General features: G+C 33.7%; 138 protein-coding genes and 2 pseudogenes (1 of these 140 cut by a window edge). 57 read left to right on the forward strand and 83 right to left on the reverse strand.

From position 1 onward, the window contains the following. Positions 1-65, forward strand: the 3' end of a protein-coding gene (locus tag FNW52_RS21100) for a hypothetical protein (protein ID WP_255515552.1). 67 nt of this gene lie to the left of the window's left edge; only the last 65 of its 132 coding nucleotides appear in the window; its start codon lies off the left edge, out of view; its stop codon occupies positions 63-65. Between the two features lie 35 nt (positions 66-100). Here FNW52_RS21100 and FNW52_RS09670 read toward each other — a convergent pair whose 3' ends face one another. The 11 genes from FNW52_RS09670 to FNW52_RS09720 all read right to left on the reverse strand — a co-directional run bounded on the left by FNW52_RS09670 (position 101) and on the right by FNW52_RS09720 (position 11,141). Then, the gene (locus FNW52_RS09670; RefSeq protein ID WP_143377263.1) at positions 101-1,756 is read right to left on the reverse strand and encodes a M1 family metallopeptidase; all 1,656 of its coding nucleotides are present in this window, start codon (positions 1,754-1,756) and stop codon (positions 101-103) included. 284 nt (positions 1,757-2,040) lie between these two features. Then, the gene (hisIE, locus tag FNW52_RS09675) at positions 2,041-2,646 is read right to left on the reverse strand and encodes a bifunctional phosphoribosyl-AMP cyclohydrolase/phosphoribosyl-ATP diphosphatase HisIE (protein WP_255515562.1); all 606 of its coding nucleotides are present in this window, start codon (positions 2,644-2,646) and stop codon (positions 2,041-2,043) included. A gap of 129 nt (positions 2,647-2,775) precedes the next feature. Then, on the reverse strand, positions 2,776-3,531 hold the full coding sequence (hisF, locus tag FNW52_RS09680; protein WP_143377265.1) for an imidazole glycerol phosphate synthase subunit HisF: 756 nt from the start codon (positions 3,529-3,531) through the stop codon (positions 2,776-2,778). 23 nt (positions 3,532-3,554) lie between these two features. After that, positions 3,555-3,860: an NIPSNAP family protein gene (locus FNW52_RS09685; protein ID WP_143377266.1), complete on the reverse strand. Its 306-nt coding sequence runs from the start codon at positions 3,858-3,860 to the stop codon at positions 3,555-3,557. A 20-nt stretch (positions 3,861-3,880) separates the two neighbouring features. Further along, the gene (gene hisA, locus FNW52_RS09690) at positions 3,881-4,627 is read right to left on the reverse strand and encodes a 1-(5-phosphoribosyl)-5-[(5-phosphoribosylamino)methylideneamino]imidazole-4-carboxamide isomerase (RefSeq protein ID WP_143377267.1); all 747 of its coding nucleotides are present in this window, start codon (positions 4,625-4,627) and stop codon (positions 3,881-3,883) included. Positions 4,628-4,760: 133 nt separating this feature from the next. Next, complete coding sequence (hisH, locus tag FNW52_RS09695) at positions 4,761-5,390, reverse strand: imidazole glycerol phosphate synthase subunit HisH (protein ID WP_143377268.1); 630 nt, start codon at positions 5,388-5,390, stop codon at positions 4,761-4,763. A gap of 77 nt (positions 5,391-5,467) precedes the next feature. After that, entirely contained in the window at positions 5,468-6,604 is a 1,137-nt protein-coding gene (gene hisB, locus FNW52_RS09700) for a bifunctional histidinol-phosphatase/imidazoleglycerol-phosphate dehydratase HisB (RefSeq protein WP_143377269.1), read from the reverse strand. A gap of 56 nt (positions 6,605-6,660) precedes the next feature. Beyond that, positions 6,661-7,707, reverse strand: coding sequence for a histidinol-phosphate transaminase (gene hisC, locus FNW52_RS09705; protein ID WP_185965948.1), 1,047 nt, complete (start codon positions 7,705-7,707; stop codon positions 6,661-6,663). Positions 7,708-7,851: 144 nt separating this feature from the next. Next, positions 7,852-9,150, reverse strand: coding sequence for a histidinol dehydrogenase (gene hisD / locus FNW52_RS09710; RefSeq protein ID WP_143377270.1), 1,299 nt, complete (start codon positions 9,148-9,150; stop codon positions 7,852-7,854). A gap of 81 nt (positions 9,151-9,231) precedes the next feature. Beyond that, positions 9,232-10,089 carry an ATP phosphoribosyltransferase gene (hisG, locus tag FNW52_RS09715; RefSeq protein ID WP_143377271.1) on the reverse strand — a complete coding sequence of 286 codons (858 nt, stop codon included), beginning with the start codon at positions 10,087-10,089 and terminating at the stop codon, positions 9,232-9,234. Positions 10,090-10,409: 320 nt separating this feature from the next. Further along, positions 10,410-11,141, reverse strand: coding sequence for an SDR family oxidoreductase (locus FNW52_RS09720; protein WP_143377272.1), 732 nt, complete (start codon positions 11,139-11,141; stop codon positions 10,410-10,412). 99 nt (positions 11,142-11,240) lie between these two features. Between FNW52_RS09720 and FNW52_RS09725 the strand changes: the two genes are divergently transcribed. Then, positions 11,241-12,068, forward strand: a complete 828-nt coding sequence (locus FNW52_RS09725) for a LysR family transcriptional regulator (protein WP_143377273.1) — start codon at positions 11,241-11,243, stop codon at positions 12,066-12,068. Positions 12,069-12,318: 250 nt separating this feature from the next. On the opposite strand, the gene FNW52_RS09730 is transcribed toward FNW52_RS09725, so the two are convergent. Then, positions 12,319-14,295 (reverse strand): thiamine pyrophosphate-dependent enzyme, encoded by a 1,977-nt coding sequence (locus tag FNW52_RS09730; protein ID WP_143377274.1) that lies wholly within the window; start codon positions 14,293-14,295, stop codon positions 12,319-12,321. A gap of 292 nt (positions 14,296-14,587) precedes the next feature. Here FNW52_RS09730 and FNW52_RS09735 point away from each other — a divergent pair, with 292 nt between their 5' ends. From FNW52_RS09735 to FNW52_RS09770, 8 genes are all read left to right on the forward strand, one after another. Continuing rightward, complete coding sequence (locus tag FNW52_RS09735) at positions 14,588-15,538, forward strand: isopenicillin N synthase family oxygenase (protein WP_143377275.1); 951 nt, start codon at positions 14,588-14,590, stop codon at positions 15,536-15,538. A 141-nt stretch (positions 15,539-15,679) separates the two neighbouring features. After that, positions 15,680-16,009 carry a translation initiation factor gene (locus tag FNW52_RS09740; RefSeq protein ID WP_143377276.1) on the forward strand — a complete coding sequence of 110 codons (330 nt, stop codon included), beginning with the start codon at positions 15,680-15,682 and terminating at the stop codon, positions 16,007-16,009. Between the two features lie 134 nt (positions 16,010-16,143). Continuing rightward, positions 16,144-17,019: a nucleoside phosphorylase gene (locus FNW52_RS09745; protein WP_143377277.1), complete on the forward strand. Its 876-nt coding sequence runs from the start codon at positions 16,144-16,146 to the stop codon at positions 17,017-17,019. Next, complete coding sequence (locus tag FNW52_RS09750; RefSeq protein ID WP_143377278.1) at positions 17,020-17,460, forward strand: DinB family protein; 441 nt, start codon at positions 17,020-17,022, stop codon at positions 17,458-17,460. Positions 17,461-17,562: 102 nt separating this feature from the next. After that, positions 17,563-18,084, forward strand: a complete 522-nt coding sequence (locus tag FNW52_RS09755; RefSeq protein ID WP_143377279.1) for a GNAT family N-acetyltransferase — start codon at positions 17,563-17,565, stop codon at positions 18,082-18,084. A 3-nt stretch (positions 18,085-18,087) separates the two neighbouring features. Further along, positions 18,088-18,642, forward strand: coding sequence for a hypothetical protein (locus FNW52_RS09760; RefSeq protein ID WP_255515553.1), 555 nt, complete (start codon positions 18,088-18,090; stop codon positions 18,640-18,642). Positions 18,643-19,126: 484 nt separating this feature from the next. Continuing rightward, the gene (locus tag FNW52_RS09765) at positions 19,127-20,251 is read left to right on the forward strand and encodes an SDR family oxidoreductase (RefSeq protein WP_143377280.1); all 1,125 of its coding nucleotides are present in this window, start codon (positions 19,127-19,129) and stop codon (positions 20,249-20,251) included. Between the two features lie 183 nt (positions 20,252-20,434). Beyond that, entirely contained in the window at positions 20,435-21,367 is a 933-nt protein-coding gene (locus FNW52_RS09770; RefSeq protein ID WP_143377281.1) for a transglutaminase, read from the forward strand. A 535-nt stretch (positions 21,368-21,902) separates the two neighbouring features. Here FNW52_RS09770 and ung read toward each other — a convergent pair. Genes ung through FNW52_RS09785 form a run of 3 tightly spaced genes read right to left on the reverse strand, consistent with a single transcriptional unit; the run spans position 21,903 to position 23,225 of the window. Next, complete coding sequence (gene ung / locus FNW52_RS09775; protein ID WP_143377282.1) at positions 21,903-22,574, reverse strand: uracil-DNA glycosylase; 672 nt, start codon at positions 22,572-22,574, stop codon at positions 21,903-21,905. 2 nt (positions 22,575-22,576) lie between these two features. Continuing rightward, on the reverse strand, positions 22,577-22,942 hold the full coding sequence (locus FNW52_RS09780; protein WP_143377283.1) for a DUF86 domain-containing protein: 366 nt from the start codon (positions 22,940-22,942) through the stop codon (positions 22,577-22,579). Next, a complete protein-coding gene (locus tag FNW52_RS09785; protein WP_143377284.1) occupies positions 22,935-23,225 on the reverse strand; it encodes a nucleotidyltransferase family protein in 291 nt (96 codons plus the stop codon). Before FNW52_RS09785 ends, FNW52_RS09780 begins: the two co-directional genes overlap by 8 nt. A 171-nt stretch (positions 23,226-23,396) precedes the next feature. Between FNW52_RS09785 and FNW52_RS09790 the strand changes: the two genes are divergently transcribed. From FNW52_RS09790 to FNW52_RS09800, 3 genes and pseudogenes are all read left to right on the forward strand, one after another. Then, on the forward strand, positions 23,397-25,565 hold the full coding sequence (locus FNW52_RS09790; protein WP_143377285.1) for a DNA mismatch repair protein MutS: 2,169 nt from the start codon (positions 23,397-23,399) through the stop codon (positions 25,563-25,565). 169 nt (positions 25,566-25,734) lie between these two features. Next, positions 25,735-26,732 (forward strand): annotated as a pseudogene (locus tag FNW52_RS09795) (virulence RhuM family protein). Positions 26,733-26,777: 45 nt separating this feature from the next. Continuing rightward, entirely contained in the window at positions 26,778-27,191 is a 414-nt protein-coding gene (locus tag FNW52_RS09800; protein ID WP_143377286.1) for a thiol-disulfide oxidoreductase DCC family protein, read from the forward strand. Positions 27,192-27,292: 101 nt separating this feature from the next. On the opposite strand, the gene ettA is transcribed toward FNW52_RS09800, so the two are convergent. The 3 genes from ettA to holA form a co-directional block, all read right to left on the reverse strand. Then, positions 27,293-28,987, reverse strand: coding sequence for an energy-dependent translational throttle protein EttA (ettA, locus tag FNW52_RS09805; protein WP_143377287.1), 1,695 nt, complete (start codon positions 28,985-28,987; stop codon positions 27,293-27,295). A gap of 64 nt (positions 28,988-29,051) precedes the next feature. Beyond that, positions 29,052-29,234 (reverse strand): CAL67264 family membrane protein, encoded by a 183-nt coding sequence (locus FNW52_RS09810; protein WP_143377288.1) that lies wholly within the window; start codon positions 29,232-29,234, stop codon positions 29,052-29,054. A 212-nt stretch (positions 29,235-29,446) separates the two neighbouring features. Next, positions 29,447-30,451, reverse strand: coding sequence for a DNA polymerase III subunit delta (gene holA, locus FNW52_RS09815; RefSeq protein ID WP_143377289.1), 1,005 nt, complete (start codon positions 30,449-30,451; stop codon positions 29,447-29,449). Positions 30,452-30,618: 167 nt separating this feature from the next. On the opposite strand from holA, the gene FNW52_RS09820 reads away from it, so the two are divergent. The 3 genes from FNW52_RS09820 to FNW52_RS09830 all read left to right on the forward strand — a co-directional run bounded on the left by FNW52_RS09820 (position 30,619) and on the right by FNW52_RS09830 (position 33,045). Next, positions 30,619-31,074: a type I restriction enzyme HsdR N-terminal domain-containing protein gene (locus FNW52_RS09820; RefSeq protein WP_143377290.1), complete on the forward strand. Its 456-nt coding sequence runs from the start codon at positions 30,619-30,621 to the stop codon at positions 31,072-31,074. A gap of 46 nt (positions 31,075-31,120) precedes the next feature. Further along, entirely contained in the window at positions 31,121-32,113 is a 993-nt protein-coding gene (locus tag FNW52_RS09825; RefSeq protein ID WP_143377291.1) for a glycosyltransferase family 2 protein, read from the forward strand. 74 nt (positions 32,114-32,187) lie between these two features. Further along, on the forward strand, positions 32,188-33,045 hold the full coding sequence (locus FNW52_RS09830) for an OmpA family protein (protein ID WP_143377292.1): 858 nt from the start codon (positions 32,188-32,190) through the stop codon (positions 33,043-33,045). 186 nt (positions 33,046-33,231) lie between these two features. Here the strand turns inward: FNW52_RS09830 and FNW52_RS09835 are convergent, their stop codons facing one another. The 5 genes from FNW52_RS09835 to FNW52_RS09855 all read right to left on the reverse strand — a co-directional run bounded on the left by FNW52_RS09835 (position 33,232) and on the right by FNW52_RS09855 (position 38,780). After that, a complete protein-coding gene (locus tag FNW52_RS09835; protein WP_143377293.1) occupies positions 33,232-33,852 on the reverse strand; it encodes an L-threonylcarbamoyladenylate synthase in 621 nt (206 codons plus the stop codon). A 67-nt stretch (positions 33,853-33,919) separates the two neighbouring features. Continuing rightward, entirely contained in the window at positions 33,920-34,267 is a 348-nt protein-coding gene (locus FNW52_RS09840; RefSeq protein WP_143377294.1) for a TfoX/Sxy family protein, read from the reverse strand. 150 nt (positions 34,268-34,417) lie between these two features. Beyond that, positions 34,418-36,763 carry an ATP-dependent helicase gene (locus FNW52_RS09845; RefSeq protein WP_143377295.1) on the reverse strand — a complete coding sequence of 782 codons (2,346 nt, stop codon included), beginning with the start codon at positions 36,761-36,763 and terminating at the stop codon, positions 34,418-34,420. A gap of 176 nt (positions 36,764-36,939) precedes the next feature. Beyond that, positions 36,940-37,833: an alpha/beta hydrolase gene (locus FNW52_RS09850; RefSeq protein ID WP_143377296.1), complete on the reverse strand. Its 894-nt coding sequence runs from the start codon at positions 37,831-37,833 to the stop codon at positions 36,940-36,942. A 527-nt stretch (positions 37,834-38,360) separates the two neighbouring features. Next, positions 38,361-38,780 carry a DUF1801 domain-containing protein gene (locus tag FNW52_RS09855; protein WP_143377297.1) on the reverse strand — a complete coding sequence of 140 codons (420 nt, stop codon included), beginning with the start codon at positions 38,778-38,780 and terminating at the stop codon, positions 38,361-38,363. Positions 38,781-39,037: 257 nt separating this feature from the next. Between FNW52_RS09855 and FNW52_RS09860 the strand changes: the two genes are divergently transcribed. Next, positions 39,038-39,520 (forward strand): hypothetical protein, encoded by a 483-nt coding sequence (locus FNW52_RS09860; RefSeq protein WP_143377298.1) that lies wholly within the window; start codon positions 39,038-39,040, stop codon positions 39,518-39,520. Positions 39,521-39,785: 265 nt separating this feature from the next. On the opposite strand, the gene FNW52_RS09865 is transcribed toward FNW52_RS09860, so the two are convergent. Continuing rightward, on the reverse strand, positions 39,786-40,553 hold the full coding sequence (locus tag FNW52_RS09865; protein WP_143377299.1) for a TSUP family transporter: 768 nt from the start codon (positions 40,551-40,553) through the stop codon (positions 39,786-39,788). 236 nt (positions 40,554-40,789) lie between these two features. Between FNW52_RS09865 and FNW52_RS09870 the strand changes: the two genes are divergently transcribed. Continuing rightward, entirely contained in the window at positions 40,790-41,311 is a 522-nt protein-coding gene (locus tag FNW52_RS09870; protein ID WP_143377300.1) for a hypothetical protein, read from the forward strand. 176 nt (positions 41,312-41,487) lie between these two features. Here FNW52_RS09870 and FNW52_RS09875 read toward each other — a convergent pair whose 3' ends face one another. Together FNW52_RS09875 and FNW52_RS09880 are read right to left on the reverse strand one after the other, a co-directional pair. Then, entirely contained in the window at positions 41,488-42,387 is a 900-nt protein-coding gene (locus FNW52_RS09875) for a patatin family protein (protein WP_143377301.1), read from the reverse strand. 97 nt (positions 42,388-42,484) lie between these two features. Then, on the reverse strand, positions 42,485-44,548 hold the full coding sequence (locus tag FNW52_RS09880) for a M1 family metallopeptidase (protein ID WP_143377302.1): 2,064 nt from the start codon (positions 44,546-44,548) through the stop codon (positions 42,485-42,487). Positions 44,549-44,712: 164 nt separating this feature from the next. On the opposite strand from FNW52_RS09880, the gene FNW52_RS09885 reads away from it, so the two are divergent. Next, the gene (locus FNW52_RS09885; protein WP_143377303.1) at positions 44,713-45,222 is read left to right on the forward strand and encodes a hypothetical protein; all 510 of its coding nucleotides are present in this window, start codon (positions 44,713-44,715) and stop codon (positions 45,220-45,222) included. Positions 45,223-45,249: 27 nt separating this feature from the next. Here FNW52_RS09885 and FNW52_RS09890 read toward each other — a convergent pair whose 3' ends face one another. Next, positions 45,250-45,798: a DUF1697 domain-containing protein gene (locus FNW52_RS09890; RefSeq protein WP_143377304.1), complete on the reverse strand. Its 549-nt coding sequence runs from the start codon at positions 45,796-45,798 to the stop codon at positions 45,250-45,252. Positions 45,799-45,857: 59 nt separating this feature from the next. Then, entirely contained in the window at positions 45,858-46,304 is a 447-nt protein-coding gene (locus FNW52_RS09895; RefSeq protein ID WP_143377305.1) for a YhcH/YjgK/YiaL family protein, read from the reverse strand. Positions 46,305-46,496: 192 nt separating this feature from the next. On the opposite strand from FNW52_RS09895, the gene recG reads away from it, so the two are divergent. The 6 genes from recG to pheT all read left to right on the forward strand — a co-directional run bounded on the left by recG (position 46,497) and on the right by pheT (position 58,473). Continuing rightward, a complete protein-coding gene (gene recG / locus FNW52_RS09900) occupies positions 46,497-48,602 on the forward strand; it encodes an ATP-dependent DNA helicase RecG (protein ID WP_143377306.1) in 2,106 nt (701 codons plus the stop codon). Positions 48,603-49,125: 523 nt separating this feature from the next. Then, positions 49,126-50,184 carry an efflux RND transporter periplasmic adaptor subunit gene (locus FNW52_RS09905; protein ID WP_143377307.1) on the forward strand — a complete coding sequence of 353 codons (1,059 nt, stop codon included), beginning with the start codon at positions 49,126-49,128 and terminating at the stop codon, positions 50,182-50,184. A gap of 265 nt (positions 50,185-50,449) precedes the next feature. Next, the gene (locus tag FNW52_RS09910) at positions 50,450-53,548 is read left to right on the forward strand and encodes an efflux RND transporter permease subunit (RefSeq protein ID WP_143377308.1); all 3,099 of its coding nucleotides are present in this window, start codon (positions 50,450-50,452) and stop codon (positions 53,546-53,548) included. Between the two features lie 198 nt (positions 53,549-53,746). Next, on the forward strand, positions 53,747-55,057 hold the full coding sequence (locus FNW52_RS09915) for a TolC family protein (protein WP_143377397.1): 1,311 nt from the start codon (positions 53,747-53,749) through the stop codon (positions 55,055-55,057). 26 nt (positions 55,058-55,083) lie between these two features. Next, positions 55,084-55,947 (forward strand): bestrophin family protein, encoded by an 864-nt coding sequence (locus FNW52_RS09920; protein WP_143377309.1) that lies wholly within the window; start codon positions 55,084-55,086, stop codon positions 55,945-55,947. A gap of 105 nt (positions 55,948-56,052) precedes the next feature. After that, a complete protein-coding gene (pheT, locus tag FNW52_RS09925) occupies positions 56,053-58,473 on the forward strand; it encodes a phenylalanine--tRNA ligase subunit beta (protein ID WP_143377310.1) in 2,421 nt (806 codons plus the stop codon). A gap of 406 nt (positions 58,474-58,879) precedes the next feature. Here the strand turns inward: pheT and FNW52_RS09930 are convergent, their stop codons facing one another. Genes FNW52_RS09930 through FNW52_RS09940 form a run of 3 tightly spaced genes read right to left on the reverse strand, consistent with a single transcriptional unit; the run spans position 58,880 to position 65,534 of the window. Further along, positions 58,880-61,144, reverse strand: a complete 2,265-nt coding sequence (locus FNW52_RS09930; RefSeq protein ID WP_143377311.1) for an OmpA family protein — start codon at positions 61,142-61,144, stop codon at positions 58,880-58,882. Positions 61,145-61,154: 10 nt separating this feature from the next. Beyond that, positions 61,155-62,090 (reverse strand): type IX secretion system membrane protein PorP/SprF, encoded by a 936-nt coding sequence (locus FNW52_RS09935; RefSeq protein ID WP_143377312.1) that lies wholly within the window; start codon positions 62,088-62,090, stop codon positions 61,155-61,157. Positions 62,091-62,120: 30 nt separating this feature from the next. Then, positions 62,121-65,534 (reverse strand): gliding motility-associated C-terminal domain-containing protein, encoded by a 3,414-nt coding sequence (locus tag FNW52_RS09940; RefSeq protein WP_185965949.1) that lies wholly within the window; start codon positions 65,532-65,534, stop codon positions 62,121-62,123. A 483-nt stretch (positions 65,535-66,017) separates the two neighbouring features. Here FNW52_RS09940 and FNW52_RS09945 point away from each other — a divergent pair, with 483 nt between their 5' ends. Further along, positions 66,018-66,560: a biopolymer transporter ExbD gene (locus FNW52_RS09945; RefSeq protein WP_143377314.1), complete on the forward strand. Its 543-nt coding sequence runs from the start codon at positions 66,018-66,020 to the stop codon at positions 66,558-66,560. Between the two features lie 138 nt (positions 66,561-66,698). Here the strand turns inward: FNW52_RS09945 and FNW52_RS21105 are convergent, their stop codons facing one another. The 7 genes from FNW52_RS21105 to FNW52_RS09975 form a co-directional block, all read right to left on the reverse strand. Beyond that, the gene (locus tag FNW52_RS21105) at positions 66,699-66,833 is read right to left on the reverse strand and encodes a hypothetical protein (protein ID WP_255515554.1); all 135 of its coding nucleotides are present in this window, start codon (positions 66,831-66,833) and stop codon (positions 66,699-66,701) included. Positions 66,834-67,030: 197 nt separating this feature from the next. Next, positions 67,031-68,809: a 30S ribosomal protein S1 gene (rpsA, locus tag FNW52_RS09950; RefSeq protein WP_143377315.1), complete on the reverse strand. Its 1,779-nt coding sequence runs from the start codon at positions 68,807-68,809 to the stop codon at positions 67,031-67,033. A gap of 597 nt (positions 68,810-69,406) precedes the next feature. Beyond that, positions 69,407-70,783 (reverse strand): nucleoside permease, encoded by a 1,377-nt coding sequence (locus tag FNW52_RS09955; protein ID WP_143377316.1) that lies wholly within the window; start codon positions 70,781-70,783, stop codon positions 69,407-69,409. Positions 70,784-70,849: 66 nt separating this feature from the next. Beyond that, positions 70,850-71,542: a (d)CMP kinase gene (gene cmk / locus FNW52_RS09960; RefSeq protein ID WP_143377317.1), complete on the reverse strand. Its 693-nt coding sequence runs from the start codon at positions 71,540-71,542 to the stop codon at positions 70,850-70,852. Positions 71,543-71,662: 120 nt separating this feature from the next. Next, positions 71,663-72,685 carry a type IX secretion system protein PorQ gene (gene porQ, locus FNW52_RS09965; protein WP_143377318.1) on the reverse strand — a complete coding sequence of 341 codons (1,023 nt, stop codon included), beginning with the start codon at positions 72,683-72,685 and terminating at the stop codon, positions 71,663-71,665. Positions 72,686-72,862: 177 nt separating this feature from the next. After that, entirely contained in the window at positions 72,863-75,316 is a 2,454-nt protein-coding gene (lon, locus tag FNW52_RS09970; RefSeq protein ID WP_143377319.1) for an endopeptidase La, read from the reverse strand. A 267-nt stretch (positions 75,317-75,583) separates the two neighbouring features. Then, positions 75,584-76,276, reverse strand: coding sequence for a hypothetical protein (locus tag FNW52_RS09975; RefSeq protein WP_143377320.1), 693 nt, complete (start codon positions 76,274-76,276; stop codon positions 75,584-75,586). Positions 76,277-76,456: 180 nt separating this feature from the next. Between FNW52_RS09975 and FNW52_RS09980 the strand changes: the two genes are divergently transcribed. The 4 genes from FNW52_RS09980 (at position 76,457) to FNW52_RS09995 (ending at position 79,548) form a co-directional block, all read left to right on the forward strand. Beyond that, positions 76,457-77,044 (forward strand): RNA polymerase sigma factor, encoded by a 588-nt coding sequence (locus FNW52_RS09980; RefSeq protein ID WP_143377321.1) that lies wholly within the window; start codon positions 76,457-76,459, stop codon positions 77,042-77,044. Between the two features lie 21 nt (positions 77,045-77,065). After that, positions 77,066-77,677, forward strand: coding sequence for an anti-sigma factor (locus FNW52_RS09985; RefSeq protein WP_255515555.1), 612 nt, complete (start codon positions 77,066-77,068; stop codon positions 77,675-77,677). Beyond that, on the forward strand, positions 77,661-78,722 hold the full coding sequence (locus FNW52_RS09990; RefSeq protein ID WP_143377322.1) for a DUF4097 domain-containing protein: 1,062 nt from the start codon (positions 77,661-77,663) through the stop codon (positions 78,720-78,722). Before FNW52_RS09985 ends, FNW52_RS09990 begins: the two co-directional genes overlap by 17 nt. 100 nt (positions 78,723-78,822) lie before the next feature. Continuing rightward, the gene (locus FNW52_RS09995; protein WP_143377323.1) at positions 78,823-79,548 is read left to right on the forward strand and encodes a head GIN domain-containing protein; all 726 of its coding nucleotides are present in this window, start codon (positions 78,823-78,825) and stop codon (positions 79,546-79,548) included. Between the two features lie 34 nt (positions 79,549-79,582). On the opposite strand, the gene FNW52_RS10000 is transcribed toward FNW52_RS09995, so the two are convergent. The 5 genes from FNW52_RS10000 to FNW52_RS10020 all read right to left on the reverse strand — a co-directional run bounded on the left by FNW52_RS10000 (position 79,583) and on the right by FNW52_RS10020 (position 88,118). Next, positions 79,583-80,908, reverse strand: a complete 1,326-nt coding sequence (locus FNW52_RS10000; protein WP_143377324.1) for an MFS transporter — start codon at positions 80,906-80,908, stop codon at positions 79,583-79,585. Between the two features lie 158 nt (positions 80,909-81,066). Continuing rightward, positions 81,067-82,974 (reverse strand): 1,4-alpha-glucan branching protein GlgB, encoded by a 1,908-nt coding sequence (gene glgB, locus FNW52_RS10005; RefSeq protein WP_143377325.1) that lies wholly within the window; start codon positions 82,972-82,974, stop codon positions 81,067-81,069. A 218-nt stretch (positions 82,975-83,192) separates the two neighbouring features. Further along, on the reverse strand, positions 83,193-85,127 hold the full coding sequence (locus tag FNW52_RS10010) for an alpha-1,4-glucan--maltose-1-phosphate maltosyltransferase (RefSeq protein ID WP_143377326.1): 1,935 nt from the start codon (positions 85,125-85,127) through the stop codon (positions 83,193-83,195). 290 nt (positions 85,128-85,417) lie between these two features. After that, positions 85,418-86,698: a glucose-1-phosphate adenylyltransferase gene (locus tag FNW52_RS10015; RefSeq protein WP_143377327.1), complete on the reverse strand. Its 1,281-nt coding sequence runs from the start codon at positions 86,696-86,698 to the stop codon at positions 85,418-85,420. Beyond that, the gene (locus FNW52_RS10020) at positions 86,688-88,118 is read right to left on the reverse strand and encodes a glycogen synthase (RefSeq protein WP_143377328.1); all 1,431 of its coding nucleotides are present in this window, start codon (positions 88,116-88,118) and stop codon (positions 86,688-86,690) included. The genes FNW52_RS10015 and FNW52_RS10020 overlap by 11 nt, the downstream gene beginning before the upstream one ends. A 177-nt stretch (positions 88,119-88,295) precedes the next feature. On the opposite strand from FNW52_RS10020, the gene FNW52_RS10025 reads away from it, so the two are divergent. Together FNW52_RS10025 and msrB are read left to right on the forward strand one after the other, a co-directional pair. Next, positions 88,296-89,159, forward strand: coding sequence for an alpha/beta hydrolase (locus tag FNW52_RS10025; RefSeq protein ID WP_143377329.1), 864 nt, complete (start codon positions 88,296-88,298; stop codon positions 89,157-89,159). 209 nt (positions 89,160-89,368) lie between these two features. Further along, positions 89,369-89,761 (forward strand): peptide-methionine (R)-S-oxide reductase MsrB, encoded by a 393-nt coding sequence (gene msrB, locus FNW52_RS10030; protein WP_143377330.1) that lies wholly within the window; start codon positions 89,369-89,371, stop codon positions 89,759-89,761. Between the two features lie 70 nt (positions 89,762-89,831). On the opposite strand, the gene FNW52_RS10035 is transcribed toward msrB, so the two are convergent. The 10 genes from FNW52_RS10035 to FNW52_RS10080 all read right to left on the reverse strand — a co-directional run bounded on the left by FNW52_RS10035 (position 89,832) and on the right by FNW52_RS10080 (position 98,381). Continuing rightward, positions 89,832-90,074 carry a hypothetical protein gene (locus FNW52_RS10035; protein ID WP_143377331.1) on the reverse strand — a complete coding sequence of 81 codons (243 nt, stop codon included), beginning with the start codon at positions 90,072-90,074 and terminating at the stop codon, positions 89,832-89,834. Positions 90,075-90,143: 69 nt separating this feature from the next. Continuing rightward, on the reverse strand, positions 90,144-90,572 hold the full coding sequence (locus tag FNW52_RS10040; protein WP_143377332.1) for a hypothetical protein: 429 nt from the start codon (positions 90,570-90,572) through the stop codon (positions 90,144-90,146). Between the two features lie 72 nt (positions 90,573-90,644). Beyond that, entirely contained in the window at positions 90,645-91,517 is an 873-nt protein-coding gene (gene sucD, locus FNW52_RS10045) for a succinate--CoA ligase subunit alpha (RefSeq protein WP_143377333.1), read from the reverse strand. A gap of 84 nt (positions 91,518-91,601) precedes the next feature. Continuing rightward, positions 91,602-91,964 (reverse strand): nuclear transport factor 2 family protein, encoded by a 363-nt coding sequence (locus FNW52_RS10050; RefSeq protein WP_143377334.1) that lies wholly within the window; start codon positions 91,962-91,964, stop codon positions 91,602-91,604. A 1-nt stretch (position 91,965) separates the two neighbouring features. Next, positions 91,966-92,895 carry a UDP-3-O-(3-hydroxymyristoyl)glucosamine N-acyltransferase gene (locus FNW52_RS10055; RefSeq protein ID WP_143377335.1) on the reverse strand — a complete coding sequence of 310 codons (930 nt, stop codon included), beginning with the start codon at positions 92,893-92,895 and terminating at the stop codon, positions 91,966-91,968. Between the two features lie 102 nt (positions 92,896-92,997). Beyond that, entirely contained in the window at positions 92,998-93,564 is a 567-nt protein-coding gene (gene efp / locus FNW52_RS10060) for an elongation factor P (RefSeq protein ID WP_143377336.1), read from the reverse strand. A gap of 175 nt (positions 93,565-93,739) precedes the next feature. Beyond that, positions 93,740-94,525, reverse strand: a complete 786-nt coding sequence (lpxA, locus tag FNW52_RS10065; protein WP_143377337.1) for an acyl-ACP--UDP-N-acetylglucosamine O-acyltransferase — start codon at positions 94,523-94,525, stop codon at positions 93,740-93,742. 72 nt (positions 94,526-94,597) lie between these two features. Further along, entirely contained in the window at positions 94,598-95,986 is a 1,389-nt protein-coding gene (locus FNW52_RS10070) for a bifunctional UDP-3-O-[3-hydroxymyristoyl] N-acetylglucosamine deacetylase/3-hydroxyacyl-ACP dehydratase (protein WP_143377338.1), read from the reverse strand. Then, positions 95,979-97,022: a UDP-3-O-(3-hydroxymyristoyl)glucosamine N-acyltransferase gene (gene lpxD, locus FNW52_RS10075; RefSeq protein WP_143377339.1), complete on the reverse strand. Its 1,044-nt coding sequence runs from the start codon at positions 97,020-97,022 to the stop codon at positions 95,979-95,981. Before lpxD ends, FNW52_RS10070 begins: the two co-directional genes overlap by 8 nt. Positions 97,023-97,151: 129 nt before the next feature. Next, positions 97,152-98,381 carry an HD domain-containing protein gene (locus tag FNW52_RS10080; RefSeq protein ID WP_143377340.1) on the reverse strand — a complete coding sequence of 410 codons (1,230 nt, stop codon included), beginning with the start codon at positions 98,379-98,381 and terminating at the stop codon, positions 97,152-97,154. 465 nt (positions 98,382-98,846) lie between these two features. Here FNW52_RS10080 and FNW52_RS10085 point away from each other — a divergent pair, with 465 nt between their 5' ends. From FNW52_RS10085 to FNW52_RS10140, 12 genes are all read left to right on the forward strand, one after another. Beyond that, entirely contained in the window at positions 98,847-100,400 is a 1,554-nt protein-coding gene (locus FNW52_RS10085) for a bifunctional response regulator/alkaline phosphatase family protein (RefSeq protein WP_143377341.1), read from the forward strand. A 177-nt stretch (positions 100,401-100,577) separates the two neighbouring features. Further along, positions 100,578-100,985: a tRNA (adenosine(37)-N6)-threonylcarbamoyltransferase complex ATPase subunit type 1 TsaE gene (tsaE, locus tag FNW52_RS10090; protein WP_143377342.1), complete on the forward strand. Its 408-nt coding sequence runs from the start codon at positions 100,578-100,580 to the stop codon at positions 100,983-100,985. 11 nt (positions 100,986-100,996) lie between these two features. After that, on the forward strand, positions 100,997-101,473 hold the full coding sequence (locus FNW52_RS10095) for a GNAT family N-acetyltransferase (RefSeq protein ID WP_143377343.1): 477 nt from the start codon (positions 100,997-100,999) through the stop codon (positions 101,471-101,473). Positions 101,474-102,059: 586 nt separating this feature from the next. Then, on the forward strand, positions 102,060-103,253 hold the full coding sequence (locus tag FNW52_RS10100) for an alanine dehydrogenase (protein ID WP_143377344.1): 1,194 nt from the start codon (positions 102,060-102,062) through the stop codon (positions 103,251-103,253). A 36-nt stretch (positions 103,254-103,289) separates the two neighbouring features. After that, on the forward strand, positions 103,290-103,664 hold the full coding sequence (locus FNW52_RS10105; RefSeq protein WP_143377345.1) for a DUF4258 domain-containing protein: 375 nt from the start codon (positions 103,290-103,292) through the stop codon (positions 103,662-103,664). Positions 103,665-104,107: 443 nt separating this feature from the next. After that, on the forward strand, positions 104,108-106,615 hold the full coding sequence (nirB, locus tag FNW52_RS10110; RefSeq protein ID WP_143377346.1) for a nitrite reductase large subunit NirB: 2,508 nt from the start codon (positions 104,108-104,110) through the stop codon (positions 106,613-106,615). A 377-nt stretch (positions 106,616-106,992) separates the two neighbouring features. Continuing rightward, the gene (gene nirD, locus FNW52_RS10115; protein ID WP_143377347.1) at positions 106,993-107,370 is read left to right on the forward strand and encodes a nitrite reductase small subunit NirD; all 378 of its coding nucleotides are present in this window, start codon (positions 106,993-106,995) and stop codon (positions 107,368-107,370) included. Positions 107,371-107,383: 13 nt separating this feature from the next. After that, positions 107,384-109,192 (forward strand): ATP-binding protein, encoded by a 1,809-nt coding sequence (locus FNW52_RS10120; RefSeq protein WP_143377348.1) that lies wholly within the window; start codon positions 107,384-107,386, stop codon positions 109,190-109,192. Positions 109,193-109,663: 471 nt separating this feature from the next. Continuing rightward, positions 109,664-110,323 (forward strand): response regulator transcription factor, encoded by a 660-nt coding sequence (locus tag FNW52_RS10125; RefSeq protein ID WP_143377349.1) that lies wholly within the window; start codon positions 109,664-109,666, stop codon positions 110,321-110,323. 627 nt (positions 110,324-110,950) lie between these two features. Next, positions 110,951-112,432, forward strand: coding sequence for a nitrate/nitrite transporter (locus FNW52_RS10130; protein ID WP_143377350.1), 1,482 nt, complete (start codon positions 110,951-110,953; stop codon positions 112,430-112,432). A gap of 394 nt (positions 112,433-112,826) precedes the next feature. Then, a complete protein-coding gene (locus FNW52_RS10135) occupies positions 112,827-113,411 on the forward strand; it encodes a DUF4386 domain-containing protein (RefSeq protein WP_143377351.1) in 585 nt (194 codons plus the stop codon). A gap of 186 nt (positions 113,412-113,597) precedes the next feature. Then, complete coding sequence (locus FNW52_RS10140) at positions 113,598-114,140, forward strand: cysteine hydrolase family protein (protein WP_143377352.1); 543 nt, start codon at positions 113,598-113,600, stop codon at positions 114,138-114,140. Positions 114,141-114,386: 246 nt separating this feature from the next. Here the strand turns inward: FNW52_RS10140 and FNW52_RS10145 are convergent, their stop codons facing one another. The 5 genes from FNW52_RS10145 to FNW52_RS10165 form a co-directional block, all read right to left on the reverse strand. Then, on the reverse strand, positions 114,387-115,193 hold the full coding sequence (locus FNW52_RS10145) for an ABC transporter ATP-binding protein (protein WP_116764707.1): 807 nt from the start codon (positions 115,191-115,193) through the stop codon (positions 114,387-114,389). 20 nt (positions 115,194-115,213) lie between these two features. Next, on the reverse strand, positions 115,214-116,101 hold the full coding sequence (gene ntrB, locus FNW52_RS10150) for a nitrate ABC transporter permease (RefSeq protein ID WP_143377353.1): 888 nt from the start codon (positions 116,099-116,101) through the stop codon (positions 115,214-115,216). An 85-nt stretch (positions 116,102-116,186) separates the two neighbouring features. After that, positions 116,187-117,416: a CmpA/NrtA family ABC transporter substrate-binding protein gene (locus FNW52_RS10155; protein WP_143377354.1), complete on the reverse strand. Its 1,230-nt coding sequence runs from the start codon at positions 117,414-117,416 to the stop codon at positions 116,187-116,189. A 28-nt stretch (positions 117,417-117,444) separates the two neighbouring features. Continuing rightward, positions 117,445-118,896: an alginate export family protein gene (locus tag FNW52_RS10160; protein ID WP_143377355.1), complete on the reverse strand. Its 1,452-nt coding sequence runs from the start codon at positions 118,894-118,896 to the stop codon at positions 117,445-117,447. Positions 118,897-119,487: 591 nt separating this feature from the next. Further along, positions 119,488-120,186: a Crp/Fnr family transcriptional regulator gene (locus tag FNW52_RS10165; protein WP_143377356.1), complete on the reverse strand. Its 699-nt coding sequence runs from the start codon at positions 120,184-120,186 to the stop codon at positions 119,488-119,490. Positions 120,187-120,610: 424 nt separating this feature from the next. Here FNW52_RS10165 and FNW52_RS10170 point away from each other — a divergent pair, with 424 nt between their 5' ends. The 4 genes from FNW52_RS10170 to FNW52_RS10185 all read left to right on the forward strand — a co-directional run bounded on the left by FNW52_RS10170 (position 120,611) and on the right by FNW52_RS10185 (position 128,526). Further along, a complete protein-coding gene (locus FNW52_RS10170) occupies positions 120,611-124,123 on the forward strand; it encodes a nitrate reductase (protein ID WP_143377357.1) in 3,513 nt (1,170 codons plus the stop codon). Positions 124,124-124,396: 273 nt separating this feature from the next. Continuing rightward, positions 124,397-125,836 carry a rubredoxin gene (locus FNW52_RS10175; RefSeq protein WP_143377358.1) on the forward strand — a complete coding sequence of 480 codons (1,440 nt, stop codon included), beginning with the start codon at positions 124,397-124,399 and terminating at the stop codon, positions 125,834-125,836. 365 nt (positions 125,837-126,201) lie between these two features. Further along, positions 126,202-127,818: an alpha-amylase family glycosyl hydrolase gene (locus tag FNW52_RS10180; RefSeq protein ID WP_143377359.1), complete on the forward strand. Its 1,617-nt coding sequence runs from the start codon at positions 126,202-126,204 to the stop codon at positions 127,816-127,818. Positions 127,819-127,977: 159 nt separating this feature from the next. Next, positions 127,978-128,526, forward strand: a complete 549-nt coding sequence (locus tag FNW52_RS10185) for an acyl-CoA thioesterase (protein ID WP_143377360.1) — start codon at positions 127,978-127,980, stop codon at positions 128,524-128,526. A gap of 149 nt (positions 128,527-128,675) precedes the next feature. Here the strand turns inward: FNW52_RS10185 and FNW52_RS10190 are convergent, their stop codons facing one another. The 6 genes and pseudogenes from FNW52_RS10190 to cobA all read right to left on the reverse strand — a co-directional run bounded on the left by FNW52_RS10190 (position 128,676) and on the right by cobA (position 135,040). Further along, entirely contained in the window at positions 128,676-128,987 is a 312-nt protein-coding gene (locus tag FNW52_RS10190; protein ID WP_143377361.1) for a helix-turn-helix domain-containing protein, read from the reverse strand. A 4-nt stretch (positions 128,988-128,991) separates the two neighbouring features. Then, on the reverse strand, positions 128,992-129,282 hold the full coding sequence (locus FNW52_RS10195) for a type II toxin-antitoxin system RelE/ParE family toxin (protein ID WP_255515557.1): 291 nt from the start codon (positions 129,280-129,282) through the stop codon (positions 128,992-128,994). A 399-nt stretch (positions 129,283-129,681) separates the two neighbouring features. Further along, positions 129,682-130,329: a hypothetical protein gene (locus tag FNW52_RS10200; RefSeq protein ID WP_143377363.1), complete on the reverse strand. Its 648-nt coding sequence runs from the start codon at positions 130,327-130,329 to the stop codon at positions 129,682-129,684. Positions 130,330-130,334: 5 nt separating this feature from the next. After that, positions 130,335-133,829 carry an SMEK domain-containing protein gene (locus FNW52_RS10205; protein WP_143377364.1) on the reverse strand — a complete coding sequence of 1,165 codons (3,495 nt, stop codon included), beginning with the start codon at positions 133,827-133,829 and terminating at the stop codon, positions 130,335-130,337. A gap of 185 nt (positions 133,830-134,014) precedes the next feature. Next, positions 134,015-134,244, reverse strand: a pseudogene (locus tag FNW52_RS10210) (cyclic pyranopterin phosphate synthase MoaA); the annotation flags it as partial. Further along, positions 134,243-135,040, reverse strand: a complete 798-nt coding sequence (gene cobA, locus FNW52_RS10215) for a uroporphyrinogen-III C-methyltransferase (RefSeq protein ID WP_143377365.1) — start codon at positions 135,038-135,040, stop codon at positions 134,243-134,245. The pseudogene FNW52_RS10210 and the gene cobA, both read right to left, overlap by 2 nt. 587 nt (positions 135,041-135,627) lie before the next feature. Here cobA and FNW52_RS10220 point away from each other — a divergent pair. From FNW52_RS10220 to FNW52_RS10255, 8 genes are all read left to right on the forward strand, one after another. Further along, a complete protein-coding gene (locus FNW52_RS10220; protein WP_143377366.1) occupies positions 135,628-137,085 on the forward strand; it encodes an NAD(P)/FAD-dependent oxidoreductase in 1,458 nt (485 codons plus the stop codon). 674 nt (positions 137,086-137,759) lie between these two features. Further along, positions 137,760-138,449 (forward strand): class I SAM-dependent methyltransferase, encoded by a 690-nt coding sequence (locus FNW52_RS10225; protein WP_185965951.1) that lies wholly within the window; start codon positions 137,760-137,762, stop codon positions 138,447-138,449. 162 nt (positions 138,450-138,611) lie between these two features. Next, positions 138,612-139,604 (forward strand): aminoacyltransferase, encoded by a 993-nt coding sequence (locus FNW52_RS10230; RefSeq protein ID WP_143377368.1) that lies wholly within the window; start codon positions 138,612-138,614, stop codon positions 139,602-139,604. 586 nt (positions 139,605-140,190) lie between these two features. Beyond that, positions 140,191-141,402 carry an ABC-three component system protein gene (locus FNW52_RS10235; RefSeq protein WP_143377369.1) on the forward strand — a complete coding sequence of 404 codons (1,212 nt, stop codon included), beginning with the start codon at positions 140,191-140,193 and terminating at the stop codon, positions 141,400-141,402. Beyond that, positions 141,380-141,865, forward strand: a complete 486-nt coding sequence (locus FNW52_RS10240; protein ID WP_143377370.1) for a three component ABC system middle component — start codon at positions 141,380-141,382, stop codon at positions 141,863-141,865. Before FNW52_RS10235 ends, FNW52_RS10240 begins: the two co-directional genes overlap by 23 nt. Further along, entirely contained in the window at positions 141,862-143,736 is a 1,875-nt protein-coding gene (locus FNW52_RS10245) for a DUF3732 domain-containing protein (protein ID WP_143377371.1), read from the forward strand. Before FNW52_RS10240 ends, FNW52_RS10245 begins: the two co-directional genes overlap by 4 nt. A 43-nt stretch (positions 143,737-143,779) precedes the next feature. Then, on the forward strand, positions 143,780-144,688 hold the full coding sequence (locus FNW52_RS10250) for a hypothetical protein (protein ID WP_255515558.1): 909 nt from the start codon (positions 143,780-143,782) through the stop codon (positions 144,686-144,688). A gap of 113 nt (positions 144,689-144,801) precedes the next feature. After that, positions 144,802-145,575, forward strand: a complete 774-nt coding sequence (locus FNW52_RS10255) for a hypothetical protein (RefSeq protein ID WP_143377372.1) — start codon at positions 144,802-144,804, stop codon at positions 145,573-145,575. An 88-nt stretch (positions 145,576-145,663) separates the two neighbouring features. On the opposite strand, the gene FNW52_RS10260 is transcribed toward FNW52_RS10255, so the two are convergent. The 19 genes from FNW52_RS10260 to FNW52_RS10350 form a co-directional block, all read right to left on the reverse strand. Then, positions 145,664-146,998, reverse strand: a complete 1,335-nt coding sequence (locus tag FNW52_RS10260) for a relaxase/mobilization nuclease domain-containing protein (protein WP_143377373.1) — start codon at positions 146,996-146,998, stop codon at positions 145,664-145,666. After that, complete coding sequence (locus FNW52_RS10265; RefSeq protein WP_143377374.1) at positions 146,983-147,378, reverse strand: plasmid mobilization relaxosome protein MobC; 396 nt, start codon at positions 147,376-147,378, stop codon at positions 146,983-146,985. Before FNW52_RS10265 ends, FNW52_RS10260 begins: the two co-directional genes overlap by 16 nt. Before the next feature lie 226 nt (positions 147,379-147,604). Then, entirely contained in the window at positions 147,605-148,504 is a 900-nt protein-coding gene (locus FNW52_RS10270; RefSeq protein ID WP_143377375.1) for a toprim domain-containing protein, read from the reverse strand. A gap of 712 nt (positions 148,505-149,216) precedes the next feature. After that, on the reverse strand, positions 149,217-149,777 hold the full coding sequence (locus FNW52_RS10275) for an AhpC/TSA family protein (RefSeq protein ID WP_143377376.1): 561 nt from the start codon (positions 149,775-149,777) through the stop codon (positions 149,217-149,219). A gap of 171 nt (positions 149,778-149,948) precedes the next feature. Next, positions 149,949-150,728 (reverse strand): hypothetical protein, encoded by a 780-nt coding sequence (locus FNW52_RS10280; RefSeq protein ID WP_143377377.1) that lies wholly within the window; start codon positions 150,726-150,728, stop codon positions 149,949-149,951. Between the two features lie 41 nt (positions 150,729-150,769). Continuing rightward, entirely contained in the window at positions 150,770-151,666 is an 897-nt protein-coding gene (locus tag FNW52_RS10285; RefSeq protein ID WP_143377378.1) for a hypothetical protein, read from the reverse strand. 31 nt (positions 151,667-151,697) lie between these two features. Continuing rightward, complete coding sequence (locus FNW52_RS10290; protein WP_143377379.1) at positions 151,698-152,372, reverse strand: hypothetical protein; 675 nt, start codon at positions 152,370-152,372, stop codon at positions 151,698-151,700. Positions 152,373-152,379: 7 nt separating this feature from the next. Further along, positions 152,380-153,069: a hypothetical protein gene (locus FNW52_RS10295; RefSeq protein WP_143377380.1), complete on the reverse strand. Its 690-nt coding sequence runs from the start codon at positions 153,067-153,069 to the stop codon at positions 152,380-152,382. Between the two features lie 17 nt (positions 153,070-153,086). Next, positions 153,087-153,746: a hypothetical protein gene (locus FNW52_RS10300; protein ID WP_143377381.1), complete on the reverse strand. Its 660-nt coding sequence runs from the start codon at positions 153,744-153,746 to the stop codon at positions 153,087-153,089. 7 nt (positions 153,747-153,753) lie between these two features. Continuing rightward, positions 153,754-154,437 carry a hypothetical protein gene (locus FNW52_RS10305; protein WP_143377382.1) on the reverse strand — a complete coding sequence of 228 codons (684 nt, stop codon included), beginning with the start codon at positions 154,435-154,437 and terminating at the stop codon, positions 153,754-153,756. Between the two features lie 13 nt (positions 154,438-154,450). Next, positions 154,451-157,225 (reverse strand): OmpA family protein, encoded by a 2,775-nt coding sequence (locus FNW52_RS10310; protein ID WP_143377383.1) that lies wholly within the window; start codon positions 157,223-157,225, stop codon positions 154,451-154,453. A gap of 136 nt (positions 157,226-157,361) precedes the next feature. Next, positions 157,362-158,102, reverse strand: a complete 741-nt coding sequence (locus FNW52_RS10315) for a hypothetical protein (RefSeq protein ID WP_143377384.1) — start codon at positions 158,100-158,102, stop codon at positions 157,362-157,364. Positions 158,103-158,135: 33 nt separating this feature from the next. After that, positions 158,136-158,636 carry a hypothetical protein gene (locus FNW52_RS10320; protein WP_143377385.1) on the reverse strand — a complete coding sequence of 167 codons (501 nt, stop codon included), beginning with the start codon at positions 158,634-158,636 and terminating at the stop codon, positions 158,136-158,138. 184 nt (positions 158,637-158,820) lie between these two features. After that, positions 158,821-159,267 carry a hypothetical protein gene (locus FNW52_RS10325; protein WP_143377386.1) on the reverse strand — a complete coding sequence of 149 codons (447 nt, stop codon included), beginning with the start codon at positions 159,265-159,267 and terminating at the stop codon, positions 158,821-158,823. Then, positions 159,227-160,411: a DUF4280 domain-containing protein gene (locus FNW52_RS21290; RefSeq protein ID WP_143377387.1), complete on the reverse strand. Its 1,185-nt coding sequence runs from the start codon at positions 160,409-160,411 to the stop codon at positions 159,227-159,229. The genes FNW52_RS10325 and FNW52_RS21290 overlap by 41 nt, the downstream gene beginning before the upstream one ends. A 12-nt stretch (positions 160,412-160,423) precedes the next feature. Beyond that, complete coding sequence (locus tag FNW52_RS10335; RefSeq protein WP_143377388.1) at positions 160,424-161,626, reverse strand: hypothetical protein; 1,203 nt, start codon at positions 161,624-161,626, stop codon at positions 160,424-160,426. A 124-nt stretch (positions 161,627-161,750) separates the two neighbouring features. Continuing rightward, positions 161,751-162,557, reverse strand: coding sequence for a hypothetical protein (locus FNW52_RS10340; protein WP_143377389.1), 807 nt, complete (start codon positions 162,555-162,557; stop codon positions 161,751-161,753). A gap of 790 nt (positions 162,558-163,347) precedes the next feature. Further along, positions 163,348-163,950, reverse strand: coding sequence for a hypothetical protein (locus FNW52_RS10345; protein WP_143377390.1), 603 nt, complete (start codon positions 163,948-163,950; stop codon positions 163,348-163,350). Positions 163,951-164,002: 52 nt separating this feature from the next. Continuing rightward, on the reverse strand, positions 164,003-164,281 hold the full coding sequence (locus FNW52_RS10350; RefSeq protein WP_143377391.1) for a helix-turn-helix domain-containing protein: 279 nt from the start codon (positions 164,279-164,281) through the stop codon (positions 164,003-164,005). Between the two features lie 711 nt (positions 164,282-164,992). Between FNW52_RS10350 and FNW52_RS10355 the strand changes: the two genes are divergently transcribed. After that, a partial coding sequence (locus FNW52_RS10355) for a SusC/RagA family TonB-linked outer membrane protein (protein WP_143377392.1) occupies positions 164,993-167,220 on the forward strand: 2,228 nt, incomplete at its 3' end.

Raw genomic sequence — 167,220 nt, forward strand, 5'->3', positions numbered from 1 at the left:
ATATCATCACTCTAGCTAAAGCTAGAGGCAATTCAAAACTTTGGATAAAAGTAACAACTGAATAATTAGATTTTTCTAAACTAAATTTTTTGTTCAATTTTTATTTAGCAACATTTTTACTTAAAACATAAAAATCCTTATTCACTTCTACTTTTTCAATTTTAAAAGGACAGGTAAATTCATTCCATTCTGATTTTGGGTTCAAAGTAACTTCTGTTCCGTTCAGTGATACTTTTACAGGCATATCAAAACCAGCAACACTATTTTTCCAACGGTATTTCACTGCATTTTCTTGAAAAGTATATTCTAATGTTGGAATTCTAATGTCTCTCAAATATTGATTAAAGAATGGGTTCAAATCCATACCGACTTGTTGACTTAAGTAGTCCTCAATTTGTTTGGTCGTTACCGTTTGATGGTAAAAAGTACTATTCAAACCTCTCAAGATAGTTCTCCATTTTTCATCATCATTTACAATTTGACGCAATGTGTTCAGCATATTGGCACCTTTGTAGTACATATCGCCTGAACCTTCATTGTTTACATCATAATGCCCAATGATGGGTTTGTCGTTTTGAATATTTTTTCGAATACCACGCACATATTCTGTACCAGCATCTTTTCCATAGTAATATTCCACGAAAAGACTTTCAGAATAACAAGTAAAGCTCTCGTGAATCCACATGTCGGCAATATCTTTGTAGGTAATGTTATTGGCGAACCACTCGTGTCCTGATTCATGAATGATGATAAAATCGAATTTCAATCCCCAACCCGTTCCGCTTAAATCGCGTCCCAAATAGCCGTTTTGAAAACCATTCCCATAAGTCACACAACTTTGGTGTTCCATGCCTAAATACGGAGCTTCTACCAGTTTGTAACTATCTTCATAGAAAGGATAAGGCCCAAACCAATGTTCAAAAGCTTTTAGCATTCTCGGCACCTCTTTGAATTGTTCTTTGGCTTTTTCTAAATTATCTTTCAAAACATAGTATTGGCAATCTAAATCGCCCTTTTCTCCTTTGTATTTCTCTGAAAAAGACACATAATCTCCAATATTGATATTTACGCCATAATTATTGATTGGATTTTTGACCACCCAAGTATAGGTTTTGGTACCGTCCTTTAGCGTTTTTACATTTTGCAAACGACCATTGGAAACATCCATTAATTTTCCAGGTATATTCACGCTAATTTTCATCCCTTCCACTTCATCGTACATGTGGTCTTTGTTCGGCCACCAAATACTGGCACCCAATCCTTGACAGGAAGAAGCAATAAAATCGTTCCCGTTTTGGTCTTTTTTCCAAGTAATTCCGCCATCCCATGGTGGTCTAACAGCTACTTTTGGCCTGCCTTGATAAAATACTTTTACTTCTTTTGTGGCTCCTGTCTTTTGTTTTGAAGCCAATGTTATGAAAAAGGCATTCCCTTCTCTTTTGTATTTTAAGGCTACACCATCCTGAGTTACTTCCGTAATTTCCATCGGATTTTGCAAATCAATTTGCATCACATCATAAGATTGTAACACTTTATATTGTATAGTGTTAGCCCCTGTAATTGTGCTGTCTAAAGGATTTACTTTTACCTCTAAGTTGTAGTGTTTTACATCCCACCAAACTCTTTCCTTAGTGACGCTTCCTCTTAAAGAATCTTGTCTGGTAAAAATAACATCCGATTTGGCAAGCAACCCTTGCGCTTGAATTCCATTAGAGATTAAAAATGCAATCAATAATAGGCTTAGATACTTTTTCATGTGTTGATGATTTTTCCTCCAAAACTACATACTTTTTTTGATTTTTATTATCAAAAAGAAGTCTATTTCAGTTTTTAGTCACAGTTTTCAGTCACAGTTTTCAGTTTCAGTCTATCCGTTTCGGCTGCGACCGAAAACGGAAAACTAAAAACTTTTTTCACCATCAGATCTCAGCACGTCCGTTGCGACTGAAAACTGAGACTGAGAACTGAAAACTTTTTTCACTATCAGATCTCAGTACATCCCTTACGACTGAAAACTGAGACTGTGACTGAAAACTTTTTTCACTTCTTACGGCTTTTCAATACATCAACCACATCATTCAATTGAAAACCTTTGGCTTGCAGTAAAATCAAATAATGAAAAAGCAAATCGGCACTTTCGCTCAAAAACAAATCATCGTTATCATCTTTGGCTTCAATGACCACTTCTATCGCTTCCTCTCCTACTTTTTGAGCAATTTTGTTGATTCCCAATTTAAATAAGGATGCCACATAACTCTTTTCAGAATCGGCATTTTCTCTGCGGGTTTTGATGGTGTTTTCCAGATTGGAAATAAAACCATATTCTTGCTTGTTTTCGGTTGCCCAACAAGTATCGGTTCCTTTGTGGCACGTTGGTCCAACTGGTTGCACTTGAATTAAAAGCGTATCGTTATCACAGTCGTTTTTAATATCAACCAAATTTAAAAAGTTACCGCTTTCTTCGCCTTTTGTCCAAAGTCTTTGTTTGGTTCTGCTATAAAAAGTAACTTTCTGAGTGTCAACTGTTTTTTGATAAGCCTCGGCATTCATATAACCCAACATCAAAACGTTTTTGGTTTCACTATCTTGAATAATAGCAGGAATTAATCCATCTGTATTTTTTGAAAAATCTATTTCCATTTTTATAATTTTGTGATTACTTCGTCCGTTCGCCTTTCTGGCTCGGGTGAAAAATAAAAGATTGAAAGAGTATCAAATCTGATTTTCTTTTCTCTTTTTTCTATATTCTATGCTCTATATTCTATTTTCTACGTTCTAAATCCTAACCTCAATATTATTGTTTTTTAACTCCTTTTTCAATGCTTTAATTTCGATTTCTTTAAAGTGGAATACGCTTGCCGCCAATGCTGCGTCTGCTTTTCCTTCAATAAAGGCATCTACAAAATGCTGTATAGTTCCTGCGCCACCAGAAGCAATTATGGGGATATTAACCAATTGAGACAACTTAGCCAAAGCTTCATTGGCAAATCCGTTTTTGGTTCCGTCGTTATCCATCGAGGTAAAAAGAATTTCTCCTGCTCCTCTTTCTTCTACTTCTTTTGCCCAATCAAATAAATTCAATTCGGTTGGCACTTTTCCTCCTACCAAATGCACAATCCATTGACCATCAAATTGTTTGGCATCTATAGCGACCACCACGCACTGGCTTCCGAATTTTTGTGCCAATTCATTAATCAACTGCGGATTTTTTACCGCCGATGAATTAATTGAAACCTTATCCGCACCATTTTGTAATAAAACTTCCACATCTTCTACAGTCGAGATTCCACCACCCACAGTAAATGGAATATTGATAGTCGCAGCCACTTTTCGAACTAAATCCACCAAGGTTTTTCTACGTTCTTCGGTTGCAGAAATATCCAGAAAAACCAATTCATCCGCTCCTTCATCCGAATAGATCTTAGCCAATTCAACAGGATCTCCTGCGTCACGCAAATCTACGAAATTAACGCCTTTTACGGTTCTTCCGTTTTTAATATCGAGACAGGGTATTATTCTTTTTGTTAACATTTTTATTATTGTTAATGGTCATTTTATTCGAATACTGGACGTAAAAATGTTCTTTCGTAACTCAATATACATCTTGTATCTTCTGCAATTTTAAAAGCCTCGAGACATTCTGGATCTTCCAAAATTAGTTTTCTGTAATTTTCATATTTAGTTAAACTGGGAAATGAAAACATTGCAAATGCTATGTTATTTGCTCCTTCAGAAGGCAAAAAATAACCATGATGTTGCCCTCCAAAACGGTTAACCAATTTTATCCATCTTTTGCCATAATCTTCAAAAACATCTAATTGAAAAGGGTCTATTGTGTATTTCAAATAACAAGTTATCATATTTTATATTTTGAGTTTTATTATTTGCAAATTATATAATTTTCCAATTGTTTCAACGAAATTCTACCTTCGTAAATGGCTTTCCCGATAATGGTTCCTTCACAGCCCATTTCGGCCAATTTCGGTAATTCATCGAATGTTGAAATTCCACCAGAGGCAATTAATTTTATTCCGCCTCTCGACTTCGCTCGAGGTGAAGCTTCCGTCAAAATTTTAGCATACAAATCAAAACTCGGTCCTTCTAGCATTCCATCTTTGGCAATATCAGTACAAATCACATACTGAATTCCTTTGTTTTGATAGTCTTGAATAAATGGAATCAAATCTTCATTAGAGTCTTCTAACCAACCCGAAACAGCTACTTTTTCATTATTGGCATCGGCTCCCAAAATGATTTTATCCGAACCGTATTCAGCTATCCATTTTTCGAAAACAGCTCTATTTTTTACGGCAATACTTCCACCTGTGATTTGGTTAGCGCCACTTTCGAAAGCAATTTTCAAATCGGCATCCGATTTCAATCCACCACCGAAATCAATTTTCAGTTTGGTTTGAGTGGCTATTTGTTCCAATATTTTATAATTGACAATTTTGCTCGATTTGGCACCGTCCAAATCCACCAAATGTAAATATTCGATTCCGTGGGCTTCGAATGATTTGGCTACTTCAAGCGGATTTTCATTGTATATAATTTTAGTGTTGTAATCGCCTTTGGACAAGCGAACACATTTTCCTTCTATAATATCTATTGCAGGGATTATTCTCATATTCTATTTTAGATTGCAGATTTTAGATTTTAGATTTTTCATTGCGAAGAATGAGGCAATCTTACATCACATTATCATTAAATTTGATTTTTAATTTCTCATTGCTATTGAAATTGCCATTGAAATTGCTATTTTATAATTTCAAAAAGTTACCAAGTATTTGCTCCCCAACATCACCACTTTTTTCGGGATGAAATTGTGTTCCGTAGAAGTTTTTATTTTCTAAAGCCGAAGAATACGCCACTTCATAATCAGTAGTTGCAATGGTTTCTTCGCAAATAGGTGCATAAAAACTATGAACCAAATACATGTATTCATTCTCGGCAATTCCTTTGAATAAATCTGACTTTAGGTTATAAATAGTGTTCCACCCCATTTGTGGGACTTTTACTTTTGGAGAAAATTTGATGACATCCACATCAAAAATGCCCAATCCTACCGTATCACCTTCCTCCGATTTGTTGCACATCAATTGCATACCCAAACATATTCCGAAAACGGGTTGTTTAAGCGTTGGAATTAGAGTGTCCAAACCGCTTTGTTTTAGCATTTTCATCGCGTAACTCGCCTCGCCTACGCCAGGGAAAATTACTTTATCGGCTGCTTTTATCTCCTCGGGATTATTACTCAAAACCGCCTTGAATCCCAATCTTTCGATGGCAAACATGATGCTTTGAATGTTTCCTGCTCCGTAATTTATGATTACGAGCCCCCCACCCCCCGAAGGGGGAGCTGATGTAGAGGGCGTTCTATTTTTATCCATAATTTATATGTGTTATTTTATTAAGATAGATTACAATTCCCATGTAGCTCCCCCCCCTTCGGGGGTTGGGGGGGCTTTTACAGCATTCCCTTCGTACTTGGTAAAATCATTTTCTCTGTATCGCGTTTTACGGCTACTTTTATCGCTTTCGCAAAAGCTTTAAAGATAGCTTCAATTTTATGATGTTCGTTGGTTCCTTCCGCTTTGATGTTAATATTTGCTTTGGCTCCATCTGAGAATGATTTGAAGAAATGATAAAACATTTCTGTTGGCATTTTACCAACCATTTCACGTTTGAATTCGGTTTCCCAAACCAACCAGTTTCTGCCTCCAAAATCAATGGCTACTTGAGATAAGCAGTCGTCCATTGGTAAACAAAAACCATAACGTTCAATGCCTAATTTATTACCTAATGCTTTGGCAAAAACTTCTCCAAGAGCAATGGCAGTATCTTCGATAGTATGGTGTTCATCGACTTCAAGATCGCCTTTTACCAAAATCTCCAAGTCCATTTGTCCGTGACGTGCAATTTGATCCAGCATGTGGTCAAAAAAGGCAATACCGGTTTCAATTTTACTTTTTCCTGTTCCGTCCAAGTTCAAGTTGATGTAGATATCGGTTTCATTGGTTTTTCTCGAAATAGTTGCGGAACGCGCTTCGAGTTTCAAAAACTCATAAATCACTTTCCAATCCGTAGATTGCAAGATAATCACTTCGTCTAATTCTTCTCTTTTTGCAGCAATTTCAGTGCTTCCAGCTCCTTCGCTAGTATTCATAAAAATGGCTTTGGCTCCCAGGTTTTTGGCTAATTCTACATCGGTCAAACGATCTCCTAAAACGAATGAGTTCGCTAAATCATACTCAGGATTGTCAATATACTTGGTTAGCATTCCCGTTCTTGGTTTGCGAGTGGGTGCATTGTCTTCCGGTAAAGAATGATCTATAAAAATATCGTCAAAAAGAACACCTTCGTTTTCAAAAGCTCTCAATATAAAGTTTTGCGTTGGCCAAAAGGTGTCTTCCGGAAAACTATCGGTTCCTAAACCGTCTTGATTGGTTACCATAACCAATTCATAATCCATTTCTTCGGCAATTTTAGCCAAATACTGAAACGCTTTTGGATAAAATTCTAATTTTTCTAAGCTGTCTAGTTGGTATCCTTCCGGTTCTAAAACAATCGTTCCGTCACGATCTATAAAAAGTACTTTTTTCATAGGTTATTTTTGTTCTAGACCTAACAGGTTTCAAAAACCTGTTAGGTCTTAGTTAGTTAATTTCGTAATGCTTCTATTAATTTTTTATTTTCTTCTGCTGTTCCAATAGTCAAACGCAAACAATTTTCACATAATGGTTGTGTTGTTCTATTACGGATTACGATTCCTTTAGCTATCAAATCATCGTATCTTTTATTGGCATCATCTACTTTAATTAAGATAAAGTTGGCTTCTGTTGGATAGATCCTCTCAACATACTTTACATCAAGTAAAACTTCAAGTAATGCTGACCTTTGTTCTATAATTGATTTAATTTCAGAGGCAATTGCTTTAGTATTGTCCAATCGTTCCAAAGCTCTCTTTTGTGACAACTCATTTACATTATAAGGTGGTTTTATTTTATTTAAAACCGAAATCACTGCTGCGGAAGCATAACAAATTCCCAATCTAATTCCTGCCAAACCATAGGCTTTTGAGAGTGTTTGTGTGATGATCAAATTTGGATATTGATATAGTTTTCGCAACCAACTTTCTTTTTCAGAAAAATCAATATACGCTTCATCAATAACGATTAAACCATTAAAGTGATCTAACAAAGTAGTTACACTTTCTTCTGAAAATGAATTTCCTGTTGGGTTATTCGGCGAACACAAAAAGATCATTTTTGTATTATCATCAATGGCGCCAAAGATTTTCTCAATTTGAGGTTGAAAATCAGTTGAAAGCAATACTTCTCTATTTTCTACCGCGTTGATATTAGCCAAAACCCCATACATTCCGTAGGTTGGTGGCAAAGTGATTACATTATCTTCTTTGGGTTCACAAAAGGCTCTAAACAACAAATCTAAAACTTCATCGCTACCGTTTCCTAGCAACATTTGATTGGTATTTACTTTGTGTTGTTTGGCCAGTATGCCTTTTACCGAAGCTTGTTGGGGATCAGGATAACGATTTACCCCACTGTTAAATGGATTTTCATTGGCATCCAAAAATACCATATCGGCAGTGTCAAAATCCTCAAATTCATCTCTGGCAGACGAATAGGGCTTTAAAACCTTAACATTCTCTCTAACTAAAGTATCTAAATTAAAACTATTTATCATTTTTTTAAATTTTAAAAAAGAGCTGAAAAATTAGAAAATAGAGAAAAGAATATAGAGAATAGACCTTGACGAAAGCTTTAAATTCCCAGTACTTACATTATTCTTTATTCTTTACTCTTTATTCTTTGCTCTTTTTTCTATTTTCTATACTCTATTCTCTTTTTCTATCTGATTTAATCTCAAGGTAACTGCATTTTTGTGGGCTTGCAATCCCTCGGCTTCTGCCATTATTTCAATAGCCGAACCGATATTTTGTATTCCAATTGGACTAATTTTCTGAAAAGTCATTCCTTTTGTAAAGCTATCCAAATTTACGCCGCTATAATTTTTGGCATAACCATTCGTCGGTAAGGTATGATTGGTTCCAGAAGCATAATCTCCCGCGCTTTCCGGAGTGTAATTCCCAATAAAAACGGAACCAGCATTGGCAATATTGTCTATATAAAAAGATTCGTCTTTGGTACAAATAATAAAATGCTCCGGTCCGTATTCATTGATTAATTCTAAAGCGGTGGTGTTATTTTCGACAAATATCAATTTTGAATTAGCAATGGCTTTCTCAGCAATGGCTTTTCGGGGTAAAACGGCCATTTGTGATTGAATTTCCAGTTCGACAGCATCAATTAATGCTTTTGAAGTAGAAACTAAAATCACTTGACTGTCCGTTCCGTGTTCGGCTTGTGATAATAAATCGGATGCTACGAAAGCAGGAACGGCAGTATCATCCGCAACAATCAACAATTCCGATGGACCTGCTGGCATATCGATGGCAACACCAAACTGAGTCGCCAATTGTTTGGCAACGGTTACAAACTGGTTTCCGGGGCCAAATATTTTATACACTTTTGGAATGCTAACGGTTCCAAAAGTCATTCCAGCTATGGCTTGAATGCCACCTACTTTTAATATTCTGGTTACTCCACATAAATTGGCCGCATATAAAATAGCTGGATTTATATTTCCTTGTTTATCCGGTGGTGAGCACAATACAATTTCGCTGCATCCCGCGAGATTTGCAGGTACGGCGAGCATCAATACCGTTGAAAATAAAGGTGCTGTTCCTCCCGGAATGTATAAACCAATTTTTTGGATGGGTCTTTTCTCTTGCCAGCAGTTTACTCCTTCAATAGTTTCTACTGAAACTGGATTTGTTTTTTGAGCTGCGTGGAATTTTTCGATATTCGACTTTGCCAATTGAATGGCTTGCTTCAATTCTGCTGAAATAGATGCAATAGCTGTAGTTATTTCTGCTTGTGAAACCTCCAATTGATCTACTGCAACACCATCAAATAATGAAGTGTATTTAGAAACGGCACTGTCTCCTTTTGATTGCACCTCTTTGAAAATTCCTTTTACAGTTGCTTCGATATCATCAACTGTTTGGGTAGGTCTTTCTAAAATGACAGACCAAGTTTCTGGTTTTGGGTTGTATATTTTGTTCATTTTAATTGTAGTTTAGAATGGTATGCAAATTTTTTCAATAGCTCGATTGGAATTTGGAATTTAAATGTTGGAATTTAAAATTTATAGTACCATTTTCTCAATTGGACATACTAAAATTCCTTCTGCTCCTACTTCTTTCAATTGGTCAATTACTTCCCAAAAAGTATCTTTGTCAATTACCGAGTGCACACTACTCCAGCCCTCTTGCGCCAAAGGCAATACCGTTAAACTTCTTAAAACGGGGAGAATCTTACCAACGGCTTCGATTTTATCATTGGGAATATTCATTAAAATGTATTTTGATTTCCTAGCTCTTAGTACTGATTCAATTCTGAATTTTAAGGTGTCAATTATTTTTTGAGACTCGGGGCTTACTTTTGGAGAAACTGCTAATACCGCTTCACTTTTGAAAATAACCTCAACCTCTTTTAAATTATTTTTGAACAAAGTACTTCCGCTAGATACGATATCTACAATTGCATCTGCCAATCCTATATTTGGGGCAATTTCTACAGAACCTGATATTTGGTGAATATCAACTGTTACTCCTTTAGAATTAAAAAAATTAAGTACTGTATTTGGATATGAAGTCGCAATACGCATACCGTCTAAATCTTGAACAGATTTGTAATTAAACGCTTTAGGTACTGCTACTGAAACTTTACATTTTGAAAAACCTAATTTTTGAATTACTTCAATATTTTTTCCTTTTTCAACTAATAAATTATCTCCAACAATAGCAATATCTACAACTCCATCAATTAAATATTGGGGAATATCTGAATTTCGTAAATACAAAACCTCTAAAGGGAAATTTGAAGCTTCTGCTTTTAATTGATCTATTCCGTTATCAATAGAGATTCCTGCGTCTTTTAGGATTTGGATGCTTTCTTCGTTTAAACGTCCTGATTTCTGAATTGCAATTTTTAATGTACTCATTTTTTTAGTTTTTTTGTTTAGAATAATGCTTGAGTACAAAGAATAGGTAATAAAAAACCCGTTTGATGTACTCAAACGGGTTTTAGAATATTGTGATTTACACGCATACCATTAACACATCGCTTGAGAGCAATTATGAAAATGATGATGATGTAATTGAATTGATAACATAACTTTATAAAATTTGATAATTCTTTGGTTTTTCTTTTGCAAAGATAAAGGATAAAATAATTATAAAACAATTTTTAATTTAACGTTACGTTGCTAAATTGTTAAATAAATCATCAAAGGCTTTCATTTCCTATTTGAAAGAGTAGCTTTTATTGCTGTTGTTTTGTTGCTGCCAAAACAATTTCCCTAATATTTACACCTTGTGGTTGGTTGTAAGCATACAAAATAGCACCAGCGACATCATTAGGCTCTAATACACCACCCATTTCCTCTTTCCATGCGTCATATCCTTCTTTTATTGTTTCAGAAGTAGTATGTGACAGCAATTCGGTTTCAACGGCACCTGGAGCAATGGTTACCATACGAACATTAAAGCTTGCTGCTTCTTCCCGTGCATTTTCAGTTATGGCATGCACCCCAAATTTAGTTCCACAATAGGCTGCATGATTAGCGAAGGTTTTTCTGCCGGCAATGGAACTGATATTGATAATTGTTCCGTGTTTTCTTTCCTTCATTTGAGGTAAAACAGCTTGCATTCCGTTTAGTAAGCCCAAAATATTCACGTCAAACATTTGTTTCCATTCTTTAGGATCTTGAGTCGCAATATCTCCAAGCAACATCACACCAGCATTGTTGACGATGGCATCAGCAGGTCCGTAAAGCATTTCTGCTTCGACAACGGCAGCTTTAAACGAATCGTAATCGGTAATATCAACTTTTTTGCAAAGGGTGTCAGGTAAGCCCAAAGCTTCCATTTTTTCTATTCTTCTGGCCAATAGCAACAATGGGTGTCCTTGTGATGAAAATAATTTTGCTGTTGCAGCTCCAATTCCAGAACTGGCTCCGGTAATAATAACTAAAGGGTTATGATACTTTTTCATTATGATGTATATTTGTATTTATTTATAACCTTACAAAGGTAGTAGTCTTGTGATTGGAGTCAAAATACTATTTTTTAATGCTTATCATATATTATATTTATGGATACAAGGATATTAAAATTTTTTGTTGCGGTTTACGAGCAAAAAAATCTGACCCGAGCTGCAGAACAGTGTTTTGTTTCACAGCCTAACATTTCAAGCGGAATAAAACAACTCGAGAATGAATTGGGAAAAGAACTCTTTAGTCGCCACAAAAGAGGTGTTATCCCAAAGGAATCCGCACATTATTTATATCCCATTGCCAAACGAATCTTGAGCGATTTGGCCTCATTGTCTGACTTATTTTTGCACGAAAAATTCAAACAGAAAATTTGTATTGGTGTTGCTCAAGACCTTCCTCAGGAATTCAAGAGTCATTTTTTTAAGGATGTATCCCAAAATATAGAGTTGCTGGAATGGGACATTCGCCCAATTGGAAGAGATTGTGAGATTAACTTATTAGTTCGGGAATGGAAATATGAAGAGGACTTGTTCCTGTCGCTTTGGCATGAAGACTATGTTTTGTGCGTTCCGGATAACCACCCTTTGCTGAAAAAAGAAGTTATTGAGTTGAGTGATTTGGCCGAAGAAGCCTTCATCCATTGTCCCCCTTGTGAGGCACATCAGCAATCTTTGTCTATCTTGAACAGTTCTGGAAGTAAATGGAATACTGTTGCCAATTGCGCCACTAAAACCGAAGTGTTGACGCTCTTGATGGCTGGATTGGGAATTACTTTTCTTCCGGAATCTTTCGCTAAGCCCTGGAAAGGCTTTCAAATAAAAAACTATAACGGACCTAAATACTACAGAGAAATAGGACTTTCCTATCCCAAAGAGAGTCTTAGCAATCCCGCTATTTCTCAGCTGATTGCCCTTTTTTCCAAATAGGGTTATAATTAAACAGCCTCACGAAATCGCACAATGTTATTAAGGTCAAGAGATTTTAGATTGTAGATTAACGATGTAAGATTTATGATTTGGTGTTGGTAAATATAAGATTATCATTTTTACGGAGTCTATCAGATCTGAAATCAAAAATCGTTAATCAAAAATCAGTAATCATTTTGTCAAATTTACCTTAATATTAATGACATTGCGAAATCACGAGGCTGTTTAATTCTATTAATGATTTAATAGTTTAATACTCCAAAAGTGCTTTCAACTCCTTTTCGAATCGGCCTTTCGGCAAATATTGATCTTCTAATGCTTTTGTAAACGGAATGGGAGAATCTAAACTCGCCACACGTTTTACTGGGGCATCTAGATATTGGAAACAATTTTCCATAATTAGTGCCGAAATATCGCTGGCAATACCACCAAACATAGAGTCTTCTTGATAAATGATTACTCTTCCTGTTTTTTTAACAGAAGCAAAAATAGCTTCAGTATCTAAAGGTTGTACCGTTCTTAAATCCAATACATCAGCTTTAATTTCAGGGTTTTTAGCTAAAGTATCCAAAGCCCAATGTACTGCTGCTCCAAAAGAGACAATCGTTACATCATTTCCTTCTTTTAGCAAAGCTGCTTTTCCTAATGGCAAAGTATAGTAATCAGTTGGAACCTCTTGAGACAAGCTTCGGTATAATTGTTTGTGTTCAAAGAACAATACCGGATTAGGATCATTTATAGAAGCGTTCAATAAACCTTTTGCATCGTATGGAAATGCTGGGTAAACCACCTTTAACCCAGGTGTTTTGGTAAACCAAGCCTCATTGGTTTGCGAATGGAAAGGTCCTGCTTGAGTACCACCGCCACAAGGCATACGGACTACAACATCCGCTTTTTCTAACCAACGGTAATGTGATTTGGCCAATAAGTTGACGATTGGATTAAAACCTGTCGAAACAAAATCGGCAAATTGCATCTCTACAATGGCTTTGTATCCGTTGATAGACAATCCCATACCTGCAGAAACCACAGCGCTTTCGCAAATAGGTGTATTGCGTACTCGCTCTTTTCCAAATTGCGCCACAAAACCATCCGTTATTTTAAAAGCACCACCATATTCTGCAATGTCTTGCCCCATGATAACCGAGTTTTCATGACGTTCCATCGATTGGCGTAAACTACTGGAAATGGCATCTATAAAACGAATGTTTTCAGTTCCTGCCGAAGGATGAATTGCTTCGTGTGTGTACGGTTTGTACACGTCATTTAATTCTTCTTCGTAAGTGGCTTCAATTTCGGGTTCAGCATTGGCAATAGCCAAACTATCGTCAATATCCTTTTTGATTTCCTGACGTATTTTTTCATCATAATCTGCCGTTAGAATATTATTTTGGGTCAGATAGTTTCTGTAATTGTCCACCGGATCTTTTGCAGCCCACATATCCATCAATTCCTGAGGGACATATTTGGTACCACTCGCCTCTTCATGACCACGCATTCTAAAAGTTTTAAACTCCAATAAAACAGGACGTGGATTTTCAATCATAGAAGCTTTCAATTCAGTCAATAAATTATAAACTTCTAATAGGTTGTTTCCGTCTATAATATGACTTTCAATACCATAACCCACTCCTTTATCAGCGAGGTTTTCACAACGATATTGCTCGTTTGTAGGTGTAGATAAGCCGTAACCATTATTTTCAATGATAAACATAACCGGCAATTCCCAAACCGCCGCAATATTCAAAGCTTCATGAAAATCTCCCTCACTAGTAGCTCCTTCTCCAGTAAAAACGGCTGTTACTTTTCCGTTTTTCTTCAGTTTATTGGCTAATGCTATTCCGTCTGCAACTCCCAATTGAGGACCCAGATGGGAAATCATTCCGATAATTTTATATTGCTGTGTTCCAAAATGAAAACTACGATCTCTACCTTTGGTAAAACCATTGGCTTTGCCCTGCCATTGCGAAAATAAACGGTATAACGGAATGTCTCTTCCCGTGAAAACACCTAAATTTCTATGCATTGGCAAAATGTACTCATCGGTATCTAAAACCGCTGTAACACCAACAGAAATGGCTTCTTGTCCAATTCCTGAAAACCATTTGGATACTTTTCCTTGACGAATAAGGATCAGCATTTTTTCTTCAATTAATCTTGGCTTGAGTATTCTTCTATATAAATCTAGTAATTTCTCGTCGGAAAGGTTTTTTCTGTCAAAATTCATATTTTCTTTTTTGTTGAATAGCTCAAAGATAAAAAAATATAACAGGTTTAATGTTTTTTGTTATATTTTTTTAATTTGTTCCTAATTTATAAAAATGTAACTGTTAAGTGATTAGTGATTAGCTTGAAATCGTAAATCAAAATAGTTCTAATGATAGACTCTTCTTTTTTTTGATGTATCCAAAGGCTAATCACTTTTAACTAATTACTATGGACTAATTTTTTACAAATTATTCTATATCTTTGTTCGTAAGAAGCTGTAAAGCTTCGAAAGTATTAAATATAGACATACTATGCAAAACATTCCTAGTGTTAACTTGCGTGATTTCCTTTCGGACGACCCGAAACGTAAACAAAAATTTGTAAATGAAATCGGAAGTGCATTTGAAGACATTGGCTTCGTAGCGCTCAAAGGGCATTTTTTAAACGATCAATTGGTTGAAGAATTGTATGGAGAAATTAGAAATTTCTTCGCATTACCATTAGATACCAAAAGCGGTTATGAAATTCCAGGAATTGGAGGGCAAAGAGGTTATGTTTCTTTTGGAAAAGAACATGCCAAAGGCAGAAAAGAAGGGGATTTAAAAGAGTTTTGGCATTTTGGACAGTACGTGGATCAAGATTCCAAATACGCTTCAGAATATCCTGAAAATGTCGAAGTAAAAGAATTACCACGCTTTAATGTTGTAGGTAAAGAGGCTTATCAAATGCTGGAAAAAACAGGCGTTTATGTCCTGAGAGCATTGGCTTTGCACCTTGGTTTGGATGAGTTTTATTTTGATGAATATGCCAAAGACGGTAATTCTATTTTAAGACCGATTCACTACCCACCTATTACAGCAGAACCTGCCAATGCCATTCGTGCAGCGGCACACGGAGACATCAACTTGATTACTTTGTTGATGGGAGCTCAAGGCAAAGGCTTACAAGTTCAGAATCATGATGGAGAATGGATTGATGCTGTTGCAGAACCAGATGAATTGGTAATTAATGTGGGAGATATGTTGTCTCGCCATACCAATAATAAACTGAAATCTACAATTCATCAAGTGGTCAACCCGCCTAGAGAATTATGGGGAACTTCACGTTATTCTATCCCGTTTTTTATGCATCCGGTTAGTGATATGAAATTGGATTGTTTAGCCAATTGCATTGACGCTGAAAACCCTAAAAAGTTCGAGGACATTACAGCTGGGGATTATTTATACGAACGTTTAGTAGACTTAGGTTTAATTAAAAAATAATTCTTATTTTTATAATGTAAAAAAGATGTCAAGTTCGCTTGATGTCTTTTTGCTTTTATAGAAATTAGGAACGCGGATAACGCGGATTTTAAATAAAGTTCAAATCCGCGTCATCAGCGTTCAAAAAACATACAAAAAAACATGGATTTAAAAGACCAATTAAAAAACCTTTTTCCGGATCACGAAGTAGCTCCTGAAGAAGAAATTGAAAAAGAAGCACACGAATTATACGTTCAAAAAGAACCTATGATTTGTAAATTCGAAAAAAGAAAAGGCAAAGCAACCACTATAATTGAAGGTTATGAAGGCACTGACGAGGATTTTAAAATTCTGGCCAAAGAAATTAAAACGAAATTGAGCGTTGGCGGTAGTTTTAAAGATGATTCGATTATCATTCAAGGCGATTATCGTGATAAAATCATGGTTATTTTAAAAGAAAAAGGTTTTAAGGTAAAACGAGTTGGCGGGTAAATAAAGTATTCAGTCTCAGTTTACAGTTTGCAAATGTAGTTTGCGAATTTTAGTTTAATTAAATATTCCCCTGCGAACTTTGCGTATCCCGATAGCTATCGGAATTGTGTGCTTTGCGGTTAAAAAAACATAAAATGTCTATACAACAATCTGAATTAATACTCAATCCTGACGGGAGTGTGTATCATCTTAATTTGAAACCAGAACATATTGCCTACGATATTATTTTTGTCGGGGATCAGGATCGGGTGGAGAAAATTACCAAGCATTTCGATACCATTGAGTTTTCGACCCAAAAAAGGGAATTCAAAACCCAAACGGGAACCTATAAAGGCAAACGCTTAACCGTGATGTCAACGGGTATTGGCCCAGATAATATTGATATTGTAATTAATGAACTGGACGCGCTTGTCAATATCGATTTGGAAACCAGAAAACCAAAAGAAAAACTTACCTCTCTAAATATTATCCGTATTGGAACTTCGGGTTCTTTGCATGCCGATATTCCTGTGGATAGTTTCGTACTCTCAAAATTTGGATTAGGACTCGACAATATGCTCCGCTCCTACTTGATTGATGCCGTTTCTAATATTGAAATGGAAAATGCTTTTGTAAAGCACACCGATTGGGATTTACGTAAAGGTATGCCGTACGCAATTTCGTGCTCCGAAAAATTGCAAAAAATAATAGAAAGCGACAAAATGCACAAAGGAATCACGGCAACTGCTGGAGGTTTTTACGGACCTCAAGGACGGGTTTTGCGCTTGGATATTCAAGATGTCAACTTAAATTCTAAAATGGATAATTTCCTTTTTGAAGACAATAGAATTACCAACCTTGAAATGGAAACAGCTGCTATTTATGGACTTTCGGCTCTTTTAGGACATCATGCTTTATCGTTGAATGCAATTATTGCCAATCGTGCTAGCGGAACTTTTAGTGAAGATCCGTATAAAGCGGTTGATGAATTGATTGAGTATACTTTAAATAAACTTTCAAATAGTATCTAAATGCAAAATACAATCTTTAAATTTCAGCAGTTGCTTGATGAAAATGCGACTTACTTGCCAACAATTGACAAAACGGTTTTAGAAGCAAAAAATCCTGATAAATGGTCTAAAAAAGAAATCTTAGGTCACTTGGTAGATTCGGCGGTTCATAATTTAGTTCGTTTTACAGAAATAAATTATCTAGAAAAGCCTTATCACCACAGGCCTTATAGTCAAAATGATTTGGTTAATTTGAATCAATATCAAACAATGGATATCAACGAATTAGCACAGATTTGGCTTTTATTAAACAAGCAAATTATTCGGGTTTTTAAAAATGCTGATGAAAAAGCACTCGATTATCAAATTATCATGAATGATGAATCGGTAATTGATTTGAAATTTCTAATGACCGATTATGTGGAACATTTAGAATATCACATTCTTCAAATTAAAGCTTAACCATGACTTTAGGTGTAGAATGGTTTCCGAATTGTCATTTCGCCTCTAAAGGCAAAAGCATGATAATCCAAATCCAAATCATTTAAATCAAATACTAAAACAATGAATATACTTTTAGAAACAGAACGCCTTATTTTAAGAGAAATAGTACCTACCGATGAAATGGCTTTATTTCTTTTAGACAGCAACCCAAACGTACATCAATACTTAGGAAATAATACAGTTTCTTCAATCGAGGAAAGTCGAAAATATATTGAAAACTTAAAAAACCAATATGCTCAAAACGGTATCGGGCGATTTGCCGTGGTTTTAAAAGAGACCAATGAAATGATTGGCTGGTCTGGAATAAAATTCATCACTGAACCGGAGAACAATCATGTCAATTTTTATGAAATTGGGTATAGATTCATTGAAGAGCATTGGGGTAAAGGATATGGTTATGAATCGGCCAAGGCTTGGCTTGACTACGGATTCAACCAAATGAAGATTCAAAAAATGTATGCTTCTACCAATAAAGAAAACGCTGGTTCCATAAAAATCCTTAAAAAAATCGGAATGCAACAAGTTTCAGAATTTGACTGGAACGGTATTCCTTGCTATTGGTTTGAACTCGAAAACAAATAGGTTATGACTGCTAACTTAACTTCCAAAGAGGAATTAACACAACAGCTTCTCGAATTAGGCATTTCTAATTGGAATGATGCATTGATACACGTAAAAAACATTCCCTACGGTCGAAACTCCAATCGCGAAGATTTGTCTTTGGTTTTAAAAGAAAACAAAGGCAGTTGCAGTTCTAAACATGCTTTTTTGAAAGAGATTGCCAATCAAAATAACATTCCAAACGTTCAACTGATTATCGGAATCTATAAAATGAAAGAATCCAATACTAAAATTGGAACCATTCTTTCCGACAATAACATTGATTTCATCCCAGAAGCACATTGCTATTTGAATATAAATGGCGAACGATTGGATTATACAACAGGATCCTCTAATTTCGAAAAAATAAAGAATGATTTGCTCGCAGAAATTGAGATTGAACCCTATCAAGTTGGAGAATTCAAAATCAACCACCATCAGGATTTTGTAAAAAAGTGGTTAATTGATACCAAATCCAACTTTTCGTTTTACGAAATTTGGGCTATCCGAGAAAAATGCATTACCTATTTATCGCTTTAATTGCCTGTGTATTAATACTTTTATCTAGGTATTTTTTGAAGGTATTTTTTTTTCGCCACAAATTAATCGCATTTTTTTTCTATTATAATGTGTCTTGTCCTAAAATAGGTTTATACATTTAAACGACAATTAAATGAGAACAAGTAAAGTCCCTACGGGACAACAGCATGTGCGTAAATTTATAACTACCAACATTTAATCCCTACGGGATATTGCTCCGTAGGAGATAAATGTTGGTAGAAAAACAAATTTACCGTGTCAATTGTCCCGTAGGGACTATACGAGACTAATTTACTTAGCTGTTTTTAATATGAACAACAAACTCATTAGTAACATTCTTTTAGACTAAAGCCACTATACTTAAAGAAATTCATGCAAATTCGTGCAATTCGTGGCTACCTTTTTTAACAATTTGTGGAAACCTAATAAATTAGTGGTAAAAGCAATTATAAGACTTACATTTGCATTTTAGAACAAAACGATAATGAAAATAATTCTTACGGGTGCTACAGGTGTTTTAGGGTCTCATATTATGTATGAAATTTTAGAACTTTTTATAAAAAACAACAATAATGACAAACTTTATATCATTGCCAGAAATAAAGGAAACAATACGGCTCTAGATCGTATAAACGAATTGCTGTCAAGTGCTTACACTCCAAACATACTTAAAGATAAAGGACTGAAAAAACTTCACGAATACCTTGAAATCATTGATATTGATTTGGCTTCTATAAAAGATACCTTTTCTAAAAAAATAAAAGGAGGGTATTTTATTCATTCTGCTGGGTACGTTAATCTATCTACGGATGAAGACTTAAAAGAGAAAATTTTTGATGAGAATGCCAAAATAACAAAATCGTTATTTTCTATTTTTCATCCTTTTATAAAAAAATTCATTTATATCGGTACTGCTTTTTCATCTGGAATTCGAAACGGACTAATTGACAATGATTTTCATAATTTAGATTTCACTCCAGAGCATCGCAATGCTTATGAAGATGCCAAATTTCATTCGGAAAACTTCATTGCCCAAGAATGTAAAACGCTGGGATTGCCATTTCAAATTCTGCGTCCGAGCGTGATTGGCGGGAAAATGCTTGGAAAAGAAAACAACTATTTCATTCCAAAATACATGGTTTTTTATCTTTTGGCCAAATTTTTTCACTTTACCTCACAGCGCAAAGGCGAGCAAGAAAATGTACGTTTCATCATCAACGAAGAAACAGGTCTGAACATCATACCGGTTGATTATGTGGCAAAAGTGATTGTAAATACGTTTGAAAGAGACGATATCGAGCAGCTTAATATTGTAAACGACAAAAGTTTCAATATTGTAAAAGGTTTGCAGCTGATCATGAAAGAGGTCGGTTATACCAATTTTACTTTAATACAAAACACCTTGGATTTTAAATACAAAAACACCATCGAGAAACTGTATTACGAAAGTATAGGTAAGCATCTAAAGCCTTATTTTATTACCAATGCCAACGAATATGACACCACATTGTTGAATTCAATTCTTGAAATTCCAAAATTAGACCACGAAGCGTTTACTAATATGATTCGCTATGCCATACTAAATAATTTCAAAGATATTAATGTGTAGTTATTGCGGAGTTACTAAGAATCTGAGTTTCTGAGATGCTAGGAAATTTAGATTTTTAGTAACTCAGGCGCACAGGCTCTTAAAAAATGTTAAACAATATCTTAAATCAATAATTTGCGTTAGAAAGTATAGATAAAAAAAAGTACTTTTACGAAAAGCAATAGATCCCTACTTTTGGGTATTATGATACAACTTAACAAAACTAATTTTCAAACCGTAAAAACCAAGCTTCAGTTGAAAAAACCTTGGGATAGTTTTGTTATTTTAGTTTTGAGCATTTTAATCACCATTCCACTCTTTATAATATTTCATGAAAATTTAATAAATCCAAATTGGATTTTTAGTTTGGATAGAATTATACTTTTCTTTGTTCTCTTGGCGGTTATTCATTATACCTTGTATTCCTTGCGAACCATCATTATTATTTGCATCGTTCTGTATTTCTTGGTATTGATTTACAGCAGTTTATTTGGAAATTTTAATTTCAATAGTGTTTTTGATGATTACAATTCCATGTTGTATTCCATGAACAACAACCCGTATCCACAGGATATTATTATTGCCAAATTATTACCTTTTCCCAATAAGACACAAATCACAAAAGCGATAGAATACGAAAATCCAAAGGTTCGAAACTTCGCTGTTTTTGCCACTTCAAGACATTTTAAAAACATAAGAGGCTATTCAGAATATCGAAATATAATACAATGTTTTGCTGTATTCAAAGAAATAAATAGCCGTTGGAATTATGTAAATGATCCTAAAGATGGCGATTATATAGCAACAGCCTCCGAGTCACTACTTTATTTTTCGGGAGATTGTGACGATCATTCCATATTAATGGCTGCCAGCATCAAAGCCATTGGAGGAACTCCCCGACTCATTCATACCAAAGGGCATATCTATCCCGAAATTTGGATAGGTTCTATGAAAGATCTGGAGAATGTCAATTACTTGGTAAAAAATGTTTTATTTGCACAAGAAAGCTATAAAAAACAGCTTAATTATCACATCGATGAGCGTGGTCAGGTCTGGCTAAACCTTGATTATACAGCAAAATATCCAGGAGGTCCATTTATGTCCGAAGAAATATTGGGAGCTTTAACTTTGGAATAAAAATCATTTGGGAGTGCCCCCGTTAAGAAAATGGGCTTACTTATGATACCGCTTAATCGCCCATTTTCTTAACGGGGTCGGGCTATCCGCGTTACAAGGTAACTTGCTTCTATCCCTCACTCGTGACCAAGACGTTTAGTCTAATCCAGATTGGAGAAGAAAAAAAGCATTACATCCAAATTTTGTAATAGATAACTACAACTGTATTATTCTTCAAAACCGCGAAGGGGTACAATGATTATAGCAATTTTATGATGTTGCAAATAAACCCCGAAGGGGTGCAATGATTATAGTCCTCCGCAGAATTACACATACATACATATATATATATAAATATCACCCCTACGGGGTTTTTGGACAATGGAATTAATTATTTCTAGAATCATTACACCCCTTCGGGGTTAGAGTCAATTATAATTTATCTTGGATAAGAAGTTTAATGATGAATTTGGGTTTAATCCAAAGGTTAAAGTAGCATAAAGCAGAATGTAAAATGAAATATAGATATGGTTCGATAATCCCAAATTGATTACACTTACAACCAATCAATCATTCCTAAATCATTCTTTTTTAAATACTCATTAGCTTGACTAAAATTTTTATTCCCAAACCATTTCCCTTGATTGGCACTCATAGGCGAAGGATGCCCGGATTCTAATACCAAATGCTTTTCCCGATCAATTTTAGCCCCTTTTTTTTTTGCAAAATTACCCCAAAGCATGAAAACCACATTTTCTTTCTCTTCTGAAATTTTTTGAATAACAGCATCCGTAAAAAGATTCCATTTAAGATGTTTATGACTATTCGGACTATCTTTTCTCACGGTTAGTGAAGCATTCAAAAGTAAAACCCCTTGTTTTGCCCAAGATTCTAAATTGCCGGATGTTGGCATAAAAATAGAATCTAAATCGTTGTTCATTTCCCTAAAAATATTACGCAACGATGGCGGAATTTTAACCGAATCATTTACTGAAAAGCACAAACCGTTAGCCTCTCCTTCTCCATGATAAGGATCTTGACCAATAATCACCACTTTTAAATTCTCTAAAGAGCAATTGTTAAAAGCCGAAAAAATCAACTCTTTTGGAGGGAAACAAGTAGAATTTTGATATTCTAAATCAACAGCCTGAATCAAATCCTGAAAATAAGGCTTTTTAATTTCATCAGATAATACGGTTTGCCAAGAAGGAATTAAGTTGATTTGCATTCTTATTCGAATTTAGCAAGTTCAGTTTTTATAACAAATTCTAATTTAGGCAAATAATTTTTGCCTATTTCATAAACAATTTCGTAATCTAGCATTTCATAATGGTGGGAAATAAAATCTCGAAAACGAATAATTTTGTTCCACTCCATTTCAGGATAATTACTCTGTAATAAATTATGTTTTCTGGAAGTGTTTTTTACATTTTCTCCAATAGCCTGAAGTCGAGTAACAATAGCATCTAGTAATGTTTTTCCGTATTCTGTGGAAACAAAATCGGTTGGGATATTAATTTCAGAAAATCTTTTATTGCAAATATTGACGTGTTCTAAAATAGTTTCTAGTGAATATTTATAAACATCATCATACATAAATCAAATCATTTTTAATATTGTTTAAAAAACGCTCCGATACATGTGGTCCCTTCCTAACAATTTCAATTTTAGATTTTAATTTATTTTCTAAATAAGAATACAAACCCATCAATAAGCTATAAGAAGGCTCATTAAATTCAACAAAAAAATCAATATCACTATCCGGTTTTTCTAATCCTTTAGCATAAGAGCCAAACAAACCAATCGTTACAACTCCATAATTTTCTTTTAGGAATTGTTTGTCTGTTTGCAAAGTATTGATTATTTCATCTTTTTTCATGCTAATCTACTATTTGTTTTTTATTGGAACATAGTATCGCTATTCTTTATTCCCAAGATTTAAGTTTGAATCATAGCGATTTCATCTAACAAAGATAAAAAATAATACTTTCAAATTACTTTGCCTCTCTTAAACTTTGTAACTTTGACCCTTTGCAACTTATACTAGAAAATGATCTCTATTACAGAAAAAACATTACAAGATTTACAATTCCCAACCGTTCTTGAAACCATTTCATCTATATGCAACACGGATATAGGGAAACAAAAAGCCTTAGAAATAATTCCATTTAGAGACAAAGAAACCTTGATGAGTGCTTTAATGCAAACCTCAGAGTATGTTGCCTCTTTTCAAAATAACAATGCCATTCCAAATCATGGCTTTGATGCTATAACTTACGAAATCAAATTTCTGAGTATTGAGGATAGCTTTCTTGAAGTGGGTGGTTTTAGAAAAATAGCCACCATCTCCGAAACTACGAATGTCCTTTTGGCATTTTTGAATAAATTCAATGACTATTATCCGAATCTTTCTGCAAAAAGTTCCGGAATTCAACATACCAAAGAAATAATCAGCCTTGTAGATGTAGTGGTTGATAAATATGGAGAGATCAAAGACAATGCATCTCCAGAATTATTGAACATTCGACGCAATATGAATTTGGTTCGTGGCAAAATGAATCAGAGTTTTGGAATTGCCTTGACCCAATACAATGGTTTAGGATATTTGGATGATATAAAAGAAAGTTTTGTGCAAAATCGTCGCGTTTTAGCCGTTTTGGCCATGTACCGTCGAAAAGTGAGAGGAACCATTTTAGGCAGTTCAAAAACAGGAAGCATTGCTTATATAGAACCCGAAACTACTTTGAATTACTCTAGAGAATTGAGTAATCTGGAATATGAAGAAAAAGAAGAAATCACCCGAATCCTAAAACAATTATCGAATGCCACTCGTCCTTTTTTGCCTTTGTTGATTCAATACCAAGATTTCCTGAGTGATATTGATGTGATTGCGGCCAAAGCAAAATATGCCGATAGAATCAACGGAATTTTGCCTACCATTACAGAAGAGCGTCGTCTTTATTTCAGAGATGCTTACCATCCTATTTTGTACCTGAATAACAAACAGAAACAGGAAATTACACATCCGCAAACTATAGAATTAAGCCAAGAAAACAGAATTATTGTTATTTCTGGACCCAATGCCGGTGGTAAAACCATCTCGATGAAGACCGTCGGTTTATTGCAGTTGATGTTGCAATCCGGAATGTTAATCCCTGTTCATGAACGTAGCGAAACGTTTTTATTTGATCGCATTCTTACAGATATTGGAGATAATCAATCTATTGAAAACCATTTAAGTACATACAGTTACCGATTGAAGAACATGAACTATTTTCTAAAAAAATGTAATTCAAAAACCATGTTCTTAATTGATGAATTCGGTACTGGGTCTGATCCCGAATTGGGTGGGGCTTTAGCCGAAATCTTCTTAGAAGAATTCTATCACAGAGAGGCTTTCGGATTGATTACGACCCATTATTCAAATCTAAAAATTCTTGCCAACGAACTGCCATATGCGACGAATGCCAACATGCTATTTGATGAAAAATCATTGGAACCCATGTACAAATTGGTTTTGGGGCAAGCGGGAAGTTCATTCACTTTTGAAGTGGCCTTAAAAAACGGAATTCCTTTTAGTTTAATCAACCGAGCCAAGAAAAAAATTGAAGTGGGAAAAGTCCGCTTTGATAAAACCATTGCAACCTTGCAAAAAGAGCGCTCCAAAATGGAAAAAACCTCTCAAACGCTGAAAGAAGAAGAAACCAGAGCGCGTGAGGAAGGCAAGAAAATGGAGAATATCAATGTCAAAATCAAACAAAAACTGGAAAGCTATCAGGAATTGTACGATAGCAATCAGAAGACGATTTACATTGGTCAAAAAATTGAAGATATAGCCGAGAAATATTTCAACAATAAAAACAAAAAAGACCTTATTGGCGAGTTTTTGAAAATTGTAGAAATAGAAAACTCCAAGCGCAAAAAAGCCACTCCAAAAGAGGCTAAAGCGATTATTGAAAAGAAAAAAGAAGTCATTGAAGAAATTACAGTTCACGTAGAAGAAATTCGCAAGGAAAAGAAAGAAAAGAAACTAAAACCCGTAGTTGTCAAGCCGAAAGCCATTTTAAAAGTGGGCGACCGCGTACGAATGCTAGACGGAAAATCAGTGGGAAGCATCGATAAGATTGAGAAAAACAAAGCGGTTGTGAATTACGGCATGTTTACCTCGAAAGTGAGTCTGGATGAATTGGAATTGGTAGAAGCGGTTAAGAAGAAGTAGTGGTTAGTGTTTAGTCTTAGTTTTCGGTATGGGGCAATGGTTGTTCCGTTAATTATTGGAACGGAGAAGTCACACTTCAATCGACATGCTGAATTTGTTTGCACATTTTCTTAATATCTCTCGTAAAACACAAACAATTACTTATAAAATATTGAAAAAAACTTAGCAAATGGAACAACAAAACGTAATCATTTACAACACGCAAGACGGCAAAGCTTCAGTATCTCTGTTGACCAAAGATGATAGTGTATGGATGAACCAAAACCAACTGGCGGAACTTTTTAACACCTCTAAGCAAAATATAGGTCAACACATTGCAAGTGTACTAGAAGACAATGAATTAGACTCAAAGTCAGTTGTAAAGAATTACTTTACGACTGCCCAAGATGGCAAGAATTATAATGTAACTTTCTACTCCTTAGAAATGATTTTGGCTATTGGTTTTAGAGTGCGTAGCAAAAGAGGCATTCAGTTCAGACAATGGGCAAATAGCAATCTGAAAGAGTATATGATTAAAGGTTTTTTGATGGATGATGAGCGTCTAAAAAATCCAAATGGAAGACCTGATTATTTTGATGAATTACTTGCTAGGATAAGAGACGTAAGAGCGTCTGAAAAAAGATTTTATCAAAAAGTAAGAGATTTATTTTCGTTGAGTAGCGATTATGACGCTACTGATAAAGCAACTCAAATGTTTTATGCCGAAACCCAAAACAAGATTTTGTATGCTATAACTAACAAAACTGCAGCAGAATCATTATAAGCCGTGCTGATGCTAGTATCCCAAATATGGCACTGACAAGCTGGAAAGGTTCAGTCGTGAGAAAGCAAGATATTTACATTGCAAAAAATTATTTGAACGAAGATGAAATAGATAGTTTGAACCGTTTTGTGGTAGTGTTTTTGGAAACAGCTGAACTTAGAGCCAAAAACAGACAGGATATTACTATCTCATTTTGGAGAGATAATATCGATAAGATATTACTGCTTAACGATAAAATAGTGTTAAACCACAAAGGGACTGTTAGTCATCTTGAAATGGAAAAAGAAGTAGATTCTATTTATAAAAGCATTGAAACTAATAGAAAACAAGCTGATGCGAAGCAAGCAGATGATGAAGATATGGAAGAATTGAAACGATTGGAGGATAAAATAAAAAGGAAATAATACTTTAGAACGTATCTAAAAAACCAAGTAATATTTAAACTGCCAATGCAAAACTTACCGCCTAATAAAAAAATAATCCTCTTTGATGGTGTTTGCAACCTCTGTAATTCAGCGGTGCAATTCGTCATTAAACACGACAAAGATGATGTATTTAGGTTTGTGGCTTTACAGTCGGAATTGGGGAAAGAAATCCTTGAATATATTGGGATTGATTCTAAAAATACAGACAGTATAGTTTTATATGAGCCAGGTGTGTCTTACTATTACAAATCGGACGCTGCATTGCAAATCGCAAAAAGTTTGGGCGGATTATGTTCGATGGGATTAATCTTTAAAATCATCCCAACAGGAATTAGGAATCAGCTTTACGATTACATTGCTAGAAACAGGTACAAATGGTATGGCAAAAAAGAGAGTTGCATGCTACCAACACTAGAATCAAAAGCTAAGTTTTTGTAATCGCTAAATAAAAAATCCACGAACTCAATTAAGAATTCGTGGATTTTTAGGATGAACTTATTTGCGTACAGCTTCTACTTCATAAATCTAAAATCACTTTTTTAGCTTCTAATCAATTTTCTGTATTTCAAACGTTTTGGCGTTAAATCACCACCCAAACGTTTTTTCTTGTTCTCTTCATATTCAGAGAAACCACCTTCAAAACAATATACTTCCGAATCGCCTTCAAAAGCTAGAATGTGCGTACAGATTCTGTCTAAGAACCATCTGTCGTGTGAAATCACTACGGCACAACCCGCAAAATTCTCTAAACCTTCTTCGAGGGCTCGAAGCGTATTTACGTCCAAATCATTCGTTGGCTCATCCAATAAAAGCACGTTTCCTTCTTCTTTAAGAGTCATGGCAAGGTGCAAACGGTTTCTTTCTCCACCCGAAAGCATCGATACTTTCTTGTTTTGCTCTCCACCACCAAAATTAAAACGCGACAAGTACGCTCTAGAGTTCACTTGTTTCCCTCCCATCATAATCATTTCCTGACCATCGGCAAAATTTTCCCAAATGGATTTGTTAGGGTCAATATTTGAATGCGCTTGATCTACATAGGCGATTTTTACCGTATCTCCAATTAAAAAATCTCCGCTATCCGGTGTTTCTTCACCCATAATCATTCTGAAAATAGTTGATTTACCAGCACCGTTTGGCCCAATAATACCAACAATACCAGCTTGTGGTAAAGTAAAATTCAAGTTGTCATATAATAATTTGTCCCCAAAAGCTTTGGCTACATTTTTAGCTTCGATAACATTGGTTCCCAAACGTGGACCATTTGGAATATAAATCTCTAGATTTTCGTCCAATTGTTTTTGGTCTTCATTCAAGAGCTTATCATAGTTTTGCAAACGCGCTTTTTGTTTGGTTTGACGACCTTTCGCCCCTTGACGAACCCAGTCCAACTCACGTTCTAGTGTTTTTCTGCGTTTTGAAGCTACTTTTTCTTCCAGTGCCATACGGCTTGATTTTTGGTCTAACCAAGAAGAATAGTTTCCTTTCCAAGGAATACCTTCTCCTCTATCCAATTCTAGAATCCAACCTGCAACATTATCCAAGAAATACCTATCGTGCGTTACTGCAATTACAGTTCCGGCATATTGCGCCAAATGTTGCTCTAACCAAAGAACACTTTCTGCATCCAAGTGATTCGTAGGCTCATCCAGAAGCAAAACGTCCGGTTGTTGCAATAACAAACGGCATAAAGCTACACGACGGCGTTCTCCACCGGATAAATTCTTAATTGGCGTATCGCCTTCTGGTGTGCGCAAGGCATCCATGGCTATTTCTAGTTTGGTGTCGATTTCCCAAGCACCCAAGGCATCAATTTTGTCTTGTAAAAGCGCTTGGCGATCCATTAACTTGTCCATTTTATCGGCATCTTCATAGTTTTCTGGAAGACCAAATAAATCGTTGATTTTGTTGAACTCCTCCAAAATAGCCATCGTTTCTGCAACCCCTTCTCTTACAATTTCGATAACGGTTTTACTATCATCCAACTGTGGATCTTGTTCTAAATAACCAACGGTATAACCCGGTGCAAAAACCACATCTCCTTGATAGTTTTTGTCAACTCCTGCAATAATCTTCAATAATGATGATTTCCCAGAACCGTTTAAACCCAAAATACCAATTTTAGCTCCGTAAAAGAAACTTAAATATATGTTTTTAAGTACTGGTTTATCTGCTCCTTGGTACGTCTTGCTCAATTTTGACATTGAGAATATTACTTTTTTATCGTCTGCCATTTTTTATATGTTTATTGTTTTATTTATCTTGTTTTTGTTATCAAGTTTAATGTTGAATACCAATTTAAACTCTCCCCTTCAGCGCATTGAATACCCATGCATTCGCCAAAAAACCTATTCCTACAGCTGCAAATCCCCAGCCCGCTACGTCGTCATATCTAAAAGCACCTAATAATATCAGTAATATACCCATTAGTGTCATAATTAGGGTAGCCCATCCCAAAACAGTATTTTTATTCATTGCCATAATTGTGGTATTTGTTTTTTACAATCTGCAAATATCGGCATTTTTAGTAAAGGTTTTGAAATAAAGCATGCAAAATTTGACGAAGTTATTTTGTTCTTTTTCAAGGCAAAAAAACTTTGAATAGCCCAGCTATTCAAAGTTTTTTTAACGAAGAAAAAGGGCGAAAGAACGAGAGAAATTGCAGGGTTTATTTTGAAACATTTACTTACCCTTTAATTAAAAATTTTATACAGCATTTCTCGTAATAAATCGGCTTGTGATAAGCTATTGGCACCAACTCCTTTACTCTTAACATCGGTGTCTCTTAAAGAAGCTATAATTTGACTCACTTTTTTCATGGGATAATTCTTTATAGCCACATCATAATCTTTTAGAAAAAAAGGATTCACTCCTAAAACCGAAGCTACGTTTTTTGGATTTTTGTCTTTCAATCCGTGGTATTTTAATAATTGAATGAAAAAGCCAAAAACCAAACCCGTAGTCATTACTAGTGGATTGTCTTTTGGGTTTTGGGCAAAATTATCGGCAATTTTATAGGCTTTCAGTTGGTTGCGTTCGCCAATGGCTTTTCGCAATTCGAATACATTATAATCTTTACTAAACCCTATGTTTTCCTCAATATCTTTGGCGGAAATGGTGCTTCCTGCTGGCAAAATGATTTGGAGTTTTTCAAGTTCATTATTGATTTTACTCAAATCGGTTCCTAAAAACTCGACTAACATAGCCGAAGCTTTGGGTTCTATGGCATATTTTTTACCAGCCAATACCCGTTTAATCCAATCCCCTACTTGGTTTTCATAGAGTTTTTTGCTTTCATAAACCACTCCATTTTTAGCCAAAAGCTTGGTTACTTTTTTTCTTTTGTCTAAAGTTTTGTATTTATAGCAAAAGACCAAAACCGTTGATGGCATCGGATGCTCGACATAGCTTTCGATTTTGTCAATGGTTCTCGATAAATCCTGAGCTTCTTTGACAATAACCACCTGACGCTCGGCCATCATCGGATAACGTTTGGCTGTTGAAACCACATCTTCTATAGAAACATCTCTACCGTATAAAACGGTTTGATTGAACCCTTTCTCTTCTTCCGACAAAATGTTTTTTTCTATATATTCTGATAATTTGTCAATATAATACGGTTCTTCTCCCATCAAAAAATAAATGGGTTTGATGTTTCCAGCCTTTATATCATTCACAATCTTTACAACTTCGTCCATAGAGATTTATGATTTTATATTAACGATTTTTGATTTTTGATTTCCAAAACATCTATTCTCTATTTTCTTTTTTCTGTTCTCTTTTTTCTCTTTGTCTATCATCTATCCGTCTATTATCTATATTCTATGTTCTTTTTTCTCTATTCAAAAAGTCTTACTTTTGCTTTATGCAAAAACTCAATTTTCCTTCTTATTCTTTTCGATTCAAAAATAGCGAAAATAAAGTATCTATTTTTGATGCTATCAGGAAAAAATTTATCATTCTCACGCCCGAAGAATGGGTTCGTCAGCATGTGGTTAGTTATTTAATTGAAGAAAAAAAATACCCGAAATCCTTAATTAATGTCGAAAAAGTTTTAAAAGTCAACGGTTTAAGGAAACGGTATGATATTGTGGTTTTCAATTCTGATGGGACTATTTTTATATTAATTGAATGTAAAGCACCCGAAGTTAAAATTGCCCAAGCCACATTCGATCAAATTGCCAGATATAATATGACGTTGGAAGCCGAATTTTTGATGGTAACCAATGGACTAAATCATTATTTTTGCCTAATGGATTTTGAAAATGAAAAATACACTTTCCTAGAAAACTTGCCGAATTATAATAAATTAGAGTCTTAGATTTCTCATATTGTTTGAATCTAAAATCTAAAATCTAAAATCTAAAATGAAAATAGCCGTCGTTATACTAAATTGGAATGGAGTAAAACTATTAGAACAGTTTTTGCCTTCCGTAATTCAATTTTCACCCGAAGCAACTGTATATGTTGCAGATAATGCCTCTACAGATGCATCAGTAGCATTTGTAAAAAATAATTTCCCTACAGTCAAAATTGTACAAAACAAAACCAATCAAGGTTTTGCAGGCGGCTATAATGACGCCTTGCAGCATATCGATGCCGAGATTTATGCTTTGGTAAATTCGGATATCGAAGTAACCGAAAACTGGTTGAAACCAATATTAGAAACCTTTGAAACAGAACCTAAAACAGCCATAATCCAACCTAAAATATTAGATTATAAACGAAAAGACTATTTTGAATATGCTGGTGCCGCTGGTGGATTCATTGATCAATTTGGGTATCCATTTTGTCGTGGACGTATTTTTGACACTTTAGAAAAAGATAACGGTCAATACAACGATAAAACTGAAATCTTTTGGGCTTCTGGGGCTTGCTTTTTTATTAGAAGTACCGTTTATACAGCCTTAAAAGGTTTTGATGAAGACTTTTTTGCACATCAGGAAGAAATCGATTTATGCTGGCGCGCTATGAACAAAGGGCATATTATAAAATACAATTCAGAATCAACGGTTTACCATGTGGGAGGCGCTACTTTGCAACAAGCTAATCCTCAAAAAACTTATCTCAATTTTAGAAATTCGTTGTTAATGTTAACCAAAAATTTGCCACAAGACGCTTTGCTTAAAGTGTTGTTAATTAGATTATTACTAGATGGTATTGCTGGGGTAAAATTCACCTTAGAAGGTCGATTTGTTCATTGTTGGGCTATTATTAGGGCACATTTTTCTTTTTATAGGTTGTTTTTAACAAATTATAAAAAAAGAGAAAATAATCAAGTTAAGATATACTTTAAAATGAAAAGCATCGTTTATGGTTACTATGTTAAAAACGGCACAGTTTTTGCTGACTTTATTTAACAATAATTTACATTTAAAATTAACATTTAAAAACTAACTTTGTAATTCACACGTTTAATTAAATTTTGCATTCTATGAAAAAAATAATGATTACTCTATCCGCTTTAGCACTTCTAACTTCTTGTGTATCTAAAAAGGAATACGCGGCTTTGGAAGCTAAAAATAAGGAAACACAGGATTTGTTAAATACTTGTACCGTGAAACTGAATTCTTGCTTAGAAGAAAGAGCTGGTCTTAAAGCAACTGTAGATGGTTTAAAAGAAACCAATCAACACTTGATAAGTACTTCTAAAGACATGACTGTTTTGTCGACTAAAGGAGCGGAAAACATTGAAAAAGCTCTCGAATCTATCAAAGAGAAAGATTTAAAAATTAGCAGAATGCAAGATGCCTTGACTAAAAAGGATAGTGTTACACTTGCTGTTGTTACTAGTTTAAAATCGGTTGTTGGATTGGATGATAAAGACATCGAAATCAATGTAGATAAAGGAGTTGTATTTATCTCTATCTCTGATAAAATGTTATTCAAAAGCGGTAGTTATGAAGTAAGTGACAAGGCAAAAGGAGTTTTGGCTAAAGTTGCGAAAGTAGTAAACGACAAACCGGATTTTGAATGTATGATTGAAGGTCACACTGATACTGACGTATTAAAAGGAAATGCTTGTTTAATTGATAACTGGGATTTGAGTGTAAAACGCTCTACTGCTATTATCCGCATTTTATCTAATGATTTAGGGGTAAAACCAGAGCAATTAATCGCTGCTGGTAGAAGCTCTTACGTTCCTTTGGTTCCAAATGATTCTGCTGAGAATAAATCTAAAAACAGAAGAACTCGTATCTATGTAATGCCAAAAATTGATCAGTTCTATGATATGGTTGAAAAAGAAATGAAAAAACAACCAGGCGCAACTACTGAACCGGCTGGGAAATAATATTCTTCCATTTATAATAAAGAAACGCCTCGATGAATTTCGAGGCGTTTTTTTTATATCTGCATTTTTAGAAAAAGGCTAGTTAAAATACTATCTAACAACTGAAAATAAACATCGCCAATACCTATTAAACATATTTGTACAGATGCTGTTTTATTAATTCTAATTTTGTAAAAATAGTATCCTTTACAATATATCCAAACTTCCCTTTCCTTCCCTAACGACTATAGGTTCGTCTCCAGATAAGTCAATGATAGTTGAGCCCATATTGTCTCCATAACCCCCATCAATAACCAAATCTACAAGATTCTGCCATTTCTCGAAAATCAATTCAGGATCAGTGGTGTATTCTATCACTTCATCTTCATCGTGAATAGAAGTTGAAACAATCGGATTTCCTAATTGACGCACTATCTCTAAAGCAATTGAATTATCCGGTACACGAATACCAACAGTCGTTTTCTTTTTGAACTCTTTAGGCAAATTATTATTACCCGGAAGAATGAAAGTGTAAGGGCCAGGCAACGCTCTTTTAAGTAATTTAAAGGTCGAAGTGTCTATTTGCTTCACATAATCCGATAAATTACTCAAATCATGGCAAATGAAAGAAAAATTAGCTTTCTCTAACTTTACTCCTTTTATTTTTGCGATTTTTTCAAGAGCACGAGAATTGGTAATATCACAACCCAATCCATAAACAGTGTCCGTTGGATAAATGACCAAACCGCCGTCTTTAAGCACTTTTACCACTTTTGCAATAGCGGCTTCGCTCGGTTTATCGGGATATATTTTTATTATTTGAGCCATGAGATTGATGATTTTAGATTTTAGATTAACGATTTTAGATTTTGGATTGAAATTACCATTGAATTAGCTATTTCTTTTTCTTGCTTTTTACTATTCCTTTTTCGGCAAAATCAAGTCCGAATTTTATCCAGTGCAATAATTTTTCTTCTCCCTGCAAGGCTTCTTCTTCTATAAAAAGAAACCCTTTCATTATTTTCCCCGTAAAATTCATCGGTCGTACATGGTTTTCTTCTAATAGCCATTCATACTCCTCATCTAAAACATGAAGCATCAACTCGTTCTTTACAATTCCAATGCACATTTTATCATTAATCATAAAGGCAATGCCTCCAAACATCTTCTTGGCAACAAAATTAATATTTTGTTGAAGCAGTTGTTTTTCAACTCGCAAAGATAAAATTTCATTGTAAGCCATAAGAGTAATTTTAGAGTTCAGATTTTAGATTTTAGATTTTAGATTTTAGAAATTAGATTTTTGAGTTTAGTCCAACCGTGGCTAGATATTGATCACTGAAAACTGTGACTGCAAACTGCGACTGAACACTGAAAAACTGAACACTGACCACTACCCTATAACATCCAATTTAGCAAAACGCAATAGTAATTTTTTAATACCGCCTATTTCAAATTTAATTTCCGCTTTTTTATCAGCACCAACACCTTCTAGATTAACGACTTGTCCTTTTCCAAAGCGTTCGTGCATAACCACATTTCCTGCAACTAGTTTATTGTCAAACAAATTAGCACTTCCTATTGAAGCACCACTGGAAACTGGTTTCAGTTTTCTTAAATTTATATCGGGATTCACTCCCCCTTTCTCGGAGGCAGAGCTTGTCGAAGCAGGTGGCGTCCCTCCTATTGGTTTAGCCAATCGCAATCTGGATTTATCGATATCCCCAAAAACATCTCCGTCATTCGCAGGCTTGTAACGGTAGTTACTTTCGGGCGGTGTAAGGTATTCTAGATACTGACTGTCTATTTCTTCAATAAAACGAGAAGGTTCACTGTCTGTCAATTTTCCCCAACGGTAACGCGATTGCGCATACGTCAAATACGCCTGATGCTCTGCGCGTGTTAAAGCTACGTAAAATAATCGACGTTCTTCCTCTAACTCGCTTCGGGTACTCATACTCATGGCACTTGGAAACAAATCTTCCTCCATTCCCACCACAAATACGTGCGGAAACTCAAGTCCTTTCGCCAAGTGAATCGTCATCAAAGCCACACGGTCTTCATCACTGGTATCTTTGTCCAAATCCGTAGCCAGTGCCACATCTTCCATAAATTCGGATAACGCACCGCGAGCTCCATCCACTTCTTTCTGCCCTTCGGTAAAATCCTTGATACCATTTAGTAACTCTTCTATATTCTGAATTTTAGCCATTCCCTCAGGAGTAGCATCTTTCTTTAATTCTTGAACCAAACCCGTTTTTTTGGCCACATGATCCGTTAGATAAAAAGCATCTTGATTCTCATTAATCACCTGAAAACTCTGAATCATAGTCACAAAATCAAGCAGCTTTTGCTTGGTTCCTGCATTGAGTTTCAAGTCAATTCGCTCAATGTTTTGCATAACTTCAAAAATCGAACGCTTGTAATGATTGGCCGCAATGGTTAGCTTTTCGATAGTCGTATTCCCAATTCCGCGCGCTGGGTAATTGATCACACGCACCAAAGCCTCCTCATCTTTTGGATTAATAACCAATCGCAAGTAACACAACACGTCTTTTACCTCTTTTCTTTGGTAAAAAGACAATCCACCATAAATTCGATACGGAATATCTCTTTTTCTAAGCGCATCCTCCATCGCACGGGATTGTGCATTGGTACGGTACAAAATGGCAAAAGCACCATTATGCAACTGATTCGTCATTTTTTGTTCCCAAATCGTACTGGCCACAAAACGTCCCTCTTCATTATCCGTAATGCTGCGGTGTATTTTTATTTTGGGACCAAAATCATTGGCCGTCCAAACAATCTTATCTAGTTTTACTTTGTTTTTGTCAATGATGGTATTGGCCGCTTCCACAATATTTTTGGTCGAACGGTAATTTTGTTCCAATCTAAAGGTTTTTACACCCTCATAATCTTTCTGGAAATTCAAGATATTATTGATATTAGCTCCACGAAACGCATAAATACTTTGCGCATCATCTCCAACCACACAGATATTCTGAAATTTATCAGACAAAGCCCTAACAATCAAATACTGCGAATGGTTCGTATCCTGGTACTCATCTACCAAGATGTAGCGAAAACGATTCTGGTATTTAGCCAAAACCTCTGGAAAACGGGTCAATAATTCGTTGGTTTTCAACAATAAATCGTCAAAATCCATGGCCCCAGCTTTAAAACAACGATCCACATAATGCTGGTAAATTTCGCCCATTCGAGGTTTCTTGCTCATCGCATCGGCTTCCTGCAAATCTGGATCATTAAAATACGCTTTTACGGTAATCAGACTGTTCTTAAAATTCGAAATCCTACTCAAAACCTGTTTCGGTTTGTACACATCACGATCCAATTGCAATTCCTTGATAATTCCCGAAATGGCACGCAAGGAATCCTGTGAATCATAAATCGTAAAATTTGAAGGATAGCCCAAATGTTCTGCTTCTGAACGTAAAATTCGAGCAAAAACAGAGTGAAAAGTCCCCATCCACAGATTCTTAGCTTCACTGGCGCCCACAATATCCGAAATACGATTCTTCATCTCCCGCGCCGCCTTATTGGTAAAAGTCAGCGACAAAATATTGAATGCATCAACACCTTGGTGCATCAAATAAGCAATTCTGATGGTAAGCACACGAGTCTTCCCAGATCCCGCACCCGCAATAATAATCATGGGGCCGTCTTTTTGTAGTACTGGTTCGCGTTGTGCTTCGTTAAGTTGGTCTATATATTTATGCATGGAAATATTTCTGTTTGATGCAAAAATAAGAATTTAAGAATGAATAAACGAGCCTTTTCAGAAGGCAGTTTTCAGTTAGCAGTTTTCGGTCGGGCTATCCATGCTACTTCGGTAGCTTATTTCTATCCCTCACGCAAAATCCTGCAAACCCAGACAACTAATCAATTTACACAAGATTATTCTATTTTGCACATTCGTTTAATTTTACCCGAAATTTCTTTTGAATAATAGAGTAATGCCTTTAGATGCGGTTTATCTACTTCATAAAATTCTTTTGGTTCATTTGCATTTTCATATATTTTTTTACCCATATATAGCGGAACCAATTCATCTTCTTTACTATGAATTATTAATAGAGGTTTTCCGAATTTTTTTATTTCCTTTTTTGTGCAAACACCACGCTTGACAACATTTCCAAATACCGGAACTTTATATACTGCCTCATCGGTATGAGAAGTAAACCCTGCTTCTAATATCATTCCACTAATTTTAGATTGTTGTTTAACGCCAACAATTGTTGCCAAATGAGCACCATATGATTGTCCATATAATAGTAGTATAGTATTTTTAACATCTTCCCTCGATTGTAAATAGTCAAATGATGAAAAAGCATCTTTCAGTACAGTCGTTCTTGTTGGCTTGCCTTCAGAATAACCAAAACCGCTATAATCAAAAGTAAAAATTTGAAAACCATATTTTGTAAGTGGCGATATTGCCCTATTATGGTAGAATAAATTGCCTCCACTACCGTGAAAATGCAATAAAGTTCCAATTATTTTTTGGTTTTTTGGTTTGAGCATCCAACCATTTAGTTTGTTCCCACTGGAACTTGTAAAAATGACACTTTCAATTGAATAATCTGAATCAATGGTATCCTTATTTTTTTTAAAAAAAGTGGGCTGTAGGGTTACTGGGTCAATTTTTACAAATGTGGTATCAATTCCAATAGCATAGCTTAGAATTTTTCCTTTTGATAATTTTTGCGGGCGAAAAAATGCAAAATTAAGAGCACAGGAATGCAAAAGAAATACAATTAGAAAAAGCAACACTATTTTGATTTGAATCTTCAATTTTATAGGGATTTAATATCGAAATTATATTTTTTTCAATTATTTGGAATGACACATTTGTGACATAAAGACATTAGAATAATAATAGACTACAAATAAAGTGCGATTTTGATTGTTACTGATAAATCTTCAATAGTACCCACAAAATAATCTCCTCCAAATTCAAGTAGAAACCGTGCTTTTGATTTATATAAACATTAAAATAAATGAAACTCTTTATTGTTGTTTTTGCGCCCTCAAAAACAATTGAATGCAATACATCTTGTTTGTTTTCAATTTTATTTGTTGTTTTCAGAAGGTTTAAATTGACAGTTATCAGATTCGAACTCTTCTTTTTTATGATTACAACTGATTATTATAGTTAATAAGATTAAAGATAGTAAAATAATATCTTTAATACTATTTTTTCTCTTTTTTTAGTCAGTAATTCATTCTTTCTGAGTAGATAAATTACTGACGTACAGTCTTTACTTCTTTTTCTATCACGTATTGGGATTAAAAAGTCAGCGATGCGATCTTACAAAACATTAACTAGGATAAAGTTGCTTAATCTGTTCAATAGATTTTTTTGCTAACTGACTCAATATTGCAATATCGATATCTTCCAATTTTTGAATGTATAAACAAGCTTTACTGGATCTATGCTTTCCTAATTGAGAAAGTAAAGCTTCTTTCTCCTCAAAATTTGAAGCCAGATAGATAGTAATTGCGTTTTTTCTTGATGCGATCCCCGCAAGTGGAGCATTTCCAGTATGGCCACTTTCGTATTTGTAGTTATAAATTCCAAAACCTACAATACTGCTACCCCACATTTTGGGTTCAAAACCAGACAGCCTGGTTAGTAAATCAATTATAAACGTACAGTCTTCACACCTTTTTGCATCGCTTATCGTGGCTAAAAAGGCAGCAACACTATTTTCGGTTTCTACAGTTTTATTTTTTGGCATACCGTTATTTTTACGATTCTTAGTAGAATAGTTCTTTTTTTTTGCCCTAGACATTTTAAATATAAAAAAAAGCTACGAGTTTTTATGGTTGTAGCCTTTATTTTTATTTGTTGTAGATTTTTTAATTGGTTCTTAATAAGGCTGTTTTATGTAGAAAATTGCCAACTAAATATAAATACTTAATCTATCAATAGAAGCAATTTATTTGTAAATTAGCAATGAAAATTACCGCATTTATTCACCAAATATTTACTACTATGAAAAATCTAGCCCTATTTTGTTTGCTATTGACTTGCATTGTACTCGAAAGCTGTAAAAAAAATGAAAACCCAAAAGACCCTGGAGCTATCAAATCCCAGTCTGAAGAGCCGATAAACGTATCGTGCTACAAAGCGTTGTATGAAAGTGATACTGTTGAATTAAAAATCAACGCTTTAAAAAACGGAAAAGTAACCGGGGATATGGTAATGAAAATTCTTGATATGCCGAAAAAGGTTGGAAAAATCAACGGAGAATTCCGAGGAGATACATTATTTGTGGACTACTCGTTTTATCAGGGAGCGAATGAAAAAAAAATATTCAAAAATCCAATGGCAATGCTAAAAAAGGGAGACGAACTTATTTTAGGCAGTGGAAAAATAGAAACCTACTTGGGAAGGTCTTATTTTGCTAAAGACACCCCTATAGATTTTGAAAAAGTGAAATATAAATTTACAACTGTGAATTGCGTCGATAAATGATGTACTAAAGTGATTACATTTTTTGAGTTTGCTACGTTTCTAATTATTTATCTTAACTGATAATAACGTCCGTTAAGTCTTTGCGAGGAACGAAGCAATCTCATTAGTATATCCGTTCCAATAATCAATTGGGGTTTGCTCTTGTTAGTGAGATTGCTTCGTTCCTCACAAAGACTCAGATTGTGGATTTGTATTGCGTGCTATTCTTTGCATGCACGGAATGCACACGAGCTTTAGCAAACTGACGAAGTAAATAATTCTAGTGTTACTTAAAAAACACATCATAGCCAAAACGAATCAGCGTACCGATCACGACGACTAAAAAGAAGATTCGGATGAATTTGTTTCCTCGATTGATGGCTAGTTTCGCACCAATCCACCCTCCTACTGCGTTGCTGGCGGCCATGGGTAAGGCGATTGCCCAAATGATTTTGCCTTTGAGCATAAACAAACAAATGGAACCAAAATTGGTGGCGAGATTGACCATTTTGGCATTGGCGGAGGCGTGCAAGAAGTCAAATCCCATGATGGCGATGAAGGCCACAACGAAGAAGCTTCCGGTGCCTGGACCTATGAATCCGTCGTAAAAACCCACCACAAAACTGATTCCTACGGCATTGAATATTTGGGTTTTTGGCGAAATATCTTTGACTTGGTGCTGTCCGAAATTCTTTTTGGCATAGGTGTAAATCGCTAATAATGATAGCACTACAAGTAATAAGGGTTTCATAAAATCATTGCTCACGTAGGTCAATAAAGTTGATCCCAAAAAGGCAGATGGAAAGGCCAGCAGCATCATAATACTCAAGATTTTCCAATTGATATCGACTTTTTTCATGTATTGGTAGGCTGCAAATGCGGTTCCGCTAAAGGATGGAATTTTGAGAGATCCTATCACGGTAGACACCGGTAGATTGGGTAACAGTATGAGTCCCATGGGCGTTTGTATGAGTCCTCCACCACCTACAACGGCATCTATGAATCCTGCGAAAAAGGCGGTTAAACAAAGTAATACGATGATGTAGGTTTCCATATAATTTAATTTCGATTCGGAATGTTTTTTGTCGAGTTCAGCGCAATGTCATTGAGTAGAGCTTCATTTTTCTCGCAAAGGCGCAGAGCCGCAAAGTTTAAAACTGCATTCTTCGCGTCTTAGCGCCTTTGCGAGAGATCACAAAAATACCAATCCACTTTTTATTATTGTCATAATTTAGGCATTGATTTAGATGTAAAAAAGATTATTTTTGCTTTTTTTAAATAAAAACAAAAATGGACACATCAAAAATACTGGAATTACTGAGTTATACCGTACCTGCAATCATCACTGGACTGGTTGCTTATAATTTTTTTAATATTCATACCAAAAACGAAGAAGGAAGACGCCGTTATTTACTGAGTAAAGAAGCTCAGAAAAACGCTTTCCCAATACGTTTGCAGGCTTATGAGCGTATGACTTTGTTTTTGGAACGCATGAGTCTTGCTAATTTATTGATTAGAATTCCGCCTATTTCTAACGATAAAAATGATTATTCAAATTTTGTAATTGCTCAAATCGAACAAGAATTTGAACACAATTTAGCCCAACAAATTTACATGACTGATGAGTGTTGGACTATCATTACAACTGCTAAAAATGCTACGATTCAGATGATTCGCAAAGGAGCAATCATGGATACCGTTATTAATGCCGATAGTTTAAGAGAAGCGCTTTTGAACGAATTACTTGAAAAACAAACACCAAGTAATGCCGCTTTGGGATATATCAAAAAAGAAGTAAGCCAGATGTGGTAATAGTTTTTTTTTGAAGACTCTAAGTTTTTGAGAATCTTAGCTTCTAAGTCTTTTAGGTTCTAATTTTATTTGTCATTTCGACGAAGGATAAATCATACCAAGTGAGTAGCTAATGTGACTTTTCCTCCGTCGGAAATTACAAAACATGGGTGTTTAGCATTTTTTTAGCATCTAAATCACCTAATTTGGCTCATGATTTCGCTTTTATTTTGCGCATAATCATACCCTTGTTGCCACCATTTTTTCATTTTATTTTGATTAAAAATGAGTGCGTTGTTGGTAAGTTTGGTTGGTGTGTAGTATAAATTGAGTTTTACGTTTTTATTCTTTGCGGCGAGTTTTCCGTTTAGTAAATCCAGTTTCCCTACTTGATCTAACGTAAATAAAAATAGATCAATCAGCAATGAAAAGGGGTTTTTCCCTAAGATTGTTTTGGTTATGCTGATTTCGGTTTCTAGAATAATAACGTCAATTTCGGTAGCTCCTCTGTTTATCGCCTCTGTGATAGGAATTAAACTGGAAAATCCACCATCTCCATATTCGCAGCCCTCTTTTTTGACGATACTCATAAACGGGACGTAATTACTCGAGATCCAAATCCAATCGCAAAACTCCTCATAAGTGCAGTTTTTTATTGACTTATATTCGGCTTCATTTTTAGAAATATTAGTAACGGTTACCACCACATCAGTTGACAATGATTGCAAGTATTTGAATTCAGCAACCGAAAGATTAGCTTTAATAAAATCACGCAATTTTCTGCTTTCTCCAAAAGTTCTTTTGCCCCTAAAAAATTGTCGAACTACATTGAAATGATTAATGGTTACATACTCTATTCCCTTTTTTCTTTTGATAATAAACGGATTAATATCAAATATCTGATTCATATTAACATTGGTGTAGATAGAATGGAGCTTGTCGATATTTCCTAAAGCCAAGTGTGAAATTAGTAAACTCCCTGTTGAAGTTCCAATAAACAAATCATAGGTATATCCTTTATTTTGCAATAAATATTGGGCGACACCACCTGCAAATGCACCCTTACTTCCTCCACCAGATATGACTAATGCCCGCATGATTTTTGATTTTTGATTAACGATTTTTGATTGAATTGAATTTATTTGATTTTCTGACATCTGAATTCTTAAATCGTTAATCAGAAATCTTAAATCTTCATTCCTTCAACAATCGATCCAATTGAAATTGTTCTTTTTCGTTTAAACTGGGTAATATGGTTTGGAAAGTGATTCTGATTTCAGGGTTTTTTAATAAAATACGAATATTATCCCTTCCAAATTTAGAAAATTGCCACATATGATGTGTAGTGGCATTGACTAAATTTTTTAAAATCGCCTCATTGATCACGTTGAAATTGATTAGGTATTCTAAGGCATTTTGTCGGGTTGTGGCTTCGTAATTCGGAGATGAATAGTTGATTAATTCTTGTAGGTACGTTTCTTTATTGGCGGTATATTTGGGTGTTGAAACAGCCAATGACAACCACAGAATCCGTAAATTGAAATCATTAAAACCCATCCAATCTTTTGATTTTTCTAAATAATCGACTCTTTTATTTTCAAAGTTATTCCATAAATAATAGAGTGCAGATTCTTGTGTTTGATAGGATTTGTCGTTGAGTAATGTTTCATATTCGGTTCTGAACTCTTCAGGTATTTTTTGGAGCGTGCTGGCCACCGCTTGGCGAACTTGTAGATTTTGGGTTTGCAAAGCCAATCGTAACAGCTCTTTTTTGTCTTCAAATTTCTCTTTCATGAGTTGACCTACAATAGATGATTTTGCAGTAAAGTAAACACCGGATTGTAGTGTTTTTTCGAAAAAAGGATATTTCTCGGCAAGTGGTTTGTTTCTTAGTTTTGCTACTTCCAGTTGAACCTTCATTGTATTGTTTTTGGATAATAAAGCATTGGCTATCTCACTATTAAATCCAGCTGTTTCAAGCCATACTTTGCTGAAATTTTGCAGATCATAATTGGACACTTTTTTGATTTCGTCAAAGAAATTTTGGGTAGTAACGGTTTGATAGGCGTATTTCTGGAGGTAATTTTTCACGGCTTTTTTAAAGGCTTTCTCCCCTATTCCTTCTCGTAAAACATGTAATGCCCAAGCGCCTTTTTGATAAAAGGATAAAGAACTTGCTTTGGCACTCAGCACCGGAATCGTATCGGTTTTGGCCGCTTGTTTGAGTTGCAGTGATGACTCGTATAATTTAGAATAAAAATAATCGTCGCCATAGATTTCTTTTTCGGCCAGCAAAGCATAATAAGTAGCAAAACCTTCCTGTAGCCAATGGTCTTTTCCGCTTTGGGCAGTAATTAAATCCCCAAACCATTGGTGTGCCAGTTCGTGAGCATTGACATTGGTATAACTTCGGTCTTCAAAACCAATGGTATCAACGACATAGCGGGTTGTAAATATAGTGGAGCTTGTGTTTTCCATTCCGGCATAGAGAAACTCAGAGACAGGAACTTGTCTGTAGATTTTCCAAGGGTACTTCACTCCTATTTCCTTTTCCAGATAATCAAAGATTTGTTTAGAATAGCGATAGGTTGGCTCATGTTTGGCAGTATCTTTCGGGGCGATGTACATTTGTAATGGAGTTCCTGATTTTGCTTTCAGCGTACTTTTTTCAAATTTTCCAATGGCAACCATCAGTAAATATGAACTCATTGGCTTTTTCATTTGATAAGTCCAATGTGTCATATCTTTATCTTCGATTTTGTTTTTTAAAATGCCATTGGATAACACTTGATATTTAGAATCAAAAGTAACCTCCATATTAAAAATCACTTTCTCATTGACATCATCAAAACTAGGAAACCAATGGCTAGTGTATTTTCCTTGTCCTTGTGTCCAGATCTGCAAATTATCTGTAACCTCCGAACCCACAAAGTATAGGGTTTGTTTGGGTTTGGCCTCGTATGTAAACTGTATGAAATTTTTGCCTTTTTGGAACGGATAAATTAAAAGTAATTCTTTTCCATTGGTTTTAAATGATATTTTTTTTTGATTCAGCGCCACTTCAGAAAACGTCATATTTTGTGCATCAATTTTGATGGTGTCAACGGGTTTCAGCACTTCAAAGGAATAGGTAACAACACCAGTAATGCTTTTGGTATTTGTATTAATGGTAATATGCCCTTTAACGGTTTTAAAATCAACCGATTTGGTTTGTTGCGCGAATGCAAAGGTGGAGAGAAATAGGAAAAGGTATTTCATTAAATTAAATTTGACGCTTAAGTTATCAAAGTTACAAAGGTTTGACCAACAAATCGAACTTAATTTGTAAGTTTACTTCCGAAATAAAATTACATAAAACCATTCAAAAAGAAAGCTCTATTTAATTGAATCCACTGAACTCCCGCGAAAATAAAATTTAAGTTATGGTAGCCAAAAAACACAGTACAGCATTAGAAAAAGTTTTATTTTTTTTAAACGAGATTGGGATTGATATTGTCGAAAAAGAATTAGATACAACTACTTTTTTGCCAGGCTTATGTTTGGGATCTAATTGTATTTATATTGATTTTGAGAAATTATTATATCCTGGAGATATTTTGCATGAAGTAGGACATTTAGCCGTTACCACTGCATCCGAAAGGAAATTGGTTGAAACAGCAGCCATGCCGAAAGATTGGCCTACTCAGGGAGATGAAATTGGCGCCATTTTATGGTCGTATGCCGCCATTTGTCATTTGGAATTACCTCTGGAATTTGTTTTTCATCCCAATGGATATAAAAATAACTCGGATTGGTTTATTTCTAATTTTAAAAGCGGAAACTACATCGGGTTGCCTTTTCTGGAATGGGCAGGACTTACTTTGAGTAAAAATCGAGCTGCAGTTGAAGGCAAAAAGGCATTTCCTATAATGCAAAAATGGTTGAGAGATTAAGTTATGGAAGAATTAATCTATTTTAAATTATAAACGCTCCTCATACATTTTCAACAACTGAGTCACAGTATTCCAATTTCGAATTGTTGCCGTTACATTTAGTTTTTTCTCGATGTATTTTTGGTCAAACCTTGTTTTTCCAGCTCCCACAGCGTATTTAATGTAGATTCTGCTTTCGTCAATGCTGGCTTCGTCTGGTTTGAATTGGCTAATTTTCAAATCGTTGATACTGTCGCTTCGTAGAGCCATAGAAATAAATGCTACATATAATTTTTTGGTGTCAACTTCCTTTTCTTTCAAAAAAGTATTGTTTTTTAAACAGTTTTCTAAATCCGTTTTTCCGATAACGACGATAGGTACCTCGTGCCCAAAAACCTTGAAAATTTCTTGCTTGATTTGAAATCCTACTTTTGCTGAATTTTCCTCGTCAGTATCCACAAAAACATTTCCGGATTGTATATAGGTTTGCACATTTTGAAAACCAATGGCTTCTAAAGTCGTTTTCAAAGCGTCCATTTTTATCATATTGTGACCAGAAACATTGATGCCACGAAGGAGTGCGAGATGAGTTGTCATTTTTTATTTTTTTAGTACTGCAAAAGTATTGTGTTTATTAGCAATAAATAAGGAGATTGTTAAATTTTTACCTTTACAACCACTTTTTTTACTTTCGAAATTTGATCCGCTTTTACACCAGGTCTATGAAGATCCTCCGGAAAAAACAGAGTAAACATTCCTTCTTCAACTCTAATTAATGAAGTATCTCCTTCATAGAAAGTATAATCTTTTTCTAAGTTTTCTTCAACAGCAACATGATTTGTCAATGGAGTAAATCCGATAAGTTCGACACCTTGAATAACATATTGAATATCGATATACTTATGGTGTCCTTCTAGAACACAATCTTTCTCTTCCTTAGTATCATATTCTTGAACGATTGCAAAAATATCGTTATTGTCGATTTGATATTTCCCAGGCCCTATTATGCCCAAATCTGTATTGGTAATAAATTCAAATCCTTTAGCCAATCTTTTGGTAAGTTTGCTGTATAATCTGTAATTTTCAATTTTATCAATAACCATTTTATGTTTTTTTTGATTTCAAAGGTATTCTGAATTATAAGAATTTCCTAAACAATCCCATTTCCAAATTTCCAAACAAAAAACTATCTTCGCTTTTTATAAAAGAATAAAGAAAATAGAACAAAGAGAATAGATTCTAGAAACCAACTTCTAAAAATCTAAAATCAGCAATCTAAAATCTAAAATCACTAAATGAATAACCTCCTAGAAACTCCCATAGAATACCTCAAAGGCGTTGGTCCCAATCGGGGCGCGTTGTTGCGTAAGGAATTGGGGATTTTTAAATATGGAGATTTAGTCAATTTTTTTCCGAATCGTTATATAGACCGCACTCGGTATTACAAGATTAATGAGTTGCAAAATAATGTTGCCGAAGTGCAGATTATTGGTAAAATCATCAATATAAAAACAGTTGAATTTGGACGCAACCAAAAACGATTGGTCGCTACATTTGTAGATGATACGGGACAAATGGATCTCAACTGGTTTCAAGGACATAAATGGATTAAAGAAAGTTTAAAACTCAATGAAGTCTGTGTTATTTTTGGAAAATGTACTCAATATGGCAGCCAATACAGTATGGCACATCCCGAAATCGAGTTGTTGAGCGAACATGAAAAAAGCCTACGTTCGGCGATGCAGCCGGTTTATCCTTCGACTGAAACCTTGACTAATCGCGGGATAACGAATCGGGTGGTGAACAAAATGATGCAGCAATTGTTTCTGGAAACGCAAGCTTTGTATAGTGAAACCTTGCCTGCTTATCTAACAACTGAACTCAAGCTGATTCCCAAAAATGCCGCTTTATTCAACATTCATTTTCCCAAAAATGCTGAAATTTTGGCGAAAGCCCAATTCCGACTAAAATTTGAAGAATTGTTCTTCATTCAGTTGCAATTGATCACTAAGAATTTGATTCAGAAACATAAAATAAAAGGGCACCCTTTCACGACAGTGGGAGACTTTTTCAATGATTTTTATAAAAACCACTTGCCATTTGAGTTGACGAATGCCCAAAAAAGAGTAATCAAGGAAATAAGAACCGATATGGGAAGCAACGCCCAAATGAACCGATTACTACAAGGTGATGTGGGATCCGGAAAAACCATTGTGGCTTTTATGAGTATGCTTTTGGCATTGGATAACGGTTTTCAAGCCTGTTTAATGGCGCCAACAGAGATTTTGGCCAATCAGCATTTTATTGGATTGTCTGAATTGGCAGCTTCCTTAAATATAAACATAAAAATACTCACGGGTTCGACCAAAATTGCAGCTCGAAGAATCTTACACGAAGAACTGGAAAATGGTACTTTGCAAATACTCATCGGTACTCACGCTTTATTGGAAGACAAAGTAAAATTCCAAAATTTAGGATTGGCAGTTATTGACGAGCAACACCGTTTTGGCGTAGAACAACGCTCCAAATTGTGGAAGAAAAATACAATTCCGCCTCATATTTTGGTAATGACGGCCACTCCTATTCCAAGAACTTTGGCGATGAGTTTGTATGGAGATCTGGACATTTCAGTTATTGATGAACTGCCACCGGGAAGAAAACCCATTCAGACCGTACATCGTTTTGATTCCAATCGATTGAAAGTTTGGAAATTCATTCGGGATGAAATCGCTTTGGGTCGCCAAATCTACATCGTGTATCCTTTAATTCAAGAATCGGAAAAAATGGATTTCAAGGATTTAATGGACGGTTACGAGAGTATTTCCCGTGATTTCCCGCTACCCAACTACTCCATTTCGATTCTTCACGGAAAAATGAAACCCATCGAAAAAGATGCCGAAATGAAACGTTTCTCCGAAGGAAAAACAAATATTATGGTGGCGACAACCGTTATTGAAGTTGGTGTAAACGTACCCAATGCGAGTGTGATGATTATCGAAAGTGCAGAGCGTTTTGGATTGTCACAACTGCATCAGTTGCGAGGTCGTGTGGGACGTGGTGCCGATCAAAGTTATTGCATCTTGATGACTTCCTTCAAATTATCAAGCGACAGTAAAACCCGGATGGAAACGATGGTAAGTACCAATGACGGTTTCGAAATTGCCGAAGTCGATTTGAAGCTTCGTGGTCCGGGAGATTTGATGGGAACCCAACAAAGTGGAGTCCTCAACCTTCAAATTGCCGATATTGTCCGAGACAGGGATATTTTACTTTTGGCACGAAATTATGCCATAAAAATTTTAAAAGAGGATGCGCCTTTGCAAAAACCTGAAAACGCTATCCTTAAAGCTGTTTTTATAGAATTGACCAAAAAGAAAAATATTTGGAATTATATTAGTTAGTTTTTTTTTTTTGTAGTTAGTGAATAGCTGTTAGTAATTCAATGTCGTTTCCTTAAGCAGTTAATAACAGTTTTTGAAATAGTTGAAGTCTCATAAGCAAGCGGGATTTAATCCCGAAGGGATGAAAAGATTATAGATTAATGTAAATACCAACAAAAATCCCGAAGGGATGAAATTATATTTGGCGTTTAGTATTGAAAATGTCACCCCTTTGGGGTTTTAGAGCATTTTATTTCTGCTTTTCTATAATCGTAGCATCCCTTCGGGATTAAAAAAATCTGGCAGGCTTTAATTAAACGACATTGATTAGTAATTAGTGAAAATTAATTAGTATTTCAGTTTTAAATCGGGATCTAAGCTAACGGCTAATTACTAATCACTATAATTTTTTTAGCTAAATATTAATATTTGTATGTACAAACGTTAAATAAAAATTAACAGTTCTACTTTTCACAATTCTAAAACCTAAATTTGTGTTTTCCTTATCAAAAGGATTTATCAAATTTCTTTTACACTCTTAAATATGAAAATTAAAAATATTGTTTATGCCTTATTGATAATAGGCTTTGGTGGATTTATCGCCTATAGAATTACTTCCAATAATGCCAAAAACAGTGGTTCAAAAGACAAAGAAGGAAAAGATAAACCAATGACGGTAACAGGAATTGTGGTTCATCCTAAGACTTTTGATAATACCTTATCACTTTCGGGTTCTATTGAGGCCAATGAACAAATAGAACTTCGTTCGGAAGTTTCTGGGATTGTTGAGGGGATTTATTTTCAAGAAGGAAGTAATGTAAGCAAAGGCCAACTGTTGTTTAAAGTAAATGATATTGAATTAAGAGCGCAATTGGCTCAAACCAGTACCAAAGAAGGTTTGGCTGCTGAAAACGAAAGAAGAGCTAAATTGCTGTTACAAAAAGAAGCCATTAGCCAAGAAGAATATGATATCGCAAGAGCCGATCATAAATCAGCTCAAGCACAAAGCCAATTAATCAAAGCTCAAATTGCAAAAACATCAGTCCGTGCTCCTTTTTCAGGTAAAATTGGACTGCGTTCTATTTCTCCGGGAACCTATATTACGCCAACTGTTTTGGTAGCAAAATTAGTAAACAGCAGTAAATTGAAAATCACTTTTTCGATTCCTGAGAAATACGCTTCTCAAGTAAAGACCAATACCGTTTTAAGTTTTACAGTTGAAGGTACTACCGAAAAATTTACTGCCAAAGTATATGCAATAGAGCCCGAAGTTGCCGTTACTACTCGAACACTTCAAGTGAGAGCTATTACAGAAAACAGCCAAGGAAAATTATTGCCAGGTACTTTTGCGAAAGTTACATTGCCTTTGAATATTATTAAAGATGCCATTGTAGTACCTACAGAAGCGATTATCCCGGTTCAAAACGGTAAAAAAGTGTATATTTCTAATAAAGGGATGGCCAAAGAAGTTATGGTAGAAACAGCCACCAGAACGGATGCCTCTATCTTGGTTCTTTCAGGTTTAAAAGTGGGAGATACTCTGCTGACCAGCGGTGTTATGTCCTTAAAAAACGAAGCTCCTGTTAAAGTAATCATTAAATAAAAAAAAGATTTTTGATTTCAGATTAACGATTTTTGATTTCAGATTTTAAAAAAGGAATGTAAAATAATTCGTAGTTTTAAATCTAAAATCTTCATTCCTAAGTCAAAACAAATAACATAGTCAACTGTTAAGAGACTAAAGTGTATTAAGGCATACAAAACTTAATTTACCTAATTTTAATAGTTTAAATAAAAATAGTCGTTGCTGGCAGAAACAATCAAAAATCTGCTCCCGATAATTATCGGGACTAAAATCAAAAATCTCTATGAGTTTATCCACTTTAAGCATAAAAAGGCCTGTACTGACTATCGTTATGAACTTAACGATTATTTTGTTTGGGATTATTGGTTACACGTATCTGGGAGTTAGAGAATTCCCTTCGATAGACCCTGCACAAGTTTCGATTAGAACGAATTACACAGGAGCCAATTCGGATATTATTGAGTCTCAAATTACAGAGCCGTTAGAAAAAGCAATCAACTCGATTGATGGAATTCGAAACGTAACGTCTTCAAGTGCGCAAGGGAGTAGCACCATTACGGTCGAATTTAATTTGGATAAAAATCTGGAAGAAGCGGCCAATGATGTTCGTGACAAAGTATCACAGGCGATTCGAAATTTACCACAAGATATTGATGCACCACCTGTTGTTTCTAAGGCTGACGCCAATAGTGATGCGATTATTTCTATGACCGTTCAAAGTGACACTCGTACTGCACTAGAACTGAGTGATTATGCCGAAAATGTAATTGGACAACGACTCGAAACCATACCGGGAGTTAGTGGGGTTCAAATTTGGGGACAAAAAAGATACGCTATGCGATTGTGGATTAATCCAGAAAAGTTAGCAGCTTACGGTTGTACAGTAGCCGAAGTTCGGGATGCTTTGAATAAACAAAATGTAGAATTGCCTTCTGGGAAAATTACGGGAGACAATACCGAACTGACTGTAAAAACAGTTGGAAATCTTTCTAAACCCGAAGAATTCAATAATATTATCATTCGATCCGAAGGTGAAAAAGTAGTTCGTTTTAGTGATGTTGGTTCTGCTATATTAGGTCCTGAAAATGTAGAAACCAAAATGACACAATCAGGGACTCCCCTAGTTGGTGTGGCTATTGTACCACTTCCAGGAGCCAATTATTTGGATATTGCAAGTGAATTTTACAAACAATTCGAACGTTTAAAAAAGGATTTACCCAGTGATATCAAATTAAATATAGCCATTGACAATACGGTTTTTGTAAAGAAATCGGTTATCGAAGTAGCCGAAACACTAGGAATATCAATCCTATTGGTGATTTTAATTATCTTTTTGTTTTTTAGAGATTGGGCCATTGCCTTTAGACCTTTAATCGATATTCCTGTTTCCTTGATTGCAACATTCTTTATTATGTGGCTTTTCGGATTTTCGATCAATGTACTAACACTGCTTGCGATTGTTCTTGCAACCGGATTGGTTGTAGATGATGGAATTGTGGTAACCGAGAATATTTTCAAAAAAGTAGAAGAAGGAATGTCTCCTATCGAAGCCGCAATAAAAGGGTCTAATGAGATTTTCTTCGCCGTAATTTCGATATCCATCACTTTGGCGGCGGTATTTCTACCAGTTATTTTTCTTGAAGGTTTTGTTGGACGATTGTTTCGAGAGTTTGGTGTGGTCATTGGAGCTGCGGTATTGATTTCTGCTTTTGTGTCTTTGACATTGACACCGATGTTGAATGCCTATTTGATGAAAGGTGGTGAACAGAAAAAATCTAAATTTTATATTCGAACTGAACCATTTTTTGTAAAGTTAAATAGTGGTTATGCTGATGCACTTGCTCGTTTTATGAAAAGGAAATGGTTGAGTTTCCCAATTCTTATTGTTTGTTTTGGATTGATTTACTTGTTTTTTAATCTTTTGAAAAAAGAAACAGCACCTTATGATGATAGAAGTGGTTTCGTGATGCGTATGACAACACCAGAAGGAGCTTCTTATGAGTACACGGATCGTTTCATGCAGGAAATTTCCAAATTGGTAGATGACTCTATTCCAGAAAAAAAAGTAAGTTTGGTAATTACTTCTCCAGGTTTTGGATCTTCTTCTGTTAATAGTGGTTTTATACGAGTATCATTGATACAACCCGATCAAAGAAAAATGTCCCAAAAGGAAATTGCTGATAAATTAACAAAATTGACCAGTCAGTATTCTGAGGCCAAAACATCGGTAATTGAACAGCCAACTATTGCAGTAAATAGACGTGGTGGTTTACCGGTTCAATACATTATTCAGGCTCCAAATTTTGAGAAATTAAGAGAAAAAATTCCATTGTTTATGGAAGAAGCAGCAAAAAGTGATGTTTTCTCTGTCACGGATGTGAATTTGAAATTCAATAAACCCGAAATCAACGTTTCGATTGATAGAGCGAAAGCCGAAAGTTTAGGAATTTCTGTAAAAGATGTTGCCCAAACCTTACAGCTTTCCTTGAGTGGTCAACGTTTTGGGTATTTTATAAGAAACGGAAAACAATATCAAGTAATTGGTCAATTTGAAAGAGAAGATCGTTCAAAACCTTTGGATTTAACATCGATGTATGTCAAAAACAATAAAGGGGAACTGATTCAAATGGATAATGTGGTTAAAATCGAAGAAGAAAGCAATCCTCCACAATTGTATCATAACAACCGCTACATGTCGGCAACGGTTTCTGCAGGTCTCGCTCCAGGCAAAAGTTTAAGCGAAGGAATTGATGCAATGAATGAAATAAAAGCCAAAGTACTTGATGATTCATTTACTACCGATTTGGGAGGGGAATCCAGGGATTTTGTCGAAAGTAGCTCGAATACTTCTTTCGCTTTTGGATTGGCTTTATTATTGATTTTTCTAATATTAGCTGCCCAATTTGAAAGTTTTATTGATCCTTTTATTATCATTTTGACTGTGCCAATGGCAGTTGCAGGAGCTTTATTTTCACTTTGGTTATTCAATCAAACGTGGAATATCTTTAGCCAGATCGGAACCATTATGCTAATTGGATTAGTAACCAAAAACGGAATCTTGATCGTCGAATTTGCCAATCAATTGCGGGAACAAGGCAAGCCTAAATTGGAAGCCATTTTAGAAGCTTCAGAATCAAGGTTACGTCCGATTTTGATGACCAGTTTGGCCATTTCGTTGGGAGCATTGCCCATTGCATTGTCTCTGGGTGCTGCTGCTACGAGTAGAATTGGAATGGGAGTTGTCATTGTGGGAGGAACTATTTTCTCTTTGGTGCTTACTTTATTTGTAATTCCAGCGCTGTATCTAATGTGGTCTAAAGCTCGTAAACATTATCCTGAATTTGATCATATTGATGAATATGAAAAAGAGGTTAAAAAATAGTTTGTCCGAATAAATTAAAGATTTTCCCCAGTTAGAATGGGAAATAAATTTTTAAAGAATAAAAAAATTAGCCACGAATTACACGAATTTACGCGAATTGCCTAAATTTTAAAATGAATTAATTCGTGAATAATTAGTGTCATTCGTGGCAATATAATAACAATCCACTCTATATGTGGTAAAATAATACAGATTATGATGAATACAAAACTGTTTTTTAAAAGCCTGCTGTTGTTTTTGTTTTGCTTTGCAATAGGAAATGCACAGGAAATCTTGACTCTAGAAAATGCAATTAAAATTGCATTGGACAACAATTACGAAATAAAAATTGCAGACAATAATTTAAAAATCAACCAAACCAATGTGGCAATCGGGAATGCAGGAATGCTGCCTTCTATAAATGCTGTTGCTTCAGACAATAAGAGTATTCAAAACACCTCTCAAACCAGAGCAGATGGCACTACGGTAAACTTAAAAAATGCCGAAAATAATAGTTTGAATTATGGAGTAGCTTTGGATTGGACCATTTTTGATGGTTTAAAAATGTTTGCCAAATACGATCAATTGAAGGAATTGCAAAACAGAAGCGATGCCCAATTAAAAATGACTATTATCAACAAGGTAAGTAGTGTCAATTCGGTTTATTATGATTTGATACAGGAACAACAAAAGTTATCCGATTTGGATTCGACAATTGTTATTTCCAAAAAAAGATTAGAATTTACCAAAAATAGATACACTATCGGAAAAGGATCTAAACTGGATGTGTTGAACGCTCAGGTGGATTTGAATACGGATTTGGGTAATTTATTAAAAGAAAAACAAACCTATTCTAATGCCAAAACGCTCTTGAACCAGTTATTGGCTAGAGATTTGAATACCGATTTTAAAGTCTCTCAAGGAATTAATGTAGATAGAAAACTGCAATTATCCGAATTGATGGCATTGACTGAAAAGCAAAATCCAGAATTAGTGATGCAAATTATCAATAAAAAAGTATCCGAATTAGACTTGAAACAAATCAAAGGGGAGCGTTATCCAACGGTTAAAGTAAACACAGGTTACAATTTTAATGAGTCAAAATCGAGTCTTGGGTTTAATACGCAATCGTCTGCACATGGATTAAATTATGGTTTTACGGCTTCATTAAACTTATTTGATGGCGATGCGCAAAATAGAAATGAAAAAATTGCCAAAATGCAAATAGACAATTCAAGTTTGGCTATCGAACAGCAAACCATTAGTTTGCGTTCCAATTTGACGGTTGCCTTTCAAATTTATTTGACCAATTTAGATTTGATAGATTTAGAGGAAAGTAATACGGCTATTTCAAAACAAAATCTTGAAATAACAGCCGAAAAATTCAAAATAGGAACCATCACTTCGGTCGAGTTTAGAGCGGCCCAATTAAACTATATCAATTCCAGAATTCGTTTGACGAGTGCTCAATTTCAAGCCAAATTATCCGAAATTACACTAAGAGAATTAGCGGGTACTCTTAATTTTTAACTATTTTTGACAGCAAAAAAAACAGAATGGTATCCTACAATCCTAAAATTTGGTTCGCCTATATATTTCGTATTCACAGATCTGATACTTTTAGAAAACTATTCCCCTTATTACTTTTAATTGCCCTTTATTCGGGGGTAATTGCCTATTTTGAGATTGAATATTTCAAATTGGATGAAACAAGTCACGTAAAAAACCTTTTTGTAATTCATACTACATTGGGTTTCGTTATTTCTTTATTATTGGCCTACCGAATCAATTCTGCCTATGATCGTTGGTGGGAAGGACGTAAATTATGGGGGGCTTTGGTCAACAATAGCCGAAATTTAGCCATCAAACTTTCTGTTATATTGAAGGATGAAAAAGATTTGGCTTATTTTAGAAAATTAATTCCAAGTTACGCTTCGATTTTAAACAAGCATTTGAAAGATGAAGAAACGAGCATGCAATTGTTTGAGCATGTTGATTTAGCACTAGATCATCACAAACACAGACCCAATCAAATAGCAAAAATGTTGTTTCAAAAAATTAATGATCTGTATGTTACTCATAAAATTTCGGGAGAGCAATTGATTATTTTAAACAATGAGATTCAATCTTTTACCGATATTTGCGGCGGCTGTGAGCGTATCAAAAACACACCTATCCCCTATTCTTACAGTACTTTTATCAAAAAGTTTATCTTTATTTTCGTCTTAACGCTTCCTTATGCTTATGTTTTTACTTTGGGGTATTACGTAATTCCAGTTGTGACTTTTATCTTTTATGTATTGGCAAGCATCGAATTAATTTCCGAAGAAATTGAAGAGCCTTTTGGATATGATGACAACGATTTGCCTACATCAAAAATTTCTGAAAATATTAAAAAACATATTGAAGAAATATTATAAAGACAGTATTAAAAATTTGTTCAGCTTAGTTGCAAATTTTGGGACGAACTAACTTTGAACCTCAAGAAACATTGATTATATTTGCAATCTTGAAAAAAACATAAAATGAAGATATCTTACAACTGGTTAAAACAGTTCATTAAAATAGATTGGAAATCCGAAGAAACATCGGCTTTATTAACAGATTTAGGTCTTGAAGTAGAGATAGTTGAAAAATATCAATCTGTAAAAGGAGGACTAGAAGGTATAGTTGTAGGACATGTACTTACTTGTATTCCTCATCCCGATGCTGATCGTTTAAAAATTACTACGGTTGATTTAGGTGATGGATTTCCTTTACAAATTGTTTGTGGTGCTTCTAATGTTGATGCAGGACAAAAAGTAGCTGTTGCAACAATTGGAACCGTATTATATGACAAAGACGATGTTGCTTTTACCATTAAAAAAGGAAAAATTAGAGGACAAGAAAGTCATGGAATGATTTGTGCCGAAGACGAATTGGGTCTTGGCGAAAGTCATGACGGAATTATGGTTCTTGACGAATCAATTCCAGCTGGGACTTTGGCTGCTACTGTTTTCAAAATCGAAAATGACGAAGTTTTTGAAATAGGATTAACGCCTAACCGTGCCGATGCAATGAGTCATTTGGGAACTGCAAGAGACTTAAGAGCTGGATTTTTGCAAAGAGGAATCAATGTAGAATTGATTACGCCATCTGTAAGCAATTTTAGAGTTGACAAAAGAACTTTAAAAATTGATGTTGATGTCAAAGAGATTCAACTTGCACCAAGATATTGTGGAGTTACTATTTCGGGTATAACTGTTAAAGAATCGCCTGAGTGGTTGAAAAACAGATTAAAAGCTATTGGAATCAACCCTAAAAATAATATTGTAGATGTTACCAATTATGTGTTACATGATTTAGGCCAACCGCTACATGCTTTTGATGCATCAAAAATCAACGGTAAAATTATTGTACAAACACTTCCGGGTGGAACTAAATTTACCACTTTAGATGATGTAGAAAGAACTTTACATGAAGAAGATTTGATGATTTGTGACGAAAAAGGTCCACTTTGTATTGCGGGAGTTTTTGGCGGAAAAAAATCAGGGGTTTCAGAAACCACGAATTCTATTTTCTTAGAAAGTGCTTACTTTAATCCTGTAAGCATTAGAAAATCGGCCAAAAGACATCAATTAAATACGGATTCTTCTTTTAGATTTGAAAGAGGAATTGACCCAACCATTACAGAATATGCTTTAAAAAGAGCGGCCTTATTGATTCAAGAAGTGGCTGGTGGTGAAATCACATCGGATGTGATTAATATTTACCAAAAGAAAATTGAAGATTTTGCGGTATTTTTAAACTTCAAAAATGTGGCACGAATTATTGGTCAAGAAATACCAAAAGATAACATCAAGCAAATTTTGGCTTCTTTAGAAATTAAAATAAATAGCGTTTCAGATGCTGGTTTGGGATTGGTAATTCCTGCTTATAGAGTTGATGTACAGAGAGAAATTGATGTAATTGAAGAAATTCTACGAGTATACGGTTACAACAATATTATTTTTTCTAAGAAATTAAATGCTACCGTTTGTAATTCTCCAAGAAATGAGGATTATAAAGTACAAAATAGTGTGGCTACCCAATTGAATTCTCAAGGTTTTCACGAAATGATGGCCAATTCATTGACTACAGCTTCGTATGTGCAACTTTCAGAAACCTTGAAAGAGGAATACAATGTAACGATGTTGAATCCGCTAAGTAGTGATTTAGCTACAATGCGTCAGTCGTTACTGTTTTCTGGGTTGGAAGCTATATCCTATAATATTAACCGTAAAAATTCAGAATTAAAATTATTTGAATTCGGAAAATCATACCATAGATTCCTTTCTGGTTATGAGGAAATTAAGCACTTGACGCTGTTTCAAACAGGAAATAGAAACCAAGAGAATTGGACAAATGCACAAAAACCTTCTGATTTCTTTTTGTTTAAAGGATATGTCCAAAGTGTTTTGTCTCGATTGGGTATTGCAAAAGCAAAAAGTGTAGCAGTTACTACTGATGTTTTCTCAGAAGGAATTGCTCTAGGTTTAGGAAACGACATTTTAGTTGAATTTGGAGTAGTTAAAAAATCTGTTTTAAAACACTTTGGAATCAAACAAGAAGTTTTCTATGCTGATTTTAATTGGGCTGTCGTTTTAAAATTGATGTCCAGCAAAATAAAATATACTGAAATTCCAAAATATCCTGAAGTTCGTAGAGATTTAGCTTTGTTACTCGATCAAAATGTAACGTATGACAGTATTTACACTATTGCACGACAAACAGAAAAATCATTATTGAAAGACGTAAATTTATTTGATGTCTATGAAGGACAAAATTTACCCGAAGGTAAAAAATCATACGCATTGAGTTTTACAATTCAAGATAATTCCAAAACTTTGGAAGATGCTCAAATTGATAAAATTATGAGTAAACTAATAAAGAATTTTGAAACTGAACTTGGAGCAAGTTTGAGATAGGTTTGCTTTAATTTAAAAATAAAAGAAATCCTAATTCGTAATGAGTTAGGATTTTTTTTGTTTTTCATAATTTCACAAATCACACACACTGTTTTATATTTAAAAATCTGTGCTAATCTGTGAATCCTGATAGCTATTGGGAGTGTTATACCATTTCGGCTTTAAATTTACTGTGTTAAATTAACCTAACTCTACGCGTCATTTCGAGGTGGAATTTTTATTCTAAAAAAAGCAATATGAAATGACGTATTATTCTCGTATGTTAATTTCGTTAAATCATTGTCTTTCAATTGATTAAATAAAAACGTCAATGGTAGTGTTTTATTAAAAATGCGATAGCTTTTTTTAATAAAATGTATCGAGAACCCTAGCATTGTAAGCTTCTCGATACAATTTTGAAATGCTATTATAAATTCGTAATCACAAATTCACTTCTTCTGTTTAATTCGTGTTGTTCTTCATCACAAGAATCTTCGGGAATGCATTTTATTATCGGAACTGATTCCCCATAACCTTTGGCAGAGATTCTATTTTTAGGAATTCCTTGTTCCAAAATATAAGTTCTGGTTGCATCGGCTCTTTTTTGAGATAGATCCGCGTTGAATTTGTCATTCCCACGGTTATCGGTATGTGAACCAATTTCGACAACCATTTCTGGATATTTGTTCAGCAATTCAACGATACGATTCAAGATGCGTTTAGAATCTTTTCGAATATACCACATATTATAATCAAAATAAATGGGATCGGTTTTAATAATTAAGCGCCCTTTATCTCTTACAACATCTTTCTCAGCAGCAAGAATAGCCGCCATTCTTTCTTTTTTCTTTGCTTCGGCTAATGCTTCTGTTTTTTTGTCAGCTAGTAGTTTGTCTTTTTTCAATTGCTGAATTGCGGTTAAGTCTGCTAACCTTTTTGCTTCAAGAGCTATTGCATCCTCTTTTTTCTTAAGCATCAGCGCATTGGTTTCTGCAATTTTATTTTCCCTCAACGCAATGGCAGCTGTTTTTCTTTCTTGTTCAAGAGCTACTAATTCAGCCGCTTTTAATTCTTGTGCCAAAAGCAAATCGGCGGCTTTCTTTTGTTCTAAAGCTACTTGTTCTTCCTTTTTGATAATTTCTATTGATCGAATTTCCATCGAACCATCATTGGATTTATTTCTTTCCCCCGAAATATGAAAGGTTCGTGAATTCTCTGTATAATTTTCTTTGGTAACAAAAACGGAATAGTTGGCTTCACATTCAACAGTAAAACTAAATTTTCCATCTACAGTAGTGATCGCTTTTTCAATTTCTTGATTAGCACTATTCTTCAAAATTACAATAGCATTTTCTAGTGCCAAATGAGAATCGACATCAGTAATAATTCCAGTGATGTATTGTTTGCAATCTTCAACAAGTAAATCTTTGGTTTCCGCCAATGAATAAATATCGTCTTTACCTTTGCCCCCCAATCTATCCGAAGAAAAATAACCTTCTTTGCTGTCAGAATCTATATAATAAGCAAAATCATCATAGCCAGAGTTTACAGGAAGTCCAACATTCTCCGCTTTAGAATAAGAATTATTTTGAATTTCTGAAACAAAAATATCCAATGCTCCATAACCTTCATGCCCATTGGATGAAAAATACAATTTGTTGTCTTTGGAAACAAAAGGAAATTGTTCTCTTTTGTTCGTGTTTACTTTATCTCCCAGATTAATTGGATTTCCATAAGTCGAACCGATTATTGAAACACTAAAAATATCAAAAGAACCCAATGCTCCTGGCATGTCAGATGCAAAATACAATGTCTTTTCATCTGGACTTAAAGCGGGGTGTTCTACTGAATAATCAGGGCTATTGAAAGGTAATGCCACAATATTAGTCCATTTTGTATTGACCAATTCGGCTCTAAAAATTTGAATTGCCGAAATTTTGTCTGTATTCTTTCCTCTTCTTCCATTGTTGGAATTATTTCGGGTAAAATACATGATTTTGCCATCTTTTGTAAAAACAGCATTTGATTCGTGCATAGCCGATTTTAAATCTTTTGAAAAATAAGTTATAATAGAATCCTTTGCATTGGTATTTTTTAGCGGAATACTAACTAAATTGAGATAGGTTTCATTATTCCATTTATAGGTTTTATCAAATAGATTGGGTTTCTTTTTAACGGCTGCAAAAATTAAATGATCTCCTAGAACTACTCCACCAAACTCAGAATTTGCGGTGTTCAGTGCTAAATTCCTAATGGTAAACCGTTCTCCAATGGCACTAACATTTTTTAAGTTTTTCACATTCTTATCAAATTTACCTAGAGCCTCTTTATCATTAGAAGCTACATAAAAATCGCGCATCACTTGATCGGCTTCGGTGTAATTCCCCTGGGATTTCAAAGTTTGTGCATATCGAAAGTAAGATTCTTCATTGAGTGCAACACTTTTGCTTTTGATCAAAAAAGCATATTGTTCTTGCGCTTTGTCATACTGATTGGTGTAATAATAGCAATCTCCTAAGTTTTGAATTATTGCTACAGCTTGGTTTTTGTTGCTAATTTTTTCATACAAAGGAATGGCTTCACTATAATAGGTTTTGGCAAACAAACGGTTTACTCTTTGTAAATCCTGCTGTTGGGCTTGCATGCATTGGATCGAAAATACGATTAGGAGTAAAAATATATATTTTTTCATTTTTTCTTTTTTAGAAGAATCTAGGTGATTTATCGTATCCTTTACCTAATAAATCCAAATTATACAATAGTACAATTTCGTGTGAACCCGAATTAAATTGGCTAAGATTAGAAACAGTATAATCGTATGAATAACCAATTCTCAAATTGGATGTTACATTGACATTCATCAATAAACTAACAGAATCATTAAATCGATAAGCAGCACCAAGTTCGAACTTCTCATTATACAAAACATTCGCAGTTAAATCAACAGATACAGGAGCTCCTGCCACGAATATTGCCATAAAAGCAGGTTTCAATTTAAAGGCTTCATTGATGTCAAAAACATAACCGCCAGTGAAATAAGTATGGATTTTTTGAGTGCCAAGCGAGCTTATTTCTTTTCTTTCTTTGCTGTTTTTTGTCGAAAGTAAGTTGGGTGACGAAATCCCGACATAATAATTATCGGTAAAATAATAGGCCCCTACTCCAATATTGGGTACTATTTCATTTACATTTTCGGCAAATGCTTTATCGGTAGAAACATCGCCACTATTCAATCTAAAACCATTAAAGTTGGTACTTATCGATGAGAAACCCGCTTTTACCCCAAAGGATATATTTTGTTTTTCATCTAATGGGAGTATGTAAGCAAAATCGACAGAAAAGTTAGTCTCTTTTTTGGCTCCATTACCAATATTATCAGAAATTAAAGAAATCCCAGTTTCTATTTTATTATTTATAGGAGTATGAGCAAATAATGTCAGCGTTTTTGGAGTACCTTCAATTCCTGCCCATTGATAACGATACAAGCTTCCTACATTAAGAATTGCAGGAGTAGTTGTTACATAAGCTGGATTTACCGCGCTCATATTGGTCATGTACTGAGTAAAATGAGGGGATTGTTGAGCACTTACCTTTAGCATGAAAAGGAAAAAACACACAAGAAATATTATTTTCTTCATTGGAATAAATTATAAATAAAAAATGTGGAATTATCGGTTTAAATAAAGTTGACCTTGTTTGGGTTTCAAATTGTCTTTATTGTATTGGATAACATAAAAATAAACTCCTGTAGGCGCATCGCCATTCATAAAGCCAGAATTAGAACTTTTACCATCCCAAGCTGGTTTGTTGATATCGCCTTTGAATAAAATATTCCCGTATCTATTAAAAATCTCTAAGTTATAATTTGGAAATAAAAATTCGATGTCTATAATTTGAAAGGTTTCATTAACCCCGTCCCCATTTGGTGAAAACCCATCAGGAATAAAGAAATTCTCAGGTGTTGCAGTACAATCCGTAAGCGAAACCGTTACCACCAATGGACTTGAGGTACACTTTGTATTCGAATCATAATCAAAACCGTAATAGGTAGCTCCTTCTGAAAGCAGATCCGTTTTTATAAGCAACTTCCCGTTTGTTACAGCATCATACCAAGCTAAATTTTTAGATGCAGTTGTATTATTGGATAAACTAAGAATAGTCGGTTTGTCAACACCGCAAAAATCTTGTCCACTTGGTTTTAAAACAGGAATGGTAACCGTATTGATAAGAACACTAATTGGTGTAGCATTTGATTGACAGCCCGTAGTTGGATTTCCTTCTTTTAGAAAATAATTTGCGGTTACCAAAAGTGCATTTGAAGCTAATGCCGTATTACTGCTAGCCGAAGCATACCATTTATATTGATTTCCGCCTGGTTGCAAATTCGCTACCGTTGCAAAATCTGTTTCACAAAAAGTCTGATTACCCGCAGTTGGATTATTCGGAATAGCATTTATATCAAAATTCTTAGAAACTGAGTTGATAATTGTACTACAACTGTTTCCTGCATTGGTAATATCCGTTATAACCAAGGTGTTACTGCCTATTGTTGAAAGTGCTGATCCTAAAATTGAAAAACTGGTTTTCCCTGTACTTACAACCAAAGGGATTGTTTGAGAACCTATTGTATTGGCACCAGAAACAGCATAACTCAAAGTAATGTTAGTTAAATTTACTAATCCGCTAATATCAACATTTGTATCTTGTCCTAAACATCCGTCTTTGATAGTGACAATCATAGTGCTAACATCAGGTACGGCATTTACAACAAAAACTTTAGTTAGAGTTGAAGTATTAGTACAATGAGTTAACGTATTGGTAATATTGGTAATTGCAATTGTTGTATTTCCTGCTTTTGGAATAAAGTTAGAATTTATAGAAAAGGAAGGCATTCCGTTTGTTACAGTTAAAATAGCAGAAACCGGAGTTGTAGTAGTATTACTTCCGCTTAGGTTGTAAAAAATGTTATAATTCCCATCGGTAAGATTGGTTGTGCCTGTTGCAAAGTTAATATTAGCATTAAATCCTTGGCAAATTGAAGGAATTGTTACTATTGCACTATTAATTTGAGGCGTTAAATTAATAATTACAGCAACCGTTTTTAAACTTGATTCACATCCTGTTACTACATTTACTTCCTTTACATAATAATATCCAGTAATTAAAGGTGTTGTACTAATTAAAGGAACAGTACTTGTAGCCGAATCAAACCATTTGTATTGATTTCCTTGTGGCATTAAATTGGCAACAGTTGCATTGTCAGAAGTACAAAATGGTTGTGGACTGCTTACAGCAATAATCGGAAGAGGATTTACATTAAAATTTTTAGGAATTGTAGTAGAGATCGAACATCCTGTTAAAGTATTGGTAACATTTGTAATGGTAAAAGTTGTTACTCCCACAATAGGAATATCAGTTGCTGGAATACTAAAACTCTTAATACCTCCAACGACAGTCAAGGATTTGGTTTGTGGAGGTACTATTACATTTGCTCCTGAAATAGTGTATTCTATAGAAATATCCGTCAAAGTACCTAAACCAGTCATATCAACAATTGCAGGCTGACCTTGGCAAACATCTTTTACTGTTACAATCAAATTACTTAGATCTGGTAATGGATTTACGGTAAATTCTTTATTGAGCGTTGATGTATTGCTACAACCAGTTACAGCGTTGGTAATTTTGGTAATGGTAATTTTCGTTAATCCCACATTCGGAATCAAATTTTTCGGGATATTAAAAGACCCTAAACCTTCAGTAATACTAAGGACAGCAGTTGCAGTTTTAGTATTACTACCACTTAAATTGTATGAAATATCATAATCGCCATTAGTAAGATTGGAAGTTCCTAAAAAAAATACTGTTGCATCATCATTTTTACAAACAGGAAGAATAGTAAGTGTTGCAGCGTTGATTTTTGGAATAGGATAAACATGCAAATCATCCTCTATTGTTCCTATGATATTGGTACAAACACCAGGACTATTGGCGACCTTTATATTGAGAATGCTAATGGTATAATCTTTGACAAATTTAAAGTTTGCTCTATCAATGGGAAAACTCAAAACGCCACTGACGAAATTTCGAACAATTGTCGTAGATGAAGCTGCTCCAGTAACAAAATAAGTAACTTCATAAGAACCATCAGCTATAAATTGAGTACCACGGGTTAAAACAGCATTATAAGTAGCGGTTGGAATTTCATTTTCGCAAATATCCGAGTTAACTTCAAGTTTTGCTCCTGTAAAATCAAGGAACTGCTCAATTTTGATTGTAATAGTAGTACTCGCGCTTGGCAAACAGATGGCTTCTTTTGGTGTAACGGTATACTTAAAACTATAATTCCCTGCTCCTTTAACATTATAAATATTCTGAATATTTACAATATAATCGGCTGGGAATCCAATTTCCGAAGTACCACTTAATTCAGTCCATCGACCTCCAGAGTCTTCACCTATTAACAAACTATTTAAGTCTAAATTAGTATAACTGGCTAAATTATTTGAACAAAAATCGGATTTATCAGGGTCTCCTGAGATCGGTTTTCGCTGTATTGTTAAGTGTATAGTTGAAGAGCTAGGGGGACATGTAGCTATAGCAGGCACTGTATACTTATAGGAATAAGTACCCGGAATCGGTTGAGGAACAGATGCATTTAGAGTAAAACCAGATAATCCTCCCTTGTTATCAACATCTTCCCATATTCCATTGGTTTGAGGACTTAGCAAAGTACCATTAAAAACATGAAATAAATTATAACTTGTTTCGCTACTACAAATAAGGTTAAAAGCACCAGCTACTCCTGCATAGCCACCAATGGTAATGGTTACTACTGCACTACCTGTGCATCCATTTACATTATTTAAAGAATAGGTATAATGAAAAACACCACTTTCTTTAATATCTTGGACGTTTAAGGTACCGTTTACAACATTTAAACCTCCAGAAAAATCATCATCATTCCATGTACCTCCGGCAGTGTGAATTCCTAATAAAGCGTTCAAATCAACAGGTGGGTTTAAAGGGTTTGCGATGTCACAAACGGTAAGCGAACCATTATTTCCTGCACATTGTGCACTCATATTAACGGAACCTAGAAAAAGTAAAAAAAAACTTAGATAAATATATAAAGTAGATTGACTAGAAAAAGATAATTTAGAAATCATAAAAAATAATTGATTTTTTTGTTCAAATATAGATTATTTAAGATAAATTAACACTAATTTATCCTCTTTATGATAAAAAAAAACACTAAAAAGAGGCTTTTCTCCTGTTTTTATGTAATGTTTTTAAAAATCAGAAATTAGTTTTTATTAGTTTTAGCTATTTTGGCTTTGAGATACCTAGGATGAATAATACCATTACTATTTTATAAATTTAATGTTTGAATTTATGTTTGCACTAGGCCTTAAAAACTAAGAATGTTTGTTCTTGTTTAAATGTTAATTTATTTTAAATGTAAAAAAAACAGTAGTAATGTTATTCGTATTCTGATTTTATGTATATTGATTTGTGTAAATACTAAATCAACTAATCGTATCAATATTTTTTAGAAGTTAAAAGCTATGAGTGAATTTAGAAATGAATTTGGTAGAAAAACAGGGAAAATTAGAAGTAAGAAATTAAATTCTAGCGTAGATCTGACTGCTATGATTAGCGTGTCATTCCTTTTAATTATTTTTTTTATGCTAAATAACGAGCTAGCAAGACCACAAACGATGTCTCTTACTATGCCAGAGGATAATAGTTGTGGTAGATGGGGTGGTTGTTATGGGGAGGATAGATCTTTAACACTATTGCTTGGCGATAATGATAAAGTAGTTTTGTACAAAGGTGTTTTAATGTACCCTATAATAAAGCCTAAAGTGGTACGCTACGGAAAACATGGTATCCGCAAAGAATTATTAGAAATAAACAAATTGACTCTTGAATATTCAGCCGCAATAGGCAGACCAAATAGCGGTCTTATTGTGATTATAAAACCAAGCAAGAATTCAAATTTTCGTAATTTGGTCGATATACTAGACGAGATGTCTATTGTAGGCGTAAATACCTACGCGATTGTTAATGCATTTACACCAGAGGAAGTAAAGTTAATAGCTAAGTAAATAGAATTTTAAAAAGAAATCCCCATCTTGTTTTTTACAACGAGATGGGGATTTTTATATTCAATTATAGTTCGATTTACGTTTGCTATTTCGATAATTACTTGGATAATTTTTGATTTAATTAAAAGGTATTTCTCATTACAAAGAATCTAATTTCTTCATAAAATGGTCATTCAAAATTGCGATTTCTGGATTCTGTAAATATTCGTTGTAACGACGCTCTGATTCGATTTGTTGCCATTGAGGAATATCATTTTCTGAATTACAAGGCAAAATAATAACTTCTACTCTTTTTGCAGTAAAATCTTTTGGATGTACAACGTTGAAAGTATGGTCTTTGACTTCAATAATTTATTTTATAGCTTGCATATCTCTGATTTTAAACAAATTCACAAAAAATAATAATTAAAATGACGCACAAAAAAAGCCCCGCAAATTGCGGGGCTTCCTATATTCAAAAAATCAAGAAATTATTTTTTCTCTGATTTTTCCATTTTAGCTTTCAATGCAGCTAATACATCATTGTTATCTCCTAAAGTTGCAGCTGGTGCATTTGTAGATGATGCAGATGAAGTATTTTCAGTTACAGTTTTCACGTTTTTCTCTTCTTCTTCACGGAAGATAGCAGTGTGAGATGCAACTACTCTTTTGAATTCTTTGTTGAATTCAATTACTTTGAAATCAGCAGAATCTCCTTTTTTCAATTTCTTACCGTCTTCTTTTTCAAGGTGACGAGTAGGAATGAAAGCAACGATATCCTCTCCAAATTCTACAGTAGCTCCTTTGTCAACAATTTCAGAAATTTCACCGTTGTGGATAGTTCCTACAGCGAATGAATCTTCATACTGATCCCAAGGATTAGCAGTAGTTTGTTTGTGACCTAAAGATAATTTACGTCCATCAACATCTAATTCTAATACTACTACATCAAGTTTTTCACCAACATTTACAAATTCAGATGGGTGTTTGATTTTCTTAGTCCAAGATAAGTCAGAGATGTAAATTAATCCATCAATTCCTTCTTCCAATTCTACGAAAATTCCAAAGTTTGTAAAGTTTCTAACGATACCTGTATGTTTAGAACCTACTGGGTATTTAGAAGTAATGTCAGTCCAAGGATCTTGAGTCAATTGTTTGATACCTAATGACATTTTACGGTCATCTCTATCTAAAGTTAAGATAACAGCTTCAACAACATCTCCTACTTTTACGAAATCTTGAGCAGAACGTAAATGAGTAGACCATGACATTTCAGAAACGTGGATTAAACCTTCAACACCTTCAGCAACTTCGATGAAAGCACCGTAATCAGCGATTACAACTACTTTACCTTTTACTTTGTCTCCAATTGCCAATTTAGCATCAAGAGCATCCCAAGGGTGAGCGTTTAATTGTTTCAATCCTAATTGAATTCTTGTTTTCTCATCATCGAAATCAAGGATTACAACGTTTAATTTTTGGTCTAATTCAAGAACTTCACTTGGGTGGTTAATACGACTCCAAGAAAGGTCAGTAATGTGAATTAATCCATCAACACCACCTAAGTCAATAAACACACCATAAGAAGTAATGTTTTTAACAACACCTTCTAATACTTGTCCTTTTTGTAATTGACCGATGATTTCTTTTTTCTGTACTTCAATATCCGCTTCAATAAGCGCTTTATGAGAAACAACAACATTTTTGAATTCGTGGTTAATTTTTACCACTTTGAATTCCATCATTTTGTTTACATATACATCGTAGTCTCTAATTGGTTTAACATCAATTTGAGATCCTGGTAAGAAAGCTTCAATTCCGAAAACGTCAACGATCATACCACCTTTAGTTCTGCATTTTACAAAACCATTAACGATTTCTCCTGTTTCGTTAGCCGAAATAACTCTATCCCATGATTTGATAGTACGTGCTTTTCTGTGAGATAATACCAATTGACCTGTCTTGTCCTCACGGATGTCAATTAATACTTCTACAGTATCACCTACTTTTAATGCTGGGTTGTAACGGAATTCGTTTAATGAAATAACACCTTCCGATTTTGCGTTGATATCAACGATAACGTCTCTATCTGTAATTCTAACAACTACTCCATCTACTACTTCTTCTTGATCTGTAGCAATAAATGTTTTTGAAACTAGTTCTTCGAATTCTAATAAGTTTTTCTCATCTACTGCATCGATACCTTCTTCGAAGTTATGCCAGTTAAAATTTGCTAAAAACTCTTCTTGTGATTTTAATTGTTCAGACATGCTGATTGAAAATTTGTATTCTGTGTTCTCTCGAGTTTCTTAAAGCGATAGAAAATACAGAAGTTGTTTGTATAATTAGTTGATACCTAAAGGAAACTCTTACTCACCAAAAGGTGTGCAAAAGTAATTCATTTATTTAATATGACAAAATATTTACAGCTAGATATTTATGAGTACTATAAAAAGAAGTAAAAAAGGGATTAGGAGCGAATTATTAGGCATTCTTAGAGGTATAGTTCCCGCTGTCATTCCTATCTTTTTATCCCGATGAAAAATCGGGATAAAGAAGGATATTCCCTTCCATCGGGGCTAGTTAGGTTATATTGTGATTTATCGGTAATAACAAACGACTTAATTTTTAATCACTAAAGCTTACTAAGCGTTTCAACCATAGCCCGCGGTTTTAACCGTGGGTAACGTATTATAAATCATCTTTTTGAAACATTAAATTTCTCTAATATTATCTCCAACGGTTGAAACCGTTGGCTATGACAAAATCAAAACAAAGGACTAATTAGGTTTTATTCTGATTTACCAGTAATAATAAACCCGACAGGTTTTAAAAAACTGTCGGGTTTATTAAAAAATCAATGTGACTTAATGATTCAAATTCTCAACTTCCTTCGGATTATGCTCGTGTTTGAACAAAATCGCAAAAGCAATGGCAATAATCAAGGAATAACCAGCAAAAGCCAGCCAAATCATATGCCAATCTTTCATCATAATTACTTTATCAAACAAACCATCGGTAGTAATAGAATTTCCTTGACTTTTTACAAATTCCAACATTTTTGGATTTGTAGTATCCGTTTGTAAAAACGAAGCCAACTCTGTCGTAGTGCTAAAAGACTTTGTAAAGAAACGATCAATCGCCCAACCCGAAGTAAAACTTCCTAGTATTGCTCCTACTCCATTGGTCATCATCATAAACAACCCTTGAGCCGAAGAACGGTTTTTGGGATCTGTATGCGTTTCAACAAACAACGACCCTGAAATATTAAAGAAATCAAAAGCCATTCCGTACACGATACAAGACAAAATAATCATCCATAATCCTTGAACAGGATCTCCAAATGCAAAAAGTCCAAAACGCAATACCCAAGCCAGCATACTGATTAGCATGACTTGCTTGATACCAAAACGCTTCAAGAAAAACGGAATAGCCAGTATAAATAAAGTCTCCGAAATTTGAGAAATCGACATAATAATAGTCGAATATTTTACCACAAATGAATCTGCATATTTAGGAAAATGTTTGAATTCATCCAGAAAAACATCCCCATACGCATTAGTAAGCTGTAACGCTCCACCCAAAAACATAGAAAATATAAAGAAAAGTGCCATTTTATAATTGGCAAATAACCTAAAAGACTCTAATCCTAGAGTTTCCATCAAGGAAGCATTCTCTTTGATTAATCTTTGCGGCTTGCATGCTGGCAAAGTAAAAGAATAAAAACCTAATACAATTGCTGCAATTCCAGCAATATAGAATTGATAATCGGTAGCCTTGTTTCCCGATAAGTTGGTCATCCACATGGCAACAATAAAACCGATGGTTCCAAAAACTCGAATGGGCGGAAAACTTTTAACTACATCCAGTCCATTTGTTTTTAAGGCATTGTAAGAAATTGAATTACTCAATGCAATTGTTGGCATATAAAAACACATGGCCAAAAGCATGGTGTAAATAAAAGTAGTTGGTGTAGTAACCTCAGGCAAATAAAACAATACAGCACCATACAATATATGAAGAACTCCGTATAGTTTTTCGGCATTGATCCATCGGTCTGCAATGATACCTGTAAGAGTAGGCATAAAAAGGGAGGCGACTCCCATTGTGCTAAAGACTAAACCAAATTGTGTTCCTTCCCAAGCCTTGGTTCCAAACCAATAATTTGCAATTGTAATCAGCCAAGCTCCCCAAACAAAAAATTGCAGAAAGCTCATTAGTGTCAACCTATTTTTAATCCCCATGAATTGTGTTTTTATAAAAAAGTATCAGCTTGTAAAACTACTATTTAAATTGAAATTAGCAACTATTTATTCCGCTTCTATAACATCATTTATTAACTCTAAAACAACATCAAATTGTTCCTTACGATTCAGGTATGAATTATCAATTTCAATTGCATCTTCTGCCATTACCAAAGGCGAATCTTCTCTATGGGTATCTACATAATCACGGTCTACTACATTTTTAAGAACTTCTTCATACGTAACAGCATCTCCTTTTGCTTGCAATTCATCAAAACGTCTTTGCGCACGGGTATCTGCTCCAGCAGTCATGAATATTTTGAGTTCGGCTTTAGGAAACACAACGGTTCCTATATCTCGACCGTCCATGATAATTCCTTTTTCTTTACCCATTTCCTGTTGCTGTTCGACCAATTTGGCACGCACTTCCGAAATTTCGGCTACTTTACTCACATAATTAGAAACTTCCAAGGTTCTAATTTCGGTTTCCACATTTACATCATTCAAATACATTTCGGCAAAACCCAATTCAGGATTGAATTTAAAATTCAATTTAATAAAAGGTAAGCTATCAACTAGTTTTCCTTTATCCAAAAAATCAACTCCAATGCAATTGTTTTGCATCGCAAACAGAGCCACGGCACGATACATAGCACCAGTATCTACATATACATATCCCAACTGTTTGGCGAGTTGTTTGGCCAAAGTGCTTTTTCCTGTGGATGAAAATCCGTCTATTGCTACGATTATTTTTTTCATGTTTTACTATTTTGATTAAAAAAAAGTTTAGACTCTATATTCTTTGATCTATTATCTCTTCTTTATATTCTATTATCTATATTCTTTACTCTATTTTCTTTTCTCCTCTTCTAAAAAAAATCATTCTCCCAAATTAATAGTCAATCCAAACAAACTCGTATTTCCCGCCAAAGTATATTTAGAATAGGAATAATTGAATTTCAGTTTGTTTAGCTTGAGACCAAACCCCAATGAAAGTCCCGAAAAATTACGCTGATCTTGAATTTGCAATTCAGCACCTCTTCTGAAATTATAGCCCAACCTAAGATTAAATGCTTTTTTAGGAAAAAGTTCGATACCAAAAATCATATGTCGCATCGCATTGTTAAACACCGAAATCTTTTCTTCTGTCACACTGCCATCTAGTGAAGTTTGTGAGCGAACAGGATTTGAGAAAGCCAAATTCCATTGCTGCAAATTCTCTAGTGTAAAGTGCCAACGGATAGGTACATTTTGCAATTCTTGGGATACTCCTGCAATTATTTCAAAAGGTAGTTTTTCTTTGTTGCCGTCGTAAGAAGTAAACTGTGTTCCTATATTCATTACGGTTAATGCCCAATTTATATCATTTTTCTCATCGATATATATCATTCCTAAATCTACAGCAGCTCCAAAGGAATTGTAACTCTCTAAAGTAGATTCGATAAATTTGGCATTGGCTCCTAAATGTATATCGGTATAAGGAATATTATAGGCATAACCAACGGAAAGGGCAATTTCGCTACCTGTAAATGAACTGGTAGGTAAACCATTCTCATCATATCCATCAAATTTTCCGTAATTGATATAATTTATCCCTGCTTGAAATGTCTGTAAATGTTGATCGTACGTATAGGCGTAGGAAGCCGTTCCGTAAGTAACTTCTTTATAGTAATTCCCGTAATTTAATGCCAAATGATTATTCATTTCTTCATTTATTGTGGCAGGATTGAATAGAGCTTCATTGACATCATCGTCATAAATAGTAATTACTTTTCCTCCTAGGGCGGCTTGTCTGGGTGAAGTGACCAAATTTAAAAACTCATAGGTATGCTTCCCTCCTATTTGACCGTATGATACAGTGCAAATAGAGAACAAATAAAATAACAAAAGTTTTTGGGACATGCTTAAACGCTATTTTTGACAACTAAAACGCAGTTGCGAAGATAAAATTATAAAACTATAAAACAACCTAATTAAATTTCAAAAAACAAATTCCAAATTCCAATTGCATTAATTGGAATTTGGAATTTTATAAATCATCCAAAATAATCCGTTTCGGGATTTGAGTTCTGATTATTTTTATTTCAGTTCTTTAGCGTTTTTAACCTTCTCTTTGGTTATGGCCAGCTCCAAAACTTCGCTCATTTCTTTTACATAATGAAACGTAAGCCCCTCTAAATATTCGGGTTTGATCTCATCAATATCACTTTTGTTTTCATGACACAAGATGATTTCTTTGATATTGGCTCTTTTGGCAGCCAATATTTTTTCTTTTATCCCTCCTACTGGCAATACTTTTCCACGCAAAGTAATTTCTCCTGTCATTGCCAAGTTTTTCTTTACTCGTTTTTGAGTAAATAAAGAAACTAAGGAAGTCAACATCGCGATTCCTGCACTAGGTCCATCTTTAGGAGTGGCTCCTTCGGGAACGTGTAGATGAATGTTGTATTTAGTAAGTATTTCTGGGTTTAATCCCATTAATTCGGCATTCGCTTTGATGTACTCTAAAGCAATAGTTGCCGACTCTTTCATTACAGTTCCTAAATTCCCTGTAATAGTCATCATTCCTTTACCCGGAGAAATCAATGATTCTATAAAAAGAATATCTCCTCCTACGCTTGTCCAAGCCAATCCTGTAACGACACCAGCCACATCATTGTTTTCGTATTTATCTCTCTCTAATCGAGGTACACCAAGTACTTTTATAATATCTTCGTCAGTTACTTTTTTATTGTACTCCTCTTCCATGGCAACCGATTTTGCTGCATTTCGAATGATTTGTGCAATCTTGTTTTCTAAACCACGAACCCCTGATTCACGGGTATAGCCTTCCACAATTTTTTCCAATTGTTTTTTGCCAATACTCAAATCTTTGGGTTTCAAACCGTGAGCTTCAAGTTGTTTAGCAAATAAATGTTTACGGGCAATTTCTACTTTTTCTTCAATAGTATAGCCCGACATTTTTATAACTTCCATACGATCTATTAATGCGGGCTGAATAGCAGCCATATTATTAGACGTGGCGATAAACATCACTTTAGATAAATCATACCCCATTTCGAGGAAATTATCATAAAAAGAATTGTTTTGCTCTGGATCTAAAACTTCCAATAATGCCGAAGAAGGGTCGCCGCTATGGCTAGAAGATAATTTATCGATTTCGTCTAAAACAAATACAGGATTTGATGTTCCCGCTTTCTTTAAACTTTGAATAATTCTACCAGGCATGGCACCGATATAGGTTTTTCTATGACCACGAATCTCCGCTTCATCACGCAATCCGCCCAATGAAATGCGAACATATTCTCTACCCAACGCTTTTGCAACCGACTTACCAATTGAAGTTTTACCAACTCCAGGAGGTCCTGTCAAACAAATAATTGGAGACTTCATGTCATTTCTAAGTTTAAGGACAGCAAGATGTTCTATCATTCTCTTTTTGACATCTTCTAATCCGAAATGATCTTTATCCAATATTTTTTGAGCATTTTTTAAATCGAAATTATCTTTAGAATATTCGCTCCACGGCAACTCTAAAAACAATTCTAAATAATTTCTTTGAATACCAAAATCTGGTGCTTGTGGATTCATGCGACGCATTTTGGACAATTCCTTTTCAAAATGTTTTTTGGTCGTTTCGTCCCACTTTTTGGTTTTGGCTTTCTGGCTCATTTCGTCCATTTCTTCCTCCTGCGAAACGCCTCCCAATTCTTCCTGAATGGTTTTCATTTGCTGGTGCAAGAAATATTCTCTTTGTTGCTGATCTAAGTCAAAACGAACTTTAGATTGAATATCATTTTTCAATTCGAGTTTTTGCAACTCTATATTCATAAATCGCAGCGCTTCTAAAGCACGCTCTTTCAAACCATTAATCGATAATAAATCTTGTTTCTCTTTAACCGATAAATTCATGTTAGAAGAAACAAAACTGATTAAAAACGAAGGGCTTTCAATGTTTTTTATTGCAAATGTAGCCTCCGATGGAATATTAGGGCTTTCATTTATAATCTGAATGGCCAATTCTTTGATCGAATCAAGTATAGCATTAAATTCAGAATCTTTTTTTGCGGGTCTTTTTTCGGGAACGTCTTTAATATTAGCCGTTAGATAGGGCTCTTCCGAAACAACTTCAGTTATTTCAAAACGTTTTTTTCCTTGTAGGATTACTGTAACATTCCCGTCAGGCATTTTTAAAACCCTAAGAATTCGGGCTACAGTTCCTATTTTATGAATATCGTCTTTTGTAGGATCTTCATCTTCTTCATTGATTTGAGAAACTACTCCAATTACTTTTCCAGCAGCATTGGCATCATTAATCAGTTTTATCGATTTATCTCTCCCTGCCGAAATAGGAATAACCACACCAGGGAACAAAACAGTATTTCGTAAAGGTAAAATAGGCAAAGAATCCGGTAATTCTTCATTATTCATTTCCTCCTCATCTTCTGGAGTTAATAGTGGAATTAATTCGGCTTCAGAATCAAATTCTTGAAGTGACAGATTGTCAATAGTAAGGATTTTATGATTTGACATAGTATAATTTAAGTCTTTTTGTCATTAATTTTTTAATTCGGAACGCAAATATAAGGCATCACAACAATATTTTAAGATAATATTGGTGTTTAAATACAGTATTATATTTAAGACTAAAATAAGGCAATCATTGTGCCAAAAAGTATTAATCGATAAGCAAGATTTTAATAATTCTGTTAATTATAAAAAATAAAAGAAATGACTATAATTTAAAAGCATAAAAAAACCCAAAAATAATTTTGGGTTTTCAATTTAAATTTTAAAATGTTATTTTATTAGATATGATTTAAGTTCACTGACAGATCCATTAGTTTCCATCTTTATTACACCTACATTTTTAGCAATCCAATAATTTGTTATAGTTTCAGAATTAGCCTGTCCGCTAATAGAAGCGCTTTGTGTAAAACTAAATTTAATCACATCTTTAAAAGTCGTACCTTTTATTGCTAAAGCAGATCCTTTTTCTAAAATTTTTCCTGTATAAGTTACAGTTGTGACAACAGTTGGGAAATCGGGAACATTATAACTTGTCGTATGAGTGTATTTGCCACTCCAGGTTTGATTGACCTCCAAATAATCTTTTAAGATAATAAATTCATATCCTGTGATCTTACCCGTAAAACTTCCAAAATCAATATTAATCTCTCCCATTTTAATAAAATAATCACCTTTATTTTTCTTAATCCAAACGGATGTTTGTGCATCAAGTGAAGTTGTAGCCCCAGCCATTTGATTAAATTTATAATACTTAGCTCCATCCATTTCATCAATACCTATTATTTTCATAGTGGTTTCTTCCCCATCTTGAGTAAAAATCCAATTATTATCTACTGTTGTTGGCCAATAATCACCAGTCGAATTTTGGGCAGCCGATTCCTCATTAGAAGAATCACTACTGCATGCAGTAAAAGAGAACGCTATTAAAAGCGGTAATAAAAACGAAGTTGTAAAATTTTTCATAAATTATTTTATATTTTTATAGGTCAAAAATAACATTATTTTTATTACTAAAAAATAACATTATAATTAAGGTTTTTAAAATATAAACAATACATGTTTTTTTATTATCGTTAAAAAAAAATAACAAACTGTAACAAACCAAAAACTTTCATGTCTTTACTACAAATCATTACTATTTAATTGAATCTGATCCATCAAAATATCGAAGAATTAATTTCGCTTTGCAAAGAGAATAATCAGAAAGCACAATTTGAGATTTATAATCGCTATTGCAAGGCGATGTATAATGTGGCCTATCGAATTGTGAAAGACGAGCATTTTGCCGAAGACGTGATGCAAGAAGGCTTTTTGAAAGCATTTACCAAAATAAATGACTTCAAGCAAGAAGTTGCCTTTGGTGCTTGGTTGAAAAGGATTATCGTGAATTACAGCATTGATTTTTATAAAAAAAACAATCAATTTCAACAGGAGGATTTCGAAAAAAGCCTTTATAAAATAGAAGGAGACGAAAGTGATTCGACAGAAAACTTTGATTTTAACGATTTAAAAGTCAAGCAAGTTTTGGAAACCATTCAGTCCTTAAAATACAATTATTCGATGGTTTTGACCTTATTTTATATTGAAGGTTACGATCAGGAAGAAATAAGCGAAATTCTTAAAATTAGTTATGCCAATTGTAGAACAACTTTGAGCAGAGCTAAAGAAAGTCTAAGAAAAAAATTAAATACGAACGAAATGACATGCTTAAAAATTGATAACAATCAATGATGAAATGTGAAACGAAGTTCGATGATACTTATAAAATTAGAATTAATCATCTATTTGATAGGATCGATTAAAAACAGTAAATACCACAATATGAAAATGAAAAATGAAAATGAAAAATTAGATCAATTATTTGAGCATTTAGAAAACCAATGGGATGTTCAAGAAATTAACAGCCATCATCTAGAACGATTTTCGGAAAAATTAGCTCTAAAAAAACAAAAAAAGAATTTCGGTTTTATTTACGCCATAGCGGCATCAATAGTGGTTATGTTAGGGATTTCATTATTTTACACCAACAATGAAAAACCACAGGATCTCAAATTTGCTTCTAAAGAAACCAAGCAAACCGATTCGATTTTTACCGTTTTGATTGAACATCAGTTAGACCAAATTAAAGCTAAAGAATCACCAGAAAATAAAAAAATCATTAGCGATGCCCTCAAACAAATGAAAGCATTGGATAGTGATTATGAAAAAATTAAACATGAATTAGAAATCAATGGAGAAAGCAAACAAATTATTTACGCCATGATTAGTAATCTTCAAACCCGAATTTCTTTTCTTCAAAATGTTTTGCAACACCTTGAAGATTCCGAAAAACTAAAAAAATTAGACGATGAAAAAACAATATAGATTACTCCTGCTCCTAGTTTTAATTCCCTTTTTAGGGTTTTCTAATGATGATTTTACCTATTCAAAACAACGAAACATCAAGAAAGCCTATATTGTAAATAGTGATGCCGGCATCAACATAGACAATTCTTATGGAACTATTTTTGTTACCACTTGGGACGAAGATAAAATAGAAATTGATGTTCTTATTAAGGTTAGTGGTGATAGCGAAAAATGGGTCAATCAAAAATTAGCTGGAATCGATGTTGATTTTATTGCTTTAAAAAGTATGGTTACAGCAAAAACCGTTTTTGTAAACACCAATACCAAAGGTAATGGAAGAAATAACAACTTTGAAATCAATTACACCATTAAAATCCCTAGAAACGGAACCGTAAAACTAAACAACAAATACGGGAATATCAGTACTTCCGATCTCTTTTCTACGACTGATATTAACTGTAAATATGGGGCAATTAATTTAGGGAAGTTAAACGGGAGCAGCAATACAATTCAGATTGGGTATTGCTCTAATTCAACTATTGAATACTTAAAAAATGCAGGGGTAACCTCTAAATATTCGGAATTAAAAATCGATGCAGTATCCAAACTCGACTTGCTTTCGGATTATTCTGAAATTGAGATTATTGAAGGTAATGATGTGAAGTATAATAGCAAATATGGAAGCGTAAAAATTCAAAAAGTAAATTCATTAGACGCAAATGGAAATTATTTGTCTATTGATATTGGCTCTCTATCAAATCAATTAAAATTATACACCAAATACAGCAACGTTTCTATTGAGGCTATTCAGGCCAAAGCCAATAATGTTACCATCGTGGCGGGATATACTGGTGTTGATATAGGCTTTCAACCCAATTATGTTTTCGATTTCGATGTATCTGTAAAGTATGCCGACTTTAAATATGGCAACGAATTGGATGTAAGTTCAAAAGAAGAAACTAATTACACTAAAAAAGTGAGCGGTTTTTACAAGAAAAAAGGAGTAAACAAGATTACAATCATTTCCGATTATGGTAATGTAAAATTGTTCAAAAATCCATAATCAATGGGTAATTCAATGGCAATTTCAATGGCAATGACAAATTTAATAATAAGTTCAAATACAGTTTCAATTATCAATCTTAATTTTTAAACAATCAAAAATGAAAAAACCAATTCAATTAGTCGTTTTAAGTGCTATGTTTTTTACAACAATCGCCAATGCACAATGGTCAAATAAAAGAGTAAAAGGAAACGGAAAAACAATTACCGAGAAGCGGACTACTGCAGGGTATGACGAAATAAATGTATCTGGTTTTTTCGATGTAGTTTTAGTTTCAGGAAAAGAAGGTGCAATAACCATTCAAGGGGAAGAAAATTTACTGCCTTATGTTAAAGTGGAAGTGGAAGGAAATGTATTGAAAATTCACACTGAGAAAAATATAAGTATCAGCACCAACAAAGGAATCGTTCTGACAGTACCATTCGAACAAATTAGTTTTGTTTCTCTTTCGGGCTCAGGAGATCTTAAGTCAAAAAGTACTATTGTTGGTTCAAGTTTTAAAGCAAAATTATCAGGTTCTGGTGATTTAACTTTAGATGTTAAAACTACTACTTTTGAAACTAATCTAAGTGGTTCCGGAGATGTTGTTTTAACTGGAAATTCGGATAGTTTTACTTCTAAAATATCGGGCTCAGGTGATGTTGATGCGGTAAATCTAGTAACTAAAAATTCAAATTTAACAGTTTCTGGTTCGGGAGGTATGAAAGTAAATTGTAGCGAAAGTTTATATGCCAGAGTTTCTGGATCTGGAGATATTGCTTATAAAGGCAATCCTAAAACGAAAGACACCAAAGTCAATGGCTCTGGTGAAATTTCAAAAATATAATCAGAAATTAAATTTTATAGACTATTGAGAGGCTTTATTTTAAAGCCTCTTTTTTTGGCACTCTTTTCAACAAAACAATACCAATAATAAAAAAGACTCCCAAAAATACAGTTGCAAATCTTGGACTTCCTGTAATTTGGTCTATAATTCCGTAGACGCACATCCCAATAACAATACCCACTTTTTCGGCAACATCATAAAAACTGAAAAATGAAGCGGTGTCTTCGGTTTCCGGCAATAATTTAGAATAAGTAGAACGAGACAACGCCTGAATTCCTCCCATTACTAGTCCCGCAAAGCCCGCCATAATATAAAACTGTATAGGCAAAACAATAAAATAAGCTGCAATACATAAAATAACCCAAAAACAATTAATTACTATTAGCGTAGGGATATTTCCAAATTTATCGGAAGCTTTGGAGGTTAGAACAGCACCAAGAATTGCTACCAACTGGATTAACAATATGCAAATGATCAGCCCCATTGTACTTTGGCTTTTAGATTCCCAAGCAATTTCTTGCGTTCCAAAATAGGTGGCAACAAGCATTACCGTTTGTACAGCCATACTGTAAACAAAAAAACTAAGCAGGTATTTCTTCAAGATAATATTCTCTCCAAGCAAACCCCATACTTTTTTTAATTCTCTAAAACCATTAAAAATAACGTGGTGTGTCACTTTTTGGTCTGCATTTTTATTCCCTTTCGGTAAAAAATAATAAGTGTATTGACTGAAAACAATCCACCAAATTCCAACCATAACGAAAGAATAGCGCATTGCTTTCATGGCGGCTTCTCCTTTGGTTCCTGATATCCCAAAAAGGTCTGGCATCATTACCATAGCCAGATTAATAATCAATAAAATAACACTTCCTGCATAACCAAAAGAATATCCTTTGGCACTTACATCGTCTTGTTGTTCCGCAAAAGCAATATCTGGTAAATAGGAATTATAAAACACCAAACTTGCCCAAAAACCGATTAAACCTAAAAAATAAAAGAGCAATCCGATGTAAATATTTTCTAAACTAAACCAATATAACCCTACACATGATAAAGCTCCTAAATAACAAAAAAACTTCATGAATGATTTTTTATTACCCACATAATCGGCAATACCAGATAAGAATGGCGAAATCACTGCTACTACTAAAAATGCCGCTGCAGTAACAAAACTAATTAATGCCGAGTTTTTAAAGCTTATACCAAAAACAGAAATATAATGGTCTCTGTCAGAAAATAAAGCTTCGTAAAAAATTGGAAATATAGCCGAAGAAATAACTAATGGATAAACTGAATTTGCCCAATCATAAAAAGCCCAAGCATTCAATAATTTTTTACTCCCTTTTTGTAATTGCTCCATGCTTTTGTTTTTTTTGATGCGAATATATCCATTTTAAAAATATGTTTTATCCGATTGACATTAATTTTGCAACTATTACAGAAGTTTTCAGTCTCAGTCTCAGTTTTCAGTCTTAGTCTCGTGAGAACTACGACTGAACACTGTGGCTGAATACAATATCACGAAATCTTAAATACCCTTACGCTAAGTGGCGGAATTAGTAAGGATGTTGAATATTCTTTCCCGTCATAAGGAGAAGTTTCTATTAAAAGTTTATTGGTGTTTTGAACCCCACTTCCTCCAAACTCAAGGGCATCGCTATTAAACACTTCTGTAAGTTTTCCTTTCTTGGGCACACCAATTCGGTAATTTTCTCGGACAACTTGGGTAAAATTAAGCACCACTATTAAATCATCCTTGGGATCATTTCCTTTTCGGATAAAAGACATAACGGCATTCTCATGATCTGAATAATTAATCCATTCAAAACCTTCTGGACTGAATTGTTTTTCATGCAAAGCAGGCTGTGTTTTGTATAATTCATTCAATTTAGTAATCAATAATTTGACACCATTATGAAAAGGATATTGTAATAAATGCCAATCCAAACTGCTCTCAAAATTCCATTCGCTGCTTTGTCCAAATTCAGATCCCATAAACAATAATTTGGTTCCAGGATGCGTAAACATATAGCCATAGAGCAACCTTAAATTGGCAAATTTTTGCCATTCGTCTCCGGGCATTCTTCCGGCTATGGATTTTTTTCCGTACACCACTTCGTCATGTGAAAGCGGTAACATAAAATTTTCGGTATAGGTATAGGTCATAGAAAAAGTCAAATCATTTTGATGGTATTTTCTATAAACCGTTTCTTTTTGGAAATATTCTAAGGTATCATGCATCCAGCCCATCATCCATTTCATTCCAAACCCCAATCCACCATTAAATGTTGGTCTGGAAACCATAGGAAAAGAGGTGCTTTCTTCGGCAATGGTCTGTACACCTTCATAATTCGAGTAAACGGCTTCATTAAAATCTTTTAAAAAACTTATGGTATCTAGGTTTTCTCTACCTCCGTAAATATTAGGTTCCCACTCCCCTTCTTCTCGGGAATAATCTAAATACAACATAGAGGCAACTGCGTCTACCCTAAGTCCGTCTACATGATAGTGTTGCAGCCAAAACAGTGCGTTACTGATTAAAAACGAACGTACTTCATTTCGTCCATAATTAAAGACTAAACTTTTCCAATCGGGGTGATATCCTTTTCTACGATCCGGATGTTCGAATAGATTAGAACCGTCAAAAAATCCTAAACCATGTGCGTCGTCTGGAAAATGGGATGGTACCCAATCTAGAATAACGCCAATACCCGCTTGGTGTAATTTATCTACAAGAACCATAAAATCCTGTGGTTCCCCAAAACGGGAAGTTGGCGCAAAGTATCCAATTAATTGATAACCCCATGATGGATCATACGGATATTCCATAACTGGCATGAACTCTACGTGGGTAAATCCAGTTTCTTTTACGTATTTTACAAGATCCTCGGCAAATTCTAAATAGGTCAAAAACCGATTTTCTTCTCCGTGTCGTTTCCATGAACCCAAATGTACTTCATAAACCGAATAGGGTTTATCTAAGTCATTATGCTCTTTGCGGGTTTTCATCCAGTTGGTATCTTTCCACTTATAATCAAGATCCCAAATTACGGAGGCTGTGTGTGGCGGTTGCTCACAATAAAAAGCAAAGGGATCTGCTTTTTCAGTAATTAAATCTCCATTATTGGATTGTATTCTATATTTATAGATAGATCCTTTCTCTATTCCGGGAATAAAACCTTCCCAAATACCGGATGAATCCCAGCGTACTTGCAAGTCGTCTTCTCCTTGTGTCCAGTAATTAAAGTCGCCAATTACAGAAACCGTTTTTGCAGATGGCGCCCAAACAGCAAAATAAACTCCTTTTACTCCATCGACATCAATTATATGAGCACCTAATTTTTCGTAAAGTCTAAAATGTTTCCCTGCTTTGAATAAATCAATATCAAAATCTGTAAAAAGCGAATAGGTTTGTACTTTGTTCATTTTTTTGTTTTATTTTTTCTTGTGGAATAGTAGGGCAAACGGATAAAAAAAAGTTAACACGAATTAGCACTAATTTTATCTACCCTTGGCAGATTCGTGACCCGAGCGAAGCGAACAGACGAAGTAAATAATATAGCATCCAAATTCGTACTAATTCGTGTTAAAAAAATTAATGCATTTGCTCTGCTAAAAAAGTATTTAATTTGTTTTATCCGCCATTATTTCTGTATTTTAAATAAATGAAAAGGCAATTCAGGAGAAAGTTCTACATAATTCCACTCTTTATCCCATAAATAAGTGTTTCCGGTAATCAAATCAGCAACATGAATGGCTTGACTTCCTATTTCTTTTACAGGCAGTTTTACCATGGCTTTAGCGGTATGAAAAGCATCTAAGCTTACTACCATCAAGATTTCGTTTTGTTTGTCGTCATCAAATTTGTAGTAAGCGATCACTTGGTCATTATTTGTCTCACAAAAAACAATATTATTAGTTTGTTGTAAAGACGCCTCCTCTTTTCTAATCGCATTGACACGACTTATTATGGAGGTAAGTTTGTTTTGTTTATCCCAATCCCATTTGTAATACTGGTATTTTTCAGAATCTAAGTATTCTTCTTTTCCATGTGACATTGGGATGCAAACCATATATTCGAAAACAGGGCCATAAATTCCAACACTCGAACTTAATGTTGCAGCAAGGAAATATTTATGCAAATGCACCGATTCATTGCCACTTTGCAATGCATAAGGGTTGATGTCTGGGGTGTTGGGCCAAAAATTAGGTCTGTAAAATTCTTTTTGTTCCGTTTGGGTTAACTCCTCAACGTATTCGGTTAATTCTTTTTTAGAATTTCTCCATGTAAAATAGGTGTACGATTGGCTAAAACCTTGCTTCGCCAATTCGTTCATAATTTTAGGGCGTGTGAAAGCTTCTGCCAAAAACAAAACGTCAGGATGTTTTTTCTTGATTTCAGCAATCAACCAACCCCAAAAATAAAAGGGTTTAGTGTGTGGGTTGTCAACTCTGTAGATTTTTATATTACACTCTTCAATCCAAAATAAAGCGACATCCAATAATTCTTTCCAAAGATTTTTCCAGTCGGTACTTTCAAAATAAATAGGTTGAATATCTTGGTATTTTTTAGGGGGATTTTCGGCGTATTGCACCGTTCCGTCTGGTCTCCATTTAAACCATTGCGGAAAATCTTTCACATAGGGATGATCAGGAGCCGCTTGAAGCGCATAATCCATAGCAACTTCAATACCTAAATCTTGAGCTTTTTGCACTAATTGTTTAAAATCGGCTATCGAACCTAATTCGGGATGAGTCGATTTGTGTCCACCATGATGAGAGCCAATTCCCCAAGGCGAACCCACATCTCCAGATACCGCATGGGTAGCATTGTTTTTTCCTTTTCTGTTTACTTCCCCAATTGGATGAATTGGCGGAAAATATAAAGTGTCAAATCCCATTGCGGCAACACGTGGCAATAGTCTTTCACAATCTTTAAAAGTTCCATGTTTACCTTCTTCAGCCGACGCAGAACGTGGAAAAAACTCATACCAAGTGCTGAATAAAGCTTTTTTTCGATCTACATAAACTTTCAGTTCATTTGATTTGTTTTCTAATAATCGAACGGGATATTTTTTGAATATTCGGATTAATTCATGAGACTTAGTTTCTCGTATCGCATTTTCATATTCGGATTCTGTTGTAAAATAATGGTTTAATCGATTCAGGTATTCGTTTTCGGAAGCATCGACAACATCTAGAATAGCACGAACATACTCGACACCTTCTAACAGCTCAGACTTGACATGCTGATTATCATTAATTTTTCGTTCGGTACCATGCTGCCAGTTTAATGCATAATCTACCCAACCTTCAATGCAATAGGTATAGAATCCTTGTTTTTCAACTTTGAATTCAGCTATCCATTCGTCATTATGAGTGGGAGTCATTCGAACTTCTTGCCATTTATCTTCGGCTTCATGTTTGAATTTAACACAACATTCTAAAACATCATGTCCATCTGAAAATACGGCAGCACTAACCACTACTTTCTGTCCAACAATTCTTTTTATGGCAAAACTACCACAATCTAATTGTGGCGAAACATTTTCTATTATTATACGGGTTTGATTCTGCATTTTATACTTTTTGGTTCTATAAACATTTAAATCCTCTGGATTTCTCTTATTTTAATGACATTGAAAAAACTCAAGAAAACAAGATTATTTGTAACTATTCATCCTGCATTAAATTAACATTGAATTTAAAGAAAAACAGACACAAATTACACAAATTTACACAAATTGTATTGTGTGTTTTTCGTGAAATTAGGATCGATTTTAATCCACAATTCGTGTTAATTCGTGAATCCCGATAACCATCGGGACGTGTCCCTTTTTTGTTAGGTTGAATAGTTGCCATTAATTTATTATTTAATGACAAAACCATCAGGAATAATGGCTCCTTTTCGAATAACTATAATCCCTTCCTTGATGCAATACAATTCATTCGTAGTATCGGCCAAATGCTTACCGCCTTTGATATAAACATCATTTCCAATCCTGCAATCTTTATCTACAATCGCATTATGAATAAAGCATCTTTTACCTATACCAATCAATGGGATATTGTTTTTTATATCTTCATTCATATCATCAATATGTTGGTATAAATCATTACCCATAACATAGGAATGCTGAATAACGGTGTCCTCGCCTATTCGGGTTCTGTTGCCAATAACCGATTTAGTGATTTCTTTAGAATGAATAATGCAACCTTCAGAAATCAATGATCGTTCTACCATTATTTTATGAAACTTGGATGGCGATAATAAACGGGGTCTTGTGTAGATTTTATTATCATTATCAAATAAATTAAATTGTGGTATATCATCGGTTAAACCAATGTTAGCCTCAAAAAACGATTCGATATTACCAATATCTGTCCAATATCCTTCGTATTGATAACTCAACACTTTCTTATTCTCAACCGCTTGCGGAATGATTTCTTTACCAAAATCTTTTGTGTCTGGATTCGACATTAAATCGATCAATAATTTTCTGTTGAAAATATAGATTCCCATTGAAGCCAAGTAGTCTTTGCCTTGGCTCTTCATTTCGTCACTAACCTCCGATTTCCAATCGGGTAATAATTCTTTTGCTGGTTTTTCGATAAAAGATTCAATGAAATTTTCTGAATTGGTTTTTAAAATTCCAAATTCAGGGGCATCTTTATCGTTTACGGGTAAAGTAGCAATAGAAAGATCAGCATCGGCTTCGATATGATCATCAAGCATATCATTAAAATCCATTTGATACAACTGATCTCCAGAAAGAATCAAAGCATAATCAAATTCGTGGTTTAAAAAGTGAGGCATACATTGCCTTACAGCATCAGCAGTACCTTGAAACCAAGTGGGATTATCGGGAGTTTGTTCGGCGGCCAAAATATCAACGAATGACTGACTAAAAATACTAAAGTTGTAGGTGTTTTTTATATGGGCATTTAATGAAGCCGAATTAAATTGTGTCAATACAAACATCCTATAAATATCGGAATTCATACAATTTGAAATTGGAATATCAACCAATCTGTATTTTCCCGCTATTGGCACAGCCGGTTTAGACCTACTAGCTGTTAATGGAAATAATCTAGAACCTTGCCCACCACCTAAAATAATAGCAATAACATTTTTTCTTTTAGTTTTCATTTCGTTTAGTAATAATTAAATTATATAATTCGATATATTCTTGACAAACACGCTCCCAAGAATGATCAGTACTCATTCCTTTTATTCTAATTTTATTAATGCTTGATTGATCTCCATATAACTTTATGGCTCTTTTGATAGCGTCACAAATATCTTCGACAGAAGCTTGATCGTGACATATTCCGTTGCCGTCATCTCCAAAATCGACAACAGTATCTTTTAACCCGCCAGTTCTTCTCACTATGGGTATTGTACCGTATCGCATGGAATACATTTGATTCAAACCACAAGGTTCTACTCTAGATGGCATTAATAGGAAATCAGATCCGGCATATATTTTATGTGCTAAAGCTTCATCATAACCGATAAAGACATTGAAAGATCCTTTATAATCGAGGGATAATTCAGTAAGTTGATTTTCAATTTCTGAGTTTCCAGAACCCAAAACAAGAATATTTATAGCTTCATTATTTTCAGACAAAGCCAATTTTGACGCTTGGGGCAATAAATCGGCTCCTTTTTCATCGTATAATCGACCAATAAAACTAAAAAGGGGCTTGGTGGGATCTAAATTAAAAAGAGTACATAATTCCTCTTTATTTTCTTGTTTTCCTTTTTCTTGGGTTGCTATAGCATAATTTAGATCTAACATTGGATCTTTTTCAGGATCCCAAACTTGATTGTCAATTCCGTTAAGAATCCCCTTAGACTTGTGACGAACCATTCGAAATAAAGATTCAAGTCCATTTGCCGAATAGTTTATTTCATTCAGATAACTAGGCGAAACGGTTGTAATGGCATCTGCACATTTTATCCCTGCTGCCAATGAATTAATGCAGTTTCCCCATTCTAATACGTTTACATGTACCAAATCAAATTGTGGTAAATAATGTAATTTGTCAAATCCAAATTGTCCTTGATACAACCCATTATGAATGGTAATCACGGTTGATGTATTTCTTAATTTCTCATATTTAAAAGCATAAGTCATCATAAAAGGAATCAAACCAGTATGATGATCGTGACAATGGATCACATCGGGAACCGTTCCTCTACCGATAATCCAATCCAGAGTTGCAATTTGAAAAGACAAAAAACGCTCAATATCGTCTTCATAACTATATATATTAGGTCTGTCGAATAGTTCTGGGATTTCAACTAAATACAATTCAAATCCCAATTTATTTGTAGACTCTTTAAGCACACTAAATGGAAAGTTAAATTTCCCCAATTGTAAAGTGCTCCAATGCACACATTCAAAATTATTTTCCTTTCTAAACGAGTTATCATAACAAGGAATAACAACTCGAACTTGGGTTTCTGCAGTATTTTGATATTTTGGTAAGGCTCCAACCACATCGGCTAAACCTCCCACTTTTGCGGCAGGGTAACATTCTGCTCCAATGTGAAATATTTCCATTTATGATGTTTTATGCATTTTTACCAAAATAATTTGATTTTTTTATGTAAAAGTTAAATTTTAATTGAATAAACACAACAATATAAAATTAAATAAACTTTAAATTTACATTACTTTTATGTTTTAAATTTAACAAATAAAAGTAAGATAAACTCTTTATTTTCAATAATTACCAATATGGCAATAAAACCCTCAAAACAAACAAAACCTTTAGAAATTCCTAGATTTATAGTACTTTTCAGTAAGGTTATCGCTTTTTTATCAACAAAACTAGTTACAGCTTTTACATTCAAATTATTTACGACTCCAATACGGCATAAGACTCCAAAACGCGAAATGGAGCTGGATCAAAAAAGTATTCAAACGCTACTTACCGTTCCCTCCATAAATAAAAAAATAGTGGTTTACCAATACGGCGTAAGCGAAAAAAAAGTTTTACTGGTTCATGGCTGGTCCGGAAGAGGCACACAACTATGTAAAATAGCCGATGAGCTATTAAAATCGGGCTATTCAACCGTTAGTTTTGATGCCCCAGCACATGGAAAATCCCCCGGAAACTCATCAATTATGGTTGATTTTATTGATTCAATACTCGAAATTGACAAATTATATGGTCCGTTTGAGATTGCAATTGGACATTCATTAGGTGGTATGTCTGTGCTAAATGCCATAAAAAAAGGCTTTTTTGTTAAGAGAGCAGTCCTTATTGGAAGCGGAGATATTGTGCAAGACATAATTGATGATTTTATCAAAAAATTAGAGTTAAAACCAGAAATCAGCACTCAATTATGTTTGTATATTGAAAATAAATATGGGGGTAGTATGGATGATTACAGTGCTTACAGAGCAGCCTCAAATACGGAGATTCCCACTTTGGTAATACACGATGAAAATGATCCCGAAGTTCCTGTAAAAGCAGGAATTCACATTCACAAACATCTAAAAAATGCGGAATTAATGATCACAAAAGAATTAGGGCATAGAAAGATACTTGCAGATCATCAGGTAATTGAAAAAATCATTAATTTTATTAAAAAATAAGTAACTATTCAGTCCCGATAGCTATCGGGAGTGAATAGCCTTTAGTGATTAGCTAAAAATCGTAGATTCTGTTTAAATACAAACGAAATTTGTGTAAATAAAATAAACCAAATAGCTTTTAATTATAGATACTCCTTTTTTTAGTGTGCACAAGAGCTAATCACTCTTCACTAATTACTAAGGGCTGAATAGTTATAAAAATAACAATTATGAATTATCCTTTTGTAAAATCCGAAAAAGAATGGGAAGAAATATTGGGTTCTGAACGATTTAAAATACTTCGCGAAAAAGGAACTGAATATCCACATACAGGAAAGTATAATTTACATTACGAAAATGGTACGTATTGTTGTGGTGGATGCGGAACTCCCCTATTTGAAAGTAATTCTAAATTTGATGCGCACTGTGGGTGGCCTTCATTTGATGAATCCATTCCCGGAAAAGTAGAATATATTGTTGATGATACACATGGAATGAAACGAACCGAAATAATTTGCGCTAATTGTGGCGGACACTTAGGTCATGTTTTTGAAGATGGCCCAACTAAAACGGGGCAACGGTATTGCGTTAATTCTTTGTCTATAGATTTTAAAGAAAAATAAACGCATTAAAACTAAAAAAGAGAAAACCTAGAATAAGGCTTTCTCTTTTTTATATAAATCTGTAATAAAACTATCCTTTAAAGTAAACTAAAGCTAATAGAACAGCAATCTGACCAATCCAAAAAATAAACATCCATTTGATAATTTCAGCTTTCATCTCTGATAAATCTACTTTGGTTGCTAATATAGATTTCTCTTTATCGAAAGTTTTATCAACTTTAGACTCGATGTATTCAATAAGAGCTTTGGTTTCGTTTTCGCCAAGCTTTCCTTTTAGAATAGTGTACAATTCTATGCTTGAAATTGCACTCATTTTAATATAGTTTTGTATTCAAATATACAAAAAATAATTAATGAAAATTAATTTGATAGTATTACAAAATTAAAATGCAACATTCCATCTTGGTAATTTACCATTTTCGTCTAAGAAATTTTGTAAAACTTGACCTTCCACACTTGTTGGGATCCATTTTTCATTTGCATTGAAAGTTTCGAACCAAAGCACTTCAAGTCTGTCAATGTTTTCGATTTTCATTTGTGCTGGCCAAGAATATTTCCTTCCTGTTTTTGCAAACTGATGACCGTTTACAATTTTGTCTTTTAAACCTCCGTTTTTACTTTTTAAAGTTCCATCGTTTTGAACAGTTCCTGTAGAAGCAACCATTATTAATTCTTTAGAATCTTCACCTGCAGCATAAACAAGGAATATACCACTCCCAGATTCTGATGCATTACATACTTCTTCTAAACTATCATCCTGTGTAAACGTAAAATGTCCTTTTACTGTAAACTTTTCTAACTCTTTGTACATATTTTATATAATTAAAAAAATGCCTCACAAAATCGTGAGGCATTTTGGAATTTTATTTTAACCTATTGGGAATTAACCCAATACTTCTTTTACTTTTTTACCAATTTCAGCTGGAGAATCTACTACGTGAATACCACATTCTCTCATAATTTGCTTTTTAGCTTCAGCTGTATCATCAGAACCACCAACGATAGCACCTGCATGACCCATTGTACGACCTGCTGGAGCAGTTACTCCTGCGATAAATCCAACAACTGGTTTACGGTTACCATCAGCTTTAATCCATTTAGCAGCATCAGCTTCTAATTGACCACCAATTTCACCAATCATAACGATACATTCTGTTTCTGGATCGTTCATCAATAATTCAACTGCTTCTTTTGTAGTTGTTCCAATAATTGGATCTCCACCAATACCGATAGCAGTAGTGATACCCAATCCTTGTTTTACAACTTGATCAGCAGCTTCGTATGTTAAAGTTCCCGATTTTGAAACAATACCAACAGTTCCTTTTTTGAAAACAAAACCTGGCATAATTCCAACTTTAGCTTCACCCGGAGTAATAACACCTGGGCAGTTTGGACCAATTAATCTTGCGTTTCTTTCTTTTACATAACTGTTTGCTTTAATCATATCAGCAACAGGAATTCCTTCTGTAATAGCAATAATTACTTTTATACCAGCATCAGCAGCTTCCATAATGGCATCAGCAGCAAAAGCAGGTGGTACAAAAATAATAGTTGTATCAGCGCCAGCTTGGTCAACAGCATCCTTTACTGTATTAAAAACAGGAAGGTCCAAATGAGTTGTTCCCCCTTTTCCTGGAGTAACTCCTCCAACAACGTTTGTACCGTATTCAATCATTTGTGAAGCGTGGAAAGTTCCTTCGCTACCTGTAAATCCTTGAACTATTATTTTGGAATCTTTATTAACTAAAACACTCATGATATATTTTTTATGTAGTTTTTAAAATTGTGTTGCAAAAGTAAGGTTTTTGTAATTATTCTTTACTTTTTTAATAAAAATAAATTACGAAATCTGACTCATTTGATATCCTTTGTATAATTTATTGTCTTTTAATTCCCAAAGAATCATAATATGAGCCAATAACATTTCTTCTCTGGGGTTTTCAATTGTTTTTACAAAATGTGAAAAACGTACCGAAACTAAATTACCCTCTTCGATTATATGGCTTATTCTTACCTTAGTACGAACATATGCTCTACTAATTTCGTTTGTCAATTTCATTAAAGCATCATAATCCATTTGTATAAATCCTTTGCTACTGTTCCATTCTAAGGAAAAATCGGGATGTAGATACTCTTTCATTATCTCAGGATTAATAAAGGCATCCGATTTATAAAAGTTTTTGACAATTTCTTTAGCAGACATATTATTTCAAATTTTTTAAAATTTCAGGAATCTTTTTAATATTGGCCAGTTGCTTCAATTTCTCTCTTGATTCTTCTATTGGAGTTCCAAAATAACTTTTCCCTCCTTCGACCGACTTAGTAACTCCGGTTTGACCCAAAATTACAGCTTTAGCCCCAATTGTAATACCGCTTGTTGTTCCTACTTGTCCCCAAATAGTAACTTCGTCTTCAATAATAACACAACCAGCTATACCCGTTTGCGATGCAATTAAGCATTTTTTTCCAATAACAGTGTCGTGTCCTACGTGTACTTGATTGTCAATTTTTGTTCCTTCTCCAATGGTGGTATCTCCTGTCACCCCTTTGTCAATGGTACAAAGTGCCCCAATTCCCACATTATCTTTGATGACAACTCGACCTCCGGATAACAATTGATCGTATCCTTCAGCTCGTTTTTTATAATAAAAGGCATCCGCCCCAAGAATGGTACCGGCATGAATGATTACATTGTTTCCAATTACGGTATGATCGTAAATAGACACATTGGAATGGATTAAACAATTTTCTCCAATCACCACGTTATTTCCTACAAAAGTATTAGGTTGAATTATAGTTCCTGCTCCTACTTTGGCGGAAGCCGAAATAGCAACATTAGCATACTGAAAAGGTTTAAAATGACGCGTTAATGTATTGAAATCTCTAAATGGATCATCAGAAATCAACAATGCTTTTCCCTCCGGACAATCTACTTTTTTATTTATTAATACAATTGTAGCTGCAGAATCTAAAGCTTTATCATAATATTTTGGATGATCGACAAATACGATGTCACCCGATTCTACAACATGAATTTCATTCATACCGCAAACAGGAAAAGAAGCATCACCAACAAATTCACATTGAAGTAAGTTAGCAATGTCTTGTAAAGAATAAACCTTTGGAAATTTCATATAAAAAAGTATTCAGTTTTCTCCCGATAGCTATCGGGACAGTTTTCAGTCATTAGTAACATAAATTGTTCACTTCGACTGAAAACTAAAAACTATAAAAAACTATGCTTTAACACGTTCCATATAAGAACCTGATGCTGTATCAATTTTTATTTTGTCCCCTTCATTGATAAACAAAGGTACATTTACGCTAGCTCCAGTTTCAACTGTAGCCGATTTTGTAGCATTAGTTGCTGTGTTTCCTTTTATACCCGGTTCAGCATAAGTAACTTCAAGTATCACAGATGCAGGCATGTCTACAGAAAGAGGTAAATCTGTCTCTGTATTGATACTTACCATTACATTTTCTCCTTCTTTTAATAAATCTGGAGAGTCAAGAATGTTCTTGTTTAATGAAATTTGTTCGAAAGTTTCAACATTCATAAAATGAAACAAATCACCTTCTGGATATAAATATTGAAATTTATGGTTTTCAACTCTTACTTCTTCAATTTTATGACCCGCAGAAAATGTATTATCTAATACTTTACCGTTACTCAAACTTCTTAATTTGGTTCTTACAAATGCAGGTCCTTTACCTGGTTTCACATGTAAAAATTCAATGATTTTATAAATATCATTATTGTATTTGATGCACAATCCGTTTTTAATATCTGATGTAGATGCCATTGTAAATTATTTTAGATTTAAGAATTTAGATTTTAGATTCTAAAAAAAAGAATCAATCATCATTGATTTATTTATTGTATAATGTATTGTTTTAATTGTGTATGCTTCGAACTTGAAATCTAAAATCAGAAATCAATCCCGATAGCTCCCGATAATTATCGGGACGGGACTAAAATTAATAGTTCCCTGAGTACCCCTTCATTACCCCTCTGGATGAATTACGGATAAAATCAATGATTTCATCTCGCTCAGGTGTAGCTTCCATTTCTCCTTCGATTATGTCCAATGCTTGGGTTACATTATAATTCTTTTGATATAAAATTCTGTAAATTTCTTGAATTTCTTTGATTTTTTCGGATGTAAAACCACGTCTTCTCAATCCTACTGAATTAATTCCAACATAAGATAAAGGTTCTTTTGCCGCTTTAGTAAATGGCGGAACATCTTTTCTTAGTAAAGAACCTCCAGATACCATGGCATGATCACCAACACTGATAAACTGATGTACAGCTGACAGACCGCCAATAACGGCGTAATTACCAATCGTTACATGTCCTCCTAAAAGAACACCATTAACAATAATAGCATTGTTACCAACATGACAATCGTGAGCGACATGGGCAGTTGCCATAATTAAGCAGTTATCCCCAATTACGGTTTGGCCAGAGGCAATAGTACCTCTATTAATCGTAACACATTCTCTAATAGTACAATTATCTCCAATAATTGCTAGAGAATCTTCCCCACCGAATTTTAAATCTTGAGGTACTGCAGCGATTACCGCTCCTGGAAAAATATTGCAATTTTTACCAATTCGGGCTCCCTCCATTATTGTCACATTAGAGCCTATCCAAGTTCCATCTCCAATAACTACATTGTTATGAATGGTTGTAAAAGGTTCGATTACAACATTTTTGGCGATTTTCGCACCTGGATGAACGTATGCTAACGGTTGATTCATCTGCTTTTTTTTATTATTAATATTGTTTAGAATAAAAGCTATTAAAACTTTTTAAGGCTATTTAATCTAAATCTATTGTTTTCTTGCAATTTGTGCCATTAATTCGGCTTGAGCTACTAATCGTCCATTTGCGTAAGCATTGGCTTGCATGTGACAAATTCCTCTTCTTATAGGAGTAATTAAATCACATTTAAAAATTAAAGTATCACCTGGTAACACTTTTTGTTTGAATTTTACATTATCAATTTTCATGAAAAATGTCAAATAATTTTCTGGATCCGGCACAGTACTTAAAACAAGAATCCCTCCTGTTTGTGCCATTGCTTCAACGATTAATACACCTGGCATAACTGGAGCGTTTGGAAAATGTCCTACAAAGAAATTCTCATTCATAGTTACATTTTTCATTCCCACAACATGGCTGTCAGACATTTCTATGATTCGGTCAATCAATAAAAATGGAGGTCTGTGAGGTAGTACCGCCATGATTTTATGGATATCCATCAAAGGCTCTAAGTTTAAATCATAAGTAGGAACATAATTTCTTTGTTCATTTTTTATGATTTTAGCCATTTTTTTTGCAAATTGAGTATTTACAAAATGTCCTGGTTTATTAGCAATAATTTTTCCTTGAATTTTTGTTCCAATCAAGGCTAAATCTCCAATTACATCAAGCAATTTATGTCTTGCAGCTTCATTTGGATAATGCAAAGTAAGATTATCTAAAATCCCATTTGGTTTAACGGTTATCTCGTCTTTACCGAACGCTTTCTTTAAATTTTCCATTGTAGACTCTGAGATGTCTTTGTCTACATATACAATGGCATTATTTAAATCACCACCTTTTATTAAACCATTTTCTAAAAGAGATTCCAATTCATGCAAAAAACTAAAGGTTCTTGCATTTGAAATTTCTGTTTTAAATTCAGAAATAGTCTTCATAGTTGCATTTTGGGTTCCTAAAATTTTAGTCCCAAAATCTACCATAGCTGTTACACTGTAGTGATCACTTGGCATAACCATGATTTCACTCCCTGTAGCTTCATCGGTAAAAGAAATTACTTCTTTTACAACATATACATTTCTGTTTAATTCTTGGTCTATAATGCCCGCTTGTTCAATTGCTTCTATAAAATATTTTGAAGAACCATCCATGATAGGTAGTTCAGAAGCATCTAATTCAATGATGATATTATCAATATCACTCCCCATTAAAGCAGCCAAAACATGCTCTGGAGTTTGTATTTTTACCCCTAATTTTTCTAAATTGGTACCTCTTTGCGTATTTACAACATAATTTGCATCTGCTTCAATAACAGGTTGACCTTCTAGATCGACACGAACAAACGTAAATCCATTATTGACTGGAGCAGGTTTAAAAGTCATTTTAACTTCTTTTCCTGTATGTAATCCAACTCCAGTTAGTGAAATTTCTGTTTTGATGGTCTTCTGTTTAACCATTGTTTCCATTTTTTTGGTTTAATATTTGTTTTTTTAATTCTTCTATTTCTTTGACTAATTTTGGCAAATTCTTAAAATGAACATACGATTTACTGTAATCAGAATATCCAAATGTAGGACTTCCTTGTAAAATTTCGTTGTCTTTTATATTTCTCCCTACTCCAGATTGCGCTTGAATACGAACATTATTACCAATTGTTAAATGTCCAACAATACCAACTTGACCTCCAATCATACAGTTTTCGCCTACTTTGGTAGATCCTGCAATTCCGGTTTGAGCTGCAATAACGGTATTTTTTCCAATTTCTACATTATGTGCGATCTGAATTTGGTTGTCGATTTTAACACCTTGTCTAATTACAGTAGATCCTAATGTTGCTCTGTCAATTGTTGAGTTCGCACCAATATCTACATTATCTTCTATAATTACATTACCAATTTGAGGAATCTTGTTATACGTTCCATCTTCATTTGGGGCATAACCAAAACCATCCGCACCAATAATAGCTCCAGAATGTATGGTGCAATTATTACCAATTACGGTTTCTGAATAAATTTTAGCGCCAGCAAAAATAATAACATTATTTCCAATAGTAACGTTATCACCAATAAAACTACCGGGATAAATCTTTACATTGTCGCCCAAAACTACATTATCTCCTATATAACTAAAACTACCTAAATATAGATTTTCGCCATATTTCGCACTTTCAGAGATGGTTGAAGGCTGTTCAATACCACTTTTATTTAATTTGACTTGATTGTAAAACTCCAATAATTTAGAAAAAGCTTTATAAGCATCTGCTACTTTAATAAGGGTTGTAGTTATTGGAGATTCTGGAACAAAAGTATCGTTAACAATTGTTACAGAAGCTTTTGTGGTATAAATATAATTGACGTATTTTGGATTTGATAAAAAAGTAAGTGATCCTTCAGAACCTTCTTCTATTTTAGACAATCGAGAAACTTCAATATTGGGATCCCCAACAATTTCTCCTTCTAATATTCCTGCTATTTGTTCTGCTGTAAATTTCATTTTATAGGATTGTATCTTTCATAGGCATACGATTGTACTTGTTATAAAGCGCTATCAATATTCAATAAAAAACAGTTTGGTTCGTTTCGAAGTGACAAAAATATAAAAAATAGGTTTTAAATCTTATTTTTATACTAGTTGTTTTGGAAAACAAATATAATACTTGGTTACTAATTTAGATAACGATTTCAAATTCAGCTGGTCTGAGGCTTCAACAACATCTTCAATTGTTAGGTCTTTGTTCAAAATTCGGATGGGTTCAGCTACTTTACTATAGGCTTGGCTCTTTATTTTACCTTTAAATATAAAATAATTAGATTCTGTCAGAGAAATATTATTTTGAATTGAAAAACGTTCTTTCTGAATCAACAATTCTTCCATTGACACTTTATCATTGGTTAATTTGATTTTAAGTAAATCTCTGTTAATAATCATTTTACTCAAAGACGAAAGAATGAAATCTTCTTGATTTTGCCATGATTTTAAGGCACTTATAATGTCAAAATCATCCAACTGAGCAAACAATGCCAATGTTTTTGTATCAAAGGTTTCTAGATTTACTTTGTTTTGCATAAAATACAATAAAGGCTCACTGCATGGCAAAACAAGACCTCTTTCGGTCAATTCTTTGGCACGTTTTAAAACTTTGGTCAAAATTAACTCCGCCACCAAACTTGTTTTATGCAAATACACTTGCCAATACATTAATCGTCTGGACATCAAGAATTTTTCGACAGAGTAGATTCCTTTTTCTTCAATAACCAATACATCATCAACCACATTCATCATCTGTATCAATCGTTCTGAATTGACATTTCCCTCAGATACACCAGAATAAAAACTATCTCTTTTTAAATAATCCATCCTGTCCATATCGAGCTGGCTAGAAATGAGTTGCAACATGAATTTACGATGATAATCCCCCTTAAAAACCTGAATAGCAAGGCTCAATTGACCATTGAATTCATCATTTAACTGCTCCATGAACAATAAAGAAATTTCTTCATGATGCACATCTTCTACAATACTGCTTTCCATAGCGTGCGAAAAGGGTCCATGTCCAATATCATGCAATAATATGGATATATACAAAGCATTTTCTTCCTCGGGACTTATAAAAACTTCTTTAAAACGCAATACTTCGACCGCTTTTTGCATCAAATGCATACATCCTAAAGCATGATGAAAACGGGTGTGATTCGCTCCGGGATACACTAAATAGGACAATCCCATTTGTGAAATTCGTCGTAAACGCTGAAAATAAGGATGTTGAACTAAGTCATAAATTAAAGGATTTGGAATGGTAATAAACCCGTAAATTGGGTCGTTGAATATTTTAAGCTTATTAATTTGAGACACTTTCTATACTTTTTAGGTCAACAAATATAACTAAAATAGCGAGTGATTAGGGAGTTATCTCTAATCCTTTTAAATTGTGCTATAAATTTTGAATTTTATAACTCTATTCAGTTTAACCAAAATTTGACAAGAATTTCACGAATTAACACGAATTCAAGATGAAAATTTAATCTAATTTTTCAAATGACAACAATAATACCACAATACGGTTGAAATAAAACGCTGATGTTCTTTAGATTAGGTCTAACAGGTTTTTGAAACCTGTTAGGTCTGCGTTGCAAATCAAAAGCATTAGATCCTATTATTCATTTTAAATTAAAAAATAGATCAGTCCTTTTTATTGCTTATTTTTAGCACTGGTTATCATTAAAATAACGGCGCTCCTCTTTTTTAATAATCAATTTTATACTATTTTTAATATTTATTAAGTTCTATACAACTAAATTGCGCTAAAATTAAATATAAATGGACATTATAAAAATACTTTGGGTTGATGATGAAATCGATTTGCTCAAACCCCACATATTATTTCTAGAGAAAAAAAACTACCACGTTACTACTTGCAATAATGGTCGTGATGCCATTGATATTTTTGATGAAAACAACTTTGACATTGTTTTTCTAGACGAAAATATGCCGGGAATGAGTGGTTTGGAAACGTTATCTGAGATGAAGGAGAAAAAATCTTCTATTCCTATGATAATGATTACCAAAAGCGAAGAGGAATACATCATGGAGGAAGCCATTGGTTCTAAAATTGCCGATTATTTGATAAAACCCGTGAATCCAAATCAGATTTTGTTGAGTTTAAAGAAAAACTTAGACCATTCGCGATTGATTTCTCAGAAAACAACATTAGATTATCAAAAAGAATTTAGAAAAATTACTATGGAAATGGCTATGGTCAATTCCTATGAAGATTGGATTGAATTGTATAAAAAATTGATTTTTTGGGAACTCGAACTAGAGAACATTGATGATCAAGGTATGATTGAAATTCTAGAATCTCAAAAAGTAGAAGCTAATTCTCAATTTGGAAAATTTATAGAACGAAATTACGAAGATTGGTTTGCACCAAAAGCAGACAAACCGATACAATCTCATAATTTATTCAAAGAATTAGTAGTTCCCGAAATTCTTAAAAAAGACAAACCAATACTTTTTGTAGTGATCGATAATTTGCGTTACGATCAATGGAAAGTGATAGAGAGTGTGGTTGCTAATTATTACAAACTCGAAAAAGAAGTTCCCTATTACGCCATTTTACCAACTGCTACACAATATGCCAGAAATGCCATTTTCTCTGGATTGACACCCTTGGAAATGGAAAAACAGTTTCCTCAATATTGGAAAAATGACCCAGAAGAAGGCGGAAAAAATTTATATGAAGCCGAATTTTTAACCGCCCAATTAAAAAGATTAAGGCTAGACCTCAAACAAGATTATTTTAAGATTACCAATTTGGCTGGAGGTAAAAAGCTGTCCGAAAATTTTAGGTCATTAAAGGATAACGATCTTGTGACGGTGGTGTATAATTTTGTAGATATGCTTTCTCACGCCAAAACCGAAATGGATGTGGTAAAAGAATTAGCTTCAGATGACAAGGCGTATCGCTCGTTGACATTGAGTTGGTTTAAGAACTCACCTTTACTGGAAATTATTCAGCAAGCCCAAAAATTAGGTTTTAAATTGATTTTAACAACCGATCACGGGACAATCAATGTCAAAAACCCATCAAAAGTTGTGGGAGACAAAAACACAAGTCTAAACCTTAGATACAAAACGGGACGCAGTTTGACCTATGAACATAAAGATGTGTATGCTGTAAAAGAACCCAAAAACATTGGTTTGCCTACCATAAATATGAGTAGTTCCTATATTTTTGCAAAAAATGATTTGTTTTTGGCTTATGTAAACAATTACAATCATTATGTGAGCTATTATAAAAACACCTATCAACATGGCGGAATATCATTGGAAGAAATGATTATTCCTTTTCTTGTTTTTAATCCGAAATAAAAGGAAGTGTTCAGTCTCAGTCTCAGTTTTCAGTTTTCAGTCTCAGTTTGCAGAAAGCCATATCGTACGAAGCTCCTCTAACTAATCATCGAGGCTGAAAACTGAGACTGAAAACTAGGACTGAAAACTAGGACTGAAAACTGAGACTGAAAACTAAAAAAACTGAATACTTAAAAAATGACTATTACATTTTCTATCGATCAACTTGCAGCAGTTGCGCAACAAATATTAGATCAAAACCCGAATAAAGTAATCCTTTTTAATGGAGAAATGGGAGTTGGAAAAACTACTTTAATCAAACAACTTTGTAAAACTCTTGGTGTAGAAGAAGCAACAAGTAGTCCGACCTTTTCTTTAGTTAACGAATATCAAACCACTAAAAATCAAATCGTTTATCATTTTGATTTCTATAGGCTTAACAAAGAGAGTGAAGCACTTGATATGGGGATAGAAGATTACCTGTATTCTGGAAATTGGTGTTTTATAGAATGGTCTGAAAAAATTGAGAATCTAATTCCAGAGCAGCATTCGATCATTACTATTGAGCTACTTGCTGACGGAAATCGCGCTCTTGAATTAACTTAAAATTATTTTTTATGAATCTAGATCCAAATACTGTAGAAATTATTCCATTTTCTATTGATTTAAAGGAACCCATAAAAACTTTAAATTTAGAATGGCTTCATAAATATTTCAAAGTAGAACCAAAAGACGAAAGAATACTTTCGGATCCACAGGGGGAAATAATCGACAAAGGTGGAATGATTTTTTATGCCAAATATGCCGATAAAATAGTTGGTACAGTTTCGTTATTAAAAATAGATCCAACTACTTTCGAATTGAGTAAAATGGCTGTTTCCGATGGAAATCAAGGTTTGGGCATTGGCAAAAAACTGATGATTCATTGTTTGGCTGTAGCCAAAGAAAAAGGCATTCAAAAATTAATTCTCTACTCCAATAAATCCTTAGCCCCCGCAATACATCTATATGAAAGTTTTGGATTTGTAGCCATTCCTGTAGAAGAAGGGGTTTATGAACGAGCCGATATAAAAATGGAGAAATACATAGACTAGATTGAAATAGTTTTCAGTTTTCAGTTTTCAGTTTTCTTCCGATAGTTATCAGGATAATTTTCAAACCAAAAAAGGAGTTACACCATTTTACTTTTGATTTTACTGGAATAAAAAACGCACCGTCTCTTCGAGTGATTTTAAATAGTAATGCGACAGCTTTTCTATTCAAAATTGTATCGAGAAGCTTTCATGTTAGGGTTCTCGATACATTTTATTAAAAAAGCTATCGCATTTTTTAATAAAACACTACCATTGACGTTTTTATATAAGTTATTAAAAATCAATCATTTGCTTAAATAATATACAAGAATAATACGTCATTTTATATTGCTTTTTTTGCAAAAAAAATTAAGCCTCGAACTGACGTATAGAGCTAGATTGATTTATCACAGTAAATTAAAAGCCTAAATGGTATTAATTAAAGACTATTTCTAAAACAGGCTCACTTTTTTGCAAATATTGTTAAGAAAACAAATTGTAATATTTACAGAGAACTCCGAAAACTGCGACTGCGACTGAAAACTAAAAACTAACAGAATAGTTACGAATCTTTTTTGTAAATTGTACCTCTAATTTCATTACATCAATGTCAATAAGTCCATTTACAAAAGAACAATTACTGCCTCAAGAAGAAACACTTGAAATTGCAAGACAAAAAGGCCAACTTTTTATAGGTATCCCAAAAGAGACCAGTTTTCAAGAACGCCGCATTTGCCTTACTCCAGATTCGGTAAACACGCTTACCTATCAAGGACATAGAGTAATGATTGAGGCTGGAGCAGGTGTTAATTCCAGTTATAGCGACAAAGAATATAGCGACGCTGGTGCAGAGATTACCTTGGACACAAAAAAGGTCTTTGGTTGTCCAATGATACTAAAAGTTGAGCCTCCTACTGTAGCCGAGATTGAAATGATGCATTCTAAAACGATTTTAATATCGGCAATTCAATTAAAAACAAGGAAAAAATCATATTTCGAAGCGTTATCCCGAAAAAAAGTTACAGCTCTTGCTTTCGAATATCTAAAAGACGAAGACGGCTCCTATCCTGCTGTAAAATCATTAAGTGAAATTGCAGGAACCGCCTCCATTCTTATTGCTGCCGAATTAATGATTACCAATGAATTTGGAAAAGGACTACTTTTTGGTAACATTACAGGAGTTGCCCCTACCGAAGTCGTTATTATTGGAGCAGGAACAGCGGGCGAATTCGCTGCAAAAACTGCTATTGGTCTTGGCGCAAGCGTAAAAGTTTTTGATAATTCTATTACAAAACTACGTCGTTTACAGCATAATTTAAATCAGCGCATTTTTACTTCTACCTTGCAACAAAAAGCATTACTGAAAGCGCTCAGACGCTGTGATGTCGCTATTGGCGCCATGAGAGGCAAAGAGCGTTGTCCTGTTGTTGTTACCGAAACTATGGTAGAACACATGAAGAAAGGGGCTGTAATTGTAGATATTAGCATTGATACAGGCGGTTGTTTTGAAACTTCGGAAGTGACAACGCACGAAAAACCAACTTTTTTAAAGAACAATGTATTGCATTATTGTGTGCCCAACATTCCTTCGCGATATTCCAAAACAGCGTCCCTTTCTATAAGCAACATTATCACTCCTTATTTATTACAAATTGCCGAAGATGGAGGCATTGAAAGTTCTATACGTTGTAATGCCGGCTTAAAAAATGGTATTTATTTGTATCATGGCATCCTTACCAATAAAGCCATTGGAGATTGGTTTGATTTACCAGATAACGATATTAATTTAATTGTTTTTTAAGTAAACTTTGCCATACCTTTGCCGAAAAATTAAAATATGAATTTCATACAACGTTTTGCTTACTATTTAGTGGGTTTGATAATGGGTTTGTTTGTCGTTGCAGCAATATTTAGCGGAAAAGACACCCGTTGTAATTATTTTCCAAATGCCAGAGTTTTGAATGATTTAAGTACTAAGCCTTTCTTTTACTCGGATAAAGCTTCGAAGATTCTTTCGGAGAAATGGGTCGATACAACTGATATAAAAAATACTTTGAAACTAGGCGATGTCGATTTTGATAAAAGCAACGTACCGTTAAAAAAAGGAAAATTATACATAATAGAAGGAAAAACTAGTAAAAACCAACAAATCACTCTTAAAGTAATTAATTATTCAGACAAAGCTGTTTTAGAGGATATTGTCAAAAAATAAATTCAAAAAAGCTCTTCACTACGAAGAGTTTTTTTTTGTGCCAAAGTTTTAAAAGTTTTAGTTTTTACAACACTTCCATAAATGCGTCGGAGATTATGGAATCTGAATAACGAAATTCAAATTAGTTGTCAATTTTAAATCTGCGAAAATCTGCAAAATCTGCGTGAATAATTGACACGCAGATTTTGCAGATTTTCGCAGATTTTTTTTGCACTTTATAAAAACCTAACGAAACACAGTTTGATTAAAAAACAATATCATAATAAATCACACCTTACACAAACAAAATATTTATCTCAACAAAAGAGCTTCTCAGTTACAAATATCACATTTAAAACACCTTTTTTTCAAAAATTACCAATTATTTATAAAAATAAAAAATTAAGTATGTAAATTAAGTATAAGTACTTATATTTGCGTAATAATACTTAATTAATGTGATTATGATTAAAGTAATAGTAGTCGGAAACGGCATGGTAGGTTACAAATTTTGCGAAAAATTCATTGCGAAATCTGGACAAGAGAAATATCAAATTACCGTATTTGGGGAAGAACCAAGACGCGCCTATGATAGAGTTCACTTGAGTGAATATTTTTCGGGTAAGAACGCTGATGATTTATCACTATCAACATCAAATTGGTACGAAGAAAATAATATAATCCTAAACACCTCCGAATTAATTACTGATATTAATAGAGAGCAAAAAACGATACATACTCATTTAGAAAAAACACATGCTTACGACTACTTAGTTTTAGCTACAGGTTCGGCTGCTTTTGTCCCTCCAATTGAGGGAGTGGATAAAGAAGGGGTTTTTGTGTACAGAACTATAGAAGATCTAGATGCAATTATGGCCTACGCCAAAAAAATAAAACAAAAAGGAGCTACAGAAGCCGCAGTCCTTGGTGGTGGATTGCTTGGACTTGAGGCTGCCAAAGCGGTATATGATTTAGGATTAAATCCACATGTAGTAGAATTTGCCCCTAGATTAATGCCAAGACAACTCGACAAAGGAGCGAGCGATATGCTGCAATCAAAAATCGAGGAACTAAATATTGGTATTCACCTTAACAAATCAACTCAATATATTGCTGGAGAAGATGCCATAACAGGAATGATGTTTGAAGGAGATGAACTCCTAAAAGTAGATATGTTGGTGATTTCTGCGGGGATAAAACCACGTGACGAACTAGGAAGAGTTTCTGGACTTGAAGTAGGTGTACGTGGAGGAATAGTCGTAAATAACCAAATGCAATCTTCGGATCCACACATCTATGCGATAGGAGAAGTGGCACTTTACAATCATATGATTTATGGTCTTGTAGCTCCTGGATATGAAATGGCCGATGTTGCGGCTGAACAAATCCTAAAAGGGGCAAAAACGATGAGGGAAACCATCGATATGTCTACACAATTAAAATTAATTGGTGTTGAAGTTGCGAGTTTTGGTGATCCTTTTATAGAAAATGAGGATGTGACCGCAATTGTTTACGAAAATAAATTAAGTGGAATTTATAAAAGAATCAATGTTACCAAAGATTCCAAAACCTTATTAGGCGGAATATTAGTAGGTGATTCAAGCGATTATAATGGGCTGTTCCAAATATACAGCAATGCTATGGCGTTGCCCAAAAACCCTGAAGATTTGATTCTTGGTTCTAGAGGTGGAGAAGCTTCGACTTTGGGAAGCGTAATGGATTTGCCGGATTCAGCCATCATTTGTTCTTGTGAGAATGTTACAAAAGGCGCTATTTGCTGTTCGATTATTGACGAAACCAGTTCGAGCTTATCCGATGTGGTGAAACTTACCAAAGCGACAACAGGTTGTGGCGGATGTAAACCGATGGTTGCAGACCTTGTAAAAGCTACTCAAAAATCAATAGGAAAAGAAGTTAAAGATGTAATTTGTGAGCATTTAAAATACAATAGACAAGAATTATTTGACCTTGTAAAAATCAACAAATACACCGACTTTTTTGAGGTAATAGATCATCACGGTACAGGTGATGGTTGCGAAGTATGCAAGCCCGTTATTGCTTCTATTTTTTCAAGTATTTATAATGATACTGCGAATAAACACATAACAACGCAAGATACCAACGATAGATTCTTGGCTAATATCCAAAGAAACGGAACCTACTCTGTTGTGCCTAGAATTGCAGGTGGAGAGATTACTGCCGAGAAACTAATTGCTATTGGCGAAGTAGCCAAACAATTTAATTTATACACCAAAATCACAGGTGCACAACGTGTCGATTTATTTGGTGCCCATTTAGATGATTTACCTAAAATCTGGAAAATATTAATCGATAATGGTTTTGAAAGTGGTCATGCTTATGGCAAATCGCTACGTGCCGTAAAAAGTTGTGTTGGCGCTGCATGGTGTCGCTATGGTATGGATGACAGTGCCGGTTTTGCTATTGAAATTGAGAACCGATACAAAGGAATTCGTTCTCCGCATAAACTAAAAGGTGGTGTTTCGGCCTGTATTCGTGAATGTGCCGAAGCAAGAGGTAAAGATTTTGGATTAATCGCTGTAGAAGGCGGTTGGAACTTATACATCTGCGGTAATGGTGGAGCCAATCCTAAACATGCAGTATTATTGGCAGAACAAATCGACAAAGCAACTTGTATCAAATACTTAGACCGTTTCTTGATGTTTTACATTAGAACTGCTGGACCTTTGGTACGTACTGCTACTTGGTTAGAAAAACTGGAAGGTGGATTAGACTACTTAAAAGAAGTGGTAATAGAAGATAGTTTAGGAATTGCTGAAACTTTAGAAACTGAAATGCAAGGTTTGGTAGATACTTTCGAATGTGAATGGAAACAAGTTCTCGAAAAACCTAGATTAATGGAACGTTTTCGTCATTTTGTAAATTCAGACGAAAAGGATGATAACATTGAATTTGTCTCTTTGAGAGATCAAAAGATGCCAAAATCTTGGTAATCCTATCCCCTCCCGATAATTATCGGGACTCTTCGTAATCATAGCAGCAAAACATAAAGGCTATATTCTAAAATAAATAGCATTAAATTTTAACCATATAAGAAATATAAGGTCATTTAAGCTAAGTCTAAATAAAGTGATAATTTATATGTACTTATATTTCTTATATGGTTAACCTTTTTATCTCCAAGAATAAGGAGTGACTGGTTGTTTTACATCTGTTAAAAAGGGATATAAGTTAAAAATGATGATGATTATAAAATTAAGCAAAATAAAAAAATATAAATACTTTCCATTTACACTCCAACAACTTGAGTCCGACAATCCGCCGTCTTAATCAATGATTGTTGGTGTAGTGGAAAAATAAAAATACAAACATGGAAAATATCTTAGATCAATACGAAACAGTGAATTCAAATGATGCCAAAATATGGTTCAAAGCAGGAAAAACCAGTGATTTTTTGACCAATAGAGGGGGTTGCATTAAATACAAAAACAAACAAATTGCCATTTTTAATTTTAGTCGTCGCAACCAATGGTATGCCTGTCAAAACGCCTGTCCGCATAAAATGGAAATGGTATTATCTCGTGGAATGCTGGGTTCAGCAGACGATATTCCTAAAATTGCTTGTCCAATGCACAAAAAAACATTTTCGCTTGTAGACGGTTCTAACCTGAATGGTGATGATTTGAAAATCGCAACTTATCCTGTGAAAATTGTCGACAATGAGGTATTCGTAGGCTTTTTGGATTAACTTTGATTTCGTTATGAACAACAGAGCCAAAGAGTCAGTCGATAAAATTACTTTCAAAAAATTAAGGCGATTGTACCTTTTCGCCCTTTTGACCATTGCTGTTATGGTAGCATTGAGTCAAATTCTCATTCAATACAATCTCAAAAGACAGTTAAGCGACTCTCGGATAATCAACATTTCCGGGAAACAAAGAATGTTGAGTCAAAAACTGACCAAAGAGGTTTTGATTTTGAATTTCGTAACCGATACGACCAAAAAGAATGAAGAGATCATTCGCATCAACGAAACACTTTCTCTTTGGAAAAGTACCCATTACAATTTAGAAAAAGGAAATGACAGCCTTGGTTTTCCCAAAGAAAAAAACACTAATCTCACACAGTTATTTGCTTCCACAAAACCTCATTTTGATGCTATTGTCATCGCTACAACACAATTTTTAGAGAACAATAAGCGGGACAAAAACCAAAAAGAAAACCAAAAATTAGTGCAGACTATCCTTGAAAATGAAGGGTTTTTTCTTTTGAAAATGAATCAAATTGTAAGTGAATATGATAAGGAAGCATTGGATAAAGTAACGCTCCAACGCAAAACAGAATATGTGATTTTTGGATTTACTTTATTGGTTTTATTGTTAGAATTCCTATTCATTTTTAAACCAACAAACCATAAAGTCGAAAAACTTATTTCGAAACTTCTATTATCCGAAAAGAAAGCTTTAGAACTGGCTTACAACACCGAAATTATCAGCGAAATAAAAGAAAATTCGGTAAAGGAATTAAAATCGCTCAATTACGCCATGGAAAACACGTTGCTCTATTGCCGTGTTGCCCCTAATGGCTCTCTGATACATATTGGCGAAAAATTCTCAAAACTGCTTCAGTACAACCCATTCATTTCAGATAAAACGTTCTCTCAGGTTTTAACGCCAATTGAAAAGGAACAGCTCGTAATCGATCGGATTATTTCCGAAAAACACCGCAGTGGTTGGCAAGGTGAAATAAATATAACCAATAGAAATGGGGAATCTATTTGGCTGGATCTATCGATGGTTCCTGTGACCATAAAAAAAGAGGAATCCGAATTGTTAATTGTCTGTTTTGATATTACTGAGCGTAAAAAAGCAGAACAAGAAGTCGAACGCTTGAATACCGAAAATGTAACCGATAAGATCAATCAACAGAAAATTATTTCGAGTAGAATTGTTGAAAACCAAGAAAACGAACAAAATAGAATTGCCAAAGAAATTCACGATGGAATTGGGCAAATGCTTACTGGATTAAAATTTAGTCTGGAAAGCATCAATCTGGACGACAAAGAAAAATCAGCCCAAAAAATAGAATACCTGAAAAAATTATCGCTAGACATCATTAAAGGAGTTCGTACCGCCACTTTCAACTTGATGCCACCGGAATTGAGCGATCATGGTATTGTTTCGTCCATTGTAAAACTGACTCAGGAATTATCAAAATTAACAGGCAAGAACATCCTTTTTTATAACAAAACTAATTTTGATCAACGATTGGATTCCTTGATTGAAATCAACATCTATCGACTGACACAGGAAGCAATCAACAACGCTATAAAATACGCCGATTCTACACACATTATAGTTCAATTGTCGCATAGCAATTCTATTTTAGGTATCACTATAGACGACAACGGAAAAGGATTTGATGTTAATGCGGTCGAGAAAAAGAGAAATAGCGAGTCCGGAATGGGATTACTTTTCATGAAAGAAAGGATTCAATACATTAACGGTCGGGTTTTCATCAACTCTATTCCAGGCGAAGGAACCCGAATTACTTTTAATATTCCTATTTGAAAGAAAAACAATTTCAATGGCAATAGCAATGGCAAAAAATCAATGGCAATGGCAATAGCAATGGCAATAGCAATGGCAATAATAAAGCCAATGGCAATGGTAATAGCAATTTCAATAATAATGCTTGTCGATAATTAATACCAGAGATAAATTTCGTTACTCTGATAGATCATGATTCACAAATTTGCCCCGAATTAATTTTTAAATTTTCACTTCTCATAATTTTCACATTAAATCCATTACGACTGTAAATTCTTTAGCTTCCCAAATCGTAAAACGCAATTATTTTTTTTTAGATTGATTTTAATTTTTAAAATTGCCATTGCTATTTAAATTGAAATTATTTTTTTTCTATTGCCATTGAAATTGCCATTGCCATTGATTTTTTGCTATTGAAATTGAAATTACGTACCTTAGCCACTCATTTAGGTTAATATACGTAAAAAATAAGATTTTAAAATTAAGTAAGTTATGAGTAATACTATTCGAGTTGTTCTGGCAGATGATCATGTATTCGTGAGAGATGGTATCAAATCATTATTAGAAAACGAAGCCAACATAGAAGTTGTGGGCGAAGCTACTGATGGTTTGGAAGCATTAAAAATAGTAGAAACTAACAAACCCGACTTACTGATTCTAGACATTCGTATGCCTAACATGACAGGTATAGAAGTGGTTGAAAAACTAAGAAGCCAAAACAATATGGTGAAAATCGTTATGCTTTCTATGCATGAATCAGAAGAGTACGTATTAAAATCAATAAGAGCCGGAGCGGATGGTTATTTACTAAAAGGTTCCAGTAAAGAAGAATTTCTTAAGGCACTTCATACCGTTGCCAATGGTGGTAAATATTTTAGTGGCGACATCTCCTCTATATTGATTAACCAACTTAGTAATCCTGTTGCGATAATAGAACCTAAACAAACATTAGAAGAAGAACAGCTGATAACCAAAAGAGAAAAAGAAATCCTTAAACTTTTGTTATCCGGAAAAGGCAATAAAGAAATCGCCGAAGCTTTGGACATCAGTAAACGAACTGCCGAAGTGCACCGTTTTAATTTGATGAAAAAACTGAAAGTAAAAAATCTTATGGAACTTTCTAATAAAGCAACTGAATACTCCTTGATTTAAGTATTTTATACCTGTGTTTTTTTTATGACTGTTCAAAGGCGGAAAATATTTTTTTTGCCACGAATTTCCAAAAAGTTGATTACTTTAACAAAAACAGATTATCCATAACTTAAATCTGCAAAAATCTGCAAAATCTGCGTGCTAAAAATTAACATTTTGATTGTTACGGGGCAAATGCAATCTTCGATTTCTTCTGGAAACCCTGAAAGGGTGAAATGATTATAGAAATAAGTAATTCCATCGTCCCAAAACCCCGAAGGGGTGAAACTGTTTAACCTTTTTTATTAAAAATCTACATCCTGATAAACAATACGTTAATATGTGATGTATCACCCCTTCAGGGTTTTTCACTGACGTTATATATTTTTCTATAATCATTACACCCCTATCGGGGTTTGGATGAGTTATACCAATTGTATTTGTTAATCTAATAATCCCAAAAGTTTAATGATTGATAGGATACTGAATATAATTTATCTTCGGCATGAAGTCTTATGCAGATTCTTGGATAAATACTTACAGTAGTATATTAATTACGTATAAATACGTAATTATTTTTACAAACCTGCGAAAACACAGATTTTAAATAAGTCTTAATACTTAATTTTGTTTAAAAATATAAGTATTATGAAAAATTCAAACTCATTATCCCAATCGCATAAAATTTTGTTTTTAAATACACTTGCATTTACTGTATGTTTTGCATGTTGGACTTTAAATGGTGTTTTAGTTACTTTCTTAGTAGACAACGGTATTTTCAAATGGAGCGTCGTTCAAGTGGGCTGGCTTCTTGGCATTCCAATTCTGACGGGTTCTATTATGCGTTTGCCAATAGGTATTTTGACAGATAAATTCGGTGGAAAATACGTATTCTCCATCTTACTCCTCCTCTGCTCTATTCCCTTATTTCTGCTTCCCTTAGCAGATAGCTTTTTTATGTTTGCACTTTTAAGCTTTTTGTTTGGTATGGTAGGAACCAGTTTTGCTGTTGGTATTGGATATACCTCAATTTGGTATCCAAAAGAATGGCAAGGTAGAGCATTGGGGATTTTTGGAATGGGAAATGCGGGAGCAGCCATCACTACATTTCTAGCACCTTCTTTATTGAATCATTTTTCGGCAGAAGATCCTCAAAATGGCTGGAAATTGTTGCCGGTGCTTTATGGTGCTGCATTGGTAATTATAGGTGTCGTTTTCTTGGTTTTTGCAAAAAACAAAAAAATAGAGAACCAAACAAAAACCGTTACCCAAATGCTTCAGTCTTTAAAAAGCGTACGTGTTTGGAGATTTGGCGCCTACTATTTCTTAGTTTTTGGTTGCTTCGTTGCCTATTCACAATGGTTGTTACCAAATTTCATGAACGTATATCAAACCAGCCTTGTCATGGGCGGATTATTTGCCACGATGTTCAGTTTGCCTTCAGGAGTAATTCGTGCCTTTGGGGGGTATCTATCGGATAAATTTGGTGCCCGAAAAGTGATGTATTGGGTATTATCGTCTTCGGTAGTGTTGAGTGCTTTATTGATGATTCCAAAAATGGACATTACCACAACAGGTCCTGGCGTTTTGGCCACCAAAAAAGGTACAATCACAAAGGTTTCTAATTCGAATGTAAAAATTGACGATACTGATTTTATTATTGCTCAAAAGAAAGTAGAGCCTCAACAAAGCTCTATATTTCCTATTCGAACTTCGTGGCAACAAGTTGTCGTAAACCAAAATCAAACGGTAAAGAAAAAAGAATTGGTTGCCAAAGGAATTACTCATATTCGCTTTGATGCCAATATGTGGGTGTACTTAGTTTTAGTAATTGGGATCGGTATTTCTTGGGGAATTGGGAAAGCGGCCGTTTACAAACACATTCCAGAATATTTCCCTACAGAAGTGGGTGTTGTAGGCGGAATGGTAGGTATGATTGGTGGTCTAGGCGGTTTCTTTGGACCAATTATCTTTAGTTACTTACTGACAGCCACCGGAATTTGGTCCAGCTCTTGGATATTTATCTTACTATTCTCTGCAATTTGTTTGATTTGGATGCACTTTACGGTTACGAAAATCATGAACGAAAAACAACCAATATTATCGAGAGAAATGGACCGTAAAAAATAAAATATACTTTTTTGAATGTGTCAATTGGGTTAAAAAATTGTTATCAGGAACAAAAAAAACTTCATTCAAAAAAGAACCCTAAAACTTTCAATTCCTCTAGAAAGTTTTTACTTCATGCACGGACGTAAGACTTCTTTCCTATTACGGTTTTGCGTCTTGTGTAGAAGCTAAAAAAATAAACCGCAGATTCGCAGATTAAAAACTGTGAGTTTGTGGTTTTAAATTTTTAATAGTATTTAAGCTGTAATTACATTTAGTTTAGGTGTATATTTGATTTTTAAAATGAATTCTTGTGACTTATAAGTTGCGTGTATTTGTAAGTTAGCGGGCATTGTATAATCAGACAAATCCTAAAATGAGGCAACAGAGTGAACAATTATAATTGACAAATAAAATGAAAAGCAATAACATTCAAATTGAAATAAAAAACGCAAAAATTATAGGTGCTTTTTTCCTATTGGTATTTTTAGCTTATGGTTTTGGACGATACTATTTTAAAAGTGATGCAATCTTTATAAAATACATTGGTTCTACACTCATACTTTTAAACTCAACAATGGTTCTCTTTATTGGCATACTATTTCGAAAAACTTTGCGGCAATACAATTCCACAGTTGGAAATGTTTATCTTTTTACAAGGATATTTGAAGCAATAGCCCTTGCAATTGTGGTTTTGAAATTATTTTTTAAAGTTAATATTTCAGATGATTTTGGATATTTTCCAGCGATGTTGGTTTTAGGTTTAGGTAGTATTCCGATGTGTTTAACTCTTTACAAATACCAAATTTCACCGTCTTGGCTGGCACTTTGGGGAGTAATTGGATACACAATATTTGCTTTTGGTTTCCTAATGGAACTTTTTGCTAAAGAATGGAGTATGTATCTTATAATATTTGCTGGTTTATGGGAGATAACTTTTGGATTGTGGCTAATAACTAGAAAAAGTAAAAATTTGAGAGATAAAACAACGACCCGCTAACAGCCGTTTTGAGCTAGTGTGTGATTTAGTGGAATTACCGTTTCGCATCAACTTTTCTGCAAAGCCGAAAATTGAAAGGTTACGAACCACACACCATCTCAAAGTGCTAGAGCATTAATGTTTATACTATAAAAAAAAGCATCTCCGAAATACAAAACAATATTTAATTACAATAAAAATTTAAAAATGACAAAAGCACTTATAATTATTGACATTCAAAATGACTATTTTGAAAATGGCAAAATGGAACTTGTTGGATCTGAAAAAGCAAGCGAAAACGCTAAAAAAATACTTGAAATTTTTAGAGATAAAAATTTACCAATTGTTCATATACAGCATATAGCGACAAGCCCCACTGCAACCTTTTTTTTACCTGATACCGAAGGTGTTATAATAAACAAGAATGTAGAGCCAAAAGGAGACGAAAAAGTAATTATTAAGCACTATCCAAATAGTTTTAGAGAAACTGAATTGTTAGATTTTTTAAAAAGCAAGCAGATTTCAGAGTTAGTAATTTGTGGAATGATGACTCATATGTGTATTGACACGACAACGAGAGCAGCCTACGACCTTGGCTTCAAATCGATTGTAATTGGAGATGCGTGTGCAACAAAAGACTTAGAACTTTATGGAGAAAAAGCAAATGCAAAAGAAGTTCAAATCGCATATTTATCTGCTTTGGACGGAACTTTCGCAGAAATTCAAAAAACTAGTGATTTTATCTGTTAATACTAATCAAGGTTTGAAATGAAAGACTGGTTTTATTAGGATTGCCGAGCTACTTACGGAGATCCTTCCTTCGTCAGGATGACAAACTTACGTGATATTGCATGCCTAAACCAAGCGGGTCTCATATACGTTCGTTCTACTAATTAATCATCTACTCGAATCTTAATTCACATCACTTATTTGATTTTCATAGCAAAAAATCCCTGCAATGCCATACCATCACAGGGAAACTACAATAAATCAAACCTAATTTTTATAGACCATTCCCATATCTTCAATAGAGAATTTATCGGTTAATAAGTGCAATAATTTATCTCTTAATTCAATATATTCGGGCATTTTTACGATTTCGATTTTGTTTCTGGGTCTTGGTAAATGAACTTCGACAATTTCTCTAATGGTTGAGGCGGGACCGTTGTTCAAGACCACAATTCTATCAGACAAAAACAATGCTTCTTCGATATCATGGGTAATCATGACAATCGTTTTGTCTCTATTGTTTAGGTTCCATAATTTCAAAACTTCTAATTGCATGGTTCCTTTGGTAAGTGCATCGAGTGCGCCAAAAGGTTCATCCAACAATAAAACACCCGGATTGATGGCAAATGCTCTTGCGATTGCCACTCTTTGCTTCATTCCTCCAGATAATTGTCCGGGTAATTTATCTTTGTGTTCAAATAAATTTACCATTTTGAGGTTTTGCTCTACTATTTCATGTTTCTCTTTTTTGGAACCATTCATTACAGAATCTACTGCCTGAAAAATGTTTTGTTCTACCGTCATCCAAGGCAATAAGGAATAATTTTGAAACACAATTCCTCTATCTGGTCCCGGTCCTTTTATTTTTTGATTATCTAATTCAACCGTTCCGCCTGTTGGTGTAAGCATACCAGCAATAGCGTTCATTATCGTTGATTTTCCACAACCGGAATGACCAATGATGGATACAATTTCTCCTTTTTTGATAGAAAGATTAATGTTTCTTACTGCAATATATTTCCCTTTTGGAGTTGGGAACGAAATTTCTAAATTTTTGATTTCTAAATAACTCATGATGTTTTTTATTTAAATGTTTATCCTTTGTAAGCTACTTTGTTTTCGAAATAAGTAAATAATTTATCAAATAGCAATCCTACTGTACCAATGATGATAATGGCCGATATTACTTTTTCTAAACTCAAGGCATTCCAACTGTCCCAAACAAAGAATCCGATTCCGGCAGCACCAGACAACATTTCGCCAGCTACAATGACTAACCAAGCCACACTTATACTTAAACGTAAGCCTGTAATGATATGGGGTAAACTGTAAGGAATCAGTATTTTGGTCAGGTAACGCATTTTTGAAAAACCAAAAGCCTTGGCCACGTTTTTATGATCTTGCGGAATCGATGCCACACCAAAAGAAGTATTGATAAGTGTAGACCACAATGAGGTAATAAAAACAATAAATACGGTAGCCATACCGGTGTCTTTGAACACAACCAAACCTATTGGGAACCACGCTAACGGAGAAACGGGTTTTAAAAGCTGAACAATTGGATAAAAAATTTGTTTGCAAATAGTACTGGCTCCCATTAAAATCCCGATTGGAATGGCTATTAATGAACCTAGCAAAAAACCCATCAAAACTGTTTTTATGGAACTGAATAGCTGCAATCCGATTCCTTTGTCATTTGGTCCGTAATCATAAAATGGGTCTCGAATCATTTCGTATAAAACGGTTAGCGTTGCTTTTGGATCAGGAAGGGCTCCCTTGGTATAATAACTCAATAAACTCCAAGATCCTCCTAAAACAAACAACCCTACTCCTGCCAAAAGCAATGATTTCGATTTTGCAACTAAAGTATTTAATGCTAATTTGAGTTTGTAATTTTCGGCTGCGACACTTTTTTTAATTTCTGTCGAAATATTGATTTCTGAATCCAGTCTATCAATGGTTAGTGTGTTTTTATCTGACATTGTAATGAAATTTAGTTTAATTATGGTGTTTCTAATGCCTCACAACCCTCTCTAGAAGCAGAGAGAGTATAGACAGTTTTATTTTTTACCTTTTTACAACTTTTAAATAAGCCGCAGGATTTGATGGGTCAAAAACGGTCTTGTCCATAGTAAGAGAAAATGGTTTCATATCATCATTGGGAACTTTCACTTTCATGCTCTTGGCCACTTCTTCATACAAATCTTGCAGGATCAATTTATCAGCAATCGCTTTATAATTAGGAGCTTCTTTCAAATATCCGAATCGTACAAACTGTGCCATTGCCCAAATTGCATAGGATTTACGAGGATAATTTACCGTTCCGCCTTTGTGGAACAGCATATAATCTTTAGCATAAACCTGAACCCCTTGATTGCATCCTAAATTGTAATCGCCCATCAATCTGGATTCTATAACATCTGCCGGAGCATTTACATAAGGAGCTCTGCCAATAATTGCAGCCGCTTTTTTACGATTGACAGGATTATCAAGCCAGATACAGGCTTCCATAATCGCTTTCATCACTTTTTTGAGATCTTCTCTGCGTTTTGAACTGAATTCCTTATTAACAACCAATGCTTTTTCTGGATGGTCTTTCCAAATGTCTTGTGACGCAATTTGAGTAAAACCAACTCCTTGTTTTACTGCAACTCCACCCCAAGGCTCTCCCACACAATATCCGTCCATGTTACCTACCTTCATATTGGCCACCATTTGCGGAGGTGGAATCGTAATAATTTTTACCGCTTTTTGATTAAGACCCGCGATAGACATCCAGTTTCTCAACCATAAATCGTGTGTTCCACCTGGGAAAGTCATTGCAAAAGTTACTTCTTTCTCGGCTTTTAATTTGGCAGCCACAACTGGAGTTACTTTGTTCATTTGCTTGAAACCTACTTTTCCGCAAAAATCATTAGAAAGTGTTATCGCCTGACCATTTACGTTTAGCATCATGGCGATCATCATCTCTGATCCCGCTTTCCCTCCCACTCCCGTGTACACTGAAAAAGGCATAGAATACAAACAATGTGCCCCGTCTAGCTCGCCTGTTAGTATTTTGTCACGAACATTTGCCCATGAAGATTCCTTGGTTACTACAACTTCAACACCGTATTTTTTGAATAAACCCAACTCTTTTGCCATAACAATTGGCGAACAATCCGTTAAGGGAATAAAACCCAATCGAACAGGATCGTTTTGAGCTGTTATTGTTGTAAATGTGGATAGCAATACTGCAAACAAGGTCAACATTGCTGTTTTAAAAATCCTCGTTTTTTGTTTTTTTATAGTTTTCATTTTAAATGGATTTAAAAGTTAATTTATATTATTTCTTAGCTAAAAAATTAGGTCTAATATTCAGCATCAAATAAGCAAACTGCGGAGTAAGATCTGGTGTGGCAACATTTTTTACCGCTGCCGAAGCCATAGAATTTGTTGCTTTCATTATAGAATACCCCGCTTCGATATTGATCATTTTGGTTAAATTGTATTTCACTAACAAATCAACCTCGGTCCCTAAATAAGAGTTTAATTTTCCTCCAGCACCATCAGACAAATTATTGGCAGCTTCAAAACCATGAATGTCTAATAAGAAAGTAAGGTTGTCTTTGGCGTTGTATTTCATTTTAAAGAAATAGTCCAACAATCCTTGTTTACCAAATGGACTGGCAGCATAGAAATAATCCATACTTCCCCAGAATTTGTGTGGTGTCCCGTACAGTGGATCAAAAAGATTGCTTTTTGAATCGGCTGTAACCGCTTTTGTTCCGTCAGTTCCGGATAGATAATCAATTCCAGGGCCTACAAATAATTTTCTTCCCACTTGTAATGTTGAAGTTACCGAAGCAAGGTTAGCACTTATCGATCTACCATCTTTGTCATGCCCTCCTTGATAATAATAGCTTCCCGTAAGATTCAGTTTTCTGGTAACAGCTGAGTTAAAGTAAATCCCTGTAGTATTACGGCTCCATACTCCAGTTCCATACACTTTAGAAGTTATAGCGGGTGTTCCCGAAGTTACATTGGTATATTTATTAAAATCATCTTTAAAGAATAGAAAAGATACGTCGCCAAAGAAGAACTTTTTACCTAAATAAGCATACTGAAATGATTTGTACATCGTGCCAATCCCGTTCGTACCCGCGGGATAAGCAGGATTTGTTCCGTTATAAATTGTACCTGTGTTTAGTTCTTTGTTTTGGTTAAAAGCGGCTCCAACGTCAGCAATCCAGCCTTTGTTTGCAAATTTGAAAACAATCGCATCGTGTCTTCTTCCTTGTTGCAACCAATCCAGACTTCCTAGCACTTTTTGGTCGTCATAAGCAATTTCTTGACGCCCAATTTTTAAAGATAAATTTTGAATTTTGCTAATCGTATCGTTTAACATTACCTCGCCCCAAGCTTCGTGTAGCATGATTCCGTTATTTGCCTCTGTGGTTGTTCTGTTTATAGAAGAAGCATCTTGCCCCCAAACACGAACGTCTTGCAACGCCATAAACATTTTGAAACGATACCCTGAAAAACCTATATTTAATCGTGCTCTTTGAGAATTGAACAATGCTGCTTTATCGCCTTCTTTTTGTAAGGTTCCTTGTCCTGCTCTTACTTCGGTTCTTTCTCTAAGTTGCCCTGTTGCGGTTAATTGAGCCTTTGCTTCATTATGGCTAATAATTGTTAGGACAATCCCTAAAAAAATTGATTTTGAAAGATTGGCACCTGAAATGCTAACTTTTCTTAAACCTTGAATGCTTAGTAACGTGGTTTTAATCTTTTGCATAATCATATGTTTTAATTAGTATGCAGCAAATTTACATAAGTACTTATACGTACGTACAATGTAAAATACAGACTAAAAAAACTTTTTTATACTCAAAACATAGTAATTAAGACAGCTGTATTTCTGCTTTTTAGCAGATAACCACAATAAAGACTTCTATATCAGTATTTTATAATTTTCAAGACAATCAATGTGCCGTTATGAAAAGGGATTGTTTAGCCCTTACAGAGCAAAAAAGGCAGATGAAATTAATTTGTTTACCAATATTTAGGGGGTACACGACAAATTACATTTCTTAGGGAAGTTTTAAAAAATCTGCGTAAATCTGCCAAATCTGCGTAAAAAAAATGGCACGCAGATTTGGCAGATTTACGCAGATTTGATTGATTTACCTTAAAAATAATCGTTTCTAAATCAAATAGATTGTACTTTTTTAAAAAATGTAATTTGTAGCGCAGAAATTAGCTTAATTCGCTTTTTAAACATAAAAAACGATTATTTACTCGCATAGAAAGAGATGCGAGATTTTACATTCTACTGATAGAGACTGAGTATTAGGAAAAGAAAATGAGAATGAATTTAGTATAGCATTTATTTATGCTCTTTAATTTCAGATTTTAGTTTATCGGTATTAAGTAATCCTATTTTCTTGCCAACGGTTTTGATGAGCAATTCTTTTTTTAAACTAGAAATTACCCGTATCACTTGCTCATCAGTGGTTCCTGCAAAATCGGCAATTTCTTTTCTGGACAAATCAAGCTCAATTACGCCATTTAATTGTCCAAATTTTCTATGGATGTACAACAAGGTATCAATGACCCTTTCTCTCACATTCATTTGGGCAATTTTGCGAATGTTATTCTCGCTTTTATTGAGTTCTTCCGCATAAAACAGCATTAAATCAAAGGTAAACTCAGGTACATTATGAAGAATTTCAAGCATATCAGTATTGCTAAAATTACATAAAACGGTATCTTCTAGCGCATAAGCACCAATAAGGTAGCGCTTACTTGTACCAAAACCTCTAAAACCAACTGTATCGCCATCCTTAGTTAACCGAACGATTTGTTCTCTTCCGTTAATGCCTGTTTTGACTGTCTTTACTTTTCCTTTATGAATAAAATACAAGCCCTGAATTGGTGCACCTTCAATGATAAATTGCTGTGATTTTTTGCATATAAAACTACGCTTCTTGTCGATGTAACTTTTCATTTGTTCTAAATGAATGTGCTTTTTAATAAAACAATTTTCATTTATGCAGCTGTTACAAGTGGTTAATTCTTCTTTCATGGCTAAATTTTAAATCGTTCACAAAATGATTCGGTGCTAAATATTTATTTTATCCAAAATTATAAAATAAAATCCATTTAATACGTATTAATACGTAAAAATACTTATTTTTACACTTTCGTAAAATAGAAATGGCTATGTTCTAAAATAAACAGCATTTTAGATTACAGCAATTTTATTTCTTGGCAGTTGGTTTGCGTGAGGGATTGTAGTGGAGCTCTTTTTTTATTCGTTGCCTTCGACAAGCGTTCGGCTGAGCTCACGCCGAAGTCTCAGGCAACGAATAAAAAAAAGCGAGAACGGAAAGCCCGACCCGTAGTTTTTACGGAGGGTCACGCCCAAATAAAAATGCTGCCATTTGTAGAATAAAGAGACAGAAACAAATCAATATACTAGCTTTCATTATTAATAAAGAAATTCAATAATGCAAAATTCAGAAATCAAAACTACGTGTTCCTATTGTGGAGTAGGATGCGGAATTATAGTAACCAATGATTCTAAAAAGGGCGTAACCGTTACGGGCGATAAAAATCATCCAGTGAATAAAGGTATGCTTTGCTCTAAAGGCATGAATCTGCATTATGTAGTCAATGACACCTCCGATAGAATCCTGTATCCCGAAATGCGATGGAGTAAATCACATCCTTTAGAACGAGTGAGCTGGGATACCGCCTTAGATCGTGCTGCAGCCGTCTTTTCCTCCATTATAAAAAAACATGGCCCCGACAGTGTTGGGTTCTACATCTCCGGTCAATGCCTTACCGAAGAATATTACTTGGTAAACAAACTGGTAAAAGGATTCCTGAAAACCAACAATATCGATACCAATTCCCGCTTATGCATGAGCTCGGCGGTGGCAGGTTATAAAAAAACATTTGGAGAAGACTCTGTGCCAATCGCTTACGACGACATCGAATTGGCAGATACATTTTTGATAACCGGAGCCAATCCGGCTTGGTGTCATCCCATCCTTTTTAGAAGAGTAGAACAACACAAAGAAAAAAATCCAAAAGTAAAAATCATTGTAATCGACCCGCGTAGAACGGATTCGGCTATGGCTGCCGACTTGCATTTGCAAATCATTCCGGGTACTGACATTATTTTATACCATAGTTTGGCCAAAAGGTTGATCGAAAAAGGATATGCCGATACCGATTTCATCAAAAACCACACTGAAAATTTCAGTTTATATAAAAACTTGGTACTATCCAGTTCGCTGGAAAAAGCGTCAAAATTATGCGGAATATCCGTAAGTGATATTAAATTGGCTGCTGATATTATTGGCAAAGCCAAAGGATTCCTTTCGCTTTGGGCAATGGGTCTCAATCAAAGTGCCATAGGTGTAGACAAAAACACGGCCTTACTCAACCTTTCTTTGCTAACTGGCCAAATAGGAAAACCCGGATCTGGTCCCTTTTCATTGACCGGACAGCCCAATGCCATGGGAGGACGTGAAGTAGGCGGAATGGCAAATTTACTGGCAGTACACAAAGAATTAAATAATCCGAAGCACCGTCAAGAAGTAGCAGAATTCTGGGGAGTAGATGATATATCCGAAAAACCGGGATTGACGGCTACCGAAATGTTTGATGCCTTGGAATCCGGAAAAATGAAGGCGATTTGGATTATTTGCACCAATCCTCTAGTAAGTTTACCTGATTCTCGCAGAGTCGAAAAAGCTTTGGCGAATGCTAAATTTGTTGTAGTTCAGGATATTTCGCATAATGCCGACACTTCAAAATTTGCCGATTTGCTATTGCCTGCAGCAGGTTGGTTGGAGAAAGAAGGAACAATGACCAATTCCGAAAGACGAATTTCGTACTTACCAAAAGGGATTAATGCTCCTGGTGAAGCGCTATCGGATGTTGAGATTCTGACTCGTTTTGCAAAAAAAATGAATTTTAACGGTTTCAATTTCAATACTACCGAAGATATTTATAAGGAATATTGTCTAATGACCAAAAATACCAATATAGACATTTCCTTTTTAAATTATAACCGTCTAAAAAACGAAGGCACTTTTCAATGGCCAGTTCCTGATTACGGACATCCCGGAACGCCCCGCTTATTCACGGATAAAAAATTCTATACTCCTTCGCAAAAGGCTATTTTTAATATCCCAACGGCTATTGAAAACACCTCGGAACAACCTAATGATACCTTTCCATACATCCTTACCACGGGTCGAATAAGGGACCAATGGCATACCATGACCAAAACTGGAAAAGTCTCCAGATTGATGACACATATCCCGAGCCCAGTGCTTGAAATTAATCCTATCGATGCCTACAAAGCATCCATAAATAACGGAGATATTGTTGTGGTAACCAGTAAAAACGGGACTGTACGTGTAAAAGCTAAAGTAACCGATTCCATTAAGGAAGGCGTTCTTTTCTTGCCTATGCACTGGGGAAAACAATTGGAAAATGATTTGAATAGAACCAATAATTTGACCAATACGCTTGTAGATCCAATATCAAAAGAGCCCGATTTTAAGTTTACAACTGTTTCCGTAGTCAAATATGTAAAACCTTTCGAGAAAATTGTTGTTGTGGGCGCTGGAGCGGCTGCTTTCCGATTTATTCAAAACTATAGGGAAATCAATACTACTGACGAAATCATTGTTTTTTCAAATGAAGGAAATCCATTCTACAACAGGGTTTTATTGCCTGAATACGTGACTGCGGAACTTTCTTGGGAACAGCTTTTGAAAATAAAAGACGAAGCCTTAAGTAAGCTAAACATTACCATGAAATCGGGTGTTTCTATTGAAAAAATCAATACCAAAGAAAATATAATCCTCGATAGTGACGGTACAACCCATACTTTTGATTCTTTGATTTTAGCCACTGGAAGCAGGCCATTTGTTCCCGAAAATGCACAATTGCACTTGCCGGGACGATTTACCATTAGAAAAAAAGAAGATGCTGACCGATTAAAAAGCTATTTGGATGCTACTCATTTAGTTCCCGAAGAACAACATGTCGTTATCGTGGGTGGTGGTTTATTAGGATTGGAATTGGCTGCGGCTTTAAAACATAAAAAAGTAAAAATCACGATAATTCAAAGGGCTTCCAGATTAATGGAGCGCCAACTGGACCGAATTTCAAGCAAATTACTGGCCGAAGAAGTACAACTTCGTGACATTCCGATTTATTTTGATAATGAAGTCAGTACCGTATTCGAAACAGAGAACCCAAATGAAATTGAAATTGCTTTAAAAAGTGGTCGAATTATTACTGCCCATGCCATCGTTTATACCATTGGAACCATCCCAAATATAGAATTAGCCAAAGAATCAGGGCTTGCTTGTGGGCGCGGCGTAAAAGTAAACCAGTATTTGCAATCATCGAACCCTAATGTATTTGCTATTGGCGAAATAGCCGAATTCAACAACCAATTGTTCGGAATCACATCTGCAGCCGAAGAACAGGCTGATGTCCTCGCTAATTTTATGGCAGGCGACATCAGTAGTTTTTATAAAGGTTCGGTTTTAATGAATATTCTAAAACTCGAAGACATCAATTTATGCAGTATTGGCGAAATAGAAATCCCAGAGAACGACGACTCTTACGAAGAAATTGTATTCTCGGATTTAGGGAAAAGATATTATAAAAAATGTATCGTCAAAAACGACTTGCTCGTAGGTGCAATTTTGATGGGCGACAAAAATGAATTTGCCGAATTCAAAACCATGATTGAAAGCAAAATAGAGCTATCTGATAAAAGGAATACTTTATTAAGAGGCAGCTCGAATGCAAAACCAGTTTTAGGAAAGCTTGTTTGTTCCTGTAGCCAAGTGGGAAGCGGAAACATTGAAGAAGCCATAAAAGGCGGTGTGACCAATTTTACCGAATTATGCAAAACCACAGGTGCCGGGTTGGGTTGTGGAAGTTGCAAAACCGAAGTGAAAGAAATTTTATCAAAAATTAAATAATAGTTCTCAGTCGGAGAATGGTAGTTTCCAGTCGCAGTTTTCAGTTTTCAGTCCATAACTAAGACGGAAAAAAAGTTTTCAGTCGCAGTTTTCAGTCACTCACCAAGACGGAAAAAAAAGTTTTCAGTCGCAGTTTTCAGTCACTCACTAAGACTGAGACTAAGACTGAGACTAAGACTGAGACTGAAGACTGAAGACTGGGACTGAAAACTGAGACTGAAAACTGAAAACTGAAAACTGAAAACTGAGACTGAAAACTGAAAACTAAAAATTATGGAATTGACAAGACTAATAGTAAAAGGAGGCGTGATTTCACCGGGTGAATTACGAGAAATTGTAAATATGGCTTTAGAACAAGGGTTAGATTCCATTTCCTTTGGTTCTCGACAGGACATTATATTTCCTAAAGGTTTTACCCCTTTTGATAAGTCCAAAATAGGGAAACATCATTTTATTTATCCTAATGAAAAAAGTGGAAATAACATTGTTTCGTCCTATGTTTCCACAGATATTTTTAGAAATACGCCTTGGCTAACGGGTAATAAATTTTTATACATATTAGAGCAGTTTAAAGAGCAGCCTAAATTAAAAGTAAATATTACCGATCCCAAGCAACAATTAGTGCCGCTGTTTACTGGACACATGAACTTCATTGCTTCGGATCATGAAGATTATTGGTTTCTATACATTCGTTTGCCAAAATGGGATAAAATGGAAATGTATCCTGTGCTAATTTACAGTTGGAATATCGCCGAAGTATATTATGCTATTGAAAAAATACTCGAAGAAGAACCTGATTCGGTCGAAATGATCTTTCAATTGATCAGCGATGCTTTAGACACAAACAATCGCACCATTGACAAACCCTTGCACCTTCCCTTCTACCCTTTTCCATATTACGAAGGCATGAATAAATTAGGCATCGATCAATATTGGCTGGGTTTGTATTGGAGAAATAATCTATACGATTTAGACTTTTTGAAAAAAATGTGTGATCTATGTTTTGATTGCAAAATAGGTAAAATATGCATCACGCCTTGGAAATCATTTATCGTAAAAGGAATTCCAAAGGAACGAAAACTAGATTGGGAAAAATTCTTGGGCAAAAAAGGAATTAATGTTAGACACTCACTTTTAGAACTCAATTGGCATTTACCCGTTGCTATGGAATGGGCTTTGAATCTTAAAACTTTTCTGGTTCGAACACTCGATCAATTTGACATCAGTACGTACGGTCTTACTTTTGGAATATTAGAATACAATCGTGATGGACATTATTTTACTTCGATTGTAATCGAAAAAAATGAGTTGCCAAAAGACTTAGAATCCATCAAAATTAGAGATACGTATAATGTTTTGTATGCTAAAAATTTTGATCCAAATACCAAAGAATATATTGTTCATACCCAAGATGTTGACAAACTGGAATTACCTACCATTTTGATTGAATTGAGTCGGAAATATTTTGAAGAACTGGGAAATTCTATTGTTGAAACAAGTTCATCTGCAACCAAAAAAGAAAAGAAAGTACAGGAAATGTACCAATGTCCTGAATGTATGACGGTTTACAATTCAGAATACGGAGATGTTAGTCAAGGAATTGAAAAAGGGGTTTTGTTTAAAGATTTGCCAGCAGACTACTGCTGTTCCTTATGTGAATCGCCAAAAATAAATTTTATTGCGCAAACAGGAGAAAAACTCGGGACTTTGTGATAATTATAGAAAAAGGGTAGACACAAATTATTCTCACTTGATTTTGACACAAATTTCACAAATTTACACAGATTAATTGGTGGGAATTTGGGTCAAATTTTATTCAACACCAACTCATGCTGATGGTCTAGCAGGGCAAACGCATGAGTTGTTTTTACCGCAGATTTTAATAAAAATTTCTATACTGAATTAACCACTTTCAGCGGAATTAGCGCAAATTAATTTCTCTATAATCACAAAATTCAGCTTTTCAAGAAGTAAATCTGCGTCCCGATAGCTATCGGGAGCGGTTATTTTTAAAACTCATGCGTTTGCCCTGAATGGTCTAGAATGCGGGTGTACTGTTCATTAATTTAGTATAACATATGATATCATTTATTTATAAAACTTATAAACAAGTCACAAGCGTGGCACTTGCCGGAACTTTCAATAATTGGAATTCTAATAAAAATTATTTCCAAGAAACATCAAAAGGAATTTGGGAGATCACATTAGAAATTCCGACAGGAAGACATCTCTACAAGTTTGTAGTAAATGATACCGATTGGATTTTGGATCCTTTAAACACTTCCATTTCCGAGGACAATCAAAATAATTCGTCCATAACTGTCTTAGATAATGGCGAAAAATTTATACGAACAAACGATATTTCAAAAGAAAACCCGAGTTATGTTTATAAAAAATACACCGCTATTGAAAGTCCTGAATGGTTAAAAAAAGCAGTTATTTACCAATTACATTTGAGACCTTTTTCAAAAAATGGTTTCAAAGGATTGATCGGTAAAATTGATTACCTAAAAAAATTAGGGATAAACACCATCTGGTTAATGCCTTTTCAGGATATTGGAATTGATAAAAGGATAGGCGAATACGGGGATCCATATGCTATCAAAAATTTCTATTCTATTGATTCAAGCTTTGGAACAAAACAAGAATTAAAAAAAATGATTAATTCTTTGCACGAAAGCGGCTTCAAAATCATCATGGATTGGACTTTAAACCGCTCTAGTATTGACAATGCCTTAACGATCGTGCATCCCGATTTTTTTACCCATAAAGATAATGGAGAAATTTACTATGAAGTTCCCAATCGTGAGTATTTCGCAGGCTTTAACTTCTCCAATTACCAAATGAGAAATTACACCATAACGGCGTTAAAACATTGGATTACCGAATTTGACTTTGATGGTTTTCGGTTTGATGATTCAGATTTAGCTCCTCACGATTTTCTAAATGAAATAAGACAAAGTTTAGATGCGGTCAAGAAAGACATTGTTTTAATTTCTCAATCCTACGATGAGTATCATCATATCAATTCTTGTAATTTAACTTATGACGGTAGTTTACAAATTTTGATAAAACAAATTGGCGAAGGACAAAAAGATCAAAATTATCTTGCAGACACCTACAATTCATACAAATATAGCTTTCCAAAAGAAGCTCTCCGGATGCGTTGGATAGAAGAAAAAGAACAGATCAGAGCGTTCAATCATTTTAATGAAAATTTAATTTACCCTGCCACTTCATTATTACTATTGTTTGATGGCATTCCTCATATCATGATGGGTCAAGAATTTAATGAACAAAACTATACCAATTGGACATCATTATTTGATACTTGCTATTTAAACTGGGAAAAATTCGATTCTGAAATGTTCGAACATTTTTCAAAATTAATTTCAATAAGAAAAAACAATTCCACCTTTTGGAAAGGAGATTTAGAGTTTATCGAAAATAATGAAAAACAAGTCATATCATTTATTCGCAAATATGAAAATGAAAGATTTTTAGTTTTGGTAAATTTATCCGACAAAGGGTATACTGATTTAACATTCAAGAATTTAAACATACAAAAAGCCACCCTTCTGTTTGGCAATACTGGAACACCAATCCAGAATTTGAAACCTTTCGAAACAAAAATTTTACACGTCCCGATGGTTATCGGGATTCACGAATTAACACGAATTCAGGATCAAAATTGAATCTAATTTTACAAAAAAAACAATTTCACAATGCAATTTGTGCAAATTTGTGTAATTCGTGTCTGTTTTTTTTTTAATCCTACGTTAATTTGGTGTAGGCTGAATAGTAACAAAATAACTTTCCCCAATACCCTTCTGAAACTTAACAATCATATAGACATGGAAAATAATTTCAAAACAGTAAGTTCCTCTCATATCTCTATTTCCGAATTAATGTTGCCATCACACACCAATTTTAGTGGCAAAATACATGGAGGTTACATTTTATCATTACTCGACCAAATTGCTTTTGCCTGTGCTTCAAAATTTTGCGGGAATTATTGCGTAACGGCTTCTGTAGATACCGTTAACTTTTTAAAAGCCATTGAAGTGGGAGAACTCGTAACCATGAAAGCCAGCGTAAATTACGTAGGAACCAGCTCTATGATTGTTGGTATTCGTGTAGAATCTGAAAATATTCAAACTGGAACCGTTAATCATTGCAATTCATCCTATTTCACAATGGTTTCGAAAGATAAAGAAGGAAAAAATGCAGCCGTTCCCAGATTAATACTTAATACTCTAAAAGAAGTGAGTCGGTTTCAAAACTGTTTGAAACAAATCGCTTTGAAAAAAGAAAGAGAGTATCAAAGAAGTGTTGCTACTTTTGGATCTGTAGAAAGTATTTTGAGTTTAAATCAGTTTAATGTTAAAGTGGAGTTGCAGTGATAATTGATTTTACTCAAAATAAAACTGTCCTGGGATTTGAAGTGGTTTGAAGTTAGTGGTCAGCTTATTTTCAGTTAAACGGAATTATCTTTAAAACGCTAACTCCACTAAAGCCCAAATCTTGCAAAAAGCCTTGTGAAATGGGTAAATTAATGAATAGCAACTTTTTGATTTAATAACACAACATTAAAATTTATTTTGGCATTTAGTGCTTTAAAAACTTTTATGATTGTATCAAATCTTGCATCAGTTAAGCTATTCTCAATCTTTGATATTTGTGCTTTTTTTACACCAACTAATTTCCCTAATTGTTCTTGTGTCAAATTTCTTTCTTTACGAATTTGCTTGATTGTTTGCCCAATCAAATCCATTTTTAATTCGTTCTCAAAAGTATCTCTGTTTTCTGTGCCTTTTTCTCCAACGAATTTATCAGTCACTTCGTCTAAACTATATGTCTTCATAATCTTATTTTTTTTCGTTAAAATATTTCACTCGTAATGATTCTGCGCGTTCAATTTCTACTTTTGGAGTTTTATCTGTTTTCTTTATAATTCCATGTGTTGAAATTACAACTGTATCTTGCTTGCCTGATTTGTCCCAAAACGCAAACAATCTTATACATTGTTTGTTATATAAAGTTCTTAATTCCCAAATTTCGCCGTCTAGCTTTTTAAAAAGTTCATTGTCATTTACGCTTCCGGATTTCCAAATATTATAAAGTACTTTTTCTTTCGATTTCTGACCTAAACTTTCCAAGAACTCAAAAGCAGGCTCAAGAAACTCTACTGTAAATTTATAATCTATTCTTTAATTGGTTATTTAGCAAAAATATAAGTTTCCTAATAAAGAAACAAGTGTTGCTTGAAGTTTTTAAGTTATCGTTGATTCCACACTAAATACAAACAGTTTTAGATGGTGTGTATTTAGAAAAAAGTAATTTATGTTTAACGAAAATGTGATGTGAAACGTTGATTTACAGTGATAATTGATTTCATCTAAAATTTAAAATAGCAACGTTCCTACGCTTTGAGATGGTGTGTGGTTCGTAACCTTTCAATTTTCGGCTTTGCAGAAAATATGATGCGAAGCACAAAGCTTCATTTAACCACTGAACCCGCTTTTTTGCCAAACGCCTGTTATGGGCTGCCTTTCTTGTCATTCTCCTTTTATTTGATTTTTAAAAGTTGTTCCTAAGGCGGTTACCATCAAAGCAAATTGTTGTTTTGTCGCTCTATTTTGGTTAATTACCCTATCTATTTCATTATTACTCACACCATATTGAGCAAGTTCGTGAGCTTGTCTATTCCTAAGTTGAATAAGTGTCAATTTCCCAAATTCAAATTTCCCAAAGTTTTCTAAGATTTGAATCAAGTCTTTATAGTGTTGGTCTTCTATTAACAATGCACTTTTCTCAACTGTCAGTTTTGTAAGTTTAAGTTGTTTAGAAAAGTCTTTAAGTTCTTTTAATTCTGCCTTTTCCCATAGCTCTTCACCAATGTTTCTAAGGTCACATAGGCTTTTCCAAAGTTCGTTGTATAATGTAAATTGATGTTCTGAATATCTTAGAAAAAGAGTTTTTGATTTTTCAAGGTCAGTTTTTTTTATTTCTAATTCTGTCTGATATTTTGATTTCAAACCTTCTAAAGTTTCTTGATATTTTGCCTTATCCTTTTCTAAGAGTTTGTTTGCGAACCTTTCTCCAAACCATTTAGCAAGAGCGATTAAAATAGCACTTGCACCACCAATTGAAACTATTATTGCACCTAACCATTCTAGTACCGTTTTAAAATCTATACTTTCCATATTCGCTACTTTCTAAGTTCCTTTAATACCACTTTTCCCTTGTCCTTCGCTATTTTTTCAATGTCGGGCAATATTTTTACTCTGTAGATTTCTTGTCTATTTCTTTGTTCAGCTTTCTTAATAATCCATTTTCTACTTTTAAATAATAGTTCGTCTGCATAGTCGTCAAAATTTGTAAGTGCTAATTCACAAAGTCCCGATAATGTTTTTGTGATTTCTTCATTCTTTATTACTTCAATGAAGTTGTCTGTATTTGATTTTAAAAACTCCGCAAGTTCTTTGTCGTGTTGATTATTTGTTATCTCAGACAAACGTCTTACAAACTGAAATAAAGATGCAATTTCAAAGTTCTTATGTTCATTAGATTTTAATTTATTTTCAAAATCGCTTTTACAGTTTTTTTCTATAGTCAATTGGTCAATACACAAACCAAAATAGTAGCCTTTAAAATAATCGCTTACGCTTATTCGGCTATATCGTCTGTTGTCATTTGTGTATTTGAGCAAATAGTCATTTAAAATTTCTGCAATTTTCTTATTTGAATTTAACTTTTCGTCTTTGTAAACTTTGTTTTTTAGTTTATTTATGTTCTCAATAGCTTGACTAAAATTAAGTTCAGGATTTAAAAGTGCTCGAACTAAAACAGCATTGTTAAGTTTCTTGAACTTTTCAATAGTCTTTTCTTTGTCAATGGTTGATAATACTCGAAACAAATCTTCTGCGTAAGTTATCTTGTTAGATTCAAAGTAGTTTTCAATTTCACGAGTGCTTAATGAATCAATAAAATCTGAATCTAAATTCTCAACATTTAAGAACTTAGGATTACTTAAAGCTTCTAATTTATTGGGTAGTTTTGCGATTACATTGGTAATTGCGATTGAAGTTTCTTGCTTCAAAATTGATTTTTCAAAGTTTAGATACTTTTCAGCAAACTCGGTAAATATTAAAAGATAATTCAGATTTGTTTCCGTTTGAATTCGCCTTATGAAGGATTCGGACAAAACAATTTTGTTGAGAACTGAAAAATATGCTTTTGAATCTTCAAAAAGTTTTCTTAGCTCTAATGCTCTTGCGGTAAAATTGGAAATGCTGGGTTCATCTGAAAATTTCTTGAATACAATATTTGATTTTAAATCATCAGCAAGTTTGTGCTTTGCATAATCCGAATTGATTTTAGACAAGTCAGATAGGGCTTTTGAATATTCCGAAAGATTTGCTGATTCAAGTTTAATCGTGAAAAGCGAATCATTTAAAGCACTTTTAAAAAACAATCGTGAAATATTAGTTCCAATTGAATTGTCAATTCTATTGATTTCTCTGAGTGATTTTACAAATTGGTCAATTTTTAAAACTTTTGCATTTTCGTATTCTTTTTTCCAATCAATGTTTCTGAAAAGACCTGTTAGCAGTTTCTTAGCTTCTGATGAAGTATTTAATTCAGAAAGAGAATTTGTGATATTTGGTAATCTTGGTAAATCAACAATCATTTGTAACCATTTGGGAAATGTAAATGAGTTGAGTATGCGGAGTATTGTTTGAGATTCTCTGTTTTTTCTGCTAACACGAAGTGTTAGCTCCACAATTGAGTTGGTATTAGCTTTTTCATTCTCTTTAAGAACAACTGTAACAAACTCGTCCTTTAGTTCTTTGTTTAACTGATTGCAAATTTGAAGCAATCTGGTATATGCCAAATAATGATCTTCAAGAAATAAACTTAGTTTGTTCTTATTGAAAAAGGTTAAAAACGTTTTGTAAAATTCTTCAAGTCGCTCTTTTGCTATTTTTTCTGAATGGATAAAAATAATATTCAATGAAGCTATTACTTGGGAAATTGTAGTGTCAGAGTCTCCAATTTCCTTTTTTAGTATAGATGATGTTATTTCATCATTCAAAAGTTCCCCTAGTATTTCTTTGTCTTCTGAGTAATGGAGTTTTGAAAGAATAAACCTAAATCCAATTTTGTTTTCTGTGGTGTCAAAATTGTGAATGTAATTTTGAATTAATGAAATTTTCTTAGCTGAACTAATCCCATTTTCAATGTAGTTAAAAGCATCGAATATTAGTTGAGCATATTCCTTGTGTGGAAAAAAGCAGAAGTCACTTTGAAAATATTGAAGAATAATACCCTTTTCCCGAAGTAATGAATTTTCCTTATATGCTCCTTTTGATGGAATAAAAGGGATGTCATTTTTAAAGAGTAAACAGTAGGTGTATAGTGCATCACTTTTAATTTCGCTCAAATTATGTTCTGCAAAAAACTGCTCTAATATTTTATTAGAATCAATTTCATCAAATGTAATAGAATTTGCTTGTGAGTTTTTTAATTCCCACATTCTTAATGCAATATTTAGCTTTAAAAGATTTCTGTTAGTGTTTTTGAGTATTTTCTCAAAGTCCCCTTTAAGCCATTCTAATTGACTTCCTTTATCTTTTAAGAACTTTGTTTTCTTCCAAATAATGCCTGAAACCTTTTCTTCAAAATTTTCATTTGTATCTATCCGAAAATAATTCATCTCTTCGATTAGTCGATAAATATTCTCAATGTTAAATTCATCAAATGTCTTGTAATATCTAGTTAGGTAAAGAGAATTTATCCATTTAGATTTTAAAATTCGTTCTCGTATGATTAGATACAATTTAATATTGTCGTGAATGTTGTCAATTACAACAAATGAATAATTATGAGAAATTTGAATTAGCTCTTCAATTACCTGGCTTGCTATAATTGAAGGATTTGAAAGGTTGAGATAGAAAATCTTTCTCTTATGTATTTTTTGAATGATTGAATATGCAAAGGTTGTTTTTCCACTACACGGATTGCCAAGAATACAGTATTCCTTTAATTTGCCATTGCTAAAACTATCAGCAAGAAAATTTATTGTAGCTAACTCTTTTTTGCTATAATAAATAGTTTCTTCTAAATTGAAAAAAAGGTCATTTACTATTTTTTCACCTTTATTGAGAATCTTGAAATTCGTTAACCTTGAAAGTCCACCATATTCTGTAGATGTTTCTTGTTTTAAGAGTTCATCAATTTTAATTCTTTCTTCAATCGGTCGTTTGTTTATATCTCCAATAAGCCTTCTTACAGTTTTAATATAAACTTTTAGACCATCTTTTTCAAGGTATAATTGTGTTGTGTCAATGTTCTTTTTGATGTATGCCGTTTCTGATATGAATAAAATCCAAAGAGTGTTAATGCCTTTGTCTTTCCATACTGAAATTGTGTCGGTTATTGTATCATCAATTTTGGTCTTTTCATTTGATTTTTGAGCTGTAACTTGAATTCCAAGATTTCTTTCTCTGTCAATTAAGTCAATGGCAATAGTATTAATCTTGTCGTAAGCTAAGTTTTCAAGGTTTGTTAAATTGTAAGTAGCACTTAATACTCGAAGAAAAAAGTCTTCTGTCTTGGTCGTTCTGAAATTACCAAGTTCAATTTCCTTTTCAATTCGGTCAACATAAGAAGAAAGGTTATGTTCAATTTGTGATTCTGTCATTCTGTTGTCTTATACTGTCGGTTTTTAAGGTTGCCCATAACTTGCATATATGCGATATAAAACAGTTTTTTGGCTTGGCTAATTTATGATATTATTTCATACAATAATCCAAATACCTTATTCTTTCAATAAAAATGATAGGCGTACAAATACGGAGTAGTCAAGGGAATTGAATATCTAAAAAATCATCCCCCAATCGCAATCATGCTGCGATTGTCTTGATGCAAAACGGGATTATTTACAGCGTCGAAGGTATTCATTCCTGCTCTTAACTTTTTTTGTTTTTAATGGTAAAAGCAATCAGATGTTCTATTGCTTGCCCATTTCTAAAAGGGGTCAGTAAATCTGTTTCGGAGTTGGAGAACAGACAATTTTTTATTTTTCCATTGGCGGTAAGCCTAATTCTATTGCAATTATACCACGAAATTTAAGTTTTGAAAAATAAACTCCTCTTCTGAAAATTCCTCTTGAAAATAAGTCGTTAATTTTGAAGCGTTTCTCACTACTTCGCCAATAACTATAATTGCTGGAGACGAAAGTTGTTGCTCTTGCGCTAACTGGGTTATAGAACTGATGGTTCCAACCACTTTTTTCTGCGTGTCTTTAGTTCCGTTTTGAATGATGGCAACGGGTAAATCATCAGTTCTGTTGTTTTGATAAATCGAAATAATTTCGTCCAATTTATTCATTCCCATCAAAATAACCACCGTTGCAGATGATTGGGAGGCCAAAGCCACATCGTTAGATAATTTATGTTCCGAAGTAGTTCCTGTAATTACCCAGAAACTTTCGGCAACTCCTCTTTGTGTCAAACTGATTCCACTAGACGCCGGCACTCCCAAAGCAGATGAGATACCAGGAACAATAGCGGTTTCTAAATCAAACTTTTGAGCATATTCTATCTCTTCGCTTCCTCTTCCAAAAACAAATGGATCACCACCTTTTAACCGAACGACATGTCCAAAACGCTTTGCCATTGACACAATCAATTCGTTGATTTGATCTTGGCTGTAGGCATGGCAACCAAAACGTTTTCCAACAAAAATAATTTCTGCATGCGTCGCATGCTGCAACAACTCCTCATTTACAAGCGCATCATACAAAACAACATCTGCACTTTTTAGTGCTTTGATTGCTTTTAAAGTGATCAATTCTACATCTCCGGGACCTGCCCCAACGATTGTTAATTTTGGCGTGTTTGAATTTTTCATTTTAACTAGGATAAGTAGGTGTTCAATTCGTTCAACTCGGCAACAGAATTTATATTTTTAAACAGCAGTTTTCTGTCTGGTAAACCAGCAGCTGTTTCAAAATAAAAACTAAGTACAAATACTTATTACAAATATAAGTAATATATCAAATTGAACCAAAAAAATAACTATAATTAGATGTGAAATGAATTTAGAAAGATTTAAGCCTTTTTATTTGTCAAAAAGCAAATAAAGCAATGTCAAATATGTAAAATCCGTAAAATAGAGATGGATTAATTCGAAAATTTGTGGGGAAAATATTAGGTAAAAAAACTTCTCAATTTCTTGAGAAGTTTTGTGGTTCATACAGTACCGTTTACGAGCAATTTCTTTCAGAATTTAAGTTTGTTTTATGGTAATCTTTTGTTTTAAATTTGCGCAACTTCCACAAGCGGCAAAACGCTGAAAAATATAAATTTCTAACATTAAATTATATAGAAGTAATGAATGTCATAATCACTACTTTACTATTAAGCTCAGCATCAATTGTATCGGCTAAGTTTTTTCTTATAGAGGGTAGTCAAGATCAAGTAAAATAAATCAAGGAAGTGAAAAAAGTGGAAAATGAAGATGCAAGCTGGACCGTTTGTTCTGAATGTCAGGGACGAGGCAAAAAAAGTCGAGGGCTCAGCAATAAAGCGAGACGCCAATACAAGATGGCATTCGATCAATTTGAAAAAACGAAAAGCGAAGGGACGTCTCCAGTTCGTCCTAAGGGCCACTTATACACATGCTTGAACTGTTGCGGATCCGGATTGCTTCATTCTGCTAGTCCTCCTATGGCCGATAAAGAAAACTACCCACATGTTGCTATTATTGGTGGCGGTATAGGAGGCGTAGCTCTGGCTGTGGCTTGTTTGCACCGCGGGATACCTTTTACACTTTATGAACGCGACAACAACTTCGACGCTCGATCTCAGGGCTACGGACTCACTTTGCAACAAGCGAGTAAAGCGATCGAGGGATTGGGTGTTTTCTCGTTAGAAGAAGGGGTGATTTCAACAAGACATGTGGTTCATACTACAGAAGGAAAAGTGATCGGTGAATGGGGGATCAGAAAGTGGATGCAGTCAGATGAGAAAATATCTCCGAAACGTACAAATGTGCATATCGCACGGCAATCTTTGCGCTTAGCTCTACTTGAGCAACTCGGGGGACATGATGTGATACAGTGGGGACACCAGTTAGTAGATTTTGCGGCATGTGAGGGTGAGGGTGTTGATCTGAGCTTTCAAGTGAACGGGGAGATAAAGAGCACCAAGGCGGATCTTGTGGTTGGAGCCGATGGTATTCGTAGTTCGGTGCGGAGGTTGCTGATTGGTGAGGATGTTACCCCTTTACGTTACCTAGGTTGTATTGTGATATTGGGTATTTGTCCTTTGAGGGCTCTCGAAGGTCTTAATAGTTCTTTGCTGGACTCGGAAACTGTATTTCAAACCGCCAATGGCAATGAGCGAATCTACATGATGCCTTATGCGTCAGACTCGGTGATGTGGCAACTTAGCTTCCCAATGCCGGAAAAAGAGGCTAAGGCGTTAAGTGCTCAAGGACCTCACGCACTCAAGGAAGAAGCGTGTCGTAGAACTCAGTGGCACGATCCCATTCCTCAGATTTTAGCGGCGACCCTGGAATCTCAGATTTCTGGCTATCCCGTGTATGACCGAGAATTACTCGAGTCAGAATTGTTGGAGAAAGGGGGGCAAGTGACTCTGATCGGAGATGCGGCTCACCCCATGAGTCCATTCAAAGGACAGGGGGCGAATCAAGCGCTGCTGGATGCGCTCACGCTGGCTCGGGGGATCTCAAGAGGATGTAGAGCTGCATCTCAATGGAGAAAAGCTGGAGTGAGGGAAAGTGTATTAACTGAGTTTGAATCAGAAATGTTAGAACGCAGTGCTTCCAAAGTGAAAGATTCTGCCGCCGCCGCAGAGTTCCTACATTCCGAAATTGTGCTTCATGAGGGTGATGAGCCGAGAGGACGGTGCCTAAAGAAAAAAGACGCATAACAAGGCGCTTAAACATAACTCAAAAGAGTTGGTTATGTTTAAGCGCCTCAACAATTTTAATCCACTATATTTACTTCCAGATTAACAAAGATTAGTTCCACTAGAGGTTTTTAGTCGAACTAACGGTGGGTATGATACTCAAACTCGGAGCGTGAAATAATATCCCATTATAGAAATTACCTTAAGTTGTTAGAACCAATAATTATTAGAATATTTATCAAATAAGTTTTCGAACCATAAAAAAAACCTCCAAAATCAAATGACTTTGGAGGTTTGTAAATTATGGTGGTCCATACGGAACTGTTTACGAACCATTTCTTACAGGATTTAAGGAAACTAGCTTTATAAAGTTATTATCAAAAAGTATGGGCATACTCATAAAGATTAATCGAAATTTTTGAAAAACACCGTAAATATTGGCTTTGTATTTTAAGGTTTTAAGAGTTCCCTTTTAGAAGCAAGACAACCTAGATTTATACTCATGTAAGAACTAAAAGTTTACAACAAATAAAAAAGTCCTTTTGAGGGTTTACAAATATAAACTATATTAGTAGAAAAATAAGATAATAATCATACAAAGCCAACCCTTAATGGCTGGATATGTATGACAAAGTCACACATATATACAAGTTACCAGTAACGCCATGACGAAACAGATGAAACTGTATTGGAAATTGTACTTAGAATGGTTTCCAAACGAAAAAATATTAGATGAATTTTATAACCCTATAAAATCATATTCTCGTGAGCGATCCAAGAAGGTAATTGATATTGGCTGTGGCCAGAGCCAATATTTAATCGATTTGCTTGAATCAGATTTTGAATTGTTTGCGGTTGACACAGAAAAATCCCAATTAAATTTTCTTGAGGAAAGAGTGAAACAATTTGGCTATCAAAAAGATAGAATTACATATTCTTCAAAAGAATTCCCATCAGAAGATTTCGAAGGTTTATTTTTTTCTGCAATTATTGTATCTAATTTGCTACACTTTTTCACTAAGCCTGAAGCGTATATATTTGTAGAAGGCTTATCAAAATATTGCGATTCTGATAGTTTAATATTAATTACTGTTCATTCTTCAGATCATTTGTCAAATAAAGAAAAAATTACTTCTTCGAGTTACTTTAAATCTTTTTATTCAAAGAAAGATTTATATGAAATGTTTCCCAATACAGAATACGAATATGTTAGTTACGTAGAAAAAGAGAAAGAACCCAGTAATTATAAAAAACAGTTTTTAATGCATTGGATAAATGAATATTATAAGGAAAAATATTTACCGTTTCAAATTCAAAAAATTCAGGAAGATTATTTAAAAACATGTCGAATTAATAGTATTGATTTTGTAGTTCGAAAAAGATAGTCACTACTGGTAACAGCGGTTTTTTGCAATTGCAATTCTTATGGTTTCCAATACATTTTCTTCCATAAAATATTTATCTTCGCCGAAAGAACTCAGCTGAAATTTCCGCAACTGACAAAAACCTGCGCAATGTTATGTGCCATATTACAAGAAAACGCCCCAATGATAGAAACTGAAATAACGATATTGATAAATCGAAAATCTGACGCAGACCTAATTAAACAAAAAATTATTGATAGCAAGATTCAGTTTCCAATTTATATCCTTGAATATGAAAATCACTACCGACTAAACTTTATAAGTGATTACGAAGAATGGGAATTAGATTCAAAAATACTTGATTGTTTTTCTGAATACGAATTCACCTCAGAACTTGAAAGAGGCAAAAAAGAAATAAGACTACAATTATCGAGGTATCAATCTGAATTTTCTACAGATGGTTGGGGAAGGCCAATCGAAAATCCTTTAAATGAAACAAAATATCTCATAAAAAAGTCTAATAACAAACCTGAAAAATTTAATCCTCAAATAAAGGTTTTGTTTGAAGGCAATGAACAGCATTATTTTGTTAATATAGTTGATGGAATAAACAAAACATCTGAAGAAAAAGGATTCTTACTTCTAAATGAGTTTAAAAATGAGAATTATGAAGCAGATATTTTAAATGACAAACTTTATAAAACTCCTTTTGAAGCATTTCAATTAGGATGTTACAAAATGCAAGATGTTGTAAATCAGGATTTTAAAGATTATATTGAATGCAAAAAGAAAGAATTGAGAGAACTCCAAAAAATTCCTCGAAAAATTGTCAGAGACTTTATTAACTCGTGCAATAAATCTGAAAATGAGGGAATTTTTAAAAATATTGACAAAGATATAATTTTTGAAAGGAGAATTAATTGGCAAACAAAATTAAGAATTGAAGGAATTCAAGAATTCAAAGAATATATTAAATCCCCAAATCAAGAACTATGTGCTAGAAATCTTAAAATTAGATCCTCTTGGAATATTAATTTACCAAATATTACCATTGGAGTAAAATTTTCTCCAAATACAACTAATAATGAAAAGGAAATTGGAAATATACAGGAATATAGACAAATTAACTTTTTACTTAAGGACAATAAAATTAATAGGATAACAAAAGAAAACTAAATGCGGTACATAACAGCTAAGGTTTGGCGAGATTGGGATTTTAATGGAATTACGTAATCAAGAACCTTTCCGTTTGGTAGAAAACACTCTGCTCCTATTTCCTCAACCTCGTCAAGTGTCAGGACATTAACTATCTAAAAACCTATATCAAGAATTTTAATCTAGAGTTAATTCCCTGAAAAGACCTTAAGTAATTCGAACCTCTTACTGTCAGTAAATACAAGCGTTTTAATTTTTTATGTAAAAAAGACCATATTTTTCGAACCAAAAAACCTCCAAAATCAAATGACTTTGGAGGTTTTTAATTTTTGGTGGTCCATACGGAACTGTTTACGAACCATTTTATGCAGGATTTGAAGAAGTTGGCATTGAAAATGTAGTTTGCAATCATGTGTATAAAGGAGGCATTCTGATTTGATATCCCAAATTTGTTGAGAGTATAGTCAAATCATGGAGATTTATTAAAACATTGAGGAAAACCGTAAATATGATTTTAAATTATTTATTAGTATTGCTTTTTTTATCATTATTAATAAATTGTAAATCACAGTATTTAATGGTAAGTTTGAATTAATAAAAAATCCATATGGACAATTCAAGATTTAAAATTACATCAGCTTCAGATACGTCGATTGGTTTTGATTATCAATTTTATTTTTACTTTTATTTATTATTAGATTTAAGACATTCCGAAAAAATAGGAATTGAAATAAAAGACGATATACATATTGATTTAGCGAATGGAAAACTAATATTAATTCAGACTAAACACACAATTCAAAAGAGTTCCAGTAGTAATCAAATTAATTTAACTGAAAGAGATAATGATCTTTGGAAAACTATAGGAAACTGGATTAAGGTCATAAAGGAAGAAGCCGATCAAGAGAAATTTATTGAGAACACTACTTTTCAATTAATTAGTAATAAATCGATATTCAAAAATCACTTTATAGTACAAGTAATTAAATTAAATAATAATGAAATATCTGTAAGCGATTTTAAAACTTATTTAGATAATTTACACTCTACAACTATTGATGAAACTATCAAAGGTTATATTTTAAGTTTAAAAAAGATAAAAAATGCCATTCTAAAAAGCTTTATATCCAACTTAAAATTTGATTTGAATGAAGATGATTTAATCATAAGGATAAAACAAAGATTATTAGAAAAAATTCATATTGCGGAAAAAGTTGATGATGTTTATAATAACTTATTTTCAGAATTAAAATCCAAAGAGTATTTGGATATAAAAGCTGGCAAAAAAACTTCAATTAGTTTTGAAGAATTTAATAAATCTTTTAAAAGTTGTTTTAAAGTTGGGTTGAGTACAAATTTGCCTATTAGAAATTTAAAATTTATTATGCCGACCAAATATGAAAATCAACTGTTTATACTTCAATTATTAGACATTGGGGATATTAATGTCAGTGACAAAGATGAAATGATAGAGTACACCACTCAGATGTTACAATTGCATAATAATCTAAAAAAATGGGAAGAGGATGGGGATTTAATGTCTTATGAACTAGATAAGTTTAACAGTGAAACCCTGGCAATCTGGAAAAATTCCTTTCGAAGTAAATTCAGAGTAATTAAAGATCAAATTGAAAAAGGCTCAGATGCAGATGATACTGAAATTAAGTACAAAGCATTGGAATGCTTAGACGAAATGAGAAAAGCAATTCTTAAAATTGATGAAACTTATTTGACAACTGAATTGAGTAATGGTCATTTTTATCTTTTAACTGAACAAAATAATATAGGATGGCATTATGAGTGGAAAAGTAGGTACTAGAAAAATGAATGAATCGAATTTTATTTTCAATAACGAAGCAATTTCAACTGTTTGTATTGGCTATTTTTTAAGTAATTTAAAAGTAGTCTCTATTCCAAAAATTTTATTGGTTTTGCCTTTTATTTTACATGAACAGACAGTTAAAAAGTTGAGAAATAACTCATTAAAACGAAGCTTGGAGGAATTTATTTTAAAAAATCCAGAAGTCGTTTCAAATTTTAATGCAAGATTTGTTGACTTCTTACCTTTGTCTGTCAATTCGTTAACAATATTAAAGGAGTTAAATATTATTAGATTAGATAGAAATTTTGCTTATTTGAATGGAAGTAATTTTCATCCAGATTACGATAGAAACATTGGAGATCGGATGAAAAACATTTTCAAAGCGATAGATGTATTAAGTGAATTAATGATAGAATCTGATGTGAACTCATTTTATTTAAATTTAAAAATTGAATTATGAAATTTAGAATAAATCAAATAAAATTATGGTTCAAAAATAATTCTGAATCCCGGGTCTTAAATTTTGAAAATAATAAAGTAAATGTAATTACTGGTGGCAGTGGAACAGGTAAATCAAGTATATTATCAATTATAGATTATTGTTTATTATCTACCAATGCTCGTATTCCTGAAACAGCCATCAACGAGAATATCTTATGGTATGGAATAAATTTCAATATTAATGATAAAAATTTCTCGATAATTCGAAAGCAGCCAAAAAACAATATTGGCTCAAAAGAAATATATTTTTCAGGAACGGGTAATATGCCAGATTTTCCAATTCAAAACAATGACATAACTCAAGTGAAAACAGTTATTGAAAAAGAATTTGGTATTGATGAAAAATTTAGAATGCCATATGGGGGGAAACATATTGCAGCTGGAAGTAAAATCTCTTATAGATATTTTTTACTTTTTAATACTCTATCTGAGGATACAATATCTCATACCAATACATTTTTCGATTATGATCTATATGATCGTGATAAATATGTTGAAGCACTAGAACGTATATTCTATTTAGCAATTGGAGTTGATGATGTTGGAAACGTATTGGCGAGGGAGAAATTAGAAAACCTAGAAAAAGAATTAATTAGGATTGAAAAACGAAAAAAAGCTGTAGATAAAGAAGAGCTTTTATTTGGAAAAAACATTCAAGATTTAATAATCAAAGCTCAAGAATATGATTTGATTGAAAGAAAACTTTTCACGAGCGATGAAGGCCAGCAGAGACTAAAATCGTTAATAAATAATTTTGAAGCTCCAGTGGTTTATTCAAACAATATTCAACAGGTGGATGAACTTAATAAACAAAAGAGAAGTCTTTGGAGAAAAATCAGAAACCTTGAAAGATTTAATAATGAATATCAGCAATATAAGATAAATCTAAAAAAAGATTATGAAAGTCTAAAGCCAATAAATTACCTGACTGAAAATTTTGGGGATTTAATACCAACGTTAGAATTAAAAACTTTTCTACAATCTCTTACAGATTCATTACAGCAAATAAAAATTGAGATATCTAAAAAAGTCTCTTTAGCTTCAAATGTAAAATCAGAAATAGATGGATTAAAAAAACAAATAGACTTTATAGATCAGGAATTAGGAAGATATCCAACTACGGACAATGATTTTGCTAATGGAATTCAGAAATATATATTTATTGGAGAAATAAAAGCTCAACTAAAGTTTTATGAAGATAAATGGAATACTGATGAGGATATTTACTTTACTTCAGAAATAGAAGAAGATATCTCTCTACTACGAGAAACGATACAAGATAATAATGATAAAAGAAGAATTATGCTTTCCGATTTAGAAGCTGTAATTCAGTCCTATTATAATTCATCTAAATCAATGGGTGTCTATGGAGATTTTAAAGTTTATTTTGACTTAAAAGGAAAAACTTTAAAAGTAAGAAAGCCTAATGAACAAGTAAGTTTTACAATAGGCAGTAAATCTAATTATATGTTTTTACACCTATTTTTATTTTTAGGATTACATGAACACTTTATATCGCAAAAAATAGGATTTGTACCTCAATTTTTATTTTTAGATCAACCAAGTCAACCATATTATGAAGGAAATGCAGATAAAGACAAAAAAGATTTGGAAGATGATGATGATAAAATTAAATTGCAAGATGCATTTAAATTATTAAATGACTTTATAGAAAGAGTAAATAATGAATTAGACCAAGATTTTCAGATTATATTATTAGAGCATGCACCTAAAGATTATTGGGAGGAATTGAATTTACAAAACTTTCATCTAGTAGAAGAATTCAGAGAAGGAAATGCCCTTATTCCCAAAGACGCTATTAACAACTAAAAAATAGCGTGTATTGTCTTAAGTATTCTAAAACCATATCTGTGTGAGTAAAATTATAAAAATACCTGAAAACGTACTAAAATTAATTGAGATTAGTAATCGGCATAAAAATCTAATTCCTGAAAATCTCCAAAAAATGATTGAGGTTCAAAAAAAACTTACAGAATCTCATTTAAACGGAATTAGAATGCAAGACTTATTAATGCCGAAAATTGTATTCCAAAAAATTAATTTTTCAAATACGAATTTGTTTCCCAATTCTGAATTCTTAGAATCGATTCGAAAGATTGGAAATATAGCTCAAAGGATAAACAATAATCCTGAAGTACAGTTTGCTTTTATAACAGACCTGGAAATATTAAACCTTCAATCAACAGAAGAATTAAAAGAATCTTTGACAGTCGATTTAAGGGATATAGATATAAGCGCAAAAGAAACAATATTAAATGAAAACCTAATTCCTTATTTGGAAAGACTAGGTATAGAATCACTTTGGTTGGGTGCAAATTACGTTTTAGACTCAAATTCAAATCCTGATAAATTAAGGCACTGTCTAATTTCTTTGAGAACAATTTTAGAGTATATAATTGACCAAAAATTAGCTCCGCTCACTGAATTGGCAAAGTCTGAAATGTTTGAAAAACGATTTCAAAAATACAATACAGGGAAAGGCAAAATAGAAGATGTGAAAATAAGTCGAACTGCAAAAATAGAATATTTCACTTCGAAAGTCGAGTTAAAAATATTGGAAGACTTTACAAAAAATGAGATTGATTACATCTGTAATTGTTATTCTATTTTATGTAATGTGCATAGTCCAAATATAGGAATTACGGAAAACCAAGTTAGGAGTTTAAAAGTTAAAACTGGTATAACTATATGGCTACTGGCTTATGTAAACGAAATAATTGAAAGAAATAAAACACATAAGCTTGACAAAGGAGAAATTTAAAACGACATGGAGTTTTTTATTCAGGGAAGAAGAGGATTATCATAACATGGAATAGTTTCTAGTACTGTTTAATTAGATTCAATGTCTTTAATTTATAATTAATATTACTCAAGATGGATGATAATACAAGGAGAATTTATGAAAAATACGGTATAAATCCCAAAGAAAGAGAAAAAGAAAACCAAGAGATTTTAAATAAGAGGATGAAGGAGCTTAGTGATTTAAATCGTGATCGTTTAGTTAAAGAGTTTAATGAGGGTCTGGATAAGAATTATGACGATTTAAAAGAATATTTGTTTTTTTATAATGTTACAATATTTAAGGAATTAGAATCAAATATTTTCCAGAATATTCAATGTCTAATTGTTAATGCATATTCTGCAAGTATTACACTAACAAATCTTATACTGGAAAGACTTTTAAAATTAACTTTGATACAAAATGAAATAGGTTTGGATCCCGTCAGAATTGAAGATTGGAATGAGACTTATAAAGAAACTCATCGATATTCTAAAATGATCTTGAATGAAACAATTAAATTATGCCACGAGCGTAATCTAATTAATGATGAGCAAGAAGAATATTTAACAGATATGAGGAACCAGTTCAGAAATGGGTTTTCTCATTACGACCCAACTAAAATTTTAATTGATCATAAAGAAACTGCTGAGGTACATTTTTCTAATGAAAACCCAGAAAAAGCCTATGATATCGAAGTAAATATGAAGCAAATTCCAGTTTTACAATATTATTACGTTAAACAATTTGCTAGAGAAAATGCCCTACAATACTTTGATTATGTATTCCATTTAATTAGAAGTATAGAAAAGAAACTGAAATATAAACATAACTATGAGGGAAGCAAAAAAACTAACGGTAATAATTAGGATTTTCTGCTTTCAATTTCTGGAATATCTTTGAGATAACCACCTTATTTCGGTTGTAAAAGCAATGAATGTTAGCTATTTTTTTTAATCAATTAGATAACCCTTTTCTCTGTTTCTTCTTTCTTTTGTTTTTCAACTGATATGGTAAATAATCAGCTACTTGTTCAGACTGCATTAAATTATCAATAATCTTATCTAACTTTGGTAACATTGCAAAGTAGTGTTTCTCTTCCAACATGAGCACATCCAATACTTTCACCAAATCTGGAATAGTAAGTAAATCTTTTTGCTGTTGAAGGTTTTCAATCAATGATTCTTTAGAAGGAAGATTTTCATAAATCTGACTTCTTTTTTCTTCACCAGCAACCTTTAATCCGCAACGCTCCTGAATAGCTTTTGCACTATATTGTTTCCCCAAGCTACTGCCATTAAAAACGTTTTTTGTCGTACGGTCTATATAGGTTATGCCGTAAAGCAAACCTTCTGCGCTTTTTCTGAAAACGGTATGAATACCTTCTTTTTCCAATTGTCTTACCAGCTCGGTTATTGGCATTGCTTTCTCTCTTAACAGTGCCACATCAATAGCAAGTTTCACTCTTGATTTATCGGACATACTTCTAACTTCATTGCTCTTAAATTTTTCTCCTAAGAATTTCAAAGTCGGTTTAGTATAAAAACTACTCGCTTTAATTGGAACACCTATTGGTTTGCCTTGTTCGTTCAAAATATGATAAACCAATCCCTTTGCTAAAAATATTTTTGAATTCTCACTACCTCGGTCAGCCATGACATTGTATTGATTCAATACTGCATTAAGTTCTGCAAGGCTGTCATACTTGTAATGGTTCAGAACTACATTTAGAACATTGAATATGGCTTTCTTTGATTCAATCCTTCCATACTGAACTCTGCCCATTGAAATAGGCTCTAAACTAAATTGCTCTTTCTTTTTTCGTCCTTCTGCTTTTACTAGTCCAAAGAATTCTTCAATCTCTTTTCTTGCGGGTTCTGATTTTCTTATACCTAAATTGTGTAGCTCAATTCGCTTTCCATCCCTCTCGATATTTATGGAGACCACGTGCAAATGTGGATGTCCTGCATCATGATGTTGATATACTAAATAAGGTTGTTCTCCGAAGCCTATTTTCTCCATATAGGCATCAGCAATAGCTATCAGTTTTTCTTTGGAATGATTTTCAGATGGGTCAAAATTTAAAGAAATATGCAGCGTATTACATTTTACATTTTCGTTCAATTCAAGCCTTTTTAGGAAAAGGTTTAACTTCATCGTGTCACTCATTTTATCGACATCTACAGGATAGTTCCCTGCTGCGATACAGTCTGCTACACCAGCTTTTACTTTGTTCTCATTATAGTGAAAAACACTACGGATTGAATGGCTTGATTTTATGATTGCAACCATTTGTTCGTGATTTTAAAGATATGTTTTTCAATCTCATCTATCTTATTTTTAAAGATTTTTTTCTCCAGTTCGTAGCGTATAATCCAATCCCTGAATTCAGGAATTTGTTGCAGAGTATGTAGTTTTTTAACTGCCTGATTCAGATTGTTTCCTATGGCGTTTAACTCTTTGCGAAGCACTATTGTTTCTTCCATAAAATCGTCCAATGACTGATTTCTGTAAGTCGTAGTAATGGGTTTGTCGAATAGATGCTTGCGAATATAGTCGCTTAGCTTACGGCAAGTGCTGGCTTTACACTTTTTCTCAATTTTTGCATATTCCTCGGGCGTCAGTCGCAGTCCGATTATGCGTGTCTTGTTTGAATTTTCTCTTTTCATCATCTCTCATTTTCATTGTTTTCTAACTCTTTTTATCGTTTCAATGTCACTGCCCACGAGTTCCGAGTGTGGGGCAGCAAGATCTGGTTGTTTAACAACCATACATCTTGCTGAGTGCAGGAACGTTGCATTCTTTTAGCTTTTTTAATATCTTCAAGACTTTCAATCTTTCAGAGACTTCCAAAAAGTTTACAGTCTTTGAAAATCATAAATAAGTTGTGGGTGATTTTTATAATTTGCGCCCTAAATGTTTTTTGGAAGCTTTTGAAGGATTCATAATCCAGTCATTAAAATCTTTGTAGTTTTTGTAAATGGTACTTTCGTCTTTATATTGGGGACTCATTGAAAGTGCACGCTGAGTACAATTTATTCCTGTTGTATCCCTGTCAAGATAAAGCCGAATATGTTTGTGATTTTCCATAAATGGGCGTGCTCTTTCAAAGAATGAAACTGAATTTAAAACAACAAAATCCTGACCGTTTTCGGGAAGGTTTTTGGCTGTAGCTTTAAAGGATAGAAAGTCTATAAAACCTTCAAAAATTAGAGCTTCTTCACAACCATTATCTATGATGGTAATGTCTTTTGGCGAGCTGCTAGTTTTGAAATACGGATTACGAATTTCGTAGCCACCTGAATCATTTTTAAATCCAATCCCAAAATAGGTTTTGTTATTGAGTTCATAACGAACTTCCCTGCAAAATTTTTCGGCAATTTCAATGGGTATTTTTCTTTGTTCGAGGTATCTTAAAAGTGCTGGAGAAGTAAGCGGAAAATCTCCCCGAATTTTGATTTTATTTTCTGTATCGATATTTTTATTTGAATGCAAAAAAGTTGGCTGTTGAAGAGAAAAATTAGTACTGAGCTTTTGTAACAATTCACTAACGGTACAGCCATGATAAAGTATGCCAAAATCAATTATGTTGCCTCCTTTGCCTAAACCGTGGTCAAACCATAAATTAAGCTTTCGGTTGACTTTAAAAGAGGGTTCACGTTCATTCCTCAAAGGTGAACAATACCAATAATCTACATTTATGATTTTAGCAGGATTGTATCCTAATTGAGACAGATAACTGGTCATGTCAATTTTTTTGGCTTCCTCAGTTGAGAGCCTTTCTTTTCTGAAATCCATATCCGCATACTTTTCAAGTTCATTATTCAGTCAACTACGAAGTTAATCAAGAAAAAATTGTTTTGCAATCATGGACATATTATGTCTATGATAGTTTTATGGCCTGGAATCCACATCCACACATTTTCAAGTTCATTGTTCAGTCAGATGCTAAGTTAATCAAGAAAAAAATGTTTTCGCTATGATAGGTAAATTTTACCTATCATAGCATCTGAAATACTAAAAAAAGAAAAACCTAATACTAATCCAGTATTAGGTTTTTCTTTCTTATTCAAAGTACCGTTGCATTTCTCAACTATGTAACCTCGTGTGTTTGTAACATAACTCCTTGTATAGAACACTTTTTTATAAAGAATCGTGTTAGGGATACTGCAAGAATGAACATGAACAAAATATTCATTGGCAAATATTTTTGGCTAAATAAATTGCATCGGTGCAACATTCCACAATACAGGGACATCATCAACTGAAATTATGCCTGAACAATTTATATTTAGATATAATTCATAATACGGTTTTTCTATTTTTAAAAATCTTTATTTTAGATATTCATAAAATGGGGACTCTTTTTGTGGTGCAGGATAAAGGACTCTCTCAAAAAAAGCTTTCTTTGACATAGCTGTACATTCGAGTCTAAGTTCCCCGTCGTTTTCTAAAAAAACACACACACTTGTAGGCAATATAAATCGGGGAGTGATGTTCAAATAAATTTTCACATACGATTCGCTATACTATCTAATTTATAATTTAGTGTTTCTGTTTTTCCTCCGCAGGCACTATAAATTACTTTTCCCTCTGGGCTTATTATTATTTTTGCAGGACTACAAAATATATTATAATCTAATTTTTCATTTTTTTTATAAGATTTTGTATTGTCAATCTGCTTAAAATCTATTTTACTATTTGAAACTAAATCATTTAACTCTTTTTTACTTTCAATAAATCCCTTAATAATTCCTATAAAATGAATTTTATTTTTGAAATCTTTATACGTTGTATTTAGTTCTTCAACCATATCATAACTTTCACTCTTTTTTAAATAGCCTTTGTCATATATAAAAATTACCAAATACTTTCCAGTATGTTCTTTGGAGTTAAAAACACTTCCATCTAATGTTTTTGCAATAATTTTTTTTGGAGTGCTACCCATAAACAAATCTATTTTGTCAATAGCATGATATGGAATATCTTCTTTAGTAGATTTTAAATTTTCTTTGCAAGAAAGAAAGAGTAACAGAGTAACTAAAGTGATACTTTTCTGGTAAATCCTCATAGAGTTATGTTTTAGTTTAAGTAAGTTTTAAAATCAGTCAATTTAAAATCTCATTTTTTACATTTTTGTACTCGGAATCATTTATTTATTTAAAAAAAACTGAAATAACGGCACAAAAAACAATTTAGTTTCACGACAAGTTACTAATTCAAGTTAATACATTATAGATCTTTAAATCACTTCTAATTCTGTTTTTCCTTTAGGCAAGTAAAACATTTGATCCAACATAAGCTCTTCTTGTGTTTCAGCATTATATAAATACAAAGCGGGTTCGCCATTTAATTTTTTGAATGTTGCCAATTTACCATAACCATAAAATTTCATAACAGTATCTTGTGGTAATGGCATAATTTTAAAACCATTTTTTGCATCGTTGATCAAACTATTTATTCTTGCATTAGATTCTGCATTGCTTAAATACATTGATGTAGCCATATTCTTTTCCCTGTTTTTTATTTTTTCTACAAACTCATCATATTTTTCTGTTTTAATAAGTGTAGAAAGATAGTTGTAGGAAGCTATAAGTTTTTCCTTTACGTTCTTTACATCTTCTAAATCTTCCCCATCATTCCACTTAGTTAATGAGTAAGGAATTTCAGCTGAAAATTCTGTAGAATTTGTGATAAATGGCTTTTTTGATTCTTTTTCAACTTTTGGAAGTTCCGTGATAGGAAAGTCTTCTATAAATTTGAATTCATTATTAAATACATCAAATAAACGCACATTATATTTTAATCCTGCCGCGGTATCCAAGTTTATTTCCCCCGCTAGTGGCATAATTCTTGCCGTTATGTTTTGACCTCCATTTTTGTAAATAGCATAATTTATTGGCACATTAGTAGCCACTTGGCCTTTTACTTCCATCGATATAACTGGAATATCATTAATCAAAATTTCAAAATTACAAGCTGATGCACTGAAATCTATTGTGTAATATGGTTCTCTTATCATTTATGTTTTTATTAAAAATTACTGATTTTGGCTTAAATATTTTACTTGTTTGTCAATTCTAATTCATCCAAAGTACCTTTGGAATTTAAAATTTGCTTCAGTTCTTTATTTTGTTCTGCGATCTCAAGGTCAATTTCTTTAGTTGTAATTTTTGGCTTTATAATTTTTTCACCATTTATATATAAATTGGATACATATATTTTCAATTCTAAATTATAATTTGAAAGAATAGGGTTTTTAATTGGATATCTTAAATTATTCCAGATGTCAGGACTTCTCTCTTTAGCTTTCTCTAGATCAATAGTGAGATACAGCGATTCACCATTTTTTAAGACGTACTCCTCATTTTCATAACCTCTTCCTTCTAAAGATATTGCATTTTTAGTTTTCATTTCTATTAGCTCCAGAGATATTTCGAAAGGACTTTTTAAATCAGTTTTTCCAATATATTTATATTCGATTTCTAACTGTGGAGACATTTCTCCAAACCATTCGGTTTCATTAAATTCGAGAGATTCAATTTTAAATAGATTCAGTTTTTTTTCAATATTTAATATTTTGTTTTTTTTGTTCTCTAGAATTTTTATTTCATCTGATATTTTTTCAATTTCTTTCTTATTATCATTTTGCAAAATATTTTCTGCCAGATCATATATTGATGAATAAGATAGACCATCGACAAGTTTTAGCGAAATATCATCGAATGATTGATCTCGGTATTTTTTGGGTTCATCCCACTTTAGCCTCATTGATTCTAAAAGAATCACTCTAAAAGCTTTTTCCAGATTAATTTTTTCTTTTACGTTTAATTCTTTTTCTACATTTTTCCGTGAAAGTTTAAAATCTTTTTCAGATTTACCATTAATTATTTCATGACAGCTTATCATTGATAAAATGAGCAAACTAAGTATAGTAGCTTTTAATATATTATTTTTCATTTTGACTTTTTAAGAGAGTAACTTTTATAAATTATGGTTTGACATAATTGTCTATATAATAATCCGTTCCCTCTTTTTCCATAATTTTAGCATATTGATAGTACGAAATCTGTTTTTCTGTTTTTTTATTTTTCAATAAATATTCTAAATAATCATAATAATACATAAAAGGACCAGAAATTCTATTGTCATATAATTCTTTGTAGTTAATGTCAAAGACTGTTAACCAGGCAGAATTTTGAGTTGTGCCCATTAATAGATAAATTATTTGTTTGTCTTGCCATATGTATGAGTCAGGAAGGTCATCAGTTAAATCTAATTTAGAAACGAATTTAGCCTTTCCAAATTTAGAATTTAACGCATCAATCATTTTTTGTATTGATTTTTTTGTATTTAAGTCCACGATATATTCACATAGAATATGATCTTTTGTAGTAAAAGCAAAACGTACACTATTAGTTCCAAAACCTCCTTCTTCATTTGTATCACTTAAATTGACCTCATCAAAATTGAGAATTTCTTCGGACTCAGATTCATAATAACCTGTATATGTTTTTGCATAAACAGTTAAATTAAATTTATGAGGAATGTCTCCAAAAAAAATATCGTACTTTTCGGTAAAGGTTATTTTAGCTAAGTCTTTTTCTTGCGAGTTACAGCTTTGTATCAAAACGCAGATAATGGCTAGTAAGATAGAATTTTTCATGATTATTTTATGGTTTTATATATTTCTCTAAATATAACTTCCTTCCTTCCTTAGCCATTTCGTCTATAAAATTCTTATAACTATAAGCTTCTTTTTTTAACTTCTTTTGCTCTAATTTTTCTAAATAATTTTCATAATACTGAAATGGTCCTGAAAGCCACTGTTCTCTAATTGTAATGTTTTTTTTATTAAAGACAACAAAATCAGATTGATTTTGAGTAGCCCCAGTCAGTAAATAAAAGCTGGTTTTGTCTGCCCATAATAAAGCATCAGGTTTAGAATTTTCTGGATTAGACAAAAGCGTAGAAATGTAAACGGGCTTACCAATTTTATTATTTATATTCTCTATTAATTTCTTTACTTTTTCTTGAGTATATAATGTCAAATAATAAAAATTTAGTACACTATCGTTTTTAGAAAATTCAAACCGAACATTATTAGTCCCAAAGGATCCCTTTTCATCGCGATATCCACTTAAATCAACACCATTAAAATAAAGTGTTTTTTCAGATTCAGATTTATATGAATTATACAATTGTGCATCAACTATGGAATAGTCTTTATCCAATACATTTGGAATATCTCCAAAAAAAGTATCGTATTTTTCAGTAAAAGTTATTTGTGCTAAATCTTTTTCTTTAGAGTTGCAGCTTTGCATCAAAATACAAACCATTATTAATAATACAGTTTTTTTCATTCAAAAGACTTATTTAATTACTTAACTAGCTTAATTCTTCCACTATCGAAACCTAATGAACCTATAAAATCAATCCATTCTTTGTCTCCTTTTTTAAAGACAAATAAAACTCTATAGAATTCATCATTGTCTTTTGTGAAGTAGTAATAATAAATATTATTTCTTATCCATAAATAAGTATTTATTGGGCCTAAATTAAAAATATCACTTGGTTTGTTAAATTTAAGTTTAAGTGAATTAAACAATTCTTCAGATTCTTTAGCGGCATATAAATTAACTTGATACATACCTACAATATTATTTTTTTCATTATTAAGCTGTCCAATTTCATCATCAATTTTACCATAATAAAATATTACATTATTTGTACCCTTACTATTCTTATTGGCAAGTTTAATTTTATTAAAAGTTAATAGTTTTTCTGAATCAAAAACAAGTTTCTCATTTCCCATTAGGGTAAGATTATTAATTTTGATAGTATCCGTTTTTGAAAGTTTTACAGATGATAAAATATCGTTTATGTCTTCATTTAATGTTAAACTAGCTAAATCAAATGGTTGTACCATTGTTGACTTACTCTCCATCTTATTAGTTTTTTCTTCTATTTTATTTTTTGTTTGAGAATTACAGGATTGTAACAAAACGCAAACAAAAGCTAATATGATACTTTTTCTCATAACAATCTTATGGCTTTCTATAATTTTTCAAGTATTCACCATATCCTTCTTTGTTTCTGTCGTCTACATAATTTTTATAACTATAAGCTTCTTTTTTTAATCCTTTTTCGTCAATTTCATCTAAATAATCACCGTAATATTGAAATGGACCCGAGAGCCATTGCTTTCTAATTATAAGATTGTTTTTATTGAATGCTATGAGATTAGGTAGATTTTTATTTGCACCTGTTAGTAAATAAAAACTAGTTTTATCTTCCCATAATAGTGCATATGGTGAAGAATCATTCGGGTTAAACATAGTAATATAACTTGGTTTACCAATCTTATTATTTATAGCCTCTATTAATTTATCTACTTTTTCCTTGGTGTATAATTTTAAATAATAAAAATTTAATATACTATCATTTTTAGAAAATTCAAATCGAATATTATTAGTGCCAAAAGCTCCTTTTTTATCGCGATATCCACTTAAATCAATCCCATTAAAAAAAAGTATTCTTTCAGATTCAGATTTATATGAATTATACAATTGTGCATCAACTATGGAATAATCTTTATCCAATTCATTTGGAATATCTTCAAAAAAAGTATTGTATTTTTCGGTAAACGTTAATTGGGCTAGGTCTTTTTCTTGAGAATTACAGCTTTGCATCAATATACAGGTAATGGCTAGTAAGATTGAATTTTTCATGATTATAATTATTTTAAATGAGTTTTATATTGGCATTATAGCCCGTTGTTTTTTCTAGCTGTTCGATAATATCAAACCCATCCCAAAAAATAAAATCATCCTCAACTATGACTTTATCTCGTTTAAGGTCTAGGTTTAGCTTTTTGGCCGAAAGACCTGCTTCAATTTTTACAAGAACTTTGGCTTTGACACCGTCAAAAGTCATTTGAGGCCTATAGTATAAGTTTTGAGGCATTTGGTTATATTTTAAAGAATGTCCAAAAGTGATAGAGGCTTCACCCGAAGCTGATGCAATTCCTGCTGCATAAACTGTTACTTCTAGCGCTACTGCCTTGGCTTTTAGCTCTACATTTAGTTTTATTTCGGCAGAGAGCTTCGTTTTTATCTCTGCTTCCGCTGTGTTTTTGTCGGAGGCAGTATTAATAGTCATATCCGCACTACCACTTATTAATCCTGTTAGTATTAGATCGAAATTAATTTTAAAAGTAATACCTTGGTCTCTATCTTCAGCTGCCCATTCTCTTATTTCGTCGAAAATTACTTTCGCTGCAGCATTGGCCGTACCCGCAGAAACTACTGCAATTCCAGCTTGAACAACCATATCAAGCAAATCTATTGTCATGGTTAAACCAATAAGTGGCTCAGCTTTAAAATAAAATTTTATTTCAGTGCCTAACTCATTAGAGAGAATATTGTTTTTGCTCCCTCTTTCTAATTGCCATATTGCTCCTAAACAAAAATTAGGAGGTTCCATTTCGAATGTTATAGGTAGTTTATCACCTATCTTACTCTTTTTTACAGCACCTTTTGTTCCGCCAGTTACACCTTTAGAAAATTCTTTTAACGAAGAAAATACAGAATAGAGTTGTTTAATTTTCGCCTCATATTTTAAAGTTCCATCGTAGTGTCCTTTGTATTTTTCGGCATCAATTTTATCCCAATTTGCTTCTAGGATTACCCCGAAATCAACTTCTGTTTGTTTCCATCTTTTCTCAGCGCCAATTTTCCCAGCTTTGCTTTTCATCTCTTTATCCTTGCCTGGTGGTAGGTTTTGCCATTTCACACTTAGTTTATTGCTAAGATTTAAAAAGAAATGAAAATCCCATTTAATGTCTGGATAAGCTTTTACCAATACTGTTGTATATTTTTCTTCCGAAAAATACCGGCAAGAATGTGCATGAACTTTGTATATATTAGCTGAATCTAACCCTTTTCCTGTTGCACCATCTGATAAATTCCATTTCGGCCAAATGTATTGCATTGGGGCAACATTCCAAGTTTCTAAACTTGAATGAATAGGAAAGTCAATCGTATCTCCACTTTTTTCTATTTCATTTTTCTTAGCGTATTCTGGAGAGGCCACTCTTATTTTCTTTTCGTGTTTGTTTTTTTCCTTAAAACAAGCTTTGTTCTGAAAATCGGTTATGTCGATGGTAACATTTTTATCATGGCTCGGTGCTATCGTTTCGTAATATATGGTTAGTGCATGTCCTGTATAATCAAATGACACATCTACTCTACGAGCCTCGATATATGTCTTTTCATCTTTAAATTTTACATTATCTTTCCCTTTTTTATCATCGTCCGACTTTATGGTGTAATTTTTATCACCTGTTTGAATTTGTATTTCACCAAACCCTTTTGAGATTATTCTTTTGGGGTCTAATCCTCCATCGATGAACATTTTTTTTACAGCATCACTCCTTTTTTGAGACAAACCTTGATTATAATTTTCTTTCCCAATTACACAGGCAAATCCAGCTACTGTAATGCTATAACTCTGATTTTCCAACAAAAATTGTAAAGTTTTGTTCAGCTTTGCATATCCTTCTGCATTTATAGTAGAGACATCAAAATCAAAAAAGATAGTTTTCGTGACTGTTCCTTTTGGATTAATTGCTCCTTTTTTACTTTTTCCCTTATCAAAAATAATAGTTTTGTCTATAGCAATAGTATCAAACTTACAAGGTTCATATCTTTCCGCTTTTTCATCAGGCTTACCTACTTTCAAGGGGGTTAAGTTTGTAGGAGGCTTGATCTCACGAGACACAATTTTCTTCTTTATTTTCAAAAATCGCGCGTGTATTATGTCATGATGACTATCTACTATATATTTACCTGTTGAAGCGTCTTTTATTTTTACATAAAATTCTTCATCCTCTTTGATTCCTTTTATTTTTCCATACCAAGAAAAGGTATTCAACATGGCAAGATTAATTTCACCATCTATAACATCTACGCTTGTATAGGTAAAAATTAGCGGATCCGTTTTTAAATTCTCATGTCTAAAAACATCCACAATTAAATTTTTACTACCGTTTAACCCCTCGGTCTCTATATTCAAGTAAATAGCTTCTCCATATGAAAAAACATGACTTTTACTCACATCGTCCCCATCATTTGTAGTACACCATTTACTAGTTGTTATCTTGGGTTCACAATAGCCACTTACAATCAAACCCGTATCTTTGGATGAATTTCTACTTCCAGAAAGACTAGCCTCTATATAATACTCAAAAGAACCACATAGATTTTTTGAGAGTTTTAACCCATATTTATTATCCGCAGGTAATGATTTCTGTTTGATAATCGTTTTTGCCTTTTTGTCTTGTAATATCCAAGTTAGACTTTTTCTTTTATCAGCTTCTAGCAGCCCTTCATCCCATTCACCCACTTTAAACCATACATATTGGTCTGGATCTATTGTTACTTTTTTATTAGGAACGGATAGACTACTTTTTATGGTTCCTTCACCAGTCCATTTTATTTTTTTTACTCCTTTTGCCATAACATTAAAATATATTATTTAGTAATATCCTCACTACCAGCGTGTTTTTCTTCTTTCTCCATATTCTTCAAATTAACCATTGAAGAGCAGGGAATAACTAATACACCAATTGCAATAAAGTGTTGATGTGACTTTTTTATTTCTGACGTATTATATTTATTTGGTTGTCAATTATATCAAAATAGCCTTTTACATCCTCATTTTCAAAAAATGCAACTAGGTGTTTATCTGTCGTTATAAATACTTCTGGATCATTACTCCAAATACTTTCATTGGAAACGGTGTCAATTTTTACAAATTTATTGTTGTCAATTTTTGCTAAAAAAGTATTTCTATAATCCGTTACGATATGATACAATTGCCCTTTAAATGGAAAAGAAGCAAGTGTTAGCACTCCCACACTGTAAATCAATTGTTTAGTTCCTTTTTTCGATTTAGATTCATCGTCACCAATATTCATAATAATGATCTTTCCTTTCTTTTTCCTTGGTTTGGTTGGCTTAAAAACAGTCAATAAAGCTGGGTTTTCAATTTCAAGAATCTCAGAAAAACCATCTAAATGAGCCAAGCTATTTGTTACATAATATTTGCCATTAAGTTTGTTTACAGCAACGGGACAAGTTGCTGAGGCAGAATATTCAATATTTGTCTTTTTATTTTTGAATTTAACTGTACCACCCCATTGACCGCTACAAGTTTTAGACACAATATATATTTGGTCTTCATAAATGTTCTCTTGATTAAACTTAAAATCATTTTTATTTCTATATATTAAACTATCATTTTTAATATATTCTTTAATAACAAAAATTTTATTATTCTGTCCTATACAGTTTAGTGATAATGTAAGTGTTATTAAGGTGAAAAATTTATTCATTTGCGGTTTTCATATAATACTGAATCAACTATTTTATAGTTCAATGTTAAATTCACTTCTTAGCATTCTTAAAATTTCTACAAAATCAAATAATTCATCTATTTCAGGATTACTTTTTAAATAACCCTCTGGATTATTATATTCAATTTCATTTTTTATATTACCATTTTTATATTTTATTTTATACATGTTTCCATCTATAATAGTTGCTTTATGAAGAGCCAAAAAATATTCACCATTTTCTTTTTCAACAGTTTGCTTTTCCTTTTTATATTTAAAATAGCTTTCGTTTGGCAAAAATTCAATATTCTTAGTTTGAATAGTAAGCCACAATTCTAAATGATTTTTATCGTATTTCAATTCCTTTTTATAAAACCTAAATTTTTTATTAAGAGTTGGTTCATACCACTGAATATATTCAGATTTCCATTCATCATTTTCGTTTTTAGATAAAATAAATACAAAACCACTGTTAGTAATCCCTTTATCTATATATATTCTTAATTCACATTTATTTTTTAATGTGTCACTCAAGTTTAATAAAGAATTAATGTTTTGTGATCTAGCTTTTAAGCTAAATAGTAATAGAATTATAATTATTAAGTTGTTGTTGTTCATCTTCCTACTCTTAAATCAAACATTCCAAAACAATATTAACAGTCTTTTTACAGTTCCTTCACCAGTCCATTTTATTTTTTTTACGCCTTTAGCCATTGTTTTAGTCTTTTATTTTTCCTACAAAAATCATGCAATTTTTGTTCATATCAGGTTTTGTAAAAATGCTGTCTTTGTTTGTCCTTTGTATTATGTAACTTTTGTTAAAAAAAATTATTGAGTTTTTTTCTTTGCGCAAGTCTAAATTTTTATATCTATAGTAAGTTTTATTACGAGCGTCTCTATCTTCAAAAAAATTGCCTGTATCGTATCTAAAAGTATAAAGTCCTTCGGAAGCACAACCTTGATATTCTTTTAATTCCCCATTATTATATAGTAGTAAGCTATCTATGTCAATAATTTGACCTTGACTTACAATAGAGCAAGAAAATAGATTTTTCTCCGTTAAATGTGACGAAATCACAACCATCTTTCCTTTGTAGTCATTGCCACATGACAATAACAAAAAACTACTGCTTAGGTACACTAACCTGTTTAGTTCTTTCAACATATTTTCTTTTTTGTATAATTACTTTTACATCCGAATAGCCAAAAAACGCATTATCATCAGATTGTTTTCGGATACCACCTATGACACGTTTTGTTTCAGTATCAGATGGATTTTTAAAAGAATTCCCAATATTTACAATACCAAAGCAGCCTTTTGAACCACCTGCCCTCGTTCTTGCTTTGTTATCTAAAGTTGCGTCTTTCTCATTATGATAGATCCCTCCAACGTGAATCATTATACTGGAAGCAATAGTAACAATTTCACCTCTTTCGTTTTTTCGTAGCTCCGATTTTAATACTGAACTTCCATTCTGCTCCAAAGCATAAGCCGCTGTATCATTTTCATGAGGATAGGGTGCATTATATATAGTATCATATTCATTCTCATTTTCATTTGCAGGTTCAAAGGCAGAATTAGATATTGTTGCAATATTATTCGAAAATTTATCAATACTCCAAGAATCTCTTGTAACTGTAGATTCCATTCGAAAATTAGAATTTTCGCCATCAACGATTACTACTTTATACGTAGGCACTGAAATCATTACATAATTACCCTTAAGACCTCGATCATCCGCACCTACCAATTTTATCATTGCTTCCCCTACTGTTTGTGTGGTAATTGTAATTATTATAGCTTTCTTTTTCCCGTCATTGTCCTCTAATCCCTTATGCGTAGACTGTTTCTTGTACATATCCCTAACATCCACCATTGGGTTAATTAGGTTATGAACCATCGGATTTGCGTTTTTAAAATTTTGTTTGCTAGATTCTGCAACTTGACCATGTTTTGTGATCTCAATACATCCGGGACCACCTATGGGGCAAGTTCCTTTACTATCTTCTAGTAATGGTTTGCCTTTGTTAGACAAATTCATTTTATCATAAGAACCATCCCATTTGGTAATCACAGCTTGGCAAGGCAAATAATCATTTCCTGCTGGTTGCATCTTGCATTTGCCAAAGGTGTTTTTCTCCAAAGTTTGCCCTATATCTTTATCACTGGCAATTAGTTTTTTTGACCCATCTTTATCATTGGCATAATGCTTTGTTTGCGATTTTACCTTTAATTTATCCACTTTAGGTTCTACGCTAAATTTGCATTTGCAGGTTGCGCCTTGTACTACAATGTGTTTTTCGCTCATAACTATTTATTTTTATCTACCTCTTAAAACATCTGTAAACATCTTAAAAAAACTATCTTCCTTTTTTACTTCATCCACAAAGAGGGATTCTCTTGACCCCAGTATTAGGTTTGCTTTTGCATTCAAATCAGTTACCATAACCGAAAATTTTTGCGGTATCTCAAGAGTAATGGCACATTCTATAAAAAGTGTTTCTATTTTGTAATTATTGGGATTTAGAAAATATTTTGCACTATAACTGCCTACCGCATTTTGGTCTAATGATGAGCTAATAGGCAAATCTAATTCGTATTCAAAATCTGTTTTTGTCCTATCATCTTTCAGTATTCCTTTTATATCAATATTGATCAAATTATTTTCATCTAGATATTCATCCATTTTATGGGTTACACGAAACTTTAAATCCTCATTTTTTGCAAGAAAAGGAAAATACATGTCTCTTTCAAAAGATAGTTTTGAGGTATATCCTGTGTGAATACCATTAAAAAAAGCTCTGATAAACCAATCATAGGAAAGTGCTAAACTCAAAGTTTCTTCGCTTTTTAAATTTTCATCAAAAAGAGCTAAATATTTTTCAGTCTCTTCTCCAGGATAGGCTTCGAGTATTTCGGGCTGTTTGTTATCCCAGCGGTTTTTTATATCTTGAAAATTATGAACAGCTACAAACTCTCCTTCATAATCCACCACTACAATCAATGGATACAAAACACTAGATATTTTTTCGGCCAACTCATCAGCTATAGTATCACTCTCTATATTGTTAAGATAAATTTTAGATAATCTGTCAATCTCATAAAAAGAATATCCATTTTGGTCAATATCTACCCATTTTGTACTCAATTCATATTTTAAAGTATGAACTTCATCTCCATTGGCAATTGTACAGATTACTCCATAATCATTTTTCATGCTGATTTGCTGAAAAGGGAGGCTAAAATCTTTGCCTAAAAGTGCCTTTTTTAGAGGAACGGGTTCAGGCTCTCCATTTGCCTGTAGTTTGATAGGTTGCAAAAGTAAAAACGGTAAGTGGCTCGGTAAATAGGCATTTATCACGTCTTTATCCTCAGCACAATGCGTATTGTGATACGTTCGCAGAATATGCCATTCTATACCTAATTCTTCAGCAATGCTATGAAAGGTATCTCCTCTCTTTATGGTGTATTTATCGTGATCATCGTCATCTCTATCGGGTATATAAAAACTAATTCCTGCCATAATTTATTCTTCTATTTTTTTTATAAACACCAAACCTCTGTAAACCAAATAATTGCATCCATATATACACTATTAACATCATAAAGAAAAATCATCTTCCTATAAATAATTCATAATTATTATATTAGAATTTATGATCTAGTGTTGCGTGTATTACGATTGTTTCTTTAAAATGAATAAGATCATCAACTGCTATTTTTACACAGGTTTTTGAGTCGATAAAATCCAATCCTTTTGTTCGATACTGCACAAAATGCTCGTAGGTTGACGTTTGTTTTATTTTATCTTTCTCTAATAGGGCAGTAATAGGGAGTTGATTGTTTAATATTTTTTCATTTATAGCTTCCATTAATTTATCTATATCAATAGTATCCGAAATCGATTTTAAACAATTATTGGTCTTATCATATCGTGTTTGCACATCATCCCAGTAGGTATGTGCAATTAAAGCCATACCCCAATCGGATTTATGGTTTTCGCAATCTTCTTGTTTTTGCAATGAAATACTTAACGCTTTTATGATGTTTAAATAAGCTGTATATTCTTCAATTTTTTCGACTGTATCTGTTTCACTCCAAAAACGTTGCTCTATATAATCGAAGTCAATACCATGACAGTCTACAACATTCCGATTTTCATCTAGTGCTTTTAGACTCCGGTTTCGCCCATTTCTAATTTGTAACGATTCTTCTTCTATTAAAAGTGCTATTGGCAACAAAGTATTGGTCGTTTGTTCATACAATTGTTCAAATTTACAATCGGCAGGAGCTCCAAAGACTTCTCTGTTTAATTTATTTATAAGGATGTCATAGGTCTTATTCTCATATTTTTCTATAAAAACTTCAAATTCATCTTTATAGTTAAATTCAACCCCACCTATGCACATTGCGATCTCGTTTTCGATCAAACAATAATTGGACGTCATTCCCATATCAAGTTATTGTTTGGCTATTATTGATAATGTTTCCTCATAGTCAAATAGGGAATCGACAGTCATCTTTAAATGAGTTTGGGAGGATTTAAAACGGAGTCCTTTGGTAATGTATTTTATTTCATGGAGTCGTATATTGCAATTCTGACCTGTAAAATTTTCTGTAAAAATCTGATAGGTACAAAATGTCTTGTATTCTAATTTCTTTAATGCGAAAATGAGCTGTATTGGCAACCTCAAAATAGTTAGTAGTTAAAATCGATTCTGACATTCTTCTTTTTTAAGTAAAACTAATCTATTTTATTTTAACGAAAATGTAATTTCTTACTTTATTTTCTTAATAATTTCTTAAAATAATTAATGGTGTTGTATTTTTGATTGAGACGTGTAAAGATATCTAACTACTACAGTTGTAATAGTGATAAAATAGGCTTCTTCTATAGCTGTTGCTTTGTAGTTGGTTGACATTTTTTTAATTTTAAAAACACAAAAAAACGACATGAATAAATTTCTTATAGTTTTTTTGAACGTTGGATCATCGTAGTAGCTCATTTTTGTGGCCACGGATTGCAAATTGGCCTTTACTTTGTATTTGATGAAAAACATTAACAGAACTCAGGACGAGACACAAAAGACACTCCTTTGCCAACGCTTCAATAGTTTTTTGTATCCCCAAGAACATTTTTAGGAGGTTACTAAAAAAGCAACCTCGCTTAAATCATTTAAGCGAGGCTACTTTTTTTTATTATATTGATTTACTTTATAGAAAGAGGTTCAAATCCTAAAACTCTTAGCTGGTCTGATCCTTTAGTCTTTTTTCCATTTGTTTTGCTATGAATATCGAAGTTGATGTGGCAAGAAGTACATAACCACAAATTGCAGGTAGAAATAAATAGGATAGCATGGTTATAAAAATTTTCATCATACTTTGTGATTCAACAGATTGTAAAGACAGAAGTATAAATCCAGTTAAAAGAATCAAGGGAAAAGATATGAAAGCAACACTACTATATGTTCTTTGTAGTTTATTTAGTTTTATCTTTATTTCTTCACTTTGTAAATCCAAATGTTGATCCACTTTTTTTATGTCTGGCCAAGTATATTTGCCTCCTAATTTATTTTTAAATTCGATATACTTGAGTATTGACTTTTCATTAGTCTTAATTCCAGTTTGAGTATAGAAATAAATTTCCTTCAAATCTGGCAGGATAAATTTCGATTTAAAATCTGCATCCAATTTTTCAAACAAAGAATGCGTGTCTAAAGTATTTGTCATATTTTTTAGTTTTCTTCTTTGAAAAAAATTAAGTACATTGCCTATTGGCTGCTTCCCTAGGAAAGCTCCAAGTAAACTTGATATTATTGTTGTTATAATGCCATTAATCAAATCCATATCGATTTATTATATTTAATAGAAAAGAAGCTTAGGTATCTTTTTCAATTATTTATTTCTTTTCTGAATTATCAGCTGAGTCTAATTCGTCATAATATGTTTCAAAATCGAAATCTAATAATTCTCTTGGGTGTTTTCCTAGTCCTTTTGCTAAATCTAAAAGTGTAGTAAAAGATAAATTTCTTTTGCCATTTTCAATTTCACTTATAGTGGCTTTAATAAGTTTATCACTATTTAATGCCACATTATCTTGACTCAAATTTAATTCAGTTCGAAGTTTCTTGATATGTAAACCAAATTTTTTTAGCTTTTCTTCCTTATGTTTCTCCATTTTTTTAGCTTTTAAACAAAAAGCGTAATATTTTTTCAAAAAAATGTTATAAGAACTTATAACAAATAGCTATTTTTTGTTATATTTGTTTATTATTGAAATTATTATTCGATAATATTTGCTTTGAGCATTTAATTAAATAATTTTGCGATTCTTCATATAAAAACATTTGAAGCATTCGCTTTGAATCTCGTTCCAAAAACTGGCGTTTTTAAAACCACGAGAGGATAAGTATGATGCTCACGTCCCATGGCGTGGGCTCACTTATTCGTGGTAGGTATGCCAGTACCTTGGAGCGATATAAGCTGAGTTCTGCGCCATTTTTTATTCTCTTGGTACATACTCCGCTTATATTCTTAGCACTACTTCTTTATTTTCACAGTCTCGCAGCAGTTTAACCCGCTAAAATTCGCACGCCTATGATTAAAATAAAACCATACCCTTAAATACGCACTAAGCTTAGTGTTAGTAGTGGCTACAACCGGTAAGCCACAAAAATTCCCGTCAGGAAAATTCCCTTTTCTTAGTCGGCAGTAGATGTCTATGTCCAATTTTAAACCAAATACTTCAAACAAAAAACCGCCTATGATTAAATAAGAACACAATTTATTGACTTTAAAACTAAACCAAAAAAGGCCCTCTAACTTCGTCGCAAACTAGATTAGAGGACCAAAGAAACAAACAAATGTTCCTTCAAACTATATCAATATTATGAAAAAATTTTCATTAAACAAAAGATGGCTGGTACTTTGCTATCCCCTTATTTTAGGGCTGTGCTTATGCCATTCTCCTTCGTTTGCACAAAATGTGCCCCTTAGTACGACTTCAACGCAACAAGTCACCGGTACTATAACAGACGGTGCTGTTCCTCTTTCCGGGGTCACTATTTCCGTAAAAGGACAGCAAAAAATGGTCGTTTCTGATTTCGACGGCAAATACGTCATAACAGCATCTCCCGACGATATTCTTATTTTTACTTACGTAGGCTTTAAAACTCTTGCAATTCCTGTTGCTGGTCGTTCAGTAATCAATATCAAAATGCAGGAAGACGCAACTGCGCTACAGGAGGTCAAGATCAATGCAGGCTACTATTCCGTAAAGCAAAGTGAACGCACGGGGAGCATTGCCAGAATCACAGCAAAAGATATTGAAACCCAACCTGTCACTAATGTGCTGGCAACTATGCAAGGCCGCATGGCAGGTGTAAACATCATACAAACCACAGGTGTTCCCGGAGGTGGTTTTGACATTAAAATTAGGGGACAAAATAGTATCCGTAGTGATGGAAATTCGCCATTGTATATCATAGACGGCGTACCTTATGCTTCAGACCCTATTGGTTATAATCAAACTTCTTCAACATTTCCTACCGTCACCAGTCCTTTAAATAGTATTAATCCTGACACTATTGAAAGCATTGAAATATTAAAAGATGCCGATGCCACAGCCATTTATGGGTCTAGAGGCGCTAATGGAGTTGTGCTAATTACTACAAAAAAGGGAAAAGCCGGAAAAACCACTTTTAACATAACAGCTTCTAGTGGTGTTGGTACTGTTACAAAATTCATAAAACTCATGAATACCCAACAATACTTAGCCATGCGCAAACAAGCTTTTATAAATGATGGTATTACCGAGTACAATCCTTGGGACTATGACATTAATGGGACTTGGGATCAAAACCGTTATACGGACTGGCAAAAGGAACTCTTGGGAGGTACTTCACAAATAAACGACCTACAAGGTACTGTATCAGGAGGATCTGAAAATACCCAGTTTCTGGTAAGTGGTAACTATCACACCGAATCTACTGTTTTTGCTGGTGACTTCCTATATAAAAAAGGAGGAAGTCAAATCAATTTAAACCACCGCTCAGAGGATAATAAATTTCGATTAACATTTTCAGGAGGGTATAACGCTCAGAATAATAATCAACCTGCTTTTGATTTTACTTACGATGCACGTTCGCTACCTCCTAATGCGCCCGCACTACATGATGCTGATGGTAATTTGAACTGGGAGAATGGAACTTGGGATAATCCACTGAGAAACCTCAATGCAAAATTCGAATCCAAAACAAATGATTTGATAGCCAATACAGTATTGTCGTATGAATTATTGCCGGGACTAGTACTCAAAAATAGTTTTGGATATACCGACTTGAGTACTGCAGAAACCCGTACAGCACCCTCATCAGTATATAATCCTGCTTATAATATTACTAGTGCTACCTCCGCAATATATCTCAATAATACGGATCGTTCCTCTTGGATAGTAGAGCCACAAATCAATTGGGAAAAAGACTTTGGTAGCGGAAAACTGGGAGTTTTATTGGGAGCTACCTTTCAAAGTCAGACCACAACGAGGCTTTTTCAATCTGGAAATGGCTTTAGTTCCAATAGTCTGATCTATAATTTAGCCTCAGCCAATAGTGTCAACGTATTACTTAGCGATGAAACCCACTACAAATACCAAGCTTTTTTTGGCAGAATAAATTACAACTGGCAACAGCGTTATATTTTGAATCTTACTGCCCGACGTGATGGATCTAGTCGATTTGGCCCTGGAAATCAATTTGCTGATTTTGGAGCAATTGGTGTTGCTTGGCTATTTTCTAATCAGAGCTTCCTAAAAGACAATTCATGGTTTAGTTTTGGTAAAATCCGTTCTAGCTATGGTACTACAGGTAATGACCAAATTGGAGATTATCAGTTTTTAAATACGTACACCACATCAGCAGTAGCCTATAATGGAAATATTGGTTTGCAACCTACACGCCTTTATAATTCAAATTTTGGTTGGGAAACCAATAAAAAATTGGAAATGGCGCTGGAACTAGGTTTTTTGCACGATCGAATTTTCGCCACGGTTGCTTGGTATCAAAATCGATCTTCTAATCAATTAGTGGGTGTCCCTTTGCCTGGTACAACTGGTTTTAC

It is taken from the genome of Flavobacterium sp. ZT3R18 (assembly GCF_007097385.1).
In the GTDB taxonomy this organism is placed as follows: domain Bacteria; phylum Bacteroidota; class Bacteroidia; order Flavobacteriales; family Flavobacteriaceae; genus Flavobacterium.

Bases quoted from the DNA above. Each gene is read 5' to 3' on its own strand.
- FNW52_RS09670 (WP_143377263.1), bottom strand. From the start codon at position 1,756: ATGAAAAAGTATCTAAGCCTATTATTGATTGCATTTTTAATCTCTAAT.
- hisF (WP_143377265.1), bottom strand. From the start codon at position 3,531: ATGTTAACAAAAAGAATAATACCCTGTCTCGATATTAAAAACGGAAGA.
- FNW52_RS09685 (WP_143377266.1), bottom strand. From the start codon at position 3,860: ATGATAACTTGTTATTTGAAATACACAATAGACCCTTTTCAATTAGAT.
- hisA (WP_143377267.1), bottom strand. From the start codon at position 4,627: ATGAGAATAATCCCTGCAATAGATATTATAGAAGGAAAATGTGTTCGC.
- hisH (WP_143377268.1), bottom strand. From the start codon at position 5,390: ATGGATAAAAATAGAACGCCCTCTACATCAGCTCCCCCTTCGGGGGGT.
- hisB (WP_143377269.1), bottom strand. From the start codon at position 6,604: ATGAAAAAAGTACTTTTTATAGATCGTGACGGAACGATTGTTTTAGAA.
- hisC (WP_185965948.1), bottom strand. From the start codon at position 7,707: ATGATAAATAGTTTTAATTTAGATACTTTAGTTAGAGAGAATGTTAAG.
- hisD (WP_143377270.1), bottom strand. From the start codon at position 9,150: ATGAACAAAATATACAACCCAAAACCAGAAACTTGGTCTGTCATTTTA.
- hisG (WP_143377271.1), bottom strand. From the start codon at position 10,089: ATGAGTACATTAAAAATTGCAATTCAGAAATCAGGACGTTTAAACGAA.
- FNW52_RS09720 (WP_143377272.1), bottom strand. From the start codon at position 11,141: ATGAAAAAGTATCATAACCCTTTAGTTATTATTACCGGAGCCAGTTCT.
- FNW52_RS09725 (WP_143377273.1), top strand. From the start codon at position 11,241: ATGGATACAAGGATATTAAAATTTTTTGTTGCGGTTTACGAGCAAAAA.
- FNW52_RS09730 (WP_143377274.1), bottom strand. From the start codon at position 14,295: ATGAATTTTGACAGAAAAAACCTTTCCGACGAGAAATTACTAGATTTA.
- FNW52_RS09735 (WP_143377275.1), top strand. From the start codon at position 14,588: ATGCAAAACATTCCTAGTGTTAACTTGCGTGATTTCCTTTCGGACGAC.
- FNW52_RS09740 (WP_143377276.1), top strand. From the start codon at position 15,680: ATGGATTTAAAAGACCAATTAAAAAACCTTTTTCCGGATCACGAAGTA.
- FNW52_RS09745 (WP_143377277.1), top strand. From the start codon at position 16,144: ATGTCTATACAACAATCTGAATTAATACTCAATCCTGACGGGAGTGTG.
- FNW52_RS09750 (WP_143377278.1), top strand. From the start codon at position 17,020: ATGCAAAATACAATCTTTAAATTTCAGCAGTTGCTTGATGAAAATGCG.
- FNW52_RS09755 (WP_143377279.1), top strand. From the start codon at position 17,563: ATGAATATACTTTTAGAAACAGAACGCCTTATTTTAAGAGAAATAGTA.
- FNW52_RS09760 (WP_255515553.1), top strand. From the start codon at position 18,088: ATGACTGCTAACTTAACTTCCAAAGAGGAATTAACACAACAGCTTCTC.
- FNW52_RS09765 (WP_143377280.1), top strand. From the start codon at position 19,127: ATGAAAATAATTCTTACGGGTGCTACAGGTGTTTTAGGGTCTCATATT.
- FNW52_RS09770 (WP_143377281.1), top strand. From the start codon at position 20,435: ATGATACAACTTAACAAAACTAATTTTCAAACCGTAAAAACCAAGCTT.
- ung (WP_143377282.1), bottom strand. From the start codon at position 22,574: ATGCAAATCAACTTAATTCCTTCTTGGCAAACCGTATTATCTGATGAA.
- FNW52_RS09780 (WP_143377283.1), bottom strand. From the start codon at position 22,942: ATGTATGATGATGTTTATAAATATTCACTAGAAACTATTTTAGAACAC.
- FNW52_RS09785 (WP_143377284.1), bottom strand. From the start codon at position 23,225: ATGAAAAAAGATGAAATAATCAATACTTTGCAAACAGACAAACAATTC.
- FNW52_RS09790 (WP_143377285.1), top strand. From the start codon at position 23,397: ATGATCTCTATTACAGAAAAAACATTACAAGATTTACAATTCCCAACC.
- FNW52_RS09800 (WP_143377286.1), top strand. From the start codon at position 26,778: ATGCAAAACTTACCGCCTAATAAAAAAATAATCCTCTTTGATGGTGTT.
- ettA (WP_143377287.1), bottom strand. From the start codon at position 28,987: ATGGCAGACGATAAAAAAGTAATATTCTCAATGTCAAAATTGAGCAAG.
- FNW52_RS09810 (WP_143377288.1), bottom strand. From the start codon at position 29,234: ATGGCAATGAATAAAAATACTGTTTTGGGATGGGCTACCCTAATTATG.
- holA (WP_143377289.1), bottom strand. From the start codon at position 30,451: ATGGACGAAGTTGTAAAGATTGTGAATGATATAAAGGCTGGAAACATC.
- FNW52_RS09820 (WP_143377290.1), top strand. From the start codon at position 30,619: ATGCAAAAACTCAATTTTCCTTCTTATTCTTTTCGATTCAAAAATAGC.
- FNW52_RS09825 (WP_143377291.1), top strand. From the start codon at position 31,121: ATGAAAATAGCCGTCGTTATACTAAATTGGAATGGAGTAAAACTATTA.
- FNW52_RS09830 (WP_143377292.1), top strand. From the start codon at position 32,188: ATGAAAAAAATAATGATTACTCTATCCGCTTTAGCACTTCTAACTTCT.
- FNW52_RS09835 (WP_143377293.1), bottom strand. From the start codon at position 33,852: ATGGCTCAAATAATAAAAATATATCCCGATAAACCGAGCGAAGCCGCT.
- FNW52_RS09840 (WP_143377294.1), bottom strand. From the start codon at position 34,267: ATGGCTTACAATGAAATTTTATCTTTGCGAGTTGAAAAACAACTGCTT.
- FNW52_RS09845 (WP_143377295.1), bottom strand. From the start codon at position 36,763: ATGCATAAATATATAGACCAACTTAACGAAGCACAACGCGAACCAGTA.
- FNW52_RS09855 (WP_143377297.1), bottom strand. From the start codon at position 38,780: ATGCCAAAAAATAAAACTGTAGAAACCGAAAATAGTGTTGCTGCCTTT.
- FNW52_RS09860 (WP_143377298.1), top strand. From the start codon at position 39,038: ATGAAAAATCTAGCCCTATTTTGTTTGCTATTGACTTGCATTGTACTC.
- FNW52_RS09865 (WP_143377299.1), bottom strand. From the start codon at position 40,553: ATGGAAACCTACATCATCGTATTACTTTGTTTAACCGCCTTTTTCGCA.
- FNW52_RS09870 (WP_143377300.1), top strand. From the start codon at position 40,790: ATGGACACATCAAAAATACTGGAATTACTGAGTTATACCGTACCTGCA.
- FNW52_RS09875 (WP_143377301.1), bottom strand. From the start codon at position 42,387: ATGCGGGCATTAGTCATATCTGGTGGAGGAAGTAAGGGTGCATTTGCA.
- FNW52_RS09880 (WP_143377302.1), bottom strand. From the start codon at position 44,548: ATGAAATACCTTTTCCTATTTCTCTCCACCTTTGCATTCGCGCAACAA.
- FNW52_RS09885 (WP_143377303.1), top strand. From the start codon at position 44,713: ATGGTAGCCAAAAAACACAGTACAGCATTAGAAAAAGTTTTATTTTTT.
- FNW52_RS09890 (WP_143377304.1), bottom strand. From the start codon at position 45,798: ATGACAACTCATCTCGCACTCCTTCGTGGCATCAATGTTTCTGGTCAC.
- FNW52_RS09895 (WP_143377305.1), bottom strand. From the start codon at position 46,304: ATGGTTATTGATAAAATTGAAAATTACAGATTATACAGCAAACTTACC.
- recG (WP_143377306.1), top strand. From the start codon at position 46,497: ATGAATAACCTCCTAGAAACTCCCATAGAATACCTCAAAGGCGTTGGT.
- FNW52_RS09905 (WP_143377307.1), top strand. From the start codon at position 49,126: ATGAAAATTAAAAATATTGTTTATGCCTTATTGATAATAGGCTTTGGT.
- FNW52_RS09910 (WP_143377308.1), top strand. From the start codon at position 50,450: ATGAGTTTATCCACTTTAAGCATAAAAAGGCCTGTACTGACTATCGTT.
- FNW52_RS09915 (WP_143377397.1), top strand. From the start codon at position 53,747: ATGAATACAAAACTGTTTTTTAAAAGCCTGCTGTTGTTTTTGTTTTGC.
- FNW52_RS09920 (WP_143377309.1), top strand. From the start codon at position 55,084: ATGGTATCCTACAATCCTAAAATTTGGTTCGCCTATATATTTCGTATT.
- pheT (WP_143377310.1), top strand. From the start codon at position 56,053: ATGAAGATATCTTACAACTGGTTAAAACAGTTCATTAAAATAGATTGG.
- FNW52_RS09930 (WP_143377311.1), bottom strand. From the start codon at position 61,144: ATGAAAAAATATATATTTTTACTCCTAATCGTATTTTCGATCCAATGC.
- FNW52_RS09935 (WP_143377312.1), bottom strand. From the start codon at position 62,090: ATGAAGAAAATAATATTTCTTGTGTGTTTTTTCCTTTTCATGCTAAAG.
- FNW52_RS09940 (WP_185965949.1), bottom strand. From the start codon at position 65,534: ATGAGTGCACAATGTGCAGGAAATAATGGTTCGCTTACCGTTTGTGAC.
- FNW52_RS09945 (WP_143377314.1), top strand. From the start codon at position 66,018: ATGAGTGAATTTAGAAATGAATTTGGTAGAAAAACAGGGAAAATTAGA.
- rpsA (WP_143377315.1), bottom strand. From the start codon at position 68,809: ATGTCTGAACAATTAAAATCACAAGAAGAGTTTTTAGCAAATTTTAAC.
- FNW52_RS09955 (WP_143377316.1), bottom strand. From the start codon at position 70,783: ATGGGGATTAAAAATAGGTTGACACTAATGAGCTTTCTGCAATTTTTT.
- cmk (WP_143377317.1), bottom strand. From the start codon at position 71,542: ATGAAAAAAATAATCGTAGCAATAGACGGATTTTCATCCACAGGAAAA.
- porQ (WP_143377318.1), bottom strand. From the start codon at position 72,685: ATGTCCCAAAAACTTTTGTTATTTTATTTGTTCTCTATTTGCACTGTA.
- lon (WP_143377319.1), bottom strand. From the start codon at position 75,316: ATGTCAAATCATAAAATCCTTACTATTGACAATCTGTCACTTCAAGAA.
- FNW52_RS09975 (WP_143377320.1), bottom strand. From the start codon at position 76,276: ATGAAAAATTTTACAACTTCGTTTTTATTACCGCTTTTAATAGCGTTC.
- FNW52_RS09985 (WP_255515555.1), top strand. From the start codon at position 77,066: ATGATACTTATAAAATTAGAATTAATCATCTATTTGATAGGATCGATT.
- FNW52_RS09990 (WP_143377322.1), top strand. From the start codon at position 77,661: ATGAAAAAACAATATAGATTACTCCTGCTCCTAGTTTTAATTCCCTTT.
- FNW52_RS09995 (WP_143377323.1), top strand. From the start codon at position 78,823: ATGAAAAAACCAATTCAATTAGTCGTTTTAAGTGCTATGTTTTTTACA.
- FNW52_RS10000 (WP_143377324.1), bottom strand. From the start codon at position 80,908: ATGGAGCAATTACAAAAAGGGAGTAAAAAATTATTGAATGCTTGGGCT.
- glgB (WP_143377325.1), bottom strand. From the start codon at position 82,974: ATGAACAAAGTACAAACCTATTCGCTTTTTACAGATTTTGATATTGAT.
- FNW52_RS10010 (WP_143377326.1), bottom strand. From the start codon at position 85,127: ATGCAGAATCAAACCCGTATAATAATAGAAAATGTTTCGCCACAATTA.
- FNW52_RS10015 (WP_143377327.1), bottom strand. From the start codon at position 86,698: ATGAAAACTAAAAGAAAAAATGTTATTGCTATTATTTTAGGTGGTGGG.
- FNW52_RS10020 (WP_143377328.1), bottom strand. From the start codon at position 88,118: ATGGAAATATTTCACATTGGAGCAGAATGTTACCCTGCCGCAAAAGTG.
- FNW52_RS10025 (WP_143377329.1), top strand. From the start codon at position 88,296: ATGGCAATAAAACCCTCAAAACAAACAAAACCTTTAGAAATTCCTAGA.
- msrB (WP_143377330.1), top strand. From the start codon at position 89,369: ATGAATTATCCTTTTGTAAAATCCGAAAAAGAATGGGAAGAAATATTG.
- FNW52_RS10035 (WP_143377331.1), bottom strand. From the start codon at position 90,074: ATGAGTGCAATTTCAAGCATAGAATTGTACACTATTCTAAAAGGAAAG.
- FNW52_RS10040 (WP_143377332.1), bottom strand. From the start codon at position 90,572: ATGTACAAAGAGTTAGAAAAGTTTACAGTAAAAGGACATTTTACGTTT.
- sucD (WP_143377333.1), bottom strand. From the start codon at position 91,517: ATGAGTGTTTTAGTTAATAAAGATTCCAAAATAATAGTTCAAGGATTT.
- FNW52_RS10050 (WP_143377334.1), bottom strand. From the start codon at position 91,964: ATGTCTGCTAAAGAAATTGTCAAAAACTTTTATAAATCGGATGCCTTT.
- FNW52_RS10055 (WP_143377335.1), bottom strand. From the start codon at position 92,895: ATGAAATTTCCAAAGGTTTATTCTTTACAAGACATTGCTAACTTACTT.
- efp (WP_143377336.1), bottom strand. From the start codon at position 93,564: ATGGCATCTACATCAGATATTAAAAACGGATTGTGCATCAAATACAAT.
- lpxA (WP_143377337.1), bottom strand. From the start codon at position 94,525: ATGAATCAACCGTTAGCATACGTTCATCCAGGTGCGAAAATCGCCAAA.
- FNW52_RS10070 (WP_143377338.1), bottom strand. From the start codon at position 95,986: ATGGTTAAACAGAAGACCATCAAAACAGAAATTTCACTAACTGGAGTT.
- lpxD (WP_143377339.1), bottom strand. From the start codon at position 97,022: ATGAAATTTACAGCAGAACAAATAGCAGGAATATTAGAAGGAGAAATT.
- FNW52_RS10085 (WP_143377341.1), top strand. From the start codon at position 98,847: ATGGACATTATAAAAATACTTTGGGTTGATGATGAAATCGATTTGCTC.
- tsaE (WP_143377342.1), top strand. From the start codon at position 100,578: ATGACTATTACATTTTCTATCGATCAACTTGCAGCAGTTGCGCAACAA.
- FNW52_RS10095 (WP_143377343.1), top strand. From the start codon at position 100,997: ATGAATCTAGATCCAAATACTGTAGAAATTATTCCATTTTCTATTGAT.
- FNW52_RS10100 (WP_143377344.1), top strand. From the start codon at position 102,060: ATGTCAATAAGTCCATTTACAAAAGAACAATTACTGCCTCAAGAAGAA.
- FNW52_RS10105 (WP_143377345.1), top strand. From the start codon at position 103,290: ATGAATTTCATACAACGTTTTGCTTACTATTTAGTGGGTTTGATAATG.
- nirB (WP_143377346.1), top strand. From the start codon at position 104,108: ATGATTAAAGTAATAGTAGTCGGAAACGGCATGGTAGGTTACAAATTT.
- nirD (WP_143377347.1), top strand. From the start codon at position 106,993: ATGGAAAATATCTTAGATCAATACGAAACAGTGAATTCAAATGATGCC.
- FNW52_RS10120 (WP_143377348.1), top strand. From the start codon at position 107,384: ATGAACAACAGAGCCAAAGAGTCAGTCGATAAAATTACTTTCAAAAAA.
- FNW52_RS10125 (WP_143377349.1), top strand. From the start codon at position 109,664: ATGAGTAATACTATTCGAGTTGTTCTGGCAGATGATCATGTATTCGTG.
- FNW52_RS10130 (WP_143377350.1), top strand. From the start codon at position 110,951: ATGAAAAATTCAAACTCATTATCCCAATCGCATAAAATTTTGTTTTTA.
- FNW52_RS10135 (WP_143377351.1), top strand. From the start codon at position 112,827: ATGAAAAGCAATAACATTCAAATTGAAATAAAAAACGCAAAAATTATA.
- FNW52_RS10140 (WP_143377352.1), top strand. From the start codon at position 113,598: ATGACAAAAGCACTTATAATTATTGACATTCAAAATGACTATTTTGAA.
- FNW52_RS10145 (WP_116764707.1), bottom strand. From the start codon at position 115,193: ATGAGTTATTTAGAAATCAAAAATTTAGAAATTTCGTTCCCAACTCCA.
- ntrB (WP_143377353.1), bottom strand. From the start codon at position 116,101: ATGTCAGATAAAAACACACTAACCATTGATAGACTGGATTCAGAAATC.
- FNW52_RS10155 (WP_143377354.1), bottom strand. From the start codon at position 117,416: ATGAAAACTATAAAAAAACAAAAAACGAGGATTTTTAAAACAGCAATG.
- FNW52_RS10160 (WP_143377355.1), bottom strand. From the start codon at position 118,896: ATGCAAAAGATTAAAACCACGTTACTAAGCATTCAAGGTTTAAGAAAA.
- FNW52_RS10165 (WP_143377356.1), bottom strand. From the start codon at position 120,186: ATGAAAGAAGAATTAACCACTTGTAACAGCTGCATAAATGAAAATTGT.
- FNW52_RS10170 (WP_143377357.1), top strand. From the start codon at position 120,611: ATGCAAAATTCAGAAATCAAAACTACGTGTTCCTATTGTGGAGTAGGA.
- FNW52_RS10175 (WP_143377358.1), top strand. From the start codon at position 124,397: ATGGAATTGACAAGACTAATAGTAAAAGGAGGCGTGATTTCACCGGGT.
- FNW52_RS10180 (WP_143377359.1), top strand. From the start codon at position 126,202: ATGATATCATTTATTTATAAAACTTATAAACAAGTCACAAGCGTGGCA.
- FNW52_RS10185 (WP_143377360.1), top strand. From the start codon at position 127,978: ATGGAAAATAATTTCAAAACAGTAAGTTCCTCTCATATCTCTATTTCC.
- FNW52_RS10190 (WP_143377361.1), bottom strand. From the start codon at position 128,987: ATGAAGACATATAGTTTAGACGAAGTGACTGATAAATTCGTTGGAGAA.
- FNW52_RS10200 (WP_143377363.1), bottom strand. From the start codon at position 130,329: ATGGAAAGTATAGATTTTAAAACGGTACTAGAATGGTTAGGTGCAATA.
- FNW52_RS10205 (WP_143377364.1), bottom strand. From the start codon at position 133,829: ATGACAGAATCACAAATTGAACATAACCTTTCTTCTTATGTTGACCGA.
- cobA (WP_143377365.1), bottom strand. From the start codon at position 135,040: ATGAAAAATTCAAACACGCCAAAATTAACAATCGTTGGGGCAGGTCCC.
- FNW52_RS10230 (WP_143377368.1), top strand. From the start codon at position 138,612: ATGATAGAAACTGAAATAACGATATTGATAAATCGAAAATCTGACGCA.
- FNW52_RS10235 (WP_143377369.1), top strand. From the start codon at position 140,191: ATGGACAATTCAAGATTTAAAATTACATCAGCTTCAGATACGTCGATT.
- FNW52_RS10240 (WP_143377370.1), top strand. From the start codon at position 141,380: ATGAGTGGAAAAGTAGGTACTAGAAAAATGAATGAATCGAATTTTATT.
- FNW52_RS10245 (WP_143377371.1), top strand. From the start codon at position 141,862: ATGAAATTTAGAATAAATCAAATAAAATTATGGTTCAAAAATAATTCT.
- FNW52_RS10255 (WP_143377372.1), top strand. From the start codon at position 144,802: ATGGATGATAATACAAGGAGAATTTATGAAAAATACGGTATAAATCCC.
- FNW52_RS10260 (WP_143377373.1), bottom strand. From the start codon at position 146,998: ATGGTTGCAATCATAAAATCAAGCCATTCAATCCGTAGTGTTTTTCAC.
- FNW52_RS10265 (WP_143377374.1), bottom strand. From the start codon at position 147,378: ATGATGAAAAGAGAAAATTCAAACAAGACACGCATAATCGGACTGCGA.
- FNW52_RS10270 (WP_143377375.1), bottom strand. From the start codon at position 148,504: ATGGATTTCAGAAAAGAAAGGCTCTCAACTGAGGAAGCCAAAAAAATT.
- FNW52_RS10275 (WP_143377376.1), bottom strand. From the start codon at position 149,777: ATGAGGATTTACCAGAAAAGTATCACTTTAGTTACTCTGTTACTCTTT.
- FNW52_RS10280 (WP_143377377.1), bottom strand. From the start codon at position 150,728: ATGATAAGAGAACCATATTACACAATAGATTTCAGTGCATCAGCTTGT.
- FNW52_RS10285 (WP_143377378.1), bottom strand. From the start codon at position 151,666: ATGAAAAATAATATATTAAAAGCTACTATACTTAGTTTGCTCATTTTA.
- FNW52_RS10290 (WP_143377379.1), bottom strand. From the start codon at position 152,372: ATGAAAAATTCTATCTTACTAGCCATTATCTGCGTTTTGATACAAAGC.
- FNW52_RS10295 (WP_143377380.1), bottom strand. From the start codon at position 153,069: ATGAAAAAAACTGTATTATTAATAATGGTTTGTATTTTGATGCAAAGC.
- FNW52_RS10300 (WP_143377381.1), bottom strand. From the start codon at position 153,746: ATGAGAAAAAGTATCATATTAGCTTTTGTTTGCGTTTTGTTACAATCC.
- FNW52_RS10305 (WP_143377382.1), bottom strand. From the start codon at position 154,437: ATGAAAAATTCAATCTTACTAGCCATTACCTGTATATTGATGCAAAGC.
- FNW52_RS10310 (WP_143377383.1), bottom strand. From the start codon at position 157,225: ATGGCAAAAGGAGTAAAAAAAATAAAATGGACTGGTGAAGGAACCATA.
- FNW52_RS10315 (WP_143377384.1), bottom strand. From the start codon at position 158,102: ATGAATAAATTTTTCACCTTAATAACACTTACATTATCACTAAACTGT.
- FNW52_RS10325 (WP_143377386.1), bottom strand. From the start codon at position 159,267: ATGTTGAAAGAACTAAACAGGTTAGTGTACCTAAGCAGTAGTTTTTTG.
- FNW52_RS21290 (WP_143377387.1), bottom strand. From the start codon at position 160,411: ATGAGCGAAAAACACATTGTAGTACAAGGCGCAACCTGCAAATGCAAA.
- FNW52_RS10335 (WP_143377388.1), bottom strand. From the start codon at position 161,626: ATGGCAGGAATTAGTTTTTATATACCCGATAGAGATGACGATGATCAC.
- FNW52_RS10340 (WP_143377389.1), bottom strand. From the start codon at position 162,557: ATGGGAATGACGTCCAATTATTGTTTGATCGAAAACGAGATCGCAATG.
- FNW52_RS10345 (WP_143377390.1), bottom strand. From the start codon at position 163,950: ATGGATTTGATTAATGGCATTATAACAACAATAATATCAAGTTTACTT.
- FNW52_RS10350 (WP_143377391.1), bottom strand. From the start codon at position 164,281: ATGGAGAAACATAAGGAAGAAAAGCTAAAAAAATTTGGTTTACATATC.